This is a genomic window from Neiella litorisoli (assembly GCF_014773395.1).
Taxonomy (GTDB): domain Bacteria; phylum Pseudomonadota; class Gammaproteobacteria; order Enterobacterales; family Neiellaceae; genus Neiella; species Neiella litorisoli.
The window spans coordinates 1-177,479 of record NZ_JACXAF010000010.1 but is presented as its reverse complement, the minus strand read 5'-3'; the positions used below and the strand labels follow the sequence as shown (position 1 = coordinate 177,479).

The window sequence follows — 177,479 nt, the reverse complement described above, 5'->3', positions numbered from 1 at the left end:
AGTGCTGTGGCAAGGATGGCTCAAATTACAAGCCATCCTTGAAGGGTACGAATTAGCCAAGTCTCTTGAACTCTAAGATGTGATCAAGAGACAGCCTTAAACAAGGTGGCTTTTTGCTGAAAGACGGTTTCTTTGCGGCTGATTAGCTGGCGCTGGCAAGCTCAATAATCGAGTGCTTGTGAGCATCTGGTCGGCTTAACACCTCGCTCACGAATACTTTATCCAACTCGGCTAAAAACGCCCGTTGTGCTTTGGCAAGCAAACATTGCAGCTTGCATTGACCAGCGGCAGGGCATTCAGTGCCAGCACAATCAATTGGGTTCAAGCGCTTCTCAAAATCGCGGATCACTTTACCAACAGTGACTTCGGCTAAATCGCAATTCAGTCGAATGCCGCCTTGGCGACCTCGGACGGAGGTAATGTATTCTAACTGCGACAGCTGTTGAGTCACTTTAATGACATGATTGCGAGGCATGTTGAATTGCTCGCAAACCTCATTTACCGAGACGAGATGATTGTCCGGCTGCAGCCCCAAATACATCAAAGTGCGTAAGGCATAGTCGGTAAAGCTGGTAAGTTGCATAAATACCTTGCGTATGTTGGTCAAAAGGCAAGTATGAAAGCAGTTATACCGTTAAACCCTGATCGACAGCAAGGATAGGTTATTAATCTGCAGTTTATTTGTTGCAAATGGTTACAGGATTTGCTGGTACAATAGCCGCCAGATTTGTAAGATCCCGCCACTCAACAAGCCCTCGGAGTATTTCTTTGACTTACCAGGTCGTTAGTTCACAACAGCATATGCTGGATGTGTTAGAGCAATGCCAACAATCAACTGCCCGTTATCTTGATACTGAATTCGTCCGTGAGCGTTCTTTGTATCCGCAATTTGGCTTACTACAGATCTCAGATGGCGATTCGGTGTGGTTGCTTGATCCTTTGGCTATTGATGACCTGTCACCACTGTGGGCTTGGCTACAACAAAATGAACCACTGACCGTCTTTCATGCTTTTGGCGAAGATTTGGAGTTGCTTTGGCATGAAGGGGCGATTCAATTCAATCATATTCTCGATACTCAAGTCGCCGCTTCAATGTTGGGGTGGGGCTCTGGTATGGGCTTTGCTGCGTTGGTAGAACGGGTCTGCGAGATTGAACTCGATAAATCCCATTCCCGCACCAACTGGTTAAAACGGCCGCTCTCTTCGCAACAATTGCAATACGCCGCCGATGATGTTCGATACCTGATTCCAGTTGCCCAAACCTTAATCGAACAACTGCAGCAACAAGGCTTGTATGACGCTTGCTTGAGCGAGTGCCAACGGTTAGCACAACGGCAAGAGCGTGACATTGCCAAGCGCTATTTGGATGTCAAAAATGCCTGGCAATTAAATCAGCAGCAACTGGCGGTATTGCGAGAGCTCGCTGCGTGGCGCTATCAGCGCGCTGCAGCAAAAGATATGGCGCTGAGTTTTGTCATTAAAGATCCAGCATTGGTTGCTTTAGCAAAATATCAACCTGAGTCGATGACCCGACTGAAACAAATCAATGAGCTGTCACCAATTGAAGTGCGGATCCATGGCAGCAAACTATTGAAGTTGATTGCTGATGCCAAACTGATCGACAAACAAGATTGGCCGAGCCGGATCCATCGGGTGATCGATATTCCCAGTTACAAATCGCGTAGCAAGTCACTGATGAAAGTTTGCCAAACGTTGGCCGACAAAGCCGGTGTGCCGGTTGCGAGCTTTGCCTCCAAGCGGCAAGTCAACGAGTTACTAATGTGGCAGTGGCAAGGCGGCGATGAATCTGATTTGCCAGTGCTGCTGCAAAGCTGGCGGGCGGCTGTTAGTGCTGACGCCATTCACCAATGGTTGCAGGAAAATCCAGCCAGCTGAAGCGCCAGCAACAAACCGCTAACTTTTATTGCGTAGCGAATTTGGTATAGTCCAATTCGTTTTTATTACTGTGTATTCAAGGCCATTGTTTCATGCTCACAGCTATCTACAAGAGTCCCAAAAAACAAGAAACGTATTTGTATCTCACCAAGCGTGATGATTTTTCCAAGGTGCCAGAAGCCTTGTTGGAGACATTTGGTAAGCCGCAATTCGCCCTGATGGTCAATTTAGCGGCGCAGTCCAAGTTGGCTATTGCAGATATTGAGCGCGTTAAGCAGCAACTGACAGAAACTGGCTATTACCTGCAATTGCCGCCGCCACAACCCAGCCTGCTCCAACAGCATCGGCAGTCGCTCGGTTTGGACGATTAGGAGCGTTAGCCATGACCAAAACCAAATACGCAATACGCCGCGCCTTGCTGCTTGCAACCGCACTTTTTGCCTCGAGCGCTATCGCAGCCGATAAGCCCAGCTTTGAGCAATACTTGGAGCAAGTGAAGCAGCAGGCGGTGGCACAAGGGATTTCTGAATCCACCATTGACACCGCATTTGGCAATGCCAAATTCATCCAGCGTACGGTGAAGCTCGACCGTAACCAGCCAGAAAAACGCCAAACGCTTGATACCTATTTACCCAAGCGCGTGCCCCAGTGGAAAATTGATAAAGCGCGTAAGTTGTATAAGCAGCATTATCCATTACTCAAACAAATCGGTGATCAATACGGTGTTCAGCCGCGCTTTATCGTCGCCTTGTGGGGTAATGAAACTAACTTTGGCAGCTACACCGGCAACTTTGATATTGTTTCGGCGCTGGCGACATTAGCTTATGACGGACGCCGTGAGGAATTTTTCCGCAAGGAATTGATTGCGGCACTAACTATTCTTGATCAGGGCCATATTGAGTTAGGCCAGTTCCAAGGATCTTGGGCTGGTGCCATGGGCCAAACCCAATTTATGCCGAGTTCATTTTTGGCATTCGCAGTTGATCACGACGGCGACGGTCGTAAAGACATTTGGGGTACCCAGGCCGACGTTTTTGCTTCAATCGCGAATTATTTAGCCCAGTCTGGTTGGAATGACGATTTAACCTGGGGTCGACAGGTCAAGTTACCAGAAGGCTTTGATACCGAGTTGGCTGGTTTGAAAACCAAAAAATCGCTGGCTGAATGGCAGCAACTTGGGGTTCGTCGCTACGACATGAGTAACCTACCGACACGTGATATTGAAGCGTCGCTGGTGTTGCCTGACGATGCCCATGGTCGTGCTTATCTCGCCTACGGCAACTACGATGTGTTGATGAAGTGGAATCGCTCTTATTACTTCGTCACTTCCGTTGGCTATTTGTCAGACCGGATTGCTTATCCATCGGTATTTGCCAAATAACAATGGGCAAGGCGGGACAGTGTAATGACCAATGACCAAGCCTTTTGGCGAACGACTTCGTTGGATGAGATGACGGATGCACAATGGGAATCCTTGTGCGATGGCTGTGCCAAGTGCTGCCTATCAAAGCTCATCGACGATGAAACCGAAGAGTTGTATTACACCAATCTCGCTTGTGATTTGCTCGACACGAAAAAGTGCCGTTGTACCGATTACCAACATCGTTTCGCGCGTGTCACCGATTGCGTCAAGGTCAGCTTAAAACATCGAGAAAGCTTTGGCTGGCTGCCACCAACCTGCGCTTACCGGCGTTTGTCAGAGGGCAAAGATTTGCCCGCTTGGCACCCGTTGCTCACTGGCTCAAAAGCAGCAATGCACAAAGCGGGGCAGTCGGTTCGCGGTAAGGTGATCCATGAATCGCTCGGCGGCGACCCTGAAGACCATATCGTCATTTGGCCGCTAGCCGACTGTGGCGATTGATTCGCACCAATTCATTGACCGATATCGCCAAGGATAGCGATATCTAAAGGACTTATTATGCTTTGGATGGCATTACTTTGGTTTTACTCCGCCTACATCTTGTTCGGCTTTAGCTGGAAAACCTACCGGATATATAGTGGCCAAGATGAATTCAGTTGGCCGGTGTTGCTCGAAGAACTCGCATCGTTGCTGTTCTTCAGCTTCGGCTTTATCGCCATGTATGACCTAGCAGTCGGCCAGCAAAGCTTCCAACCCTTGGTGTGGCGACTTTGGCTGATAGTGGCACTGTTGTTGGCGGTGTTGCCATTGCTCGTAACCACGCCTAAAACCGCATTTTCCAAGCAGCTTGTTGGTCAGAAGGGCATCTACATCGGCATGATAGTCGCAGCGGTATTGTTCGCACCTGTGTACGTTGCCGCTTGGCTGCTGGCTGGTTTTTGAACCAACAGACTCTAGGGTTTGCGTGCGCTAAATAGGCGGCTCGCGATCACCGCCAGCCAGATGGCGATGTAAACGGAAAAACAAACCACTAACCATTGTGGCATGGTATAGCCAAGAAATTCCCACTGCACTTCATCGCACATGCCTCGCGGCATAAAGATTTCAGGCAACCAATAATCTAACGGCGCCCAGCTTGGGAATTCAGGGTCCATGCCACAACTGTCGAAAAACGGATTGTCACTCGGAAATTGCAGTTTGACGTGGGAAATGGCAATTCGCAGGCCTTCAATGGCACTGTATAGCCACAAGCCGTAACCAGCGATCCGTAGATAAATCGATTTAGGGTTTAGTAGACCGATGATGCCCGCGAACATAATGCCAAACATAGCAACGCGTTCGTGGATACACTTGACGCATGGCTCCAACAACATCACATGTTGAAAATACAAGGCAACTAAATCGAGAACCAGTGCTGAAACAGCCAGCAATAACCAAGACCAACGAGTTTCAGCAAATAGAGAGAGTGCGCGCATCTGAATGACTTGTAAGATGAAAACTGGCGCTGATTGTAACGACTTGGGCGTCAGTTCGGTAGCGCTGGCGCCGTTAAATTTGTAACGGATCAATTCATATTCAATTGGTTAGTGACACTTGCCTTTCACCGTGGGCAGCCTAAAATGCAGCGCCGGTTTCGCCTAAAAAACACGCGTCTATTTACTCTATGAGCCAACCAACGTCATCGCCACAACCTACTGCCAAGGTCGGCCAACTGATCCTCGCGCCGATGGAAGGTGTCATGGACCACTTGATGCGCGATTTGCTGACCGCGCTGGGTGGCTATGATCTGTGCGTGACAGAATTCATTCGAATTGTTGACCGTGGGCTGCCAGAGCGGGTGTTTTATCGTTATGCGCCGGAGCTCTATCATGGCGGGGTAACTAGCAATGGCACGCCAGTGCGCATTCAATTATTGGGGCAAGAGCCGGCGGCAATGGCTGAAAATGCAGTTACTGCCATTGAACTTGGCTCTGCCGGCATTGATTTAAATTTTGGCTGTCCGGCCAAAGCGGTAAACAAAAGTCGTGGCGGTGCTTCATTGTTGAAACAGCCTGAACTCATTTACCAAGTCATTCATGCGGTGCGCCAAGCAGTACCGCAACCGCATGTGGTAAGTGCCAAAATGCGGCTTGGCTGGGATGATACCTCGTTGCTTGATGAAACCATCGATGCCATTAATCAAGCTGGCGCGTCATCTTTGGTGGTACATGCTCGTACCAAAGTACAGGGCTACAAACCGCCGGCTCATTGGCATGAATTAAAAGCGATTCGCCAGCGCGCTGCTATGCCGGTTATCGCCAACGGCGATATTGTTGATGCCGACAGCGCCCAGCGCTGCATAGCGGCCAGTGGTTGCCAACACTTAATGCTTGGCCGCGGGGCCCTAGCATTGCCGAATCTGGCTCAAGTGGTGCGAGGTAGCGAAAAAGCCATGACTTGGTCGCAGGTGCAAGCCTTACTGGTGCGCTATTCCCATTATGAAGTCGAAGGCGACAAAGGGCTGTATTACCCCAACCGCATTAAACAGTGGCTGAGTTATTTGCGTCAGCGCTATCAGCAAGGTGATGAGCTTTTCAAATCCATTCGTCGATTAAAACGCAGCGATGAGATCGTAGCGATCCTTTGCCGCTAATCCGTCATATTTGATGACGGTGGGTGGTTGCAGTCACTCGCTAGTGCGGTAGGATCAAGCCAAACTCTAATAATCAAAACTACCGACAGGAATGACAGTGACAGAGAAAAAAGGCCTCGATGCCAAAGCTTATCGCCCTCTGGAAGAGGGGGAGCAATATCAAAGCTATGTGCCAGCACAGGAAACTGTTGCTGAATTTACCTTTAAAGCGGTTGGTCTTGGTATTTTGTTCGGCATCATCTTTGGTGCCGCCAACGCCTATTTGGGCCTGCGTGCCGGCCTGACCATCAGTACATCAATTCCGGTCGCCGTGATGGCGGTCGCGGTGTTCAAAATCCTCGCCAAGGGCGGCGTCAAAAGCACCATCTTAGAAACCAACATTGCGCAAACCACAGGATCTGCCTCCAGCTCAGTGGCTAGCGGGGTCATTTTTACCTTGCCAGCGCTGTTTATGTGGGGCGTTGCCCCCGGCTTATTGCAAATGACCGTGCTTGCCATGTGCGGTGGCCTATTGGGCATTTTGTTTATGATCCCATTGCGCAAATACCTGATTGAAAAGGAGCATGGCAAGCTGCCTTATCCAGAAGGAACAGCCTGTGCAGAGGTGCTCGTTGCCAATGAATTAGGTGGCAACAAAGCCAAGTACATTTTCTGGGGAATGGGCGTCGCAGCACTTTTCAAAACATTAACCTCGTGGCTGAAAGTGATCCCATCGCACGCGTCGTTCAATGTGCCATTTATTAAAAAGGCGAGCATCGGCATCGACCTGTCGGCGGCCTTATTCGGCGTCGGTTATATTCTCGGCCCGCGCATCGCCGCAATTATGGTTGGCGGCGGTCTGCTATCGGCTCTGATCATCATTCCGGGTATTGCCTATTGGGGCGATTCTTTAACCGCGCCATTATTCCCTGAGACGCAAATGCTGATCAAAGACATGTCGGCGTCGCAAATCTGGACCCGTTACGTGCGCTACATTGGTGCCGGTGCAGTTGCCACAGCAGGCATTATTACCTTGATCCGCAGTATTCCGCTGATGCTGGAATCATTCAAAGCCGGTGCCAGTCACTTAGGCGATGGTTCTAACGGCGATGCTCAGGTACCGCGTACTCAGCGTGATTTGCCACTGAAATTTGTCGGTGTCGCCATTTTAGTGATTGTTGCGGTACTGACATTATTCCCTGACGCGTTTGGTCAGATTGGTGAAGTGGGCACGCGCCTGGTCGCCGCATTATGCGTGACAGTCTTTGCCTTCTTTTTCGTTACCGTTGCTTCGCGGATTGTTGGTTTAGTCGGCGTTACGTCGAATCCGACCAGCGGCATGACCATCGCTGCGCTACTCGGCACTGCGACGATATTCCTTGCCATGGGTTGGACCGACACTGCCGGTAAAGCAGCAACACTTATTGTTGGTTGCGTTGTTGCCATTGCTGCATCCATTTCTGGCGATACCTCGCAAGATTTGAAAAGCGGTTATTTGCTTGGCGCAACACCGAAGAAGCAGCAGATGGCAGAACTCCTTGGGGTACTGACTTCTGCGACCTTTGTTTGTTTGGCGGTGCTGCTATTGGCTGAAACCTTTGGTTTTGGTTCGAGTGAATTACCGGCGCCACAAGCCACATTAATGAAACTGGTGATTGACGGGGTACTGGATCAGAATCTGCCGTGGACGCTGGTATTTATCGGTGCTGGTATCGCCATTGTTTGCGAATTATTTAAGATTCCATCGCTGCCGTTTGCTGTTGGTGTGTACTTGCCGGTCGCGACCATGACGCCGATTTTCATTGGTGGTTTGATTCGCCATTATTTTGAAAAGCGCACCAAAAACAAAGAGCAGCTTGAAGAGCGTCGCGAGCGTGGTGTTTTGCTCGGCTCCGGATTTGTCGGTGGCGAAGGCCTGCTGGGTGTCGGCATTGCCGCAGTTGCTTTTGCCCAAAGCCGCAAACCTGAGGGTATTGGTACGGATTGGCTCGGTGGCGAAGTGACGGCGATGATTGTCGGCGCGTTTGCCTTTGCTTGCTTAATTTATTGGTTCTTCAATAACATTCGCAAAGCCTAGCAAAGCCCCAAAACCATAAGCCCAGCTTGAGCATTAGGCTGGGCTCTAATTAAGGGCTGTTGAAAATGGCTTGCTGCGCAATGTTATCCGGTACGGTCAGGCCAAATCGTGCTAGGCCCTGTTTGCTGAAATAGTAGGTGTTGGTTTCGGTCGCTTGCAATTGCTCGACCGGCCTATTGGCGAGTATGTCGAGCACGGCCTGCGCTGCAACTTGGCCGTGTAGCTCTCCAGATAGAGTGATTGCAGCAACCGCTCGCTTGGGGCCGACAGAAGAGGGCACCGAGCTGAAAAGGGGCAACTGACTGTGCTGCCCACTCCAATCTAATAATTCATCGTCTGGCACAATGTCGCCTGTGACTTGATCTCTGAGGGTGTACCAGTGCTCCATGACGATTGCGTCATATTCCTTTGGTGCATTGATTATTTCTTGCTGCCATTGCTGATAATGGGTAATCGGCAGCACCTCGGCTTGAATCGATCCTAAGCGCAAACGGGTTTTGCCGCGCAAGGTGTTGCCAATAAAAGCGGCTGATGTTGTGCTTTGGTCAAACAGAACCAAGATTCGATGGTGTTTAAGAGGCACCATTTGGTGAATGAGGCGGGCAACTGGAGTGAACAGGCGTCGCTCCAAAACGACCGCGACATTGTCTGGTAGTAGCGCGTCATCAAAGTACATTCGGGGATTGTCATTGACGCCGTAAAGCACCATCGGCGTATTGGTTGCGGCGATGCGCTTTGCTAACAATCCCACTGCGTTATCATCGCCAAGTAACACCAGATCAGGTTTGGTTTGTAAAAACGTTTGCCACGCTCGCTCAGCTGCATCTTGATGCTCAGATCGCGGTAGTCGTTTGGTGTTGAGGTAGATGGTCTTGAGCTGATGCTGATCGGCGATGGTTGATTCGATACCAGCGATGCATTGGTTGCTCCACTCGTTATCGGCATCGTAGCTGGCGATCAATAACACATTCGCCGCCATCAATGGTTTGATGAACAATCCGAGCAGCATAGCCAGACAGCAGCGAATGATATTCACGATAACAACCTAGAGCCGTTAGTTTTGTTGCATTACGATGTAGCTTAGCTGCTGGTTCAGAAATGCTCCAAGCCTTTGATTTCGAGCGGCAATAATTTCGTAAAAAGTGCGTTGCTTATCGTACTTTTGCGGTATCCGAAAGAGCCGACTAGAGCCTGTTGATCACAAACAGGTCGCTTCAATTAGCTCAATGGTAAATGTCAGGGCCATATTGGGGCCGATTACGCGCCCGCTACCTTTGGTGCCATAGGCCAGATTGGGCGGAATATAAAATTCCCACTTTTCACCGAGTTTCATCATCGGCACGCCAATCTGCCAGCCTTTGATCACGCCACCGAGAGAAAAGGTCGACGGTGCATCGCGTAAATAGCTGCTGTCGAATACCTGATTATCGACCGATAAACGACCTTCGTAATGCACCGTCACTGGCTTATTGGCATCAATGGCGCAACCGGTTGTTGATTTAAGGACTTTGTATTGCAAGCCGTGTTGTGTGATCTGAACATCGGGTTGCTGCTGGTTGGTCGCAAGCCAGCGCTCTGAGACTTTCAAGTTGCCTTCAATTTCTTCTTCTGAGACTGGTTTGCTACACGCAGTAAGGATGAGGGCAAGCGCTAATGCGGCTGATGTGACGATGGTTGTTTTCATGATGATCAATACGGTCCGAAGGGGCATTAGGCTTTTGCCCAAATTAGATTGGGGTAGGTTAGCTTGACGCTTGCTCGAAGTCACCGTTTATAATGTCAACCAAGCCATATGGCTTTATTGACAATCTGTTCTCTCCATGGATACAACACAAGGATGTTTTATGATGAAAACCATTTCGGCCATTTTGATGGCTAGCCTAGCTTTAACGACAGCAGTTTGCGCATCGGCCAATGATAACCAATTGGTGGCACTCAACCCTTCTTCGACTGGCTTGTCACACCACGGAATGAGTGTACAAAGAGCGCAAGCTATCGTTGATTTGACGCGAAAAGCTTTTGACGGACTAAAGGACAGAGCGATTGTTTCGGTCAGAAAAGACCCGCGAGGATTTATCGTCATTCCGTCGCAGCCGATATTGCTGGGGTCTGGCGAAGATACGTTACAAGCGCAAGAGAGCTACGTTATATCGGACGATTTAACAAGCATCACGCAGCACATTGGCGATGAGCACATAACCAAGCAATTGCCAGTTGAGTCGCCGCTACCTGAATAGTTCTTGGCCTAGAACTCAACTTTTGTCGGCGAAATAAAAAACCGCTCTTTCGAGCGGTTTTTTATTTCAATGCTTATGAAAGCAATTTGCCACTAAGGCAAGTAGCTTTCACCCATCAAAAACGCATCCACTTCGCGTGCGGCGCGGCGGCCTTCGTCGATGGCCCAAACAATCAGGCTCTGACCGCGGCGGGCGTCACCACAAGCGAATACGCCTTCAACATTGGTGTTGAATTTGTTGTATTCGGCTTTGGCATTGCTGCGGCCGTCTTGTTCAACGCTCAGTTGTTCTAGGATCTCTGCTTCAGGGCCAGTAAAGCCCATTGCCAGGAAGACTAAATCAGCTTCCAGAACCTTCTCGCTACCTGCAACTTCTTGCGGCACGAATTGGCCAGCATCGTTGGTGCCCCAAGTGATATCAACGGTGTGAACAGCTTTGACGTTGCCGTTTTCATCGCCTTCAATCTTCTTGGTCATCACTTGGTAATGACGTGGATCATCGCCTTGGATGGCAATGGCTTCTGATTGACCGTAATCAACCAACAGTGTCTTCGGCCATTCTGGCCAAGGGTTGTTGGCGGCACGCTCATCAACCGGCTTCGGCATGATTTCTAGCTGCACCACATGCTTACACTTGTGACGCAATGAGGTACCAACACAGTCTGTACCCGTATCACCACCACCGATAATCACAACATTCTTGCCTTCGGCGTTAATGAATTCACCATCTTTGTGCTGAGAGTCGAGCAATGACTTGGTGTTCTTGCCAAGGAATTCCATGGCAAAGTGAACGCCGTTCAACTCGCGGCCTTCGACTGGTAAGTCACGTGGTTTAGTGGCACCAGTGGCGAGAACCACAGCATCAAACTCGTCTTGCAACTGCTTGGCTGGAATGTCTTTGCCAATTTCAGTGTTGGTAACGAAGGTAATGCCTTCTTCTTTCAGAATATCGATGCGACGATCGATGATGTGCTTTTCCAACTTCATGTTTGGAATGCCGTACATCAACAAGCCACCGATACGGTCGGCACGCTCATAAACGGTGACTAGGTGACCGGCTTTGTTCAGCTGAGCTGCAGCGGCCAAACCGGCAGGGCCAGAGCCGACAATGGCAATTTTCTTACCAGTACGTGCTGCTGGCGGCTCGGCAACAACCCAGCCTTCTTCAAATGCGCGCTCGATAATGGCGTATTCGTGATGCTTAATGGTCACCGGTGGCGCATTGATACCCAGTACACAAGAGCCTTCACATGGAGCAGGGCACACACGGCCGGTAAACTCTGGGAAGTTATTAGTCTTGTGTAGGCGTTGGATCGCTTCTTTCCAGCGGCCATTGTAAATCAAGTCGTTCCACTCAGGGATCAGGTTGTTCACTGGACAACCGGCAACCTTTGGCGCAAAGCGGCTATTACCGCTTTGACAGAAAGGAACACCACAGTCCATGCAACGTGAGGCTTGCTGCTTGATGTCGTCTTCGAGCATGTGCTCGTGTACTTCACACCAGTCAATCAAACGTGCAGCTGGATCGCGATCTGCAGGCAGAGCGCGGTCTACTTTCAAAAATCCAGTTGGATTACCCATTATTCGCTCCTCCTTACTTCGCTAAATTAGCCATGTGCATATCAAATGCAGCAGCGGCGATGTCATTGTCAGTTTCATACTTGCCAGTTGCGCGAGCTTGCTTCATGTACTCTTGCATCTGCTTGTAATCAACCGGCATGACTTTAACGAATTTAGCGATAGCGGCGTCCCAATCAGCCAATAGCTCAGCGGCAACGTCGGAATCAGTGTGCTGTTGGTGCTTCTCAATCAGCGCTTTGAGGCTGGCAATGTCGTCTGCGTCTTCGAGTTTCTCAAGCTGCACCATTTCCATGTTGCACTTGCTAGCGAAGTCGCCGTTCACATCTAGAACATACGCTTCACCGCCACTCATACCAGCAGCGAAGTTACGGCCGGTTTCACCCAAGATGATGGCTTTACCGCCAGTCATGTATTCACAACCGTGGTCACCAACCCCTTCAACAACAGCAGTAACGCCTGAGTTACGCACACAGAAACGCTCACCGGCAATACCGCGGATGAAGGCTTCACCTGAAGTGCCGCCGAAGAAGGCAACGTTACCGATCAGGATGTTTTTGCGTGGCTCGAATGGCGAGACTTTTGGCGGGTATACCACCAACTCCGCGCCCGATAAGCCCTTACCGAAGTAGTCATTGGCATCGCCCTCAAGTTCAAAACGCACACCCTTAGCGGCGAAAGTACCAAAACTTTGGCCGGCAGAGCCGTTGAATTTCACGCTGATGGTGTCGTAAGGCAGACCTTCGGCGCCGTATTTCTTGCTGACTTCGTTAGAAATCATGGTACCCACGGAGCGGTCGGTGTTGATGATTGGCATTTCAATCTCAACACGCTCGCCATTTTCCAGTGCGGCTTGTGCTTGCTCGATGAGTTTACGGTCAACGATGTCGTGGATCAGGTGCTTCTGCTCAACGCTGTTGTAGAGCGTCTCGCCTTCGGCAGCTTCTTCTTTGTGCAGCAGTGGTTTCAAGTCAACGTGCTTGAATTTCCAGTGTTCAACGTCTTTACGAATATCCAGACACTGAGTTTGACCTACCATTTCGTCAATGGTCTTGAAGCCAAGTTCTGCCATGATTTCACGCAGGCCTTGAACCATCATGGTGAAGAAGTTCACCACGTGCTCAACTTTACCTTTGTAACGCTCACGCAGCTCTTTGTTCTGGGTGGCAATACCAACTGGGCAAGTGTTCAAGTGACACTTACGCATCATGGTACAACCTTCAACAATCAATGCTGCGGTCGCGATACCCCATTCCTCGGCACCCAGCAGGGTAGCAACAGCAAGGTCGCGTGGGGTCTTCATCTGGCCATCGGCCTGAACCGTAATACGGCTACGCAGACGGTTTTTAACCAGTGTCTGGTGAGTTTCTGCCAGACCCAGCTCCCATGGCAGACCTGCATGTTTGATTGAGCTTAATGGTGATGCGCCTGTACCACCGTCATAACCGGCAATCAGGACGACATCGGCATACCCTTTACAAACACCGGCAGCAATGGTGCCAACGCCAGCTTCTGACACCAACTTAACGTTGATACGAGCATCGCGGTTGGCGTTTTTCAGATCGTAGATTAGCTGAGCCAAATCTTCGATCGAGTAAATATCGTGGTGCGGTGGTGGTGAAATCAAACCAACACCCGGGGTTGAACCACGGGTACGGCCAATCCAAGCATCAACTTTGTGACCCGGCAGCTGACCACCTTCACCAGGCTTCGCGCCCTGCGCCATCTTAATTTGGATTTCGTCAGCATTGGCTAGGTAGTGTGAAGTCACCCCGAAGCGACCTGATGCAACCTGCTTAATGCGCGACTTCATGCTGTCGCCGTTGTCCATTGGCTTAAAGCGGATTGGATCTTCACCGCCTTCACCTGAGTTGGACTTAGCGCCGATGCGGTTCATGGCGATTGCTAGGGTGGTGTGAGCTTCCCAAGAAATCGAACCAAATGACATGGCACCCGTTGCAAAGCGCTTAAAGATGTTCTCTGCTGGCTCTACTTCGCTGATGTCGATTGATGGACGATCCGACTTAATGTTCAGCAAGCCACGCAAGGTGAACGCTTCTGAAGACTGATCATCAACTTCTTTAGCGTACTCTTTGAACTGCTCGTAGTTATTGTCGGCAGTTGAGTGTTGCAACAAACGAATAGTGGTTGGGTTGAAGAGGTGACGCTCACCATCGTGACGCCATGCGTATTCACCGCCGGTTGCCAGCACATCGTCAATGGCAATACGGTTTTTCGCAGGGTAGCCTTCACGGTGAGTCTTCAGTGCTTCAGCTGCAATTTCATCCAGACCAACACCTTGAATACGGGTAACGGTGCCGGTGAAGTATTGCTTGATAACTTTTTCGTTGACGCCCAACGCTTCGAAGATTTGCGCACCTTGGTAAGACTGCAGCGTAGAAATACCCATCTTCGAGAAGATTTTCAGCAGGCCCGAGCCAACGGCTTTGGTGTACTTAGCCAGTACCTGAGAATCGCTCAGCTCTGGGTCAACGACACCTTCGTTGCGCATTTCATTCAAAGTTTCGATGGCTAGGTATGGGTTAACGGCAGAAGCACCGTAACCAATCAGCGTTGCGAAGTGGTGAGTCTCACGCACATCTGCCGCTTCGACAACAAGGTCGGCTTTGGCGCGCAGGCCGTTTTTGATCAGGTAGTGGTGAACGGCTGCCGTGGCCAACAGCGATGGAATCGCAGCGTGGTCAGTGTTGGCATTGCGGTCACTCAAAATCAAAATGCTGTAACCATCGTTGACGGCATCTTTGGCATAACGGCAAAGCTTATCGAGTGCTTTTTCCATTTCGCCCGCTTCACCAGAAGCGTTAAACAGCGCATCGAGGGTTTTCGCTTGCATGTGGTTGTGGTCAACATGCTTGAGCTTCATCAGCTGTTCGTTCGACAGAACCGGCTGCTTGATTTCAATCTTGTGGCAGTGCTCAGGTGTTTCAGAGAGCAGGTTTTTGTTGGCACCGACGTAAGTACGCAGTGACATCACCATCTCTTCACGAATCGGATCGATTGGTGGGTTAGTCACCTGGGCGAACAACTGCTTGAAGTAGTTTGATAAGTGCTGTGGACGATCCGATAAAACCGCCAGTGGGTTATCGGCACCCATTGCACCCAAAGGTTCTTTTGCTGTGCTCACCATTTGCGCCAAGATCACGTTGAGATCTTCGTGGGTATAACCCGCGGCTTTCTGACGCATGCGCAATGGTAACAGCGCAGGTTGTTGCTCTACGGTGGTTGGCGTTGGCAGTTCATCCAGAACCACTTTGTTTTCTTTGAGCCACTCGCCGTAAGGCTGGCGTGAACAGATGTCGGCTTTCACTTCATCATCAGCAATGATGCGGCCTTCTTTTAAGTCGGCGATGAAGATCTTACCTGGCTGGAGGCGACCTTTCTTGACAACAGACGCAGGGTCAACACACAAGGTGCCGGTTTCTGAGCCCATGACGACCATGTCGTCTTTAGTGACTAAGTAGCGCGAAGGACGCAGACCGTTACGGTCAAGGGTTGCACCAATCACTTCACCATCGGTGAACGATACCGAAGCCGGACCATCCCATGGCTCCATAATGCAGGCGTAGTACTCGTAGAAGGCGCGCTTAACGGCGTCCATGTTTTCTTGAGTTTGCCAAGCTTCTGGCACCAGCATCATCATCACTTGAGCAAGTGGACGGCCGCTCATTACCAACAGCTCAACGGTCATGTCGAGGTTTGCTGAGTCTGAGTTGTCACGGTTACAAACCGGATACAGCATGGCCAACTCTTCTTTCGAGAAGGCAACTGATTCAAACAGCGCTTCACGCGCAGCCATCCAGTTGACGTTACCTTTGACCGTGTTGATTTCGCCGTTGTGCGACATAAAGCGGAACGGCTGGGCACGGCGCCAAGCTGGGAAGGTGTTGGTTGAGAAACGCGAGTGGAACATCGCCAAAGCAGATGTCACTTCGTCGTTTTGCAAATCTAAGTAGTACTCGCGCACTTGTGCTGTAGTGAACTGACCTTTGTACACCACGGTCTTGTTCGACAATGAGGCAATGTAGAACTCATCTTTTTCACGTGCGATGGTCGAGTTAATCAAGTGAGCTGTGTATTTACGCAGAACAAACAGCTTACGTTGGAATTCTTTTTGATTAAGTTCGTTTGGCTTAAACAGAATGGCCTGCTCGATACGAGGCTCTGTTTCTTTAGACGCCTGACCCAAGCCTGAGTTGTCACCAGGCACATGACGATAGCCTGCAACGTCGAGACCCAACTTCTTAGCACTGTCTTCAAAGATGTTGCGGCACTGAGCAGCCATCTTCTCGTCTTGCGGGAAGAACATCATCCCCACACCGTAATCGCCAAATGCCGGCAGTTTAATACCTTGCTTGGCGACTTCTTTGACTAAGAAGTCGTGTGGAATTTGAATCAAAATACCAGCGCCGTCACCAGAGCGGACGTCATAACCGGTACCGCCACGGTGCTCCATGCAGGTCAGCATGGTCAGGGCGTTCTCAATAATGTCGTGGGACTTTTGGCCCTTTAAGTTGGCAACAAAGCCGATGCCACAAGCATCGTGTTCAAAATCCGGGCGATAAAGGCCGTCAGATGAAACGTTATGTTGGGTCATATTGGTTCCCGTCTGTTATTTGCTCCGGCACAGTCGCGGAGCAGTTACTTTCCAAAATTCATTATGCTTGAAGGTCGCGATCGCTTATGAGGAAGGCTCTGCCAGCAACATCAATGAATATTTATAAAATCCAATTTCAAAGCACGGCTTATTGTTTATTTCTAGCTGCCGCGTTCAATTCAGCCGCATATTATGCACATTTTTTACTTTAATGCTCGTCTTTAACGAAGCAGATGTGAATATTTATGCGTTTTTTAGTGAGTGGCGTACAAGACCAGATTTTCAACCAAACAACAAGCAAAAAAACACCCTTAGTTGAGCTAGATCTAAGGCACGAGCGAGATCACAGTCTCCGCAGCGGCCGCCAACAGGACTAGTGGCGGTGACATCCTATTAACGTTTGAATGCATAAGATTGCATTTTGACCAGTAAGAAAATGGTAATTGTGTGCTAGCAAAGGGGCGATATTTATGGGCCTTTAGTGCCACAAAAAAGGCCGCCTTGAGGCGACCTTGATGATTCAAATGAGCAATATGGCGCTATTTGGCCAGCTCAACCCAAATCTCCCGTGGCTTTTTCGAGTCATCGATATAGAAGTTGTAATTGCCAGTTTGCTTCACTTCGATTTTGAAGTTTGAGTAAGACGAATTGCAGTTGACCTGCACAGCTTTGCCCAGCACGATGGTTTCATCTTCGCTCTTATTAAAGCCGCAGTTTGCGCCAGAAGACCATAGGTCATCGGCAAATTTGAAGCCCAGCGTGTCACCAGCAGACAACGGAATGGTTGCCATGTAGACACTGGCTTGATCAGTGGGCTGAACCTTATGTTTTGGATCGGCGTTCCAACCATTGAAGTCACCACGGACAAAGAAGTAGTCACTTAGAGGTTTTACCGCAGCGCTGCCACCGTCGGCAGTAGAAGAGCAACCAGAGAGAAGTGCTGATGCAGCCAATGAGGCCACCAGAATTTTTTTGAACATAGCCTTTTCCTTTTGGAATTGTTTATTGTTTCAAACCGATACTTAGCCGCGTATCGGAACCTAGCCATAGGTACAACGACTTATAGCAAAGCTTTTGCTCCAGAAGGTTGACGACCTGCGCATATTTGCAAGTCGATTTTAGGCTGATGGCAATTAAACCGGTTCCACCGCTTTACAGATGGCATCAGTCAGTTGTTGTAGTTGTTGTTGGCTGATAACAAATGGCGGCATCACATACGCCAGTTTGCCGAACGGGCGGATCCAAGCGCCATTGGCCATGACTCTTGCTTGTAGTGTGGCCACGTCGATTGCTTGTTTCATTTCAACCACACCAATCGCGCCTAATACGCGCACATCGGCGACGCCATCAATGTCTCGACATGGCGCCAACCCAACGGTCAGGACTTGCTCAATGGCATGCACCCGCTGTTGCCAAGGAGAGGCCAACAATAGCTCAATACTGGCATTGGCAATAGCACAAGCTAATGGGTTCCCCATGAACGTTGGGCCATGCATAAATACACCTGCAGCGGAACGACACACAGTTTCGGCGACGTCGTTGGTACATAGTGTGGCGGCCAGCGATAAGGTACCGCCGGTCAATGCCTTACCCAAGCACATGATGTCTGGGCATATGCCGGCATGCTCAACGGCAAACATTTTGCCACTGCGGCCAAAACCGGTGGCAATTTCATCGGCAATGAAAAGTACCGCGTGTTGCTCGCAGAGCTGTTTGATAAAGCCCAAATACTGCGGGTTGTAAAAACGCATGCCGCCGGCGCCTTGGATCACCGGCTCGATAATAAATGCTGCTAGATTATCGGCATGCAGCTCGAACGCTTGCGCTACTTCCTGTTGCCAAGCGCTATCCAACGGCGCATCAAAGCCAGCAGGCGGCGGCGGGAGGAATAAAGCTTGTGGTAACGCATCACTAAACAGGCTGTGCATGCCGTTGACTGGATCGCAGACCGACATGGCGCCAAAGGTATCTCCGTGATAGCCATTGCGGACCGTGATAAATCGAGACTTTTGCGGACGCCGTTGGCCATGCCAATATTGCAAAGCCATTTTCATTGCCACTTCAACACTGACCGAGCCGGAATCCGACAAAAACACCCGTTGCAACGGCTCAGGCGTTAATGCCACAAGTTTTCGACATAGCTCGGTGGCAGGGCCATGGGTGAGCCCGCCGAACATGACGTGACTCATGGATTCGAGTTGTTGGTGAATGGCTTGGTTAATCGCTGCAACCTGATAGCCGTGAATGGCACTCCACCAACTGGCCATGCCGTCGATAAGGCGCTGACCGTTTGTCAATTCAATTTCGCAACCCGATGCTGATTTAACGGCATAGTTATCATTTATAGGATTTGCCGACGAATAGGGATGCCAGACATGGTTTCGATCAAAGTCAGTATCAACCAACTTGTTATCTTGGTGTAATGATTTGCTCATAAATAAACCAGTAGTCAACATAATTAAATATGTTGTCGTTGACTGCGATAGGGTTGGCGCTAGACTAGCGGCCAGATAAGCGCTTTGCAAATAGAAAGGAAGGTTTCATGGAGTTCAATGATCCACTCGGTGCGGTCCGCCATAACTGGACATTAGATGAAGTTAACGCATTGTTTAACATGCCGTTTAATGATCTGATGTTTCAGGCGCAGTCGGTTCATCGGCAACATTTTAATGCCAACGCCGTGCAAGTTAGCACCTTGTTATCGATTAAAACGGGAGCCTGTCCGGAAGACTGTAGCTACTGCCCACAAAGTGCCCGATACAATACTGATCTCGAAACCCAAAAATTAATGGAAGTGCAGGACGTTCTGGAAAAAGCGGCCGAGGCAAAGCAATCCGGTAGCGAACGTTTTTGCATGGGAGCTGCATGGCGTAACCCTAAAGACCGCGACATGCCTTACATCATCAAGATGATCGAAGGCGTTAAGGAAATGGGGCTGGAAACCTGCATGACGCTGGGAATGCTGACCAAAGATCAAGCGCAAGCCTTGGCTGATGCCGGCTTGGATTATTACAACCACAACCTCGATACATCACCGGAATTTTACGGTGAAATCATCAGCACTCGAACCTATCAGGATCGTCTCAACACCCTCGACAATGTGCGTGCGGCGGGCATGAATGTTTGCTCCGGCGGAATTGTTGGTTTGGGTGAGGATGCCAATGACCGCTCCGGTTTGTTGCTTAATTTGGCCAACCTCGATCAACATCCTGAGAGTGTACCAATCAATATGTTGGTCAAAGTAGAAGGCACGCCGTTGGCGGATCAGGACGACCTCGATCCATTCGAATTCATTCGTACCATTGCCGTCGCGCGCATCATGATGCCGAAATCATATGTTCGCTTGAGTGCGGGCCGCGAAGAAATGAACGATCAAATGCAAGCCATGTGTTTCCTAGCGGGTGCCAATAGTGTGTTTTATGGTTGTAAATTGCTGACCACAGATAACCCAGATGAAGACGCCGACCGGGCGCTATTTCGCCGCTTGGGGATCAATTCCCAGATGTCCAAAGGTTATAGCGATGAAGTGGAGCAATATGCCATTGAGCAGGCTGTGAAAGAGCAACAAAGCCAAGGCATGTTCTACGACGCTGCGACTTAATGAGCAATATCAGGCAACGGATCAGTGCGGCTTTACAGACTCAGCGCCAGCAAGGGCGTTGGCGTCAGCAAGTGGTGCGCACCTCTGGGCATGGCCGATTGTTGGCTCATCGCGATGGCCAGTTCCAGATCAATTTTGCCAGTAATGATTACCTTGGCTTAGCCAATGATCCGACGGTTTGCCGCGCGTTTGTGGCTGCCGCCAATGAATACGGCGTCGGCAGTGGTGGCTCGGCGCTGATTAGCGGCTACCACCACTTGCACCATGCTTTGTGCCAGCAGTTGGCTGAGCTCACTGGAAAACCGCAGGTGCTGCTGTTCGGCTCTGGCTTCGCAGCGAATCAAGGCGTGATTGGCGCGTTAATCAAACAAGGCGACTTGCTGATTCAGGATAAGCTCAACCACGCTTCGCTGATTGATGCCGGTTTACATTGCGATGGCCACAGCGTGCGTTATCGCCATAACGACTTAGATAGTGCCGAGCGGCAACTGCAGCGCCAAGCTGCAGGCAAGTTACTGGTCACCGAATCGGTCTTTTCCATGGACGGTGATCAAGCGCCGCTGAACGAATTAGCCAAGCTCAGCCAGCAACATCAAGCGATGTTTATGGTTGATGATGCCCATGGTCTTGGCGTCATCGGTGAACATGGACTCGGAGCGTCATGCCTTGAGCCGAATATCGATATTTACATGGCGACCTTTGGTAAGGCGCTTGGGGTTGGCGGCGCAATGGTCGCGGCGGAGCAGGACGTGATTGAGTATCTCACTCAGTTTTGTCGCCACTATGTGTATACCACAGCAATGCCGCCGGCGATGGCAGCAGCGGTGAGTGCCGCATTGACACGCATTGTTGATGAGCCCGATTTGGTCCGCTCGCTGCACCAGCGAATTGATTTTTTCCGGACATTGGCTCAGCAAGCGAACTTGGCCGTGTTGCCATCAACCACGGCGATTCAACCCATTATGGCGCCGGGCAATGACCGTGTGATCGCCATTGCAGAGCAAATGCGTCAGCGTGGTTTTGCCATTGGCGCGATTCGCGCGCCAACCGTTAAAGCAGGACAAGAGCGTTTGCGGCTGACCATTAGTGCCAGCCACACCGCGCAGGATATAGAAAATTGTGTTGCGGCCCTGAGTGACATCATGGGACGTATGCAGGAGCACTTTGAATGACAGTCATCGAGGTTAAACCCTCCGTTGCGCGGCAGTTTTCGCGTGCCTCAAAACGCTACCACAAAGCGGCCACCGTGCAGCAGCAAGTCGGCCGTAATCTATTGGCGTACAACCCGGTGCGTAAGGCGCCAGTGGCAATTGACCTTGGCTGCGGCCCAGGGAGCTTTGCGCCGGCACTGGCTTCGGTTGCTGAGCAATTGTTTGCTATCGATCTCAGCCCAGCGATGTTGCAGCAATGTCGATTAGCCAGTGACAAAGTGGTAGCGATTCAAGGCGATGCGCAATATCTGCCATTTACTGATAACTCGGTAGATTTGATTTTTAGTTCATTGGCACTGCAATGGGTCAGTGATCTCAATAGCGTGTTTGAGGAAGCTCAACGGGTGCTAAAGCCTGGCGGCAGCTTGGTGTTTAGTTGTGTCATGGAAGGTTCGTTGTGGCAGCTGAAAAAGTCCTGGCTCAAGGTTGATGATTACGATCACGTCAATCGTTTTGCCAGTGTTGCCAGCCTTGAGCAGTCCATCACTCAAGCTAAGTTACACAAAGCCATCGGCGTCGTGCGGCCGCATACGTTCTGGTATCCGGATATTAAAAGCCTATTTGCATCGATTCGCGATGTTGGTGCGAATACCGTAATTGGGGCAAAACGCAAAGGCTTGATTGGCCGTCAACTGTGGCAGAAATTCCATCAAGCCTATGAAGGGTATCGCACCGATGAGGGGCTGCCATTGACCTACCAGATCTACTACGGCGTGGTGAGTAAATGAAAACACTGTTTGTCACTGCAACCGATACCGATGCCGGTAAAACGGCGATCAGCGCGGCCATTCTTTACGGATTGAAATCACAGGGCAAATCTTGCCTTGGTTATAAACCTATCGCCGCTGGCGCTGCTGAACACAATGGCGTGTTGGTCAATGACGATGCCCGAGCGCTTGCTGATAACAGCTCGGTGGCAGTTAGCGCGAGCGATATTAACCCAGTGTGTTTTGCCCCGCCCATTGCACCTCATATCGCGGCCGAGCAGGGCAACCAGCAGATTGATTTGGCAGCGATCGATCAACACTTTGCGCAATTAAATGGCAAACACCCAACGGAATTTCAGTTGGTCGAGGGGGCTGGCGGCTGGCGTTTGCCGCTGAACTTAGCGGGTGAGACCTTAGCCGATTGGCCAGCACGTCGTCATTGGCCAGTGATCCTCGTCGTTGGACTAAAGCTTGGTTGCTTAAATCATGCATTACTAACGGTGGAAGCAATTAGTCAGGACGATTGTCATATTGTCGGCTGGATTGGCAATACTGTTGATCCGAATATGTCGGTGAAAGAGCAAAACATCGCATCGCTGCACGCGCTATTACCAGCGCCTTGCCTTGGCATCGTTCCTCATCTGGACAATCCGAGTCCAGTTCATATCTGGCCACACTTAGAAGTTGGCCTGTCTAAAATTTAATTGTTTGACCAATTCGTATCGGCATTTACGCTATAAAACGAGCTTTAAGATCAGTGGGTCGGTGTTGATTGGTTAATTCTGTTGCCTAACAAAATTAGAATTGAGTATTGCATCACAAACTGACCATCATTTTTGTATTGGTAACCTTGGTTGTTCAGAGTGTGATCGGTTCTTTGTTTTCGTTAGTTTTAGCGGACCTTACTGAATCAGTTTTATTTCGAAAATAAACTTTAATTATTCATAAAAATCAATAGTTAATAATGTAAATTGGGGCTGCAAAAAAGTGGCCTCATCGTTACAGATTTTGATCCAGTCTACTGAGATGGTTGGCACAGCCAATCTCAGATAATTTGCCAAACCAACTTTTCAACTTATCCGTTTCGTTAATCTAAATGGCGACTTTATTGCAGATTTTGGTCGCCCAATTGGCTAGCGGTGCCCCTCATGTTTAATTCATCGTTGATGCCGTCATTGCTGGTGCATAAGCCGAGTACAAAAGAATGATCGGCTGTTTTACCAATCATTTTCCACATACGTAAATAATTTGTTAGAAATTCGAAAATATTTCGATTTGTTTGGCCATATTACCAATATTGGCTTGTCCAATAATTTAGCATTTATGATTTTAAGATTGTTTATTGGTTGTTTTTTTCGTATTACCTCTTGGTTGAACAATTGTTGGTGCTGTGAAAATATTTGCTCGCTTTCTTCCAACAAGATTTTGGTTTGAAACAACACACTAACTTTTCAAAAAGTGGCTCAGATGGATATCTCACTAAAAACAAGAGCCACCTCACAAGGGGAAAAGGAATGCAATTTAAACTTTCTAAAATTGCAGCGTCGGTGATAACCGCATCGACAATCGGCTTAATGTCCACTGCAGTAGCAGTGGAAGAGCAAACAGCACAATCTGATGATGTTGAAATTATTCAGGTCCGCGGCATTTCTGGCAGCTTGGCTGAGTCTGCACGGCAAAAGCGTTACTCCGACCAGATCGTTGACGCCATTGTTGCTGAGGATATTGGTAAGTTACCTGACAACAACATCGCTGAGGCATTGCAGCGTATTACTGGTGTTTCGATTAAATCTGACTTTGGTGTCGGCGAAAACGTCACCATTCGTGGTATCGATGAAAACCGTGTCGAGCTTAATGGTCGATCGACTTCCGGCTCTGGCCGAGGCGGAATTTCGCTCTCTGATTTTCCATCAAGCTTCCTAAAAACCGTGTCAGTGGTGAAATCACCAACCCCCGATATGATTGAAGGCGCCTTGGGTGGCACGGTCAACATGCAGACCATTCGCCCACTTGAACTACAAGAGCCAATGGTTGCCATTACCGTAGACGCTGAATACGCCGATAAAACCGAAAACTGGGCGCCGAAAATTACCGCTGCGGCTGGCTCTAATTGGGATTTAGGTGACAATGGTTTGTTTGGCGCGAGCTTTGTGGTGTCTTACCTTGACCGTAAAATCCGCCAAGATGAATTCCAAACCAAGATGAATTCATACCACAGCATTGATGGCTTTGATGAAGTGGGTAACGGCCCGAACGATACCTTTACCGTGCGCAGTGAAAACACCGTACGGATGAAAGAAGAAAGCCGCGAGCGCACTGCTTACGGTTTGTCATTGCAATGGGCGCCACAATCAAACGAAGGTAACGTTTACCTTGATTTAAGCTATTCCGAACTGGAAGGCGGTCAGTCAGCCCATGACTTTTTGGATGTCGTAACCAAGCCGATTGCCAATGAAAATACCTTCCAAAGTGGCTCTGGTCAGTTAATGGAATACACCCTGCAAGATGTATTCGTGATCCCAAAAACTGAGAGTGACTTTGCTGAAAATGACAGTTACTCCCATGCCTTGGGCGGTGATTGGCAAGTGACCGATCAGCTCAAACTATTTGGTGAGATTGCCATCACTGGCTCAGAAGAAAACGATGTGGATTCGCAGCTCAACCTGCGTCCAGTCGATCGCGAAGCCTATGAAGCGGCTTATGCCGAAAATCCAAATGTCAGTCCTGGCAGCTTCATGAATTCATTCGACGCTGTTGTCAGCTATCGCAGTGACAAGCTGCCGGGCATTGAGTATGCCGATCCAACGGCGCTGACTAACCCTGGCACTATGGCGATTCGTGAAATGTTCTACGACAAGTCGAAGACCGAGAACGACGAAACCGCTGTGCGCTTTGATTTGGAATATGCCGAACCGATGGGCGTCAGTTGGATCTCTAGCGTGAAGTCGGGCGTTCGTGTCACCAGCCGTGAGTACGAATTCCACACGGCAGAATTGCAAAATGACAACGGCAGCACCTTTAAAGATGCCTACAAAAAAGCCAAATACGTTGGCGGTGATAAGGACGGCCAATACGTCACGCCAGCATTCTTAGATGATGATATTTGGGCGGATGCAATTTACACCAAGAGCTATAGCAACCAGTTCGATCAAATCGATGGCAATGGCTTTAACTCATTAACTGGTCCAGTTGCGGTATACAAAGCTGGCTTGTTGCGTAACGATGCTGAAGGCACCTTTGCGCGTATGCAACAATGGCTGGCCGGCACCAATTATGCCACGACTGGCTCGCTTGCTGACAACATGACTGACCTTGAAGATGAGTGGAAAAAAATTGAGGAAGATACTCGCGCTGTCTACCTCCAATTCCATTTGGACTTTGATGAAATCACCGCCGTTGTTGGTGCGCGTTACGTCGAAACTGATTTGGATTCGACCATCATTCACTCCTACTCAGATGAAGAATTACAAACCATTCTTGAGCAGGATAAGAACTTGTCGGTTAAAGGCAACAAACTGACCGGTACCAACGAATATTCGGACTTCTTGCCAAGCTTGAACGTCAACTGGTCGATTAATGATGACACCATCGCCCGCTTTGCCGCTGCTAAGGTAATGCGTCGTGCTGACTTTGGTGATTTAAGCCCAGCATTTGATATTGGTATGACGCTCATTGACGGTAGCCAAGGCTCTTACGATCTGGATCCAAAGCGTGTGACTCAATATGACTTGTCGATTGAGCATTACTTTGGCGAAGGTGGCATGGTGTCGGCGGCAATTTTCTATAAAGATGTTGAGTCCTTTACCGTGCCTGTGAGCAGCTGTGAGGCCAACTCGCGGACCATCAACGATCAATCTGTTGGTGAAGAGTGGAAGAACATCTGTATTCTTGATGTGGCCGGTGAAAGCCAGAGCGATGTTAATATCGCCGATCCAAACATGCCAAACGGCGAGCAGTACGTTACCGATCTGCGTAACCAAGGCCTAACCGGTATTACCATTAGCCGTGAAACCAACGGCGGTAGTGGTGAAGTGTATGGTCTTGAGCTGGCTTATCAGCAGCAATTCGACTTCTTGCCAGGGCCATGGGCAGGTATGGGCGTCAGCACCAACTACACCTATGCCGATAGTGAGCAGCCGAACAAGTTGCCGTTGGAAAACATCTCTGAACATGCCTTTAACTTCCAGCTTTACTGGGAGTGGGAAGGTTTCCAAACCCGTCTGGCCTACAACTGGCGTGATGAGTTTATGGATGAAGAAGATTACGGCAAGCGTACTTGGCAGGGTGGTAAGAAAGGCTACGGCTCGGACTTCGATCGAACCGATCCGACTGCTGACAATTACGATCCAACCGCAGGTAATGTCTATCGCGAGGCGCGTGGTCAGTGGGATTACTCGGCTAGCTACGACATTGATGAAACCTGGACCGTGGTGGGTAACGTGGTCAACTTGACCGGCGAACCATTAATTTACACCACAGCGCAAGGTCATGACTTTAGAAACACCGAAGCTGACCGCCGCTACACCTTGGGCGTACGCGCTAACTTTTAATCGTTAAGCCAATTAGAACACCAAAAAGCGAGCTATTAAGCTCGCTTTTTGCTTTTTAGATATGGACTTAAATAATCCAACGATGTCAGCCAGACTAAGCTAACCGAACTATGCCAATCGAAACGGCCTGTTCGGGTCGATTTCCGTTTTGGTGCCGCCAACAGAAATCCAGTGACTCATTGGATCACCGAGAATTTGCCCTTCATTACCTCGAACCAGCAGGCCATTGCCTTCGGGCATGGCTAAAATGCGCTCGGTTGGATTCAGCGCCAAATATTCGGTTAGTCGTTGTAGCCGAGTTTCGCCGTTATGACCGTCCGGTTTCCATTCGGTGTAGTGCGGATTTAGTTGAAATGGCACCAGAGCAAGCGACTTGAGGCTCGGCGGCTCGATAATTGGCATGTCATTGGTGGTACAAATGGTTGGGCCAGCAATATTCGAACCCGCGCTCCAACCGACATAGGGCATCCCTTCATTGACCCGAATTTTAAGCGGTTCAACCAGTTGCAGGGCGTATAGTCGCTCTAATAGGCGAAAGGTATTACCGCCGCCAACAAACACCGCATCGGCGTCAAATATCGCCTGATCGGGTTTGTCATAATCATCGATATTGTGGATCTCGATGGCCAAAGGAGCCAGCGCCTGTTGCACCATGTGAGTGTAGTCTTTGTGCGTGATGGTAACGCCAGCATAGGGAATGAACACAATGCGCTTAATACTGTCATCAACCAAGGGGGCGATTAACGGCAGGGCGTGAGTCAGATAGGGCGTATTGCCAGCGCGCGATGCGCTCAATAATAACAAGTGTTTATTGTTCATATTAGATTAAGAAAACTCTGTCAGAGTGATTAGGGTCTGGACCAACAGAAGGTAGGCTACCATAAGCAGGAAGTGGTAACAGTGACAAAACCTGCGTGACAAACCTTGAAACTCTCTGCGAGTTCCCCAATTATCTGTTGCATAGCCATAATTATTATCACTGGATGAGGAAACCATGAAGCGTATAGCTTTGTTTTTATTGACCAACATTGCGGTAATGGTGGTGTTTAGCATTGTCCTAAACATTGTTTTTGCCCTCTTTGGTATTCAAGACACGCGCAGCATTGCCGGGCTTGCCATTTTTGCGGGCTTGTTTGGTTTTGGTGGTGCATTTGTCAGCCTTTACATGAGTAAGTGGATGGCCAAGCGCTCAACGGGTGCTCATGTCATCGAACAGCCGCGTAACGAAGCCGAGCGTTGGTTGGTTGAAACGGTAGAGCGCCAGGCGCGAACCGCAGGCATCGCGATGCCAGAAGTGGCCATCTACGATTCGCCTGATATGAACGCATTTGCCACTGGGCCAAGTAAAAACAACTCCTTGGTGGCGGTGTCTACTGGTTTGTTGACATCGATGGACAAAGACGAAGTGGAAGCCGTGTTGGGCCATGAAGTGAGTCACGTTGCCAACGGCGACATGGTGACCATGACGCTGATCCAAGGCATTGTGAATACCTTTGTGATCTTCTTGGCACGTCTAATCGCCCAAGCAATCAGTTCGGCAGTGGCGCGCAATGATGATAACGGTCAAGGCCTAGGTTGGCTTGCCTATACCGGTGTTGTGATTGTGCTAGAAATCGTATTTGGTTTGCTGGCCAGTATCATCGTCATGTGGTTCTCGCGTCGTCGTGAATACATTGCCGATGCCGGTGGCGCCTACCTGACCAGCAATCAGACGATGATCAAAGCATTGCGCCGTCTTAGCCAAAGCCACGAGCCGCAAATGGAAGGGCAGTTGGCCGCGTTTTGCATCAACGGCAAATCAAGCATGGCTGAGTTGTTTATGAGCCATCCACCAATTGAAAAACGTATTGCCGCTCTCGAAGCTGCTCGCTAAGCGCGCTGTACACAGCGCCAGCTCTAGGTTATAAACTCCCGCTAGTCGGGAGTTTTTTTGTTTTGAATAGTCATTCAGTTGGTCGTGACTAACAAAGTGGTGAAGAATGATGACAGCTAGTCAACGTATCGATTCGGTTTTGATGGTCTGCATGGGCAACATATGCCGTTCGCCGACCGCAGAAGCAGTGTTCCGCCAACATGCCGCAAAACGCCAACTGCAAGTGCATATCGACAGTGCCGGCACCATTGGTTATCACGTTGGTAAAAAGCCGGACCCTCGCAGTATGGAAGCCGGCAAGGCCCGTGGTTATGACTTTGATGCGATTCGCTCGCGTCGCGTTGTGGTTGAAGACTTTGCTCATTTCGACTTGCTGTTGGCGATGGATCAAGCCAATTACGATGACTTAATGGCGTTATGCCCGAGCGAAGATGTTCGCCATAAGGTGAAGTTAATGCTGGACTTTTCGACCCAACAAAAATTCAGCGAAGTACCAGACCCATATTATGGTGGCCAGCGTGGCTTTGAACTAGTGCTTGATTTAATTGAAGATGCAAGTCAGGGGTTAGTCGAACACATCGCCGCTTCGCAACGTTAATTGTTAACGACATCTAGTTGCAGTTTGCACAGTGCTAAGGTATAACAGCGCGCAAATGGTACTCGCAAGAGTTTAATAGGGAATGCGGTGGAAGACCGCAGCTGTTCCCGCAACTGTAATACGGGCTGACAGGTATAAGCCACTGATACCAAGGTATTGGGAAGGCGCTTGTTGGGCAACCCCGTTGAGCCAGGAAACCTGCCATGACATTCTTCTCGGTATCACCAAGCGGGTAACTTGGCGCTGTTGTCTGATTTATTGGGTTATTGTCTGCCCAGTAAGTCGTACTGCGTTGTTGTCCTCCGGTGAAAAAGTGACTTACTTTAGCGACGGCGGCAACTGTCCTCATGGAACGATTCAAACATCCACTTTGCAAACCACACAGCCCAACAATGCGTGCACTATGGCTGGCATGGCTGTCGACGCTATTGCTTGCGTTCAGTTGGACTTCGATTGCTGCTGCCGAACCTAAAAGGGTGATTGCCCTAGCTCCGAACTTGGTCGAATTAATCTATGCCATCGGCGCAGGTCCACAGCTTGTGGGCGTGGTCGAACATTGCAACTTTCCCGCCGAAGCATCAAAGCTACCCACCGTTGGCAATTATGCGCAGCTCAACATCGAGCAAGTATTGGCGTTAAAGCCTGATGTTGTCATCGCCTGGCGCGGCGGCTCATCGCCACAGGCGGTTCAACGGCTTGAAGCTTTAGGCGTGACAACCCACTGGCTAACGATTAGTAACTTTGATGATGTCACTTTAGCCATCACTGAGCTTGGCACATTGCTTGGGCACCAGCAGGCCGCCCAACAAATCGCCGGCAACTATGCGGTTAAGTTGGCAAACGTCCGCCAGCAATTTCATCACAAATCAGCACTTCGCGTGTTTTATGAGCTTTGGCCACAGCCGCTGACCACGGTTGGCCAAGGCAGCTGGCCGCAACAAAGTCTCGAGCTATGTGGTGCTCGTAATGTGTTTTTAGACGCTATTGGCGAGTATCCCCACGTCAGTGTCGAGCATGTCGTCACGGCTCAACCACAGATCATTATTCAACCAAAAGACTCGGCTCGTGGCGTGCCATTGACCGATTGGCAAGCCTGGCCGCAAATCCCGGCTGTGGCCAATAACGCCATGATTTACCCAGATTCCGATCAGCTTCATCGCATGACCCCTCGGGCGCTTGATGAGGCTGAGCGGCTCTGTCGTCGCATCGATGAATTTCGACAATTGTATGGTGCGAGGACCACGAAACAGTAGCGACTGTTAGTCGCTCACTTTTAAATTTCAGGTGCCCGACAGGGTGAAACGGGAAGTTGGTGTGAGGCCAACGCTGCCCCCGCAACGGTAACTGTGATGCGTTGTGTAGACCACTGGCTATTGTGCTGGGAAGGTACAACGTGAAAAACAGCAGCCCGGAGACCGGCCTGAATATAACAACATAGGACGAAGTACGGAGGGTGCTTCTGCATACACATGATATTTAAAGGGAAACACAACCATTTGCTGGCTGCAGCCGTTGCCGCAGCATTGTCATCCGCACCGTTTACGAGTATCGCAGATGATGGCACTGAGCGTTTGATCGTCACTGGCAGCCGAATGCCTGTTGATAGTAACCAGATCATTGCTCAGGTAGCTGTTATCGAGCGTGCTGAAATTGCCGCCATGCAAGCCAAATCAATCGGCGATGTGTTGGCTCCGATTGCTGGTATTGAGATCGCACAACTAGGCGGAGCGGGGCAGCAGCAAAGTATCTTTAGCCGTGGCACCAATTCCAACCACACTTTGATTTTGGTTGACGGTGTCCGTGTTGGCTCAGCCACCCTTGGTTACAAAGAGTTGTCGACGATTCCGGTTCAGCAGATCGAGCGGATTGAGGTACTTAAAGGGCCAAGAGCGGCGCTTTGGGGCTCAGAAGCGCTGGGTGGCGTTGTTCATATTTACACCCGTCGGCTCGAAGGTGGTCAATACCAGCTATCGGCGCAAACCGGCTCCGATTCATACAAAAGCCTCGATGGCGCCGTTGGCGTTGGCTATCAAAAGGGAAGCTCAACCATTGCGCTGAGTTATGAAGACAGTGATGGTTTTGATGTTCGCGATGATGGCGAAGATGACGATGATGGTTACGACCGTTGGTCAGCGGCATTGCGCGGCGACTATGCGTTAAATCAGACGGTGACTTTCGATTGGGTGGCGCAGCTTGATGATGGTAGCCTCGATTACGACAGTTTTGGTGTTGATAATCGCCAGGACTACCGCAACCACTTACTGATGCTCAACACCAGATATCAGCAAGGCGCGCTGGAGAGTGAACTAACCGTGTCACAAAGCCGCGATAGCCAAATTAGCTTTATTGATTACTTCGATTATTTCACCGGCGATCTGGTTGAAGACAAATCTAGTTTCGAAACCCGCCGCACTCAACTGAGTAGTGTCAATCGTTATGCCGTAACGCCAGAGTGGACCATTACTGGCGGCGGCGATTGGTATCGCGACGAAGTCAAAGCAACCAATGATTTTACCGTTGATGAGCGCGATACATGGGCGCTATTTGGCCATGCAGCATATGACAACCAGCGCTGGTTAGCAGAAGCAGCATTGCGTTACGATGATGTTGAAAAAGTCGACTCGGAGGTGACTTACAACGCCAGCTTTGGTTATCGCTTTGCGCCTCAGTTCACTGTTGGTGTAGCAGCCGGACATGCCTTCAAGGCGCCAACCTTTAACGATTTGTATTATCCCGAATCCTTTGGTTTTGCCGGCAACCCCGACTTAAAACCGGAAACGTCAGATAGCTACGAATTGTTAGTACGGGCACACGTTGCCGGCATTGGTGTTGATGCCAGCCTATATCGCACTGACGTTGATGATCTGATCGATGGTTATGTCTGTGATGAAAACTGGAACTGCGCGCCTCAAAACGTCGACAGTGCCACCATCAAGGGCGGTGAAGTTACCGCTACTGCAGCTTGGTTTGGCATTGATCATCAACTGGCTCTGTCTTACATGGACGCCACCGATGATAGTACCGGCAGTCAGTTAAACCGCCGCCCTCATAAAACTGCTGGCTACCAAGCCAATGTTAGTTGGCGGCAGCTCGATGTTTTATTGGCTTATGACTATGTTGGCGAGCGTAATGATGCGGGCGTGCGCTTAAAGGACTATCAAACAGTCGATTTGGCGGTAAGCTATCACATTAATAAATCGTGGGTTGTGCGAGCTAAGGCTGATAACGTCTTTGATGAGAATTATCGCTCTGCCGTGGGCTATAACATACCGGGTGCGCAATATTTTATCTCGGTGGAATTTGCCAATAACTAAACCTTAAACAACTCAGTTGATAAAAAAGCCGCTATTTCAAGCGGCTTTTTTTTGACCAATTGAGATCTTCTTCACAATTGAATAATGAGTTTTTAACAGGAATAGGGAACATCGATCCGTGTCGCAGATTTGATTTCGCTGTGATTATAAATTGGCCGCCGAACACATCGCCTAGCACCATTGTGCTATGTCTCCTCGAAGGATGCCGACATGAAAGTAGTTTCTGCCCTTATTATCAGCCTGCTGGCATTGGTCAACGCGCCTGCTGTTGCAGGTCAGCATATTGATCCTCAGAAGTTGGTAGGTATTTGGGGTAGCTCTGATGATGGTGGCGAAACATTTTGGGGTTATGATCAGTACTTTACTGACGGCAGCACTCGGTCTTGGGGCACGGTGCCGCAAACCAACATTCGTTATGAAATCGAAGCCTTCTATAACGTGAAACAAAAGTTTGACGTCAGCAACTGCTTAACCGTGACTAATTCGAGCCATCCTGAGTTAATGCCAGTCGGCAGCTCATGGTGTGATGAAATCATCGAAGTGAACGACGACCAATTGACTTACCGCAACACCGACGGTTCGCTAGTCACGCTTTACCGTCAACATCAACTCGCTAAGCGATAATCAGACCAGATTCAGATAGAAAAGCCAGCGCTTCCAAGTGCTGGCTTTTTTTGTGTTTGCGATTCGAACAGATTGGTATTTCGTGATGAATCGGTCATTAAAATCTTAACAATCACTCACGTCTTGGCGTATAACCATTTCTTAGCCTAGCGTTGAGAAGGAAACTCGAATGAGGCAACACGGTAGCTATGAATTGGAACGCCACGATCGAACGATTATCGTGCGCTTCTCTGGGGCATGGAATCGCGAAACGGCTGAATGTATGTGTAAAGCGTTTAATTCTGCAACAACTACAAACCGCTTTACCCACTACCGAATCACGTTTCTTTGAAACCGAATCCGATGCGCTAGCATGGCTCAACGAGAAGGGATTTTACGGCGAATAAACTGAAACTGATAACTGCGCTTAGTCTTTCGTTTTAAATCATGAGTTAGTTGCGACTGCAAACAAAAATGCCACCCGAAGGTGGCATTTTGATCCGTGCGCGAATGGTTATTGCGCAGGCCGAGTCATAGGAGCAGAGGATTGATTGCTGGCGTTATGACTGCCGCGATTAACCAGCTCTCCAGTCACTTCTTGACCGAAACGCTTGCTCAGTTGAGCAGTGTCAAATGGTGTCGCATCGGCAAATGAAGGTTTTGTCATCGGCGCATTGGTAGCGCGCTCAAAATAGTGGCCAGTTTTGCTCACTGTGATCACCTCTGTTTGCTCAGTGGCTGCTGCTTCAACTGTAGCAGTGACAACAGGCTCTGCGGCTAGCTCAGGTGCAGCTTGCGCTACTGGCTCTGCAATTTCAGCATCGGCCTTGGTTTCTACTTGCGCAGGTTGCTCTGATGCAGATTTCGGCTCATCCGCAACAACCACTGCAGGCTCAACTACCGCTGGTTCTGCTGGCTCGGCTTTCGGCGTAGCTTCTGGCGCGATATCAAGCTCTTGCTGCACCGGTGCCTGTGGCTTCTGTTGCTCCGCTACTTGAGGCTCTTGCTCATCAGTCATTGCAACTGGGGCTTCTGGCGCAGATGCATCAGTTTGCTTCGCTGCAAGTGCTGCTTCGATCGCTTTGCGAGTTGCATCTTTCGCTTGCTCATCGGCTTCAACGGTCGGCGCTGCGACCTTCTCGTCCGTAGCGATTGTCGCTTCGGCTGCTTCAGGCTTGCTCGCTTGCTCGTCTTCGGCAGGATAGCGCGCATCAATTTCAGTCTCTGCGACCTGTTGCTGTTGCGCCTGCTGTGGCTTGCGACGACGCTGACGACGAGGGCGACTTGGTTTGCTCTCGCTGGTCGGTGCTTCAGCGTTTGCTGGCTGTGCTGGTTCTGCGACAACTTCTGGCGCTGGTGCTTTGGCGGCTGGCGTTTCACCTTGCTGTAAGCGGACCTTTTTCTGCAAGTCGCGACGCTGACGGCGCGCTTTTACTTGCTTCTGCTTAGGCGTTTCTTGCGCTTCGCTGCTGCTTTCCTCGGCATTGACTGGCGTAGCTTTAGCGTCACCGGTCGCCTCTTTGCGGCGGTTGCGATTTCGGCCGCGTCCGCGCTTATTGTCTGCCTTTGGCTGCTGAGCCTGCTCTTTATCTTGCTCTTTACCGTCGTTAGCGTTGGCTTCTTTATTACCTTGCTTGTTCTTTTGTGGACGACGGCGATTGCGATTGCGGTCATCGCGGTTGTTACGTCGACCGCGATTACGATCATTACCACCTTTGCGGTTGTCTTTGCTCTTTTTCGGTTGCTCTTCTTCGCCACCAAAAATGGATGCAATAAACGCCAGCAAACGCGCAACCAAACCTTGAGGTTGCTCTTTTTTCGGTGCTGCTTTTTTCGTTGCTGGTTTTGCTGCTTTCAGTGGTGAAGGCGCAACTTCTGTTGGCGCGACCATGCCTGAAAGAGCAGGTTGCTCGCGTTTTTCGACGGCAGATTCACCACGCAGCTGGCTGGCCATTTCATCGAGCTCTGGCGCTTTTACTAAGTTGTAGCTGGCGTCAGTAATTTCTTCATTTTGACGCAAGCGCTGAACATCATAATGTGGCGTGTCCATGTGAGGATTTGGAATGATCACCACAGAGACTTTATTGCGCTTCTCAATTTGACGAATCGCTGGGCGCTTTTCGTTCAGCAAGAAGGTGCCGACACTCACTGGTACCTGGGCCTGAATTTGCGATGAATTGTCTTTCAGCGCTTCTTCTTCGATTAAACGAAGCACTGACAGTGCCAGTGACTCGTCGCCACGGATGTGGCCGCTACCTGAACAGCGCGGGCAAACATGATGCGTTTGCTCACCCAGTGAGGCGCGTAGTCGCTGACGTGACATTTCCATCAAACCAAAACGGCTGATACGGCCAATTTGAACCCGAGCACGGTCAGCGCGAACAGCTTCGCGAAGGCGGTTTTCCACTTCACGCTGATGGCGCGCAGGGGTCATATCGATAAAGTCGATGACGATCAGGCCACCAACGTCACGCAAGCGCAATTGGCGGGCAATTTCGTCAGCCGCTTCGAGGTTGGTTTGAAAAGCGGTTTCTTCGATATCGGTGCCTTTGGTTGCGCGCGCCGAGTTAATATCGATAGAGGTTAATGCTTCGGTCGGATCGATCACGATTGAGCCGCCTGACGGCAAGCTTACTTCGCGGCGGAATGCCGATTCGATCTGACTTTCAATCTGGTAGTGCGAAAACAGTGGTACTTCGCCCTGATATTTCTTCACTCGATTAGCGAAGTCTGGACGCACCGTTTTGACGTGCTCTAATGCTTTACCGAATAACGCATCGTTGTCGATGAGGATTTCGCCGACATCGCGACGCAAATAGTCACGAATGGCTCGAACAATAACGTCACTTTCCTGATGGATCAGCAATGGCGAAGGGCGCTCGTCAGCGACTTGCTTGATTTGTCCCCAGTGGGTTAGCAAGGTTTGCAAATCGTAAGCGAGTTCTTCGGCAGACTTACCAACGCCGGCGGTACGAACAATCAGGCCCATGCCTTTGGGCAATTCGAGTTGACTCAGCGCTTCTTTCAGTTCGGTACGCTCATCACCTTCAATACGGCGAGAAATACCACCCGCACGCGGGTTGTTTGGCATCAGTACCAAATAGCTACCAGCAAGACTAATAAAGGTGGTGAGTGCGGCACCTTTATTACCCCGCTCTTCTTTATCGACTTGAATGATTAACTCTTGGCCTTCGCGAACCACATCTTTGATGTTGGGACGACCTTGGAAGGAGTAACCTTCCGGGAAGTATTCACGAGCAATTTCTTTCATCGGCAAGAAGCCGTGACGCTCGGCGCCATAATCAACAAAAGCTGCTTCGAGACTTGGCTCGATGCGAGTGATTTTACCTTTGTAAATATTGGCTTTTTTCTGGTCCTGACCGGCGCCTTCGATATCTAGATCGTACAGGCGTTGGCCATCAACTAAAGCAACCCGGATTTCTTCCTGCTGGGTTGCATTGATTAGCATACGTTTCATAAATGACTAAATCTCTTAATATTTTAGCCACAGCAAAACGTGCACGTAAGAAACGTGTTCAGGGCCTAGCCCCGTGTCCAATCTCGACAACCTCACGGTTGGAACGATGCTTGGGGGCGTGCGAGAGGCAACTAAATTTTATTCTAATTGTGGTGTAGCAACTAAAGGCTACACGGCAAATCAGCTGCTGCGCAGCTGCAAAAAATTTCTCAGAACTCGTCTATTACGCCATGTTCTGGTGGCGTTCATTTCTTTATTAAATCGTTATTTTGTCGGGCGTTACGGTGTCATTGAGACGCTTTGGCAGAGTCCAGCATGACTCGGTCTCGTGTATAAATTGCACCGTCGGCCGACACAACTGCTTGTGTCAGAGGCAGTTTCAGCGGCTCATTGTCGGTGATAAACCTGTGGATAGCAACCTAAAATCAATTCAGCAGATCACCATTCGGTGTTAAACTTGCGCGCCTATGACAGATACCATTACAACAAAAGTTGCATTTGTGACCATCAGTGCCGATATGGCCGGTCAGCGCATTGACAACTTTTTAATTACCCAGTTAAAAGGCGCACCAAAAAGCTTGGTCTATCGAATCGTTCGCAAGGGCGAGGTTCGGGTCAACAAAAAGCGCTGCAAACCCGATTATAAGCTGCAACCTGATGACATCGTTCGCATCCCGCCGGTGCGGCTGGCAGAGCGTCCTGATCCTGTGCCTTCTTCAAAACTCAACAAAGTAAAAGATTTGGAGAAGCACATTATGTTTGAGGACGACAACCTTATTGTCCTCAATAAACCCTCGGGGCTAGCAGTGCATGGCGGCAGCGGCTTGTCCTTTGGCGCAATTGAGGCGCTTCGAGCATTGCGCCCAGATGCTCGTTTTCTCGAATTAGTGCACCGTCTTGACCGCGACACCTCTGGTTGTCTATTGGTTGCCAAAAAACGCAGTACCTTGCGCGAACTGCACCGTATGCTGCGCGATAAAGAAGTCGAAAAGTATTACTGGTGTTTAGTAAAAGGTCATTGGCCGGCGCGGCGCAACAAGGTCAATGCACCATTAATGAAAAACACGCTGAAATCTGGCGAGCGGATGGTTCGAGTCGACGACCAAGGTAAGGCAGCGCTGACCCGCTATAAGGTTGAGCAGCGCTTCGCCAAAGCAACCTTGGTTGAAGCGTTTCCGGTAACCGGTCGGACCCACCAGATCCGCGTTCATTGCCAAGCTGCAGGCCACCCGATTGCTGCGGACAGCAAATATGGTGACCGCGAATTTTCCGCACAAATGACCGATGTTGGTGTTAATCGTCTATTTTTACATGCCATTCGGTTGCGCTTTAAACATCCGAATACTGGCAAACTCATGGAAATCAATGCGCCATTGGAGCCGGGCCTGAAAAAGGTGTTGCGGCAATTAAGTGACAAATAACATCGCAGAGTGGGCGCCAAGCGGCGAAATATCGAGCAATTGGCTCGCTATTGGTGGTTTTTTCAGGTGCCTTACTTTTTCCGCTGCGGTATGATGCCGCCGGCTAACTAATTCAATGCAACAAAAGAAGTACATGTCTGAAACTCTTTCTGCCATTGATTGGCAACAATCGATTGCGCAAGCTCAAGCCCTGACCGCCGGTGAATCCAACCTGGTCGCTAATTTGGCGAACCTGAGTGCGTTGGTTAACGAGTTAATGGATGACATTAATTGGTGTGGTTTTTACATCGTTGAACAAGATGAACTTGTATTAGGGCCATTTCAAGGCAAAACTGCTTGCATACGCATTGCCAAAGGCAAGGGCGTGTGCGGCACAGCGATGGCAACCGGCGAGACCCAGCGGGTCGCTGATGTACATGCATTTGCTGGTCATATTGCCTGTGATGCGGCAAGCGAATCGGAAATTGTCGTGCCAGTTGTGGTCGATGGTACGGTGTTAGCCGTGTTGGACATTGATAGTCCAAGTTTGAATCGATTTAGTGAAGTGGAGCAAAACGGTCTTGAGCAATTAGTCGCTCAAGTTGTAGCGCCATTGTTTAAACGCGCAGTGGCGCAAAAGTAAAGGTTAAACGTATTAATGGAACAACAGCCCAAACTGACAGAAAATCGCGAAATCATCGCGTTTTTGGCTGAGACATATCCCCAGTGCTTTGTTACCGAAGGTGACGCGAAACCACTTAAAATCGGGATTTTTCAGGATCTAGTTGAGGCATTAGCTGACAACGAACGTATAAGTAATACGCGCTTGCGTCAGGCAATTCGCCACTATACTTCTAGCATGCGTTATTTGTCGTCAGTTAAAGCGAAAGCATTGCGCGTCAATCTAGACGGCAGCACCGGTGATGCGGTGACCGAAGAGCACGAGTCATACGCTCAGGAGCGCTTGGTCGAAATCAAAGCTCGCATTGCCGAACGTAAGAAAAAAGCAGCAGAAGCCAGAAAGGCCAAGGCGAAAGACAAAGATCAGGAGCAAGGCCGTAAAGCTCGGGCGGCTAAGCCAAAGCGGAGCAGCAAACCGCGAACTGATAAGCCAAAATCGCCAGCTAAGGCAACTGCGCCGGCTAAACCGTTAGCACAGAGTGAACTCCATGTTGGGAAGTCGGTCCAAATACTGGTAGGGTCAAATCCAGTTCAGGCGACTATCTCAGAAGTACTCAAAGAGAGCGTTCGTGTTACGCTGGCATCTGGAATGGCCATTGAAGTAGCAAATGACCGAGTCATTGCCGCTGAATAAGCGATGCTAACTCGGTGCTGAAAAATTTCACAAGAGGGTATTGAATGAAGTTTTGGCAACATATGTGTGCTGCTCTGGTGTTAACACCAGCGGTAGCTTTTTCTGCAGCTCAGGTTGAAACGCAAACTTACACCGTTGACGATCTGCCACAATTGCAACAGGAAAAGCAGCACAAAAACGCTGCCATTCGAGTCACTGATGTCTTTACCCAATCTCATTATCACCCCATTGAGTTGAATGATGAGTTTTCGGTAAAAATATTTGATCGATACTTCGATACCCTTGATTACAACCGTCAGGTTTTTATTCAATCCGACATCGACCAATTCGCCGCTTACAAGACTAAGTTTGATGATTACCTCAAACGCGGCCGTTTGGATGTTCCTTACGAAATCTACCAGCTCAATCTAAAGCGCCGCTTTGAGCGACTTAATTATGCCTTGAGCCTGTTGGACAAGGACTTCGATTTCACCAAGGATGAGTCGCTCGCTTACGATCGTAATGAGCTGCCATGGCCGACCACAACGGCTGAGCTAGATGCCATCTGGCGTCTGCAAGTAAAGGCCGATGCGCTGAATCTGGTGTTGTCCGGCAAAACTCAAGAAGAAGCTCGCGAATTGCTCACCAAGCGTTACACCTATGGTTTGAAGCGCTTGACCCAAACCAATAGCGAAGATGTTTTTCAATTATTGATGAATTCCTTCGCTCGCTCAATTGAGCCGCACACCAGCTACTTATCGCCACGCAACGCCGAGCGTTTCAAGCAAGACATTAATTTGTCGCTCGAAGGCATCGGCGCAGTATTGCAATCTGACTTTGATTACACCGTAATTCGACGCTTAGTAGCAGGAGGGCCTGCAGCATCTTCCGGTCAGCTCAAGCCTGATGACAAAATAATTGGCGTTGGGCAGGAAGATGAAGACATTGTCAATATCGTTGGCTGGCGTCTGGATGAAGTCGTTGAACTGATTAAAGGCCCGAAAGGCACCAAAGTATTTTTAGAGGTCGTGCCGGTCAAAGGCGGCGTTGATGGTGAAGCCAAAATCGTCACCATTACCCGCGACAAAATTCGTCTTGAAGACCAAGCCGCGAAAACTGAAATCAAGCGCCCAGAAACTGGCCCATATGCTGGCAGAGCGGTAGCCGTGATTGATATTCCAAGCTTCTACAACGGCTTGAGCGATGACGTCCGCAAGCAGTTACAAGAAATTGCGCTCGAAGACTTGGATGCAGTTATTGTTGATTTGCGCGGCAATGGTGGTGGTTCTCTGCCTGAAGCCATTTCCTTAACAGGGTTGTTCATTGAGCGTGGGCCAGTGGTTCAGCGTCGCAACATGATTGGTGAAGTGACGGTTGATTCAGACCGTGATCCGCGCACTCAATATGCCGGTCCGATGGTGGTGATGGTCGATCGCTACAGTGCGTCGGCTTCTGAAATCTTCGCCGCAGCGCTGCAAGATTATGGACGTGCATTAATTGTCGGTGAGCAGACCTTTGGTAAAGGTACGGTGCAAAACCACCGCAGCCTGAATCGTCGCTTTGATTTGTTCCAAAACCCACTGGGTGATATCCAGTTCACCACTGCGAAGTTCTATCGAATTAACGGTGGCTCAACCCAGAACAAGGGTGTGATCCCTGATATTAAGTTCCCGCAGGAGATTGATCCGAGCGAATATGGCGAAAGCCAAGAAGACAACGCGCTGCCTTGGGATCGCATCGGTACTGCTAACTTCCTCCGCATTGATGAAGTGAAACCGTGGATTGAAGGGGTAAACAGTCGTCATGTGCAACGCATTGAGACCAACCCTGAGTTCGGTTACATTTTTGAAGACATAGCTCGTTACCAGAAAGAAAAAGAAGACAAACAAGTTTCTCTAAATAAAGAGAAACGTTTGAAAGAACGAGAAGAGCGCAAGGCGCGCCTGCTGGCGCGAGAAAATGAACGCCGAGCGCGTGAGGGTAAAGAGCCATTGGCATCCACCGAGCAGTACGATGATTTGGAAGATGATGATCGTGCAGGGCCAGAGGATGCCGTGTTAGATGAAACCATCGCCATTGCATTTGATTTGGTCGATGCGCCCAACTTAGCGAGAAACAAATAGTTCCAATATGGGTTGCTGATCCAAGCAGCCCATTTCTTATTCCTTTTCTAAATGCCAGTTGCGATACGTAACACCGGAATCTCTCATGACAGCCAAAGCGAAACTGCTCAGCGACTACCGTTCGCCAGAATTTACCATTGATCAAATCGATTTGACCATTGAGCTTGAACCACAAGCCACTCGCGTTACCAGTGTGATGCAGGTGCGCCGACAGGGCCGGCATAACAACCCATTGGTCCTCGAAGGTGAACAATTACAACTGCAATCGGTAGCGATTGATGGTCGGATGTTGGACGCCACTGGCTACAGTCAAACCGACACGCACTTGACCATCGCCGAAGTGGGCGATGCGTTTGAGTTGAACATTGTGGTGATGATTAACCCACAAGCCAATACTTCGCTGGAAGGCTTGTATTTGTCCGATGGCGCATTTTGTACCCAGTGTGAAGCCGAAGGCTTTCGCAAGATCACCTATTACCTCGACCGGCCAGATGTACTCGCTCGCTTTACTACCACCATCATTGGCGATGCGAGCCAGTTTCCGTTCATGCTCAGCAATGGTAACCAAGTTGCAAAGCAGCAACTTGATGACGGTCGCACGGCGGTGACTTGGCAAGACCCGTTTCCCAAACCTTGTTATTTATTTGCCTTAGTGGCGGGTGACTTTGATTTGTTAGAAGATAGTTTTCAAACCATGAGTGGTCGTCATGTCACGCTGCAATTGTTTGTCGACAAGGGAAATTTAGATCGGGCCGACTACGCCATGGCGTCATTGAAAAATGCCATGGCTTGGGATGAACAAGTCTATGGCTTGGAATATGACTTGGACATCTACATGGTGGTTGCGGTTGATTTCTTCAACATGGGCGCCATGGAAAACAAAGGTCTTAACGTTTTCAATAGCAAATACGTGCTGGCGAATGCGCGCTCTGCCACAGACCAAGATTTCAACGGCATTGAATCGGTTATCGGCCACGAGTATTTCCACAATTGGACCGGCAACCGAGTCACCTGTAGAGACTGGTTCCAACTTTCTTTAAAAGAAGGTTTAACTGTGTTTCGCGATCAGTGCTTTAGCGAAGACATGACCGGATCGGCGGTCAACCGAATTGATGATGTGGCGATTATTCGCAGTCATCAATTTGCCGAAGACGCCGGCCCGATGGCTCACCCGATCCGTCCGCAATCTGTTATTGAAATGAATAACTTCTATACCGTTACGGTTTATAACAAGGGTGCCGAAGTGATCCGGATGATGCACACCTTGCTGGGCGCCGATGGTTTCCGCCGCGGGATGGACTTGTACTTTGAGCGCCATGATGGTCAGGCTGTGACTTGCGATGATTTTGTTCAGGCCATGGAAGATGCCAATGCATTTGATTTGTCGCGTTTTCGCACTTGGTACCAGCAAGCGGGGACGCCGGAGGTTTCGGTAACCGATCACTACAATGCCGAAACCCAAACTTACACCCTGAATTTTAGCCAGCAGACTCCTGCCACTGCTGATCAGAGCGACAAGACCGCTACCCACATTCCACTTCGGATTGGCCTCTATGATGACACTGGTGCTGCGATTCCATTAAACACCGAAGCCAAGCTGACAGATGGCAATGTCTATAGTTTGCTGACTGAGTCTGCCAGCGTCACTTTCGACCATGTTAAAACGGCGCCAACGCCAGCTTTACTAAAAGGGTTTTCAGCGCCAATTAAGCTCAACTACCAATATTCGGATGTGCAATTGCTTACCTTGGCCCAGCATTGTGAAGATGGCTTTACCCGCTGGGATGCAATCCAGAGCCTGCTTGCTCGCTATATTTGGCAGATTGCCGATGGTGAAACATCGACGTTACCGCAAAATATCATCGATGGCGTACTGGCTATTGCTAGTGATGGCGAGATAGAGGCGGCATTGAAAGCGCGGTTGTTACAACTGCCAACGGTCAATGGCTTGGTTAACCAGCGCCAGCAGATTGATATTCATCCATTGCTTAACGCCCTTGATGTTATCCGTGAGCAATTAGCATCAGCACTTTATGATTGTTGCTTGGCCTTGTACCAGCAGTTGCAGCAGCCAGACTATCAACTTGATGCAGAATCTATTGCCAAACGAAGTTTGTCGGCCAGTTGCCTTGGCTGGATTGCTGCCGCTAATCCGCCAGCAGCCGATCAGCTCTGTGTCGCGCTGTATAACAACAGCGATAATATGACAGAGCAGCTTAATGCGCTGACCATTGCCAATCGGTTTGATTTGGCCAGCCGCAACAGCTTGATGGATCAATTTGAGCAGCGTTGGCAAGATGATGGCTTGGTGATGGATAAGTGGCTCAATCTGCAAGGTTGCTGGAATAGTGAACAGTGCTTTGGCAATTTAGCCAAGGTTGAGGGTAAGCCTTTCTTCAAATTGACTAACCCAAATCGCGCACGTTCATTAATTGCTGGTTTCAGCGCCATGAACTATCGCTATTTCCATGCTCAAGATGGCTCGGGTTACCAATGGTTGGCTGAAAAAATCCAAAATTTAAACAGCATAAATCCGCAAATTGCTGCACGTTTGATCAATCCGTTGACTCAGTGGCGCAAATTTACAGCGCCGCAGGCTGATCAAATGAAAGCTCAGTTGGAACAAATTTATCAGCTCAGTGATTTGTCCAAAGATCTTCAGGAAATTGTTGGTAAAAGCCTTGGGCATTGATTATCAAATATACGTTGATGTCTCCTATCATGAGTTGCAAGCCCTGTATAACGGGGCTGCACAGCGTGTCGTGGTCCGAGAAAAGGGCGGCAAAACTATTTCGCTAGCGGCCGTCCATTTCAAACCTTTTCTCACCCACGCTGGCATTCGAGGTTGGTTTTTGCTGAAAACAGCGGCTGACGGGAAATTTATTTCTTTGCGCCGCTTACAAGATTAGAGTAATTACTTCAAACGTTTAGTTTAAACTGCCGATTCGAACAGCTACCTCGATGCAACATTAAAGCAACGTTAAAACATACAGTTAGCGTCAATTTCATCCTCCGGAAATATTAGAGTTAAAACTTAAAGTTGCTTGTACTGGCTAATATTTGTGCGCTAAATCCCAAAATTTTTAAAGTAAAACAGCAGGTTGCGAGATCTGGGTCACTTGCGGAATAGCGGCTTTACTGCAATGATTTAGCTCAATTGCAGCACTCCACTAGTGACGTATTTACGTCAACAATCAAAATAAATCGCTGCAACCAACTGGGGAGAAAACAAACCATGGCGTCCAGTCGTCGATTTCGCGTACACCCTCTGGCTGTAGCAGTTACAACTGCATGTTTGGTATCACTCAATGCACCGGTACAAGCCGTGTCGTTTAATTGGGGTGATATTGAAGGCACCTTCGATTCCACTTGGTCTTATGGCCAAAGCTGGCGTTTAGAAGATCGCAATATGGACTTAATCGGTAAATCGAACCAACCAGCGTTCGATTGGACCGGTTACAATCCGGCGTTAAACCGCAAGTACACTTCATCTGACATCTTTGCTTACCCCAAAGGCGGTTATTCCACTAACGGTGATAATGGCAACTTGTCATTCGATTCTGGCGAAAGCTTTTCTAAAGTGTTTAAAGGATTACACGAGTTAGAACTTCGCTATGAAAACATGGGGATCTTTGTTCGGGGCATGTATTTTTATGATTTTGCCTTAAACGACGATGATTCAGCTTGGACCAACCCAACCAGCGGCAATCGTTTTGATCCGTGTGAAGATAGCAAGGCATCTGACTACTCCTGTAAAGATATTCGTTTGCTCGATTACTTCTTCTATGCAGATTTCGATTTAGCTGACGGCGAAATCCCGGTGTCATTCAAAATCGGTGATCAGGTCATCTCCTGGGGGGAGAGCACCTTTATTCCGCACGGTATTAATGTGGTTAACGCCATTGATGTTGCCCGCTTATTAACGCCCGGTGCAGAACTAAAAGAGGCGCTGATCCCGCAGGGCATGGCGTGGGTATCCGTTGGCCTGACTGAAAACTTGTCCCTTGAAGCCTATTATCAGTATGAGTGGGAGTCGTTCCGTTTACCGACTCCAGGGACCTATTTCGCGACCAATGACTTTACCGGCAAAGGCGGTTATCTCAACACGGTGCAATTGGGTTTTACCGCTAACCCTGATCAAGATCTGGCATTCCTGTTGGATCGTTTAAACAATATTGATGACGAATACATGGCGGTGGCCGGTGCTGACTTAGCAACGTTGTTGCAGTCATTGGCGCAGTTGGAGCCAGGCTCTCCTGCGTGGACCGAGCTGTATTCGGCATTAGCGGGAATTTACATTGCATCGCCAGGTACTCAGGCTTTGGTCCTGCCAGAAAACGAGCCTGATGACGGCGGCCAATATGGTATTAAGGTGAGCTACTACTCGCCTGAGTTAGGCGATACTGAGTTCGGCTTTTATTACATGAACTACCACAGCCGCCGACCATTGATCAGCGGTTATGCTTCTGATTTTACCCCCGCGGCGATCATCAGCGACTTAACCAAAATTGCCAGCAGCAATATGGACCGCCATAGCGTCAACGAGCTTGATGCCTTTACTGCTGGTTTCCTCGATTATCCTGAAGATTTGAAGCTCTACGGCATCGCATTTAATACGCCGGTTGGCGATACCACGATTTCTGGTGAAATTGCTTATCGCCCTGACGAACCACTGCAAATTGATGACGTTGAGATCTTATTTGCGACCATGCCAGAGCAATTGGCGGCCGTCGGTTTGCGCCCAGAATTAGAGGGCATCTCGCAACTCGAGCCGTTGGCTCCGGGGCAATTCCAGCGCGGTTATATTGAGCGCGATACCACGCAGATGCAGTTTACCGCGGTTCATTTGTTTGGCCCGCAATTGGGTTCCGATAATTTGACCGTACTCGGTGAAGTTGGCGGTATCTGGATTGACGACATGCCTGGCTTCGATGAGCTTCGTTTAAATGGCCCCGGTACTAACCGTAGCGGCGGTATTCCAGGCAAAGAAGGCATTGAAATCGCGCTGCACAATGGCCCTGAGAGCAATCCATTCCCTGATGATTTTTCATGGGGCTATCGACTGCTGGCTAAGTTGGATTACAACAATGCTTTTTGGGGCGTGAACGTGTCACCACGGGTAGTCTTTGCCCACGATGTCAACGGCATTACCCCAGATCCAATTTCGCTGTTTGTCGAAGATCGGAAATCGATCGGGGCAGGGGTGTCGTTTGACTACCTACAGCGCTGGTCTGCTGGTATCAATTACAACGCCTACTGGGGCGGTCAAGGCACCACAAATCTATTAGAAGACCGCGACTTTATTAGCTTTAACGTTAAGTATTCAATTTAATCCGAGGCGCTGAATCACTATGAACGTAAAATACTTAATTTCATCTGTGGCGCTGGCCTTGTCCGTCTCTGGCGCAAGTTACGCCGCAGTTTCACCGGAACAAGCGGCACAGCTGGGTAAATCGCTAACGCCACTTGGTGCCGAAATGGGCGCCAATGCCGATGGTTCTATTCCTGCGTGGAATGGCGGTATTACAACACCACCTGCTGGCTATTCGGTGGGTGATCATCATCCCGATCCGTTTGCCAGCGATACCGTCCAATATACCGTGACATCGGCTAATGTTGGTGAGTACGCCGATTTGTTAACGGATGGGCAAAAAGCCCTGTTCGCGACTTATCCCGATACTTTCAAAATGAATGTGTACCCGACTCAACGCTCGGCGTCAGTACCGCAATATATTTATGACGGAACACTGGCCAACGCGACCCGTGCCGAGTTGATCGATGGTGGTAACGGCATTGTCGGTGCCGGTGCTGGTATCCCGTTCCCGATCCCACAAAATGGTTTGGAAGCGATTTGGAACCACATTTTTCGCTTTCGCGGCGTCGATGTGACCCGTTTTGCGGGTCAGGCTGCACCGATGCCATCGGGTAGCTACACCTATATCCAATTCCGTGAAGCGATTAAGTTTTTGTCTTCTGGCGAAGACATTACCCCTGAGAAGCTGACCGAAACCAACATGGTGTTCATGTTCAAACAAGCAGTGACGCAGCCAGCGAGTTTGGCCGGTACCGCGCTGCTAGTACACGAGACCATGGACCAAGTAAAACAACCACGTAATGCTTGGACCTTCAACGCCAGTACGCGCCGCCCACGCCGTGCGCCTACAGTGGCCTATGATCACCCGGGTACTGCTGCAGACGGTTTGCGCACCACCGATGACTACGACATGTATAACGGTTCACCAAACCGCTATGAGTGGACTTTGGTTGGCAAGCAAGAGCTGTTGATCCCGTACAACACCTATCAACTGCACAGCGACAAACTCACCAATGACGACATTCTGATGCCAGGCCATATCAATCCTGATTTGGTGCGTTATGAGAAGCACCGCGTTTGGGTTGTCGAGGCCAATCTAAAGTCTGGAATTAGTCATATTTACAAGACGCGTCGCTTCTATATTGACGAAGATTCTTGGCAAATTGCCGTTGCCGATTTGTACGACAGTCGCGATCAACTCTACCGAGTTGCCATGTCGCACGCGCTAAATTACTACGAAGTCCCAACGCTGTGGTCTACGCTTGAGGTATTCCATGATTTGCAAGCCCGCCGCTATATTGCGATTGGTTTGGACAATCAGGAAAAAATGTATGACTTCCAAACGCCGTTAAGTGAAAAAGACTTCACCTCTCGAGCGTTAGTGAAAGAAGCCAAACGTTAATAAAAACTTCCGTTAAAGGCCTCCGAAGGAGGCTTTTAACGTTTCACATTTAAAGAGTTTTCATGAAGCAACTTGTTTGTAGAGCTGTCTTTCTGGCTGCTTGCATTTTCTCTTTTTCTTCTCTCGCTGAAACTCATTCAGCGGATGCTGCCAAGTCGGCACTTGTTCTCGATATTATTGCTACCGATTCGGGCTTAGCTGCGGTCGGCGAGCGCGGCCACCTGTTGTTAATGCAAGACAAGCAATGGCAACTTGAGCAAAGCCCAGTGTTAGCGACCCTCACTCGGGTTGTCCAGCAGGGCAATTGGTTGTGGGCAGTGGGGCATGATGGCGTCATCATCCGGCAAACCGATTCCGGTTGGCAATTGGTGCGACAAGACATCGAAGGTGAGCAGCCGCTGATGGACATTCTGTTCATCAACGATAGTGAAGCCATTGCCATTGGCGCTTATGGCGAGTTTCTTCGCAGTGTCGATGGTGGCCAGAGCTGGAACGATGAACTGCATGATGGCTTATTGTATGAAGAAGATCGCGAATATTTAGCCGATTTAAAACTCGAAGCCTCGCAGGAGGATTACCAATATGAGCTGTCGACCATGTTGCCGCATCTTAATCGCGTATTGGTTATCGGCGATGGACAATTGTTGATGGTTGGGGAATTAGGTTTGGTCGCATTAAGTGCCGACAATGGTAAAACTTGGCAGCGCATTGATGCTGGCTATGAAGGGTCTTTTTTTGCCGCGATAGAAATCATGGTTGATGGCGCACAGCGGCTGGTTATTGGCGGCTTGCGCGGTAACGTATTTTATTCTGATGATGGCGGTTTGACTTGGAACGAGTCGGACACCGATAGCACGGCAACGGTCAATGGCTTTGTCGCAACAAAGAATAATGAGCTAATGGCCTTAGCAAGCAATGGCCAAGTGTTAATTAGTACAGATGGTGGTGTTAGTTTTGCCCGTCGCACCTTGCAACAAGGCGAAACCGCTGTCGCAGCGGCGCTTTACAATGGCACCATCTATATTGCTGGCGATCGCGGTATTCGCCAGCTCGATTGGTAGGGGCGCAGCAGTATGATGATCACTCCGTTTATTGATGCCCTCGAGCGCATTGTTTTTCGTAACCGTGGCGCAGTTATTACGTTATTTGTGATGCTTACCGTTGGGCTGTTGTTCAGTGCCACTCAACTGCGCATGGATGCTGCGTTCACTAAAAACATTCCGCTTGCCCATCCGTACATGAAGACGTACGTCAAGCATCAGAAGGATTTTGCTGGGGCCAACTCGGTGATGGTGACGGTTTCCGCTAAAAATGGCGACATGTTCACCGAAGAGTTTTTCAAAGTGCTGCGTCAAGTTCATGACCAGCTCTATTTTATTCCTGGCGTTAGCCGCGCTTCAGTGCAATCGCTATTTAGTCCGGGAACTCGCTTCACCGAAGTCGTCGAAGACGGTTTTTCCGGTGGTCCGGTGGTACCGGCCGATTTTCAACCCAACGCCCGAGGGTTGGAGCAGGTTCGCGCCAATATTGGTAAAGCCGGTATTGTTGGTCGGCTGGTTGCGAATAACTACAACTCGGCCATGGTGCGGGCTAATTTGCAGGAATTTAATCCTGACACCGGTGAAAAACTCGACACCTTGGCGCTGGCCAAGCAACTTGAGCAGGACATTCGCAAGCAATTTGAGACGGATGATATTTCGATAGAAATCATCGGTTTTTCAAAAATGATTGGTGATGTTGCCGAGGGGGCAAAATCAGTCGTACTGTTTTTTGCCATTGCTTTGGTGATCACCGCCATTATGGTGTACTTCTTTAGTCACTCCGTATTGCTCACCTTGCTACCGCTCGCCTGTTCCATCATGGCTGTGATCTGGCAACTCGGTGCATTACCGTTGTTGGGTTTTGGTATTGATCCAATGTCGGTGCTGGTGCCGTTCTTGGTGTTTGCTATTGGCGTCTCTCACGGTGTCCAGATGATCAACGCCATGGGCGCATCGGTTGCTCGTGGGATGAATAGTAAGACCGCCGCTCAGCTTAGTTTTCGCCGCTTACTGCTGCCTGGCGGTATCGCCTTACTGTCCGATACCATCGGCTTTTTAACGATTTTAAGTATCGATATTGGCATTATCAGAGAGCTGGCTATTACTGCCAGCGTTGGTGTTGCGGTCATTATCCTAACGAACTTGTTCCTGCTGCCGGTGTTGCTTAGTTATGTTCGCTTCAACGACAAAACCGTGACCAAGCTTTCTACGCCATCACCAATTGCATTGAAGCTTTGGGATGCCATTGCCGTTTGTAGTTGCTTGAACAAACGGGTGCCACTGGTTGTGTTAGCGGTGTCCGTGGGCTTGTTTGCACTGGGCTATTGGCAAGCAGGCAATATGCGTATTGGCTCATTTAAACCTGGGGCGCCAGCGCTTCATGCCGATTCCCGTTATAACCTCGATACTGCGTTTATTACCGACAATTACGCCATTACGACCGATGTGATGACGATTATTGTTGAGACCGATGATCAGGCGTGCGCTAACTATGAGGTGATGTCGGCAATTGATAATTTCCAGTGGCAATTACAGCAGGTCGAAGGCGTTCAGTCTGCCATTTCGTTGGCATCAGTGGCCAAGCTCTATAATGCGGCGTTTAACGAAGGCAATCCAAAGTGGCGTATTTTGCCGCGCAGCGACGCCGGTTTAGTGCAGGCAATTTCGCAAATTTCGACCAGTACCGGGCTATTAAACGCTGGCTGTAGCGTGATGCCTGTGTATTTGTTCTTAACCGATCACACCGCCGAAACAATCCAACGTGTGGTTGCTGCAGTGAAAGTTGCTGAAGACAAATACAGCGCTGATAACATTGCGTTCAAGCTGGCTAGCGGGCCGGTTGGAGTGATGGCAGCAACCAATGAAGCTGTGGCCGAAGCGCAACTACCGATGATGTTGTACGTCTATGGTGCGGTGATTTTATTGTGCTTATTGAGCTTCCGTTCGGTGAAAGCAACGGCTGCGGTGGTATTGCCGCTCTATTTGGTATCGACCTTAGCGCAAGGTCTAATGACCCAACTCGGCATTGGTTTAACCGTGTCGACCTTACCGGTCATCGCCCTCGGCGTCGGTATTGGTGTCGATTACGGTATTTATATCTTGTCGACGATGAGTGAACAAATCCGCCAAGGCGTTGCCATTGATAAAGCTTATCGACATGCTTTAGCAGAGCGGGGCAGTGCGGTGTTGTTTACCGGTATTACGTTAGCCGTTGGCGTCTCGACCTGGTTCTTCTCGCCATTGAAGTATCAAGTTGATATGGGTGTGTTGTTGACCTTTATGTTTGTCGTCAACATGCTCGCCGCCATTGTGGTATTGCCGGCATTAGCGGCAATTTTCTGGCGCAATAATGAGCAACGAGAGACACCGTAAGCGTCAGCTTTCACCCGTTCACCGAATATTTGCTGGCAGCGTCACATAAGCTGTCAGCAAAAGCTGACAAATTGCCTATTTCGTTCCTGAATTCAATCTGTTAATTCTTTTGTTGTGACTCGCTAAATTTTCCTCCGGTGCATACACTGGGGGCGCAACTGGTCATCAACAAAGAGCGAACCATAACGCTCGTGACAACAGGTTATTCAATTATGTCAAAACCTAGCCCTGGCTCATCCACCGTGCTATTGCAGCGCGTTGAGCAACTTATTGAGTCAAATCTGGCAGAAAATTCCGAAACCGTTGCGCAACTAGCGCGCGTCATGTACAGCCATGTTGGTATGGCTGACTTGGTCAATCGAAGCGACGGTGATTTATATGGCGCCATTTTGAGTCTCTGGCAATTTGCCACGGACTATGACGGCGGCGACGCCAAAATTCATATCTACAACCCCAAGCTGGAGCAACACGGTTGGTTGTCGAATCACACGGTGATCGAAATTGTCGTTCGCGACATGCCGTTTTTAGTCGACTCGGTGCGAATGGCGTTGACCCGCCTTGGCATCACTTCGCACTTGACGCTCCACTCGCCAGTCTCGATCACCCGTAATGACCAAGGCGAGCTGCTTGCCATTGATGCCACGGAGGAAACTGGCCAATTCGAGACCCTTTTTCACATTGAAATTGATCGGCAGGGCACAGCAAAAGCGCGACAAGCTTTGGAACACGAATTGCGCGAGTCACTCAACGAAGTATCGGCGGCTGTTGATGACTGGAGCGCAATGAAACAACGGCTCGCCGAGGCTATCTCTGAAGTCGAATCACGTGAGTATCCCGATGCGGTGATGCCCCGCGAAGAAGTCGTTGATTATCTCAATTGGGTGCAGCACGACAATTTCACCCTTTTGGGCTATCACCAGACCGATATTGTGGCGGTTGAGGGCGACCATGAGGTGCGCCTTGTTGAAGGCTCACAACTGGGTATTTTCAAGCTTCATGACATTCCCCAGCAAATGCGCCTGAGTGAAATGATCCGCAGTGGTCAGGACGCCGCATTATCCGGCGACGTGCTAGTGCTGACCAAAGGTAATCAAAAGAGTAAGGTGCATCGGCCAGCATTTGCCGACTACATCGGCATTAAACGGTTTAATGAGGCTGGTCAGGTTATCGGCGAGCATCGGTTTATTGGTCTGTATTCGTCGTCGCTTTATAACAACAGTGCCCAACATGTGCCAATGCTCAATAAAAAGCTTGGCCGCATTATGGCGCAGTCTCGCTTAATGAAAGGCTCCCATGCCTATAAAGCATTGCTTAATCTGATCGAAACCTATCCGCGCGATGAACTGATTCAGGCGTCGGAAAAAGATTTGCTAACTGCAGCAATGGGCGTGCTGCAAATGCAAGAGCGCGATATGACGCGTGTATTCGTGCGTCGCGAAGTGTTTGGTCGCTACTACTCGTGCATGGTTTATGTCACCAAGGAGCGCTACAACACACAATTGCGACGACACACTCAGGCCATCTTAAAAGCCCACTTCAATAGCAGTGAGCCGGTTGAATTTACGACATTTTTCTCAGAGTCAGAATTGGCTCGTACCCATTACATTGTTCGAGTGGATGACCAACAGGAAGTCGATGTGAATCAGATTGAGCAGAACCTCATTGAAGCTGCACGTTCTTGGGATGACCGTTTAGCTGATGCCTTAACGAAAAAATTTGGCGACAACAAAGGTCGTAAGCTGGTTGCTAAATATCAGCATGCTTTTGTTCCCAGTTACAAAGAGCAAGTGCTGCCCAATGCGGCGTTGGTCGATATTGACAAGATTGAGCAATTAACGGGTGATGATCAGCTCGGTATGTTGTTCTACCAAGCTCAAGAAGAAACCGATAGTAACGCGGTTAAACTCAAGCTATTTCACCGCGATCAACCGATTCCGCTATCGGATGTATTACCCGTGTTGGAAAACCTAGGCTTGAAAGTGATCGGTGAGCGACCTTATGAAGTTCGCGATAGCGAAGGCTCGACAAGCTGGATCCTTGAGTTCGCCATGACCTATTTGGGCGAAGCGGAGCTTGATATTGTCGCTAGCCAACAGCGCTTTCAACAGGCGCTGGCTGGTATTTGGCAAGGACACTATGAAAACGATGGTTTTAACCGCTTAGTGCTGGCAGCCGATTTGTCGGCGCGTCAGGTCTCCATGCTGCGGGCGTACAGTAAATACATGCGCCAAATCGGTAGCACTTTTTCACAGCAGTATATTGAAAGCGCGTTGAACAAATACGCCAGTATCGCCAAACAATTGGTTGCCTTGTTTGAAAGTCGCTTTGCGCCGGATTTTGCAGGTGATCGCCAAGTTGTTGCTGGGGAGCAGACCAAGGCGATTGAAGCGGCCTTGGACTCGGTCTCAAATCTTGATGATGACCGCATTATTCGCCGGTATTGGTCGTTGATTGAAGCCACCATCAGAACCAATTTCTATCAAGTCGAAAACGGTTCAGCCAAATCCTATTGCTCATTCAAATTATTGCCGGCCAAGATTCCGGAAATGCCCAAGCCGCTGCCGGCCTATGAGATATTCGTGTATTCGCCACGGGTTGAGGGCGTTCACCTGCGAGGCGGTAAAGTAGCGCGCGGTGGTTTACGTTGGTCTGATCGACGGGAAGACTTCCGCACTGAAGTGCTTGGTTTGGTCAAAGCACAACAAGTCAAAAATACCGTCATCGTCCCAGTTGGTGCTAAAGGCGGCTTCGTTTGTAAGCAACTGACCGATGATATGACTCGGGATGAGTTTCTGGCTGAAGGACAAGCCTGTTATCGCTTGTTTATTCGTGGTTTACTCGATATTACCGACAATGTTGTACAAGGTGAGTTGATCGCGCCTAAAAATGTCGTACGCCATGACGGTGACGACTCCTATCTGGTGGTGGCCGCAGATAAAGGCACCGCGACCTTCTCTGATATTGCCAATGGTATCGCTGAAGAATATGGTTTTTGGCTGGGGGATGCTTTTGCCTCGGGCGGTAGCCAAGGCTATGACCACAAGAAAATGGGGATCACCGCCAAAGGCGCTTGGGAATCGGTGAAACGCCACTTCCGTGAGTTAGGCATTGATTGCCAAACCGAGCAATTCACCGCTATCGGTGTGGGTGATATGGCTGGCGATGTGTTCGGTAACGGGATGCTGCTATCGCCGCAAACGCGCTTGGTCGCAGCATTTAACCATATGCACATTTTTATCGATCCTGAGCCCGATGCCGCGAGCAGCTATGCCGAGCGTCAGCGGTTATTTGATTTGCCCCGTTCTAGCTGGGAAGACTATCAAACTGAGTTGCTTTCTGAGGGTGGCGCAATCTATTCGCGGGCAGCGAAATCAATCACTATTTCTGAGCAGGCGAAAGTCGCGCTTGATACTCGCCAATCGACGTTCACACCTACCGAGCTCATCCAAACCATTTTAAAAGCGCCGGTCGACCTAATGTGGAATGGCGGTATTGGTACCTATTTCAAAAGCAAACAAGAAAGCCATACCGATGTTGGCGATAGGGCCAATGATAGTTTGCGCATTAACGGCGCCGAGATCCGCGCCAAAGTGGTTGGCGAGGGTGGCAACTTAGGTGCGACGCAATTGGGTCGGATCGAGTTCGCTCGAGCCGGCGGTCGTATTAACACCGACTTTATCGACAATGTTGGTGGCGTCGATTGCTCGGACAATGAAGTAAACATCAAGATCCTGCTGAATCAAATAGAGCAGCAGGGCGAGTTGACTCGAAAGCAGCGTAATCAACTACTGTTGGAAATGACTGATGAGGTGTCGACCTTAGTCCTTGATGATTGCTACCAGCAAACTCAAAGCATTAGTGTGACCGAGTTTCGCGGTGCCGAGCTACTCAAAGAGCAGGTGCGCTTGATCCACGATTTGGAGCGCCAAGGTGTGCTTGACCGTGCGTTGGAATTTTTGCCAAGCGATGATGAAATCAGCAACCGCCAAGCGATGGGACAAGGCTTAACTCGGCCAGAGTTATCAGTGCTCATTTCGTATGACAAGATGCGCTTAAAAGAGCAGTTGAATAACGACGAAATCACCCTCGACACATTCCATAGCAAAGCCATGGTGAGTTCGTTCCCGGTGCGATTACAAGAAAAATACAGCAAGCAAATGGCCGAGCATCCGTTGCGCTCCGAGATCATCGCAACGCAATTAGCCAATCAGATGGTCAATGACATGGGGCTCAACTTCGTCAACCGAATGAAAGACGAGACGGGTGCCGAAGTGATCGACATTGCGTCTTGCTACACCATTGCCCGTGAGATCTTTGGTGCCACTGAATTGCGCCAAGCGGTACAAGCACTCGACAATAAAGTTGATGCTGAAGTCCAGTTTGAGTGCTTTGTTGAATTGCGCCGGATCTTGCGTCATGCCTGCCGCTGGTTCTTGCGCCACCGCAATCGGGCCATGTCGATTAAAGACACCATTACTTTTTATGCGCCTGCTTTTGAAGCCGTTCGCAATCATATGTCATTGAGTTTGGTGGAGGGTGAATGGCAAGAGCTCGTCGACAAACAGCAGGAATACATGGAGCAGGGCCTACCAGATGCCTTGGCTGCCGATTTTGCGCAACTGAGCACCTTGTATTCGACCTTGGATATTGCCCAAGTGGCAGAGCTACAAAGCCGGCCAATTGAATTGATCTCCGATATCTATTTTAAGTTGGGGGCCAAGCTTGAATTGCATTGGTTCCTCAACCAGATCAACTCGCAGCCGGTTGCCAACCACTGGCAAGCGTTGGCCAGAGCGTCGTTCCGAGAAGAACTGGATTGGCAGCAGCGGGCATTAACATTGGCGGTGAATCGTTATTGTCAGGATGGCTGCAATGCCGATGACATGGTCGAGCGTTGGTATCAGGAGCACCGCCATACGGTGACACGCTGGCAACAAATGCTGACCGAGTTTAAAACAGCCAAAGGCCATGAATATGCCAAATTCTCCGTGGCCTTAAGAGAGTTGATGCTGTTAAGCCATACCAGTGATCCGTTACAATAAACGCCATTCGACTAGTTCCGGCCGGTCTGCTTGCGCAGATCGGTCTTTTTTAGGGTAATCCATCTATGTATTACAACCTGGCTCGTAGCCTCATTTTCACTCAGGACGCCGAGCGCGCCCATGATTTGACCATCGGCATGCTCAAGCGTGTTGGTAAGACGCCGTTGCGCAAGCTGTTATCAACCTCAGCAAGCGGTTATCCGAAGAGTGTGATGGGACTGAATTTTCCAAACCCTGTGGGGTTAGCTGCCGGTTTAGACAAAAATGGCGAGTGCCTTGACGCTTGGTTTGCCATGGGGTTTGGCTTTGTTGAAGTCGGCACAGTGACGCCCCGTCCACAAGATGGTAACGCGCAGCCGCGTTTGTTCCGTGTGTTGGAAGCCGAGGGCATTATCAATCGCATGGGCTTTAATAATAAAGGTGTGGATTATCTGGTCGAGCAGGTCAAACAGGTGAAACATCGTACCGGCTTGGTCGGTATTAATATCGGTAAGAATAAAGACACTCCTGTTGAAAACGGCAAAGACGATTATCTTATTTGTCTAGACAAGGTGTACGCCCATGCCGATTATGTGGCGGTCAATATTTCTTCGCCAAATACGCCTGGCTTGCGTTCATTGCAGTATGGCGAAGCGCTCGATGATTTATTGGCGAGTTTAAAATCGCGTCAGGCAGAGCTTGCCGAGCAGCATGGCAAGCAAGTGCCGATTGCCGTGAAGATTGCGCCGGATATGTCTGATGATGAAATTGCCCAAACCGCAGATGCTTTTGTTCGGCACAAGATTGATGGTGTTATTGCTACCAATACCACCCTTGAGCGCGACATGATCAAAGGCTTGCCCCATTGCGATGAAGCCGGTGGCCTTAGCGGTAAACCGCTTCAAACCCAATCGACAGCCTTTATTGCCAAGCTAGCAAAAGAGCTTAATGGCCAGTTGCCGATTATTGGTGTTGGTGGGATTGATTCGTTGCCAGCAGCCCAAGATAAACGCCAAGCGGGCGCCGATCTGGTCCAGATCTATTCTGGATTCATTTACAAAGGACCTCCGCTAGTTCATGAATTAGTTCAAAATTTACAATAATTTGACACCTGCCAACTTCACAACAGCGGTTAAAGAATGTAAATTGGCTAAGTCGATGACTTAGGGTTGAATTATCGTGAATATCGCCAAACAGGACTGGCACTGGCAGTTTAATGAATCCAGTAATCGTTTAGAGGTTTGCTCGAGCGAAGACTGCTGTTACCAAACTAGCTTAAAGCGCTCTCAGCTCACAGGCGATGCGTTCCGCAAACAAAGTTTGGCGATTGATGATTTGTCGTTCTTACACGCCACTTATGAGTTGATGGGTGAGCAGTGTGGTAAGGACGATATGAAAGCTATGACGCTAGCAATCAATGCCACATCGGCCCGCAAATTTTTCAAACCAGCTTTGCCGCAAAGCTGGTTTTTCCTACCTTCTTCTGCTGTTTTGACCATTTCAGAGCAAATGCTGGTTGAGTTGGACACGGCAACGGAATCCGGAATTTTTCTCATTATTGAAACCAACGACACCACTTCATTACTGATGGCAGTGAATGAGAAGCTAGCGCTGACCGATCATAAAATGATGTCGGCAGGGAATATGATTCGGGTGATGAATGACCGAATAGCTCGTTATGCTTCCAATGCGGCAATTCAAAACTCAAGAAGTTTGCTGACTGCCTAGCGAGCGAAACCTAGTAATCCATCTAAAACGCCGGTTATGCCGGCGTTTTTTGTGCGCGAGGCGAGGGTATAGCGTTATTGCGGAGCTAATGCCAGTTGAGCCTTGGCTCATAACCGCTTTAGAAAAAATATTGAGAAATTAAGAAATGGTTGCGGGGGCCGGATTTGAACCGACGACCTTTTCCGCGGAGCTAATGAGAGTTGAGCCTTGGCTCATAACCGCTTGAGAAAAACAATCTTGAGAAATTAGGAAATGGTTGCGGGGGCCGGATTTGAACCGACGACCTTCGGGTTATGAGCCCGACGAGCTACCAGGCTGCTCCACCCCGCGTCATTGGGTGTGATATACACTGTTACAACGTGTATATCTCATTGGTTTAAACCAATGCTGGTATGTCGAAATGTCGATTGGTTGCGGGGGCCGGATTTGAACCGACGACCTTCGGGTTATGAGCCCGACGAGCTACCAGGCTGCTCCACCCCGCGTCGACAGGTGGCGCATATTATAGATAGCTCCTGGCCTTGGCAAGCTTTTTTTCAATTATCTTACAGCGGCCATTTTCGCTATAATCGCGCCATCTTTTCTGGTGGAACAAATCTTGTGCACAAATTATTCGCAACGTGCAGCTTAGGCCTCGAATATCCGCTGAGTATTGAACTCGGCCATTTCGGCGCTTCGGACATTGTCCAACGCCAAGGCGGCGTGTCTTTTACTGGCGACTTGGAATGCATTTATCGAGTGTTGCTTGGTACACGTACCGCTAGCCGATTATTTCTAAACTTGGCGGACGGGATTGCCAAGTCCGGTGAAGACATTTCAATGCTGGCGTATCAACAAGATTGGTCGATGTTACTGCCAACGAATAAGCCATTCACCATTGAGTTTGTCGGCAGCAACCGTGAGATCCGCAGTACCGGCTACGGCGCGCAGTGTGTCAAAGATGGCATATTTAAGCAGCTGAGCGAGGAAGGATTTGCCCGCCCGATCATCGATAATAAGAATCCATCGGCTGTTGTCCGCGCCCGCTTGGGTGGCAACAAATTGAGCTTGTTGCTCGATTTGACTGGCGATAGCCTGCACCAACGTGGTTACCGCACCGAAGCCGGTGAAGCGCCATTGCGCGAAACTGTTGCTGCCGGACTGGTGCTGCGTAGTGGCTGGTTAGATGACATTGAAGCGCCGTTTATCGATCCGATGTGTGGTGCTGGCACCATTTTGATTGAAGCGGCTGCAATGGCCGCCGGTGTTGCGCCCAATGCAGATCGCGATGACTTCGCCATTCACAAGCTGCCCTTGCATAAGCCTACGTTGTGGCAAGAGATTCAATCGGAAGTTGCAGTTAAAGGCCGTCGCGGTTTAAACAAAGCCAGCTTTAAACTGATCGGCAATGATGCGCATCCAGAAGCCATCAAACGCGCCAAAGCCAATGCTGAGCGTGCCGGCGTGGCGCACTTGATTGATTTTAAGCAGTTGGCACTTGGCGATAACCCAATGACCAATAGTGAGGCCGGCTATTTGGTCTGTAACCCACCGTATGGTGAGCGCTTAGGTGACGACGCAGAAGTGGTCTCCTTGTATTACAACTTTGGTGCGCAATTACGTCGTAAGTTCGTCGGCAAGGCCTTCTTATTGACCTCTGCTGATGATTATGTGCCAGCGTTTAAACTGCGTAGCGATAAATCTTGGCAGGTGATGAACGGTAAGTTGGAGTGCCAGTTACTATCGTTCCAATTAAACGCGTTGCCTGAAGGGGCAGAGCCAAGAGCAGAGCAACCGGGCATTACGCCGTCGGGTCAAGAGTTCGCCAATCGGCTTAGTAAAAACTTGAGTCGGATTGATAAGTGGGCCAAACGTGTCCCGACTGACGCGTACCGCGTTTATGACGCTGATTTACCCGAGTATAACGTTGCCATTGATCGTTATCTTGATTGCGTGGTGATCCAAGAATATGCACCGCCGAAAAACATCGATATGGAAAAGGCCCGTCGACGCCTGCTGGATGTCGTGCTGTTAACGCCAGATCTGATGAAGGTATCTGCCAGCAATGTGTTTTTGAAAACGCGCCAAAGCCAATCTGGTAGTGCCCAATATCAACGCGTGTCGAGCCGCAAGGCTTGGCAAGTGGTTCACGAATATGATTGTGCGTTTAAAGTCAATCTATCGGATTATCTTGATACTGGCTTGTTCTTAGATCATCGCATCACCCGTCATGAATTTGCCAAATTAGCCAAGGATAAGCGGTTTTTGAACTTATTCTGCTACACCGGTTCGGCCACCGTCCATGCTGCTCGGGCAGGCGCTGCTGCAACCGTGAGTGTTGATATGTCGCGGACTTATTTGGACTGGGCGCGGGAGAATTTGGCAATCAATCACTTGATAGCACCGCAGCACCAGTTCGAGCAATCGGACTGTTTTAAGTATTTACAAAACTGTCGCCAGCGCTTTGATTTGGTGTTTTGCGATCCGCCGACCTTTTCTAATTCCAAGCGGATGAAAAACACATTGGATGTGCAGCGTGATCACGTGCAGCTGATCCGCTTGATCGATCAAGTACTTGAACCGGGCGGCACCATCATGTTTTCCAATAATTACCGCCGCTTTAAGCTCGACCATCAAGCGATTGAGCAGATGGGTTACCGTATTGTCGACTGGAACAAGAAAACACTGCCAGAAGACTTTAAACGCAACCCCAATATTCACCATTGCTGGTTGCTGGAAAAACAAGATTAATGTTTCGATTATACGAAAGTGATGGCTGTGGTTTGTGTGAGCAAGCCAAGGCTCTACTCGGGCAGACGCCAATCGTTCATGTTGGCTGCGAGCTGATTGATATCGCCCATGATGAACAACTGATTGAGCGTTTTGGTCATCACATTCCGGTGCTTGAGCACCAATCCTCAAAGCAGTTGTTGTTCTGGCCTTTTGATCAAGTTCAGTTGGCTCAATGGTTAAAACAACTCCCTGAGTTTTCAGACTTACAAGAATGACTTTAATTAATATTCAACAGGCTTCGCTGGCATTCGGTCATGTCCCTTTGTTAGAGCAAGCCGAACTACAAATCGCGGCAAAAGAACGGCTATGTATTGTTGGCCGCAACGGCACCGGTAAAAGTACCTTATTAAAGGTCATCAATGGCGATATTCAATTAGATGATGGCGATCTGCAGTTTATTGGTTCGCCGACCGTTGCCTATTTGCCACAAGACCCACCGAATCACAGTGATACACCGGTGCTCGATTATGTCCTGCAAGGCCATCAAGACTGGCTCGATCAGCTGCATCAGTATCAGCAGTTAACCGATAGAATGACCGCTGGCGACGATGTTATGGCCGCCTTAGACAGCTTGCAGCAGAGTATGGAAGTGACTGGTGCTTGGCAGGCTGAAACCCGAGCCAGACAGGTGATTCAACGCTTAGAACTCGATGCTCAAGTGCCACTCGATAGTTTGTCTGGTGGCTGGCTGCGCCGTGCTGCATTAGCTCAGGCGTTAGTGTCGCAACCGGAGGTGCTGTTGCTCGATGAGCCGACCAACCACCTCGATGTCGATACCATTGCTTGGCTTGAACAGTTTCTTAAGGGCTTAAATATTACCCTGGTGTTTATCAGTCACGATCGAGCATTTATTCGTAATATGGCGACTCGGATCATCGATTTGGATCGCGGTCAACTCACCTCTCATCCAGGTAATTACGATCAGTACGTGGCCAATAAAGCCAAGTTACTTGAAGAAGAGCAACGCCACCATGCAGCTTTTGATAAAAAGTTGGCTGAAGAAGAGGCTTGGATCCGGCAAGGGATTAAAGCGCGCCGAACCCGTAATGAAGGGCGGGTACGCGCACTGGAAGATTTGCGTCGGCAACGCCAACAGCGGATCAATCAGCAAGGTCGGGCCAAGGGCGCAATTGCTCAGTCCGATGCTAGTAGCAAGGTTGTGTTTGAGATCACCGATCTGACGGTCAACCAACAAGAGCAAACGCTCATCAAGGGTTTTAGCTCAATAGTGCAAAAGGGCGATCGCGTGGCGATGGTTGGTCCCAATGGCTGCGGTAAGTCCACTTTGATTCGCACATTACTGGACGAGCACCAGGATTACCGAGGCACCATCAAGCGCGCACAAAATATTTCCCAAGCATATTTTGATCAACATCGTGCGCAACTTCCGCCTGAAACTACCGTTTCGGATTTTGTTGGCGACGGCAAACAGAACCTTGACATCAATGGTAAAAGCCGCCATGTGCTGGGTTACCTGCAAGACTTTTTGTTTAGCCCCGCGCGTGCGCGTTCGCCGATTTCAGCCTTGTCAGGTGGCGAGAAAAACCGCCTGCTGTTAGCAAAACTTTTCTTAAAACCCAGTAATTTGTTAATTCTTGATGAACCAACTAACGATTTAGACATCGAAACTCTTGATTTGCTCGAGGAGTTGGTCGCCGACTACAGTGGAACGATTTTGCTGGTTAGTCACGATCGGGAGTTTGTTAATCGGGTTGCAACCTCTTGCTGGTTATTCGAAGGGCAGGGGGCATTAATTGAAATCTACGGTGGCTTTAACGAGATCCAGCAGTACAAAGAGCGCCAAACGGCGCAGTTGGATCAACCGGAAAATAAACCGAAAGCAGCCAAAAACGCTAAACAGTCCGCGAAAAAGCAAAGTAATAAGCTTTCCTACAAGTTAAAGCTTGAACTGGAAACATTGCCAGATAGAATCCTAGAGCTTGAAAGTGAGGTAGAGAGATTACAGGGCATCGTCAATGATGCAGATTTCTTTGCTTTACCTCACCACGAAACTGAACCTGTGCTCAACGAGTTGGCTGAAAAAGAAGCTACTTTAGGTAACGCCTATGAGCGTTGGGAAGAGTTAGAAGCGCTAGAAAATAGTTGCAAGGAATAATATGAAGCAGTTGCATCGTTGCGTCTCACCGATTTGTGCCGCGGTATTGTCGGCACTCGCATTAAATAGTCACGCCGCGCTATATGAAGTCATTGAGTTGACCGTTAGTGAAGAGGGCGAAGTTCATACCTACGCACTGGATGGCACCAGTCCCCGTTCCGATACCGGTGTTGTTGTTGGCGCAGGCTCTCCGATTCCTGTCTACGACGATGGCGACTTAGACCCAGGTGATGATGAAAACTACCCGCTGACACCAGCCCCAGAGAATAGCAACCTTGGTGAATATGATTTAAACGGTGACGGCGACGAAGAAGAAATCGTTGACGAAATTGAAGATGCCGATCTTCGTTTTATGACCGCCTATCAGTCCAAGTACAAGGCGCTGATTAACGATTCGCTTCGCGAATGGGACCGAGTAAACGTTTGGGACACCATTAACCCTGAAGATGGCGAATATCGTGAAACAACCGATGATTACTTTTTTGCCGTCAATGATAAGCGGGTTGCTACCGGTTACGGCTCGGCGCCGTATTATGTTTACAAGTGGGAAAGTGAAGAAACGCACGACGAAACCTACGCCATTTTACGTGACTTCGCCAGCCGCGGCTTTGTTTACAAAGCCGGTGATGACCCAGATGGCGAGCGCGTCGCACTGTATCCAGAAGAAATGGAGTTCGGTGGCGTTAGCGGTGCTTACGACATCAGTGATTCCAATTTGGTTGCCGGTTACGCCTCGGTATCGTTAGTTAATGGCGCTCGCGAAGCACATGACGCGTGTATTTACGATCGCAACCTGCCGGAAATTGTTTGTGACTACGAAGCAAACTCCGGCCAAATTGGCTTCTCGGTTTATAACATTGAAGCTTTCTTGTGGCAGCTGGATAGCAACCAAAATGTGGTGTGGACGCGCTCGCTGGGTAGCCCTGTGGAATTGCCGCCTGGCGTTAATGCTCGGCTAGTGTCGCAAGCTTATGCCGCGAACGACAATGGCTACGCTGCCGGTAGTGCTGATAACTATGTGACACCGGACAACCCAAGCCTGCAATTGCTGCGCGAGTATGCGGTGATCTACACCCAATACAGCCCAAATGATGTCGGTATTCTCGATATTACCGACCGGTCAGTCTATCAGGCCAGCAGCGATAGCGCAGTGGTATCGCGCGCGACGGCACTCAACAACAATGATATTGCCATTGGCTTTGCAACCCGTTTAGTGAACGGTTTCTGGCGCACTAAGGCTTGGTATTACGACATTAATGCCGACTTCCCAGAAATGGTCGAGGTACCATCATTTTTCGATAGCTCGTCAATGACGGCCAAGTCGATCAACGATCATGATGTCATTGTTGGTGAATTTGAATGGGAGCCGCGTCCAGGCAACGTGACTCGCCGTCGTCATGGCTATCTCTATGACATTCGCTCAGACACCTTCATCGACTTAAATGACGCGGTTGGCTGTATTTCTGACTTGGATATTGTTGAAGCCAATGTGATCCGCAACGATGGTGTCATCTTGGCAACTGCAACAACGCAAATGCCACTTCTGACTGTTGAAGGCGATCCAGTGTTCGATAGCAACGGTGACCCAATCACCACCACTGTGGCGCGTGCTGTCGCGTTAAAGCCAATTGATGGCGGTGATTACGACAACTGCACCGACAAAGATGAAGCCTTCCCGAAGAATAAGCGTGAAGGGGCAAGCTTTGGTATGTGGTTGGTTGCATTGCCAATTGCTTGGTGGTTCCGTCGTCGTTATAGCGTTTCGCGATAAAGAATTAGATTTTTAATCGTAAAAAATCTTTAATAAAAAATTCATCAAATCCAGCCTGTTAGCAACTGTCAAGAACTAAACTAACAGGCTTTGCTTTGACCTTTGAATCAAACTCTATAAATCTTACTAGTGAAGCTACGGTTTCGTAATCATTGTTTGGCCAAAAGAGGAAGACAGGATGAAGCGACAGAAGCGCAATCGGTTACACAGGGCTCAGGCCCGTGGCTATCAGGCCGGCGTACTGGGACGATCAAGAGAAAATTGTCCCTATCAATCTCTCGATAGTCGGTCGAGTTGGTTATTGGGATGGCGTGAAGCCATGACTGAGCGAGCTGACGGACTTTTCCGCTAATACAATGCGCTGGTGTCAATTCTCACCAAACTAAAAAACGCCCCATAATCGGGGCGTTTTCGTTTTTCAATCGTTGGAGCTTTTGTTTAGAAACCCGAGGTATCGGTAAACAGGCCAACTTTCAAATCAGAAGCGGTGTAAATGACTTTGCCATCGACATCAACTTTACCATCGGCAAGACCCATCACCAGCTTACGGTTAATCTTGCGCTTAATATCGATGGTATAAGTCACCTTCTTCGCCGTTGGCAAGATTTGTCCGGTGAATTTCACTTCACCAACGCCTAACGCGCGACCACGGCCTTTACCGCCAGTCCAACCTAAGAAAAAGCCAACCAGCTGCCACATCGCATCCAAGCCTAAGCAACCAGGCATCACTGGGTCGCCAGGGAAGTGGCAATCGAAAAACCACAAATCGGGATTAATATCGAGTTCAGCAATGATTTGGCCTTTGCCAAATTCACCACCTTCATCAGTGATGGTGACGACGCGGTCCATCATCAGCATATTTGGAGCAGGTAACTGAGCATTGCCTGGGCCAAACATTTTACCGTGGGCGCAATCGAGCAAATCTTGCTTTTCAAATGAAGCTTGCATGATATTCCTGTTAGTACAGCAAATTAAAGTCGGCAAAGATTAGCGAACAGTTGTACGCTAAACAAGTCCGATGTCAAACATCGGGCATTATTCATCGCCTTTGAGCCAATATTTAAGTTTTTGCAGCCAACTTAGACTAGTTGATTCAAGCGGATCTGCCAGATCGAGCAAACGCAACTGCACACGGCCATAGACAGTATCGAGCGGATAGCGCTGTTGGCGATCTTCTTCGCCAATACCTGACTTCATCCCCGTGAGTATTTCAATTGCTTCAGAAACATGGCTGACGCAGCAGATCTTCAAGCGGCCATCGGTAATGGCTTGTCTCACCGCATCATCAGGATTGAACTGCAACAGGTTTGATTTTGGCATCACGATGCTGATGACTTGCTCCGGCGCCAGTTGACTTGCCACTGACCAAAAGCCTTCAACCTTCTGATTGATACCGCCAATGGACTGAACATTGCCAAATTGGTCAATGGCACCGGTCACGGCCATATGTTGATGTACTGGTATGCGACCAATGGCACTCAGCAGAGCGACTAGCTCCGCCAATGATGCCGAATCACCATCGACCTCATAGTAAGACTGCTCAAAAACGATATTAGCCGATAGGTGCAATGGGGCATCTTTGGCAAAGATTTGGCTGACATAAGCTGCCAAAATCATGGTGCCTTTAGCGTGGATATTTCCGGCCAGCTCCGCTTTGCGCTCGATATCGATAACGTCGCCATCGCCGTAGTGAACACTGGCGGTGATCCGAACCGGCTCGCCGTAACTGATGTCGCCGATATCGACCACAGTTAAGCCATTTATCTGGCCGACTTTGCTGCCGGTAACATCCAACAGCATACTGCCATCGATAAAGTCCTGATAGCTGGCTTGGGATAAGTTGGCAATGCGTTGCTGGCGTTTGACGAGGGCGGCGGCAACGTCGTTAGCAGCAATCTCGGTTTGATTGTCTGTTTTGATTTCGCGGATCAGAGCCGTGATTTTACTGCCTTCAAGGGAAAAGTAGTGGTTGTGCTCAGCGAGTTTTGAGGCGTACTGAGCCAGCGCTTGTAAGCCGCAGTCGGTGATCGTGACTTGTTGCTGTTGCAGCAGGCTAGTTAAGTAACCGAGGTAGTGAGGCGCTTGTTGATGATGAATACGGTCGCGTAATTCAACATGCAGTGGCAACACGGTCGCTAATTGCGGATAGCATTCGGCAAGTTCATAAAGTTCACTGGCGGTGCCATGGAGCGCGACCAAACCGTTAAATTGTGCGCTAGGAAGAAGCGGTGCTGGCACTTTATTGCTGCCGTGAAATTGCAATTGAATATGGCCGCTTTGCAATGTTGCAATCAGCGCATCCGCGCAGCGCGGCTCATTAAGTAACTGTGCAGCATCGATAAACACGAACCGGTTGGCTGCTTGCCAGAGCAAGCCAGGGGTGAAGTGCCAATTGTCATCACGATAACTTAGATGACCAAATAGCGTCTGATAATTGAGCAGCGAACACCACAGTGGTTCACTCGCGTGTTCCTCCGGCGGCGGCTCGCTTTGCACCAATTGACCGAGGTCACCGTCAAACGCGATGGTTTGGCCTCCACTCTTTGGTGTGTTGGGCAAATCAATTGCATCCACAAGTTGCTGCAGTGATACCCCAGGAGGCGTGCAAATTCGGCAATGGAGCCCAGTCTTTAGACTGGTTGTTAAGGTGTCGGTTAATTCGTTCTGACCATAGTGGAGCTGCTGCGGCTCACTACACGGTAGCGTAACCGCTTGATAGTTTAACGATTGGCTCATTCGGCTGCGCCTATCGGCGTACTGGCGTGCTCTTCAATCCATTGTAAAACATTGGTTTTGTGTAAACCGTAGTGGGGTTTGGTCAAGGTTGTGATCAGTAATACGTCCCGTTCGGCCAGAAACGGTTTGAAGCGCAAAAATACTTGGGCCGGACTTTCTTCAGTAGCGATTGCAACCGCTCCTTCGCCGATCATGCAAAACGGGTAGAGTTTTATCACTTGGATGACTTTGACGTAATCCGGATCGTTAGTCGGTTTATCGAGACGAAAAGTGATCAGTAGCGCGGCCATATTGTGTTGTTTCCGATGAAAGCGTTAAGACAGTATAAGACATCTTGCGATGTCCAATAATGGTTTGTAAACCAATTAGATAATTATACAAAAACTGAGATGCCGGTCGAGTTGCCGTTGGGGGATGGCGCTTGGGCCGAGCTTGACGCTTCAGAGCTGGTCGCAGCCTGCAGCAGTTGCAGCCCTAACTGCGCCTGCTGAATTTGTTGGCTTTGGCTGAGTGCCGCTTGAATCGTTTGCAAGCTGGCACTGAGTTGGTTGTTTACTGTCATTGTTGCCTTGTTAGCGCCTGAGTACAGGCGCCATTAATCATTTACATTGCCGGAACTGTATTGATTTCAGTTTCTGGCGGTTGTTCTGGTTCAGGCCTTGGTTCATAGGGCCGGATTTGCAAAATCATACCGAACATCGGGTGATCAAAGTAGTGAATTTCACTACTCCGCACGCGGCGAAATTGCGACATGTTGTAATTGAACAAGTAGGGCACCGTTGCGGCGTCAGACACTAATGTGCTGGTTGACTCTGTTGGTAGCAACACGGCATCGGTATCTTCGAGTTCTTGCGGTGATTTACGACCGGAGCGCCGTAATACCAAGTCGGTTTCAATATGGAGCCAAGTGGCAAGCCAAATGTGCAGATCCGCTTCTAATTCCCACACCGCTGGTTTGTATTCAATAGGCGTATTATTGAGGTCAACCTCTTGCCAACCATCGTTACCGGTTGTTGCAGGTAGCATGATTTCGGCTTCCGACTCAGGACTGGCTAACTGCTGCGATTCGGCGTCTTGACCGTCTGAAACTGGCGCGAGCAAGCTGCTATCATCGCCGCCTATTAATGTTTCTTCGGGTTGCTCAACTGGGTGTTCCCAGCCATCGGCGGAGTAACGACTGCCGAAGTTGTGGCCGGCGATGAGCTTAATCGCTGGCATCCGGCGCTTGCTATCAATGTCGATCCGCCAGCCAGCATGCAACATTGGTTTATACGCGCCACCATTGGCTAGTTTTTCTCGCGCCTCGGATAACTGCAGCAGATCTGCACTCAATAGGTAGGGGCCTTGGTCCCACTCTGGAATTTGGTGTGGCGTCATGGCCACAGGGAGTTGGCTTAATTCATCATAACTGCGCGGTTTTTGGCAATCGCTTAACCATTGCTCATAGGCTAATTGTTCCTCTGGCGTCCGTTCAGGCTCTAGCTCAGACTCGGCCAGTGCTGTTGTGGTGTCATCGGCAATAGGAAAGCCAAATTCGTCATAGCGAACGCCTTGCTCAACGTCATCAGCGGCGGCTTGTGGTTGCTCCAGTAGCTCAGCAACCTGTTGCTCTTCGGTCAATTCATTGGCGCTACCCAGAGGCTGTTCTGGATTAAATGGTTGCCCAATCAGAGCTAAACCTTCGTCGGCTAGCGCAGCTAAAGGTGGTGCTGGCGGCTCCGGTTGCGGGCAGTCATCAGGAGCGAGTAAAAAGGCAGAGAATAAGTCGAGTGATTTTGCGTTGACCTTGCTTGCTCGCGGCGCTTCGAAGTCTTCGTCAAGTTGAGTTGGATCTTGAATTCTGGAGAACAGAATGACTTCTACCTCAAACCAGCGGGCTTGAGCAGGCGCAATCAAGCTTGCGGCCAACACTGGCAACGTCAAATATTTCAAAGGGCTCACTGAACTAATTCTCCTTTAGTTTCAGGTGTTAACTCAGTTAATAATTCCTGAATGATTGCAATACGTTGGGCCGGTTCGGGCTCACCAGCCATCAGTTTTAACTTGTTTGGTCCTTCCATCCGGTAGTATGCCGGTTGACTCTGGATAAGGCCAATGATCTTCTCCGGTGCCACTTTGGTGTCCTGTTTGAATAACAGCTGGCCACTTTGATGGCCCAGCTCAACCTTGCTAATACCAAGTTTGGCTGCGGAAAGTTTCATGTTGGCAATGTGGAACAAGTTTTTACTGGCTTCCGGTAACAAGCCGAAACGATCAATTAGCTCGACCTGTAACTCGTGCAATGCTTCTTGATCTGGCGCTGATGCAATGCGCTTGTACAGCGACAGACGTTGGTTAACATCGTGAATGTAATCATCGGGCAATAACGCCGGTAAGCGCAGCTCAATTTCGGTCTGCTCACCGAGTAGGCTGTCGAGGCTTGGTTGCTTGCCTTGTTTAAGGGCTTCAACTGCTTGTTCGAGCATTTCCATGTAGAGACTAAAACCGATGGTTTCAATTTGACCGCTTTGATCGTCGCCAAGTAGCTCGCCGGCGCCACGGATCTCTAAGTCGTGGGTGGCTAAGGCAAAACCGGCGCCTAGATCTTCGAGTTGTTCAATGGCTTCTAAACGTTTGGCGGCATCTTTGGTCATCGCTTTAGGATGCGGCGTAAACAGGTAAGCGTAGGCTTGGTGATGACTTCGGCCAACTCGACCGCGCAACTGGTGCAACTGGGCCAACCCGTACTTATCCGCGCGATTAATAATAATGGTGTTAGCCGAGGGCACATCAATGCCGGTTTCAATAATGGTGGTACAGACCAACACATTGAAACGCTGATGATAGAAATCGGACATCACTTCTTCGAGCTCACGTTCGCGCATTTGACCATGGGCAATGGCGATCCGTGATTCGGGAACTAATTCAGCCAGCTTTTCGGCGACATGTTCGATGGTTTCAACTTCATTGTGAAGGTAATAAACCTGACCGCCCCGCAACACTTCCCGGATAATTGCTTCTTTGACCTGCAAGTCATCCATTTGCCGGACGAAGGTTTTGACCGCCAGCCGCTTGGCGGGCGGGGTGGCTATGATCGATAGATCGCGCATGCCGCTCATCGCCATGTTGAGGGTTCGCGGGATTGGTGTGGCTGTTAACGTGAGGATATCAACATCGGCACGAAGCGCTTTGATCTTGTCTTTTTGGCGCACGCCAAAGCGATGTTCTTCATCAACAATCAGCAGGCCAAGATCGGCAAACTTAACATCCGGCGACAGCAATTTGTGGGTACCAACGACAATATCGACTTTACCTTCAGTGATGTCGTTGAGAATGGCGTTGGTTTGCTTGCTTGAATTAAATCGGGACAACACTTCAACCCGCACCGGCCAGTTGGCAAATCGGTCGCGCAGGTTCTCAAAGTGCTGCTGTGCCAGCAGCGTTGTTGGTACCAATAGTGCCACTTGTTTACCGTCATTCACCGCGACGAATGCAGCGCGCATTGCGACCTCGGTTTTACCAAAGCCAACGTCACCACAAACCAGGCGATCCATGGCTTGATTGCGCGTCATATCATTGATGACATTGTCGATTGCGTTTTGCTGATCGAAGGTTTCTTCAAATGGAAAGCCGGCACAAAATTGCTGATATGCCGCTTGTTCTAAGTTAAAGCCATAACCGGGTTTGGCAGCCCGTTGGGCGTAAATATCGAGCAGTTCGGCAGCAACATCATGAACTTTTTCTGCAGCTTTACGCTTGGCTTTTTCCCATTGGTCGGTACCAAGCCGGTTTAGCGGAGCCGTGTCGGCATCACCACCTGTGTAGCGACCAATTAAATGAAGGCCGGAGACCGGCACGTAAAGCTTATCGCCACCGGCATACTCAAGCGTGACAAACTCGTTTGTCATGCCGCCAGCATCCAGTGTTTGCAAGCCGGTGTAGCGTCCAACACCATGATCTAAGTGAACCACGGGTTGGCCGATTTGCAGCTCGGCTAGATTGCGGATCACCCCTTCACTGCTAATGCCTTTTTGCTTATCGCGACGGCGTTTCTGCATCACCCGCTTACCGAGAAACTCCGATTCGGTGACAAATAGCAGTTGTTTCGCTGGCGCGGCAAAAGAATGTTCGGCAGGGCAGATGATTAAACCAAAGCGGCTGCTGGATTGAACAAATGATTCAATGCCACTGCTTTGTTCAATGCTGAGTTTTAGCGGTTTTAATAACTCGAGTAACGCTTCGCGGCGGCCTTCTGACTCGACGCTGAATAAAATCCGATGATCGGATTTGGCAATGAAACTCTCGAGCGCAGCGAGCGGGGCGTCGCTTTGGCCATCTACCCGTAGATCGGGAATGGCTTTGGTATCGAATTTAATATTGCCAGCGCGGCGGCTGGGTTTGTCCAGTAATTGCACCCGACGCTGCTGCTTCAGCGCGGTCATTAAATCAATGACCGAAAGGAACACCTCGGCAGGTTCGAGGATGGGCCGCATTGGATCATAACGGCGATCCTCATAGCGCTTGTCGACATCACTGAGAAACTGTTGTGCCGTTTGCTCAACGCCATCCCAAAGTACAAATACGGTGTTGCTTGGTAAATAGTCAAACAGGGTGCCGCATTGGTCAAAAAACAGCGGCAGATAATATTCAATACCGGCCGCAGCAATCCCGCGGCTGACTTGCTGGTAAATCGAATCCTTGTCATTGCTGATGGTAAAGCGTTCGCGGAATTGTCGGCGGAAACGCTCAATACCGGCATCGTCGAGCGGGAATTCATGCGCCGGCAGCAGGTTAAGGCCATCGAGCGTATCGCTACTGCGCTGGGTTTCGGGATCGAATAACCGTAGCGAGTCGACTTCGTCATCGAAAAAATCGATGCGCACCGGCTCATCCATGCCCATTGGGAAGACATCGAGTAAGCTGCCGCGGGCGGCGAATTCGCCATGCTCTAATACTTGTTGAACTGGGTTATAACCAGATTTTTCGAGTCGTTGGCGAAGCTGATGCATATCCAGTTTGTCGCCTGGATTAAGGATCAGCGCTGATTGGTCAATATATTCAGTCGGAGCGATTTTCAGCATTAAGGTATTGATCGGAATGATCACAATACCTTTGCTGAGCTGGCGCATGTGGTACAAGGTGGCGATGCGCTGGCTGACAATGTCCTGATGCGGTGAAAACTGATCGTAGGGCAGGGTTTCCCAATCGGGAAACAATTGCACGCCTAAACCATGGGATTTGGCAAAATACTTGAGTTCCGATTCCATCCGCAGTGCGGTGCTGGTATCCGGCGCAATCAACACAATTGGCGCGTCAGCCGCTGCAGCGGTTTCGGCAATCGCCAGTGATAGCGAGCACCCATGATAGCTGTGCCAAAAGCGTTGCTGTTGCGGATCTTGAGGAATGTCATGAATGACGTGTTGAAAGAGGCTGTTTGCGGTCATTAAATTTCGATCTTTGTTAAGTTCGTTTGGGCGGTATCGAGTAGCAACGCGTGGACTCAATGATCAACAGGCGCTGTCTAGCGATACAGCTTGATTCAAAGCTTAGCGCTATTTTAATGGCTGTCGTCTTATTATTGTTGGTTACGCCGTTGCTGCAGTTGCTTGGTCTGAATATGCAAGGTCGCCCGGATCAAGTGCTCTTGGTCTTCTTCGCGTAGCAAGCAATAGTTGACATCAATGGTATAGCGACTGTCTTGCTCGGCGACAGCATTGACTTGACCATAGGCGTACACTGCTACGGCTTCTTCTGGCAAAAAGATTTTAAGCTGGACGTGCTGGCCAGGATCATAACGCTGTGTCGACTGGAACGCCAAGCCACTTGCGCTGATCCGCTCGGTAACATAACGGTCGGCTGGATCATCTTGCAGCTGCAATACATAGCTCAAAATCACATCAATTTTTCGCGATTGGTTGGCGAGGTAATCGGCCAATTCGTCGTTGGCATCGCCGATTTTACGTAGACTGCGCAGTGAAGCCGCTTCGATATGGTTCACTTCGGAACTAATCAGAAACGGTTGCGGGATTTCTTTTGCAAAGTCGCTTTCAGTGGGAAGATTGGTGCCTTCAGGGAGGGCTTTGACATTAATATTGGTCTGATAATCGACACTGAAATAACTGGAACGATCCATGGATAGCGAGCCTTTTGCCTGTGCTTCTGTTTGTTTTCGTCGGTATTATCCAGTAACTTGCTGTCTCGGTAAAACTTTTACAACACGAATAACTCATTTTTATGTTTCGACCTGCTGCCGTTTTCATTGGACTTCGCTACGCAAAAGCGCAAAAGGGCAGTGGCTTTGTCTCTTTTATCAATTTTTTCTCCACCGCAGGGATCTTGCTCGGGGTCATGGCGCTCGTCGTCGTGGTGTCGGTGATGAATGGCTTTGAGCGCGAATTAAAACAGCGGATCCTCGGCTTAGTGCCGCAAGTCGTAGTCAGTCAGCAACAGTTCATTAGTGCCGATGACCAAGCGGCGCTGATCGAGTCGTTATCTGCCATCGACCAGGTCCGCGGCGCGGTCCCCTTTGTTGAATCGCAAGCCATCATTCAATCGAGCCAGCAAATGACTGGCGTGCAACTCATTGGTGTTGATGGCCAATATGAGCAAGCGGTATCGCCATTAACTGCGGCAATGCTCGAAGGCTCGTTGGCGACTTTGGCAGAGACTAAGTACGGCATCATTATCAGTCGCGCGCTGGCCCGAAAACTCGGTGTTGGCGTCGGTCAGCGAGTGCGCTTGTCAGTAATGGAAGGAGCTCGCCACACGCCGTTCGGGCAAATGCCCAATCAACGCAAGTTCACGGTTGTCGGTTTGTTCCAAATGGGTTCAGAGGCAGATTTGCAGTTTGCTTATGCGCGCTTGACAGATACCGCCCGCCTAATTCGGCAGCCAGCAGGAAGTGCTGAAGGGCTGCGCTTGTATCTCACCGATGCGTTCTTAGCTCCGCAGGTTGTGAGTGAGATCAACCGACATCATCAAGATTGGCAGGTGACGAGTTGGCAACAAAGCCATGGCGACTTGTTTGCCGCGGTGTCGATGGAAAAGAAAATGATGTGGTTTATGCTGCTGCTGATCATTGCCGTGGCGGCCTTTAACATCATTTCTGCTTTGTTCCTTATTGTTGCCAACAAGCAAGGCGAAGTGGCCATTTTACAAACCCTCGGCTTGAGCCCATCTCAAATTACTCAGGTGTTTATGATTCAAGGGTGCGCGCAGGGCGTGATTGGTGCGCTGATCGGCACTGTGGTCGGACTGCTACTGGTATTGAACCTCGATGCGGTACTGGCATTTACCGGCATTCAAGTGGTTGCAACGCCCGGTTATGACGCTTTTAGCCTGCCAGTTGACCTGCGCTATTCTCAAATTTTTGCCATTGCGGCAATGGCCATCGTGCTTAGCTTTGTCGCCACCCTTTATCCAGCGCGCCAAGCTGCTGCAATCGAGCCCGCGGAGGCATTGCGATATGACTGATGTACTGATGCAAGCGCGTCAGATAGGAAAATCTTATCAAGACGGCAAAGTCACGACGCCGGTGTTACATGACATCAATTTTGACTTAAAGGTTGCCGAAATGCTCGCTGTGGTGGGTAGCTCTGGCTCTGGTAAAAGTACCTTGATGCATATTCTTGGGCTGTTGGACCGACCCGACAGTGGTGAGCTAATTTGCAATGGCACCAATCTACTTGACCTCAACCGTAAGCAAGCGGCGCAATATCGCAATGCACAGCTTGGTTTTGTCTATCAATTCCATCATTTGCTCAGTGAATTCAGCGCATTAGAAAACGTCTGTATGCCGCTATTGATCGGTGGCGAGCAGCCGCAGCGCGCGAAACAACGCGCCGGCGACATTTTAGAGCGCGTCGGTTTGGCCCACCGGCTGAGCCATCGACCGGCAGAGCTCTCTGGTGGCGAGCGTCAACGGGTAGCGATTGCCAGAGCCGTGGTCAACGAGCCGAAACTGGTGTTGGCCGATGAACCTACCGGTAATTTGGACCAAACGACAGGCGCAGAGGTTTTCGCCTTGTTACTTGAGCTCAACCAGAAATTAAATACCAGCTTTGTGATTGTCACCCATGATTTGCAGCTCGCGACACAAATGGATCGGACCTTAACGCTGCAACACGGTCAGTTGATCTCATGAACATGCCGCTGTCGCTGCTAACCGCGCTGCGTTTTATGACGGCGCGCCGTTCAAGCAAGATGGTGTCGTTTATCAGCGCCTCATCCACCATCGGGATAACGGTTGGCTTGGTGGCGATCATTCTGGTGTTAAGTGCCATGAATGGCTTCGAAAACGCCCTGAAGGAGAAATTGCTAGGGGTGATCCCTGACGCCGAAATTGTCACTCTGCAACGGCCGATGACCAACTGGCAAGGGTTCCAGCAGCAATTATCTGGCATTGAGGGAATTGAGGGCGTTGCTCCTTTTATTCAGTTCAGCGCCATGATTGTCCGTGGGGAAACGCTGCGGGCCGTGCAACTGCGTGGCATCGACTCAGCATCACAGGCGCAAGTCTCCAGTTATCAGAGCTACCTAGCGCCAAGCGTTACCGAGACGCTGCAAAATGGCGAACTCATTCTTGGGGCAGGGCTTGCCACTGCGCTAAACGTTGCAGTGGGTGATTCGGTCAATGTGTTGATTGCATCGAATCAGGGAAGTCTTAAAGCGCCGAAGAGTTACCCATTTCGGGTGATTTCCATTTTCAAATTTGGCGGGCAGATCGATAGCATCAGCGGCTTTATCGGCTTAACTCAGGCACAGGCAATCAAAGCAAATGGCGATAGTGTTGATGGTCTGGAGTTAAAAGTAACGGACATATTTAGCGCCAATCGGGTTGCTTACAAGGCCGCATCACAACTGCCGGTGTATGTGTATGTCACCGACTGGATGCGAACCCATGGCCACGTTTATCAAGATATCCAAATGGTTCGTGGTGTCGTTTACATTGTCATGGCGCTGATCATTGCTGTTGCTTGTTTTAACATCGTCTCGACATTAGTGATGACGGTGCAGGATAAACGCAGCGAAATTGCGATTTTACTGACCATGGGCTCATCAGCTGCGAGCATTATTGCCACTTTTATTTGGCAGGGCGCGTTGTCTGGATTACTTGGCGTGGTCAGTGGCGTGACGCTTGGCAGCTTGCTGGCGTTGTACCTCAATGACATCATTTCGGCATTTGAAGCATTGACCGGCCGCCATTTATTATCGGCCGATATTTACTTTATCGATCACATCCCAACGGTACTGAAAGTTGAAGATGTGCTATTGGTTGCTACGGTGGCTTGGCTGATGGCAATTTTGTCGACCCTTTATCCGGCTTGGCGAGCCAGTAAAATTGAACCTGCTCAGGAGTTAGGTGGCCATTAACATGGTCTAGTAACGGACGCGGTCGGTTTTGGTCGATTCGCGTAGTTGCCGTTTTTGCCATTCTTTAACGACGCTCCAGCGCCATAACAACCGAATGCCGAAATAGCCGATTAAACCAAACACTACACCGCAAATAAGGCAGCCAGCGAGAAACGCCGGGCCAAGTTGCACCACGCTGCTTTTCAACCACTCCCAGCTCAGTTCAAAGGTAAAGCTATATTCGGTAGCACCAGTGGTCCATACCCCAACTTTATAAGCGAAGTAGAACATGGGCGGCATAGTGATTGGATTACTGATCCACACCAATGCCACCGAAAGGGGCAGGTTAACCCGCATAACGCCAGCTAAAATAGCGGCTACAATCATTTGAGAAGGGATCGGTAAAAACGCCACGAACAGACCGATGGCAAATGCACCAGCGGCGCTGCGGCGGTTAATGTGGAATAGATTTGGGTCATGCAGGAGGCTGCCCAGAATACCGAGCTTTTTATTATTCCGGAGGGACTCCGGAGCTGGCACGATGCGCTTGATAGTCTTTCTGGGCATAGCGTACAACGAACTCACTGATTAACGTCACGGACGATGTTGATAATCTACGTACTGACCGCACTGTCGGCCAATTGGTGGCCGGATGTATTGCCAAGACAGGCGATAATACTCTGTGTCGCGCTAACATGCATCTGTTTGTTGGTGCAGCGCGGGCGCAGGATAGGGTTAGCGCTCGCCGCTATGGTGGTGATGTCTGATCACGCTTTAACCTACCGCGCAGCAATTTATCAAGCAGATCAGCTATCCACTGACATTTCCTTGTCTATACAAATGGTACGCACGCTGACGCAACAAGATGCAATCGAGATTTTGGCAACAACGGACGCGCTCGATCGGCAGATGTATTTAAAACTGCGCTGGTACCGACCAACACAGCCATTAACCGCTGGCCAAACCCTCATTGCCGATATCGTGACTAAGCCGCCCCACGAGCTCGCCAATTTGGGAGGCTTCAGCTATCGCCGCTATTTGTTAGGCGAGAATATCGTCGCCACAGGCACCATCAAAACCGTAAAACAGGTTAGTTCAAGTCCGCCAAATCTCAACTGGATGAGCTCGCTGCGGTCAAAGTTGGGACTGGCGATTGCGCCTTATCAACGAGCGGACGTCCTTGCTGCGTTGGTCATCGGTGACCGATCTTCGTTATCGCACGATGTGCGCCAAGCATTTATCGATACGGGAACAGCCCACCTCATGGCCATCTCTGGTTTACACATCGGCATGGTGTTTGGCGCGTCATTATTGCTGCTCAGTGGTTTGAGTCGATTGCTATTTAGTCAATACAGCGCCACGGGTCAGCTTTACTGCGCCGTGGCTGCTTTCTTCGTTGCCGCGCTTTATGCTGCACTGAGTGGATTTGCTCTACCGACCGTCAGGGCTATTGTGTTTTTGGCGATCTGGCTTGTCGTTAAAGCTTGCCATTGGCAGATCTCGGGTTGGCGGTTGCTGTGGTTAACTGCAGCGCTGTTTATTACGGTAGCGCCGCAAACTGCCTATTCGGTTAGTTTTTGGCTTAGTTTTACCGCCGTTGCTGGGGTGTTTGTTTCCCTCAAGGTCACCCAAGCATGGCAGCTGCGCCGGATCAGCAAATTAGCAGTAATGCAGCTCGTTATCGTCGCTTCGTTAGTGCCCGTGCAAGTGGCCTTGTTCAACCAACAGAGCAGTCTAGCGCCACTCGTCAACTTGCTGGCAATCCCTTGGCTGGGTGTTGCCATTTTACCGCTAGCCTTAAGCGGCGCATTAATTAGTTTGCTGCACCCGTCGCTTGGGCACTTATTGCTGGTCGCGGCTGATTGGCAACTGCAGCTGATGGTTGCGCTGTTAATGCCACTGGCCAATTGGCAAGGTCAGTTAGTGCAGCTTGATTGGGCATCTTTGGTGCTGATGTTGGTATTGCTCGCCGTGGTACTAATGATGGTGCTGTTATCGAAACTGCCGAGCCGCCGCTGGCTGTTGGTGCTGGCAATGGTCAGCAATGTGGTGATTGTGGCAGCGGTATATCGGCACTGGCGTGTGGCGCCCACGGTTGACGTGTTGGATGTCGGTCAGGGCTTATCTGTCATTGCTCGTTATCAGGAAGTCAGCATCGTCTACGACGTTGGGGCTAGCTACCCAAGTGGCTTTAATATGGCCGATGCGGTCATTAATCCATATATTGCCTATCAGGGTATCGATCACATCAATTGGTTAATCTTGAGTCACGATGATAACGATCATGCCGGCAGTGCTGCGCATCTAAGTGCACGGCTTACCATCGAATCGGTGTTGACCTCTTTTGCGCCTGTGGCGCTGCCTCACCACGAACACTGGCAATTCCATCATTGTCACGACCATGCCTTAGCCTCCCATACGTGGCAAATCGGTCAGCTTACGATGATCAACCTGACCTCACCCGTAGCGGGCAAGACATCGGATAATGACATGTCCTGTGTGGTGAAACTGGTCATTGGCGAGGCCAGCTTGTTGTTACCAGGCGACATTAGTCGAGGCGTTGAATCGCAACTGCGCGCCGCGGATGTTGATGTTGGTCTCTTAATTGCGCCGCATCATGGCAGTAAGACCTCATCGTCACGTCAATTTATCGAATTAGTGTCACCACAAATAGCGGTATTTTCGGCTGGATTTCGTAACCGCTGGCAGTTGCCCAATGAGCTAGTCGCTGAGCGCTATCAGCAATTCGCAATCACCACTTATGCCAGCAGCGAATATGGCATGATGCGCTTTACCGCCGCAGGTGAGCATTGGCAAATGACGCCCTTTTGTCAGTTGATCTGGCCCAGCTGGTACCGCTGTCAGGTCAATGAATAGAGCGTCTAGGTTGCGATCCTAGCGCGTGCCATTACAATGTGCCGAATCATTCCAATGAAAGACCTGTCATGGCATCTCAACAGCCGAGCGATTTTCGTCGATTACTGTCCTACATCAAGCCGTTTCGTATGGGCTTTGCTATCGCCATTATTGGCATGCTTGGCTATGCCGGCGTTGATTCTCTGTTTGTTTATTCGATTAAACCATTGATTGATGATGGCCTGTCGAAACCCGGCAGCGACGTGCTCAAATACGCCCCTGTGTTTGTCATTCTGATCTTAATTTTGCGCGGTATTTGTAGCTTTATTTCCAGTTATGGTTTGGCATGGGTTGGCTCAAATGTCGTGATGGTGATGCGCCAGCAAATGTTTTCTCGCTTGGTTCATTTACCCGTCGCGTTTTATGACCAGAACAGTACTGGCGACCTGATTTCCAAGGTCACGTTTAACACCGAGCAGGTGTCTAATGCGGTGAGTAAGGCGCTGATCACTTTGGTTCAGGAAGGCGCCTTTGTGGTTGGATTGTTGGCGGTAATGTTTTGGTATAGCTGGCAATTATCGCTGATATTTTTGGTGGTTGGCCCGGTCGTGGCGCTGATTGTCCGGGTGATCAGCAAGCGCTTTCGTAAAGTCTCCAAGCAGATCCAATCAGCCATGGGCGATGTAACGAGTGCCACAGAGCAGATGCTCAACGGCCACAAAGTCATGCTGTCCTACGGCGGTCAGGATATCGAAAAACAACGTTTCGAAAAGGTCAGCAACCGGACTCGCCAACAGCTGATGAAACTGCGAACCACTGAAGCCATGTCGTCACCGATTGTGCAAGTGGTGGCATCGTTTGCCCTTGCAGGCGTGCTTTATGCCGCAACGATCCCGGGTATGGTGGAAGACTTAACCCCTGGTACTTTTACCTCCATGGTGTCAGCCATGCTGTTTTTGCTGCGACCATTGAAAAAGCTGACCAATGTCCAATCTGATTTTCAACGGGGTTTAACTGCCGCGCGCTCCATTTTCGAGATTATTGATCAGCTTGAAGAAGACGACCGTGGGCACTTTGCGCCCAAGCGCGTCAAGGGTGAAATCAAATTTACTGACGTCACTTTCGCCTATCCAACAAAAGAAACGCTCGCACTCGACAAAGTTTCGCTGGCGCTCGAAGCGGGGCAGTCGCTTGCCCTAGTGGGGCGCTCAGGTAGCGGCAAATCAACCATCACCCAATTGCTGACGCGCTTTTATGAGCCGCAGTCCGGTTCAATTGAAATTGATGGCATTGCCATCGACGAATTGACCTTAAAGGCATTACGCCGACAAATTGCGGTGGTGTCGCAACACGTGATTTTGTTTGACGACACGGTTGCCAATAACATTGCCTATGGTCTTGATGGCGAGGTGAGCCGAGAGCGCATTATTGAAGCGGCGCAAAGTGCCCATGCGATGGAGTTTATCGAGCGCTTACCCGAGGGGCTCGACACCCAGATCGGCCAGAACGGCGTGACGTTATCTGGTGGCCAGCGCCAACGTTTGGCCATTGCTCGAGCTATTTTGCGCGATGCACCAATTCTGATATTGGATGAGGCGACCTCGGCGCTCGATACTGAGTCTGAGCGCTATATTCAAGAGGCGCTAGAGTCACTGCAAGTAAACCGTACCTCGATTGTTGTTGCGCATCGCTTGTCGACAATTGAAAAATCCAACCAAATTGCCGTGATTGATGAAGGCCATGTCGTTGAAATCGGCACTCATCAAGAATTGCTTGAACGCAATGGCGCCTATGCGCAGCTCCACCGGTTGCAGTTCGACTCGGTCTCTGATTAGTGAACAACGAGTAGCGATAGTGGCAATTGAACAGGCTTGGCAAAAAAAGGTTTCTTGGACGCTAGTCCTGTCGCCGCTGACGTTGCTGTATTATTTGATCGTCCAAATTCGCCGACTGGCGTATCGCAAAGGCTGGTTAAAGCAATACAGCGTGCCGGTTCCGGTTATTGTTGTTGGCAATATCAGCGCTGGCGGAAATGGCAAAACCCCCGTCGTGCTGTGGTTGGCTGAGTTATTACAATGTCATGGTTTCAAGCCGGGCGTGGTCTCACGTGGTTATGGCGGCCAATCATCACACTACCCATTAGTGGTTGATAGCACCACAACTCCCGAACAATGCGGCGATGAACCCAAGTTAATTGGCAAACGATTGGCAATACCTGTGGTGGTCGATCCGAATCGCAGTCGGGCCGTGCAAAAAGCAGCGGAGCTCGGCGCAGACGTGGTGATCAGCGACGATGGCCTGCAGCACTATGCCATGCCACGCGCCATTGAGCTGGCGGTGATTGACGGCAGCCGGCGTCATGGCAATGGCTGGCTGTTACCGAGTGGACCGCTGCGCGAACCTGTATCAAGGCTGCAATCAGTGTTTGCGGTGATTTGCAATGGCGGCGTCGCAGGTCATGGCGAATACCAAATGCAGTTGCAGCCGATGAATCAATGGCTGGCCGTGAATCCCGAGCAACATGCGATCAGCACCGCAGCGCTTTGCGGCAAAAAAATACTGGCCATTGCTGGTATTGGTCACCCGCAGCGTTTCTTCGATTTAATCGAGTCACTTGGCATTTCGGCCGAGGTGCAGCCGTTGGTCGACCACGCGAAAATTTCACCGGCTCAGATGGCGCAATGGCAAATTCAATACGATGCCATTCTGATGACCGAAAAAGATGCGGTAAAGTGCGAGATGCTGGGCGTCAGCGATTGTTATTATCTGCCCGTCACGGCTCGTATAGATCAACAATTAGAAGATAACTTGCTTCGCGAATTGCGCGAACTGAATAAGAGAGCAACCCATGGCGTTTGATCGAAAACTACTGGATATTCTGGCGTGTCCGGTATGCAAAGGAAAACTGGATTACAAGGCAAACTCAGATGGCGAAGAATCGCTAGTTTGCCATTTTGACCGACTAGCCTATCCAATCGATGAGGGGATTCCTGTGTTACTGGAAACCGAGGCTAAAGCTATCACGAGCGACGAGTAAACCCCATGAGCTTTACAGTGATTATTCCGGCACGCTATCAGTCGAGCCGTCTACCGGGCAAACCGCTAGCCGATATTGGCGGCAAACCGATGGTATTGCACGTGGTTGAACAAGCCAAATTGTCCGGCGCTAGCCGCGTTGTTGTCGCCACTGATGATGAACGTATTGCTGAGGTGGTGCGAGCCTCGGATACCGAGTTGTGCATGACCGGTGATCATCACCAATCGGGCACCGAGCGTCTTGCGGAAGTGGTCGATAGGTTAGGGCTGGCTAGTGATGAAATCGTCGTGAATGTGCAGGGTGACGAGCCCTTGATCCCGCCTTCAAACATTCGTCAGGTCGCAGACAATTTGGCCGCCAGCAGCGCCCAAATGGCGACGTTAGCGACGCCAATTCATCGTACCGACGAATGGCTCGATCCTAACGTTGTTAAAGTGGTGCACGATGCCAGCGGCAATGCTTTGTATTTTTCCCGCAGTGCTATGCCCTATGATCGCGATGGTGTGTTGGCAGCAGAAGATGCACTAAAGGCCAAGTTCTGGCTCCGTCATATTGGCATTTATGCCTATCGCGCGGGTTTTATTCAGCAATATGTTGATTGGCAACCGTCACCACTGGAGCTGATTGAATCACTCGAACAGCTCCGAGTACTTTGGTACGGTGAGAAAATCCATGTTGGCTTAGCGCCAGAAGCGCCGCCAGTTGGTGTTGACACCCCAGAGCACTTGCAACTGATCCGTGATTTAGTTGCAAAAGTGAGTCAAACATAGCGATTCGCAGGCAATAAAAAAGCGGCTGAAATAGCCGCTTTTTTGTTCTTACAACTTCAATTAGAAGTCGCGAACGTCAGCACCAGTGTAGAGCTGACGAGGACGACCGATCTTGTTATCTGGATCGCCGTGCATTTCAATCCAGTGAGCAATCCAGCCAACTGTGCGTGACAAAGCAAAGATCACGGTGAACATGTTAGTTGGAATACCAATGGCCTTGAGGATGATGCCAGAATAGAAATCAACGTTTGGATACAGTTTCTTCTCAACGAAGTACGGATCTTCCAGAGCGATTTTTTCCAGACGCATTGCAACGTCAAGCAGTGGATCCTGAATGTTCAGGTGGTCCAACACTTCGTGGCAGGTCTCGCGCATTACTGTCGCGCGTGGGTCGTAGTTTTTGTAAACCCGGTGACCGAAGCCCATCAAGCGGAATGGGTCATTCTTATCTTTGGCTTTCGCAACATACTCATCGATGCGGTCAACTGAACCGATCTCTTCAAGCATATTCAAGCAGGCTTCGTTAGCACCGCCGTGCGCAGGGCCCCACAAAGACGCGATACCCGCAGCAATACATGCAAATGGGTTGGCGCCGGAAGAACCCGCCAAACGAACGGTAGACGTTGAGGCGTTTTGCTCGTGGTCAGCGTGAAGAATAAAGATCTTGTCCATTGCTTTGGCAATGATTGGATCTGGTTTGTAGTCGTCGCAAGGCGTTGCAAACATCATGTGCAAGAAGTTCTCAGCATAGCTCAGGCTATTTTGAGGGTACATGAACGGCTGGCCGACATTGTACTTGTAACACATGGCCGCAACGGTTGGCATTTTAGACAACAGGCGGAATGCAGCAACTTCACGGTGACGAGGGTTAGCAACGTCGAGTGAATCATGGAAAAACGCTGACATCGCGCCAACCACGCCACACATGATCGCCATTGGGTGCGCGTCACGGCGGAAGCCTTGGAAAAGGTGAACTAATTGGTCGTTCAGCATCGTGTGCTTGCTGACCATGCCAACGAATTCATTCAGCTGTTCAGGAGTAGGGCGCTCGCCATACAACAACAGGTAAGAAACTTCGAGGTAGCTCGATTTGTTAGCTAATTGATCGATCGGGTAGCCGCGATGCAATAGTACACCTTTATCACCATCAATATAGGTGATTGAAGATTTGCATGAAGCAGTTGAAACGAAGCCGGGATCGAAAGTGAAGTATCCGTTTTTTACTAGCGCCCTAATGTCAATGACATCATGGCCTGCAGTTCCGCTAAGTACTGGAAGTTCCACTTCCACGCCGTTTACGGAAAGCACAGCTGTTTTATCAGCCATAGGGTATCTCCTTGCTATTTTATTATGTGCGCGAGGCAAGGCACGTGCTCGAATAAGCGGCTTACTACTATCCAGATCCGGCCTTAAAAGTCAATTCAATTGGCCGTTTGAATTATAATGGTGCGCGCGCCTGAAAATTGAGCGCATGGGCCCAAAGTCGAGCAATAGTCTAGCCCCAAAATTGTCCATAGATATAAGACTTTGGTAGCAATTGTAATTGTTATATACGCTCAGTATACTGCTGTCGTGCAGCCTACGTAGCTGTTGTCACTTCTTTGTGCAAGGTCAACAAATTGATTTAATTTGAGGGTCGTTTCACACTCGAAGAAAGCAACGTAGTGCTTAACAACACAGATCAATAAAAAGCACATTTATAAAAATGCAGAGAGCTTAGTGAGCCTTAACGTGAATAAACAACGACCGGTCAATCTAGACCTTTCGACCATTCGCTTTCCCGCGACTGCAGTCGCATCCATTCTTCATCGCGTCAGCGGTGTCATTCTGTTTTTCGGTGTTGGAATTTTATTGTGTTTGCTGGGCATGGCGCTGGCATCAGAACAAGGTTTCGCCGATGTAGCAGGTTTTGCTAACAATCCTTTCGGAATCTTCATTCTGTGGGGGATTTTAACCGCATTAGCCTATCACTTGGTCGGTGGCATTCGTCACTTGATTATGGATATGGGTTTTTGGGAAGAGCTTGACTCAGGTACCAGTAGTGCCAACGTTAGCTTTGCCATTACCGCGGTGTTGTCAGTATTAGCGGGAGTGTGGTTATGGTAATGCAAGCAGCTACGCTTGGACGCAACGGCGTTCAGGATTTTATTCTATTGCGTTGTTCTGCTGTGATTTTGGCAGCATATGCAATTTTTGTTGTTGGATTTTTCGTCCTTACCCCAGAGCTATCGTATCAGTCTGTGACTAGCTTCTTTGCTCATCTAGGCACCAAGGTATTTTCGCTAATCGCGTTAATCGCGTTTTTAGCCCACGCTTGGATTGGCTTGTGGCAGGTACTGACCGATTACGTCAAACCCGCAGGTTTGCGCGGTACGTTACAGTTTGTTTTGAATGTCGTGATTTTAGCCTACGTTGGCACCGGCATTTTTGTGTTGTGGGGTGTTTAAGTGGCAATTCCAACTTATGAATTCGATGCAGTAGTCATCGGCGCCGGTGGCGCGGGTATGCGCGCTGCATTGCAGATTTCTCAATCAGGGCAGACTTGTGCGCTGCTATCAAAAGTATTTCCAACTCGTTCCCATACCGTTTCTGCTCAAGGTGGTATTACCGTCGCGCTGGGCAATGCCCACGAAGATAACTGGGAATGGCACATGTATGACACCGTCAAAGGTTCGGATTATATCGGCGACCAAGACGCGATTGAGTACATGTGTAAAACCGGTCCCGAAGCCATCACTGAGCTTGAAAACATGGGCTTGCCGTTTTCTCGTTTTGAAAACGGTCGCGTTTATCAGCGCCCATTCGGTGGCCAGTCAAAAGAATTTGGCGGCGAGCAAGCGGCTCGTACCGCAGCAGCGGCTGACCGGACTGGTCACGCACTGTTGCACTGCTTATATCAGCAGAACGTAAAGAACAAAACCAATGTCTTTTCTGAGTGGTATGCACTCGACTTGGTGAAAAACCAAGACGGCGTGGTGTGTGGCTGTACCGCCATTTGCCTGGAAACCGGTGAAGTCGTTTACTTCAAAACCAAAGCGGTCGTGTTGGCAACAGGTGGTGCAGGGCGTATTTATGCATCAACCACCAATGCCCACATTAATACCGGTGACGGTGTTGGCATGGCATTACGTGCTGGCGTGCCAGTCCAAGACATGGAAATGTGGCAGTTCCACCCAACCGGTATTGCCGGCGCCGGCGTGCTGGTGACCGAGGGTTGCCGCGGTGAAGGTGGCTACCTGCTGAATAAAGACGGCGAGCGCTTTATGGAGCGTTACGCACCCAATGCCAAAGACTTGGCCGGTCGAGATGTTGTTGCTCGCTCAATCATGACTGAGATTCGTGAAGGCCGTGGCTGTGATGGCCCTTGGGGTCCACACGCGAAGTTGAAACTCGACCACTTGGGTAAAGACGTACTTGAATCGCGTCTACCGGGTATCTGTGAGTTGTCTCGTACCTTCGCCCACGTCGATCCGGTTCATGAGCCAATTCCTGTCATCCCAACCTGTCACTACATGATGGGTGGTGTGCCAACTAACGTAAACGGTCAGGTTCTTGGTCGTGATGCCAACGGCAACGATACCATCGTCGAAGGCCTATTCGCAGTTGGCGAAATTGCATGTGTATCCGTTCATGGTGCCAATCGCTTGGGCGGTAACTCGCTGCTTGATTTGGTGGTATTTGGTCGTGCTGCCGGTAAATACCTTGGCGAAGCACTGACCAATGTCGAAGCGCGTGAAGCATCTGACTCTGACGTGGAAGCCAGCTTGACTCGCATTAACCGCTGGAACAACACCCAACAAGGTGAAGATCCAGTGCAAATCCGCAAGGATTTGCAACAGTGCATGCAGCTGAACTTCTCGGTATTCCGCGAAGGCGAAGCGATGGCAGAAGGCCTCAAAGAGTTGAAAGAAATTCGCGAGCGATTGAAAGTTGCGCGTCTTGATGACACTTCTGCTGCATTCAATACTCAGCGTATCGAGTGTCTTGAACTTGAAAACTTGATGGAAACTGCGGTGGCAACCGCCGAAGCAGCCAATTTCCGTACCGAAAGCCGTGGCGCTCACTCGCGTGAAGATTTCACCGAACGAGATGATGACAATTGGTTGTGTCACAGCCTGTATATGCCGGAAACGCAAAAAATGGAAAAACGCGACGTTAACATGGCGCCGAAATTCCGTGATGCGTTCCCACCAAAAGTTCGTTCTTACTAAGGGGGCCTGACGATGAAACTGACTTTTTCAATTTATCGCTACAACCCAGATGTAGACAACAAGCCAAAAATGCAGGACTACTCGCTGGAAGTTCCAGAAGGTAGTGACATCATGGTGTTGGATGCCTTAATCCAACTCAAGGAACAAGATCCAACGTTGTCGTTCCGCCGCTCTTGTCGTGAAGGTGTTTGTGGCTCTGATGGCCTGAACATGAACGGCAAAAACGGCTTGGCTTGTATCACGCCTTTGTCTGATTTGACTAAGAAAGGCGGCAAGATCGTCATTCGACCTTTGCCTGGTTTGCCGGTAGTTCGTGATCTGGTGGTCGATATGAGCCAGTTCTACAAGCAATACGAGCGTATCAAGCCATACTTGATCACCGACGGCGCGCAGCCGCCAGCAGGCGAATATAAGCAGAGCCCAGAACAACGTGCCAAACTAGATGGCTTGTACGAGTGTATCTTGTGTGCTTGTTGTTCAACGGCATGCCCAAGCTTCTGGTGGAATCCGGATAAATTTGTTGGTCCGTCTGGCTTATTGCAAGCCTATCGGTTCTTGGCAGACAGTCGCGATACCGCAACCGAAGAACGTTTGGCCGATTTGGACGACGCCTTTAGCGTGTTCCGATGCCACGGCATTATGAACTGCGTCAACGTCTGTCCAAAAGGTTTGAACCCGACCAAAGCAATTGGTCATATCAAGTCAATGTTGTTACAGCGCTCAGTTTAAGAGTGCACAATGGGCTGTCAGTAGTGCTTGGGCTGACAGCCTGATATAACTTAGCTCTACGTGAAACTAAACCAATAAAGGTGTTGCGACTCCAGTCGCAAAGGGAAGCAATAACAAATGCACGAAGGTTCCTTACAAGCCTGGCTTGATTCCTCTCATTTATCTGGAGGAAACGCGGCTTATATCGAAGACCTGTATGAACTCTACTTAGAGGATCCCGGGTCGATCGATGACAAATGGCGGGAGCTGTTCGATGAACTGCCGGTAGTCTCCGAAGGCGAACTTGAACAGCCTCATTCTCGTATCCGCACTTATTTCCAGCGACTCGCAACCGAATCTCATCGCTATGCTGGAACAACCGCGTCAGACCCTCAAACCGACGCAAAGCAAGTTAAAGTCCTTCAGTTAATTAACGCCCACCGTTTTCGTGGTCATCAACACGCTAATTTGGATCCACTCGATTTGTGGAAACAACCTCGCGTGCCTGAACTTGACCCCGCATTCCATGGGTTAGAAGGTGAAGACTTCGAACATGAATTCAATGTCGGCTCTTATGCAGCCGGCGGCGATACCATGAAACTTGCCAACTTGGTTGATGCATTAAAGAAAACCTACTGCGGCAATATCGGTGCCGAGTACATGCACTTAACCGAGACCGAAGAGAAGCGTTGGATTCAAAGTCGTCTTGAGCCTATTCAAGCAAAAGGCACTTTTAGCCATGAAGACAAGGTCCGCTTTCTCGAAGGTTTGACCGCTGCAGAAGGCCTCGAAAAGTATCTCGGTGCCAAGTTCCCTGGTGCGAAACGCTTTTCGCTCGAAGGTGGTGATGCCCTCATCCCCATGCTGAAAGAGCTGATCCGCCGCGGCGGTGAACAAGGCGCCAAGGAAATGGTAGTCGGCATGGCTCACCGTGGACGTCTCAACGTGTTGATCAACGTCCTTGGTAAACGTCCTTCTGAACTGTTTGACGAATTTGCCGGTAAGCACGGCGAAGGTTGGGGCTCAGGCGATGTGAAATATCACATGGGCTTTAGCTCTGACTTCCAGACCCCGGGTGGCAATGTTCACCTCGCGTTGGCATTTAACCCGTCGCATTTGGAAATCGTCAACCCAGTGGTCATGGGTTCGGTTCGTGCTCGTCAAGAGCGCATCGGCTCAGCTGATGGCAAAGCTGTCATTCCAATTACCATTCATGGCGACTCAGCCATTGCCGGTCAGGGCGTTGTTCAAGAAACCTTTAACATGTCCCAAGCGCGGGCATTTAAGGTTGGCGGTACCATTCGTATCGTGGTTAATAATCAGGTTGGTTTCACCACCTCAAACCCAGAAGATACGCGCTCGACTCAGTACTGTACTGATATTGCCAAAATGGTTCAGGCGCCAATTTTCCACGTCAACGCTGATGACGTTGAATCCGTCATTCTGGTCAGCCAATTAGCCCTTGATTTCCGCAACACCTTCAATCGTGACGTTGTCATTGATCTAATTTGTTATCGCCGCCATGGCCATAACGAAGCCGACGAGCCGAACGCGACTCAGCCGGTGATGTATCAAAAAATCAAACAACATCCAACGCCACGTAAGCACTACGCTGATCATTTGATGTCGATTGGCCAGCTGCAACAGGCTGATGTCTCTCGCATTAATAACGAATATCGCGAAGCCTTGGATCACGGCGATTGCGTGGTTAAAGAATGGCGCCCAATGAAAGCTCATTCGGTCGACTGGACACCATTCGTTGGCGTCGATTGGACTGCCGATTATGACTCGAGCTTCTCCAAGTCACGACTGCTGGCTTTAGGTCAGTCGCTAACTAAGCGTCCAGAAGATTGGAAACTGCAATCGCGGGTTAAAAAGATCTGTGATGATCGCGATGAGATGACTGCTGGCAATAAAGCAGTGGATTGGGGTTATGCCGAAAACCTAGCTTATGCGACGTTGCTCGACGAAGGTTATCGCATTCGTCTAACCGGCCAAGATTCGGGCCGCGGTACGTTCTTCCACCGTCATGCTGTGTTGCACAATCAGCTTGATAATCGCGGCTTTATTCCGCTGCAAAATATTGGTGAAAACCAAGGCCCATTTGATGTGTGGGACTCGGTGCTGTCCGAAGAAGCGGTACTGGCGTTTGAATATGGTTACACCACCGCAGAGCCAAGTGGCTTAACTATTTGGGAAGCGCAATTTGGTGATTTCGCCAACGGTGCCCAAGTGGTGATTGATCAATTCCTCAGCTCAGGTGAGCAAAAGTGGGGGCGTCTGTGTGGTTTGACCATGCTCCTGCCTCACGGCTACGAAGGGCAGGGACCAGAGCACTCATCGGCTCGCTTGGAGCGTTACTTGCAACTTTGTGCTGACCACAATATGCAAGTGGTGATCCCATCGACGCCAGCGCAAATCTTCCACATGCTGCGCCGTCAGGTGCTGCGCCCAATGCGTCGTCCACTGGTGGTGATGTCGCCGAAGTCGCTGCTGCGTCATCCGCTCTGTACATCAACACTCGACGAGCTAGCGGAAGGTACCTTCCAAAACGTGATTGGCGAAATCGACAACTTAGATCCGGCAACGGTAGATCGCGTGGTGTTCTGCTCAGGCAAGGTCTACTACGATTTGCTGGAAAATCGCCGCAAACAAGAAATTACCAATGTCGCAATTGTGCGGATTGAGCAACTGTACCCATTCCCAACTGAACAAATGTTGGAATTGCTTAAACCGTATGAGCACGTACGCGACTGGGTGTGGTGTCAGGAAGAGCCGCAAAACCAAGGTGCTTGGTACTGTAGCCAACACCATTTCTGGAGTGTTATTCCAGAAGGCTCAAAACTGACTTACGCAGGCCGCGAAGCCTCTGCAGCACCAGCTGTGGGTTACATGTCGGTCCATTTGAAACAACAAAAAGCATTGATTGAAGCCGCATTGAACGTGGCGAGCAACTAATTGGTCGAAGGAAAATAGAATGACAATCGAGATCAAAGTCCCGGTTTTACCAGAATCAGTTGCGGACGCGACCATCGCCACTTGGCACAAACAGCCAGGTGATCAGGTTGCTCGTGATGAAGTATTGGTAGACATTGAAACCGATAAAGTAGTGCTGGAAGTGCCAGCGCCAGAAGACGGTGTGTTGCAGGAAATCCTCGAAGCTGAGGGTGAAACTGTTCTCGCTGAACAAATCATCGGTAAGTTCGTTGCCGGTGCTGCCGCAGCGCCAAAAGAAGAGCCAGTGAAAGCGCCTGAGCCCGAAGCCGCAGCGCCTGCAGCTAGCTCAAATGACAAAGCTGACGTAGTGACGCCATCAGGCCGCCGCGCCGCTGGTGAAACTGGTGTTGATGCTGCCGGTGTTGCCGGATCTGGCAAAGATGGTCGCATCCATGGCTCGGATGTCAAAGCGGCAGCGAGCGCGCCAGCAGCAGCTTCAGCCGAGCCTTTGGTGAATCCTGGCCGCAGCCAGAAACGCGTGCCGATGACCCGTCTGCGTAAACGCATTGCTGAGCGCCTACTTGACGCCACTAACAGCACTGCGATGTTGACCACGTTCAACGAAGTCAACATGAAGCCAATCATGGACATCCGTAAGCAATACAAAGATGTCTTTGAGAAAAAACACGACATTCGTTTGGGCTTTATGGGCTTCTACGTCAAGGCGGTATGTGAAGCACTGAAACGCTTCCCAGCAGTCAATGCGTCGCTTGATGGTGATGACATTGTTTATCACAACTACTTTGACGTCAGCATTGCAGTATCAACGCCACGCGGTTTGGTGACCCCAGTACTACGTGACTGCAACTTGATGACCGTTGCCGAAATCGAGAAAGGCATTCGCGAACTGGCAATTAAAGGTCGCGACGGCAAGTTGACCGTTGAAGAGATGTCCGGTGGTAACTTCACCATCACCAATGGTGGTGTGTTTGGTTCGCTGATGTCGACGCCAATTATTAACCCGCCACAAAGTGCAATCTTGGGCATGCATAAAATCCAAGATCGACCAATGGCGGTGGATGGCAAGGTAGAAATCCTGCCAATGATGTACCTCGCTTTATCGTATGACCATCGCATTATTGACGGTAAGGAATCAGTCAGCTTCTTGGTAACTATCAAGGAAATGCTGGAAGATCCAACACGTCTGCTTTTGGAAGTATGATCGAACGCCCCTGTGTAGCGAAACGCAATATCACAGGGGCACTTACCTCAAAATACGCCAACAACGAAGTTGAGCGTGAATTAAACAAAGACGGAAAGTCATAATGAACCTACACGAGTATCAGGCTAAACAATTGTTTGCCGAATACGGCCTTCCTGTGTCTGAAGGATACGCGGTTGATACACCGCAAGCGGCTGTTGAAGCGGCTGATCGCATCGGCGATAACAAATGGGTTGTGAAATGTCAGGTTCACGCAGGCGGCCGCGGTAAAGCGGGCGGCGTGAAGTTGGCATCAAACAAAGAAGAGATCCGCGAGTTTGCTCAAAACTGGTTGGGCAAAAACTTGGTGACGTACCAAACAGATGCTAATGGCCAGCCGGTTAGCAAAATCTTAGTCGAATCTTGCACCGATATTGCCGATGAGCTGTATCTGGGTGCTGTCGTCGACCGCGCTACACGTCGCATCGTGTTCATGGCGTCAACCGAAGGTGGCGTCGAGATTGAGAAGGTCGCCGAAGAAACACCCGAAAAGATCCTTAAAGCGGAAATCGATCCATTGGTTGGTGCAAACCCATACCAAGCCCGCGATCTAGCATTCCAGCTTGGCCTTGAAGGCAATCAAATCAAGCAATTCACCAAGATCTTCCTCGGTCTGGCGAAAATGTTTGAAGACTATGATTTCGCCCTGCTCGAAATCAACCCATTGGTCATCACGGACAAAGGCGATCTGCACTGCTTAGATGGCAAAATCAACATCGACTCAAACGCGATGTATCGCCAAAAGCGTTTGCAAGAATTCCACGATCCTTCGCAAGAAGATGAGCGTGAAGCCCATGCGGCTCAGTGGGAACTGAACTACGTCGCCCTTGACGGCAACATCGGCTGCATGGTCAACGGCGCTGGTTTGGCAATGGGTACCATGGACATTGTTAAGTTACACGGTGGTGCTCCTGCAAACTTCTTGGATGTTGGTGGCGGCGCAACGAAAGAGCGTGTGGCTGAAGCATTTAAGATCATTCTGTCTGACGATGCGGTATCAGCCGTATTGGTTAACATTTTCGGTGGTATTGTTCGCTGTGACATGATTGCCGAAGGCATCATCGGTGCAGTTAACGAAGTAGGGGTAAAAGTTCCTGTTGTTGTTCGCCTTGAAGGTAACAACGCCGAGCTTGGCGCCAAGACTCTGGCCGAATCTGGCCTGAACATTATCGCTGCAACAAGCCTGACGGACGCAGCTAAGAAAGTTGTTGAAGCCGCCGGAGGTGCAGCATGAGCGTTTTAATCGACAAAAATACCAAAGTCATTTGTCAGGGCTTCACCGGTGGTCAGGGTACTTTCCACTCTGAGCAAGCGATTGAATACGGTACACAAATGGTTGGCGGTGTATCGCCAGGCAAGGGTGGTCAAACTCACCTTGGTTTGCCAGTGTTTAACACTGTTAAAGAAGCAGTTAAAGCCACTGGTGCCACTGCATCTGTGATTTACGTTCCAGCGCCGTTCTGTAAAGATGCGATTCTTGAAGCGGCTGATGCCGGCATTGAGTTGATCGTTACCATTACCGAAGGTATTCCAACACTGGATATGTTGGTGGTTAAAGAGTACTTGACGCAAAAAGGCGTTCGTATGATTGGCCCGAACTGCCCAGGTGTGATCACGCCGGGTGAATGTAAGATTGGCATTATGCCAGGCCACATTCACAAACCAGGTAAAGTTGGTATTGTTTCACGCTCAGGTACGTTGACGTACGAAGCGGTTAAGCAAACCACTGATGAAGGTTTTGGCCAGTCCACTTGTGTTGGTATTGGTGGCGACCCAATCCCAGGTTCTAACTTCATTGATATTTTGAAGTTGTTCCAAGACGACCCACAAACTGAAGCCATCGTCATGATCGGTGAAATTGGTGGCTCAGCAGAAGAAGAAGCGGCTGAATACATTAAAGAAAATGTAACCAAGCCGGTTGTTTCTTACATTGCTGGCGTTACGGCTCCTCCGGGCAAACGCATGGGCCACGCCGGTGCGATTATCGCAGGCGGTAAAGGCACAGCAGCAGAGAAGTTTGCCGCATTGCAAGCTGCTGGCGTGACCACGGTAGATAGCCTTGCTGATATCGGCAAAGCACTGCGTGAAAAAACTGGTTGGTAAGTTCAAGCTAGCAACCCATAAAAAAACCGGTCATTTGACCGGTTTTTTTGTGCCTCTCGATCCGATTTCGATTAGTCACAGTCTGGTAGTGGCAGGGGGCCTTGTGTGACAGGTTGATTACTGTCAAGTTCGATGGCAAATGCTTGTTGCCCGAGCCCTTGAATATTGGCCGACACGAAGTCGCCATCCTGCAAATAACCCAGTCGCTCTCTGCCGACAAACTGATCTTCTAGAAACTCCTTTCGGGCGTTATCAATAGAAAATCCGCCTTCAAAAAATAGCCCGATCTTTTGCCAAATTGAAGGCGCTTGGATCGCTGTTCCGCCAGCGGTGCCCGTTAGTAAAATCGAGCCAGCAGGAACAATGCCATCGGTCGGCAATACCCAATGAGCGTTGCCGTGGCGATCGCGCATACATTGGTTTTTCCCTTCTTGGTAGCGCGTTGCCATCACTTGAATGATTTGATACGGATCGAAACGCATCTGCATCAAACTCGCGTCTTGCTCAAGAATGTATTCGCCGCTTTTGGCTTTGGTTACGCCGAGGGAAATATTGGCATCGATTTGCCAATTGCCTTGCTCATCGGCGAATCCTTCCCGACCTAATCGTAACCAAGGGCCAAGCGGCATGAAACCCGGATCACTTTTACCTTGGGTGTAACCCGAATCTGGGTTGAGGATTATTGGCACCCGATCACTTAAATCATTAGCCAGCGCAAATGCGACGCTCGGGTAGAGCTGTTGGGGACGGGGAGGGGCGTTTAAATCAATGTCTTCAAGCAGCACCATCGCCAATTCAACTTCATAGTCGAGTAATACATCAGTTGCCGCGCCAGTTCGCACCGACTGATATGGGCCGGTTGGTAACACCGGCTTGGCGAACAATAGCAATGGTCCGCTACCACTGTAGTCGCCGGTCTCCTCGAGGTGTTCGCGGTAGTTAAAGCCAACGCCGATCACTAAGCGCTGCCGTTCGTCGAGCTGTTGTTGGCTATAAGCGATTGGCGGCAAAATACGAGAACTGCGCGCGTCGGCCAAGATGGGTTCAACGATTAAGTCGTCGAATTGCGGATCGGTCAGCAAGGCATCGGCAATTAATTGGGGTTCAACGGTGACCGATTGCGGCTGACAAAAACGCGGATCACGATTGCCAAGGTTGGCTATTGCAACCGGTATGCCTTGATGCATTTCCACTACCGCGCCGAAGCAAGCTTGGCCAGCAAACGGTTCCTGCTCGCTAACAAACCGCGCTAATTTAATCGCGGCAACCGATTCAAAACTAACAACTGCCAATACCAGCGCAGCAAAATTGACACGAGCACTCAACATGTCTCCCCCTTTTTCAACCTTGGTTGTATGGCGTTAACCATAGACCAACGATTTGAATTAAAGCTGAACGAACATTGAGTTCACGCGGATGTTAGCGTTTTAATTCGTAAACGGATCCGATTGCTGATTTTTCGCCGCCAATTCGGAGTAGCCACAAGTAGCCGCAGACGCCAGCGATCAGCGAAGCAAACAAGATCCCTAGTTTGGCGTGAACAACCATGTCCGGTTGATGACTAAAGGCTAATTCAGCAATGAATATCGACATGGTAAAGCCAATACTGCCAAGCATTGATGCACCTATGATGTGACGCATTGTGGTATCCGTTGGCAGCACGCTCCAACCTAGCCGTATGGCCAACCAAGATGCACCGGCGATGCCAATGAACTTGCCGAAAATTAAGCCGGTGATCACGCCAAGGGTGACTGGATGGCTGATAATTTCAGAGGTATTTGCAAAGTCGATCGTCACCCCAGCGTTAAATAGCGCAAATATAGGTAGCACCATAAAGGCCACCGGTTTATGCAGCGAATGCACCAAGCGCTGAAGTGGCGGTTGCACACCCTGAACACCACTTTCTAGCGTGTGAACGATGCCGTTCATCGTTGGGTTTTTGAGGATGTCGGCACTATGTGTATAACTATGTTCAAATTTCTGCAGTAGTTGTTTCACTCGGAATGTGAATAGCTCGGGGTCGAACTTGGGTTTGGCCGGTATCGCAAATGCGGTAATCACACCAGCTAGTGTCGCGTGCACGCCAGATTTCAACAGCACCAGCCACAGTAACGAGCCAACAACAAAGTAAACAGCAGCGGTGCGAATACCAACAATGTTTAGCAGCACTAAAATGCCGGTCATGAAACCCGCTGCGATAAGGAATTGCCAAACCAATTGATCGGTGTAAAACAGTGCGATGACAACGACAGCACCGAGATCATCAACAATGGCCAAGGCGACCAAAAAGGTGATCAGCGCTTTGGGCACGCGGCTAGCGAGTAGGGCGATGACGCCAAGCGCAAACGCGATATCGGTGGCCATCGGAATGCCCCAGCCACGCAAGGTATCGCCGGAGCCGTAATTGAGCGCAACATAACACAGCGCCGGTACAATCATGCCACCAACGGCCGCAACAATTGGCAGCAATGCTTTGCGCACCTCAGCCAATTCGCCGACCAAAATTTCGCGCTTAAGCTCCAACCCAACCAAAAAGAAAAACAAGGTCATTAGGCCGTCGTTGACCCAATGGTGGAGCGTTTTCTCAATATGCCAAGGGCCAAACTGAAGGCCGAAATCAGTGTGGAGCAAATTTTGATACCAGCCAGCCAAGGGGGTATTGGCTAATAGCAACGCTACTGCAGCGGTAGTCATCAGCAGTAAACCACCGGTTGTTGTGCGATTTACGAAGCGCTCAAACGGCGTCAGAATTTTATTAAACTTATGTTCCCAAGTTTCGGGCTTGGTATGGTCATGGCTTAAAAATTCTTCGCGTTCCGAATTGCTCACAGCACATTCTCCTGCACCATCAGTTAATTAGGATTTAAGTTTAACGACTGATTTAATGAACAGCCGGTTCAATCACAGCAGTGCCGTTATCACTGATCAGCCATTGAAACGAGCCCCAATACCAGCGGCCATCTTTACCACTTGGTGCCGTACACGTGTACTTATGACGACCCCGTTTTAGCGGTTGTTCTGCACTAATTAATAGCTCATTAGCCGTCAACGTGGTGGAAATCGGCGCGCCGCTGCTGTTAAAACAACTCGTTCGTTTGAGCACATGCTCAAAGCCAGCATGCGATTTAACGCGAACTTTCAGTGGATTAGCGGCGCTATCAAGGATAATTGGGTTAGGGTGCTCAGGTAGAAAATCGCCAGGAAACGGCAGGCTCAATAGTTTGACACTAAGTGTGTTAAGCGCCGCATACTGACTCGATACGGGGATCCGTGGCAATGCCGCAAAGTCACTCAAATAGCCAGCAGCGCCAGTACTTTGATTAAAACCTGTGTATCCGAGTTCAGTAACAATTGCGGCTAACGCTGTGTTGTATTCACCATACGGATAGGCAAACAATTGACTCGACCAGCCTAACTGAGCTTCGAGTAAATTTTGCGCAGTGGTGATTTCTTTAATCGCCTCAGCGCGCCATTGCTCATAAGAATAACCATGTTCAGCAGTCACAATCATATGACTGTGCTGGTGTGAATGATTCGCTGGCACCATCAATCCTGAATCGGTCATTTCCTTTAAGTCTTGCCAAGAACACTGAGAGCTGTATTGGCGCTCAATCATTTCAGTGCTAATGAACAAAGTGAACGGCAGTTTTCGTTTTTTCAGGATCGGCCAAGCTTGCTCACAGACCGAAACATTGGCGTCGTCAAACGTAATGGCGACGACTTTGTCCGACGAGAAGCTTTGCTGCTGACGTAACTTGCTCACAATCGTTGGTAATGGCAGCACCTCAAAATCGTTTTCGGCTAGCCAGTCTAAATGCTGTTCAAATTCCGCAGGAGTTACGCTTGTCGACGGCGGCGTCGTTTCGCTAACGTGATGGTATTGGAGGATAACCGCGGAATGACCAACATCGGCAGAAGCGGTCAGCGGCACTAGGTAAGTTGCCAAGACGAGAATGAAGAAACGGCGAATCATAGGCACAATCAGAGTAAGTCAGAGAAGTCCTATGGCCGAATATACGCGAGTTTGTAGATTGCACAACCAGAGATGCGCACAATGTATATTGCGTGGTTCGATATATAATTCAGATGGTTACGGTCTTTGTTTGTCGATATTGATACCGTAGCGTTCCTTAAATATCCGCTTATGCCGGTAGTAAGTCTCTCTTGGTAGCAAATATTTGGTCGTGTGGCCGATACGCCACGTGATGTAGGTAGAGCGAAGCCCAGAGGGGAGGCGAAGGATAAAGAGCTGCTCTGCTGGCTCTAGAATGATGTCAGATTCGTACATGCCCTATCGACTGATACCGTTGTCAGGTTTGTGCCGAAATCATGCCTACGGTGAACGGGTATCGCAATGTGGAGTGCCGAGCGCTCTTTAGGAGCGAGAAACGGAACTATTGCGAGAACCCGTAGTGTTTAAACCCAAACCTTAACCCCCGAATTATCGTGTTTACTTCCCCTTTAATCACTCTGTTATCTTCCATTAGTTTTTATTCCCTTGCCCAAAATTACTCCTTCCAAAACCCAAAATCTAGCTGTATGTTGACCAAAGTGAACCAAGGGGCAACTTATGGCAGAGAACAGAACAGAGCGGATCACCATCAAGGTGACGCCAACCATGTATAAACGACTAGAGAAATTAGCTGATGAACTCGGTCAAACTCCTTCAACGCTCGCATCGGTGTATCTAGGTGAAATCGTCAGAACAAAAGAAATCCAGCGCGAGGCTGGCGAAGCGGCTGTAAACCGTATGGGCGAAGCGGTTGAGCGCACGCTGGGACCGGTGATCGCAGCATTGCAACAAGCAATGGTTGAACAGGAATCAGAACAACAAGAAATCGAAAAGTAGAAAGTAGGGGGCTTAGCTCGCCAAAGCTAGTTCCCTAAAACGAGGAAAGGCCGGACTCGCCAAAGCCCGACCCTTCATGCTGGTAAGTGCGCCAACACCGACCAGCGTTTGTTAATCCCCGAGAAGGAAATAACAGGAATATGTTACCTGCGTACTCTGGCGCTGTTACGCCATCCGCGCATCAAGGATACATGTCGCATGAAAATAAATCATGCGAAAAGTCGTCTTTAGATGCCTTCATAAGCAACTTAGAGCTGAAAAATGCTCAAAAATCACCCTCAGCCACCGAAGCTTCTGCTGGGCTTGTCTCTTCTTCAACAAGTGGAACGTCCACTGACAGAATAAAAATAGACCCCAAGGAATCCCGAGTTCGCAAAATGCGTTACTCGGTTTTAACCAGTTCAAGACTCCAAATCGAAGATCTAAACCAAGGTGGCTTTCGTCATCGCATTGCCATGCTCACGCTGACTTATCGTGACTTGGATGGTTGGAATCCTCGGCACGTAAGCGACTTGATGCGCCATATCCGTCAATGGTGTAAGCGGCGAAACATCGAGTTCCGGTATGTCTGGGTTGCTGAGCTGCAAAAGCGCGGTGCGTTGCATTATCACATCTTAATCTGGTTGCCTCGCGGCATCTGTCTACCAAAGCCTGACAAACAAGGTTGGTGGCCACACGGCTTCACCAAAATCGAATGGGCTAAAAACGCGCTCGGTTACATCGCTAAGTACGCATCCAAAGGCGAAGAAAACGCCCATGGCTTCCCAAAAGGCTGTCGCATCCATGGTTGCGGCGGTCTGTACGCGAAATCACGCAATGAGCGTTGTTGGTGGTCAATGCCGTCTTGGGTTCGAGAAACAACAACCATCGAGGACAGTCCTCGACGGGCTAAAGGTGGAGGTATTTTGCTGAAAAGCACAGGTGAAATACTCGTATCCCCGTGGCGAGTGGAGTTTACGGCCATGGGTATCTTCGCAGTGAAACGAAATCTTGAACAAGAAACCAAAGGAATGACCAATGACCAAATCTGAAATCGATAAAATCATGCCTGGTTATCAGGCTTACCTAAGCATTCAACACAACATCGAAGCGCTGAGGCATTACGGTGATCTGTTGACTATGGAAGATCCAACGGGTGCGTTGTTGATTACGTTGACCGATAAGATGCTTGCAGATTTACCCGTATTGCTTTTTAACTCCGTGATTAATGTCGAGCAAGAAGCGTAGCACTATATCTAATGGTGCTATGTGGTCCCAAATTTGGGACTTTTTATGCTGCTACGCGGTTCGAAGTTTCGAGCTTTTTGAAAGTTGTTTGCTACTACGTAGTCCGAAGAACCGGACTTTATCATGCTGCTACGCGGTCAAATATTTTTGACTCCGGTGAGTAACTCGGTGCCACAGCGTTTGGCTGGGGCACCGATAGCGAACCGATGTTCAGTAGGATTAATGGCGCCGGCGATAAGCGACGATTTATAATCTTCGCGTTCGCTGGCTTCTGTATGCCAATAAGATCGAATGAGTGCCAAACGGCCAATCGTAAGCGCCCTGAGTAGTTACAGCCTTGACTGCGCACAATGTATATTATGTTAAATGATATTATCGAGTGGCGCGTCAATTTGCGCGTCTTGTCACCAATATTCTCAGTGAGAATCAGACTGGTCGCGCCAGTCTGATTTAGCTTCCCTATTCTGAACTAGATGAGAGTTGAGACCATGCTAGAATTTTAGGTGTTAACGGACTATTGATATGCGTTTAAAGAAACAATATTCACATAGTTCGATTACCTGCACGAAGAGACCAACAATGCTTCCGAAAGAGATTGCAAGCCAGATTGTTTGGCCAGATGGATTGTCGAGTGAGCTAAAACAGCAATTATGTGCTGTGGGTCAACTTGTCAAAGATATTAAGCCGAAGCCTGACTCGTCTTACGAGCCAGCCTCCGGGATTTGGTATGTACTTGATGGGGTTATCACTCTTTATATGCAGATCCCAAGTCTTTCGACAGTCAACAGCGTTGTTCTGGGTCGGGGCGATTGGTTTGGTCACTTTGACGAAACTGAAGAAAACAACCCGTTTATACAGGTTGTACAGGTTATCCCTCTCATCGCCGTTTTCATGCCATCCGAACAAATCATGCGCCTCGCACAAACCAACCATGAAGTATACAAATGGTATTATCTTCAAGGTCTTATAATGAAGCCAAAATGGTTGCAAGCACAGGTAATACGGAGCGGTAGTGTGATGGAGAGAATCATATACATCCTTTTAGATATCGCGGCTAGACAAGGCAGTTCGGTAAAAGCTACATACCCTATTCCTCTCTCTCAAAATCAACTTAGCTTACTAACTGACATCTCGCGCCAACGTGTAAATGAGGCTTTAAAGGCTTTAGAAAGAGCGCAAGCGATCGAAGTACACCGAGGCCAAATTTTGTTGACGGATATTTCAAAACTGGCAACACGTTTGCAGGGCTACGACCTAGCATTTCACAACCCTCTAGAAATAATGGACACCCGCCAAGAAAACTAAATCTTCCCTTTTGTTATCACAAAGAACTGTCCCAACGTCTCAAATCGATATTTTTTAAAAAGGTTATTTTTTATACAAATGTCCGGTTCGTGACAGATATTGATTTCTGACTACGCATAATCCGCACAGTTCAATTAGACAAAGAGAGCGGAGCGAGCAGTGGTTAGGGCTGACATATTGGTAATAGGTAATATTTCCGGTTCACAACCGGAACTTAGATTTCTGGGTAATCAAGTGGCATCAGGTGCAGTGGTCGAAACTGATTGTGCAGAGGAAGGCCTTCACCTTTTGGAAGCAGGGTTTGAGCCCGAACTGGTGATCTGTGATGTGTGTGTGAAGGGGATGGGATGCCTCGATATAATCAAAAGAATCGGTCAGTTAAACTTTTCAACAGTCATCGCGTTTGATAACCAAATTTGCGAAAAAGTCTTGGAGGTACTTCGAGATAGAGCTCTGATATTCGGGCTAAAGTCTGTTGTGGCATTACCCTACCCCCTAACTAAAGACACTTTAACTTCACTTATCGAGAGTGCATCAAAAGATAATGCTGCAAATAGCAAATCTAGACCAATTTGCTTTAAGGCTACTGAATCGGGCGTTGCAGAAGCCTTAGCAGCTAATCAGTTAGAGGCCTTTTTTCAACCGCACGTTGATACCCAAACCAGTGAGCTTATTGGCGCTGAAGCTTTAATCCGATGGAATCATCCGGAACATGGAGTGTTAAATCCAGGGCAGTTTTTAGAGTGTGTTGCAGGAACTGAAGTTATGCATCAAATAACGCTAGAGATGATTCAGCAGGCTATTTCAGCTGCGGTAAGTTGGCGTTGTATGGGTTTGAATCTTCGCGTATCGGTCAACGTAGACGTTAGTGATATCGCAAAATCAAACTTTGCCGAAATGGTCTCTGGAATGTTGAACAAGGGGGAGCTTGCCCCCTCTATGTTAATGCTAGAGCTTACTGAGCGGGAGTTAAGACATGACATCATCGCCGTATTCGAGGGAATGACGAGAACTCGGAAGCTTGATATTGGATTGTCAATCGATGATTTTGGAACCGGTCATTCATCACTTGAGCAATTGATAATGGGCCCGTTTACCCAAATCAAAATTGATCGAAAGTTCGTCGCTCATATGCTGGCTTGCAGAAAGCACTCGGCCGCAGTCAAAAACACAGTTTCCCTTGCCCGAGAACTTGACTTAGAGCTAGTGGTTGAGGGAGTCGAGAATACGGCTCAAGTCCGCTCGCTCAAGCAAATGGGTTGCTCCATTATGCAAGGTTATTACTGGTCAAAGCCCTTATCAAACGCACAATTCTCTCGTTGGAGTACCATGTTCAGAGACAGTAACTTGAAAGTTGCAGGAGTTGCGTAATGAAACGCTTTGAAATGAAAGCGGCGGGCACTTTTCTCTCCGGTATTCCTGCTTGTATGGTAATTCTTTCTATTGGAGTCGTACTGACTACTTGGGCTCGTTGGTACAACAATAGTTTAGAAAGACGCGCTTTGTTAGATGACTTTCAGCATGTCGCCTATAGTCGAGCAATTTCACTGCATCGCGAAATAAGCCGGCACATTGAAACTCTGCGTACATTGGCAGCTATATATGAAACACAACCCAACGTCAGCTGGGAACAGTTCCAACAAGTGTCGGCCCCAATACTCGAAAGTTACGTGCACACCCAAGCACTTCAATGGCTTCCAAAAGTTGCTCACTCTGAGCGCAAACTTTATGAGCAAGCGATGAAAAAGCGCTTTCCAGAATTTCGGTTCACGCATCAACAAAACAACAAGATGGTAAATGCCGCCAAAAGAGAAGTGTATTACCCTATTTACTATCTAAATCCGTTAAAGGGCAATAATGAGGCTTTAGGTTACGATGTCGCTTCTAGTAGCGTACGGAGAGCTGGTTTGATTGAAGCCGCCTCCTCGGGAACGCCACAGTTAATAGCTGGCCTGAAACTGGTTCAACAAAAAGACGATGCTCCGCTTTTTTTTGCAGTAGTACCGATCTATAAGCAGCCATCATCCACCCCGAAGGAACGCCTCCATAACTTAAAAGGGTTTGTACTTGGTGTATTTAAGCTCCGAGAGTTGTTTGATGCTTCGGCATTATCTAAGCGCCCTTTGGGAATTAAAATGACGCTGATTGACGAAAGTGATCCATCTCAACAACGCGTACTTTATGTACACGAGTCGAGAACGAGTACACCGATCGTTGAAGGCATAGAAATTCGCCAACCTATGCCTCATTTCTGGGGTAAAACTTGGAGCATTTTGGCTACTCCCACAACATCATTCATGAACCATCACAGTAGTTTTTCGACTTGGGTAATTGCCTTGGTAGGAGGGGGAAGCTCATTTCTTTTAGCTTTCTTTACTCGCTCAATACTCTCTAGGGTGAATCAGATTCAAGCGCTAAATCGACAACTTGAAACTTTAGCCCAGGAAGATGGGCTAACAGGGTTAGCGAACAGAAGGCGCTTTGATGAAGTACTTAGCATGGAACTGTCCCGATCGCATAGGCAAAAAACAAGTCTAAGCCTCGCCCTAATCGATATTGATTACTTTAAGCAATACAACGATGTTTATGGACATATACAAGGGGATCACTGCTTGCAAAGTTTTTCTGAATGCCTGCGGAAAGCCATCAGAAGGCCCACTGACCTAGCGGTTCGCTATGGTGGAGAAGAGTTTGCCTTATTATTACCTGACACGGATTCCCCTGAGGGCGTCATTTTAAAGCTACAACAGTTACTCAAAAGAGCGGGGATTCCGCATGAGGCATCGAATGTAGCAAGCTTTTTGACAGCAAGTATCGGAGTGGTAACAGTAACAAGTGGTATAGCTAGCATTTCTCCAAGTGAGCTAATTGAGCATGCCGACCAAGCTCTTTATCGCGCAAAGAATGCCGGACGAAATACTGTGGAATACATACGAATCAGTCATGAAAAAGAGGAAGGCACAAGAGCTTTATTGCGTGCTATATCATAGAACAATAGCCTTGGATCCAGTGTACATAAGAGTAACGATAAGCAAGATGACTTTCAGAATGCCAAATCATCCGGCTAGATGTATAGCTGAAAAGAATTTAGCTCAAATCTAAACTGCCAGCCACCGCATCAGAATCGGATATATGTCAGCTCAAGTCTGAGCGCACGTTATCATTTTGTAGATACGTGGATTCCACTTACGTTTTGGGGCAACAAATGAGTTTGAATGGAGTTAGCCCATTCTGAACTAGCCGAGAATGGGCGCTTCTAGCCATTCTGAAGTATGGCTGCAACCTTTTGATTTACATCGAGCGCTGTTCTGACTCTCAGTGCGAAAATCCATTCCAATATTTGGAGATTCTACGTAGAACTCAGAACGGCCTTCCGTTCTGAGTTACGTCACCGACTTTTGGATTAAGGAGAATACTCAATCAGTGCATCCTCCTTATCCCAATGTTTAGATTTGATTAGAATTTGTAGAGCACACCGACGGAAAACAGATCAACGTCTTCGTCGATATCATACCACTCCCACTCACCGACAATACTTAACTGGTCAGTAAACGTGTATTCAGCGCCGAGGCCATATAGAGGGTCGTTGCCATCGTCATCGATACCGGAAGCAGCTCCTCCTCCTTCGACATCCCACATGATCATGCCGAACTTACCAAACAGGGCAAACTGATCGTTGAGTGGCAGCGTGCCCTTTGCAGCGACTGACCAACCATCAATTTCGGCGCTGATTTTCGAACCGTCTATGGCGCCATCAACCTCTCCAAAATCAACCCAAGCAGCCTCAAAAGCGAGGTTCGAATTCAACGCCCAACCGCCCACGATTTTCCAGCCGATGTCCTCGTCGTCGCAATTATCAATACCACTGCACGCATCGATGGTAGTTTGTCCGATACTTGCACCCGCATAGAAGCCATTCTGAGCAAAAGCACTACCAGTCATGCCCAACATTAATAAAATTGCGCCATTAAGTTTCAATTTTTTCATTACCTTTTCCTCGTTGAGCTAACAAAGGATAAATATTATGCCCAAGTACTTTTATCCTTAGTTGGCCGGTTATAGCATTCCCATGCTTTTGTAAAATCGGTTTCCGGTATATGCGTGCCCGATTTAAGTTCCTAGGATTTTATGATTAATTTCAGGTAGGTACTATGACTAGCGTAGTTGAAGTTTCACAATTCGGGCGATTTTTAAGCGAATAGCTAAGCTCAACGGCATCGTCAGTACCATGGCTATGAAGTAGACTAATATCGCGCATCAAACTGTGTACAACTGGCGAGCCTTCCATTCTGAACCACGCGCCCTATTCTGAATTAGCTGAGTATTTCGTCGAAGGTCGATTCAGAACTTATTTCAATCGTTCATTCCACTTGCCGCCATTGTGCCTTTCGCAATTTTCTTCCGTGTCATAGGTTATGTGTTGATTGACGTTCTTGAGTTTCAATCCGATTTGCGACAGCGCTGCATCAATTTGCTCGGCCACTTGGTCTTTAACTGGCAGCGATAAAAAGCGCTGAAGGCGTTCATTGCTATCAAAGATCAAAACCACCTTTAAGCTCTTAGGGAATTGCGAATAGTTCACCAAATGCGTAAGCCATTGAAAGCCTGCAACGTGTGTCAGCATATGGTCACAAACGTCAGTGAGCACAACCCGAAGTTGGTTTTCTAACTTTTTATCCGTCTTACGCATGGGATTCTGATCCGCCTTTTTCTAACCGCGTTCTCGCCACACTCGGAATTGTTTGCCTTTGAGTTTGCCGTTGCTCAGTTTGTTAAAGGCTGCTTTTGCTTCGGAGCGTTTCACGGCGACGTAAGCAACAAAGGTGAATACATCAATTTTGCCAATGTCGTTACCATCAATTCCCTTGTCGCCGGTTAATGCGCCGACAATGTCACCTGGTCGAATCTTTTGTTTTTTACCGCCGTCAATGCACAGCGTCACCATGGGGGGCTTCATTGGTGATTGGTATACCGAAGCGTCATCTGGCAGCGGAATTGGAAAGGTACTGATGTTGATGTAGTCCTCGACCATGGCCAACTTATAGCCTTCTTTGTCGTTAAACAGCGTTAACGCCAGCCCTTTGCTGCCTGCGCGACCGGTGCGGCCAACACGATGGACGTGCACTTCAGGGTCGTGGGCAACATGGTAATTAACCACCGCGTCTAGTGAGTCAATGTCTAGGCCTCGCGCGGCAACATCTGTTGCAACCAAAATGGAAGTGCTTCTATTGCTGAAACGCACCAAGGTTTTGTCACGTTGTTTTTGCTCTAGATCGCCATGGAGAGCAGCGGCGCTAAAACCGTCGTCACAGAGACAATCGGCAACGTCTTGGGTTTCTTGTTTGGTATTGCAAAACACCACGGCAGATTCGGGTTGATGGCTCAGTAGCAATTGACGCAGTGCTTGGTAGCGACTTTCGGGATCGGACACTTTGTAGAAATGCTGGGCAATGCTGCTGCTATCGTGCGCCTGCTCGACCTTAACCATGATGGGGTCGCGTAATACCCGCTCGGCAATCGATTTGATTTTGGGTGGAAACGTTGCGCTAAACAGCAACGATTGCCGCGTGGCTGGCGCGTGCTGAATGATGGCGTCAATGGCATCTTGAAAGCCCATTTCTAACATGCGGTCGGCTTCATCCAGCACCAATATGTTGAGTTCGCTCAGATCAAGGCGCCCTTTTGATAAGTGGTCATGCACCCTGCCCGGCGTGCCAACAACAATGTGGGCGCCATGTTCTAATGAGCCGATCTGCGGCCCCATCGGTACGCCGCCGCACAGCGTTAGCACTTTGATGTTGTGTATTTGTCTGGCCAAACGGCGGACTTCTTTGGCGACTTGGTCGGCCAGCTCTCGGGTTGGGCACAAGATGAGCGATTGCACTCGAAATCGTTTGACGTTGAGCCGCTCCAATACACCCAATGAAAAGGCGGCGGTTTTACCAGAGCCGGTCTTGGCTTGGGCAATCACATCTTTGCCCTCAATGATTGGTGGCAGGCTTTGGGCTTGAATTGGTGTCATCGATTGGTAGCCCAAGGATTCAAGGTTATCGGTCAAAGCCGGTTTCAGGTTTAATTGATTGAAGTGAAGATTGCTCAAGGAAGTCGCTCTAGTTGAGGGTGAAGGCTGCTGTGTATAATCGTCGCCAGATGACGCACATCATAACAATTACCAAGGAACATTTTGCGGTTAACTAGCTTTAAATATAAAACGCGCAAAGGGCCAGATTACCGCCACGGCGATCAAGTGACGTTTATTGATATTCGCAATACGTTCGGCATCGGCAATATTCGCATTGGTCGTTGGGTCAATGATGATGAAAAAGCGTTGGCTGCCAATCTGATTTTCGATTCACTGGCGGATCTGGCTTACATTCTGGCGTTACCGCCAAAGGCCATTGGCTTGCGCGGCAATTTAAATTTAGCGTTTGGTAGTGGCGGCCGCAAAGGCGTTCAGGCGCATTACGCGCCCAATCAGCGAGAGTTGGCTTTAGCCAAAAATGCAGGCGCAGGCGCTTTAGCTCATGAATTTTGGCATGCATTTGATCATTATATTGCTGAAAAAGCGTTTGATATTGGCGACCGTTCTGGGCCGCAGCGCAGTATCATCTTCGCCAGCGATTGCTGGCTGCAAAGTACTGAACTCATCCCTCACCCATTGAACGACAAGCTGCTAAAGATTTTTGACGCCGCCTTGCTTAGCGCGGACGGTCAGGATAAGCATGATTATGTATCGCGCAGCGTTAAGGCAGACCGTGCAGCTAACGTTCGTTACTTTTCGCAACCAACTGAAATGATGGCGCGTGCATTTGAAGCGGTTGTGGAATCCTGTAGCGGTATCGATAACAGTTACTTGGTTGCTGGCACCGCGAATACGGAGCACCAGGATTTATATCCCGATCTGGCTCATCGGCAGATCATTTATGAGGCGTTACTCGCCTACTTTCGACCACTTGGTGAAGCATTGAATCGCTGAGCCTACACCTTTGTTATTTGGCTCTCGTTTTTCCGTTTGATTTTGCCTACGTGGGTAGCAATAAAACCCTTAAATGCCTGTGGTATTGAGCATTGATGCTGTTTTGCTCGCATAGCAAAGCCGCGAATTACACCACTCTTATACAGGACAAACGATGAATATAGTGAAGTTTGGCGTTCTCCCCATGCTAGCCGCATCCTTACTCTGCGGTTGCTCGATTCCGCCTGCAACCGAGCCAGCAACCGACACTGTCGATTATTTTGCTAGCAACGGTTACGGCGAAGGTGTCGCAGTAGTGCAACACCCTGCGGGCGAATACCGCAACGGTGTTACCTATGTGGCCTATCAAGGCAGCAACGAAGATCCGTATGTTGCGGCGTACAATCACGAGACTAAAGCGTGGCTTGGGCCGTTTAAAGCGGGCACCAGTATTCTAGGAAAAGATCCATCGAAGAAAATTGATAGTCACGGCAAGCCAACATTACTTATCGACGATGCCGGATACATTCATGTGTTTTATGGCGGTCATGGCGGTGTCGATGCCTTGCATGGCGACAACCAATTTGGCAATGCCCATTCCGGTGAGAACAAACACGCAGTCTCAACACGGCCTTACGATGTCACTAGTTGGCAGGATTTAGATAACGTGTCGCCATTTGGCACCTACAACCAAGCGATCAAAATGGACAATGGCGACATCTATTTGTTTTATCGCCATGGCGCCCACCGCAGTGACTGGGTCTATCAAAAATCGACGGACAACGGTCGCAGCTTTGATGCGCCGGTTTCTTTTTTGAAACACAAGCGACGCCATGATATGCCAAGTGTCGATAGTTGGTACGCCTACGTCTCTAAAGGCGTCGGTGATGACATTGTGGTTGGTTTTGATTACCACTTTTGTTGGGACAAAGATGCCCCAAGAAACAATCGCGGCGGACACTCAACTGAACGTCGTAATTTGTACTTCATGGTGTTGAATACCCAAACAGGTGATTGGCGCAATGTTGAAGGTAAAACACTGACTGTGCCGCTGACCAAAGAGTATGCCGATCAGCACACCCTAGCGATTGATACCGGCGATTTGTGGACCTTTAATGGCTCAACTAAAGTCGATGCCAATGGCAATCCACATATTGCCGCTTACATTGGAAAAGACATTGGCTGGCAGATTGGCGGGCCGAAGAATGCCAGCTATTTCCGCTGGGACGGCAGTAAATGGGACGGAAACTTTAACAGCGGTCTTCCTATCGCCCGCGGCGATTTTTTAGCTGAGGGTAACGAAGTGCGCTTCTTACTCAGTGGCATCGACAACGCTGCCGATGAAACCATCGTCCGATGGTGGCAAAGCTCCGATGGCGGCAATCAATTTGTGGCAGGAGCCGAGCTTCTGCGATTCAACGACGACTATGTCATCAGCGCGGAAGAAGACAACAGCAGTCGGCCAAAGTCGTTGAGCAACCTGGATAGCCCTGGCTCGGCTGCAAGTTCGTTCATTCGCAATGCGCATCCGGATGCCCGAATCATTATTGCCGAGAAAATCGACGGTACGGATATGCGTCGGATGTATCTGGTTGGTGATAATGGCCCAGTGGTTCGTTCGATAAATTAAATTATATATCTTCGCCAACACGCTGAATGGAACTCTGTGTTGGCATTAATTAACTGCTGGTGAATATGAGTTGATTCATATTTTTAAGGTTGCTGTTTTGGATTTATATTGTTGTTTTTTTATTGTTGGTGTTTTGTTACTTGTTTTTACTGAATGTTAATATTTATTTTTAAGTCGTTTTATTAATGTTTTTATTTTATTGGTTTCGGCTTTTTATTTTGTGATTCCCTCCACGTAACGATTGGCCAATCAATATCTGCTCTGTTACCGCTATCACCATTCCAATAAACTAATCCAGCTGAAAATTGAGGCTTTGCCACCATCGATTTGGCACACTACTACAGCTATCGCATTGGGCTAAGCTGCGTTTCTGATGAGAAGCGGCTTGTGATGGAACTGTGTTTTGATGTTGTAAAACAATATGTTGAAAGATGATTGCATGCTAATTTTTTTGATTTGAACGAATCACGTCAAATGTCCATTTGATTATCGCTGACTGGCGATGGATTATTTAAGACTGAAAGAACCTGTTTGCGAGTCTTAAATAGCAGATAGATTATCTTTAATTGTCACGCGTGCGCTTTGGTTTGGTCAATTTAAGTCAGTTTGTTGATTTGTTTATTAAGCGGTGCCTGTATTATTTTTTTTTGGTTAATCCAACTTTAAATTTAATTTGAACTTTTTCATTTAATAAGCGCCCTAATGAACAAGGGTATATATTCAGTATTAAATTTGTAGATTTGAAATTTAGGCCGGATATTCGGGACTAAATGATGTTTCTGAGGTATCACAAGTGAACACATTATCTAAGCTGCGTAAAATAGACATTGAGCGACAAGCGGTCGTGTCCTGTGAATACAAAGGATTTAGCATTTCACTAGCGAAGCGACCCGAGGATCATAAGATCATGGTCAAAGTTTACCTGCGCGGCAGTGGCAGCTCGGCAGCATCTATCTTTGTCGCTGAACTACTGTGCGATGGAATTTGCTATGCCAAGGACTTTGCCTCGCTTGCAGTCAATGCCTTGCTGGAACATATGGATATGGCACCAAAGTCAGCGATCATGAGTCTAACGAGGTGGGCCGATGCATTCGACGGCTGGAACAAATTATCAGCCCAGCGATTGCTCGAACTCTGCCGCTCACAAAGCGACGGCAACCGCCAACACACCCTTGCAGAGCAATTAAAAGATGAAGTGAGCCGCTTACAAGACCGCCAAACCGAAACCTGCCCTATTCTCGACGCTGAGCACGAATTACGTGAGATGTTAAAGGCAGAGTTGGATGAAGCGTCAATCACGACCATTATCCATGCCGTTGGCCGAGAAATGTCGCTGTTGTCCGATGAACTGATCGCTAAACGAGATGAAATAGAGGCGCTTTCTCAAGGGCTCAATGCTGGCTATGACGGTTATGTCATGGCAATTATTCAAGATGCCCACACAGAGTATGAAGAGCTCAGCGCCAAAGCAGAAGAAAAGTTAACCAAAGCGACATTGATTCAACAAACCATTACCAGCCGAGTGCAACAACTCAGGTAACGATTTACTTTAGAGCCTGTTGATCTTTGCTGTGTGTTTTTGCAGCAATTTATTGGTGATTTAGGCAAGGAAGCGGTTATGAAATTGACTGGCCGTCAATGAATAATCGCTGACGCTGAATAAATTGCCAATAAACGCTGCCCGAAGGGTTCGTCAAAATGCTCATTTCGCTGCGTCACTCGCTATACGGCATAGCTCGTTTCTTGCTCAAAAGAGCATTTTGAACGAACAACAGTTTGTTTGGAACAAACTATCGCGATAGCCGCATAGCGGTAAAGCTCATGGACGAGCTTTACAAAATTCATACACCAAAGATCAACAGGCTCTAGTATGTGAAAAAGCCAAACCAAGCGGGATGAATTGCCCTACTCGGTTTGGCTTTATGGTGCCTTCGATAGCGACAGTTAGCCGTTTTAGAACTTGCTCGGCGCAGGCGGCACCGTTAGTACTTTGGGTGGGTTGTCATTTAGTTCCTTAAGCAACTCTGCGACGGCTCGTTCAATCGACGGATCATTGCCTTTAAAGATTAACTCTGGGCGATCAATCACTTCGATGTCTGGCGTAACGCCTTCGTTCTCAATAATCCAGTTGCCGTCGTTATCTAAAATACGGAATGTTGCAGCAATGACTTGGCCACCATCGACAAGCTTTGGATTCCCTGAAATACCAATCAAACCGCCCCAGGTACGGGTGCCAATCAGTTTGCCCAAACCAGCCTGACGGAAGTAATACGGCAGCGCATCACCACCCGAGCTGGAATAGCCGTTGATCAACATGGCCTTAGGACCATCGTGGGCAAACTGCGGCGTTTTGGTTGGTTCGACGCCGCGGCGTTTCCAGTAATTCAGCGGTTTACGTGCCAACCAAGTGATCATGTGTTCCGGAATGAAGCCTCCACCGTTGTAGCGATCATCAATGATCAACGCTTCCTTATTGGTTTGCGGCATAAAGGTTTTGAATAACTCTCGGTTACCTTCAAAGCGGGTGTTGGGTAGGTGAACATAACCGATACGGCCATTCGACAACTTATCGACATAAGCCATCCGCGATTTCACCCAATTTAAGTAGCGCAGGCCTAGTTCGCTCGCGACCGGCTTGACGGTCACTTTCCAGGTCTTTTTACTGTTGACCGATTTGCTCAGCAATAGCTCAATGGTTTGTCCTTGGGTGTTTTCAAGCAGTTCATAGAAATTGCTAACACTGTCGGTTCGCTGCCCCTGCACGGCAATAATGAAGTCGCCGGCAGATGCGTTAACGCCCGGCTCTGCCAGTGGCGCACGGAAGTTTTCATGCCAGTGCTCACCTTCATAAATGGACGCGATTTGGGCAAAACCACTTTTATGACGGACGATCTCTGCGCCAAGCAAGCCATGCTTTTGCCGCTCTGCGGTCGGCATATCGCCGGATTGGACGTAAATATGGCCGGCGTTAATTTCGCCTGCAATTTCGCTGAACACATAATCCAAGTCAGAGCGGTGAGCAACGGCATCGGCCATCGGTTGATAACGCTTGAGAATGGCATCCCAATCCTGACCATGGTGGTTTTCATCGTAGAACCAGTCGCGCAGTGTGCGCCAGCCTTCAACGTACATTTGTTGCCACTCAACTGCCGGATCAATTTTTAGCGTCATGTACTCAAGATTGAGCGCGTGCTTGCTTAAATCCTGCTTTTCTTTTGGCTCGATGATGCTGTATTTGTCACCATGCTGCACCAACACATGCTCGGCATTGTTTGACACACTGTAGCGATCAATTTTTTCAGCAACGGTTTTCACTTCGCCGTCACGACCAGCGCCAATGAGCTGCAATTCTTTACCCGAAAGCGCCAGTACCCCGCCTTTAACGCCCTGAAGCGAGCGATAGTTGCCGGCTTTGCCGTTCAGTACTTCAACGCGTTGCATGAAGTTTTTCGGATCGAGCTGGTTGGACACCTCGTCCTTGTCACTATCTGCATCATCATCAAAGCTGACTTCATCGCTGGCAAACCGATTGAGTGCAGCCACTTCATCGTTCACCGCAACACCGTAAATGCGCGTTGCCTCGTTAAACAAGTAATCAAATTCGAAGCTCGAGAATGTCAGGTTAAAGTCGCGCTCCGAGGTGAAATACAGGTACTGGCCATCGGGTGAAAATGTTGGCTGTTGCTCTGATGTCATGTCGTCTGTGAGGCGCGTGACTTTGCGGCTTTTTAGGTTGTAATGCCACAACGAGCTATAGCGGTTGGGGTTGTTTTTGACGAACACAAGATCGTTGCTATTGGGCGACCAGACATAGCTCGTTAAGCCGCGCTCATCATATTTGGCGACATCAATTTTGGTCTGTTTGCCATTGCGAACATTGACCACCCACAAGGTGTGATTCTTATCGGCATAAAGCAGCTTTTTGTTGTCAGCAGACCATACCGGGGTGAATTTCCAAATGGTGCCGTTGCTGGTTAACTGCCGCGTTTTATTGTCATCAGCGCGATCTTTTATATAAATTTCGTATTCGCCGCTGGCATCGCTTAAATAGGCAATGTAACGACCGTTTGGCGACCAACTAGCATCGATTTCACGAGCACTTGCAGTCAACGATAAGTTGCGTGTGGCGCCGTCTTTTTTAGGCACCGAGAAAAGTTCGCCACGGGCGGTAAACAATGCCCGATTGCCGCCATTATCGATACTCATTGAATCGATAAATTTGCTGACGTTTTTGTTGTATGGTTGCGCGTATTGGCGCACGCCGGGAATATTAATGGTTAGTTTTCTGGCTTGTTTGGTCGCCGGATCAAAACGATACAAATAGCCGCCGTTTTCATACACGATTGCCTCTGGGCCGGCTGACGGCCACAGCACATCAAAGTCGGTATGATCGGTCAGCTTAATTGGTGCGCCGCCTTGCTGATACTGATATAAGTTCAAGGTGTAGTCGCGGTCGGAAACAAAATAGATGGTATCGCCGACAACGGTTGGTTGCTGATCGGTGGCTCGATGGTTGGTCAGTTGCTCCGATGTATTGTTGTTTAAATCATACACCCAGACATCCTGCGCACGGCCTCCGCGGCTGCGCTTCCAAGTACGAAACTCGCGATCGATTGGCGTGTAAACATACTTGCTGCCATCGCTGTTAAACATCCCGCCGCCAGTTTCGGGCACGGCTAGCGGCTGTTCTAAACCACCTTCAACCGAGACGGTATACGGCCGCCCCATGCGCTCACCCCACGGCAGGCGATTCGCGCGAAACAGCACTTTTTTGCCATCTGGGGTCCAATCCAATACGCGATAGTCAAAGCCACCGCGTGGCGGCATTGGCCCAACATCGTTATAGAAAGTCAGCTGTTTCAGCCCTGAGCCATCGCTATTCATCACGTAAACTTGGCGGCTACCGTTGTATTCGGCTGAAAAGGCAATCTTGCTGCCATCGGGTGAGAACTTTGGAAATGCCTCATAACCAATGTGATCGGTGAGGCGCTGACTGGAGCCAGTGGTGTGATCGGCAATGTAAATATCGCCAGCATAAACAAACGTCACTTTATTTTTATGGATGTCGGCAAAACGAAGTAGCCGCGTATCGTCTGTTGTATATGCTTGAGTAAACGCTGATGCCAGCACGGTCATTGCAGCAGCTATGTTTTTAATTTTCATGTTATTCCCTGCTTATGTCGGTTGCCATAGTGTATGCCACTTTGAGCTGTGATGGATGACTTGCCAGCGCAATAAAGTTTTACAAAACGTTAGCGTCAATCGGCCGTTTAGGTCGGCGAGTCGTTTTGTCTTGGCGATCTCACATTCTGACGATTCAAGCTTGTCGCTGGCGGTGAAAACAGGTACAACATTGGAACCAATGAAAACGTTATCATTTGTAGGGGATCGTTTTGGTTCAGATGGATAAATTACAGCTCAGCGAGAAAGTCGGTTATGGCCTGGGCGATGCGGCCTTCAACTTTGTGTGGATGACGTTCATCTATTTCCAGATTTATTTTTATACCGATGTGTTTGGCATCTCGGCTGCAGCAATCGGCACCATGCTGTTACTCACCCGCGTCTGGGACACTATTAATGATCCGATTATGGGCATCATTGCGGATCGCACTGAAACGCGTTGGGGTAAGTTTCGCCCTTACTTGTTGTTTGGTGCGGTGCCGTTGGCCATTGTTGCAACCCTCGCCTTCACCACCCCGGACCTCAGTGCCGATGGCAGGTTGATGTATGCCTACGGGACTTACTTTCTGGTCGGTATGATTTACACCGCGATCAATATTCCCTATTCATCGTTAATGAGCGCCATGACAAATGATCCGAAGGAGCGAGCATCGTTATCATCGTGGCGTTTTATGGGCGCCTATGGCGCAGGAATATTGGTACTCCACTTTACGTTTGATTTAGTCGAGCGCTTGGGCGGCGGCGATCAAGCTCTCGGCTTTCAGCGCACCATGGCGGTATACGGTGTAGTGTTGGCCGGTTTGTTACTGTTGTCGTTCGCGCTGACCAAGGAGCGGATTCGTCCGGTCAAAAGTAAGCACAACATTAAGGTTGAGATCAGCAAACTGCTGCAAAGCCCTCCATTTATTTTGTTGTTTATTGTGGGCATTTTTTCACTTGGTTTTGTCGCCATACGAAACGGCATCACCATGCATTACTTCAAATACTTTTTAGAAGATGAAAGTGCAGCGAAATGGTTCTTAGTTGGTGGCTCGATTGCTAATTTAGTTGGCGCGGGCGCCACCCAATGGTTCATTCGTTGGGCCGACAAAAAATACATCTACATGGTGTTGATGGTGTGCAACGCGGTCATGATGGCTGCCATTTACCTTTGCGGGAATAGCAACCTTACTGGCATTTATTTACTCCATTTTGTCAGCTCGTTTCTATCCGGACCTACTGTTCCTATCGTGTTTGCGATGTATGCCGATATTGTGGACTATCAAGAAGTTAAAACCGGCAGCCGCGCATCAGGCTTGGTTTTTGCCGGCGCTTCCTTCGGTCAGAAGATGGGCTGGACAATCGGTGGCGCAGCGACCGGATTCTTGCTGGCTGGTTTCGGTTTCGAGGCAAATACCGCACTATCTTCAGATACGGTGCATGGCATTCAAATGATGTTTACCTTGATCCCTGGCGGCATTGCGTTGCTTGGCGCTATTTCCATGTACTGGTACCAACTGACAGATAAAGAAATGAACCAAATCCAAACAGCGCTTGGCCGTAATTAAAAAAAGGTATAAGTGGTCAAAAATTAACCTTGATAAAAATGTGATCTAGATCAACAATTGGGCCGTTCACCTCAATTGAGTGCCATCACTCAACTGAGGTGTTTGCAGTACTTTTTGTTCGTTGCATTGTTATTCTGCGGAGGTTGATCATGAAACCACTAATTGCCCTTACTGGCGCATTGGTTGTTATCGCTAGTCCAGCATTTGGCTCAACATCGATGAAATTTGTTGCAGCCAATCAAAATATTGAAAGCCAAGTTTGCGTCATTGCGGCGCAGCAAGGCGTTGAGGCCGCCAAGCAGGCTGGCGCTGAGTTGGGTTTAAGTACCCACGATGTTCGTAACCTGGTGTGTAATGGTCGTCAGCTGACCAGTTTTTCTCGTAAATATCAGCGCCTACAGGCGGTGGACACCAAGCCAACCGCTAGCTCAGATTCTTAACCAGTTTTCCATTTACTAAAGCAAAGCCGGCAGAAATGCCGGCTTTTTTACGAGTGCTTTTAGTCGGTGCGCCATTAAGGTTTCAGGTGGCGCTCAAAGAAATTCATGATGGTGTGATTGAGGTGCACTTTCGTGGCCTTGCCACGCATGGAATGCTTAGCTCCCGGATAAGTCATCATGTCGAATGACTTATTCTGTTGCTGCAATTCGCTAAACACCTTGGTGGCATTGGTGAACAACACGTTATCATCGGCCATACCGTGATAAATCAGTATCGGCTTGGTTAAGTCTTTAACGTAAGGAAACACCGCTGATGCTTGATAACCGGCGGCATTAGTTTGCGGATGCCCCAAATAGCGCTCGGTGTAATGCGTGTCATACAGCAGCCAGTCAGTGACTGGCGCGCCGGAGACGCCTGCGGCAAATTGATCGCCGGCTTTGAACATCAACATTTGCGCCATGTAACCACCATAACTGTGGCCAAACACGCCAATTTTACTGCCATCAACAAAATCTAACGACTTGAGAAATTCGACGCCTTTGAGTTGATCGGCAACCTCCACTACGCCCAAATGTTTATAAATTGGTGACTCGAACGCCTTACCGCGGTGGTAGCTGCCCCGATTATCGAGCGAGAACACGACATAGCCCTGCTCTACCCAATACTGGGTCAGGAACTGATTGCGGCTCCAACTATTGGTTACTTGTTGGCCAACTTTAGGGCCGCCGTATACATACAGAATGACTGGCAGCTTCTCGCCTGTTTTAATTTTGGCGGGTTTGTACAGTTCATAAAGTAAGGTTTGGCCATCATCTGCGGTTAGCTCGCCATATCCGGGCGTCACCATACCGGCGCGGTATGGGCTGTAAGGGTGGGATTCATCCACTTGGTTTTGCTCTAACCAAGTGAGGTGTTTGCCGTTGTGGTCATGAACGCTAACTTGCGGCAAGGTGTTGTTCGATGAGAAGTAATCGACATAGGTGCCGCCTTTTTTGGCAAACGTCACCTTGTGCATGCCTGCTCGGCTTGACACCTTTTCAATGGTGCCGCCTGCCAATGGCACACGGTACAAGTGCTGTTCGCGCGGGGTATCTTTGCGGCCACTGAAATACACCAAGCCAGCTTTTTCATCAACGCGCTTGAGCTGATTAACGACCCAATCGCCGTTGGTAAGTTGGCGGATCAACTGGCCTTTAGTGTTGAACAGATATAAGTGCTTAAAGCCGTCGCGCTCAGACGCCCAGATGAAGTGCTCTTTGTCTTGCAAAAAGTGCAAGTCGCTGTGCAAATTCACCCAAGAATCGGAGGTTTCGGTGATCAGCGTCTGCTGTTGTTTCGAGTCCAATTCATAACTGCGCAATTGCAGATTCTGCTGATCGCGACTTTGATACTGATAAGACAATGCGGTGCTATCGGCAAACCATTTGACGCGGGGTAAATAGAAGTCTTTGTTGTCGCCGAGATCAACCCAAGCGCGCTCGCCCGTCGCAATCTCGGTGATGGCCAGTTCGACCTGCGCATTGGCGGTACCCGCCGCTGGATAGCGTTGTTCGAATAGCTTGATTTGATCGGCATAAATTTCGTTACGGACTTGGATTTCAACACTACTCTCGTCGGTGCTGGTATAAGCAATGTGGCGTTCATCCGGCGACCACCAGTAGCCCGTCATACGCTCCATTTCTTCTTGTGCAACAAATTCCGCCATACCAAATTTGATGGCACCGCCACCTTGTTTAGTAATAGCAATTTCTTTACCGCTGGCAATCTCTTTGACATAGAGATTTTGCTCGCGGATGTAAGACACATAGTTGCCTTTCGGGGAAAACTTTACGTCAGTCTCGAATTCTGGCGTTTGGGTCAGCTGGCGCCCTTCGCCCGATTGCACCACATAGTGGTAGACATCGCCACCCAGTGGAAACAGCAGTGCTGAGCTATCCGCAGCCCAGTGGTATTCCATGATGCCTTTGCCATAAATGCGTTGGCGTTCGCGGCGTGCTTTTTCTTCATCTGACAGCTGCTCTGGTCCTTGGTGGAATTTATCAGAGTTAACCAACATCCGCGTCTCACCGCTTGCAATGTGGTATTCCCACAAATCGTAGTGGTTGTAATCGGATTCTCTACCTTGCAGAAAAGTCACTCTGGAGCCATCGGGCGCGACTTTAACGCCTCTGACGCTTTTACCTAACAGCGTTGGGCTGGAGAAGATACGTTCGATAGTTAGTTGTTGGGCAGTTGCAGTGGTGGCAACTAGAGATGGAAGGACAAGCGCGAGGCGCAACCAGTTTTTCATAGCTGATGTCGTGTCGTTAAAGGTGAATATCGAGCCACACCTTACCGAGTTGTGATGATAACTCAAGCGACAAGCGCGAAATTGTATACAATTTTATTGTGATACCCGATCAGACTATTTACCGCGGGCCTTTTGTAAAGTTTGTGTAAAGCTGCCGCCGTTGACTTGACGATCTGGGGCATTGGTCGTAGCGTTAAATGAACGTTTTTGTAGTTTTATGATTGGTTTAGCCGCAATAAAACGGGATTACCGCAATGTCTAAACAGTTACTCGCTGCCATCATGATCGCCTTACCTTGCTCTGTGTCGGCGGCTGATGTGCTCAAAGCAGACCGGCTCTATAAAGAGAGCAATTATCCACAAGCAATCGTTGAATATGAAAAAGCGGCCGACCTGGGACTTGCCCATGCCTATTATCAGTTGGCGGTGATGCACAATTTTGGCAAAGGCACCGAGCAGGATAGCCTCAATGCATTGATCTACTTCTCGATGGCGGCCGATCAAAATTATCACGATGCAGCCAAAATGGTCGATAAGATGCTGGCCAAACTGCCTGCTGACAACCGGGCTGAAATTAATGCGGTGCTGGCTAAGGTCAAAGCTCAGCTTCAGCAAAACAATAACGCCACCACATACAACCCCGCGATTAATCCACAACACATTGGTAAGCGCGTCACCTTTGGCGGTAAACAAGAATTACAACAGCGGTTCCACCCTGATGACTGGGAAACCGATAGCTTGTATGAGTTCTTAGAAGAAAGCGCAGAATACAGCGGTGAATCGGCATTTATGATGTCGACGCCGAGTAAACCCTTTCTGATCGTCGACAATGACATTAGCGCAGATGGCACCGTCAGAAACCTATCGGAGATTCAGCGCTTTGGCTGGACCAAGACTTTGGTGGACAACTATGCCCTGTTCCCCGGTGATAAACCGGAGTTTGAAGGCGAGCCGGTAGAGTTTGTTAATCGCGCCTATTTGGGATCAGCGGCATTTAATCGTGATGGTCTCAGAGCCGATAACGAAAAACTGTACGAGAGCATTCGTCGTCACGTCTACAAATTAAAGGACGGCACGACACTCAACGAGCGCTATGAGTATGCCATTGCCCTGCTGAATTTCAGTTGGATCAGTCGCGAGGAAGGTGAAGTTGAACAGCGTTTGCTGGCGTTGGCAAAGGAAGGACATCCGTCAGCAATGTACGAATATGGCATGAAGCTATACCGCGAACAAAAAGACATTGAAGTGGCGGTCCATTGGATCACTCAGGCCAGTAAGTATGGTTTAGCGCGCGCCGAGTATCGTTTAGGCAAATTATTGCAAACCAGTCCTTGGGTCATTCATGACGATAGAAAAGCGCTATTCTGGTATCAATCAGCCATGGACAAAGATCACCTTGCTGCGACGCTCCGTGCCATTGATATTAAGTTGAATTCCAGCGACGCGTCACTGCGCGATCTTGATGGTGCTATTGCTTATCTCGAGCAAATTAAAGAAAGCCATAACCGCCATCCGGAATATTTCTACTTACTTGCGGTTTCCCACATTAATCGTGAAGGGCGGGACTTTACCCAGGTGGTGAAGAATATGCGTCAGGCGATTAGTGAAGGTCAGCGGAAAAACTGGGATGTCAGTGCTTGGCAATATCACCTCGACCAGTTAACCGAAGGCAACGTTTATATTATTGAAGAAAGTTAGCCATAAAATTGGGCACCGGTTGGTGCCCATTTTTTTGCCACGCTGTTTTTGTGATTAGTCGCGGAAATTATTGAACTGCAGCGGCTGGTCAGTTTCTGAGCCTTTCAATAAGGCAATCACTTGTTGTAAGTCATCGCGCTTCTTACCGGTGACACGCAGCTTGTCACCCTGAATGCTGGCTTGAACTTTGATCTTGCTGTCTTTGATTTGTTTGATCAGCTTCTTGGCACATGCCTGCTCGAGGCCTTGTTTGAACTTAATTGGCTGAATGAACATTTTGCCGGTGCGATCAAGTTTGCCGAGCTCCATCGAGTTGGGGTCAACATTGCGCTTGGCGAGATTCTTCCTCAGGATGTCTTCGAGCTGCTGCAGTTGGAAATCTGATTCGGTTTTTAATGTCACCACCATATCAGCCAGATTAAAGCTTGCATCAACACCACGAAAATCAAAGCGAGTGTCTAGTTCGCGAGTTGAATTACCAACTGCGTTATTGAGTTCTACTTCATCGACTTCAGAAACAATGTCGAACGAGGGCATATTTTACTCCGTATGTGTCATTAAAAATGGCCAGTGCGCGTTCAGCTGCTGACCGTTTGCTAATTCTACCTCAAGGGTCAGCTGCCAGACCATATCTGGGCGTGTGCACGCGATGATTAATAGCTCCCCAGTTACGCCTGATAGCTGCTGTTGTGGCGTTAACTCAATTGGGATCTGACCCATGTACATGTTTTTACCTTCCAAGCGTGCTTTAGTGCGCTGCACTTGCCAATGCTCGGGCCAGACGATTTTAAAACTGATGGGTTGTTCAATCTTTAACGGTTGACTCAGAACTATTTGCACTTCGCTTTGATCTGGCGCAAAACATTGTTCATTTGCGTTTAGGCAGTATTGATTTTGCGTCGACGCAGACTCTTGTGTACACGCACATAACAAAAGCATGCACAAAAGCAAGCTGACTAATCTGTTGATATGGGGGGGCTGCTGACGGTGATTCATGGCATTCGCAAATTTGAATTGCTCCGTTGGTTCGCTATCTTTTTATTGAGTTCTAACGTAGAATCGCGACGCTTTTACTGAAAGGTAACAAAATCTTTCAGTTTTTGGCGTTGGTTGATTGTACGTTACCAGATGTACTCGTATAAATCCTTCTATCGTCAGGCGGTTAGCCGCTATATATAACCCTAACTAATAACGAATCACAGCAGCGGAAGCAGAGCTATGAGTGAGACACAGGCAACAGCCGTAGATTATAACTACAAGGTCGTTCGCCAATTTACAGTCATGACTGTAATTTGGGGCATTGTAGGTATGGCCGTCGGCGTATTAATTGCAGCACAGCTGTATTGGCCAGCACTGAACTTTGATGTGCCATGGCTAACTTACAGTCGAATCAGACCCCTACACACCAACGCGGTAATTTTTGCATTCGGTGGATGCGCATTATTCGCAACTTCTTATTACGTGGTACAACGTACCTGTCAGGCCAAGCTGTTCGGCGGCTGGCTAATCCCCTTCACCTTCTGGGGCTGGCAATTGGTGATCCTTAGTGCCGCGATTACCCTACCTCTGGGTATTTCTACGGCTAAGGAATATGCCGAGCTGGAATGGCCAATCGATATTTTGATTGCGCTGGTCTGGGTCTCTTACGGCATCGTTTTCTTCGGTACCATCATTAAGCGTCAAACGTCTCACATCTACGTTGCCAACTGGTTCTACGGTGCCTTTATTATCACCGTTGCTGTGTTGCACATTGTTAACTCAATGGCGATCCCAGTGTCGCTGTGGAAGTCTTACTCGATCTACCCTGGCGCCGTTGATGCCATGGTCCAGTGGTGGTACGGCCACAACGCCGTAGGCTTCTTCCTCACTGCTGGTTTCCTTGGCATGATGTACTACTTCGTGCCAAAACAAGCGGGTCGTCCGGTTTATTCGTACCGCTTGTCGATTATTCACTTCTGGGCATTGGTTTCGATCTACATTTGGGCCGGTCCGCACCACTTGCACTACACCGCACTGCCAGACTGGACTCAGTCATTGGGTATGGTGATGTCGCTGATTTTGTTCGCACCAAGCTGGGGTGGCATGATCAACGGTATTATGACCCTCTCCGGTGCGTGGCATAAATTGCGTCACGATCCTGTATTGCGCTTCTTGATTGTATCGCTGTCGTTCTACGGCATGTCGACTTTCGAAGGCCCAATGATGTCAATCAAGACCGTCAACGCCTTGTCTCACTACACCGACTGGACTGTTGGCCACGTGCACTCTGGTGCGTTGGGTTGGGTTGCCATGGTATCGATCGGTGCAATGTATCACCTGATCCCAGTGCTGTTCGGCCACAAGCGCATGTACAGTGTGCAACTGATCAACACGCACTTCTGGCTTGCCACTATCGGCGTTGTCTTGTACATCGTTGCCATGTGGATTGCCGGTGTCATGCAAGGTCTGATGTGGAGCGCGGTGAACGCCGACGGTACCCTGACCTACTCCTTTGTTGAAGCGCTAGAAGCAACAAAACCTTACTACTTGGTTCGCTTTATTGGTGGTGTGTTCTTCGTCGCCGGTATGTTGCTAATGGCATACAACATGTTCAAAACCATCTTCGCGCCGAAAGGCACGCTGGATGACGTTCATGAAGAGCCAGAGATGGCTGCGCAACCAGCGTAAGGAGTACGAAGATGAAATTTAATCACGAGTTTTTGGAAAAAAACATTGGCCTGATGGCGGTCTTTATTGTGATCGCCATTTCTTGGGGCGGCTTGGCGCAAATCACGCCATTGCTGTTCTCCAAGGAAGTTGTGACGCCAGTGGAAGGTTTGAAGCCTTACACTGCGCTGCAAATGGAAGGCCGTGATGTCTATATCCGCGAAGGCTGTAACTCATGCCACAGCCAAATGATCCGTCCATTCCGTGCAGAGACCGAGCGCTATGGTCACTACTCTGTCGCTGGCGAGAGCGTTTGGGAACACCCATTCCTATGGGGCTCTAAGCGCACTGGTCCTGATCTTGCCCGTGTTGGTGGTCGTTATAGTGATGAGTGGCATCGCATTCACTTGATCGATCCTCGCGCAGTGGTACCAGAATCTAATATGCCTGGTTTCCCATGGTTGAGTGATGCAGAGCTCGATGGCAAAGAGACAGCGAAGAAAATGGCTGTGTTCAAAAACATGTTCGGCGTGCCTTATACGGACGAAGACATTGCCAACGCTGAAGCTGAGGTTGCCGGTAAGACTGAGATGGATGCATTAATCGCCTATTTACAGTCTTTGGGTACCGCCCTCAAGTGAGGTGACTTATGAGTTACGGTGATTTCCAAGGCATTATCACATTAGTTTTGATGGTTATTTTCATCGGCATCGTGCTGTGGGCGTATAGCTCACGGCGCAAAAAAGCCTTTGATGAAGCCGCAAATCTAGTGTTTGCCGACGAACAAACGGAACAAAAACAAACAAATAATAAGCGGGAGCCAGGCACACATGACTAGTTTCTGGAGCGTTGTTGTAACGCTGATTACATTAGGAAGTATCGGCGCATTTGCCTATCTGTTATGGGTGTGTGCGACAGACCGCATGGGTAAGCCAGAAGGCGAATCCATGGGCCATGAGTTTGATGGCATCGAAGAGTTGAACAATGATCTGCCGAAATGGTGGACCTACATGTTCGTAGTGACCATCCTGTTTGGATTGGGCTATTTGGCACTCTACCCCGGCCTTGGCAACTATTCGGGCTTTTTGAACTGGACCAGCGCCAATAAGCAGGTTACGTCGTTGGAAGAATCGCGCGCAGCATCGGCTGATTCCCAGGGCATTGTTCAATATGACCAAGAAGTGGTTGCAGCGAACGAGCGTTTTGCGCCTATCTTTGAAGCATTTGCCGCTACGCCAATCGTTGAATTGGCCTATGACGAAGATGCGATGAAAGTCGGTAAGCGCCTGTTCTTGCAGAACTGTTCGCAGTGTCACGGCTCAGATGCTAAAGGTGCCACGGGCTTCCCTAACCTGACCGATGACAAATGGAACTGGGGCGGCGAGCCAGAGCAAATCGTTGAGACCATTCTCCATGGCCGCGTTGCAGCAATGGCCGCTTGGGGCGATGTGCTGGGCGATGAAGGTGTTGATGCTGTTGTTGAGTACGTGCTGTCACTCTCAGGTCGTCGTGGTCTGGATGTTAAATTGGTTGAGCAAGGTAAAGCCAAGTTTGGTCTGTGTGCGGCCTGTCATGGCGCAGACGGCACTGGTAACGAAATGTTTGGTGCACCGAATTTGACTGATCAAACATGGTTATATGGCGGTTCGCGCCTAGCGATTGAGGAATCAGTTCGCAATGGTCGCGCTGGCGTGATGCCTGCTTGGAAAGAGATCCTAGGTGAAGATAAGGTTCATGTCTTGTCTGCCTATGTCTACCAGCTGGCAAACCCACACCAATAATTAACCGTATAAATGATGAACGCCCCTAAATTGGGGCGTTTTTTTTGTCAGAAAATGCGTAAACTACGCCCTGAAGCAAACATACTAAAAAAATCTGGAGAGACATTTTCCGTGCAATCTAAACGTTGGTATCAGCAGTTTTGGCCATGGTTTCTGTTGGCGTTTCCGCTTTCAGCAGTGATCGCAAGCTTTGTCACTTTGTTTATCTTTCTTGGCGCTCAACCGGACATGGTGGTCGATGACTATTACAAGAAAGGTAAAGCGATTAACTTTCAAAAAGAAAAACAAAGCAAAGCGTTAGAGCTTGGATTAGCGGCGCAAGTAAGCTTTACCGAAGGTCAGGTTGTCATTGAATTTACTGGCGGTGGCGAATCATTGGATGGCAGCGCGCTGAATCTCGATTTTTACCATACGACGCAAGCGAAACGTGACTTTTCAGTGCTGGCTGCGAAAAATGGCAAAGGCCAATACGTAGCGGCGCTGCCGGAAGACATCGTCCACAAATGGCAGTTGTCAATTATGCCATTTGACCAGTCTTGGCGCTTGCGCCGCACGATCACTTTACCGCACCCTGGCGCACTTGAATTCGATCCATACAGTCACTGATTTGAGCTAGTAGCCGATGTCACAAGGTTCTTGTTTCCATTGTCACGAGCCCATTCCCGATGGACTCGAACTGACGGTCGAAATCCTCAACAAACCGCGCTCTATGTGTTGTCTTGGCTGTCATGCCGTGGCTGAGTCGATTGTCGAAGCTGGGTTAACGGATTACTACAAGCATCGCACCGATGTCGCCGGAAAAATTGAGGGCGACCTAGTGCCTGATGCCCTCAAATTGCAATTCGAACGCCTCGATATGGCGGAAATTCAGGACGAATTTTGTACCACCGAGGGTAATTCCAAAGAAGCGTTGTTGTCGCTAGATGGCGTGCGTTGTGCTGCGTGCGCATGGTTGATTGAAAAACACTTGTCTAGGCAAGCTGGCGTTGTTCGAGCGACTGTCAATTCATCGACCCATCGCCTGTTGTTACGCTGGGATCCAGCCCAAGCTGCGCTGAGCAAACTGTTAAAGTCGCTCGCTGAGCTTGGTTATCAGGCGCTGCCATACGACAAAGAAGTTGAAGACAAAAGTTATCAGGATAAAAAGCAGAGCTTTTTAATCCGCATTGGTGTGTCGGCATTGGCCAGCATGCAAGTAATGATGTTCGCTGTGGCACTTTATTTCGGCGTGTTCGACATGGAGCCCCATCAGCAAAGCTACCTTCGCTGGGTATCGCTGCTGATGGCAACGCCAGTGATTTGTTACGCTGCCTGGCCATTTTACCTTTCCGCTATTACTAGCATTAAAGCCCGCCATCCGAACATGGATGTGCCAGTTTCAATCGCATTGATTTTGGCGTTTATTGCCAGCAGCTATGCCACGATTTACCAAACTGGTGAGGTTTATTTCGAATCCATTTCGATGTTCACCTTCTTTTTATTGCTGGGCCGTTACGCTGAGCTTGTTGCCCGTCATCGCGGCAATGCCAGAAGCGCCAATGCCGTAAAATTGCTGCCGGCAGTGGTCCATCGGCTCACTGAATACGGCGTCGAAACGGTGCCGGTTAAGCAGATTTTGGCAGGCCAGCGATTGTTGCTGAAACCCGGTGAAACGCTGGCCGTTGATGGCGTGATTGTAAAAGGTGCCAGTCATGTTGATTTATCGGTATTAACCGGCGAGCACGAGCCAATTGCTAAAACCGTCGGCGATACCGTGTTTGCTGGCGTGATTAATCAGGAGCAACCGCTTGAAATTGAAGTCACAGAAGTCAAAGACACCATGGTGGCCTCCATTGTTCGAATGCAAGAACAAGCACTGGCGAGTCGCGCCAAGCCGGTTCAATTTGCCGACAAAGTTGCCCGCTATTTTGTCATTGCGCTGCTGATTGTGGCCAGTGCCACGGCAACTTTCTGGTATTTCAATCGGCCAGAAGACGCTCTTTGGATCACCCTCGCAGTGCTCGTTGCCACCTGCCCCTGTGCCTTGTCACTGGCAACACCAACGGCCATTACCGCAGGGATCAGCCGCCTCGGTGCCAGTGGCGTGATTGCCAAAACAGCGGACTTACTCGATCAGCTAGCATCAATCGACCGAATTGCCTTTGATAAGACTGGCACGTTAACCCATGGCACCTTATCGGTGAATGATGTAGCGTGCTACAGCGATGATATAGACACGCAGCAAGCTTTGGCACTCGCGGCAAGCCTCGAAGCCGGCGCCAATCACCCTCTGGCTGATGCAATCGTCAATGCCGCAGCTGCCAATCAGTCGCGAGTTCTTGTCGCGAACAATATTCAGCTGATGTCAGGGTTTGGCGTCTGTGGCGAAGTCAATGGCCAACGTTTCTATCTCGGTAGTCCGCAGTATATTGAGCAACAACATGCTGGCGCGGCACCATCACATCGGGTACTGCTTGCCAACGAACAGCAGGTATTGGCGGGTTTTGATTTTATCGATCCGCCGCGCTCGGACGCCGCACAACTCATCAAACAGCTGCAACAACTTGGTGTCTCGACGGCGGTGGTCAGTGGCGATCAACAAACACATACAGCAACGCTGGCTGACAAGTTGGCGATTAGTGATGCGGTCGGCAATTGCACCCCAGAAGATAAGCTAGCTTGGGTACAGCAAAAACAAGCCAATGGCGAGGCGGTATTGATGGTTGGTGATGGTATTAATGATGGCCCCGTGTTGTCACAAGCTAACGCGTCGATTGCCATCTCAACCGGAACCGACATTGCTAAACGCAGTGCCGACGCGGTCTTACTTGGCTCGAAGTTAATACCCATTGCCACGGCGATTCGCGTTGGTCAGCAAACTAAACGGATCATCCGTCAAAACCTGGCATGGGCGCTCGGTTACAACTTGGTGGTGTTACCCTTGGCTGTCTCGGGCATGTTGCCGCCTTATATTGCTGTGATTGGGATGTCGGCATCGAGTCTCATTGTGGTGGTCAATGCCATGCGTATCGAACGGTTGAAGAGTTAACTATGGCAATAATTTATGTTCTGATCCCTATCGCCATTCTATTTATATGTGTCGCTATAGGCGTGTTCGTATGGGCGGTGAAGTCCAATCAATTTGATGATTTGGAGCGTCACGGAACCAGCGTGTTGTTTGATGACGACGAACCTGACGACAAAGGTCAGGCGAAGTAATGATCGATTGGGCGTTTGTTGCCAGTCTATTCATGATCGGTCTATTTGGCTCGGGCCATTGTTTGGGGATGTGCGGAGGTCTGTCTGTTGCACTTGGCATGGGCATCAAAGGAAGTCGCGCCGACAAGGTTCGTTTATTGGTGGTAGCGCAACTTGGCCGGATCAGCAGTTATTGCTTGATTGGCGGCCTATTCGGCTGGTCAATCAGCCAATTGCAGCTGTTATTTGGCGCAAGAGATGTGTTGCTGGTGTTTCGGATCGCAGCCAATTTGATGCTCATTTTGATGGCCTTATATATTGCTCGATGGTGGTTTGGTTTGGCCCACCTGGAAAAGGTTGCCGCGCCACTTTGGCAACGAATCAAACCCATTCAGCAAGCCTTTCTCCCGATTAAAAGTACTTATGGCGCGCTCATTGTTGGCGCGTGTTGGGGTTGGTTACCTTGTGGCTTAGTCTATTCAGCGACGGTGACAGCCATGGCTAAAGGTGATGCCTTGAGCAGTGCTTTGGCGATGTTGGCGTTTGGTCTAGGGACAACACCAGCGGTTATGCTGATCAGCTCTGGCGGCTCAACATTGTCGAAATGGATTCAAAATCCTTGGTGTCGCAGGGCTGTGGCAACGGCGTTGATCATTTTTGCCACCGCACAACTCGTTGAACTGTTGATCAGTCATTGACTACGATGTGAGAAAACGTGTTAAAATGCTGGAGTTAGGCCGTCAAAAATTTTTTGGAAACTCTTTATGACTTCAACAAAGCGCCCTTTTACTGGCGGATGCGGAGCAATTCACTGTCAGAACTGTAGTATCAGTCAATTGTGCATTCCATTTTCGCTTAATTCCAATGAGTTAGATCAACTCGATGACATTATTGAGCGAAAAAAACCAATCCATAAAGGGGACGAGCTGTTCAAAGCTGGTGATAACCTCAAAAGCCTTTACGCCATTCGTTCTGGCTCGGTGAAATCCTATACCATCACTGAGAATGGCGAAGAACAAATTACAGGTTTCCATTTGGCCGGTGACTTAGTTGGCTTTGATGCCATCTCTCGTGATCACCACCCAAGCTTCGCTGAAGCGCTGGAAACTTCGATGGTCTGCGAAATCCCATTCGATACCCTAGACGACTTGTGCGGCAAAATGCCAAAACTGCGTCAGCAAATCATGCGCCTGATGAGTACTGAAATCGGCTCTGATCAAAACATGTTGCTGCTACTCAGTAAAAAGAGTGCTGAAGAGCGTTTGGCGTCATTTATTTATGAGTTGTCGCGTCGCTTTGGTGAGCGTGGTTTCTCTTCTCGTGAGTTCCGCTTGACCATGACTCGCGGTGATATTGGTAATTACCTTGGCCTAACCGTTGAAACCATCAGCCGCCTACTTGGCCGTTTCCAGAAAAGCGGCATGATTGCCGTTCAAGGCAAATACATTACCGTACTTGATAACGAAAGTTTGGCTTTGGCTGCCGGTCGCCAGCCAGCTGATCAGGCTCAAGTTGGCTAACCGTTCGCTAACTGTTTAGCAGCTCACAAAGGCGCGATCTTGTTCGCGCCTTTTTTGATCCCTCTCAACAACCAGCCCTGCCGCCGAGGCCAATTATTGCTATGGTTAAATTGATCTGATCCCTGTTTCTCAGGAGTTTAGCCATGAACAATTATAAGAAATTTTTGGTTGTCATCGATCCTTCCTCCGATAAACAACCTGCGCTATCCAGAGCTTTTCATCTTGCCGATAAAACCGGCGCTTCGGTCCATGTGTTTCTGTCGATCTATGATTTTTCGTATGAAATGACAACCATGCTGTCTGTGCAAGAGCGTGAAGCCATGCGTGAAACTGTGATTGCTTCACAGCGCGAATGGCTAACTGACGTTTTAGCCCAGTACCCAACTGAGGTTAAAACCGAAGTTCATGTCATTTGGCACAACCGGCCATTTGAGGCAGTGATTCACCATGCCATGCGCTGTGGTATTGATTTAATCATTAAAGCAACTCGCTCCCATGACACCTTAAAGTCCGTGATTTTCACCCCAACCGATTGGCATTTGTTACGTAAGTCGCCGGTTCCGGTGTTGCTGGTGAAAGAGCATGACTGGCCTGAAAACGGCAAAGTCATTGCAGCGGTCGATGCTGGTAATGATGACGATTCCCACGCAGGCCTTAATCAAGCAATCATTAGCCAATCTGTCAAACTATGCGAGTTGGTGGGCGCTGAAACCTATTTGGTGAATTCTTATCCGGGCGCACCGCTGAACATTTCGGTGGAGATCCCAGATTTTGACCCCGAATCGTACAACAACGCGGTCAAGAAGCACCATCAAGCAGAAGTGAAGAAATTAGCTGAAGGCTTTGCCATTGATGATCACCATTGGCACGTCGGTGAAGGTCTGCCCGAGGATGTGATTCCAGCATACGCGCGGCAACTCGATGCTGAGCTTGTTGTGATGGGCACGGTCGGCCGAACCGGTATATCGGCTGCTTTGATTGGCAACACGGCTGAGCATGTGATTGATCAGCTCAACTGCGATGTCCTGGCAATCAAGCCCGAAGGCTTTGAAAGTCCGGTGAAACTCGACTAATCCAGTCATCTCAATGGGGTCATGAGTTTACTTGGTATCGGCGATCCGTATAATACCGTCGATTTTTCCATCAGGTAGGCCACATGACCCCTAAATCAAAATACAACGCCAACAAGCTTGAAAAGCGCTTGTGTCGCAACGTTGGTAAAGCCATTGAAGATTTCAATATGATCGAAGATGGCGACCGAGTTATGGTCTGCTTGTCAGGTGGCAAAGACAGCTATGCCCTGCTCGATATTTTGCTGAAACTGCGCTCTCGAGCACCGATCCACTTCGATATTTTCGCCGTTAACCTGGATCAAAAACAGCCGGGCTTCCCAGAACATATCTTGCCGCAGTATTTAGACTCGCTTGATATTGAATACAAGATTGTCGAAGAAGATACCTACAGCATTGTCAAAGATAAAATTCCTGAAGGCAAAACGACTTGCTCGCTCTGTTCGCGTTTACGTCGTGGCATTTTGTACCGCACTGCAAAAGAAATGGGCGCGACCAAAATTGCGTTGGGGCATCATCGCGATGACATGCTCGAAACCTTATTTTTGAATATGTTCTACGGTGGCCGATTAAAATCGATGCCAGCAAAGCTGGTTTCAGATGACGGCCAACACACAGTGATCAGGCCATTGGCCTACTGCAAGGAAGCTGATTTGATCCGCTACGGTGACGTTCAGGAATTTCCCATTATTCCTTGTAACCTCTGCGGCTCGCAGGACAACCTGCAGCGCCAAGCGGTTAAGGCCATGCTGCATGAGTGGGACCGGCGCTACCCTGGCCGCTCAGAAACCATCTTCAAGGCCATGCAGAATGTGGTGCCAAGCCATCTTGCAGATCGCCAGCTGTTTGATTTTCTATCAATGCAACCAACCGGCGAAGCCAATGCCGACGGTGACACTGCGTTTGATCAGCCAAGCTTCAGCGAGCCAAAACCTGAGTTTGCAAGTGACGTTCAAATCGTCGAATTAAAATAAAACAATGTGGCGGCTAATCGGCCGCCATCGTCAGCCGGACGTGTTCGACGTCGGCTGTTAACTCAATGTGCTCGGGTAGCCGTTCGCGCGGATATTCGATACGTTGGCCATCGCTTAATTGCAATACCACGCCATTCCAATCCGGCATAAAATAACGCACCGAGCCGGCATAGTTTTCCATCAAGCTATAAACTTGTTCAGCAACTTGTTGCAGCTCTTCACCAGAAAAACTGCGCTTATATAAACGCCCGACGGCGGCAACTTGCAGTTTGCACGTTTGCGGCGCTTGAAAGACCAAAGCGCCACGTCCATCTTTGATTCGCTTATCAAATGGTACAAAGAATTCGCCCGTCGCTGCGTTAGCAACTAACGGGTAACGCGTCTGTCCGACATGTATTTCTGCGTTCACTACACAAGATTGATCAGGCTGCGCTGGGTTGTTGAGAAAGAACGCCGGCTTCACTCGGTTGTACTTGGTTGAGTTGGCACTTTTGAGGTAATCGTAAAAACCTGCATATTCAAGACGTAACGGCTCGGCGTGGCAAGTCCAGGCACTCAGGCCAAGCGCAATACAAGTGGCGATAGCGCGACGAATGGCAATTTTCATCCGGTGACCTCAACAAATAATGTCCAAACAATTCGCGCAGCAATCAGTATCAGTAAACTGCTCATGATGACGTTGACCAGCTGGTAGCTGTCTTGCATCCGTTGCTGCAATTTCGGGTGGCCAACGATGCAGGACAATAACGCAAACCAAGCAAACGTTGCGAACACCAAATAAACGCCGTAACCGGCCTTATCCAGCATTGGCGTGGTATCAGACACCACGGCGGTAAACAGGGCAATAAAAAATAATGTCGCTTTTGGGTTTAAGCCATTGGTGATCAAGCCATTGATAAAGGGCCTTGCCGTCGCCTTGCGATCGACCGAATCACCAAAATCAGCATCACCAGACGCCGCTCGGCTAAGTAACCCATTGATGCCAATATAACCAAGATACAAGGCTGCCAGCATCATCATCACCTGCTGCAACCATGGATAATGATGCAACAAGTAACCAACGCCCGCGACCGAATACAGCACGTGAACAATGATCCCGCAACCAATGCCGGCGGCGGTCAGCACGCCCGCGCGACGACCAAATTTAATCGCGTTGTTGAGCACAATCGCAGTATCTGGCCCTGGACTCATCACTGCCAACAAATGGATCCCAGCAATGGTGACAAATTCACTCCAAACCATAACAACTAACCTAAAGAAAAGACGCGCTATTGTTTCATTAAATCAGCGACGTAGGTAGTGACAATTTCCGATGCTGGTCCGTAATGGCACTCACTAAAGTTATGATTGACGCTTGAAGGCTCAAGATTTAACTCCACCGTATGGGCACCAAACTGCGCTGCTTGTTGGACAAAGCCGGCTGCCGGATAAACATTGCCAGAGGTACCAATCGAAATGAACAGATCGCATTGAGCGAGCGCATCATAAATGGCATCCATTTGTTTTGGCATTTCGCCAAACCAGACAATATCAGGGCGCAAGCTGCCTTTATGCTGGCATTGCGGGCAGACATCGTTCTCGGTTGTCGATTCGGTAGTCCGAAATTCATGGCCACAGTGCTGGCAGACAATCGCCAATAGTTCGCCATGCATGTGGATCACTTGCTGGCTGTTAGCCCGCTCATGCAAATTATCGACGTTTTGCGTTACCAACATGAATTCACTGGCCCATTGTTCTAATTCAGCAAGCGCATAATGAGCGGCATTGGGGGCAATTTCGGGGTTCAGCAACTGCGCGCGGCGTTCATTATAAAAACGATGCACTAATGCCGGGTTGCGGCTAAAGCCTTCGGGAGTGGCGACATCTTCAATCGAATGACCTTCCCACAAACCATCAGCGCCGCGAAAGGTTCGAATACCGGACTCAGCAGAGATCCCAGCACCGGTTAAAACAACTATTTTCATGGTGTTTCCTATTCAACTGGCATGGCCAATAACGTTAGCCAGACTTGAATGCTGCGACAAGAAAGGCCATAAAGAACATCTGTTCTATTAATTCGAATATACAATGGCAAATCAAGTTCCTGATGCGCAATGCCGTATCTTAATCACTGGCTTTGGTGCTATCGGCCGAACCATGTGCCAGCAGGCGCCAAATGCACAGCTGATTAGTCTTAGTCGGGCTGACGACTCGGTCGCCAAACAGCATATCCAAGCCGATTTATTGGATCCACAAACCCTGCAAAACCTGCCTGATATTGATTATGTGATTTTTACGGCAACGCCTGATTGTCGTACAGAGACTGCCTATAAAGACACTTATAACAAAGCATTAGCTAACTTACTGGATGCATTGTCTAGACAACAAATAAAGCGTTTTTTGTTTGTTTCAAGTACCAGTGTTTACGGTCAGAATGGTGGTGAAGTGGTCAATGAACAAAGTGCAACCGACGCGGCTAGCTTTAGCGGCCAAATTATTCGCCGAGGCGAGCAATTATTGCGCGAGCACGCCGTTCACTCCACTATCGTTCGCTTTGGCGGTATTTATGGTAATGGCCGTTCGATGATGATTCGCCACGTTAAGGCCGGCGTTGAGGTAGCCAACCAGCCTGCACCATTAACCAACCGAATTCATGAGGAAGATTGCGCAGGTTTGCTGCTGCACTTGATTGCGCTCGATTGGCGCGGGGAGTCGTTAGCGCCCTGCTATGTTGCCGTCGATGACGATGGTGCTGACAAGGCGACAGTTTATCAATTTATTGCGGAGCAACTGAATCAACCGGATTTGGTGAACTTGTTGCCACAGACTCCATCTAATCTTGGTAAGCGTTGCGATAACAGCAAGATGCGCGCAACCGGTTATCAGCTGAAATACCCGGATTATCGCTCAGGCTACCAACAGATGCTTAAACAGATGGCGCAGGAGTAACCCTATTGATGTTAACTAGAATTTCTGAGTTTTTTGATCGCCTAACCCAAACCCAGAGCGCCGAAGCGGCTGCCATCGATCAAGAATTAGCAATCGCCGCTTTGTTGATCGAAATGGCTAATAGTGACGGCACCAGCAGTGATCGAGAGTTATCCGTGATTAGCCAGTTACTGACTAAGTTATTTGGCGTGGCGAAGTCGGATGTGGATGAGTTGATTGCCCGCGCCAAGCAATCAAGTGATGATGCGGTGGGATTGTATCGCTATACATCTGTGGTGAAAGAAGCGCCGATTGAGCTTCGTAATCAAGTGGTATTGGCACTGTGGAAAGTGTCGTATGCAGATGGCGTACTTGATCCACACGAAGAAGCGACGATAAGAAAAGTGGCTGACCTGCTTTATGTCAGCCACAGTGATTTTGTTCGAAACAAGTTAGAAGCCCAAACGATCATGGGCATCGCTTAACGCCACTTATTCTTTGCCAAAGACTTGGTTTTCTTGTTCCTGCACGCGAATGAAGGTAGTGCGCTTGGACAGCTCTTTGAGCTGACGGGCGCCAACATAAGTACAAGCTGAGCGAATACCGCCGAGGAAGTCGAGCACCGTGGCATTGACTGGGCCGCGGTAAGGTACTTCCACAGTTTTACCTTCAGAGGCTCGATATTCAGCAACCCCGCCCGCATGCTTGCCCATGGCGGTGGCGCTACTCATACCGTAGAAACGTTTGTACTGTTTACCGTCACGTTCGATCAGATCACCTGCCGCTTCATCGTGACCGGCGAGCATACCACCCAACATAATGAAGTCAGCACCGCCACCAAACGCTTTAGACAGATCGCCAGCAATCGCACAGCCGCCGTCAGAGATAATCTGCCCACCAAGGCCATGTGCAGCATCAGCACATTCAATCACCGCCGACAATTGCGGGTAGCCAACACCTGTCTTGACCCGCGTGGTACAAACAGAGCCAGGACCAATACCGACCTTGATGACATCGGCACCCGCTAAGATCAACTCTTCAACCATTTCACCGGTAACCACGTTACCCGCAATCAGCGTGGTCTCTGGATATTGCTGGCGAACGCTACGAACAAAATTAACGAATGCTTCGGAGTAGCCGTTGGCGACATCCACGCAAATAAATTGCAGCTCAGGGTGCGCTGACATCAGCGTATTGAGCTTGGCCATATCTTGTTGCGATGTGCCCGTGCTGACCATAATGTGATTAAAAATGGATTCATCTTGCTGAGCGAGAAACTCGCTCCACTGCTCGATTGAGTAGTGCTTGTGGACCGCGGTGATCATCTTGTGTTCGGCGAGCGCTACGGCCATCTCAAATGAGCCGACAGTGTCCATGTTGGCGGCGATAATCGGAACACCAGTCCAGGTCTTTCCGCTATTCACAAAGGTGAAAGTACGATTGAGTTCGACTTGCGAGCGAGAGCTAAGCGTGGAACGTTTGGGGCGGATAAGTACATCTTTAAAGCCCAACTTGATATCCGATTCGATCCGCATGTGCAAAAACCTCTGAATGATTAATTAACTTGCCTGATATGGGGCTGATAATTGATAGACCCAAGGGCAACGACAGCTATTAAGTGTATGGGAATTTAATGAAACTGCTCGTTCGGGTTTTGATGCCGAACATTAAATTGCCGGTTAGCACCGCTTTCCTACCATTCTCGATACGCTTTGTTAGTATTGCTGCTACAACAATTACATTTAGGTGTTTCATGGCGGATTGCTATACAAACGGATTAATGCCCTTGGCCGAAGGGTTACGCGTGTTACTCGATAAAGTCAGCTCGATAATGGATCATGAGCAGGTGTCATTGTCGCAAGCTGCAGGTCGGGTGGTTGCAGAAGCGATCAGTTGCCCGATTAATGTGCCGCCAGCAAACAACTCTGCAATGGACGGTTATGGCGCGCGCTCGGCAGATTGCATTGGCGAGGTGACGTTAACGTGCATCGGTCAGGCGCTTGCCGGACAACCCTACTCCGGCACAGTCGCGGCAGGCCAGTGCGTTTGGATCATGACAGGCGCGGTGATCCCTGCTGGCGTAGATGCCGTGATCATGCAAGAAGATGTCACCCGCGAAGAGCAACAAGTGTCGCTTAGCGCGGCGGTCAAACAAGGTCAAAATATTCGTTTGGCCGGCGAAGATCTGCAAGCTGGGCAATTGTTATTTGAGCCAGGCCATCGCATCAAACCTGCAGATATTGGCTTGCTGGCATCACTTGGGGTCGCCACTGTCGCGGTCAAGCGCAAGCCGAAAGTGGCATTGCTTTCAAATGGTGACGAACTCGTTGAGCCAGGCCAACCGTTGGCTGCAGGCCAAATCTACGAGAGCAATCGATACGCCCTTGCCGCGATGCTCAAGCGTTTATCGCTGGAAGTGGACGAGTTTGGCATTATTGCCGATGAGCCAGAAGCCATCCGCGAGGCGTTCACTCAAGCCAGCCAATACGATGCCGTGATCAGCAGCGGCGGCGTCAGCGTTGGCGATGCCGATTACATCAAAGATATTCTTAGCGAAATGGGCCAAATTGATTTTTGGAAGCTAGCGATTAAGCCGGGTAAACCGTTCGCTTACGGACGCCTTGGTAAGGCTCATTACTTTGGCTTACCGGGCAATCCTGTCTCGGCCATGGTGACTTGCCATCAACTGGCTGTGCCGGCATTACGCCAATTAGCTGGCGAGTTCGCAGAGCCGCCGCTGACGGTCATTGCGACGACGACCGAGGCAATTCGTAAGCGCCCTGGCCGGCTCGACTTTCAACGGGGAATCGTCCAGCGCGGTGATGACGGTCGCTTGGTTGTGAGCACCACTGGGCGGCAAGGTTCTGGCATTATGTCGTCGATTAGCAATGCCAATTGTTTTTTGGTGCTGGAGCTTGAGCGCGGCAATATTGATGCTGGCGAGCAAGTTGAGGTGTTATTGTTTGACGCGTTGCTGGGTTAATCCCAGCTCGCGGCAGCATCGGTATCGCAGGCTCTGGCATCAAGCCAACGATCGCCATCTTTAGTGGTTTCTTTTTTCCAAAATGGCGCTTGTGTTTTTAACTTATCCATCAAAAACCGAGCGCCTTCAAAAGCCGCATCGCGGTGGGCTGAACTCACCCCAACGAATACAATCGGATCGCCGGGAACCAAGGCCCCAACCCGATGAAACACGCTGATCCGAAGCAATGGCCAACGTGCGGCCGCTTGCTCGATTAAGCCTGTTAAGCTTTTTTCCGTCATCGCTGGGTAATGTTCAAGGACCAAGCCCGTCACCTCTTCATTGAGATTCTGTTGCCGAACCTGACCGATAAAGTTGACCACAGCACCCGCGTTGTGATCAGCACTTAACCAGCTCAGATGCTCAGCCACATCAATCCAATGTTCATTCACTGCTAATCGGATTTGGCTCACGGTTAGCCTCCGGTTACCGGCGGAAACAACGCCACTTCATCACCAACAGCAACCATCGCCTCGTCCCCCGCCATTTGCTGATTGACCGCAACCAGCAAGGCACCATTACGTTCGGCAGTGGCAATGACTGGATATTGCTTTGCTAAGCCTTGTTTTAAGGTTGCGACGTCACAAGGTAAATCAATGGCTAGGGATATTTGCCCTCGGCCTAATTGTTCGCGCAGGCTGGCGAACACTAATATGGATAATGTCATGCTTGCCAACGCCCCGTTTTGCCGCCCTCTTTAAGCAACACGCGGATGCCGTCAATGCGCATTGCCGGATCGGCGGCTTTACACATGTCAAACAAGGTCAGCGCCGCGACTGAACACGCCGTTAGCGCCTCCATTTCGACGCCAGTTTTGCCAGCCAACTTACACAATGATTCGATTCGAATACGGCCCTTGTCGGCCTCAATTTGGAAGTCGACCGCCACCTTTGATAGCGCCAGCGGGTGGCATAACGGAATCAATTGGGCGGTTTGTTTGGCCGCCTGAATACCAGCGATGCGAGCCGTTGCCAGCACATCACCTTTGGCATTGGTTTGATCTGCAATTGCCGTCAACGCAGCAGCAGACATGTAAATATAACCTTCGGCAATGGCGCTACGTTGGCTGACTTGCTTATCGGAGACATCCACCATATTGGCTTCTCCGGCGGCATTAATGTGGCTTAGCGGGCTGCTCATATTATTTAACCGGAGCGACGTGAGGCGCGAAGTTACAAGGGCGATGACGGCTATCAAGCTGCTCTTGCAAAATACCGGTCCAAGCGGTTTTGCACGCGTTGGTTGAGCCCGGCATACAGAAAATCGCGGTGCCGTTAGCGAAACCAGCAAAGGCGCGAGATTGCACAGTCGAAGTACCGATTTCGCCAAACGAGATATGGCGGAACAGCTCACCAAAGCCTTCGATTTGACGATCGAACAGCGGCTCAAATGCCTCTGGCGTGGTATCGCGGGCGGTAAAACCAGTACCACCGGTTGACAGCACGACCTGAATGTTAGGGTCTGCGATCCATTGCGATAATTGCGCGCGAAGCTGGTATTTGTCATCGATGCAGATGGCTTTGGCAACAACCTCATGGCCACTGGCTTTGGCCTGCTCGACCAAATAGTTACCTGAGGTGTCTGTTGATTCGTCGCGAGTATCGGAAACCGTTAATACCGCAATATGAAGTGGGGTAAGCGTATCACTAGCAAGATGTGCCATGACTATTCCTTGTGTTTTTATAAGTTGTTGTTGGCTAGAAAACTGTGCCACTGCTGTGGCGTATTAATGTTATCCAACACCGATTCATTTGGCGCTGCGACGCGGCAGCATTGTTGACTGGCAAGCCAGTTGCGAATGGACCAGTGTTTGTGGTTATCACTGCGCAGACAAGCCCTAACGCTCGCCAAACAGTCATCGCCTGAGGCAATGTACAGTGGTAGTACAGAAGCCGCAAAATGAACACAAGTATGTGCCATTTCACCCTGATCAATCAATTGCCTGAGTGTTGCTACGTCCAGTTGTGGCATATCAATCGGTACCACTAACCAACGAGCACCTGGATGTGCAGTTAATACCGCTTCGATGCCGCCGAGCGGCCCTTGGTCGGCAAACTGATCGGGCACCTCATCACCACTGATGACAATGTCGCTAACACCGGCTGCGGCCAATTGTTGTGTCATGTACTGAACCAGCGTCAGCTCACCTATTTTAAGCGCGCCTTTGGCTGTACCCATACGAGATGACTTACCGCCATTGAGTAGCAAACCGCGAAGTGGGAGTTGCACTATGATCTCACCAGCAAAATAATTTGGCCCAGATTATTAGTAATCGATGCCAATGCCAACCACCATTCGATAATCATCTTTTTCGGGGATCACGCCATCGGCGTCAGCGCGGGGGTTGTCAGTTCGATCCCAGACCACGGAAACATCGAAATCAATGTACTTGGTAATTTCTGTGGAAATAGTCGAGACCAGATGGTGGGTGTAGCGACCAGACACCTCGTTGACAATCATCAACTGCATGCTGGTTTTCCAGTCGATCCAGTGGGTTAATTCGGTGTCATAGACAGTTGAAGCGGTCAGCGCGGGCGTACGCTCATCATCTTGTTGGCCCACTTCGACCGAATCAAAACGCGTGATTTGATAGCCAAGTGTGGTCGAAATGTCCCAGTCGGTGGTGTCATTCTCAATCAGCCGATAACCAAAGCCGCTACCGACGGTTGTTCTGCGCTCAATGTTCTGGAATTTATCGATGAACAGTTCACCTTGGAATGTTCGCCAAAAGAATTTTCGGCTGACAAAACGGTCATAAACACCTTTTAAACGGTGGTTATTGGCCGTTTGCGAATCGTCTTTGACCGACATGTAGCCGAGATAATCAATCGTTGCTCGGGTATTGGCGGTCTGGCGTTTTATATCGGCGCTTGCATTAAATTCGCTCTCGTCGTTATTGCCCTGTCTTACTGAATAACCCAAGGATACTTTGGCGGACCACTGCGAAAATGCGCGCTCTTCACGCGGCGCTATCGATACCACATCGAAAGCGTCATAAATTCGTTGGCTGTCCGAACTGGCGATCACCACTTTATCGCCGATGCGATCAAGTTGGCCAATGACCTTGCCGTCAGTCTCAGTGAAGATGCCAAATTCACCGCTGGCGTGGATGGTGACAATATCGCCCCATTTGATACTCAGCACGCCCAGCTTATCGCTGTCGAAATGCAGGCGATCTTGATACATGGAAATAACATCGCCTTTGACCCATTCGCCGGAAACTAACTGAACCCAGGTTGAGTTGACGCTTTTGGGCGGCGGTGGCGTCCAATTGTTGGCGCTGGATGCAGCCGACAATGTGATGTAGCCAACTACGACTAGGGCTTGCCAGTATGCGGTAGTGACTGTGTGTTTCGATAACCTCATTCAGTACGCCGTTAATTTGCTAAAAATCAATCTGATGCAATGACCATGGGAATAGTAAACAGTATATGAAACAAGTTATTTTACCGAGTAAAAAATGAATGATGAGTATTACAGCAAAATGACTCACCTCAAGCTCAAAACAGACAACTTAACGCACCAATTCAATTAGTTAGTCGATCAATAAGAATAATTAATGGAAAAAACGTGAGCAATCTCACGAGATTCTGCTAACTTATCAAAGGTCTCAAGGCGTCTTTGGTAGTCAGTTAAATACCCGATTCGTTGACGAACAATGACGCACGCAGTTGCATTGCGCATTAGCACACTCTAAGACATGGAGCTTACTCATGGAGTCTTTAGGAGTTTTGGATTCGGAATCTCGTGGTTGCCCGAGAGTTTCGTTAGCACAAGGAATTGTTCAAGCCCGCCTCCCCATGCCAAACAATTGGAACTGGTTCACTAATGTCAGCTCGGTTGACGTTATTAATGTTTCTCGAACTGGTCTTGGCGTTGCCAGCAGAATTCCCCTATCTGGTTGTATTGAATTAATTTTTAAGTTTAAGAACGAGTCAGTTTTGACACTTAAATGCATCGTCAAGCATCAACAAGTAACGCTCGATGGTGCTTACATGGGCATCGAAATTGTTGAACGCGATGACGCCTCACCGTCCTTATTTGAGCGCTGCATATCGCATGATGTTCATCCAGAGCTGGCGCTGATCACTCACTAATTACCTTGTTTAAAACCCTTAGCGCTGGTTAAGGGTTTTATTTTCCCACCACATGAAAACGTTTTCTGGGGCAGTTAACTGAGATTGTGAAAACGTTTTCTCTTCTACTCTGGGTTTCCTGCCGCTTTTCGCACGCACAAAAAAGCCCGCATCAGCGGGCTTCGTTAAATATGTAGCGGCAATCAGTGCTGTTTGGCCATCTCAATTAACTGTGCAACGGCAGCTTTGGGTTGGTTGTTGCGATCAAACAGCAAGGGGTAATCGGTGCGGCCCTGCATTGGCCAATAGTTACGCCATGATTGACCATCGTTAACGCCCCAGAAGGTAATTCGACTAATTGATTCTTTGTGGCGTAAGAACATGGCAAATAGCTCGATGTAATAATCATTGAGCTGCTTGAGCTCTGCGTCGGGCATACCATCGAAAAATGGATTTAATTTTTCCTGCAAAGCCAAGTCGATGCTGACATCTGCGCCCTGCTCCTGTTCTTCAGGAAAAGGTAATACTGAAATATCCAATTCAGTGAACATGACTTGCACGCCCAGCGCTGCAAACGCTTTGATTGATTCTTCGAGCTCGTTTAAATCAGGATAACCCAAGCCATAGTGTCCTTGGATGCCGACACCATCAATGCGAATGCCGCGGCGCTGCAGATCTTTGACCATGTTGACTACAGCTTGGCGCTTGGCGGGCTTAAACAAGTTGTAATCGTTGTAGTAAAGCTCAGCGTGAGGAGCAACTTGATCCGCTAATTTAAACGTCTCTGCAACATAGTCCTCGCCAAGCGTCTGATACCACTTTGAATCGCGCCAAGTTCCGTCATCATTAAATACTTCATTGGCCACATCCCACCCTTGCACGCGTGTGCCAAAGTGCTCGCCAATTGTTTTCATATGGGTTTCTAAACGTTGCATGACAACCTGCCTAGACGCAAGTTGACCAGCATCGTCGGTAAATACCCAATCGGGGGTTTGCTGATGCCAAAGCATGGTATGGCCTACCACAAAGATGTCATTCGCTTCGGCCAAGGCAATCATCTTATCGGCTACGTCGAAGGTAAACTTTCCTTCTTCTGGTTGTAGCGACTCCCACTTCATTTCGTTTTCTGCGGTAATGGTGTTGAAATGTTTGATCACGACATCAATTGCAGCAGGCTCCTCGCCCAAGGCCTGGGGCTTATTCAAGGCGCCACCGATCATAAAGTGCTGTTGATAAGCATCTTTGAGGCCGACTGGATTGACGCTCGGTTGAATCGATTCGGAACAGCCCGACAGGGCCATAACAACACTGATTGCGCTGGTTGCAGCAAGTTTCATACGCACGAGTCTCCCTAAACAATATGCGCGTTATCTAATTATGTGAACGATGTGGGTGGCTTTAGATAACGATGAGTCATTAACCTATCAAGTTGTAGTCATAATGACTATATAAAATTTATAGGTAGTAAGACTGTTAAAAAAATATGTGAACTAACGCAAGTCAATGGCAACGGCGGAGAGTTTGGATGAGCTAAAGCGAACGGATAGAACGGCAGCGGATCGAGCGACCCGCTGCACTAGGACCTAGCGTTTGACCTGCCAGTTAAGAGTTTGACCGGCGAAAAATGGAACCATGTCATCGGCACCAACTTTGACCGACTCTGGCATTTGCCAAGGCTCACGGATCAGCGTCACGGTTTTCTCGTTCACCGGCAAACCATAGAATTTAGGGCCGTGCAGGCTGGCAAAACCTTCGAGCTTATCTAAACAGCCGATGTCATCAAAAATGTGGGCATACAACTCAAGTGCGGCTGGAGCACTGTAGCAACCGGCACAACCACAGCTACTTTCTTTTGCATGCTTGAGATGAGGTGCAGAATCGGTGCCCAAAAAGAACTTCTCTGAGCCCGTTGCTACTGCCTTCTGCAGTGCTTGCTGGTGAGTGTTGCGTTTTAACACAGGCAAGCAGTAATTGTGCGGTTTAACACCACCAACTAATAAATCGTTGCGGTTGTACATTAAATGCTGTGGCGTGATGGTTGCAGCAACATTGGCCGACGTTGCTGCAACAAACTCAGCAGCATCGGCTGTTGTAATGTGCTCGAAGACAATTTTCAGATTTGGATTTTCAGCAACAATTTTGCTCATGTGGCGATCAATAAACTCTTTCTCGCGATCGAACACATCAATATGAGATTCGGTCACCTCGCCGTGTACTAACAGCAAAATGCCCTGCTCTTCCATGGCCGCAAAGGTTTCTTGCAGGCGACCTAAATCGGTCACGCCATGGGCTGAATTAGTTGTGGCATTCGCAGGATACAACTTACACGCTTTGACCACGCCGGTTTGTTTTGCCTCGACAATCATTTCTGGGGTGGTGTTGTCGGTTAAGTACAGCGTCATTAAGGGTTCAAAGGCATTACCGGCAGGAACGCATGACTTGATGCGCTGATAGTAACTAACTGCGTCCTGTGCTGACACCACAGGCGGTTGCAGGTTAGGCATGGCAATGGCACGGCCAAACACGGCGGCGGTGGCCGGAACCGCTGTTTGCATAATCGCGTTGTCACGCAGGTGGATGTGCCAATCATCAGGTTGGCGGATGGTCAGAGTTTGAGTCACGTATCGAAGTTCCTGTTATCAAGAAAAACATGGAAGTGTTTGATGGCCGATAGTTTATATCAAACCGATCGCATTGGCAGCTTTGCCGACCACGCGATGAAAAAGTAATAGTTCGTGATACTAATGTGATAAACATGTGATTCGGTCGGGATTTTCCTTTTATAGCTTTAAAGCTAACCCAAACGGCAACAATGAATGAAAGGAAAACACCATGTTGAAATCAACCTCAACAATCGCTGCGCTGATGATGTCCGCTACCCCTTTGCTGGCATCTGCCCAAGTTATCGACGTTAAAATCACCAACCTCACCCAAGGCATTTACTTCACACCAATCCTCGCCACTGCCCATAGCCCCGAATACAGCCTGTTCCAAGCCGGTCAAATGGCCAGCCCTGAATTGCAGGCAATGGCCGAAGGCGGTGACATTTCTGGCTTGGTGGCAATTGCTGATTCGATTGGCGCTAGTTCACGCGCTAACCCAGCCGAAGGCTTACTAGCGCCAGCGAGCTACACCATGGTGAGCGACTGGGATACTGGCGACAACAGCACGCTGACCGTTGTCGCGATGTTACTACCGACCAATGACGGTTTTGTTGGCCTTAATAGTTGGACTATTCCCGAACAAGCTGGCACCTACACGGTGTATTTAAATGGCTACGATGCAGGGACTGAGGCCAATGATGAAATCGTCAATGGCGGCGGCATGCCAGGCGCGCCTGGGATCCCAGCCAATCCTGCGGGGAATGGTGGCATGGGCGCAACCGGTGTGATCGCAGAAGAAGTGAACAGCATGATTCATATCCACCCAGGTAACGTCGGCGACAGCGATCCAGAGGGTGGTATCAGTGACCTCGATAGTCGTATCCATCGCTGGCTGAACCCAGTTGCGAAATTAACCGTGACCGTTAAATAATCGGAGGCGACGATGAAAACTTATCTATTCAGTAGCCTTGCTGTTGCCTCAGCGCTGGCGCTAACGGCCTGCGGTGGTAGTAGCAATAACTCGAGCACCAGTCAGGGTGCAGGCATGACCACTGTGTATGAGTATCAAATCACGGTGGAAAATCTAACCGCAGGGCAACCCTTTTCGCCGTTGGCAGTGGTGTTACACGGCAGCGACCAAATGTTGTGGCAAATCGGCGAACCGGCATCTGATGGCATTGAGCTGATGGCCGAAAGTGGCGACAACAGTATGTTACTCAGCGCGGTATCGGGATTACCCGCCACCGCTGGTACTGGCATTATTATGCCCGGCAGCAGCGAAATGGTGATGATTAGCACCGAAGACATGAGCCTGATGCGACTTTCCGCCACCACCATGCTGGTCAATACCAACGATGCCTTTGCAGGGATTAACGCGGTCGACCTGAGTGGCTTAGCTGCCAATGAAAGTATGAGTTGGTACCTCAATACCTATGATGCAGGCACTGAATTCAATAGCGAAACGGCCGAATCTATCCCCGGACCTGCCGGCGGTGGTGAAGGTTTTTCTGCAATTCGTGACGATGTCATGAATAAAATCAGCCGACACTCCGGTCTGGTTACTCAAGCAGATGATTCTATGTCGGCATTGGCGCCATGGCATCGCTTCGATTCCATGGTTGGCAAAGTCACGGTCACCCGAATGAACTGATGCCGCACTGTGCCATGCGACATGATGCGCATGGCACCATCGTCTGCTTAGCGACCATAGCAACAGGGAGCAGCGGCGATGAACGCTCGAATTTTGGTAATAGAAGATGATCACGACATCAATCAACTGATTAGCATGAATCTGCAAGACTTGAATCATCAGGTTGATAGTTGTTCGGATGGCTCTAGCGGCTGGCGCCGCACTCAGCAAGACGCATACGATTTAATAGTTCTGGATTTGATGTTGCCAGAAAAGGATGGCTTGGAAATCTGTCGCGATTTACGCGCGCAGCAAAATGCCACGCCAATCTTGATGGTGACCGCTCGCGACTCCGAAGCGGACCGTGTGGTTGGTTTAGAAATGGGCGCCGATGATTATCTCACCAAACCATTTAGCGTTCGCGAGTTGCAGGCCCGCGTCAAAGCCATGTTACGACGAATGGCAATGAATCAGGCAGCGCAACAAACACCGGCAACAGCCAAATTAACCTTTGGCAAGTTAACGATTGATAGTGCCAAACGCATTGTCTGTTGTGACGGCAAGGTCATTGAATTGACCTCAACCGAGTTTGATTTGTTGTACCACATGGCCAGCAGCCCAGGGATGGTATTTAGCCGAACCCAGTTGCTCGACCAAATCTGGGGTTACAAACACTCAGGTTATGAACACACAGTGAACTCACACATTAACCGCCTTAGGACCAAACTTGAGGCCAATCCGTCGGCACCGGAGTACGTGATCACGGTGTGGGGCGTGGGCTACAAATTCAATGATGAGTAAATTTCTATCTTCCTTTTACAGTAAGCTTGCGATTGCTGTACTGATCTGCTTTGTCGTCATCGGCGCGCTGTTGTTATTGCTGGCCCACAATGTGTCAGGCCGCTATCAACAAGAAGTGGAACAAAAGCTGCACGCTCAGTTGGCCGAGCATCTGGTGCACGACAGCGAGTTATTTGTTCATGGTGATTTAAACCAAAAAGCGATCAAGCAGGCTTTTCATACCATGATGATCCTCGGGCCGCGATTCGAATTTTACATTATCGATCCAACCGGCAAGGTGCTGACCTATTCGGCTGAGCCGGGCAAAGTAAAGCGTGAGTTCATTAACCTCAGCCAAGTCGATCAATTTATCAAACAGCAGGCACCGATGCCGATCCTTGGTGATGATCCACGTAATCCGCTCAAGCAAAAAATCTTCTCAGCAGCGCCAATTTATGAGGGCGACGAGCTCAAAGGTTACCTCTACATTATTATTGGCGGCGAAATTTACGACAACATTGCCGATGTTATCCGCAATAGCCAAATCATGACGCTCGGCGTGTGGGGAATTGCACTGACGTTAACCTTTAGTTTGCTTTTAGTCTTAGTGATATTTGCCCTACTCACTCGCCCACTACGACGGTTAGCCAATGACATGATGTCACTGCAACAGCATGGCTTTGAGCGTGGCATGACGGCAGTCAATAAATGGCAACAAGATTCTAATGATGAAATCCAAAAACTAGGCGCGGCGTTTAATACCATGGCGGCAACGCTTGACCGGCAATATCGTAAAGTACAAAGTACCGATCAATTGCGGCGAGAGATGGTGTCTTATGTATCGCACGATTTGCGCACGCCGCTGGCGGCGTTACAGGGCTATCTCGAAACTTGGCAGCTTAAACGCGAGCAATTAACCGATGAGCAAAGCCAGCAATTGATTCAAATAGCCTTGGACAACGCCCGCAAAACCAGTCAGTTAGTCGAGCAGCTTTTTGAACTAGCCCACCTTGACGGCGACAACGTGACATTGAATTTAGAGCCGGTAGCCATTGCCGAGCTGATACAGGATGTCATTCAAAAGTTACATTTGCAGGCGCTTGAGAAACAAGTGACGATTAGCGTTTCGCCGCAAGATCCATCACTAATGGTGACCGCCGACATTCAACGCTTAGAACGGGTGTTCACCAATTTGATTGATAATGCGATCCGCCATTGCAGCAGTGGCGATACCATATCAGTCGAGTTAAGCGCCAATGGCGATAAGCTTGAAGTGGCAGTGATTGATACCGGCTGCGGCATCCCTAAGAGCGAATTAGCCCATATTTTTGAGCCGCACTTTAGGGCGAGCAATAGTGCGAATGGTAAGCGCATCCATAGTGGTTTGGGTCTGGCCATCACCAAGCGGATCCTGCAACTTCACCAAGCTAGTATTGAGGTCAGCTCAGAACAACACGTCGGCTCACAATTTCGTTTTTCACTGCTAGCTTCGGCCAGCTAATGGCATTTTCCGGCTAATCAGGGTATAAGCACTGCCGTGTTGCTGAAATACTCAGCAATACCAATCAAACAAAAACTAACCTCACCCTGAATTTGCAAGGAGCTTATTTGTGAGCCAATTTGATAACGTCTCTATCATCAAAAAAGCCAATATCTATTTCGACGGTAAAGTATCCAGTCGTACCGTGTTATTTGCCGACGGCAGTAAAAAGACTTTGGGTCTAATGGCTCCAGGTGAGTACACCTTTGGTACTGAAGCTGCTGAGCTGATGGAAATTCTTGCGGGTTCAGTGCAGGTTAAGTTACCTGGCGCAGACTCATGGCAAACCGTGGCCGCTGGCGAGTCGTTTAACGTACCTGCGAATTCATCATTTGATATTCAGGTTGAAACATTAACCGATTACTGTTGTTCGTACCTGTAACCGTTATGGCCAAATCGTCTGAGGCTTGCGATAAGCAGGCCTCGACTTACTCCCACCATTAGAGTACGAAGATGAAAGCAATCATATTTGACATGGATGGTGTCATCATCGATTCCGAGCCGTTTTGGCAGCAAGCAGAAGTTGAGGTGTTTAATCGCTACGGGGTGCCCGTCACCACTGATATGGCGCTGCAAACCATGGGCTTACGTATCGATCTGGTGGTCGAACATTGGTTCAAGCACTACCCGTGCGCAACCCCCAAGCAGGTGCTGGTGAACGAAATGCTGGATCGTGTCAATCAACTGGTTCGCGACCAAGGCCAAGCTCTGCCCGGCTTCTTGCCCTTGTTAGAGCGCATAAAAGCACAGGGAATTGCTGTTGGCCTCGCCACAAGTTCGCCATTGAGCATGGCGGACAACGTGATTCAGCGACTTGCCATTGACGGCCAGTTTGATGCCATTAACAGCGCGGAAAAACTACCGTATGGCAAACCTCACCCACAAGTCTATTTAGATTGCGCTGCTGCCTTAGGTGTTGATCCGTTGGACTGTTTGGCTATTGAAGATTCTGTCACCGGCCTGACCGCAGCTAAAGCGGCACGGATGAAAGCCATTGCGGTGCCTCCGCCAGAAAGTTTCGACAAAGCTGGCTACGGCATCGCCGACATCAAATTAGCGAGCCTGACGCAAGTCGATGCAGCGCAGCTTAACCAGTTGGGTTTTGCCGTTTAATGGTGGATACAAAACAACCCGTCGTTGTCATCACCGGCGCAGCCAAACGGATAGGCAAAGCAATTGCTGAGCAGTTTCATCAAGCTCAGTATCATGTCATCGTCCATTACCACCAGTCAGAGGCGGCCGCAGCGAATTTAGTACAGCGGTTCAATGAACAACGGCCAGATAGTGCTAGTTTGGTCGCTGGTGATTTATCATCGACGGCCACCTACCAGCGCATAGCGGACCATATCGCGCAACAGTTCGGTCGTTTGGATGTGCTGATTAACAACGCCTCGAACTTTTATCCGACCCAATTTGGCGATTGCAGCGCCGATCATTTCAACGATCTTATGGCGATCAACGCCCAAGCTCCATTGCTGCTAAGTCAACAGCTGACGCCATTGCTAAGCGAAAGTAATGGCGTCATTATCAACCTCGTCGATATTCACGCTGACAAGCCCTATCGTGATCATGCCACTTACTGCATGGCAAAGGCGGCATTAAAGAGTTTAACCAAAAGTTTAGCGCTGGAGCTGGCCCCGAATATTCGCGTTAATGGGGTATCGCCTGGCGCTATTTTATGGCCTGAACAAATGTCCCCTGCTGAGCAACAGAATCGGCTCGCACAACTGCCGCTCCAACAACACGGTTGTCCCAAGGACGTTGCTGATGCGGTATTCTTTCTTGCTTCGGCCCGATACATCACCGGTCAGATTGTGGCAGTGGATGGCGGTGCCAGTTTGGTCTAAGTTGTAGTTATTAGTGACTGCTGGAGTGCGATACGGCACTGACCAAAATGGAACTGACCAAACGCCATATCAGTTGCCCAACCTGCGGCTACTCGTTTGATATTGAGCTAGACCACTCGCGTGGTGATCAAGACTATTACGATGACTGTCCGAATTGCTGTTCAAGTTATCGTGTTCGGCTGATCTATGATGAACTTCAGCAGAAAACACGCGTCAACATTGATGCCGACGACGAGCAGTATTATTGAGTGTGTTGCGCCATTACCCGCTCAACCGTATCCACCACGGCGTGGGTCTGGCTGTCGACTTCAATATTCAACAAACTGCCGATTGGTTTATCGCCAATCGTAGTAATGGCACGGGTTTCGGGAATTAAATGGAGACTGAATCGGCCTTGCTCAACCTGTTCACCGATGGTCAAACTAATGCCATCCACGGCGATATAGCCTTTGCTTAAAATGTATTTGCTGTGACTCTCTGGTACTTGCAGTTGTAAGGCTAAATTGCCCTCTACCTCATTTCGCTCAAGTAACTCGGCTTGACAATGAATATGACCTGACAGCAAGTGACCACCAATTTCATCGCCAAATTTTGCCGCTCGCTCTAGGTTCACCGGATCACCAGCTTGCAAGCTCGCTAAGTTTGTCAGTCGCAGCGTTTCATCAATGACATCAAATCGGACCGTTCGCTGGTGATACGACACCACGGTTAAACAGACGCCGTTGATGGCAATACTTGCCCCAGCAACTAAACCTTCAAGCATCGCTGCTTGCGGCCATTCAATTTCAAGTTGCATCACTTGCGCGACGACATCAGCACGGATCACCGTTCCTTTTGTTTGCACAATTCCCGTAAACATAACCGCCCCATCTGATAAACTTGGCGCAAGCTTACCATATTCACCTGACCTTCCCGCAGGTCCGTTTCGTTTGGATTCAACGCAGTATGCAATCGAGCAAAATCTATTCTCGGCGCGCCGAAGTCAGTCACTTGGTGCGACTGGCCGCTCCCATTGTTGCGGCGCAAGTCGCCGCCACCTTGATGGGCTTTATTGATGCCATGATGGCAGGCCAAGTCAGCGCAACTGATCTTGCCGCAGTTGCTATTGCCAATAGCATTTGGTTTCCGGCCATTCTATTGGTGATGGGCGTATTAATGGCGCTGCCGCCAATCATCTCGCGTCATTTGGGCGCGCAGCAGGCTGACAAAGTGCCAGACGATATGTGGCAATCCGGCTGGCTGGCGCTGATTTGCGCCCTTGGCGCCATGTTACTGGTGCAACTCGCTCCTGCCATATTGGCGCAAATGACGGTTGAAGCTGATTTGGAGCGGCTGGTCTACGGCTATTTGGATGCGGTTATTTGGGGCGCGCCTGGTTTTGCCGGCTATCTGGTGTTACGCAACACTTCCGAAGGTCTGTCATTCACGAAACCGAGCATGTGGATTGGCGTGCTAGGATTATTGCTCAATATTCCCCTGAATTACGCCTTTATTTATGGCGCTTGGGGCGCGCCGGCCATGGGCGGTGCTGGCTGTGGTGTTGCCACGGCGATTGTCCAATGGCTGATGTTTGGCGGTATGTTGCTGTGCGTACGCTACCATCATTTCTATCGCCCGTATCACTTGTTGTCGGCTATTCAAGGCCCCAATTGGTCAGCCATTTTGACGCTATTCAAAATTGGTTTTCCGATGGCCTTGGCATTTTTCTTTGAAGTTACCTTGTTTGCCATTGTCGCGGTGTTGCTAGCGCCGTTAGGCGCAACGATTGTCGCCGGCCATCAAGTGGCACTGAACTTCAGTTCGATAATTTTCATGTTGCCGATGTCATTGGGCATGGCGATATCGATTCGCATGGGCTATCGCTTAGGCCAACGCGATCCAACGGGTTGCTTCTTTTCGTACAAAACAGGGCTGAGTCTTGGTCTGGCGATGGTTGCCTGCACCGCTTCGTTTACCCTGCTACTTCGTCATGTGATTGCCGATGTGTACACCAACGATGCGGCAGTGATTGAGCTGGCCAGCCAACTGCTTATCTTAGCGTCGGTTTATCAATTATCCGATACCATACAAGTGATTGGTGTCAGTGCATTGCGGGCCTTTAAGGACTCAAAAGGCATTTTGTACATCACCCTCTTTGCGTATTGGTGTTGTGGTTTAGTGGTTGGAGTTATTTTGGCAATGACTGATTTTGTGGTACCGGCGATGGGGCCCTTTGGCTTCTGGATAGGCTTTTGCGTTGGCCTAACCACTGCCGCAATCTTGTTATCGCTGCGGCTCGGTTATTGTCGTCGCAAACTGTTTGCTGATCCCTCATGGCAGCTGGGCTGAACAAAGTACTCAGCAAAATCACAGCGCTGCTGGCTTTGATTGGCGCAGCGTGGTGGATTGTCATCAGTATGCTTAGGGCATCTGATAGCAGTTATTTACTACAAAATTACCCGCAGCGGTTAGCACGGGTTGTTGCCATTGAAACGGGCGTCGATGGTAACAATGATTCATCGGCTTATGACGAGCCTGAGCGCAACCTCATTGCCCTTTCGAGCCGCGAAACAGCGTCAGCAATGCAGGCTTATCAGCTTTCTGTTCGCCAGTGGTGGCAGTTGAAATCCTGCGATTTGAATGATCGATTGGCAAAACGTAATAGCAATCTTGGGCGTGTGCAATCACCGTCCATTCGGCTCAGTTATGAAGTCGATATGCTGTTGGCGCTGGCGCATTGTCGCAAGCAGGCTAACGAGCAAGAAACCATCGCATTAATTGATGAGTTACTGGCACACAAGCGCCAGCAAGTGGTGCTATTGTGGCAGCACATGTGGCTGTCCGAGCCAGCGTTGAGTAAATTAATCACCCCTTCACACACCGGCATTCCTCTTGATCAGCAGCGCCTAACCAGTGAGTTGGCGGCGATTGAGCAAGCCCTCCGGTACTTACTGCAAGCGTCCGCCGTCATTGGCCAGCTTGGCAAGGAGCACGACAGCGCTAACAAGGCTCTGACGCCAACATGGTCAGCGACGCTATTGGAGCAGCACTTAGCGGTGTTATTCCATTCCGAATTAGTGCCGCAGGTACTCACCAGTCAACATCAAGCAATTGCCAGCCTAAATGCCGCTAGTGCCCTGCTAGCGGCCAATGAATCACTATGTCATGCACAACAGCACAAGCGGCTCAGCGATCGGACCAAATCATTCTTCGGCCAATACTACTTAGCAAAAGTGCAGCCGTTACTCAGCGACATCAAGCGCGCAGGTGATCGCCTGATACCGTTGATCAGGCAACTAATATCTAGCACACCGCCGATTTATCAGCAGCGCTTTGGCCAAGTGAATCAACATCTGCAATTTACCGAAACAGTGCGCAGTCACAGCCAACATTGGCAACGGCTATTCGCCAACTGTGGCATTCAATCGGCGCAACAATTGAATTCCCGTTGATTGTCACCAGCGGATTTAGTTAGCATGCGGCTAACTATCCAACGCAAAGGAAATTCGCGTGAAACTTGTTTTAAAGAGTCTGATTGGCTTGTGGGTCATTATCATGGTGACTGGCCTTTTTTTGCCGAATAACTATCGCATTGAGCGCTTCACCATCGTCGATGCCGATCAAACAACCTTACATGCTTACGTTCAGGATTTAGAGCAGTGGCAAGAGTGGTCGCCATGGATTGAAGCCGACCCGACCATCAAAGTCACCTTAGGGAACATTACCTCGGGCCCTGGCGCATTCCAGAGCTGGCAAGGTGAAAGTGGTGATGGCGAGCTACTGTTTACCCAAGTGAATGAACAACAGGGTGTTAGCTATGACATCTGGTTCAATCAGAAAGCCGATAAGGCGCAAGGTGCGATTGCTTATGAGCCGCTTGATGCGGGCCAAATCAAAGTAATTTGGACCATGGAAGGTGAAGTAACGACGCCGATTTTTGGCCCTTACCTCGCGCTGTTTATGGACGGGATGGTGGGACCATCATTTGATTTGGGTTTGTACAAACTTAAATCTTTGGTTGAAACCGGCACCATCCACTGAGCAAGAAAAACAAGACGCTGCTGCAACAATCGCGGCAGCATACTTGATTTCACGTCAATGCATTAAGAGCTGGCAATCATCTTTTGCTGTAGCTGTTGAATTTGATCTCGCACTGCCGCTGCTTTCTCAAACTCCAACGCTTTGGCGTGTTCAAACATCTGCCCTTCGAGCTTAGTGATCTCCGCCATGATTGCCTCTGGGCTCATCAGTGCATTGTAATCAGCACCCGGCTCAGCGGCTCTCGCCAATTTCTTATGCTTCGATTTTTGATAAGGCTGGCCGATATCCATAATATCGGTGACACTCTTTTGCAGTGCCTGCGGAACAATGCCATTGGCTTCGTTGTGGGCTATTTGTTTAGCCCGACGGCGCTCAGTTTCGTCAATCGCTTGTTTCATCGCCGCGGTGACTCTATCGGCATATAGAATCGCCTTGCCGTTCAAGTTACGGGCTGCCCGGCCAATGGTCTGAATGAGTGAACGAGTGGAGCGTAAAAAGCCCTCTTTATCGGCATCGAGAATGGCAACCAATGACACTTCTGGCATGTCCAAACCTTCCCGTAGCAGGTTAATCCCAACCAAGACATCAAACTCACCGAGACGCAAATCACGAATAATTTCCATCCGTTCAACAGCATCGATATCCGAGTGTAAATAGCGCACGCGGTAGCCATGTTCGGTTAGGTATTCGCTAAGGTCTTCGGCCATCCGCTTGGTCAAGGTGGTCACCAAAACCCGTTCTTGGCGATCAATCCGCAGTTGCACTTCTGACATCAAATCGTCTACCTGAGTGGCAACCGGTCGGATTTCGATTTCCGGATCGACCAACCCTGTTGGCCGTACGACCTGCTCCACCACTTCGCCTTCGGATTTATCGAGCTCGTATTGACCCGGCGTTGCTGACACATAAATGGTCTGCGGCGAGATACTTTCAAACTCTTCAAATTTAAGCGGTCGATTATCAAGTGCCGATGGCAGTCGGAAGCCGTACGTCACCAAGTTTTCTTTACGGGCTCGGTCACCTTTGTACATGGCACCAACTTGAGAGACGGTGACATGGGATTCATCAATGATCAGCAAGGCATTATCCGGCAGATAATCCATCAGCGTTGGTGGCGGCTCGCCTGGTGCCCGCCCCGAGAGATAGCGCGAGTAGTTCTCGATGCCAGAGCAGTAACCGAGCTCTTGCATCATCTCAATATCATATTGGGTGCGCTGACTAAGACGCTGCTCTTCAACTAATTTGCTGGCAGACAGCAGCTCTTCCTTGCGCGATTTCAGCTCAATTTTGATGTCTTCAATGGCTTGTAAAATACGTTCTCGAGGCGTCACGTAATGGGTTTTGGGGTACACCGTAAAACGTGCTAAATCACGCTCAACTGCACCGGTCAGGGGATCAAACTCGCTCAGTCGCTCGATTTCATCGTCGAACAACTCCACCCGAATAGCATAGGTGTCGGATTCCGCTGGGAATATATCGATAACTTCACCACGGACACGATAACAACCGCGTTGGAAGTCAATGTCGTTGCGAGTGTATTGCAATTCGGCGAGACGGCGCAAAATAGCGCGCTGATCGATAATATCGCCCCGTCTTAGGTGCAGCATCATCTTCAAATAGGCATCGGGATCGCCAAGGCCGTAAATAGCTGACACTGACGCCACTAGAATAACATCTGGCCGCTCAAGTAATGCCTTAGTCGCCGATAACCGCATTTGCTCAATGTGCTCATTAATCGATGCATCTTTGTCGATAAAAGTATCGGTCGATGGCACATAAGCTTCCGGTTGGTAATAGTCGTAATACGACACAAAATACTCGACCGCATTGTTGGGAAAGAACTCTTTCATCTCACCATACAACTGCGCGGCCAACGTTTTATTATGCGCCAGAATAATCGCGGGCCGGTTGGTGTTGGCAATGACATTGGCCATGGTAAACGTCTTACCGGAGCCGGTCACCCCGAGCAAGGTTTGGCATGCTAATCCAGAATCGAGACCATCAACCAATGCCGCAATTGCCTCAGGCTGATCGCCTGCAGGCTGGTACTTCGAGACTAATTCAAAGGTTTTGCTCATGGTTTTGCCTCAACAATTGCAGCGGACTGTTGCTCAAAATGGCTAAAGGTACCATTGATCCAGCGCCAAGCGATCACTGCGGTAACGACATTGCCGACCACACTGCCAATGAACAGGCCGTTTACGCCGATCAGCATGCCACCGATATAAGCCAAGGGTAGATAACAAACGAAAAACCGAACCACGCTCAACATAAGAGCATTGTTTGGTTTGTGGAGCGCGTTAAAAGAAGAATTGGCGAGAATGACGATACCCTGCAGACCGTAACCCAGCGGCATGATCACCACATACCAGCGCAACACCTGTTGGACCTGAGGATCATCGGAAAATACTTGCGCTAACCAAACCGCAACGACCGCCAATACCACCGCGACCAATAGCTGCCAGCCAATGACAAACTTGGCAGCAATCCGATAAGCTTGATGAGCGCGTTGAATTTGCCGAGCGCCAAAGTTCTGGCTGATCACCGGCGGCAGTGTCATCGACAGCGCTAACACGACAATACTGGCGATGGATTCAATGCGGCTACCAACGCCTAGCGCCGCAACCACAGGTTCTCCGTAACTAGCGGCAATGGCCGTCATCACTGCCATAGCCACTGGCGTGAGCATATTAGCGCCCGCGGCAGGTAAACCAATGGTCAATATTTGCCGGCTTGCCGCTACTGTTGCAGCCATATCGTGGGGCCAGAAATAAATGCGTTGCTGGCGAACGCCCAGCACGTAAAAAATGACTAAACAAGCACAGGACCAAGAGATCACGCTCGCCAGCGCCGCGCCTTGGATCCCTAGAGCTGGGATTGGTCCTAAACCAAAAATTAGGATGGGATCTAAAATAGCGTTCATTAAGCCCGCGCCGGCCATGCCATAGCTTGGCAATTTAGTTTCACCGTTGGCTCGGAAAATTGCGTTGCAAATCATTGGCAAGATCAGCAAGACACAACCCCACAACCATACGGTCATGTATTGCATCAACAATTCATAAGAGCTTGCTGTCGCTCCCATGGCAAAAAAGATTGGTTGACTAAATAGATAGAACGCCAAGGCGATCGCCGCGACTAGAATCGCCGACAAGTAAAGCGCTGCGGTCGCATACGTGCGTGCTTGCTGCTGATCGCCTTGCCCTATGATCTTGGCAATAACCGCTGAGGTGCCAATGGATAGTCCAATCGACAAGCTGATCACAGCAAACGTTACTGGGAAGGTAAAACTAACTGCTGCTAACGGCTGGGTGCCGAGCAAGCCAATAAAGAAGGTATCGACCAAGTTAAATGTCATCATGGTGATCATGCCAATGATAACCGGAACGGTCATTTTCTTGAGGGTAACGGTCAAGTCACCGCGAAGTAGATCATTGGCAGATGAAGAGGTCGACATATTTTGTGAGCGGGTCCAACTTTTTTGGGCTTAGCATTCTATGAAAAACAACACTAACCACCAACCATTAATCGTAATTAAATTTGTCTGATTGAGTCGCCAAAACGAATCGTAAGGAGTGCTCTCATCGTTACCGATTGCACAACCAGAATGCAGCGCAAAAAGTACTGCATCCGCTAATAATAAGGGCTGCAAGCCGTTCGTGCCGAAAGGAGTCAAATTTAATCAAGAAACTATCACTTTTTCATTCTGTTAGGCCATTAGCCCCAAAAGAATGCACAGGCTATATTTGTCAAACCAAAAGCTGTTCATTTTTTGCGCAAGATTTCAAAAAGACAATCTTGAATCATCATAAGCGACTGTTTTAATTGGCTTTATAAAATTATTTATTACTATTTAAAAAAACATATTGACACGAAAACATGCGGCATTGAGCTTAACTCTTCATGACAATTCACATAGTTATCCACAAACTTGGTGGATAACTGAAATATCAACGTCAAATAAAGAACTTAACGTTCTGCGCACCATCTTGTGACGAAAAGAGTGCCGCAACAGGGTTACTCATCGAGCATTAAAGAAAGCCCCATTTGGGTGCTATATCCAACGCCGCGTTCAATAATTCGTAATTGCTCAGAAACTAGGTAATAGGACGGATAAACCGTTATTTGAAATTGCGACTGGATGTTCTGATTACCCAAGTAAACTGGCAAAGACAACCCTAATTCGCTGATAAATTGTCGTACCTCGGCATCATCCTGATAGGACAATGCAATGGCAACAATATCAACATCAGGATGGGCCTCGGCCAAGGCATCCACTGCAGGCATTGATATACGGCAGACGCCGCACCACGGGGCAAAAAAATAAAGTAGCTTTTGTCGCTCATTGGCATGAAACGGTGATCGTGCCAACGTCACGCCCTCATCGGTAAGCAACGGCAACGGGCCAGACGCCGATAATTGGTGCCCCAAGGCTAGCATTGGTTGCTCGCGATACCATTGAATAGCAATGAAGATCACCAGAACGATGGCAATAGACCCCAAGGTTTCAATCAGTTTTTTCATGTCTGCCCTTTTGTATTACGGTGACTAAATCAAGATACCTGCCTAGATCAACAGAAACTAGCCAAACAACAGACCGGAAAGCTTGACAATTTATTACCCCAATCTGTCATACTTCGGCCGATTTGGAACATTTTATCGAAGGATTTCGATCGCTTATGACTCGCGCTAAGCAGAGCACTTTTGTTGTATTGCTAACATTGGCATTTCCCCTACTCATCGTTGGTTGCGACAGCCAACCAAGTATCAAGCGCATTTGTAAGCGCAATCCAGAGATCTGCCAAGGTTTAAATCGCGATGGTTGGTGTCAGGAACAACGTGATGTTGTTATTAAAGCCGATTACCAAGTTGAAAGCACTAACCGCTCAGAGCCCGCATTGTATGATGCGCTGATCGCTTGGGAAGACTATCGCGCCTGTATCGAACTGGCCGCCCAAGTTGAAATGAAACGTTTGAAGATCCGCCAATCGCAGCGCGTCGAAGGCTATATCAAAGCCGAGCAAATGCTATTGGATTTAACCGAAGAAACTCGCAATGCCAAGATGCCAGAGTTGCTTTGGTATCACTGGACCCGTAACCAAGATAAAGAGGCTTACAACACCTTCATTTCTTATGAGGGAACTGATTTGCTCAATAAGCCGTCGTTGCAGCTCTATTTGGCGGCACACTACGCTCAACGGGATCAGGAAAAAGCCATCGCTATTTTGTTAAAAGCGCTGTCGCTTTACCCGAATACTGACGCCATGGATCAGACCATATTTACCCAGCTTGCGACCCTTACCTACCAGATCCAAGATTATCGCCACAGTTACATTTGGACCTTAGTCACCCAAAAGTTGGCGATTGCGCCGGTCAACCTGCAGCAGTTCGAGCAAGATAATTTACTGACAATTCGGGAAAAGCAAACCGCGGAAAAGATTGCCGAGCAACTAGCAAAAGATTTGGCAGAAGGTAATTTTGTCGCGAAGCGCAGCTACACGTTTTAGGCTTTGGGATCGAACTCCAGCGCCACCGAATTAATACAGTAGCGGTCGCCAGTTGGCGCTGGGCCATCAGGAAACACATGACCTAAGTGGCTGTCGCACTGAGCACAGCGCACTTCAGTACGGTGCATGCCGTGACTGTTATCTTCAAGGTAGCGAATCGAGCCTTCGATCGATTGCGAAAAACTTGGCCAGCCACAGCCGGCGTCAAATTTGGTGTCACTTTCAAACAAGGGGTTACCACAGCACAAGCAGGTGTATTGACCCAATTCGTTATGATGCAAAAACGCACCGGTAAAAGGTGGCTCGGTGCCCCGCTGCCAACACACTCGGTATTGCTCAGGAGTTAATTGGTTTTTATCTTTCACCGTCATTCGCTTGCAACCCTCTTTCGCTGCTAGTCAACAATTTGGCAACAAGCCAAATCAGTTAACGCCGTTGTTTGCCAAATCTCCGGCCATTTGTATTTACTGGCGAGAAATTGAATGGCTTTCATTTTCCGTTTTGGATCGCGCCGGTTGCTGGAAAAAGTAAAAGCCTCGGGCGCTTGCTCGCAGTAGCGCCACATGGTTGCCACCACTCGCTCTAAGTATTCGATTTGAACGGGTCTTCGGATCACTTCGGTGACTTCGCGCTGCACTTCGATTAGTTTTAATCGACCGCTTTGGTTTTCCCGCTGTAAATACTTATAAAGGGAAGGCTCTCTTGCCATGATGGACAAAGCATTTTGTTGCAACAACTCATCGGGCTTGGTTGGGCTTTTTAGTCGCGCATCTTCACTGGTTGCGGCTAATTGCTCAAATTGAATGCCAACACCAATATCACTGCTCATCGGAGGCCATTCGATTGGCCCCACGTTTATAGTGACTGGGCTTTTGTGCTCAATATCCAATAACCGCATTTCCGCAACCAATTGTTCATGTCGAGCTGCGATTGCCTGTGGTCGATCTAACCAGCTGGCGATGTATGGATCAGCAGATTTGTCGACCGTTTGGCCTCGCTCAACAATCTGCAACAGACCGTGAAGCTCACGATGTTCGGCAACCAACATCGACTGACAGAGATAGGCAGGATAACAATCCCAAATTTTCATTAGTGGGCCGCGTTTTTAACGGGAATAAAACAAAATATAACGCATAAAAACAAGGCCATGCTACAACAGCATGGCCAATTGGCGAGTTACTTCACGCGAACTTGTTGGCGCTCCGGCTGACTCCACTCAATGTGGTAGAACTCACCGGCTGGTTGATCAACTCGCTCAAAGGTATGAGCACCGAAAAAGTCCCGCTGAGCTTGCAATAAATTAGCGGGAACCACTGCATTGCGATAGGTATCGTAATAGGCCAATGACGCACTAAACACTGGCGTTGGAATGCCATTGATAATGGCATTGGCGATTGACTTGCGCCAATTGCTTTGGCGCTCAGCGATTTGCTCAACAAAGAACGGATCAACCAGCAAATTAGCCAACTCACCATTACGCTCAAATGCTTCGGTAATCGATTGCAGGAAAATCGCCCGAATGATACAACCAGCGCGGAAGATCTTCGCGATCGCGGCAAAATCCAAATCCCAACCCTGTTGTTCGCCGGCAAGCTTCATCAAATGGAAACCTTGGGCGTACACACATAGTTTCGAGCAATAAAGCGCGTCATGGAGTTGGTCAATCAATTCGGCTTTTTGCTCTGCAGAAATAGCTTGCGGCTGCGGCCCTTTCAATACCTGGCTGGCGGCAACTCGCTCTTGCTTCATCGAGCTGAGCGCGCGGGCAAACACGGATTGCGCAATCGAAGGATTTGGTGAGCCAACTTCTAAGCTGCTAATGGCGGTCCACAGTCCAGTACCTTTCTGACCCGCCGTATCTTGAATGACATCAACCACCGGTTTGCCAGTGACTGGATCTTTTTGCTTGAGGATATCGGCACTGATTTCAATCAAGTAGCTATTTAGCGGGCCTTGGTTCCATTCAGCAAAAACATCGCCAATTTCGTCGCAGCTCATCCCCGCTACGTCACGCATCACTTGGTATGCTTCGCAGATTTGTTGCATATCGGCGTATTCAATACCGTTATGAACCATTTTGACGTAATGGCCAGCGCCCGCTGGACCAATGTAGGCCGCACATGGTTCACCTTCGGTAACCGGTTGTCCCGGAACGAAAGACTCCAATGGTTTGCCTGTTTTCGGATCGACTTTGGCCGCAATCGCTTCCCATACCGGCGCTAACCGCTGCCATTGTTCGGCATCACCACTTGGCATTAACGCGGGACCAAAACGGGCTCCCACTTCGCCGCCTGAAACGGCGGTCGAAAACAGGGTAAATTGGCCGGCATACTTAGCGGTCCGCTCGACGGTGTCGGTCCATAAGGTGTTGCCCGTATCCACAACTACGGCATCGGTTTTTAAACCGGCTTTCATTAGGTTCTGACAAACAATATCAACAGGCTTACCGGCAGGCACAGACAAGATGATTAAATGCGGTTGAGCAGAGTGAGCAAGCAGCTCCTCCAGCGTGCGACAACCAACGATTCGCGGCGCTTTGTCGCCACGTTCTATTTCATCCTGTTTTAATACGCCTGCAATTTTGTCTTCATCAAGATCGAAAGCAGCAATGGTGTAACCGTGATCGGCCAGATTCATGACCAGGTTTTTTCCCATTACACCGAGGCCAATAAAGCCAATGTCACATTGTTGAGTCATAGCGTTTAGTTCCAGCAATATTAATGCGCCGATTGAAAATGTTCGGCGGTGTATTTTGTAGGCTTTAAAATTGCCTAACTGATCGGTCGACCGCTCAGCACTACCGTTGATCGTTCTTGGACTATGTAGCGATTGGAGCGAATTCGGCCATTTTTAATTCCATCTTCAGCATCTGTGTCAATCAATACTTGCCAACGACAACTTGCAGGTAAGGTGAATTCCTGAGATGCCTGGCTGGCATTGAAGATAAGGAGCAAATGTTGCTCGCTTGCATCTGCTTGAGCAGGTTTTAGCCAGGTTGCAACCGCTTGAGTTGCAGGGTCATGCCATTCAGCATGAGTCATCGCCCGCCCTGTTGGGGCCAACCAGTCGACATTGACTCGGTCGTTACCTTGATAGAATGGATCATCCTGCACACAATGACGATTGAGGATGGCGTGGGATTTTCTCAGATTTATGAGCTGTTTGACAAATTTAAGTTGATCCAGCTGCGGCGTACTCAAGTCCCAGTCGATCCAACTGATATCGGAGTCCTGACAATAGGCGTTGTTATTGCCCTTTTGGGTCCGCGATATTTCATCACCAGCCAATAAATGCGGCACACCACGCGATAACATCATTGAGGCAATAAAGTTACGCTGCTGTTTGCGCCTGATCTTATTGATGGTGCGATCAGTCGTTTCACCCTCAATGCCATAGTTGGCCGAGATATTGTGGCCGTGGCCATCGCGGGAATTCTCTTGATTAGCCTCATTATGACGCTGCTCATAGGTCACTAAATCGTGCAGCGTAAAGCCGTCATGGTAAGTGATAAAGTTAACACTGGCATGGGGATGACGGCGATTGCCATGAAAGATGTCTCGCGAGCCCATTAGGCGCGTGGCAAAGTCAGCTAGATAACCGGCGTCTCCGCGCCAAAACGAGCGCATCGAATCACGATAGCGGTCGTTACACTCCAACCAATTATTCGGGAACTGGCCGAGCTGATAACCACCAAGACCAACATCCCAAGGTTCAGCGATAAATTTACAGTGACGTAGGATTGGATCTTGATAAACCGCTTTTAAAAACGCCCCGTTTGACTTAAAGCCATCTGGCTCGCGACCTAGCGTGACCGCCAAGTCAAACCGAAAACCATCAACTTGCATCTCTTCGGCCCAGTGGCGCAAGGCATCGAGCACCAGCGCCAATGTGTCTGGATTGTCGAGGTTAACCGCATTGCCGCAACCGCTATGATTTAAGTAATGGTTGTAATCTGGTTTGTGTTCGTGCTGGGCAAACCAATACGATGATCGGTTATCCAAACCGCGGAAGCTCAGTATAGGCCCGTCACCGCCAGACTCGGCAGTGTGGTTAAACACCACGTCCAAAATGACTTCGATACCCGCTTTGTGCAGCTCTCTGACCATCACTTTGAATTCATCGTACGCATTATTCACGGCATAACGAGGATCCGGCGCGAAGAAGTTAATCGGGTTATAACCCCAGTAGTTACAGAGCTTGCGATCAACTAACCAGGCTTCTGACATGAATGTGCTAACCGGCAACAACTGGATACTCGTAACACCCAACTCTTTGAGGTAGTTGACTGCACCAGGATGCGCTAAACCAAGATAAGTGCCACGAATGTCTTTCGGCATTTCATCGAGCAGATAAGTGAAGCCTTTGACATGTGCTTCGTACAGAATCATGTCGGCGTCAGCTATTTGGGGTTTTTCCGCCCCCTGCCAGTCAAAATCATCGCCCTTAACCGGAATGGCTTTTGGGATCATGGCCTGGCTATCGCCTTCATACAAACGATTGGACCAGTTCAACGGTCGGTTTAATGACTTTGCATAGGGGTCGATCAGCAATTTGTTGGCATCGAAGTACAAACCTTGTTCGGGTTTGTATTCGCCTTTGCTACGGATGCCGTACATCATGCCCTGGGTAAAGCCGGCGATGTGACCGTGCCAAACATCACCACTACGATGTTCTAAGGGGATACAGCAGATTTCGCGCTCTTGGTCGTCATAAAGACAAATCGCCAACTGAGTGGCATCGGGAGCGCGCACAGCAAAATTGCAACCTGTTTCGGTGAGCGTAGCGCCTAGCGGATATGAAGTGCCGATGCCAACACTAAAACTAGCCTTAAGAGAGTTAGCCTTTTTCACAGATTAAGGTACCTGTAAGACAAAGAATGCCGCATATAGCGGCATTCTTATTGTTATTTGCTTTTAAACGGAGGGTAATACGATCAACCTACCCGCTTCAAGAAAATTGTGGCTAAAGGCGGCAAATTAATCGAAACCGATTGTTCGCGACCGTGCCATTCAATGGCCTCTGCTTCGATGGTGTCGGCAACATCATAGCCCGAACCCCAGAATTCTTCTTTATCGGTATTCAATATCACCTGATAAGTTCCTGGTTCATTGACGCCCAAACGATAACCGTCACGTGGCACCGGGGTAAAGTTAGAAACCACGACCACTTGGTCTTGGGTGCTCTTGGCTTTTCGCACAAAGGCCATGGTGCTGTACTCGGCATCTTCGTGAGAAATCCACTCAAACCCTTCGCCAGAGACATCCAGTTCGAACAAGGCATTCTCCGATTGATAAAGCTTGTTCAATGCCCGAGTTAGGTTTTGCTGGCCCTGGTGGCGTGGGAATTCAAGCAAATGCCATTGCAATGAAGCAGAGTGATTCCACTCGGCACCTTGTGCGATCTCATTACCCATGAAGTTGAGTTTTTTGCCGGGGTGGCCCCACATAAAAGCGGTATAGCAACGCAGATTTGCCGCTTGTTGCCACTCATCACCAGGCATCTTGTAGAGCAACGAATTTTTGCCATGAACGACTTCATCGTGGGACAGCGGTAAAATGAAGTTTTCGTCGTAGGCATAAATCATCGAAAAGGTCATTTCGCCGTGATGATACTTGCGGTACGCCGGATCTTTTTCCATGTAGGATAACGAATCATGCATCCAGCCCATGTTCCACTTAAAGCCAAAGCCCAAACCGCCACTAAATGTTGGACGACTGACGCCAGGGAATGCGGTTGATTCTTCAGCGATGGTCATTGCATGCGGGAAGCGCTTGTAGACTTCCTCGTTACACCAACGCAGTAAGCTAATTGCTTCGTAGTTTTGGTTGCCGCCATCCACGTTCGGGATCCATTCACCATCTTTGCGTGAGTAATCGAGATAGAGCATTGACGCCACGGCATCAACACGCAACCCATCGACATGGAAATGATCGAGCCAAAACAAGGCGTTAGCCACCAAAAACTGGCGCACATGATCGCGACCAAAATCATAGATGCAGCTATTCCAGTCAGGGTGCCAACCTTTACGGGGATCGGAATACTCGTACAAATGAGTGCCGTCAAAGCGGGCTAAACCATGGCTGTCATCTGGGAAGTGCGCTGGAACCCAGTCAATGATTACGCCAATGCCATTCTGGTGACATTGGTCAACAAAATATTTAAAGTCATCGGGCGTACCGAAGCGGCTGGTCGGGGCAAACATGCCGACCGGTTGATAACCCCAAGAGCCGTCGAACGGGTGCTCTGACACCGGCATTAACTCAACGTGAGTGTAAGCAAGGTCTTTGACATAGGGGATCAATTCATCCACTAATTCCCGATAAGTCAACGAGCGCTCAGTACCGTCTTCTTCAATAACACGGCGCCATGAACCTAAATGAACCTCGTAGATCGACATTGGGCGAAAACGCTTGTCATCGAGATTATTACGCTGCCAATCTGTGTCATTCCATTGATACTTGGAATGATCAAACAAGATTGAGGCATGAGACGGATACTGATCGGCATGGTAACCGTATGGATCTGCCTTGTGAGGTAGTCGGTTACCGAGCGGATCTTTCATCTCGTACTTGTATTTTTCGCCAGTCTGCAAGCCTGGGATAAACAGGCCCCAACAACCGTTGTCGAGTTTTTGCATCGGGTGCACCCGACCATCCCAACCGTTAAAATCACCAACCACACTGACCGACTGTGCATTTGGCGCATACAACGCAAAACGAACGCCCTCAATTTCAACGTCACACACCTCGGCGGTTTGGAATTGCGCGCCCATATGATCGTAGGCATCGGCCACATCCTGATACATATGATGGACGTGATACATTGCCTGATGATGAATTTGGTATGGATCGACAATTTCATACTGGTGGTCACCAGCTTCGATTGCCAACTTATAAGCAAATGGTTTGGTTAGTTTGGGTAGTGTTGCTTCAAACAATCCTTCGTCATCAACACATTCCAGTTCAACAGGCGCCCTTTTGCCTTTGAGGGCCACAGCAGTGACCTTGGTTGCGCGTGGTTGCCATACCCTTAGGACATAACCGGAACCTTCTTCGACAGGAAGAAGCCCCAACTGACCGAATGGATTGGCACACTGTGCCTGTTGTAGCTGGTTTAATAGCATCTAAATCACCTGATATCCGTGTTCGTGACAACAACCGAACAGACTCCCTGCTCGGCGATTGTCACTAATATTAGCGTGTTGACGGAGAAAAGCCCGTACTTTATTGATAACTATGGTAATTAACCATCGAAATCACAAAATTGTAGGGCTACTTAAAGCCCTACACCATGTGCGCTTTCACGCGTCGTTGTTAGTTCTGCGAGCAAGTTGGCAATATCAGTGTCAGCAAAAATCTCTTCGAGATTACGTGATAACTTACGGCGCCAGTTCGGGTACTCGCTGCTGGTACCAGGAACATTGACCGGCTTGTCCATCTCAATCCAATCTTCGAGCTGCAACGCTAACAAAGCACTGCTACCTGCAGCTAAGTGCAATTGCATGCCATAGTTCAGTTCTTTGGTCATCGCGACCCAATTAACATCGGTCGAGACACTTTGTGGAATTGAGCCCATACCATGCAAGCTATCAAGAATACGTTGCTTGGATTCATGACGGTCAGCATACAAGCTGCGCAGCACCTCTTCGTCTCGATAGAGACCTAGCTCTTTACCGAGCAACAAATCATCACATTGCCAGAAACCTTTCAGTGTCGGCATGTCGTGTGTTGTCAATGTTGCCATGGCTTGAACTGGATAGTGTTGCGGCGAGTAGAAACCACCATCTTCCTTCGAGCGCTCGAAAAAGAATACGCGATAGGAATAGACACCATTTTCTTGCAAAGTCTCAAAGATGCCATCTGGCACGGTACCTAAATCTTCACCAATGATCAGACACTCATTACGGATACTTTCCAGTGCCAAAATCGCCAATAAATCATCAATTGGGTAATAGACATAAGCGCCTTTGTCAGCCGTTTCTCCCGCTGGGATCCACCATAGACGCAACAGCGCCATGACATGGTCGATACGCAGCGCGCCACAATGACGCATGTTGGAGCGGAACAAATCAATGAAGGGTTGATACGCTTGTTGACGGGCTGTTTCCGGCTCAATCGGTGGTAGTCCCCAGTTTTGACCAAGTGGTCCCAAAATATCTGGCGGCGCGCCAACTGATGCGCCCTGTAAATAGAGTGACTTATTGGCCCAAAGTTCCGTACTACCTTCACTAACACCAACGGCCAAGTCACGATAAATACCTAACTTCATGCCCGCATCAACAGCGACCTGGTTGGCAGACTTAAGTTGTTCATCGGCAACAAACTGAAGGTATGCAAAGTACTCGACTTTACTCTTTTCTTTCTTGATGAACTTAGCAACCGCTTCATTGCTGAAATCTTGATATTCCTCCGGCCAGGCAGGCCAGCCCCAAGCATTCATGCCCTGGCTACAGAATTCACGTTGTAAGGCATCGAAACTAGCTTGCTCCAACAGGCTCTCACCGCCGGCTTTGACAAACTCACGAAATGCTCGGGCGCGCTTAGTGTTACGGCGCAATTCCTGCTCTTTAAACGTTTCGAAGACGAGGTCAAATGCTTCCAGCTTGGCTTCCATCACACCTGTATAGTCAACCCATTGAGCCTCACGGAGGAGCTCTAGACGATGTTTAAACGCATCGCTTTCGACTAATGCTTTGGCAGCCTCACAAGCAGCGTATTCTGGTGTCGCCGTTACATCGATGTAGATGATGTTTAACCAACGACGGCTAGATGGTGAATAAGGACTGGCACTTTCTGGATTGGAAGGGTACAACGCATGAATTGGATTAAGACCAACAAAGTCGCCGCCTTTTTCACCAATTTGCTGAATCAGAAACTCAAGATCGGTGAAGTCACCAACACCCCAGTTGCGAGTTGAGCGCAAGCAATAAAGCTGAACGCTTGGCCCCCATAGTTTGGCCCCTTGTTTGACCGTGTCAGGGGTAAAACAAGCGCGCGGTGCAACAATGACAGAAGTTTCGGCGATGGTTTCATCAATCGCGTTGCTCAATGCTAAGCGATGGTAACCCAATGGAATACCAACGTGGATGGTGACGGCGTAGCGCTGGTAGAGCACACCGTCAACTTCTGTTTCTGCAACTTTTTGCCCTTCGATTGGCGTCAGCGTGCCCTGATGGACAGCGCCGTCTTCAAAAGTTAGGGTCCATTTTAGCAACGCAGATACTTGCTGCTGGGCCACACTTACTTCGAAATTCAATTGGTGCAAATCACGGCTAACAATCACCGGAGCCAACGGATCTTGCCATTTTCGAATTTGCATTTGGTGAATTTGTTCAGCGAGCTTGCTGGCGTCGTCAACGGCATAACCCATCGCCGCTAATAACTTCTCTTTACTTTCAGGAACCACCGTTGCGGGGTTGCCCCAAGCATCGACATAATTTGATTCGATACCATGCTCTTCACAGAGCAGTTGTATTTGCTGATCGACCATGAAATTACCTAACCTATAAATCTTTATTTTTATTCGAACAATGTAATTTTAAGAATGCCTTTAACAGGTTAAAAGGTAGCACTAAATAAGAAACCGGTACCTTTTTCACCAGGTTAAAAATTTGCAGATTGAGTCACACTTTACTGGCGTGCATAAAGCATAGTTTTAGTTATCAAACAGGCATAAAAAAAGTCCGCATAAAAGCGGACTTTTTCGCAAAATATTGTTTGACTTAGGCGATGTGAGCAACCAAGTCCAATACTTTGTTTGAGTAGCCGATTTCGTTGTCGTACCAAGATACAACTTTAACGAAAGTATCAGTCAGAGCGATACCTGCATCAGCGTCAAATACAGAAGTGCAAACTTCACCAACGAAGTCGTTAGAAACAACTGCGTCTTCAGTGTAACCAAGAACGCCAGCCATTGCGCCTTCAGAAGCTTCTTTCATTGCTGCACAAATTTCTTCGTACTTAGCAGGCTTCTCAAGGTTTACAGTCAAGTCAACAACAGATACGTCTGGAGTTGGAACGCGGAACGCCATACCAGTCAGTTTGCCATTCAGCTCAGGGATAACAACACCTACAGCTTTAGCAGCACCAGTTGAAGATGGGATGATGTTCTGGCCAGCGCCACGACCACCGCGCCAGTCTTTCGCAGAAGGACCGTCAACAGTTTTCTGAGTCGCAGTAGTAGCGTGAACAGTCGTCATCAGGCCATCTTTGATGCCCCACTTGTCGTTCAATACTTTAGCGATAGGAGCCAAACAGTTAGTGGTACAAGAAGCGTTAGAAACGATGTCTTGACCAGCATAAGTGTCGTGGTTAACGCCCATTACGAACATTGGAGTTGCATCTTTAGAAGGTGCAGACAGAACAACTTTCTTAGCACCAGCTTCGATGTGCTTACGTGCAGTTTCGTCAGTCAGGAACAGACCAGTTGATTCAACAACAACTTCAGCACCTACTGCGTCCCAAGCCAGAGCAGCTGGATCGCGCTCAGCAGTTACGCGGACAGTTTTGCCATTTACAACCAAGTTGCCGTCTACGACTTCAACAGTACCTTTGAAGCGACCGTGAGTTGAGTCGTACTTCAGCATGTATGCCATGTACTCAACGTCGATCAAATCGTTGATACCTACAACTTCGATGTCAGTACGCTCTACAGAAGCGCGGAATACAAAGCGACCGATACGGCCGAAACCGTTGATGCCTACTTTAATAGCCATTTTCGTTCCTTAAGTTGGATTAATTCATCATCTTACGGGGGTGCATTATAATAGCACCGAATGAAATAATGTTGATATTAATCAATCAAAAAAACCCTTCAAAAAAAGGGGCACTGGCATGACCAGCGTCACATTTACCTGTTCAAATGTTCGTAATAGTACGAACATTTGAACGAATTCGTTAATTTTGACCCAGACCACTTACAGTTTTGTAGTGGGCCAATTTGCTGAACAACTATAGTTCAAAAAGCGGAAAGGAAAAGTAACATAGCGTTACAGACGCCTTCCCTTGTGTTGAACTTAATTAAAGCCTTCTTGCATCAAGTATGCAGCGGCCCCGAGCAAGCCTGGTTGCTCTTCAGTAATGAGGAAGGTTGGCACTCGGCGAACGTAGTCAGTAAAGCGCCCTTTGGCTTCAAACCGTGCTCGGAATTCACTGTTTTCAACAAAACCAGTGAAGCGAGGCACGATACCGCCAGCAACATAAACACCGCCAAATGCGCCTAAGTTCAATGCTAAATTACCGGCATGACTACCGAGTACTTTGCAGAATTGTTCTACTGCGGCCTGACATAGTTCACACTCGCCCGCTACGCCCAGAGTGCTAATGTCGGCAGGCGTGCGCTCGACAATCGTGACACCGCGCATTTCACATAGTGCTTCGTAAATCTGAATCAGACCTAAACCGGATAGCAACTGCTCGTAGGAAACATGTGGATACCGCTTGTTGAGGTATTTCCAAATATAGTTATCAACCTCGTCAATTGGCGCAAAGTCCACATGACCGCCCTCACCTGGCAAGCTATGCCAATGGCCTTCAACGCTAACCAAATGAGCCACGCCAAGACCTGTGCCAGGGCCAAGCACTGCTTTTGGTGAACCTGGTTCAATCATACCTGGGCCAACTTGGACCATCTGATCATCTTTAAGGAATGGCAGAGACATGGAGATAGCGGTGTAATCATTAATAATGTACAAGGCATCAAGACCCAGCGCTTCTTGCACCTCGCGACGCGAAAATGCCCAACTGTTGTTGGTCATATCGATCCAGTCACTATTGGTCGGACACGCAATCGCAATACATGCATGTTTAACAGAGGCTTTGACCTCATCAAGATAATGACGGATGACATCGGTGATTGTTGGGTACTGGGCGCACAAGTATTTCCGCAATTCGGTATACTCAACGCCCTGCTCGTCAACAAGTGCGAGGCGAATATTAGTGCCGCCCACGTCGGCAATCAGGCCAAGTTGCTGAGTCATGAAATTACTCCGCTGAAAGTTGTTGTGTGATTTGATAGTTATATTGTCGCGCGACATTACAACATTTATTTGAGTCAAAAAAAATAAGTCATGCGCGCAGCTCAGTCATATTTTTTTGAAACCGCGATAATTATTGACCAAACACAAAAAAAGGCACGAAGTTTTTCCTCGCGCCCTTCATTATCGTTCATTAATTCAGCGTTTTATTCGTGCCAACTGCGGTCATCTTTAGCCAATAAAGCGACCGAAGAAACCGGCCCCCAAGTCCCTGCTTGATACGGCTTGGCGCGAACCCCGCAGTGCTGCCACGCTTCGATGATTGAGTCGGCCCAAAGCCACGCTTGCTCGACTTCTTTGCGACTCACAAATAATGTTTGGTTGCCAACCATTGCCTCATATAACAAGCGCTCATAAGCGTCTGCAATGCGCTCATTGGCGAAGGTTTCAGAGAAGCTCAAATCCAACTTCGCTTGTTGCAACTTCATTGGCTCATCAAGCCCCGGCACCTTATTAAGGAATTGGAACTCGACGCCTTCATTCGGTTGCAAACGAATGGTCAATTTGTTGGGTGGCAAATTACGGTAAGCATGAGCAAAAATGTTGTGCGGTTGCTGTTTGAAGTAAATGACAATCTCACTGAGCTTGCTCGGCAACCGTTTGCCAGTGCGCAAATAAAATGGCACTCCGGCCCACCGCCAGTTATCAATATCGACCCGAATGGCAACGAACGTTTCCGTTTCACTGCGCTGGTTGGCACCTTCTTCTTCTAAATACCCGGGGACTGCATGCCCTTTTAGAAAGCCTGACGAGTATTGGCCACGCACTGTTTTTGCATCAATGTTGGTATGGGTAATTGGCCGCAGCGCCTTTAATACTTTCAGTTTTTCGTTGCGAACACTGTCGGCATCCAAATCAGCCGGTGGCTCCATGGCAATAATGGTCAGCAATTGCAGTAAATGGTTTTGCACCATGTCGCGCATTTGCCCTGCTTTATCGAAATAGCCCCAACGACCTTCAATGCCCACTTCTTCAGCCACTGTGATTTGGACATGATCAATGTTGTTGTGGTCCCAGTTATTGGTGAACAGAGCATTTGCAAAGCGCAATGCGAACAGATTCAGAACGGTATCTTTACCCAAGTAATGGTCAATCCGGTAGATTTGCTGCTCATCGAAAAATTCAGCAACCTGATCATTAATCACCTTCGATGAATCTAAATCTTTACCAATAGGCTTTTCCAATACCACGCGGCACTGAGCATTAACCAATCCCGCTTTGTGAAGGCCCTTACAAATAGTGCCGTAAGTCGCAGGCGGCATCGCGAAGTAATAAACACTGGGTAATTGTGAGTCGCCGACAAACGCCTTTACCGCGTCATAACTCGCTTGATCTTCGACATCAAGTCGGAAGAAGAACAGACGTTTGACGAATCGCTGCCAAGTTTCTTCACAAATGTCATCAGACATAAACGACTTGGTATTTTCTAACACGACATCACGATACTGGTCGTGATCATAATCGCGTCGGGCAGCACCAATAATGCGGGTATCAGCATGTAGCAAACCGGCTTTATCTAACTGATATAACGACGGCAACAGTTTACGGCGGGCTAAATCACCCTGTGCACCAATTAGAACGAAATCGCAGTGCGCGGTATATTCACCTTGCGACATAGCTTCTCCAAACCTATATAAGAGTGTGATCGCTGCGGTTAGTGACCATAGTGAGTAAAGCAGTAGTTGTTATCTAGATCTCACTGAACCACAAAACTTCCAGAAAATTACAATTAATTGATCAAGATTGTGTATTTACTACAAAAACCTGCCCTAAAATCACATAAATTCACGACTTCACGCTTGCTTTTACGTAAATTTTTTACAAAACGTGAGCCAGATCTGACTAGTTACTACTAATCAGTGTCAGTATTGAACGTTTATTACGGAGTCATTTTACAAGGAACCCTGATGTGCGTCATTGCATTATTTAGGGGTCGGACAGGCCAGGCATAATGAATACCCTTGATAAAATATCAAAACACTTAAACAGTTTCAGCAAATCTGAACGAAAAGTTGCGGAAGTTATTCTTGCCGCGCCACAGACGGCCATACATTCAAGTATTGCGACTCTGGCAAAAATGGCTGATGTCAGCGAACCAACGGTGAATCGTTTTTGCCGTCGGCTCGATACCAAAGGTTTCCCTGATTTCAAGCTGCATCTAGCGCAAAGCCTGGCTAATGGTACGCCTTACGTGAATCGTCACGTTGAAGAGCAAGACGGTCCAGACGCCTACACCTCAAAGATTTTCGAATCGACCATGGCTTGTTTAGATACCGCTCGCCAATCGGTTGATACTGGCTTGATTAATCGCGCGGTAGATATTCTCACCCAAGCCAACCAAATTTCATTTTTCGGTCTTGGTGCCAGCTCTGCTGTAGCCCATGATGCGCAAAATAAATTCTTCCGCTTCAATGTGCCGGTTATTTGTTTTGATGACGTCGTGATGATGCGGATGAGTGCAATCAACTCAACCGATGGCAACGTCGTCGTGTTGTTTTCCCACACGGGCAGAACCAAGCATTTAGTTGATATTGCGCGGCTCGCTCGGGAAAACGACGCCACGGTAATCGGCATCACCTCCGCCGACTCGCCACTGGCCAAAGAATGCCACTTGGTATTGTCGATGGATGTGCCTGAAGATACCGATATCTACATGCCAATGGCCTCGCGGATCGCCCAGTTAGTGCTGGTCGATGTGTTATCGACAGGCTTCACCCTGCGCCGTGGCAATAAATTCAGAGAAAACCTCAAGCGAGTCAAAGACAGTTTAAAAGATTCGCGTCTTAACAAAGATGGTTTTAAAGCAGTTCTGTAATAAACACTCAGCCCGGCGATTGTCGGGCTGTTTTTTGAGCATGTTTTTTTTCTGGAACCGTCTAAACTACAACCCACTTTTTGACCGTCATTGCAATAATTGAAAATTAGTTTCAGCTATTGATAAATGATTGCCAGAAATCAATGTTTTGGTTGTTTTTTTACAAAAATGTCATTGAAAGCTGTGGTAATATTTCGACCGCTTCACAATCACACACCTAAATCTCGGAGCTAGCAATGCTTAGAAGAACCAAGATCGTTACGACGCTGGGACCAGCGACAGACCGTGATGGCAATCTTGAAAAAATCATTCGTGCCGGTGCAAACGTTGTTCGCATGAACTTCTCCCACGGCTCCCCAGAAGACCACAAAAAACGCGCACAGGATGTTCGTGAAATTGCTGAGCGTCTCGGCGTTCACGTCGCCATTCTGGGTGATTTGCAAGGCCCGAAAATTCGCGTTTCAACGTTTAAAGAAGGCAAAATTCAGCTGAAAGTCGGCGCCAAGTTCTGCCTTGATGCAGCAATGGAAAAAGGCGAAGGCCACCAAGACGCCGTTGGCCTCGACTACAAAGAGCTGCCCAATGACGTTCATCATGGCGATATTTTGTTACTTGACGATGGTCGCGTACAGCTGAAAGTTTTAGACACTCAGGGAACAAAAGTTTTCACTGAAGTTACAGTTGGTGGTCCGTTGTCAAACAACAAGGGGATCAACAAACAAGGCGGCGGCCTGTCGGCAGCAGCCTTAACTGAGAAAGACAAGGCTGACATCAAAACTGCAGCAGATATTGGTGTTGATTATCTGGCGGTATCTTTCCCGCGCAGTGGTGAAGATCTGCAATACGCCCGTCAACTGGCGAAAGAAGCCGGCTTTGAACCACAAATCTGTGCCAAGGTTGAGCGTGCCGAAACCGTAGCGACCGAAGCGGCGTTGGATGACATCATCCTCAACTCAGACATTGTCATGGTTGCTCGTGGTGATTTGGGGGTTGAAATTGGCGATCCTGAGCTAGTTGGTGTGCAGAAGAAAATCATCTCGCGCTCACGTGCTCTAAACCGCGTAGTGATCACCGCAACCCAAATGATGGAGTCGATGATCACAGCTCCAATGCCGACTCGTGCCGAAGTGATGGACGTGGCAAACGCGGTTCTTGATGGTACTGATGCGGTCATGTTATCTGCTGAAACGGCAGCCGGTGACTACCCAGAAGAAACAGTACAGGCCATGGCGAAGGTTGCTGTTGGTGCCGAGAAGCACCCACGAGTGAATATTTCTCGCCACCGCATGAACCAAACCTTCACCACCATCGAAGAAGCGATTGCAATGTCTGCAATGTATGCTGCCAACCACCTTGAAGGTGTTAAGGCGATTGTTTGTTTGACTGAATCTGGTCGTACTGCATTAATGACGTCACGCATTACTTCTGGCTTGCCAATCATTGGATTGAGCCGTCATCAAGCGACATTGAACAAGCTGGCCCTGTACCGTGGTGTTGAGCCTATCTTCTTCGACAGCCGCCAAGAAACACCTGAAAGTGTTGCTCACGCGATTTTCACTATGTTGAAAGGCCGTGACTTATTGGAAGCCGGCGACCTTGTTATCCTGACTAAAGGTGACATCATGGGTCAAGCTGGTAGCACCAACAACTGTAAGGTTGTTCGCGTTAATTAAACACGCATTAAGCTTTGATAAAGGCGCCGCAAGGCTAATGCCAGTCAGTTAAGCTGACTGGCATTTTTCTTATTGGGATATTTTCGCGCCTTGTGCTTCACGCATCTAGGGTAAATTCTGTCTTCCC

The 177,479-nt window shown here is 49.2% G+C and carries 147 protein-coding genes, 2 tRNA genes and 2 riboswitches; of the genes, 93 read left to right on the top strand and 56 right to left on the bottom strand.

Features of this window, described 5'->3' with window-relative positions:
• Positions 1–142: 142 nt before the first annotated feature.
• Positions 143–583 (bottom strand): Rrf2 family transcriptional regulator, encoded by a 441-nt coding sequence (locus IC617_RS09735; protein WP_191144806.1) that lies wholly within the window; start codon positions 581–583, stop codon positions 143–145.
• Between the two features lie 185 nt (positions 584–768).
• Between IC617_RS09735 and rnd the strand changes: the two genes are divergently transcribed.
• From rnd to IC617_RS09710, 5 genes are all read left to right on the top strand, one after another.
• Positions 769–1,896: a ribonuclease D gene (gene rnd / locus IC617_RS09730; protein WP_191144805.1), complete on the top strand. Its 1,128-nt coding sequence runs from the start codon at positions 769–771 to the stop codon at positions 1,894–1,896.
• Between the two features lie 92 nt (positions 1,897–1,988).
• Positions 1,989–2,267 (top strand): YcgL domain-containing protein, encoded by a 279-nt coding sequence (locus tag IC617_RS09725; RefSeq protein ID WP_191144804.1) that lies wholly within the window; start codon positions 1,989–1,991, stop codon positions 2,265–2,267.
• 11 nt (positions 2,268–2,278) lie between these two features.
• Positions 2,279–3,277: a lytic murein transglycosylase gene (locus IC617_RS09720; protein ID WP_191144803.1), complete on the top strand. Its 999-nt coding sequence runs from the start codon at positions 2,279–2,281 to the stop codon at positions 3,275–3,277.
• A 24-nt stretch (positions 3,278–3,301) separates the two neighbouring features.
• Entirely contained in the window at positions 3,302–3,757 is a 456-nt protein-coding gene (locus tag IC617_RS09715; protein WP_191144802.1) for a YcgN family cysteine cluster protein, read from the top strand.
• A gap of 57 nt (positions 3,758–3,814) precedes the next feature.
• Positions 3,815–4,198 (top strand): hypothetical protein, encoded by a 384-nt coding sequence (locus IC617_RS09710; RefSeq protein ID WP_191144801.1) that lies wholly within the window; start codon positions 3,815–3,817, stop codon positions 4,196–4,198.
• 11 nt (positions 4,199–4,209) lie between these two features.
• On the opposite strand, the gene dsbB is transcribed toward IC617_RS09710, so the two are convergent.
• Positions 4,210–4,824 carry a disulfide bond formation protein DsbB gene (gene dsbB, locus IC617_RS09705; RefSeq protein ID WP_369410389.1) on the bottom strand — a complete coding sequence of 205 codons (615 nt, stop codon included), beginning with the start codon at positions 4,822–4,824 and terminating at the stop codon, positions 4,210–4,212.
• Positions 4,825–4,919: 95 nt separating this feature from the next.
• On the opposite strand from dsbB, the gene dusC reads away from it, so the two are divergent.
• Both dusC and IC617_RS09695 read left to right on the top strand, forming a co-directional pair.
• A complete protein-coding gene (gene dusC / locus IC617_RS09700; RefSeq protein WP_191144800.1) occupies positions 4,920–5,888 on the top strand; it encodes a tRNA dihydrouridine(16) synthase DusC in 969 nt (322 codons plus the stop codon).
• Positions 5,889–5,985: 97 nt separating this feature from the next.
• On the top strand, positions 5,986–7,944 hold the full coding sequence (locus IC617_RS09695) for an OPT family oligopeptide transporter (protein ID WP_369410388.1): 1,959 nt from the start codon (positions 5,986–5,988) through the stop codon (positions 7,942–7,944).
• A 49-nt stretch (positions 7,945–7,993) separates the two neighbouring features.
• Here IC617_RS09695 and IC617_RS09690 read toward each other — a convergent pair whose 3' ends face one another.
• Positions 7,994–8,980 (bottom strand): ABC transporter substrate-binding protein, encoded by a 987-nt coding sequence (locus tag IC617_RS09690; RefSeq protein WP_191144798.1) that lies wholly within the window; start codon positions 8,978–8,980, stop codon positions 7,994–7,996.
• Positions 8,981–9,142: 162 nt separating this feature from the next.
• On the bottom strand, positions 9,143–9,628 hold the full coding sequence (locus IC617_RS09685; RefSeq protein WP_191144797.1) for an FKBP-type peptidyl-prolyl cis-trans isomerase: 486 nt from the start codon (positions 9,626–9,628) through the stop codon (positions 9,143–9,145).
• Between the two features lie 160 nt (positions 9,629–9,788).
• Between IC617_RS09685 and IC617_RS09680 the strand changes: the two genes are divergently transcribed.
• Positions 9,789–10,181: a hypothetical protein gene (locus tag IC617_RS09680; protein ID WP_191144796.1), complete on the top strand. Its 393-nt coding sequence runs from the start codon at positions 9,789–9,791 to the stop codon at positions 10,179–10,181.
• Between the two features lie 92 nt (positions 10,182–10,273).
• Here IC617_RS09680 and IC617_RS09675 read toward each other — a convergent pair whose 3' ends face one another.
• From IC617_RS09675 to bioA, 4 genes are all read right to left on the bottom strand, one after another.
• Positions 10,274–11,761: a glutamate synthase subunit beta gene (locus IC617_RS09675; RefSeq protein WP_191144795.1), complete on the bottom strand. Its 1,488-nt coding sequence runs from the start codon at positions 11,759–11,761 to the stop codon at positions 10,274–10,276.
• A gap of 13 nt (positions 11,762–11,774) precedes the next feature.
• Positions 11,775–16,373, bottom strand: coding sequence for a glutamate synthase large subunit (gene gltB, locus IC617_RS09670; RefSeq protein WP_191144794.1), 4,599 nt, complete (start codon positions 16,371–16,373; stop codon positions 11,775–11,777).
• A 539-nt stretch (positions 16,374–16,912) separates the two neighbouring features.
• Positions 16,913–17,353 carry an early set domain-containing protein gene (locus IC617_RS09665; protein ID WP_191144793.1) on the bottom strand — a complete coding sequence of 147 codons (441 nt, stop codon included), beginning with the start codon at positions 17,351–17,353 and terminating at the stop codon, positions 16,913–16,915.
• Between the two features lie 153 nt (positions 17,354–17,506).
• Positions 17,507–18,808, bottom strand: coding sequence for an adenosylmethionine--8-amino-7-oxononanoate transaminase (gene bioA, locus IC617_RS09660; protein WP_191144792.1), 1,302 nt, complete (start codon positions 18,806–18,808; stop codon positions 17,507–17,509).
• A 107-nt stretch (positions 18,809–18,915) separates the two neighbouring features.
• Here bioA and bioB point away from each other — a divergent pair, with 107 nt between their 5' ends.
• The 5 genes from bioB (at position 18,916) to IC617_RS09635 (ending at position 26,442) form a co-directional block, all read left to right on the top strand.
• Complete coding sequence (gene bioB / locus IC617_RS09655; protein ID WP_191144791.1) at positions 18,916–19,974, top strand: biotin synthase BioB; 1,059 nt, start codon at positions 18,916–18,918, stop codon at positions 19,972–19,974.
• Positions 19,974–21,146 (top strand): aminotransferase class I/II-fold pyridoxal phosphate-dependent enzyme, encoded by a 1,173-nt coding sequence (locus tag IC617_RS09650; RefSeq protein ID WP_191144790.1) that lies wholly within the window; start codon positions 19,974–19,976, stop codon positions 21,144–21,146. Before bioB ends, IC617_RS09650 begins: the two co-directional genes overlap by 1 nt.
• Positions 21,143–21,913, top strand: a complete 771-nt coding sequence (gene bioC, locus IC617_RS09645) for a malonyl-ACP O-methyltransferase BioC (RefSeq protein WP_191144789.1) — start codon at positions 21,143–21,145, stop codon at positions 21,911–21,913. Before IC617_RS09650 ends, bioC begins: the two co-directional genes overlap by 4 nt.
• Positions 21,910–22,596: a dethiobiotin synthase gene (bioD, locus tag IC617_RS09640; protein WP_191144788.1), complete on the top strand. Its 687-nt coding sequence runs from the start codon at positions 21,910–21,912 to the stop codon at positions 22,594–22,596. Before bioC ends, bioD begins: the two co-directional genes overlap by 4 nt.
• An 810-nt stretch (positions 22,597–23,406) precedes the next feature.
• On the top strand, positions 23,407–26,442 hold the full coding sequence (locus IC617_RS09635) for a TonB-dependent receptor (protein WP_191144787.1): 3,036 nt from the start codon (positions 23,407–23,409) through the stop codon (positions 26,440–26,442).
• A gap of 108 nt (positions 26,443–26,550) precedes the next feature.
• Here the strand turns inward: IC617_RS09635 and pepE are convergent, their stop codons facing one another.
• A complete protein-coding gene (pepE, locus tag IC617_RS09630) occupies positions 26,551–27,261 on the bottom strand; it encodes a dipeptidase PepE (protein WP_191144786.1) in 711 nt (236 codons plus the stop codon).
• Between the two features lie 175 nt (positions 27,262–27,436).
• Here pepE and htpX point away from each other — a divergent pair, with 175 nt between their 5' ends.
• The 5 genes from htpX (at position 27,437) to IC617_RS09605 (ending at position 32,851) form a co-directional block, all read left to right on the top strand.
• Positions 27,437–28,315: a protease HtpX gene (gene htpX, locus IC617_RS09625; RefSeq protein WP_191144785.1), complete on the top strand. Its 879-nt coding sequence runs from the start codon at positions 27,437–27,439 to the stop codon at positions 28,313–28,315.
• A gap of 106 nt (positions 28,316–28,421) precedes the next feature.
• Positions 28,422–28,913: a low molecular weight protein-tyrosine-phosphatase gene (locus IC617_RS09620; RefSeq protein ID WP_439651255.1), complete on the top strand. Its 492-nt coding sequence runs from the start codon at positions 28,422–28,424 to the stop codon at positions 28,911–28,913.
• A 39-nt stretch (positions 28,914–28,952) separates the two neighbouring features.
• Positions 28,953–29,133, top strand: a riboswitch (cobalamin riboswitch).
• 172 nt (positions 29,134–29,305) lie between these two features.
• Positions 29,306–30,166, top strand: a complete 861-nt coding sequence (locus IC617_RS09615; RefSeq protein WP_191144784.1) for a cobalamin-binding protein — start codon at positions 29,306–29,308, stop codon at positions 30,164–30,166.
• Between the two features lie 12 nt (positions 30,167–30,178).
• Positions 30,179–30,351: riboswitch (cobalamin riboswitch) on the top strand.
• A gap of 31 nt (positions 30,352–30,382) precedes the next feature.
• The gene (locus IC617_RS09610) at positions 30,383–32,227 is read left to right on the top strand and encodes a TonB-dependent receptor domain-containing protein (protein WP_191144783.1); all 1,845 of its coding nucleotides are present in this window, start codon (positions 30,383–30,385) and stop codon (positions 32,225–32,227) included.
• A gap of 210 nt (positions 32,228–32,437) precedes the next feature.
• Complete coding sequence (locus IC617_RS09605) at positions 32,438–32,851, top strand: hypothetical protein (RefSeq protein WP_191144782.1); 414 nt, start codon at positions 32,438–32,440, stop codon at positions 32,849–32,851.
• Positions 32,852–33,344: 493 nt separating this feature from the next.
• Here the strand turns inward: IC617_RS09605 and rne are convergent, their stop codons facing one another.
• Entirely contained in the window at positions 33,345–36,308 is a 2,964-nt protein-coding gene (rne, locus tag IC617_RS09600; protein ID WP_191144781.1) for a ribonuclease E, read from the bottom strand.
• 467 nt (positions 36,309–36,775) lie between these two features.
• Between rne and rluC the strand changes: the two genes are divergently transcribed.
• From rluC to IC617_RS09535, 13 genes are all read left to right on the top strand, one after another.
• Positions 36,776–37,729, top strand: coding sequence for a 23S rRNA pseudouridine(955/2504/2580) synthase RluC (gene rluC / locus IC617_RS09595; RefSeq protein ID WP_191144780.1), 954 nt, complete (start codon positions 36,776–36,778; stop codon positions 37,727–37,729).
• 133 nt (positions 37,730–37,862) lie between these two features.
• On the top strand, positions 37,863–38,351 hold the full coding sequence (locus tag IC617_RS09590) for a free L-methionine (R)-S-oxide reductase MsrC (RefSeq protein ID WP_191144779.1): 489 nt from the start codon (positions 37,863–37,865) through the stop codon (positions 38,349–38,351).
• A 15-nt stretch (positions 38,352–38,366) separates the two neighbouring features.
• Positions 38,367–39,023 (top strand): RNA chaperone ProQ, encoded by a 657-nt coding sequence (gene proQ, locus IC617_RS09585; protein WP_191144778.1) that lies wholly within the window; start codon positions 38,367–38,369, stop codon positions 39,021–39,023.
• Between the two features lie 44 nt (positions 39,024–39,067).
• Positions 39,068–41,125, top strand: coding sequence for a carboxy terminal-processing peptidase (gene prc, locus IC617_RS09580; protein WP_224745902.1), 2,058 nt, complete (start codon positions 39,068–39,070; stop codon positions 41,123–41,125).
• A gap of 85 nt (positions 41,126–41,210) precedes the next feature.
• On the top strand, positions 41,211–43,817 hold the full coding sequence (gene pepN / locus IC617_RS09575; RefSeq protein WP_191144777.1) for an aminopeptidase N: 2,607 nt from the start codon (positions 41,211–41,213) through the stop codon (positions 43,815–43,817).
• Positions 43,807–44,034, top strand: coding sequence for a DUF2835 family protein (locus tag IC617_RS09570; protein ID WP_224745901.1), 228 nt, complete (start codon positions 43,807–43,809; stop codon positions 44,032–44,034). Before pepN ends, IC617_RS09570 begins: the two co-directional genes overlap by 11 nt.
• A 326-nt stretch (positions 44,035–44,360) precedes the next feature.
• A complete protein-coding gene (locus IC617_RS09565; RefSeq protein ID WP_191144776.1) occupies positions 44,361–46,457 on the top strand; it encodes a DUF1302 domain-containing protein in 2,097 nt (698 codons plus the stop codon).
• A gap of 19 nt (positions 46,458–46,476) precedes the next feature.
• The gene (locus IC617_RS09560) at positions 46,477–47,841 is read left to right on the top strand and encodes a DUF1329 domain-containing protein (RefSeq protein ID WP_191144775.1); all 1,365 of its coding nucleotides are present in this window, start codon (positions 46,477–46,479) and stop codon (positions 47,839–47,841) included.
• Positions 47,842–47,903: 62 nt separating this feature from the next.
• On the top strand, positions 47,904–48,902 hold the full coding sequence (locus tag IC617_RS09555) for a WD40/YVTN/BNR-like repeat-containing protein (RefSeq protein ID WP_191144774.1): 999 nt from the start codon (positions 47,904–47,906) through the stop codon (positions 48,900–48,902).
• Positions 48,903–48,917: 15 nt separating this feature from the next.
• Positions 48,918–51,254: an efflux RND transporter permease subunit gene (locus IC617_RS09550; protein WP_191144810.1), complete on the top strand. Its 2,337-nt coding sequence runs from the start codon at positions 48,918–48,920 to the stop codon at positions 51,252–51,254.
• 212 nt (positions 51,255–51,466) lie between these two features.
• Positions 51,467–56,296 (top strand): NAD-glutamate dehydrogenase, encoded by a 4,830-nt coding sequence (locus IC617_RS09545; protein WP_191144773.1) that lies wholly within the window; start codon positions 51,467–51,469, stop codon positions 56,294–56,296.
• A gap of 65 nt (positions 56,297–56,361) precedes the next feature.
• The gene (pyrD, locus tag IC617_RS09540; RefSeq protein WP_191144772.1) at positions 56,362–57,378 is read left to right on the top strand and encodes a quinone-dependent dihydroorotate dehydrogenase; all 1,017 of its coding nucleotides are present in this window, start codon (positions 56,362–56,364) and stop codon (positions 57,376–57,378) included.
• 76 nt (positions 57,379–57,454) lie between these two features.
• The gene (locus IC617_RS09535) at positions 57,455–58,003 is read left to right on the top strand and encodes a cell division protein ZapC domain-containing protein (RefSeq protein WP_191144771.1); all 549 of its coding nucleotides are present in this window, start codon (positions 57,455–57,457) and stop codon (positions 58,001–58,003) included.
• Positions 58,004–58,256: 253 nt separating this feature from the next.
• Here IC617_RS09535 and IC617_RS09530 read toward each other — a convergent pair.
• A tRNA-Met gene (locus tag IC617_RS09530) sits at positions 58,257–58,333 on the bottom strand.
• Positions 58,334–58,411: 78 nt separating this feature from the next.
• A tRNA-Met gene (locus IC617_RS09525) sits at positions 58,412–58,488 on the bottom strand.
• Between the two features lie 115 nt (positions 58,489–58,603).
• Here IC617_RS09525 and rlmKL point away from each other — a divergent pair.
• The 5 genes from rlmKL (at position 58,604) to rmf (ending at position 65,014) form a co-directional block, all read left to right on the top strand.
• Entirely contained in the window at positions 58,604–60,733 is a 2,130-nt protein-coding gene (gene rlmKL / locus IC617_RS09520; protein WP_191144770.1) for a bifunctional 23S rRNA (guanine(2069)-N(7))-methyltransferase RlmK/23S rRNA (guanine(2445)-N(2))-methyltransferase RlmL, read from the top strand.
• Positions 60,733–60,990 (top strand): glutaredoxin family protein, encoded by a 258-nt coding sequence (locus IC617_RS09515; RefSeq protein WP_191144769.1) that lies wholly within the window; start codon positions 60,733–60,735, stop codon positions 60,988–60,990. Before rlmKL ends, IC617_RS09515 begins: the two co-directional genes overlap by 1 nt.
• Positions 60,987–62,891: an ATP-binding cassette ATPase Uup gene (gene uup / locus IC617_RS09510; RefSeq protein WP_191144768.1), complete on the top strand. Its 1,905-nt coding sequence runs from the start codon at positions 60,987–60,989 to the stop codon at positions 62,889–62,891. Before IC617_RS09515 ends, uup begins: the two co-directional genes overlap by 4 nt.
• 1 nt (position 62,892) lies before the next feature.
• Positions 62,893–64,662 carry a DUF3466 family protein gene (locus IC617_RS09505; protein ID WP_191144767.1) on the top strand — a complete coding sequence of 590 codons (1,770 nt, stop codon included), beginning with the start codon at positions 62,893–62,895 and terminating at the stop codon, positions 64,660–64,662.
• Between the two features lie 178 nt (positions 64,663–64,840).
• A complete protein-coding gene (rmf, locus tag IC617_RS09500; RefSeq protein WP_087505571.1) occupies positions 64,841–65,014 on the top strand; it encodes a ribosome modulation factor in 174 nt (57 codons plus the stop codon).
• An 86-nt stretch (positions 65,015–65,100) separates the two neighbouring features.
• Here rmf and fabA read toward each other — a convergent pair whose 3' ends face one another.
• The 7 genes from fabA to IC617_RS09465 form a co-directional block, all read right to left on the bottom strand.
• Positions 65,101–65,610, bottom strand: coding sequence for a bifunctional 3-hydroxydecanoyl-ACP dehydratase/trans-2-decenoyl-ACP isomerase (gene fabA, locus IC617_RS09495; protein WP_191144766.1), 510 nt, complete (start codon positions 65,608–65,610; stop codon positions 65,101–65,103).
• An 87-nt stretch (positions 65,611–65,697) separates the two neighbouring features.
• On the bottom strand, positions 65,698–67,398 hold the full coding sequence (locus tag IC617_RS09490) for a S16 family serine protease (RefSeq protein WP_191144765.1): 1,701 nt from the start codon (positions 67,396–67,398) through the stop codon (positions 65,698–65,700).
• Positions 67,395–67,688, bottom strand: coding sequence for a hypothetical protein (locus IC617_RS09485; RefSeq protein ID WP_191144764.1), 294 nt, complete (start codon positions 67,686–67,688; stop codon positions 67,395–67,397). Before IC617_RS09485 ends, IC617_RS09490 begins: the two co-directional genes overlap by 4 nt.
• 83 nt (positions 67,689–67,771) lie before the next feature.
• The gene (locus tag IC617_RS09480) at positions 67,772–67,960 is read right to left on the bottom strand and encodes a hypothetical protein (protein WP_191144763.1); all 189 of its coding nucleotides are present in this window, start codon (positions 67,958–67,960) and stop codon (positions 67,772–67,774) included.
• Between the two features lie 41 nt (positions 67,961–68,001).
• Positions 68,002–69,339, bottom strand: coding sequence for a CsiV family protein (locus IC617_RS09475; RefSeq protein ID WP_191144762.1), 1,338 nt, complete (start codon positions 69,337–69,339; stop codon positions 68,002–68,004).
• Entirely contained in the window at positions 69,336–72,821 is a 3,486-nt protein-coding gene (gene mfd, locus IC617_RS09470; protein ID WP_191144761.1) for a transcription-repair coupling factor, read from the bottom strand. The genes IC617_RS09475 and mfd overlap by 4 nt, the downstream gene beginning before the upstream one ends.
• A 131-nt stretch (positions 72,822–72,952) precedes the next feature.
• On the bottom strand, positions 72,953–73,510 hold the full coding sequence (locus tag IC617_RS09465) for a PilZ domain-containing protein (protein WP_191144760.1): 558 nt from the start codon (positions 73,508–73,510) through the stop codon (positions 72,953–72,955).
• Between the two features lie 101 nt (positions 73,511–73,611).
• Here IC617_RS09465 and IC617_RS09460 point away from each other — a divergent pair, with 101 nt between their 5' ends.
• Genes IC617_RS09460 through IC617_RS09450 form a run of 3 tightly spaced genes read left to right on the top strand, consistent with a single transcriptional unit; the run spans position 73,612 to position 76,749 of the window.
• Positions 73,612–74,850 carry a lipoprotein-releasing ABC transporter permease subunit gene (locus IC617_RS09460; protein WP_191144759.1) on the top strand — a complete coding sequence of 413 codons (1,239 nt, stop codon included), beginning with the start codon at positions 73,612–73,614 and terminating at the stop codon, positions 74,848–74,850.
• Positions 74,843–75,520, top strand: a complete 678-nt coding sequence (lolD, locus tag IC617_RS09455; protein ID WP_191144758.1) for a lipoprotein-releasing ABC transporter ATP-binding protein LolD — start codon at positions 74,843–74,845, stop codon at positions 75,518–75,520. Before IC617_RS09460 ends, lolD begins: the two co-directional genes overlap by 8 nt.
• The gene (locus IC617_RS09450) at positions 75,517–76,749 is read left to right on the top strand and encodes a lipoprotein-releasing ABC transporter permease subunit (protein ID WP_191144757.1); all 1,233 of its coding nucleotides are present in this window, start codon (positions 75,517–75,519) and stop codon (positions 76,747–76,749) included. The genes lolD and IC617_RS09450 overlap by 4 nt, the downstream gene beginning before the upstream one ends.
• 6 nt (positions 76,750–76,755) lie before the next feature.
• Here the strand turns inward: IC617_RS09450 and IC617_RS09445 are convergent, their stop codons facing one another.
• Complete coding sequence (locus IC617_RS09445; RefSeq protein ID WP_191144756.1) at positions 76,756–77,295, bottom strand: DUF2062 domain-containing protein; 540 nt, start codon at positions 77,293–77,295, stop codon at positions 76,756–76,758.
• Between the two features lie 36 nt (positions 77,296–77,331).
• On the opposite strand from IC617_RS09445, the gene IC617_RS09440 reads away from it, so the two are divergent.
• From IC617_RS09440 to kdsB, 5 genes are all read left to right on the top strand, one after another.
• Complete coding sequence (locus tag IC617_RS09440; protein ID WP_191144755.1) at positions 77,332–79,605, top strand: DNA internalization-related competence protein ComEC/Rec2; 2,274 nt, start codon at positions 77,332–77,334, stop codon at positions 79,603–79,605.
• A 68-nt stretch (positions 79,606–79,673) separates the two neighbouring features.
• The gene (gene msbA / locus IC617_RS09435) at positions 79,674–81,419 is read left to right on the top strand and encodes a lipid A export permease/ATP-binding protein MsbA (RefSeq protein WP_191144754.1); all 1,746 of its coding nucleotides are present in this window, start codon (positions 79,674–79,676) and stop codon (positions 81,417–81,419) included.
• Positions 81,420–81,438: 19 nt separating this feature from the next.
• A complete protein-coding gene (lpxK, locus tag IC617_RS09430) occupies positions 81,439–82,443 on the top strand; it encodes a tetraacyldisaccharide 4'-kinase (RefSeq protein WP_369410387.1) in 1,005 nt (334 codons plus the stop codon).
• Complete coding sequence (locus IC617_RS09425) at positions 82,433–82,621, top strand: Trm112 family protein (RefSeq protein WP_191144752.1); 189 nt, start codon at positions 82,433–82,435, stop codon at positions 82,619–82,621. Before lpxK ends, IC617_RS09425 begins: the two co-directional genes overlap by 11 nt.
• Positions 82,622–82,626: 5 nt before the next feature.
• A complete protein-coding gene (kdsB, locus tag IC617_RS09420) occupies positions 82,627–83,391 on the top strand; it encodes a 3-deoxy-manno-octulosonate cytidylyltransferase (RefSeq protein WP_191144751.1) in 765 nt (254 codons plus the stop codon).
• A 60-nt stretch (positions 83,392–83,451) separates the two neighbouring features.
• On the opposite strand, the gene gltA is transcribed toward kdsB, so the two are convergent.
• A complete protein-coding gene (gltA, locus tag IC617_RS09415; RefSeq protein WP_191144750.1) occupies positions 83,452–84,717 on the bottom strand; it encodes a citrate synthase in 1,266 nt (421 codons plus the stop codon).
• A gap of 405 nt (positions 84,718–85,122) precedes the next feature.
• Between gltA and sdhC the strand changes: the two genes are divergently transcribed.
• The 8 genes from sdhC (at position 85,123) to sucD (ending at position 94,611) form a co-directional block, all read left to right on the top strand.
• Positions 85,123–85,497 carry a succinate dehydrogenase cytochrome b556 subunit gene (sdhC, locus tag IC617_RS09410; protein ID WP_369410386.1) on the top strand — a complete coding sequence of 125 codons (375 nt, stop codon included), beginning with the start codon at positions 85,123–85,125 and terminating at the stop codon, positions 85,495–85,497.
• Entirely contained in the window at positions 85,491–85,838 is a 348-nt protein-coding gene (sdhD, locus tag IC617_RS09405) for a succinate dehydrogenase, hydrophobic membrane anchor protein (RefSeq protein WP_191144748.1), read from the top strand. Before sdhC ends, sdhD begins: the two co-directional genes overlap by 7 nt.
• Positions 85,839–87,602, top strand: a complete 1,764-nt coding sequence (sdhA, locus tag IC617_RS09400) for a succinate dehydrogenase flavoprotein subunit (RefSeq protein ID WP_191144747.1) — start codon at positions 85,839–85,841, stop codon at positions 87,600–87,602.
• Positions 87,603–87,614: 12 nt separating this feature from the next.
• Positions 87,615–88,331, top strand: a complete 717-nt coding sequence (locus IC617_RS09395; protein WP_087505592.1) for a succinate dehydrogenase iron-sulfur subunit — start codon at positions 87,615–87,617, stop codon at positions 88,329–88,331.
• A gap of 117 nt (positions 88,332–88,448) precedes the next feature.
• Positions 88,449–91,268, top strand: coding sequence for a 2-oxoglutarate dehydrogenase E1 component (gene sucA / locus IC617_RS09390; protein WP_191144746.1), 2,820 nt, complete (start codon positions 88,449–88,451; stop codon positions 91,266–91,268).
• Between the two features lie 19 nt (positions 91,269–91,287).
• Positions 91,288–92,469, top strand: a complete 1,182-nt coding sequence (gene odhB, locus IC617_RS09385) for a 2-oxoglutarate dehydrogenase complex dihydrolipoyllysine-residue succinyltransferase (RefSeq protein WP_191144745.1) — start codon at positions 91,288–91,290, stop codon at positions 92,467–92,469.
• Positions 92,470–92,572: 103 nt separating this feature from the next.
• On the top strand, positions 92,573–93,742 hold the full coding sequence (sucC, locus tag IC617_RS09380; RefSeq protein ID WP_191144744.1) for an ADP-forming succinate--CoA ligase subunit beta: 1,170 nt from the start codon (positions 92,573–92,575) through the stop codon (positions 93,740–93,742).
• On the top strand, positions 93,739–94,611 hold the full coding sequence (gene sucD / locus IC617_RS09375; RefSeq protein ID WP_191144743.1) for a succinate--CoA ligase subunit alpha: 873 nt from the start codon (positions 93,739–93,741) through the stop codon (positions 94,609–94,611). Before sucC ends, sucD begins: the two co-directional genes overlap by 4 nt.
• Before the next feature lie 71 nt (positions 94,612–94,682).
• Here sucD and IC617_RS09370 read toward each other — a convergent pair whose 3' ends face one another.
• The 3 genes from IC617_RS09370 to IC617_RS09360 all read right to left on the bottom strand — a co-directional run bounded on the left by IC617_RS09370 (position 94,683) and on the right by IC617_RS09360 (position 98,584).
• Positions 94,683–95,939, bottom strand: a complete 1,257-nt coding sequence (locus IC617_RS09370; protein WP_191144742.1) for a fumarylacetoacetate hydrolase family protein — start codon at positions 95,937–95,939, stop codon at positions 94,683–94,685.
• 91 nt (positions 95,940–96,030) lie between these two features.
• Positions 96,031–97,440, bottom strand: coding sequence for a Na+/H+ antiporter NhaA (nhaA, locus tag IC617_RS09365; protein ID WP_369410385.1), 1,410 nt, complete (start codon positions 97,438–97,440; stop codon positions 96,031–96,033).
• 52 nt (positions 97,441–97,492) lie between these two features.
• Entirely contained in the window at positions 97,493–98,584 is a 1,092-nt protein-coding gene (locus IC617_RS09360; protein WP_191144741.1) for a polysaccharide deacetylase family protein, read from the bottom strand.
• 597 nt (positions 98,585–99,181) lie between these two features.
• Between IC617_RS09360 and IC617_RS09355 the strand changes: the two genes are divergently transcribed.
• The 6 genes from IC617_RS09355 to IC617_RS09330 all read left to right on the top strand — a co-directional run bounded on the left by IC617_RS09355 (position 99,182) and on the right by IC617_RS09330 (position 104,982).
• Positions 99,182–99,460, top strand: coding sequence for a hypothetical protein (locus IC617_RS09355; RefSeq protein ID WP_191144740.1), 279 nt, complete (start codon positions 99,182–99,184; stop codon positions 99,458–99,460).
• 377 nt (positions 99,461–99,837) lie between these two features.
• Entirely contained in the window at positions 99,838–100,491 is a 654-nt protein-coding gene (locus tag IC617_RS09350; protein ID WP_191144739.1) for a rolling circle replication-associated protein, read from the top strand.
• Positions 100,478–100,687 carry a hypothetical protein gene (locus tag IC617_RS09345; RefSeq protein ID WP_191144738.1) on the top strand — a complete coding sequence of 70 codons (210 nt, stop codon included), beginning with the start codon at positions 100,478–100,480 and terminating at the stop codon, positions 100,685–100,687. Before IC617_RS09350 ends, IC617_RS09345 begins: the two co-directional genes overlap by 14 nt.
• Positions 100,688–101,266: 579 nt before the next feature.
• Positions 101,267–101,992 carry a Crp/Fnr family transcriptional regulator gene (locus IC617_RS09340; RefSeq protein WP_158100545.1) on the top strand — a complete coding sequence of 242 codons (726 nt, stop codon included), beginning with the start codon at positions 101,267–101,269 and terminating at the stop codon, positions 101,990–101,992.
• Positions 101,993–102,151: 159 nt separating this feature from the next.
• Positions 102,152–103,363 (top strand): EAL domain-containing response regulator, encoded by a 1,212-nt coding sequence (locus IC617_RS09335; RefSeq protein ID WP_191144737.1) that lies wholly within the window; start codon positions 102,152–102,154, stop codon positions 103,361–103,363.
• Positions 103,363–104,982, top strand: coding sequence for a CHASE domain-containing protein (locus IC617_RS09330; RefSeq protein ID WP_191144736.1), 1,620 nt, complete (start codon positions 103,363–103,365; stop codon positions 104,980–104,982). Before IC617_RS09335 ends, IC617_RS09330 begins: the two co-directional genes overlap by 1 nt.
• Positions 104,983–105,448: 466 nt before the next feature.
• On the opposite strand, the gene IC617_RS09325 is transcribed toward IC617_RS09330, so the two are convergent.
• From IC617_RS09325 to dbpA, 3 genes are all read right to left on the bottom strand, one after another.
• Positions 105,449–105,979, bottom strand: a complete 531-nt coding sequence (locus IC617_RS09325) for an outer membrane beta-barrel protein (protein ID WP_191144735.1) — start codon at positions 105,977–105,979, stop codon at positions 105,449–105,451.
• Between the two features lie 361 nt (positions 105,980–106,340).
• A complete protein-coding gene (locus tag IC617_RS09320) occupies positions 106,341–106,682 on the bottom strand; it encodes a Fis family transcriptional regulator (protein WP_191144734.1) in 342 nt (113 codons plus the stop codon).
• 21 nt (positions 106,683–106,703) lie between these two features.
• Positions 106,704–108,092, bottom strand: a complete 1,389-nt coding sequence (gene dbpA / locus IC617_RS09315; protein WP_191144733.1) for an ATP-dependent RNA helicase DbpA — start codon at positions 108,090–108,092, stop codon at positions 106,704–106,706.
• An 84-nt stretch (positions 108,093–108,176) separates the two neighbouring features.
• Here dbpA and IC617_RS09310 point away from each other — a divergent pair, with 84 nt between their 5' ends.
• From IC617_RS09310 to IC617_RS09300, 3 genes are all read left to right on the top strand, one after another.
• On the top strand, positions 108,177–108,968 hold the full coding sequence (locus tag IC617_RS09310; protein ID WP_191144732.1) for a CLCA_X family protein: 792 nt from the start codon (positions 108,177–108,179) through the stop codon (positions 108,966–108,968).
• A gap of 154 nt (positions 108,969–109,122) precedes the next feature.
• Positions 109,123–110,577 carry a BNR-4 repeat-containing protein gene (locus IC617_RS09305; RefSeq protein ID WP_191144731.1) on the top strand — a complete coding sequence of 485 codons (1,455 nt, stop codon included), beginning with the start codon at positions 109,123–109,125 and terminating at the stop codon, positions 110,575–110,577.
• Positions 110,578–111,370: 793 nt separating this feature from the next.
• Positions 111,371–112,117 (top strand): hypothetical protein, encoded by a 747-nt coding sequence (locus IC617_RS09300; RefSeq protein WP_191144730.1) that lies wholly within the window; start codon positions 111,371–111,373, stop codon positions 112,115–112,117.
• 413 nt (positions 112,118–112,530) lie between these two features.
• Here the strand turns inward: IC617_RS09300 and IC617_RS09295 are convergent, their stop codons facing one another.
• Positions 112,531–115,740, bottom strand: a complete 3,210-nt coding sequence (locus tag IC617_RS09295; RefSeq protein ID WP_191144729.1) for a S41 family peptidase — start codon at positions 115,738–115,740, stop codon at positions 112,531–112,533.
• Between the two features lie 239 nt (positions 115,741–115,979).
• Between IC617_RS09295 and IC617_RS09290 the strand changes: the two genes are divergently transcribed.
• Both IC617_RS09290 and IC617_RS09285 read left to right on the top strand, forming a co-directional pair.
• Entirely contained in the window at positions 115,980–117,305 is a 1,326-nt protein-coding gene (locus IC617_RS09290) for an MFS transporter (RefSeq protein ID WP_191144728.1), read from the top strand.
• 149 nt (positions 117,306–117,454) lie between these two features.
• Positions 117,455–117,745, top strand: coding sequence for a hypothetical protein (locus tag IC617_RS09285; RefSeq protein ID WP_191144727.1), 291 nt, complete (start codon positions 117,455–117,457; stop codon positions 117,743–117,745).
• A 74-nt stretch (positions 117,746–117,819) separates the two neighbouring features.
• Here IC617_RS09285 and IC617_RS09280 read toward each other — a convergent pair whose 3' ends face one another.
• Positions 117,820–120,036: a S9 family peptidase gene (locus IC617_RS09280; RefSeq protein ID WP_191144726.1), complete on the bottom strand. Its 2,217-nt coding sequence runs from the start codon at positions 120,034–120,036 to the stop codon at positions 117,820–117,822.
• A 254-nt stretch (positions 120,037–120,290) separates the two neighbouring features.
• Here IC617_RS09280 and IC617_RS09275 point away from each other — a divergent pair, with 254 nt between their 5' ends.
• Positions 120,291–121,733, top strand: coding sequence for a tetratricopeptide repeat protein (locus IC617_RS09275; RefSeq protein WP_191144725.1), 1,443 nt, complete (start codon positions 120,291–120,293; stop codon positions 121,731–121,733).
• A gap of 54 nt (positions 121,734–121,787) precedes the next feature.
• Here the strand turns inward: IC617_RS09275 and IC617_RS09270 are convergent, their stop codons facing one another.
• Entirely contained in the window at positions 121,788–122,270 is a 483-nt protein-coding gene (locus tag IC617_RS09270; RefSeq protein ID WP_191144724.1) for a YajQ family cyclic di-GMP-binding protein, read from the bottom strand.
• Between the two features lie 3 nt (positions 122,271–122,273).
• Complete coding sequence (locus IC617_RS09265) at positions 122,274–122,573, bottom strand: hypothetical protein (protein WP_191144723.1); 300 nt, start codon at positions 122,571–122,573, stop codon at positions 122,274–122,276.
• Between the two features lie 378 nt (positions 122,574–122,951).
• Between IC617_RS09265 and ccoN the strand changes: the two genes are divergently transcribed.
• The 11 genes from ccoN to ttcA all read left to right on the top strand — a co-directional run bounded on the left by ccoN (position 122,952) and on the right by ttcA (position 132,901).
• A complete protein-coding gene (gene ccoN, locus IC617_RS09260) occupies positions 122,952–124,400 on the top strand; it encodes a cytochrome-c oxidase, cbb3-type subunit I (RefSeq protein ID WP_191144722.1) in 1,449 nt (482 codons plus the stop codon).
• An 11-nt stretch (positions 124,401–124,411) separates the two neighbouring features.
• On the top strand, positions 124,412–125,020 hold the full coding sequence (ccoO, locus tag IC617_RS09255) for a cytochrome-c oxidase, cbb3-type subunit II (protein WP_191144721.1): 609 nt from the start codon (positions 124,412–124,414) through the stop codon (positions 125,018–125,020).
• Between the two features lie 8 nt (positions 125,021–125,028).
• The gene (locus IC617_RS09250) at positions 125,029–125,217 is read left to right on the top strand and encodes a cbb3-type cytochrome oxidase subunit 3 (RefSeq protein ID WP_191144720.1); all 189 of its coding nucleotides are present in this window, start codon (positions 125,029–125,031) and stop codon (positions 125,215–125,217) included.
• Complete coding sequence (gene ccoP, locus IC617_RS09245; RefSeq protein WP_191144719.1) at positions 125,210–126,160, top strand: cytochrome-c oxidase, cbb3-type subunit III; 951 nt, start codon at positions 125,210–125,212, stop codon at positions 126,158–126,160. The genes IC617_RS09250 and ccoP overlap by 8 nt, the downstream gene beginning before the upstream one ends.
• Positions 126,161–126,271: 111 nt before the next feature.
• Positions 126,272–126,766, top strand: a complete 495-nt coding sequence (locus IC617_RS09240) for a FixH family protein (protein ID WP_191144718.1) — start codon at positions 126,272–126,274, stop codon at positions 126,764–126,766.
• A gap of 16 nt (positions 126,767–126,782) precedes the next feature.
• On the top strand, positions 126,783–129,188 hold the full coding sequence (locus IC617_RS09235; protein WP_191144717.1) for a heavy metal translocating P-type ATPase: 2,406 nt from the start codon (positions 126,783–126,785) through the stop codon (positions 129,186–129,188).
• A 2-nt stretch (positions 129,189–129,190) separates the two neighbouring features.
• Positions 129,191–129,358 carry a cbb3-type cytochrome oxidase assembly protein CcoS gene (gene ccoS, locus IC617_RS09230; protein ID WP_191144716.1) on the top strand — a complete coding sequence of 56 codons (168 nt, stop codon included), beginning with the start codon at positions 129,191–129,193 and terminating at the stop codon, positions 129,356–129,358.
• Positions 129,358–130,035: a sulfite exporter TauE/SafE family protein gene (locus tag IC617_RS09225; protein WP_191144715.1), complete on the top strand. Its 678-nt coding sequence runs from the start codon at positions 129,358–129,360 to the stop codon at positions 130,033–130,035. The genes ccoS and IC617_RS09225 overlap by 1 nt, the downstream gene beginning before the upstream one ends.
• Before the next feature lie 66 nt (positions 130,036–130,101).
• A complete protein-coding gene (gene fnr / locus IC617_RS09220) occupies positions 130,102–130,857 on the top strand; it encodes a fumarate/nitrate reduction transcriptional regulator Fnr (RefSeq protein WP_191144714.1) in 756 nt (251 codons plus the stop codon).
• Positions 130,858–131,000: 143 nt separating this feature from the next.
• Complete coding sequence (gene uspE, locus IC617_RS09215) at positions 131,001–131,930, top strand: universal stress protein UspE (protein WP_191144713.1); 930 nt, start codon at positions 131,001–131,003, stop codon at positions 131,928–131,930.
• Between the two features lie 83 nt (positions 131,931–132,013).
• The gene (gene ttcA / locus IC617_RS09210) at positions 132,014–132,901 is read left to right on the top strand and encodes a tRNA 2-thiocytidine(32) synthetase TtcA (protein WP_191144712.1); all 888 of its coding nucleotides are present in this window, start codon (positions 132,014–132,016) and stop codon (positions 132,899–132,901) included.
• Positions 132,902–132,914: 13 nt separating this feature from the next.
• Here the strand turns inward: ttcA and IC617_RS09205 are convergent, their stop codons facing one another.
• Genes IC617_RS09205 through cobB form a run of 3 tightly spaced genes read right to left on the bottom strand, consistent with a single transcriptional unit; the run spans position 132,915 to position 134,865 of the window.
• Positions 132,915–133,508, bottom strand: coding sequence for a DUF2987 domain-containing protein (locus tag IC617_RS09205; RefSeq protein WP_191144711.1), 594 nt, complete (start codon positions 133,506–133,508; stop codon positions 132,915–132,917).
• On the bottom strand, positions 133,505–134,143 hold the full coding sequence (locus tag IC617_RS09200; RefSeq protein ID WP_191144710.1) for a LysE family translocator: 639 nt from the start codon (positions 134,141–134,143) through the stop codon (positions 133,505–133,507). Before IC617_RS09200 ends, IC617_RS09205 begins: the two co-directional genes overlap by 4 nt.
• Before the next feature lie 26 nt (positions 134,144–134,169).
• Positions 134,170–134,865, bottom strand: a complete 696-nt coding sequence (gene cobB, locus IC617_RS09195; RefSeq protein WP_191144709.1) for a Sir2 family NAD+-dependent deacetylase — start codon at positions 134,863–134,865, stop codon at positions 134,170–134,172.
• 103 nt (positions 134,866–134,968) lie between these two features.
• Between cobB and IC617_RS09190 the strand changes: the two genes are divergently transcribed.
• Positions 134,969–135,829 (top strand): NAD-dependent epimerase/dehydratase family protein, encoded by an 861-nt coding sequence (locus tag IC617_RS09190; RefSeq protein WP_191144708.1) that lies wholly within the window; start codon positions 134,969–134,971, stop codon positions 135,827–135,829.
• An 8-nt stretch (positions 135,830–135,837) separates the two neighbouring features.
• The gene (locus IC617_RS09185) at positions 135,838–136,293 is read left to right on the top strand and encodes a tellurite resistance TerB family protein (RefSeq protein WP_191144707.1); all 456 of its coding nucleotides are present in this window, start codon (positions 135,838–135,840) and stop codon (positions 136,291–136,293) included.
• Positions 136,294–136,299: 6 nt separating this feature from the next.
• Here the strand turns inward: IC617_RS09185 and IC617_RS09180 are convergent, their stop codons facing one another.
• On the bottom strand, positions 136,300–137,343 hold the full coding sequence (locus IC617_RS09180) for a GMP reductase (RefSeq protein ID WP_191144706.1): 1,044 nt from the start codon (positions 137,341–137,343) through the stop codon (positions 136,300–136,302).
• A gap of 218 nt (positions 137,344–137,561) precedes the next feature.
• Here IC617_RS09180 and moeA point away from each other — a divergent pair, with 218 nt between their 5' ends.
• Positions 137,562–138,791 (top strand): molybdopterin molybdotransferase MoeA, encoded by a 1,230-nt coding sequence (gene moeA, locus IC617_RS09175; protein ID WP_191144705.1) that lies wholly within the window; start codon positions 137,562–137,564, stop codon positions 138,789–138,791.
• On the opposite strand, the gene moaE is transcribed toward moeA, so the two are convergent.
• Genes moaE through IC617_RS09145 form a run of 6 tightly spaced genes read right to left on the bottom strand, consistent with a single transcriptional unit; the run spans position 138,788 to position 142,196 of the window.
• Positions 138,788–139,243 (bottom strand): molybdopterin synthase catalytic subunit MoaE, encoded by a 456-nt coding sequence (gene moaE, locus IC617_RS09170; protein WP_369410384.1) that lies wholly within the window; start codon positions 139,241–139,243, stop codon positions 138,788–138,790. The genes moeA and moaE overlap by 4 nt on opposite strands.
• Positions 139,244–139,245: 2 nt before the next feature.
• Positions 139,246–139,497 (bottom strand): MoaD/ThiS family protein, encoded by a 252-nt coding sequence (locus IC617_RS09165; RefSeq protein ID WP_191144704.1) that lies wholly within the window; start codon positions 139,495–139,497, stop codon positions 139,246–139,248.
• Positions 139,494–139,970, bottom strand: coding sequence for a cyclic pyranopterin monophosphate synthase MoaC (moaC, locus tag IC617_RS09160; protein ID WP_191144703.1), 477 nt, complete (start codon positions 139,968–139,970; stop codon positions 139,494–139,496). The genes IC617_RS09165 and moaC overlap by 4 nt, the downstream gene beginning before the upstream one ends.
• A 1-nt stretch (position 139,971) precedes the next feature.
• On the bottom strand, positions 139,972–140,493 hold the full coding sequence (moaB, locus tag IC617_RS09155) for a molybdenum cofactor biosynthesis protein B (protein WP_191144702.1): 522 nt from the start codon (positions 140,491–140,493) through the stop codon (positions 139,972–139,974).
• Between the two features lie 17 nt (positions 140,494–140,510).
• Positions 140,511–141,059 carry a molybdenum cofactor guanylyltransferase gene (gene mobA / locus IC617_RS09150; protein ID WP_191144701.1) on the bottom strand — a complete coding sequence of 183 codons (549 nt, stop codon included), beginning with the start codon at positions 141,057–141,059 and terminating at the stop codon, positions 140,511–140,513.
• Positions 141,060–141,095: 36 nt separating this feature from the next.
• Positions 141,096–142,196: a DUF481 domain-containing protein gene (locus tag IC617_RS09145; RefSeq protein ID WP_191144700.1), complete on the bottom strand. Its 1,101-nt coding sequence runs from the start codon at positions 142,194–142,196 to the stop codon at positions 141,096–141,098.
• A gap of 347 nt (positions 142,197–142,543) precedes the next feature.
• On the opposite strand from IC617_RS09145, the gene IC617_RS09140 reads away from it, so the two are divergent.
• The gene (locus tag IC617_RS09140; RefSeq protein ID WP_191144699.1) at positions 142,544–142,927 is read left to right on the top strand and encodes a hypothetical protein; all 384 of its coding nucleotides are present in this window, start codon (positions 142,544–142,546) and stop codon (positions 142,925–142,927) included.
• Positions 142,928–143,109: 182 nt separating this feature from the next.
• On the opposite strand, the gene IC617_RS09135 is transcribed toward IC617_RS09140, so the two are convergent.
• Positions 143,110–144,243 (bottom strand): endo-1,4-beta-xylanase, encoded by a 1,134-nt coding sequence (locus IC617_RS09135; protein ID WP_224745899.1) that lies wholly within the window; start codon positions 144,241–144,243, stop codon positions 143,110–143,112.
• A gap of 246 nt (positions 144,244–144,489) precedes the next feature.
• The gene (gene pyrC / locus IC617_RS09130) at positions 144,490–145,527 is read right to left on the bottom strand and encodes a dihydroorotase (protein WP_191144698.1); all 1,038 of its coding nucleotides are present in this window, start codon (positions 145,525–145,527) and stop codon (positions 144,490–144,492) included.
• 211 nt (positions 145,528–145,738) lie between these two features.
• On the opposite strand from pyrC, the gene IC617_RS09125 reads away from it, so the two are divergent.
• From IC617_RS09125 to IC617_RS09090, 8 genes are all read left to right on the top strand, one after another.
• Positions 145,739–146,440: a spondin domain-containing protein gene (locus IC617_RS09125; protein WP_191144697.1), complete on the top strand. Its 702-nt coding sequence runs from the start codon at positions 145,739–145,741 to the stop codon at positions 146,438–146,440.
• Between the two features lie 12 nt (positions 146,441–146,452).
• Positions 146,453–147,160, top strand: a complete 708-nt coding sequence (locus IC617_RS09120) for a spondin domain-containing protein (protein WP_191144696.1) — start codon at positions 146,453–146,455, stop codon at positions 147,158–147,160.
• Between the two features lie 78 nt (positions 147,161–147,238).
• A complete protein-coding gene (locus tag IC617_RS09115) occupies positions 147,239–147,940 on the top strand; it encodes a response regulator transcription factor (RefSeq protein WP_191144695.1) in 702 nt (233 codons plus the stop codon).
• A complete protein-coding gene (locus IC617_RS09110) occupies positions 147,930–149,420 on the top strand; it encodes a sensor histidine kinase (RefSeq protein WP_191144694.1) in 1,491 nt (496 codons plus the stop codon). The genes IC617_RS09115 and IC617_RS09110 overlap by 11 nt, the downstream gene beginning before the upstream one ends.
• 109 nt (positions 149,421–149,529) lie before the next feature.
• A complete protein-coding gene (ppnP, locus tag IC617_RS09105; protein WP_191144693.1) occupies positions 149,530–149,841 on the top strand; it encodes a pyrimidine/purine nucleoside phosphorylase in 312 nt (103 codons plus the stop codon).
• Positions 149,842–149,912: 71 nt separating this feature from the next.
• Positions 149,913–150,572 carry a hexitol phosphatase HxpB gene (hxpB, locus tag IC617_RS09100; RefSeq protein ID WP_191144692.1) on the top strand — a complete coding sequence of 220 codons (660 nt, stop codon included), beginning with the start codon at positions 149,913–149,915 and terminating at the stop codon, positions 150,570–150,572.
• Positions 150,572–151,306, top strand: a complete 735-nt coding sequence (locus tag IC617_RS09095; RefSeq protein WP_191144691.1) for a pteridine reductase — start codon at positions 150,572–150,574, stop codon at positions 151,304–151,306. Before hxpB ends, IC617_RS09095 begins: the two co-directional genes overlap by 1 nt.
• 47 nt (positions 151,307–151,353) lie before the next feature.
• Positions 151,354–151,554, top strand: a complete 201-nt coding sequence (locus IC617_RS09090; protein ID WP_191144690.1) for a zinc ribbon domain-containing protein — start codon at positions 151,354–151,356, stop codon at positions 151,552–151,554.
• On the opposite strand, the gene IC617_RS09085 is transcribed toward IC617_RS09090, so the two are convergent.
• Positions 151,548–152,165 carry a riboflavin synthase subunit alpha gene (locus tag IC617_RS09085; RefSeq protein ID WP_191144689.1) on the bottom strand — a complete coding sequence of 206 codons (618 nt, stop codon included), beginning with the start codon at positions 152,163–152,165 and terminating at the stop codon, positions 151,548–151,550. The two genes, IC617_RS09090 and IC617_RS09085, sit on opposite strands and share 7 nt — an antisense overlap.
• An 86-nt stretch (positions 152,166–152,251) precedes the next feature.
• Between IC617_RS09085 and IC617_RS09080 the strand changes: the two genes are divergently transcribed.
• The 3 genes from IC617_RS09080 to IC617_RS09070 are packed head-to-tail and all read left to right on the top strand — an operon-like array spanning position 152,252 to position 155,326.
• Positions 152,252–153,634 carry an MATE family efflux transporter gene (locus IC617_RS09080; RefSeq protein WP_191144688.1) on the top strand — a complete coding sequence of 461 codons (1,383 nt, stop codon included), beginning with the start codon at positions 152,252–152,254 and terminating at the stop codon, positions 153,632–153,634.
• Entirely contained in the window at positions 153,619–154,737 is a 1,119-nt protein-coding gene (locus tag IC617_RS09075; RefSeq protein ID WP_191144687.1) for a DUF3080 family protein, read from the top strand. The genes IC617_RS09080 and IC617_RS09075 overlap by 16 nt, the downstream gene beginning before the upstream one ends.
• A gap of 58 nt (positions 154,738–154,795) precedes the next feature.
• Positions 154,796–155,326 carry an SRPBCC family protein gene (locus tag IC617_RS09070; protein WP_191144686.1) on the top strand — a complete coding sequence of 177 codons (531 nt, stop codon included), beginning with the start codon at positions 154,796–154,798 and terminating at the stop codon, positions 155,324–155,326.
• Between the two features lie 62 nt (positions 155,327–155,388).
• Here the strand turns inward: IC617_RS09070 and uvrB are convergent, their stop codons facing one another.
• From uvrB to IC617_RS09055, 3 genes are all read right to left on the bottom strand, one after another.
• Positions 155,389–157,404, bottom strand: coding sequence for an excinuclease ABC subunit UvrB (uvrB, locus tag IC617_RS09065; protein WP_191144685.1), 2,016 nt, complete (start codon positions 157,402–157,404; stop codon positions 155,389–155,391).
• A complete protein-coding gene (locus tag IC617_RS09060; RefSeq protein ID WP_191144684.1) occupies positions 157,401–158,780 on the bottom strand; it encodes an MATE family efflux transporter in 1,380 nt (459 codons plus the stop codon). Before IC617_RS09060 ends, uvrB begins: the two co-directional genes overlap by 4 nt.
• 560 nt (positions 158,781–159,340) lie before the next feature.
• The gene (locus tag IC617_RS09055) at positions 159,341–159,847 is read right to left on the bottom strand and encodes a TlpA family protein disulfide reductase (protein WP_191144683.1); all 507 of its coding nucleotides are present in this window, start codon (positions 159,845–159,847) and stop codon (positions 159,341–159,343) included.
• Between the two features lie 155 nt (positions 159,848–160,002).
• Here IC617_RS09055 and IC617_RS09050 point away from each other — a divergent pair, with 155 nt between their 5' ends.
• Positions 160,003–160,830 carry a DUF2989 domain-containing protein gene (locus IC617_RS09050; protein ID WP_191144682.1) on the top strand — a complete coding sequence of 276 codons (828 nt, stop codon included), beginning with the start codon at positions 160,003–160,005 and terminating at the stop codon, positions 160,828–160,830.
• Here IC617_RS09050 and msrB read toward each other — a convergent pair.
• The 9 genes from msrB to zwf all read right to left on the bottom strand — a co-directional run bounded on the left by msrB (position 160,827) and on the right by zwf (position 174,480).
• A complete protein-coding gene (gene msrB, locus IC617_RS09045) occupies positions 160,827–161,201 on the bottom strand; it encodes a peptide-methionine (R)-S-oxide reductase MsrB (protein WP_191144681.1) in 375 nt (124 codons plus the stop codon). The two genes, IC617_RS09050 and msrB, sit on opposite strands and share 4 nt — an antisense overlap.
• A 23-nt stretch (positions 161,202–161,224) precedes the next feature.
• On the bottom strand, positions 161,225–161,920 hold the full coding sequence (locus IC617_RS09040) for a pyrimidine dimer DNA glycosylase/endonuclease V (RefSeq protein WP_191144680.1): 696 nt from the start codon (positions 161,918–161,920) through the stop codon (positions 161,225–161,227).
• Positions 161,921–162,006: 86 nt separating this feature from the next.
• Positions 162,007–163,527, bottom strand: a complete 1,521-nt coding sequence (gene gnd / locus IC617_RS09035) for an NADP-dependent phosphogluconate dehydrogenase (protein WP_191144679.1) — start codon at positions 163,525–163,527, stop codon at positions 162,007–162,009.
• A 74-nt stretch (positions 163,528–163,601) separates the two neighbouring features.
• On the bottom strand, positions 163,602–165,680 hold the full coding sequence (gene glgX, locus IC617_RS09030; RefSeq protein WP_191144678.1) for a glycogen debranching protein GlgX: 2,079 nt from the start codon (positions 165,678–165,680) through the stop codon (positions 163,602–163,604).
• 83 nt (positions 165,681–165,763) lie between these two features.
• On the bottom strand, positions 165,764–167,953 hold the full coding sequence (gene glgB / locus IC617_RS09025; RefSeq protein WP_191144677.1) for a 1,4-alpha-glucan branching protein GlgB: 2,190 nt from the start codon (positions 167,951–167,953) through the stop codon (positions 165,764–165,766).
• 152 nt (positions 167,954–168,105) lie between these two features.
• A complete protein-coding gene (gene malQ, locus IC617_RS09020) occupies positions 168,106–170,319 on the bottom strand; it encodes a 4-alpha-glucanotransferase (RefSeq protein ID WP_191144676.1) in 2,214 nt (737 codons plus the stop codon).
• A gap of 232 nt (positions 170,320–170,551) precedes the next feature.
• Positions 170,552–171,544 (bottom strand): type I glyceraldehyde-3-phosphate dehydrogenase, encoded by a 993-nt coding sequence (gene gap / locus IC617_RS09015; RefSeq protein ID WP_191144675.1) that lies wholly within the window; start codon positions 171,542–171,544, stop codon positions 170,552–170,554.
• Between the two features lie 300 nt (positions 171,545–171,844).
• Positions 171,845–172,864: a glucokinase gene (locus IC617_RS09010; RefSeq protein WP_255522916.1), complete on the bottom strand. Its 1,020-nt coding sequence runs from the start codon at positions 172,862–172,864 to the stop codon at positions 171,845–171,847.
• A 146-nt stretch (positions 172,865–173,010) separates the two neighbouring features.
• Positions 173,011–174,480 (bottom strand): glucose-6-phosphate dehydrogenase, encoded by a 1,470-nt coding sequence (gene zwf, locus IC617_RS09005; RefSeq protein WP_191144673.1) that lies wholly within the window; start codon positions 174,478–174,480, stop codon positions 173,011–173,013.
• Positions 174,481–174,815: 335 nt separating this feature from the next.
• Between zwf and IC617_RS09000 the strand changes: the two genes are divergently transcribed.
• Both IC617_RS09000 and pyk read left to right on the top strand, forming a co-directional pair.
• On the top strand, positions 174,816–175,679 hold the full coding sequence (locus IC617_RS09000; RefSeq protein ID WP_191144672.1) for a MurR/RpiR family transcriptional regulator: 864 nt from the start codon (positions 174,816–174,818) through the stop codon (positions 175,677–175,679).
• Between the two features lie 236 nt (positions 175,680–175,915).
• Positions 175,916–177,352 (top strand): pyruvate kinase, encoded by a 1,437-nt coding sequence (gene pyk / locus IC617_RS08995; protein WP_191144671.1) that lies wholly within the window; start codon positions 175,916–175,918, stop codon positions 177,350–177,352.
• The last annotated feature ends 127 nt before the right edge of the window (positions 177,353–177,479 follow it).

What these genes read in the sequence shown, in the direction of transcription:
- IC617_RS09735 (WP_191144806.1), bottom strand. Translation starts at nt 583, where the DNA reads ATGCAACTTACCAGCTTTACCGACTATGCCTTACGCACTTTGATGTAT.
- IC617_RS09725 (WP_191144804.1), top strand. Translation starts at nt 1,989, where the DNA reads ATGCTCACAGCTATCTACAAGAGTCCCAAAAAACAAGAAACGTATTTG.
- IC617_RS09720 (WP_191144803.1), top strand. Translation starts at nt 2,279, where the DNA reads ATGACCAAAACCAAATACGCAATACGCCGCGCCTTGCTGCTTGCAACC.
- IC617_RS09715 (WP_191144802.1), top strand. Translation starts at nt 3,302, where the DNA reads ATGACCAATGACCAAGCCTTTTGGCGAACGACTTCGTTGGATGAGATG.
- IC617_RS09710 (WP_191144801.1), top strand. Translation starts at nt 3,815, where the DNA reads ATGCTTTGGATGGCATTACTTTGGTTTTACTCCGCCTACATCTTGTTC.
- dusC (WP_191144800.1), top strand. Translation starts at nt 4,920, where the DNA reads ATGAGCCAACCAACGTCATCGCCACAACCTACTGCCAAGGTCGGCCAA.
- IC617_RS09685 (WP_191144797.1), bottom strand. Translation starts at nt 9,628, where the DNA reads ATGAAAACAACCATCGTCACATCAGCCGCATTAGCGCTTGCCCTCATC.
- IC617_RS09680 (WP_191144796.1), top strand. Translation starts at nt 9,789, where the DNA reads ATGATGAAAACCATTTCGGCCATTTTGATGGCTAGCCTAGCTTTAACG.
- IC617_RS09675 (WP_191144795.1), bottom strand. Translation starts at nt 11,761, where the DNA reads ATGGGTAATCCAACTGGATTTTTGAAAGTAGACCGCGCTCTGCCTGCA.
- gltB (WP_191144794.1), bottom strand. Translation starts at nt 16,373, where the DNA reads ATGACCCAACATAACGTTTCATCTGACGGCCTTTATCGCCCGGATTTT.
- IC617_RS09665 (WP_191144793.1), bottom strand. Translation starts at nt 17,353, where the DNA reads ATGTTCAAAAAAATTCTGGTGGCCTCATTGGCTGCATCAGCACTTCTC.
- bioA (WP_191144792.1), bottom strand. Translation starts at nt 18,808, where the DNA reads ATGAGCAAATCATTACACCAAGATAACAAGTTGGTTGATACTGACTTT.
- bioB (WP_191144791.1), top strand. Translation starts at nt 18,916, where the DNA reads ATGGAGTTCAATGATCCACTCGGTGCGGTCCGCCATAACTGGACATTA.
- IC617_RS09650 (WP_191144790.1), top strand. Translation starts at nt 19,974, where the DNA reads ATGAGCAATATCAGGCAACGGATCAGTGCGGCTTTACAGACTCAGCGC.
- bioC (WP_191144789.1), top strand. Translation starts at nt 21,143, where the DNA reads ATGACAGTCATCGAGGTTAAACCCTCCGTTGCGCGGCAGTTTTCGCGT.
- bioD (WP_191144788.1), top strand. Translation starts at nt 21,910, where the DNA reads ATGAAAACACTGTTTGTCACTGCAACCGATACCGATGCCGGTAAAACG.
- IC617_RS09635 (WP_191144787.1), top strand. Translation starts at nt 23,407, where the DNA reads ATGCAATTTAAACTTTCTAAAATTGCAGCGTCGGTGATAACCGCATCG.
- pepE (WP_191144786.1), bottom strand. Translation starts at nt 27,261, where the DNA reads ATGAACAATAAACACTTGTTATTATTGAGCGCATCGCGCGCTGGCAAT.
- htpX (WP_191144785.1), top strand. Translation starts at nt 27,437, where the DNA reads ATGAAGCGTATAGCTTTGTTTTTATTGACCAACATTGCGGTAATGGTG.
- IC617_RS09620 (WP_439651255.1), top strand. Translation starts at nt 28,422, where the DNA reads ATGATGACAGCTAGTCAACGTATCGATTCGGTTTTGATGGTCTGCATG.
- IC617_RS09615 (WP_191144784.1), top strand. Translation starts at nt 29,306, where the DNA reads ATGCGTGCACTATGGCTGGCATGGCTGTCGACGCTATTGCTTGCGTTC.
- IC617_RS09610 (WP_191144783.1), top strand. Translation starts at nt 30,383, where the DNA reads ATGATATTTAAAGGGAAACACAACCATTTGCTGGCTGCAGCCGTTGCC.
- IC617_RS09605 (WP_191144782.1), top strand. Translation starts at nt 32,438, where the DNA reads ATGAAAGTAGTTTCTGCCCTTATTATCAGCCTGCTGGCATTGGTCAAC.
- rne (WP_191144781.1), bottom strand. Translation starts at nt 36,308, where the DNA reads ATGAAACGTATGCTAATCAATGCAACCCAGCAGGAAGAAATCCGGGTT.
- rluC (WP_191144780.1), top strand. Translation starts at nt 36,776, where the DNA reads ATGACAGATACCATTACAACAAAAGTTGCATTTGTGACCATCAGTGCC.
- IC617_RS09590 (WP_191144779.1), top strand. Translation starts at nt 37,863, where the DNA reads ATGTCTGAAACTCTTTCTGCCATTGATTGGCAACAATCGATTGCGCAA.
- proQ (WP_191144778.1), top strand. Translation starts at nt 38,367, where the DNA reads ATGGAACAACAGCCCAAACTGACAGAAAATCGCGAAATCATCGCGTTT.
- prc (WP_224745902.1), top strand. Translation starts at nt 39,068, where the DNA reads ATGAAGTTTTGGCAACATATGTGTGCTGCTCTGGTGTTAACACCAGCG.
- pepN (WP_191144777.1), top strand. Translation starts at nt 41,211, where the DNA reads ATGACAGCCAAAGCGAAACTGCTCAGCGACTACCGTTCGCCAGAATTT.
- IC617_RS09565 (WP_191144776.1), top strand. Translation starts at nt 44,361, where the DNA reads ATGGCGTCCAGTCGTCGATTTCGCGTACACCCTCTGGCTGTAGCAGTT.
- IC617_RS09560 (WP_191144775.1), top strand. Translation starts at nt 46,477, where the DNA reads ATGAACGTAAAATACTTAATTTCATCTGTGGCGCTGGCCTTGTCCGTC.
- IC617_RS09555 (WP_191144774.1), top strand. Translation starts at nt 47,904, where the DNA reads ATGAAGCAACTTGTTTGTAGAGCTGTCTTTCTGGCTGCTTGCATTTTC.
- IC617_RS09550 (WP_191144810.1), top strand. Translation starts at nt 48,918, where the DNA reads ATGATCACTCCGTTTATTGATGCCCTCGAGCGCATTGTTTTTCGTAAC.
- IC617_RS09545 (WP_191144773.1), top strand. Translation starts at nt 51,467, where the DNA reads ATGTCAAAACCTAGCCCTGGCTCATCCACCGTGCTATTGCAGCGCGTT.
- pyrD (WP_191144772.1), top strand. Translation starts at nt 56,362, where the DNA reads ATGTATTACAACCTGGCTCGTAGCCTCATTTTCACTCAGGACGCCGAG.
- IC617_RS09515 (WP_191144769.1), top strand. Translation starts at nt 60,733, where the DNA reads ATGTTTCGATTATACGAAAGTGATGGCTGTGGTTTGTGTGAGCAAGCC.
- uup (WP_191144768.1), top strand. Translation starts at nt 60,987, where the DNA reads ATGACTTTAATTAATATTCAACAGGCTTCGCTGGCATTCGGTCATGTC.
- IC617_RS09505 (WP_191144767.1), top strand. Translation starts at nt 62,893, where the DNA reads ATGAAGCAGTTGCATCGTTGCGTCTCACCGATTTGTGCCGCGGTATTG.
- rmf (WP_087505571.1), top strand. Translation starts at nt 64,841, where the DNA reads ATGAAGCGACAGAAGCGCAATCGGTTACACAGGGCTCAGGCCCGTGGC.
- fabA (WP_191144766.1), bottom strand. Translation starts at nt 65,610, where the DNA reads ATGCAAGCTTCATTTGAAAAGCAAGATTTGCTCGATTGCGCCCACGGT.
- IC617_RS09490 (WP_191144765.1), bottom strand. Translation starts at nt 67,398, where the DNA reads ATGAGCCAATCGTTAAACTATCAAGCGGTTACGCTACCGTGTAGTGAG.
- IC617_RS09485 (WP_191144764.1), bottom strand. Translation starts at nt 67,688, where the DNA reads ATGGCCGCGCTACTGATCACTTTTCGTCTCGATAAACCGACTAACGAT.
- IC617_RS09480 (WP_191144763.1), bottom strand. Translation starts at nt 67,960, where the DNA reads ATGACAGTAAACAACCAACTCAGTGCCAGCTTGCAAACGATTCAAGCG.
- mfd (WP_191144761.1), bottom strand. Translation starts at nt 72,821, where the DNA reads ATGACCGCAAACAGCCTCTTTCAACACGTCATTCATGACATTCCTCAA.
- IC617_RS09465 (WP_191144760.1), bottom strand. Translation starts at nt 73,510, where the DNA reads ATGGATCGTTCCAGTTATTTCAGTGTCGATTATCAGACCAATATTAAT.
- IC617_RS09460 (WP_191144759.1), top strand. Translation starts at nt 73,612, where the DNA reads ATGTTTCGACCTGCTGCCGTTTTCATTGGACTTCGCTACGCAAAAGCG.
- lolD (WP_191144758.1), top strand. Translation starts at nt 74,843, where the DNA reads ATGACTGATGTACTGATGCAAGCGCGTCAGATAGGAAAATCTTATCAA.
- IC617_RS09450 (WP_191144757.1), top strand. Translation starts at nt 75,517, where the DNA reads ATGAACATGCCGCTGTCGCTGCTAACCGCGCTGCGTTTTATGACGGCG.
- IC617_RS09445 (WP_191144756.1), bottom strand. Translation starts at nt 77,295, where the DNA reads ATGCCCAGAAAGACTATCAAGCGCATCGTGCCAGCTCCGGAGTCCCTC.
- IC617_RS09440 (WP_191144755.1), top strand. Translation starts at nt 77,332, where the DNA reads ATGTTGATAATCTACGTACTGACCGCACTGTCGGCCAATTGGTGGCCG.
- msbA (WP_191144754.1), top strand. Translation starts at nt 79,674, where the DNA reads ATGGCATCTCAACAGCCGAGCGATTTTCGTCGATTACTGTCCTACATC.
- IC617_RS09425 (WP_191144752.1), top strand. Translation starts at nt 82,433, where the DNA reads ATGGCGTTTGATCGAAAACTACTGGATATTCTGGCGTGTCCGGTATGC.
- kdsB (WP_191144751.1), top strand. Translation starts at nt 82,627, where the DNA reads ATGAGCTTTACAGTGATTATTCCGGCACGCTATCAGTCGAGCCGTCTA.
- gltA (WP_191144750.1), bottom strand. Translation starts at nt 84,717, where the DNA reads ATGGCTGATAAAACAGCTGTGCTTTCCGTAAACGGCGTGGAAGTGGAA.
- sdhD (WP_191144748.1), top strand. Translation starts at nt 85,491, where the DNA reads ATGGTAATGCAAGCAGCTACGCTTGGACGCAACGGCGTTCAGGATTTT.
- IC617_RS09395 (WP_087505592.1), top strand. Translation starts at nt 87,615, where the DNA reads ATGAAACTGACTTTTTCAATTTATCGCTACAACCCAGATGTAGACAAC.
- sucA (WP_191144746.1), top strand. Translation starts at nt 88,449, where the DNA reads ATGCACGAAGGTTCCTTACAAGCCTGGCTTGATTCCTCTCATTTATCT.
- odhB (WP_191144745.1), top strand. Translation starts at nt 91,288, where the DNA reads ATGACAATCGAGATCAAAGTCCCGGTTTTACCAGAATCAGTTGCGGAC.
- sucC (WP_191144744.1), top strand. Translation starts at nt 92,573, where the DNA reads ATGAACCTACACGAGTATCAGGCTAAACAATTGTTTGCCGAATACGGC.
- sucD (WP_191144743.1), top strand. Translation starts at nt 93,739, where the DNA reads ATGAGCGTTTTAATCGACAAAAATACCAAAGTCATTTGTCAGGGCTTC.
- IC617_RS09370 (WP_191144742.1), bottom strand. Translation starts at nt 95,939, where the DNA reads ATGTTGAGTGCTCGTGTCAATTTTGCTGCGCTGGTATTGGCAGTTGTT.
- IC617_RS09360 (WP_191144741.1), bottom strand. Translation starts at nt 98,584, where the DNA reads ATGATTCGCCGTTTCTTCATTCTCGTCTTGGCAACTTACCTAGTGCCG.
- IC617_RS09355 (WP_191144740.1), top strand. Translation starts at nt 99,182, where the DNA reads ATGGCAGAGAACAGAACAGAGCGGATCACCATCAAGGTGACGCCAACC.
- IC617_RS09350 (WP_191144739.1), top strand. Translation starts at nt 99,838, where the DNA reads ATGCGTTACTCGGTTTTAACCAGTTCAAGACTCCAAATCGAAGATCTA.
- IC617_RS09345 (WP_191144738.1), top strand. Translation starts at nt 100,478, where the DNA reads ATGACCAAATCTGAAATCGATAAAATCATGCCTGGTTATCAGGCTTAC.
- IC617_RS09340 (WP_158100545.1), top strand. Translation starts at nt 101,267, where the DNA reads ATGCTTCCGAAAGAGATTGCAAGCCAGATTGTTTGGCCAGATGGATTG.
- IC617_RS09330 (WP_191144736.1), top strand. Translation starts at nt 103,363, where the DNA reads ATGAAACGCTTTGAAATGAAAGCGGCGGGCACTTTTCTCTCCGGTATT.
- IC617_RS09325 (WP_191144735.1), bottom strand. Translation starts at nt 105,979, where the DNA reads ATGAAAAAATTGAAACTTAATGGCGCAATTTTATTAATGTTGGGCATG.
- IC617_RS09320 (WP_191144734.1), bottom strand. Translation starts at nt 106,682, where the DNA reads ATGCGTAAGACGGATAAAAAGTTAGAAAACCAACTTCGGGTTGTGCTC.
- IC617_RS09305 (WP_191144731.1), top strand. Translation starts at nt 109,123, where the DNA reads ATGAATATAGTGAAGTTTGGCGTTCTCCCCATGCTAGCCGCATCCTTA.
- IC617_RS09295 (WP_191144729.1), bottom strand. Translation starts at nt 115,740, where the DNA reads ATGAAAATTAAAAACATAGCTGCTGCAATGACCGTGCTGGCATCAGCG.
- IC617_RS09290 (WP_191144728.1), top strand. Translation starts at nt 115,980, where the DNA reads ATGGATAAATTACAGCTCAGCGAGAAAGTCGGTTATGGCCTGGGCGAT.
- IC617_RS09285 (WP_191144727.1), top strand. Translation starts at nt 117,455, where the DNA reads ATGAAACCACTAATTGCCCTTACTGGCGCATTGGTTGTTATCGCTAGT.
- IC617_RS09280 (WP_191144726.1), bottom strand. Translation starts at nt 120,036, where the DNA reads ATGAAAAACTGGTTGCGCCTCGCGCTTGTCCTTCCATCTCTAGTTGCC.
- IC617_RS09275 (WP_191144725.1), top strand. Translation starts at nt 120,291, where the DNA reads ATGTCTAAACAGTTACTCGCTGCCATCATGATCGCCTTACCTTGCTCT.
- IC617_RS09270 (WP_191144724.1), bottom strand. Translation starts at nt 122,270, where the DNA reads ATGCCCTCGTTCGACATTGTTTCTGAAGTCGATGAAGTAGAACTCAAT.
- ccoN (WP_191144722.1), top strand. Translation starts at nt 122,952, where the DNA reads ATGAGTGAGACACAGGCAACAGCCGTAGATTATAACTACAAGGTCGTT.
- ccoO (WP_191144721.1), top strand. Translation starts at nt 124,412, where the DNA reads ATGAAATTTAATCACGAGTTTTTGGAAAAAAACATTGGCCTGATGGCG.
- IC617_RS09250 (WP_191144720.1), top strand. Translation starts at nt 125,029, where the DNA reads ATGAGTTACGGTGATTTCCAAGGCATTATCACATTAGTTTTGATGGTT.
- ccoP (WP_191144719.1), top strand. Translation starts at nt 125,210, where the DNA reads ATGACTAGTTTCTGGAGCGTTGTTGTAACGCTGATTACATTAGGAAGT.
- IC617_RS09235 (WP_191144717.1), top strand. Translation starts at nt 126,783, where the DNA reads ATGTCACAAGGTTCTTGTTTCCATTGTCACGAGCCCATTCCCGATGGA.
- ccoS (WP_191144716.1), top strand. Translation starts at nt 129,191, where the DNA reads ATGGCAATAATTTATGTTCTGATCCCTATCGCCATTCTATTTATATGT.
- IC617_RS09225 (WP_191144715.1), top strand. Translation starts at nt 129,358, where the DNA reads ATGATCGATTGGGCGTTTGTTGCCAGTCTATTCATGATCGGTCTATTT.
- fnr (WP_191144714.1), top strand. Translation starts at nt 130,102, where the DNA reads ATGACTTCAACAAAGCGCCCTTTTACTGGCGGATGCGGAGCAATTCAC.
- uspE (WP_191144713.1), top strand. Translation starts at nt 131,001, where the DNA reads ATGAACAATTATAAGAAATTTTTGGTTGTCATCGATCCTTCCTCCGAT.
- ttcA (WP_191144712.1), top strand. Translation starts at nt 132,014, where the DNA reads ATGACCCCTAAATCAAAATACAACGCCAACAAGCTTGAAAAGCGCTTG.
- IC617_RS09205 (WP_191144711.1), bottom strand. Translation starts at nt 133,508, where the DNA reads ATGAAAATTGCCATTCGTCGCGCTATCGCCACTTGTATTGCGCTTGGC.
- IC617_RS09200 (WP_191144710.1), bottom strand. Translation starts at nt 134,143, where the DNA reads ATGGTTTGGAGTGAATTTGTCACCATTGCTGGGATCCATTTGTTGGCA.
- cobB (WP_191144709.1), bottom strand. Translation starts at nt 134,865, where the DNA reads ATGAAAATAGTTGTTTTAACCGGTGCTGGGATCTCTGCTGAGTCCGGT.
- IC617_RS09190 (WP_191144708.1), top strand. Translation starts at nt 134,969, where the DNA reads ATGGCAAATCAAGTTCCTGATGCGCAATGCCGTATCTTAATCACTGGC.
- IC617_RS09185 (WP_191144707.1), top strand. Translation starts at nt 135,838, where the DNA reads ATGTTAACTAGAATTTCTGAGTTTTTTGATCGCCTAACCCAAACCCAG.
- IC617_RS09180 (WP_191144706.1), bottom strand. Translation starts at nt 137,343, where the DNA reads ATGCGGATCGAATCGGATATCAAGTTGGGCTTTAAAGATGTACTTATC.
- moeA (WP_191144705.1), top strand. Translation starts at nt 137,562, where the DNA reads ATGGCGGATTGCTATACAAACGGATTAATGCCCTTGGCCGAAGGGTTA.
- IC617_RS09165 (WP_191144704.1), bottom strand. Translation starts at nt 139,497, where the DNA reads ATGACATTATCCATATTAGTGTTCGCCAGCCTGCGCGAACAATTAGGC.
- moaC (WP_191144703.1), bottom strand. Translation starts at nt 139,970, where the DNA reads ATGAGCAGCCCGCTAAGCCACATTAATGCCGCCGGAGAAGCCAATATG.
- moaB (WP_191144702.1), bottom strand. Translation starts at nt 140,493, where the DNA reads ATGGCACATCTTGCTAGTGATACGCTTACCCCACTTCATATTGCGGTA.
- IC617_RS09145 (WP_191144700.1), bottom strand. Translation starts at nt 142,196, where the DNA reads ATGAGGTTATCGAAACACACAGTCACTACCGCATACTGGCAAGCCCTA.
- IC617_RS09140 (WP_191144699.1), top strand. Translation starts at nt 142,544, where the DNA reads ATGGAGTCTTTAGGAGTTTTGGATTCGGAATCTCGTGGTTGCCCGAGA.
- IC617_RS09135 (WP_224745899.1), bottom strand. Translation starts at nt 144,243, where the DNA reads ATGAAACTTGCTGCAACCAGCGCAATCAGTGTTGTTATGGCCCTGTCG.
- IC617_RS09125 (WP_191144697.1), top strand. Translation starts at nt 145,739, where the DNA reads ATGTTGAAATCAACCTCAACAATCGCTGCGCTGATGATGTCCGCTACC.
- IC617_RS09120 (WP_191144696.1), top strand. Translation starts at nt 146,453, where the DNA reads ATGAAAACTTATCTATTCAGTAGCCTTGCTGTTGCCTCAGCGCTGGCG.
- IC617_RS09115 (WP_191144695.1), top strand. Translation starts at nt 147,239, where the DNA reads ATGAACGCTCGAATTTTGGTAATAGAAGATGATCACGACATCAATCAA.
- IC617_RS09110 (WP_191144694.1), top strand. Translation starts at nt 147,930, where the DNA reads ATGATGAGTAAATTTCTATCTTCCTTTTACAGTAAGCTTGCGATTGCT.
- hxpB (WP_191144692.1), top strand. Translation starts at nt 149,913, where the DNA reads ATGAAAGCAATCATATTTGACATGGATGGTGTCATCATCGATTCCGAG.
- IC617_RS09095 (WP_191144691.1), top strand. Translation starts at nt 150,572, where the DNA reads ATGGTGGATACAAAACAACCCGTCGTTGTCATCACCGGCGCAGCCAAA.
- IC617_RS09090 (WP_191144690.1), top strand. Translation starts at nt 151,354, where the DNA reads ATGGAACTGACCAAACGCCATATCAGTTGCCCAACCTGCGGCTACTCG.
- IC617_RS09085 (WP_191144689.1), bottom strand. Translation starts at nt 152,165, where the DNA reads ATGTTTACGGGAATTGTGCAAACAAAAGGAACGGTGATCCGTGCTGAT.
- IC617_RS09080 (WP_191144688.1), top strand. Translation starts at nt 152,252, where the DNA reads ATGCAATCGAGCAAAATCTATTCTCGGCGCGCCGAAGTCAGTCACTTG.
- IC617_RS09075 (WP_191144687.1), top strand. Translation starts at nt 153,619, where the DNA reads ATGGCAGCTGGGCTGAACAAAGTACTCAGCAAAATCACAGCGCTGCTG.
- uvrB (WP_191144685.1), bottom strand. Translation starts at nt 157,404, where the DNA reads ATGAGCAAAACCTTTGAATTAGTCTCGAAGTACCAGCCTGCAGGCGAT.
- IC617_RS09060 (WP_191144684.1), bottom strand. Translation starts at nt 158,780, where the DNA reads ATGTCGACCTCTTCATCTGCCAATGATCTACTTCGCGGTGACTTGACC.
- IC617_RS09055 (WP_191144683.1), bottom strand. Translation starts at nt 159,847, where the DNA reads ATGAAAAAACTGATTGAAACCTTGGGGTCTATTGCCATCGTTCTGGTG.
- IC617_RS09050 (WP_191144682.1), top strand. Translation starts at nt 160,003, where the DNA reads ATGACTCGCGCTAAGCAGAGCACTTTTGTTGTATTGCTAACATTGGCA.
- msrB (WP_191144681.1), bottom strand. Translation starts at nt 161,201, where the DNA reads ATGACGGTGAAAGATAAAAACCAATTAACTCCTGAGCAATACCGAGTG.
- IC617_RS09040 (WP_191144680.1), bottom strand. Translation starts at nt 161,920, where the DNA reads ATGAAAATTTGGGATTGTTATCCTGCCTATCTCTGTCAGTCGATGTTG.
- gnd (WP_191144679.1), bottom strand. Translation starts at nt 163,527, where the DNA reads ATGACTCAACAATGTGACATTGGCTTTATTGGCCTCGGTGTAATGGGA.
- glgB (WP_191144677.1), bottom strand. Translation starts at nt 167,953, where the DNA reads ATGCTATTAAACCAGCTACAACAGGCACAGTGTGCCAATCCATTCGGT.
- malQ (WP_191144676.1), bottom strand. Translation starts at nt 170,319, where the DNA reads ATGGTCGATCAGCAAATACAACTGCTCTGTGAAGAGCATGGTATCGAA.
- gap (WP_191144675.1), bottom strand. Translation starts at nt 171,544, where the DNA reads ATGGCTATTAAAGTAGGCATCAACGGTTTCGGCCGTATCGGTCGCTTT.
- IC617_RS09010 (WP_255522916.1), bottom strand. Translation starts at nt 172,864, where the DNA reads ATGTCGCGCGACAATATAACTATCAAATCACACAACAACTTTCAGCGG.
- zwf (WP_191144673.1), bottom strand. Translation starts at nt 174,480, where the DNA reads ATGTCGCAAGGTGAATATACCGCGCACTGCGATTTCGTTCTAATTGGT.
- IC617_RS09000 (WP_191144672.1), top strand. Translation starts at nt 174,816, where the DNA reads ATGAATACCCTTGATAAAATATCAAAACACTTAAACAGTTTCAGCAAA.
- pyk (WP_191144671.1), top strand. Translation starts at nt 175,916, where the DNA reads ATGCTTAGAAGAACCAAGATCGTTACGACGCTGGGACCAGCGACAGAC.